Origin of the sequence: Pseudoalteromonas rubra (genome assembly GCF_005887115.1) — a bacterium.
Classification (GTDB): domain Bacteria; phylum Pseudomonadota; class Gammaproteobacteria; order Enterobacterales; family Alteromonadaceae; genus Pseudoalteromonas; species Pseudoalteromonas rubra_F.
This window is the reverse complement of record NZ_PNCJ01000005.1, coordinates 461,372-692,057: the sequence shown is the minus strand read 5'-3', so window position 1 is coordinate 692,057 and position 230,686 is coordinate 461,372. Positions and strand designations below refer to the sequence as shown.

At 47.1% G+C, this 230,686-nt stretch carries 158 protein-coding genes (1 of these 158 only partly in view); 89 read left to right on the top strand and 69 right to left on the bottom strand.

All coding sequences use genetic code 11. The features are described from left to right. Positions 1 to 72: 72 nt before the first annotated feature. Positions 73 to 288 (top strand): hypothetical protein, encoded by a 216-nt coding sequence (locus CWB98_RS03640; protein ID WP_138543593.1) that lies wholly within the window; start codon positions 73 to 75, stop codon positions 286 to 288. Between the two features lie 58 nt (positions 289 to 346). Here CWB98_RS03640 and CWB98_RS03635 read toward each other — a convergent pair whose 3' ends face one another. Further along, positions 347 to 1,087 carry a hypothetical protein gene (locus CWB98_RS03635; RefSeq protein ID WP_138543592.1) on the bottom strand — a complete coding sequence of 247 codons (741 nt, stop codon included), beginning with the start codon at positions 1,085 to 1,087 and terminating at the stop codon, positions 347 to 349. Positions 1,088 to 1,602: 515 nt separating this feature from the next. Between CWB98_RS03635 and CWB98_RS03630 the strand changes: the two genes are divergently transcribed. Next, positions 1,603 to 2,223 (top strand): LysE family translocator, encoded by a 621-nt coding sequence (locus CWB98_RS03630; protein ID WP_138543591.1) that lies wholly within the window; start codon positions 1,603 to 1,605, stop codon positions 2,221 to 2,223. A 3-nt stretch (positions 2,224 to 2,226) separates the two neighbouring features. Here CWB98_RS03630 and CWB98_RS03625 read toward each other — a convergent pair whose 3' ends face one another. Continuing rightward, positions 2,227 to 2,880: a hypothetical protein gene (locus tag CWB98_RS03625; protein WP_138543590.1), complete on the bottom strand. Its 654-nt coding sequence runs from the start codon at positions 2,878 to 2,880 to the stop codon at positions 2,227 to 2,229. Positions 2,881 to 2,914: 34 nt separating this feature from the next. Next, on the bottom strand, positions 2,915 to 4,345 hold the full coding sequence (locus tag CWB98_RS03620) for a PLP-dependent aminotransferase family protein (protein WP_138543589.1): 1,431 nt from the start codon (positions 4,343 to 4,345) through the stop codon (positions 2,915 to 2,917). An 86-nt stretch (positions 4,346 to 4,431) separates the two neighbouring features. Between CWB98_RS03620 and CWB98_RS03615 the strand changes: the two genes are divergently transcribed. Then, the gene (locus CWB98_RS03615; protein ID WP_138543588.1) at positions 4,432 to 5,802 is read left to right on the top strand and encodes a pyridoxal phosphate-dependent decarboxylase family protein; all 1,371 of its coding nucleotides are present in this window, start codon (positions 4,432 to 4,434) and stop codon (positions 5,800 to 5,802) included. 84 nt (positions 5,803 to 5,886) lie between these two features. Here CWB98_RS03615 and CWB98_RS03610 read toward each other — a convergent pair whose 3' ends face one another. Then, positions 5,887 to 9,375 carry a PKD domain-containing protein gene (locus tag CWB98_RS03610; RefSeq protein WP_138543587.1) on the bottom strand — a complete coding sequence of 1,163 codons (3,489 nt, stop codon included), beginning with the start codon at positions 9,373 to 9,375 and terminating at the stop codon, positions 5,887 to 5,889. A 410-nt stretch (positions 9,376 to 9,785) separates the two neighbouring features. Here CWB98_RS03610 and CWB98_RS03605 point away from each other — a divergent pair, with 410 nt between their 5' ends. Next, positions 9,786 to 11,852, top strand: a complete 2,067-nt coding sequence (locus CWB98_RS03605; protein ID WP_138543586.1) for a winged helix-turn-helix domain-containing protein — start codon at positions 9,786 to 9,788, stop codon at positions 11,850 to 11,852. A 49-nt stretch (positions 11,853 to 11,901) separates the two neighbouring features. Here CWB98_RS03605 and CWB98_RS03600 read toward each other — a convergent pair whose 3' ends face one another. Then, positions 11,902 to 14,088 (bottom strand): carbohydrate binding family 9 domain-containing protein, encoded by a 2,187-nt coding sequence (locus CWB98_RS03600; RefSeq protein ID WP_138543585.1) that lies wholly within the window; start codon positions 14,086 to 14,088, stop codon positions 11,902 to 11,904. Between the two features lie 169 nt (positions 14,089 to 14,257). On the opposite strand from CWB98_RS03600, the gene CWB98_RS03595 reads away from it, so the two are divergent. Together CWB98_RS03595 and CWB98_RS03590 are read left to right on the top strand one after the other, a co-directional pair. Beyond that, the gene (locus CWB98_RS03595; RefSeq protein ID WP_138543584.1) at positions 14,258 to 15,298 is read left to right on the top strand and encodes a S66 family peptidase; all 1,041 of its coding nucleotides are present in this window, start codon (positions 14,258 to 14,260) and stop codon (positions 15,296 to 15,298) included. Positions 15,299 to 15,441: 143 nt separating this feature from the next. After that, the gene (locus tag CWB98_RS03590) at positions 15,442 to 16,674 is read left to right on the top strand and encodes an ectonucleotide pyrophosphatase/phosphodiesterase (protein WP_138543639.1); all 1,233 of its coding nucleotides are present in this window, start codon (positions 15,442 to 15,444) and stop codon (positions 16,672 to 16,674) included. Between the two features lie 284 nt (positions 16,675 to 16,958). On the opposite strand, the gene CWB98_RS03585 is transcribed toward CWB98_RS03590, so the two are convergent. Both CWB98_RS03585 and hutH read right to left on the bottom strand, forming a co-directional pair. Further along, positions 16,959 to 18,971 (bottom strand): urocanate hydratase, encoded by a 2,013-nt coding sequence (locus CWB98_RS03585; RefSeq protein WP_138543583.1) that lies wholly within the window; start codon positions 18,969 to 18,971, stop codon positions 16,959 to 16,961. A gap of 13 nt (positions 18,972 to 18,984) precedes the next feature. Next, entirely contained in the window at positions 18,985 to 20,478 is a 1,494-nt protein-coding gene (gene hutH, locus CWB98_RS03580) for a histidine ammonia-lyase (RefSeq protein WP_138543582.1), read from the bottom strand. 594 nt (positions 20,479 to 21,072) lie between these two features. On the opposite strand from hutH, the gene CWB98_RS03575 reads away from it, so the two are divergent. Next, positions 21,073 to 21,999 (top strand): LysR family transcriptional regulator, encoded by a 927-nt coding sequence (locus tag CWB98_RS03575; protein ID WP_138543581.1) that lies wholly within the window; start codon positions 21,073 to 21,075, stop codon positions 21,997 to 21,999. A 66-nt stretch (positions 22,000 to 22,065) separates the two neighbouring features. Here CWB98_RS03575 and CWB98_RS03570 read toward each other — a convergent pair whose 3' ends face one another. Genes CWB98_RS03570 through CWB98_RS03560 form a run of 3 tightly spaced genes read right to left on the bottom strand, consistent with a single transcriptional unit; the run spans position 22,066 to position 23,624 of the window. After that, positions 22,066 to 22,665, bottom strand: a complete 600-nt coding sequence (locus CWB98_RS03570; protein WP_138543580.1) for a hypothetical protein — start codon at positions 22,663 to 22,665, stop codon at positions 22,066 to 22,068. A 3-nt stretch (positions 22,666 to 22,668) separates the two neighbouring features. Next, positions 22,669 to 23,370, bottom strand: a complete 702-nt coding sequence (locus CWB98_RS03565) for a hypothetical protein (RefSeq protein WP_138543579.1) — start codon at positions 23,368 to 23,370, stop codon at positions 22,669 to 22,671. Then, complete coding sequence (locus tag CWB98_RS03560; RefSeq protein ID WP_138543578.1) at positions 23,367 to 23,624, bottom strand: helix-turn-helix domain-containing protein; 258 nt, start codon at positions 23,622 to 23,624, stop codon at positions 23,367 to 23,369. The genes CWB98_RS03565 and CWB98_RS03560 overlap by 4 nt, the downstream gene beginning before the upstream one ends. 399 nt (positions 23,625 to 24,023) lie before the next feature. Between CWB98_RS03560 and CWB98_RS03555 the strand changes: the two genes are divergently transcribed. Next, complete coding sequence (locus CWB98_RS03555) at positions 24,024 to 24,335, top strand: helix-turn-helix domain-containing protein (RefSeq protein ID WP_138543577.1); 312 nt, start codon at positions 24,024 to 24,026, stop codon at positions 24,333 to 24,335. Positions 24,336 to 24,790: 455 nt separating this feature from the next. Here CWB98_RS03555 and opgC read toward each other — a convergent pair whose 3' ends face one another. The 5 genes from opgC to CWB98_RS24370 all read right to left on the bottom strand — a co-directional run bounded on the left by opgC (position 24,791) and on the right by CWB98_RS24370 (position 30,645). Further along, complete coding sequence (gene opgC, locus CWB98_RS03550) at positions 24,791 to 25,906, bottom strand: OpgC domain-containing protein (protein WP_138543576.1); 1,116 nt, start codon at positions 25,904 to 25,906, stop codon at positions 24,791 to 24,793. 347 nt (positions 25,907 to 26,253) lie between these two features. Continuing rightward, on the bottom strand, positions 26,254 to 28,080 hold the full coding sequence (locus tag CWB98_RS03545; RefSeq protein WP_138543575.1) for a di-heme-cytochrome C peroxidase: 1,827 nt from the start codon (positions 28,078 to 28,080) through the stop codon (positions 26,254 to 26,256). 126 nt (positions 28,081 to 28,206) lie between these two features. Then, the gene (locus CWB98_RS03540; RefSeq protein WP_249364591.1) at positions 28,207 to 29,613 is read right to left on the bottom strand and encodes a coniferyl aldehyde dehydrogenase; all 1,407 of its coding nucleotides are present in this window, start codon (positions 29,611 to 29,613) and stop codon (positions 28,207 to 28,209) included. A 467-nt stretch (positions 29,614 to 30,080) separates the two neighbouring features. Beyond that, complete coding sequence (locus tag CWB98_RS24375) at positions 30,081 to 30,293, bottom strand: transposase (protein ID WP_249364590.1); 213 nt, start codon at positions 30,291 to 30,293, stop codon at positions 30,081 to 30,083. A gap of 22 nt (positions 30,294 to 30,315) precedes the next feature. After that, on the bottom strand, positions 30,316 to 30,645 hold the full coding sequence (locus CWB98_RS24370; protein ID WP_138543572.1) for a transposase: 330 nt from the start codon (positions 30,643 to 30,645) through the stop codon (positions 30,316 to 30,318). 499 nt (positions 30,646 to 31,144) lie between these two features. Between CWB98_RS24370 and CWB98_RS03525 the strand changes: the two genes are divergently transcribed. The 9 genes from CWB98_RS03525 (at position 31,145) to CWB98_RS03485 (ending at position 46,142) form a co-directional block, all read left to right on the top strand. Then, positions 31,145 to 33,004, top strand: a complete 1,860-nt coding sequence (locus CWB98_RS03525; RefSeq protein ID WP_138543571.1) for a M48 family metallopeptidase — start codon at positions 31,145 to 31,147, stop codon at positions 33,002 to 33,004. After that, complete coding sequence (locus CWB98_RS03520) at positions 33,005 to 34,210, top strand: SIR2 family protein (RefSeq protein WP_138543570.1); 1,206 nt, start codon at positions 33,005 to 33,007, stop codon at positions 34,208 to 34,210. It begins immediately after the preceding gene. Continuing rightward, positions 34,203 to 36,563: a hypothetical protein gene (locus CWB98_RS03515; protein ID WP_138543569.1), complete on the top strand. Its 2,361-nt coding sequence runs from the start codon at positions 34,203 to 34,205 to the stop codon at positions 36,561 to 36,563. The genes CWB98_RS03520 and CWB98_RS03515 overlap by 8 nt, the downstream gene beginning before the upstream one ends. A 256-nt stretch (positions 36,564 to 36,819) precedes the next feature. Further along, positions 36,820 to 38,130 carry an ABC1 kinase family protein gene (locus CWB98_RS03510; RefSeq protein WP_249364588.1) on the top strand — a complete coding sequence of 437 codons (1,311 nt, stop codon included), beginning with the start codon at positions 36,820 to 36,822 and terminating at the stop codon, positions 38,128 to 38,130. Between the two features lie 197 nt (positions 38,131 to 38,327). After that, entirely contained in the window at positions 38,328 to 38,675 is a 348-nt protein-coding gene (locus CWB98_RS03505; RefSeq protein ID WP_138543567.1) for a hypothetical protein, read from the top strand. 111 nt (positions 38,676 to 38,786) lie between these two features. Beyond that, positions 38,787 to 39,449 (top strand): ABC transporter ATP-binding protein, encoded by a 663-nt coding sequence (locus tag CWB98_RS03500; protein ID WP_138543566.1) that lies wholly within the window; start codon positions 38,787 to 38,789, stop codon positions 39,447 to 39,449. Beyond that, entirely contained in the window at positions 39,440 to 41,971 is a 2,532-nt protein-coding gene (locus CWB98_RS03495; protein WP_138543565.1) for an ABC transporter permease, read from the top strand. Before CWB98_RS03500 ends, CWB98_RS03495 begins: the two co-directional genes overlap by 10 nt. A gap of 2 nt (positions 41,972 to 41,973) precedes the next feature. After that, entirely contained in the window at positions 41,974 to 43,362 is a 1,389-nt protein-coding gene (locus tag CWB98_RS03490; RefSeq protein ID WP_171045574.1) for an FG-GAP repeat domain-containing protein, read from the top strand. Between the two features lie 173 nt (positions 43,363 to 43,535). Continuing rightward, positions 43,536 to 46,142, top strand: a complete 2,607-nt coding sequence (locus CWB98_RS03485; RefSeq protein WP_138543563.1) for a serine hydrolase — start codon at positions 43,536 to 43,538, stop codon at positions 46,140 to 46,142. Between the two features lie 43 nt (positions 46,143 to 46,185). Here the strand turns inward: CWB98_RS03485 and CWB98_RS03480 are convergent, their stop codons facing one another. Beyond that, the gene (locus tag CWB98_RS03480) at positions 46,186 to 46,590 is read right to left on the bottom strand and encodes a hypothetical protein (RefSeq protein WP_138543562.1); all 405 of its coding nucleotides are present in this window, start codon (positions 46,588 to 46,590) and stop codon (positions 46,186 to 46,188) included. Between the two features lie 10 nt (positions 46,591 to 46,600). Next, positions 46,601 to 47,113, bottom strand: coding sequence for a GNAT family N-acetyltransferase (locus CWB98_RS03475; protein WP_138543561.1), 513 nt, complete (start codon positions 47,111 to 47,113; stop codon positions 46,601 to 46,603). 238 nt (positions 47,114 to 47,351) lie between these two features. Between CWB98_RS03475 and CWB98_RS03470 the strand changes: the two genes are divergently transcribed. After that, a complete protein-coding gene (locus CWB98_RS03470) occupies positions 47,352 to 48,530 on the top strand; it encodes a serine hydrolase domain-containing protein (protein ID WP_171045573.1) in 1,179 nt (392 codons plus the stop codon). Here CWB98_RS03470 and CWB98_RS03465 read toward each other — a convergent pair. Both CWB98_RS03465 and CWB98_RS03460 read right to left on the bottom strand, forming a co-directional pair. Beyond that, positions 48,508 to 49,089 (bottom strand): FMN-binding negative transcriptional regulator, encoded by a 582-nt coding sequence (locus CWB98_RS03465; protein ID WP_138543559.1) that lies wholly within the window; start codon positions 49,087 to 49,089, stop codon positions 48,508 to 48,510. The two genes, CWB98_RS03470 and CWB98_RS03465, sit on opposite strands and share 23 nt — an antisense overlap. After that, positions 49,086 to 49,661: a GNAT family N-acetyltransferase gene (locus tag CWB98_RS03460; RefSeq protein ID WP_138543558.1), complete on the bottom strand. Its 576-nt coding sequence runs from the start codon at positions 49,659 to 49,661 to the stop codon at positions 49,086 to 49,088. Before CWB98_RS03460 ends, CWB98_RS03465 begins: the two co-directional genes overlap by 4 nt. Positions 49,662 to 49,791: 130 nt before the next feature. Here CWB98_RS03460 and CWB98_RS03455 point away from each other — a divergent pair, with 130 nt between their 5' ends. The 3 genes from CWB98_RS03455 (at position 49,792) to CWB98_RS03445 (ending at position 52,426) form a co-directional block, all read left to right on the top strand. Then, entirely contained in the window at positions 49,792 to 51,231 is a 1,440-nt protein-coding gene (locus CWB98_RS03455) for a PLP-dependent aminotransferase family protein (RefSeq protein ID WP_138543557.1), read from the top strand. Positions 51,232 to 51,559: 328 nt separating this feature from the next. Beyond that, complete coding sequence (locus CWB98_RS03450) at positions 51,560 to 51,928, top strand: hypothetical protein (protein WP_054013330.1); 369 nt, start codon at positions 51,560 to 51,562, stop codon at positions 51,926 to 51,928. A gap of 126 nt (positions 51,929 to 52,054) precedes the next feature. Further along, the gene (locus tag CWB98_RS03445) at positions 52,055 to 52,426 is read left to right on the top strand and encodes a hypothetical protein (RefSeq protein ID WP_138543556.1); all 372 of its coding nucleotides are present in this window, start codon (positions 52,055 to 52,057) and stop codon (positions 52,424 to 52,426) included. Between the two features lie 80 nt (positions 52,427 to 52,506). On the opposite strand, the gene CWB98_RS03440 is transcribed toward CWB98_RS03445, so the two are convergent. Then, on the bottom strand, positions 52,507 to 52,980 hold the full coding sequence (locus CWB98_RS03440; protein WP_138543555.1) for a SixA phosphatase family protein: 474 nt from the start codon (positions 52,978 to 52,980) through the stop codon (positions 52,507 to 52,509). Between the two features lie 433 nt (positions 52,981 to 53,413). Between CWB98_RS03440 and CWB98_RS03435 the strand changes: the two genes are divergently transcribed. The 6 genes from CWB98_RS03435 (at position 53,414) to CWB98_RS03410 (ending at position 60,788) form a co-directional block, all read left to right on the top strand. Next, positions 53,414 to 54,670, top strand: coding sequence for an efflux RND transporter periplasmic adaptor subunit (locus CWB98_RS03435; protein ID WP_138543554.1), 1,257 nt, complete (start codon positions 53,414 to 53,416; stop codon positions 54,668 to 54,670). A 14-nt stretch (positions 54,671 to 54,684) separates the two neighbouring features. Next, positions 54,685 to 55,398 carry an ABC transporter ATP-binding protein gene (locus tag CWB98_RS03430; RefSeq protein ID WP_138543553.1) on the top strand — a complete coding sequence of 238 codons (714 nt, stop codon included), beginning with the start codon at positions 54,685 to 54,687 and terminating at the stop codon, positions 55,396 to 55,398. A 1-nt stretch (position 55,399) separates the two neighbouring features. Beyond that, complete coding sequence (locus CWB98_RS03425) at positions 55,400 to 56,713, top strand: ABC transporter permease (protein ID WP_138543552.1); 1,314 nt, start codon at positions 55,400 to 55,402, stop codon at positions 56,711 to 56,713. Between the two features lie 12 nt (positions 56,714 to 56,725). Continuing rightward, on the top strand, positions 56,726 to 57,931 hold the full coding sequence (locus CWB98_RS03420; protein ID WP_138543551.1) for an ABC transporter permease: 1,206 nt from the start codon (positions 56,726 to 56,728) through the stop codon (positions 57,929 to 57,931). Between the two features lie 196 nt (positions 57,932 to 58,127). Then, complete coding sequence (locus CWB98_RS03415; RefSeq protein ID WP_138543638.1) at positions 58,128 to 59,471, top strand: sigma-54-dependent transcriptional regulator; 1,344 nt, start codon at positions 58,128 to 58,130, stop codon at positions 59,469 to 59,471. Further along, the gene (locus CWB98_RS03410) at positions 59,472 to 60,788 is read left to right on the top strand and encodes a sensor histidine kinase (protein WP_138543550.1); all 1,317 of its coding nucleotides are present in this window, start codon (positions 59,472 to 59,474) and stop codon (positions 60,786 to 60,788) included. Here CWB98_RS03410 and CWB98_RS03405 read toward each other — a convergent pair. After that, a complete protein-coding gene (locus CWB98_RS03405; protein ID WP_138543549.1) occupies positions 60,750 to 61,091 on the bottom strand; it encodes a hypothetical protein in 342 nt (113 codons plus the stop codon). The two genes, CWB98_RS03410 and CWB98_RS03405, sit on opposite strands and share 39 nt — an antisense overlap. Positions 61,092 to 61,215: 124 nt before the next feature. Here CWB98_RS03405 and CWB98_RS03400 point away from each other — a divergent pair, with 124 nt between their 5' ends. Then, positions 61,216 to 63,036, top strand: a complete 1,821-nt coding sequence (locus tag CWB98_RS03400) for an ATP-binding protein (protein ID WP_138543548.1) — start codon at positions 61,216 to 61,218, stop codon at positions 63,034 to 63,036. Between the two features lie 44 nt (positions 63,037 to 63,080). On the opposite strand, the gene CWB98_RS03395 is transcribed toward CWB98_RS03400, so the two are convergent. Beyond that, on the bottom strand, positions 63,081 to 64,676 hold the full coding sequence (locus CWB98_RS03395; protein ID WP_138543547.1) for a hypothetical protein: 1,596 nt from the start codon (positions 64,674 to 64,676) through the stop codon (positions 63,081 to 63,083). 537 nt (positions 64,677 to 65,213) lie between these two features. Here CWB98_RS03395 and CWB98_RS03390 point away from each other — a divergent pair. Beyond that, positions 65,214 to 66,173, top strand: coding sequence for a hypothetical protein (locus CWB98_RS03390; RefSeq protein WP_138543546.1), 960 nt, complete (start codon positions 65,214 to 65,216; stop codon positions 66,171 to 66,173). Between the two features lie 116 nt (positions 66,174 to 66,289). Here CWB98_RS03390 and CWB98_RS03385 read toward each other — a convergent pair whose 3' ends face one another. From CWB98_RS03385 to CWB98_RS03370, 4 genes are all read right to left on the bottom strand, one after another. Next, positions 66,290 to 66,769 (bottom strand): low molecular weight protein-tyrosine-phosphatase, encoded by a 480-nt coding sequence (locus tag CWB98_RS03385; protein ID WP_249364586.1) that lies wholly within the window; start codon positions 66,767 to 66,769, stop codon positions 66,290 to 66,292. Positions 66,770 to 66,853: 84 nt separating this feature from the next. After that, on the bottom strand, positions 66,854 to 68,032 hold the full coding sequence (gene hmpA, locus CWB98_RS03380) for an NO-inducible flavohemoprotein (protein ID WP_138543545.1): 1,179 nt from the start codon (positions 68,030 to 68,032) through the stop codon (positions 66,854 to 66,856). Positions 68,033 to 68,114: 82 nt separating this feature from the next. Further along, positions 68,115 to 69,332, bottom strand: a complete 1,218-nt coding sequence (locus CWB98_RS03375; protein WP_138543544.1) for an NnrS family protein — start codon at positions 69,330 to 69,332, stop codon at positions 68,115 to 68,117. Continuing rightward, complete coding sequence (locus tag CWB98_RS03370; RefSeq protein WP_138543543.1) at positions 69,332 to 69,556, bottom strand: hypothetical protein; 225 nt, start codon at positions 69,554 to 69,556, stop codon at positions 69,332 to 69,334. The genes CWB98_RS03375 and CWB98_RS03370 overlap by 1 nt, the downstream gene beginning before the upstream one ends. 130 nt (positions 69,557 to 69,686) lie before the next feature. On the opposite strand from CWB98_RS03370, the gene norR reads away from it, so the two are divergent. The 9 genes from norR (at position 69,687) to CWB98_RS03325 (ending at position 82,559) form a co-directional block, all read left to right on the top strand. Further along, positions 69,687 to 71,309 carry a nitric oxide reductase transcriptional regulator NorR gene (gene norR, locus CWB98_RS03365; RefSeq protein WP_138543542.1) on the top strand — a complete coding sequence of 541 codons (1,623 nt, stop codon included), beginning with the start codon at positions 69,687 to 69,689 and terminating at the stop codon, positions 71,307 to 71,309. A gap of 302 nt (positions 71,310 to 71,611) precedes the next feature. Continuing rightward, complete coding sequence (gene bfr, locus CWB98_RS03360; RefSeq protein WP_054013314.1) at positions 71,612 to 72,082, top strand: bacterioferritin; 471 nt, start codon at positions 71,612 to 71,614, stop codon at positions 72,080 to 72,082. 3 nt (positions 72,083 to 72,085) lie between these two features. After that, the gene (bfr, locus tag CWB98_RS03355) at positions 72,086 to 72,571 is read left to right on the top strand and encodes a bacterioferritin (protein WP_138543541.1); all 486 of its coding nucleotides are present in this window, start codon (positions 72,086 to 72,088) and stop codon (positions 72,569 to 72,571) included. A gap of 146 nt (positions 72,572 to 72,717) precedes the next feature. After that, positions 72,718 to 73,554 (top strand): ATP-grasp domain-containing protein, encoded by an 837-nt coding sequence (locus tag CWB98_RS03350; protein ID WP_138543540.1) that lies wholly within the window; start codon positions 72,718 to 72,720, stop codon positions 73,552 to 73,554. Positions 73,555 to 73,594: 40 nt separating this feature from the next. Continuing rightward, positions 73,595 to 74,851, top strand: coding sequence for an adenylate/guanylate cyclase domain-containing protein (locus CWB98_RS03345; RefSeq protein WP_138543539.1), 1,257 nt, complete (start codon positions 73,595 to 73,597; stop codon positions 74,849 to 74,851). A gap of 159 nt (positions 74,852 to 75,010) precedes the next feature. Further along, positions 75,011 to 76,150 carry an ABC transporter substrate-binding protein gene (locus CWB98_RS03340; RefSeq protein WP_249364585.1) on the top strand — a complete coding sequence of 380 codons (1,140 nt, stop codon included), beginning with the start codon at positions 75,011 to 75,013 and terminating at the stop codon, positions 76,148 to 76,150. Next, the gene (locus tag CWB98_RS03335) at positions 76,147 to 79,470 is read left to right on the top strand and encodes a PAS domain-containing hybrid sensor histidine kinase/response regulator (protein ID WP_138543537.1); all 3,324 of its coding nucleotides are present in this window, start codon (positions 76,147 to 76,149) and stop codon (positions 79,468 to 79,470) included. Before CWB98_RS03340 ends, CWB98_RS03335 begins: the two co-directional genes overlap by 4 nt. A 154-nt stretch (positions 79,471 to 79,624) precedes the next feature. After that, positions 79,625 to 80,317, top strand: coding sequence for a hypothetical protein (locus tag CWB98_RS03330; RefSeq protein ID WP_138543536.1), 693 nt, complete (start codon positions 79,625 to 79,627; stop codon positions 80,315 to 80,317). 70 nt (positions 80,318 to 80,387) lie between these two features. Next, entirely contained in the window at positions 80,388 to 82,559 is a 2,172-nt protein-coding gene (locus CWB98_RS03325) for an exonuclease domain-containing protein (RefSeq protein ID WP_138543535.1), read from the top strand. Positions 82,560 to 82,672: 113 nt separating this feature from the next. Here the strand turns inward: CWB98_RS03325 and CWB98_RS03320 are convergent, their stop codons facing one another. Next, entirely contained in the window at positions 82,673 to 82,882 is a 210-nt protein-coding gene (locus CWB98_RS03320) for a hypothetical protein (RefSeq protein WP_054013308.1), read from the bottom strand. A 59-nt stretch (positions 82,883 to 82,941) separates the two neighbouring features. Between CWB98_RS03320 and CWB98_RS24715 the strand changes: the two genes are divergently transcribed. Next, complete coding sequence (locus tag CWB98_RS24715) at positions 82,942 to 83,340, top strand: DUF1294 domain-containing protein (RefSeq protein WP_138543534.1); 399 nt, start codon at positions 82,942 to 82,944, stop codon at positions 83,338 to 83,340. A 29-nt stretch (positions 83,341 to 83,369) separates the two neighbouring features. On the opposite strand, the gene CWB98_RS03310 is transcribed toward CWB98_RS24715, so the two are convergent. The 3 genes from CWB98_RS03310 to CWB98_RS03300 all read right to left on the bottom strand — a co-directional run bounded on the left by CWB98_RS03310 (position 83,370) and on the right by CWB98_RS03300 (position 86,685). Beyond that, positions 83,370 to 85,505 carry a cation:dicarboxylate symporter family transporter gene (locus CWB98_RS03310; protein WP_171045577.1) on the bottom strand — a complete coding sequence of 712 codons (2,136 nt, stop codon included), beginning with the start codon at positions 85,503 to 85,505 and terminating at the stop codon, positions 83,370 to 83,372. A 177-nt stretch (positions 85,506 to 85,682) separates the two neighbouring features. Next, positions 85,683 to 85,874 (bottom strand): hypothetical protein, encoded by a 192-nt coding sequence (locus CWB98_RS03305; protein ID WP_054013305.1) that lies wholly within the window; start codon positions 85,872 to 85,874, stop codon positions 85,683 to 85,685. Between the two features lie 319 nt (positions 85,875 to 86,193). After that, the gene (locus tag CWB98_RS03300; protein ID WP_138543532.1) at positions 86,194 to 86,685 is read right to left on the bottom strand and encodes a malate synthase; all 492 of its coding nucleotides are present in this window, start codon (positions 86,683 to 86,685) and stop codon (positions 86,194 to 86,196) included. Positions 86,686 to 86,991: 306 nt separating this feature from the next. Between CWB98_RS03300 and CWB98_RS03295 the strand changes: the two genes are divergently transcribed. Further along, the gene (locus CWB98_RS03295) at positions 86,992 to 88,485 is read left to right on the top strand and encodes a DUF3612 domain-containing protein (RefSeq protein ID WP_138543531.1); all 1,494 of its coding nucleotides are present in this window, start codon (positions 86,992 to 86,994) and stop codon (positions 88,483 to 88,485) included. Here CWB98_RS03295 and CWB98_RS03290 read toward each other — a convergent pair. From CWB98_RS03290 to soxR, 4 genes are all read right to left on the bottom strand, one after another. Next, positions 88,482 to 88,943 (bottom strand): GyrI-like domain-containing protein, encoded by a 462-nt coding sequence (locus CWB98_RS03290; RefSeq protein ID WP_138543530.1) that lies wholly within the window; start codon positions 88,941 to 88,943, stop codon positions 88,482 to 88,484. The genes CWB98_RS03295 and CWB98_RS03290 overlap by 4 nt on opposite strands. Positions 88,944 to 89,238: 295 nt before the next feature. Next, on the bottom strand, positions 89,239 to 90,219 hold the full coding sequence (locus tag CWB98_RS03285) for a hypothetical protein (RefSeq protein ID WP_138543529.1): 981 nt from the start codon (positions 90,217 to 90,219) through the stop codon (positions 89,239 to 89,241). 183 nt (positions 90,220 to 90,402) lie between these two features. Continuing rightward, complete coding sequence (locus CWB98_RS03280) at positions 90,403 to 92,190, bottom strand: DUF885 domain-containing protein (RefSeq protein WP_138543528.1); 1,788 nt, start codon at positions 92,188 to 92,190, stop codon at positions 90,403 to 90,405. Further along, positions 92,187 to 92,714 carry a redox-sensitive transcriptional activator SoxR gene (soxR, locus tag CWB98_RS03275; RefSeq protein ID WP_138543527.1) on the bottom strand — a complete coding sequence of 176 codons (528 nt, stop codon included), beginning with the start codon at positions 92,712 to 92,714 and terminating at the stop codon, positions 92,187 to 92,189. Before soxR ends, CWB98_RS03280 begins: the two co-directional genes overlap by 4 nt. A gap of 68 nt (positions 92,715 to 92,782) precedes the next feature. Between soxR and CWB98_RS03270 the strand changes: the two genes are divergently transcribed. Both CWB98_RS03270 and CWB98_RS03265 read left to right on the top strand, forming a co-directional pair. Continuing rightward, positions 92,783 to 93,244 carry a flavodoxin family protein gene (locus CWB98_RS03270; RefSeq protein WP_138543526.1) on the top strand — a complete coding sequence of 154 codons (462 nt, stop codon included), beginning with the start codon at positions 92,783 to 92,785 and terminating at the stop codon, positions 93,242 to 93,244. Positions 93,245 to 93,380: 136 nt separating this feature from the next. Further along, positions 93,381 to 95,324, top strand: a complete 1,944-nt coding sequence (locus CWB98_RS03265; protein ID WP_138543525.1) for a hypothetical protein — start codon at positions 93,381 to 93,383, stop codon at positions 95,322 to 95,324. Positions 95,325 to 95,412: 88 nt separating this feature from the next. Here the strand turns inward: CWB98_RS03265 and CWB98_RS03260 are convergent, their stop codons facing one another. Further along, entirely contained in the window at positions 95,413 to 95,931 is a 519-nt protein-coding gene (locus tag CWB98_RS03260) for a hypothetical protein (protein WP_138543524.1), read from the bottom strand. A gap of 208 nt (positions 95,932 to 96,139) precedes the next feature. Between CWB98_RS03260 and CWB98_RS03255 the strand changes: the two genes are divergently transcribed. The 3 genes from CWB98_RS03255 to CWB98_RS03245 all read left to right on the top strand — a co-directional run bounded on the left by CWB98_RS03255 (position 96,140) and on the right by CWB98_RS03245 (position 99,176). Continuing rightward, positions 96,140 to 96,598, top strand: a complete 459-nt coding sequence (locus tag CWB98_RS03255; RefSeq protein WP_138543523.1) for a DUF4920 domain-containing protein — start codon at positions 96,140 to 96,142, stop codon at positions 96,596 to 96,598. 84 nt (positions 96,599 to 96,682) lie between these two features. Further along, the gene (codB, locus tag CWB98_RS03250; protein WP_138543522.1) at positions 96,683 to 97,906 is read left to right on the top strand and encodes a cytosine permease; all 1,224 of its coding nucleotides are present in this window, start codon (positions 96,683 to 96,685) and stop codon (positions 97,904 to 97,906) included. 76 nt (positions 97,907 to 97,982) lie between these two features. Further along, positions 97,983 to 99,176, top strand: a complete 1,194-nt coding sequence (locus CWB98_RS03245; RefSeq protein ID WP_138543521.1) for a multidrug effflux MFS transporter — start codon at positions 97,983 to 97,985, stop codon at positions 99,174 to 99,176. Between the two features lie 74 nt (positions 99,177 to 99,250). On the opposite strand, the gene CWB98_RS03240 is transcribed toward CWB98_RS03245, so the two are convergent. The 3 genes from CWB98_RS03240 to CWB98_RS03230 form a co-directional block, all read right to left on the bottom strand. Further along, on the bottom strand, positions 99,251 to 99,937 hold the full coding sequence (locus tag CWB98_RS03240) for a LipL32 family surface lipoprotein (protein WP_046004635.1): 687 nt from the start codon (positions 99,935 to 99,937) through the stop codon (positions 99,251 to 99,253). A 162-nt stretch (positions 99,938 to 100,099) separates the two neighbouring features. Then, entirely contained in the window at positions 100,100 to 101,671 is a 1,572-nt protein-coding gene (locus CWB98_RS03235; RefSeq protein WP_138543520.1) for a methyl-accepting chemotaxis protein, read from the bottom strand. A gap of 11 nt (positions 101,672 to 101,682) precedes the next feature. Beyond that, on the bottom strand, positions 101,683 to 102,198 hold the full coding sequence (locus CWB98_RS03230) for an SCO family protein (protein WP_138543519.1): 516 nt from the start codon (positions 102,196 to 102,198) through the stop codon (positions 101,683 to 101,685). A 937-nt stretch (positions 102,199 to 103,135) separates the two neighbouring features. Between CWB98_RS03230 and CWB98_RS03225 the strand changes: the two genes are divergently transcribed. Continuing rightward, entirely contained in the window at positions 103,136 to 104,788 is a 1,653-nt protein-coding gene (locus tag CWB98_RS03225) for an alpha/beta fold hydrolase (protein ID WP_138543518.1), read from the top strand. Between the two features lie 331 nt (positions 104,789 to 105,119). Here the strand turns inward: CWB98_RS03225 and CWB98_RS03220 are convergent, their stop codons facing one another. After that, a complete protein-coding gene (locus tag CWB98_RS03220; protein ID WP_138543517.1) occupies positions 105,120 to 107,183 on the bottom strand; it encodes a S9 family peptidase in 2,064 nt (687 codons plus the stop codon). A 199-nt stretch (positions 107,184 to 107,382) separates the two neighbouring features. On the opposite strand from CWB98_RS03220, the gene CWB98_RS03215 reads away from it, so the two are divergent. After that, the gene (locus tag CWB98_RS03215) at positions 107,383 to 107,835 is read left to right on the top strand and encodes a methyltransferase family protein (RefSeq protein WP_171045572.1); all 453 of its coding nucleotides are present in this window, start codon (positions 107,383 to 107,385) and stop codon (positions 107,833 to 107,835) included. A gap of 5 nt (positions 107,836 to 107,840) precedes the next feature. On the opposite strand, the gene CWB98_RS03210 is transcribed toward CWB98_RS03215, so the two are convergent. The 4 genes from CWB98_RS03210 to CWB98_RS03195 all read right to left on the bottom strand — a co-directional run bounded on the left by CWB98_RS03210 (position 107,841) and on the right by CWB98_RS03195 (position 112,261). Next, the gene (locus CWB98_RS03210; RefSeq protein WP_138543515.1) at positions 107,841 to 108,473 is read right to left on the bottom strand and encodes a hypothetical protein; all 633 of its coding nucleotides are present in this window, start codon (positions 108,471 to 108,473) and stop codon (positions 107,841 to 107,843) included. 176 nt (positions 108,474 to 108,649) lie between these two features. Next, the gene (locus CWB98_RS03205; RefSeq protein ID WP_138543514.1) at positions 108,650 to 109,876 is read right to left on the bottom strand and encodes a threonine/serine ThrE exporter family protein; all 1,227 of its coding nucleotides are present in this window, start codon (positions 109,874 to 109,876) and stop codon (positions 108,650 to 108,652) included. A gap of 135 nt (positions 109,877 to 110,011) precedes the next feature. Then, entirely contained in the window at positions 110,012 to 111,247 is a 1,236-nt protein-coding gene (locus CWB98_RS03200) for a glycosyltransferase family 4 protein (RefSeq protein WP_138543513.1), read from the bottom strand. Continuing rightward, the gene (locus CWB98_RS03195) at positions 111,248 to 112,261 is read right to left on the bottom strand and encodes a LacI family DNA-binding transcriptional regulator (RefSeq protein ID WP_138543512.1); all 1,014 of its coding nucleotides are present in this window, start codon (positions 112,259 to 112,261) and stop codon (positions 111,248 to 111,250) included. A 325-nt stretch (positions 112,262 to 112,586) separates the two neighbouring features. Between CWB98_RS03195 and CWB98_RS03190 the strand changes: the two genes are divergently transcribed. Further along, positions 112,587 to 115,049, top strand: a complete 2,463-nt coding sequence (locus CWB98_RS03190; RefSeq protein WP_138543511.1) for a S9 family peptidase — start codon at positions 112,587 to 112,589, stop codon at positions 115,047 to 115,049. Positions 115,050 to 115,061: 12 nt separating this feature from the next. On the opposite strand, the gene CWB98_RS03185 is transcribed toward CWB98_RS03190, so the two are convergent. Further along, positions 115,062 to 115,910: an EamA family transporter gene (locus tag CWB98_RS03185; RefSeq protein ID WP_138543510.1), complete on the bottom strand. Its 849-nt coding sequence runs from the start codon at positions 115,908 to 115,910 to the stop codon at positions 115,062 to 115,064. Positions 115,911 to 116,172: 262 nt separating this feature from the next. Here CWB98_RS03185 and CWB98_RS24365 point away from each other — a divergent pair, with 262 nt between their 5' ends. Next, positions 116,173 to 116,916, top strand: a complete 744-nt coding sequence (locus tag CWB98_RS24365; protein WP_249364583.1) for a metalloregulator ArsR/SmtB family transcription factor — start codon at positions 116,173 to 116,175, stop codon at positions 116,914 to 116,916. A gap of 7 nt (positions 116,917 to 116,923) precedes the next feature. On the opposite strand, the gene CWB98_RS03175 is transcribed toward CWB98_RS24365, so the two are convergent. The 4 genes from CWB98_RS03175 to CWB98_RS03160 all read right to left on the bottom strand — a co-directional run bounded on the left by CWB98_RS03175 (position 116,924) and on the right by CWB98_RS03160 (position 120,405). Further along, positions 116,924 to 117,709 (bottom strand): class I SAM-dependent methyltransferase, encoded by a 786-nt coding sequence (locus tag CWB98_RS03175; protein ID WP_138543509.1) that lies wholly within the window; start codon positions 117,707 to 117,709, stop codon positions 116,924 to 116,926. 120 nt (positions 117,710 to 117,829) lie between these two features. Then, positions 117,830 to 118,912 carry a methyl-accepting chemotaxis protein gene (locus tag CWB98_RS24575; RefSeq protein ID WP_138543508.1) on the bottom strand — a complete coding sequence of 361 codons (1,083 nt, stop codon included), beginning with the start codon at positions 118,910 to 118,912 and terminating at the stop codon, positions 117,830 to 117,832. 165 nt (positions 118,913 to 119,077) lie between these two features. After that, complete coding sequence (locus CWB98_RS03165; protein WP_138543507.1) at positions 119,078 to 119,920, bottom strand: GGDEF domain-containing protein; 843 nt, start codon at positions 119,918 to 119,920, stop codon at positions 119,078 to 119,080. A 62-nt stretch (positions 119,921 to 119,982) separates the two neighbouring features. Beyond that, positions 119,983 to 120,405, bottom strand: coding sequence for a DUF3429 family protein (locus CWB98_RS03160; protein WP_054013278.1), 423 nt, complete (start codon positions 120,403 to 120,405; stop codon positions 119,983 to 119,985). A 220-nt stretch (positions 120,406 to 120,625) separates the two neighbouring features. Here CWB98_RS03160 and ahpC point away from each other — a divergent pair, with 220 nt between their 5' ends. The 5 genes from ahpC to CWB98_RS03135 all read left to right on the top strand — a co-directional run bounded on the left by ahpC (position 120,626) and on the right by CWB98_RS03135 (position 129,095). Continuing rightward, a complete protein-coding gene (gene ahpC, locus CWB98_RS03155) occupies positions 120,626 to 121,195 on the top strand; it encodes an alkyl hydroperoxide reductase subunit C (RefSeq protein WP_010380696.1) in 570 nt (189 codons plus the stop codon). A gap of 206 nt (positions 121,196 to 121,401) precedes the next feature. Continuing rightward, on the top strand, positions 121,402 to 122,973 hold the full coding sequence (ahpF, locus tag CWB98_RS03150) for an alkyl hydroperoxide reductase subunit F (RefSeq protein ID WP_138543506.1): 1,572 nt from the start codon (positions 121,402 to 121,404) through the stop codon (positions 122,971 to 122,973). 291 nt (positions 122,974 to 123,264) lie between these two features. Further along, positions 123,265 to 123,795 (top strand): hypothetical protein, encoded by a 531-nt coding sequence (locus tag CWB98_RS03145; protein WP_138543505.1) that lies wholly within the window; start codon positions 123,265 to 123,267, stop codon positions 123,793 to 123,795. 7 nt (positions 123,796 to 123,802) lie between these two features. Next, positions 123,803 to 127,141 (top strand): carboxypeptidase-like regulatory domain-containing protein, encoded by a 3,339-nt coding sequence (locus CWB98_RS03140; protein WP_138543504.1) that lies wholly within the window; start codon positions 123,803 to 123,805, stop codon positions 127,139 to 127,141. 136 nt (positions 127,142 to 127,277) lie between these two features. Further along, a complete protein-coding gene (locus tag CWB98_RS03135) occupies positions 127,278 to 129,095 on the top strand; it encodes a winged helix-turn-helix domain-containing protein (RefSeq protein WP_171045571.1) in 1,818 nt (605 codons plus the stop codon). 46 nt (positions 129,096 to 129,141) lie between these two features. Here the strand turns inward: CWB98_RS03135 and CWB98_RS03130 are convergent, their stop codons facing one another. The 3 genes from CWB98_RS03130 to CWB98_RS03120 form a co-directional block, all read right to left on the bottom strand. Further along, positions 129,142 to 130,740: an SUMF1/EgtB/PvdO family nonheme iron enzyme gene (locus CWB98_RS03130; RefSeq protein ID WP_138543502.1), complete on the bottom strand. Its 1,599-nt coding sequence runs from the start codon at positions 130,738 to 130,740 to the stop codon at positions 129,142 to 129,144. A 245-nt stretch (positions 130,741 to 130,985) separates the two neighbouring features. Then, positions 130,986 to 131,180, bottom strand: coding sequence for a hypothetical protein (locus CWB98_RS03125; RefSeq protein ID WP_138543501.1), 195 nt, complete (start codon positions 131,178 to 131,180; stop codon positions 130,986 to 130,988). An 85-nt stretch (positions 131,181 to 131,265) separates the two neighbouring features. Further along, positions 131,266 to 131,835, bottom strand: coding sequence for a hypothetical protein (locus CWB98_RS03120; protein ID WP_138543500.1), 570 nt, complete (start codon positions 131,833 to 131,835; stop codon positions 131,266 to 131,268). Between the two features lie 238 nt (positions 131,836 to 132,073). Between CWB98_RS03120 and CWB98_RS03115 the strand changes: the two genes are divergently transcribed. The 5 genes from CWB98_RS03115 (at position 132,074) to CWB98_RS03095 (ending at position 138,295) form a co-directional block, all read left to right on the top strand. Next, positions 132,074 to 133,147, top strand: coding sequence for an SGNH/GDSL hydrolase family protein (locus CWB98_RS03115; RefSeq protein ID WP_138543499.1), 1,074 nt, complete (start codon positions 132,074 to 132,076; stop codon positions 133,145 to 133,147). A 97-nt stretch (positions 133,148 to 133,244) separates the two neighbouring features. Beyond that, positions 133,245 to 133,688 carry a carboxymuconolactone decarboxylase family protein gene (locus CWB98_RS03110; protein WP_138543498.1) on the top strand — a complete coding sequence of 148 codons (444 nt, stop codon included), beginning with the start codon at positions 133,245 to 133,247 and terminating at the stop codon, positions 133,686 to 133,688. Next, entirely contained in the window at positions 133,651 to 134,415 is a 765-nt protein-coding gene (locus CWB98_RS03105; protein WP_171045570.1) for an AraC family transcriptional regulator, read from the top strand. The genes CWB98_RS03110 and CWB98_RS03105 overlap by 38 nt, the downstream gene beginning before the upstream one ends. 81 nt (positions 134,416 to 134,496) lie before the next feature. Next, positions 134,497 to 135,792: a hemolysin family protein gene (locus CWB98_RS03100; protein WP_138543496.1), complete on the top strand. Its 1,296-nt coding sequence runs from the start codon at positions 134,497 to 134,499 to the stop codon at positions 135,790 to 135,792. 253 nt (positions 135,793 to 136,045) lie between these two features. Further along, on the top strand, positions 136,046 to 138,295 hold the full coding sequence (locus tag CWB98_RS03095; protein ID WP_138543495.1) for an ATP-binding protein: 2,250 nt from the start codon (positions 136,046 to 136,048) through the stop codon (positions 138,293 to 138,295). A gap of 42 nt (positions 138,296 to 138,337) precedes the next feature. Here the strand turns inward: CWB98_RS03095 and CWB98_RS03090 are convergent, their stop codons facing one another. From CWB98_RS03090 to CWB98_RS03060, 7 genes are all read right to left on the bottom strand, one after another. After that, on the bottom strand, positions 138,338 to 138,805 hold the full coding sequence (locus CWB98_RS03090) for a 2TM domain-containing protein (protein ID WP_138543494.1): 468 nt from the start codon (positions 138,803 to 138,805) through the stop codon (positions 138,338 to 138,340). Between the two features lie 263 nt (positions 138,806 to 139,068). Beyond that, positions 139,069 to 140,301, bottom strand: coding sequence for a hybrid sensor histidine kinase/response regulator (locus CWB98_RS03085; RefSeq protein ID WP_138543493.1), 1,233 nt, complete (start codon positions 140,299 to 140,301; stop codon positions 139,069 to 139,071). After that, a complete protein-coding gene (locus CWB98_RS03080; RefSeq protein WP_138543492.1) occupies positions 140,294 to 142,708 on the bottom strand; it encodes a hybrid sensor histidine kinase/response regulator in 2,415 nt (804 codons plus the stop codon). The genes CWB98_RS03085 and CWB98_RS03080 overlap by 8 nt, the downstream gene beginning before the upstream one ends. Positions 142,709 to 142,825: 117 nt before the next feature. Beyond that, the gene (locus tag CWB98_RS03075; RefSeq protein WP_138543491.1) at positions 142,826 to 143,293 is read right to left on the bottom strand and encodes a GNAT family N-acetyltransferase; all 468 of its coding nucleotides are present in this window, start codon (positions 143,291 to 143,293) and stop codon (positions 142,826 to 142,828) included. 219 nt (positions 143,294 to 143,512) lie between these two features. After that, positions 143,513 to 143,974: an NfeD family protein gene (locus tag CWB98_RS03070; RefSeq protein WP_138543490.1), complete on the bottom strand. Its 462-nt coding sequence runs from the start codon at positions 143,972 to 143,974 to the stop codon at positions 143,513 to 143,515. Continuing rightward, positions 143,971 to 144,930 carry a slipin family protein gene (locus tag CWB98_RS03065; protein WP_138543489.1) on the bottom strand — a complete coding sequence of 320 codons (960 nt, stop codon included), beginning with the start codon at positions 144,928 to 144,930 and terminating at the stop codon, positions 143,971 to 143,973. The genes CWB98_RS03070 and CWB98_RS03065 overlap by 4 nt, the downstream gene beginning before the upstream one ends. A gap of 58 nt (positions 144,931 to 144,988) precedes the next feature. Then, a complete protein-coding gene (locus CWB98_RS03060) occupies positions 144,989 to 146,098 on the bottom strand; it encodes an alanine racemase (protein WP_138543488.1) in 1,110 nt (369 codons plus the stop codon). Between the two features lie 287 nt (positions 146,099 to 146,385). Here CWB98_RS03060 and CWB98_RS03055 point away from each other — a divergent pair, with 287 nt between their 5' ends. Then, positions 146,386 to 147,009 (top strand): class I SAM-dependent methyltransferase, encoded by a 624-nt coding sequence (locus tag CWB98_RS03055; RefSeq protein WP_138543487.1) that lies wholly within the window; start codon positions 146,386 to 146,388, stop codon positions 147,007 to 147,009. Here the strand turns inward: CWB98_RS03055 and nudB are convergent. Then, positions 146,993 to 147,433 (bottom strand): dihydroneopterin triphosphate diphosphatase, encoded by a 441-nt coding sequence (gene nudB / locus CWB98_RS03050; RefSeq protein WP_138543486.1) that lies wholly within the window; start codon positions 147,431 to 147,433, stop codon positions 146,993 to 146,995. The genes CWB98_RS03055 and nudB overlap by 17 nt on opposite strands. Positions 147,434 to 147,965: 532 nt before the next feature. Here nudB and CWB98_RS03045 point away from each other — a divergent pair. The 6 genes from CWB98_RS03045 (at position 147,966) to CWB98_RS03020 (ending at position 157,874) form a co-directional block, all read left to right on the top strand. Next, on the top strand, positions 147,966 to 149,018 hold the full coding sequence (locus CWB98_RS03045) for a tetratricopeptide repeat protein (RefSeq protein WP_138543485.1): 1,053 nt from the start codon (positions 147,966 to 147,968) through the stop codon (positions 149,016 to 149,018). Positions 149,019 to 149,126: 108 nt separating this feature from the next. Further along, a complete protein-coding gene (locus CWB98_RS03040) occupies positions 149,127 to 150,995 on the top strand; it encodes a M6 family metalloprotease domain-containing protein (protein ID WP_138543484.1) in 1,869 nt (622 codons plus the stop codon). Between the two features lie 371 nt (positions 150,996 to 151,366). Then, entirely contained in the window at positions 151,367 to 153,997 is a 2,631-nt protein-coding gene (locus tag CWB98_RS03035) for a TonB-dependent receptor plug domain-containing protein (RefSeq protein ID WP_138543483.1), read from the top strand. A gap of 95 nt (positions 153,998 to 154,092) precedes the next feature. Next, on the top strand, positions 154,093 to 154,914 hold the full coding sequence (locus tag CWB98_RS03030) for a substrate-binding periplasmic protein (RefSeq protein ID WP_171045569.1): 822 nt from the start codon (positions 154,093 to 154,095) through the stop codon (positions 154,912 to 154,914). A 27-nt stretch (positions 154,915 to 154,941) separates the two neighbouring features. Next, positions 154,942 to 156,606, top strand: a complete 1,665-nt coding sequence (locus CWB98_RS03025) for a methyl-accepting chemotaxis protein (RefSeq protein ID WP_138543481.1) — start codon at positions 154,942 to 154,944, stop codon at positions 156,604 to 156,606. Between the two features lie 50 nt (positions 156,607 to 156,656). Further along, positions 156,657 to 157,874: an Nramp family divalent metal transporter gene (locus tag CWB98_RS03020; protein ID WP_138543635.1), complete on the top strand. Its 1,218-nt coding sequence runs from the start codon at positions 156,657 to 156,659 to the stop codon at positions 157,872 to 157,874. Positions 157,875 to 158,049: 175 nt separating this feature from the next. On the opposite strand, the gene CWB98_RS03015 is transcribed toward CWB98_RS03020, so the two are convergent. Then, positions 158,050 to 159,897, bottom strand: coding sequence for a S41 family peptidase (locus tag CWB98_RS03015; RefSeq protein WP_138543480.1), 1,848 nt, complete (start codon positions 159,895 to 159,897; stop codon positions 158,050 to 158,052). Positions 159,898 to 159,969: 72 nt separating this feature from the next. Next, positions 159,970 to 161,988, bottom strand: coding sequence for a winged helix-turn-helix domain-containing protein (locus CWB98_RS03010; RefSeq protein ID WP_138543479.1), 2,019 nt, complete (start codon positions 161,986 to 161,988; stop codon positions 159,970 to 159,972). Positions 161,989 to 162,215: 227 nt separating this feature from the next. Between CWB98_RS03010 and CWB98_RS03005 the strand changes: the two genes are divergently transcribed. Continuing rightward, the gene (locus CWB98_RS03005) at positions 162,216 to 163,346 is read left to right on the top strand and encodes an alpha/beta hydrolase (RefSeq protein ID WP_171045568.1); all 1,131 of its coding nucleotides are present in this window, start codon (positions 162,216 to 162,218) and stop codon (positions 163,344 to 163,346) included. Positions 163,347 to 163,409: 63 nt separating this feature from the next. Here the strand turns inward: CWB98_RS03005 and CWB98_RS03000 are convergent, their stop codons facing one another. The 4 genes from CWB98_RS03000 to CWB98_RS02985 form a co-directional block, all read right to left on the bottom strand. After that, positions 163,410 to 164,255, bottom strand: a complete 846-nt coding sequence (locus CWB98_RS03000; RefSeq protein ID WP_138543477.1) for an acyl-CoA thioester hydrolase/BAAT C-terminal domain-containing protein — start codon at positions 164,253 to 164,255, stop codon at positions 163,410 to 163,412. 61 nt (positions 164,256 to 164,316) lie between these two features. Then, positions 164,317 to 165,018 (bottom strand): LytR/AlgR family response regulator transcription factor, encoded by a 702-nt coding sequence (locus CWB98_RS02995; RefSeq protein ID WP_138543476.1) that lies wholly within the window; start codon positions 165,016 to 165,018, stop codon positions 164,317 to 164,319. Next, positions 165,012 to 166,025, bottom strand: a complete 1,014-nt coding sequence (locus CWB98_RS02990; RefSeq protein WP_138543475.1) for a sensor histidine kinase — start codon at positions 166,023 to 166,025, stop codon at positions 165,012 to 165,014. The genes CWB98_RS02995 and CWB98_RS02990 overlap by 7 nt, the downstream gene beginning before the upstream one ends. A gap of 161 nt (positions 166,026 to 166,186) precedes the next feature. Then, the gene (locus CWB98_RS02985) at positions 166,187 to 166,441 is read right to left on the bottom strand and encodes a RebB family R body protein (protein WP_138543634.1); all 255 of its coding nucleotides are present in this window, start codon (positions 166,439 to 166,441) and stop codon (positions 166,187 to 166,189) included. 270 nt (positions 166,442 to 166,711) lie between these two features. On the opposite strand from CWB98_RS02985, the gene wrbA reads away from it, so the two are divergent. From wrbA to CWB98_RS02960, 5 genes are all read left to right on the top strand, one after another. Further along, complete coding sequence (gene wrbA, locus CWB98_RS02980) at positions 166,712 to 167,308, top strand: NAD(P)H:quinone oxidoreductase (RefSeq protein ID WP_138543633.1); 597 nt, start codon at positions 166,712 to 166,714, stop codon at positions 167,306 to 167,308. A 278-nt stretch (positions 167,309 to 167,586) separates the two neighbouring features. Next, positions 167,587 to 167,967, top strand: a complete 381-nt coding sequence (locus CWB98_RS02975; RefSeq protein WP_138543474.1) for a RidA family protein — start codon at positions 167,587 to 167,589, stop codon at positions 167,965 to 167,967. Positions 167,968 to 168,015: 48 nt separating this feature from the next. After that, entirely contained in the window at positions 168,016 to 170,466 is a 2,451-nt protein-coding gene (locus tag CWB98_RS02970) for a LodA/GoxA family CTQ-dependent oxidase (protein WP_138543473.1), read from the top strand. A gap of 49 nt (positions 170,467 to 170,515) precedes the next feature. Then, positions 170,516 to 171,631 (top strand): FAD-dependent monooxygenase, encoded by a 1,116-nt coding sequence (locus CWB98_RS02965; RefSeq protein ID WP_138543472.1) that lies wholly within the window; start codon positions 170,516 to 170,518, stop codon positions 171,629 to 171,631. A 267-nt stretch (positions 171,632 to 171,898) separates the two neighbouring features. Then, complete coding sequence (locus tag CWB98_RS02960; RefSeq protein ID WP_432765875.1) at positions 171,899 to 174,079, top strand: fasciclin domain-containing protein; 2,181 nt, start codon at positions 171,899 to 171,901, stop codon at positions 174,077 to 174,079. Between the two features lie 70 nt (positions 174,080 to 174,149). Here the strand turns inward: CWB98_RS02960 and adhP are convergent, their stop codons facing one another. Beyond that, a complete protein-coding gene (gene adhP / locus CWB98_RS02955) occupies positions 174,150 to 175,166 on the bottom strand; it encodes an alcohol dehydrogenase AdhP (protein WP_138543470.1) in 1,017 nt (338 codons plus the stop codon). 964 nt (positions 175,167 to 176,130) lie between these two features. On the opposite strand from adhP, the gene CWB98_RS02950 reads away from it, so the two are divergent. The 13 genes from CWB98_RS02950 to CWB98_RS02890 all read left to right on the top strand — a co-directional run bounded on the left by CWB98_RS02950 (position 176,131) and on the right by CWB98_RS02890 (position 216,181). Then, positions 176,131 to 186,162, top strand: a complete 10,032-nt coding sequence (locus CWB98_RS02950; protein WP_138543469.1) for a non-ribosomal peptide synthetase/type I polyketide synthase — start codon at positions 176,131 to 176,133, stop codon at positions 186,160 to 186,162. Positions 186,163 to 186,164: 2 nt separating this feature from the next. After that, positions 186,165 to 196,064, top strand: a complete 9,900-nt coding sequence (locus CWB98_RS02945) for a non-ribosomal peptide synthetase (protein ID WP_138543468.1) — start codon at positions 186,165 to 186,167, stop codon at positions 196,062 to 196,064. Continuing rightward, positions 196,064 to 208,096 carry a non-ribosomal peptide synthetase gene (locus tag CWB98_RS02940; RefSeq protein ID WP_138543467.1) on the top strand — a complete coding sequence of 4,011 codons (12,033 nt, stop codon included), beginning with the start codon at positions 196,064 to 196,066 and terminating at the stop codon, positions 208,094 to 208,096. Before CWB98_RS02945 ends, CWB98_RS02940 begins: the two co-directional genes overlap by 1 nt. Before the next feature lie 127 nt (positions 208,097 to 208,223). Next, on the top strand, positions 208,224 to 209,177 hold the full coding sequence (locus CWB98_RS02935) for a TauD/TfdA family dioxygenase (RefSeq protein WP_138543466.1): 954 nt from the start codon (positions 208,224 to 208,226) through the stop codon (positions 209,175 to 209,177). A gap of 73 nt (positions 209,178 to 209,250) precedes the next feature. Next, positions 209,251 to 210,618, top strand: coding sequence for a serine hydrolase domain-containing protein (locus tag CWB98_RS02930; RefSeq protein WP_138543465.1), 1,368 nt, complete (start codon positions 209,251 to 209,253; stop codon positions 210,616 to 210,618). A 591-nt stretch (positions 210,619 to 211,209) separates the two neighbouring features. Beyond that, positions 211,210 to 211,770 carry a YcjF family protein gene (locus CWB98_RS02925; protein WP_138543464.1) on the top strand — a complete coding sequence of 187 codons (561 nt, stop codon included), beginning with the start codon at positions 211,210 to 211,212 and terminating at the stop codon, positions 211,768 to 211,770. A gap of 93 nt (positions 211,771 to 211,863) precedes the next feature. Then, complete coding sequence (locus tag CWB98_RS02920; RefSeq protein ID WP_054017216.1) at positions 211,864 to 212,043, top strand: hypothetical protein; 180 nt, start codon at positions 211,864 to 211,866, stop codon at positions 212,041 to 212,043. Between the two features lie 192 nt (positions 212,044 to 212,235). After that, positions 212,236 to 213,897, top strand: a complete 1,662-nt coding sequence (locus tag CWB98_RS02915; protein ID WP_138543463.1) for a cyclic peptide export ABC transporter — start codon at positions 212,236 to 212,238, stop codon at positions 213,895 to 213,897. Next, positions 213,894 to 215,054 (top strand): prohibitin family protein, encoded by a 1,161-nt coding sequence (locus CWB98_RS02910; RefSeq protein ID WP_138543462.1) that lies wholly within the window; start codon positions 213,894 to 213,896, stop codon positions 215,052 to 215,054. Before CWB98_RS02915 ends, CWB98_RS02910 begins: the two co-directional genes overlap by 4 nt. Positions 215,055 to 215,171: 117 nt before the next feature. Next, positions 215,172 to 215,378: a hypothetical protein gene (locus CWB98_RS02905; protein WP_138543461.1), complete on the top strand. Its 207-nt coding sequence runs from the start codon at positions 215,172 to 215,174 to the stop codon at positions 215,376 to 215,378. A gap of 64 nt (positions 215,379 to 215,442) precedes the next feature. Then, positions 215,443 to 215,649, top strand: a complete 207-nt coding sequence (locus CWB98_RS02900) for a hypothetical protein (RefSeq protein ID WP_138543460.1) — start codon at positions 215,443 to 215,445, stop codon at positions 215,647 to 215,649. Positions 215,650 to 215,708: 59 nt separating this feature from the next. Continuing rightward, the gene (locus tag CWB98_RS02895) at positions 215,709 to 215,915 is read left to right on the top strand and encodes a hypothetical protein (RefSeq protein WP_138543459.1); all 207 of its coding nucleotides are present in this window, start codon (positions 215,709 to 215,711) and stop codon (positions 215,913 to 215,915) included. Between the two features lie 59 nt (positions 215,916 to 215,974). Next, complete coding sequence (locus CWB98_RS02890) at positions 215,975 to 216,181, top strand: hypothetical protein (RefSeq protein ID WP_138543458.1); 207 nt, start codon at positions 215,975 to 215,977, stop codon at positions 216,179 to 216,181. Positions 216,182 to 217,234: 1,053 nt separating this feature from the next. On the opposite strand, the gene CWB98_RS02885 is transcribed toward CWB98_RS02890, so the two are convergent. Beyond that, on the bottom strand, positions 217,235 to 218,185 hold the full coding sequence (locus tag CWB98_RS02885; RefSeq protein ID WP_138543457.1) for a hypothetical protein: 951 nt from the start codon (positions 218,183 to 218,185) through the stop codon (positions 217,235 to 217,237). Positions 218,186 to 218,447: 262 nt separating this feature from the next. Continuing rightward, positions 218,448 to 219,161, bottom strand: coding sequence for a response regulator transcription factor (locus CWB98_RS02880; protein WP_138543456.1), 714 nt, complete (start codon positions 219,159 to 219,161; stop codon positions 218,448 to 218,450). 330 nt (positions 219,162 to 219,491) lie between these two features. Between CWB98_RS02880 and CWB98_RS02875 the strand changes: the two genes are divergently transcribed. From CWB98_RS02875 to CWB98_RS02860, 4 genes are all read left to right on the top strand, one after another. Further along, positions 219,492 to 223,502 (top strand): hybrid sensor histidine kinase/response regulator transcription factor, encoded by a 4,011-nt coding sequence (locus CWB98_RS02875; protein ID WP_138543455.1) that lies wholly within the window; start codon positions 219,492 to 219,494, stop codon positions 223,500 to 223,502. Positions 223,503 to 224,362: 860 nt separating this feature from the next. Then, a complete protein-coding gene (locus CWB98_RS02870) occupies positions 224,363 to 224,962 on the top strand; it encodes a class I SAM-dependent methyltransferase (RefSeq protein WP_138543454.1) in 600 nt (199 codons plus the stop codon). Further along, complete coding sequence (locus CWB98_RS02865) at positions 224,955 to 227,927, top strand: DEAD/DEAH box helicase family protein (RefSeq protein WP_138543453.1); 2,973 nt, start codon at positions 224,955 to 224,957, stop codon at positions 227,925 to 227,927. The genes CWB98_RS02870 and CWB98_RS02865 overlap by 8 nt, the downstream gene beginning before the upstream one ends. A 13-nt stretch (positions 227,928 to 227,940) precedes the next feature. Further along, complete coding sequence (locus CWB98_RS02860; protein ID WP_138543452.1) at positions 227,941 to 229,773, top strand: NACHT domain-containing protein; 1,833 nt, start codon at positions 227,941 to 227,943, stop codon at positions 229,771 to 229,773. Between the two features lie 26 nt (positions 229,774 to 229,799). Here the strand turns inward: CWB98_RS02860 and CWB98_RS02855 are convergent, their stop codons facing one another. Next, positions 229,800 to 230,686 carry the 3' end of a DUF3427 domain-containing protein gene (locus tag CWB98_RS02855; RefSeq protein WP_138543451.1) on the bottom strand. 2,284 nt of this gene lie beyond the right edge of the window, so the window shows 887 of its 3,171 coding nt (coding positions 2,285-3,171); the start codon falls outside the window, past its right edge; its stop codon occupies positions 229,800 to 229,802.

The window sequence follows — 230,686 nt, the reverse complement described above, 5'->3', positions numbered from 1 at the left end:
ATGTATCAAATAAATGTGATAACTCCACAGGACAAGTAACAACTACTAAAAATGGATAAAGGATATTTCCCCATGAAAAAAAGGCTAATCAAGCGTGAAAAGTTAACCCGTATTGGTAAGATGTCCGGAGTTGCTTTCTCACTTGCGCTGGTCGCTAGCATAGCTGTTGCTGGCAATGATGCTGAAGAAACTGGAGCTCAAGAAACGCAACACGCCAAAAATGGTGAACCCGCGATAGCTCCGATTAAACCAACAAGTGGTAATCCGTTTATTGGAATTTTTGGTTAAAAATCAGCGGTTTATTGTAGGTCACATGTATTAACATGTGACCTTATTAAACAAAACTTTATTCACATTCTAACGCGTCTTTCATTTTAGTATGCGCAAGGCCTTCGCTTCTGAAGAAACTACACCCTCCCATTGCGTTCCTTATTTTCATCATGATTTGTTTTACATCATGCTTTCCGTTGTATGTTCTAAGCGAGTATGCTGCTAATTCAGTCCAAGTTAGGTTGTGGTAAAACCTGACGCGCATCAATGCATTAAGTTCTTTAACTGACAAATCAGGGGCTTTTTTGCCTACTTTTTTAGCTTCATTAATATGAGCCATGGCATCTATATAGTGTTGGTCCTCTGATGTAAGGTCGTACATTATAATATTAAGCTTTGCGACGTTAAGATTCCAAATAGCAATATTTGCCTGGCCAAGTTTGTCGATCTTTAGGTTTTGATACAGATTTTTAACATTGAGGATGTTTTTTCTGATATGTTTTACGTGTTCAGTATGAGTGTCGTCGATTGAGCTGATGAGGTTCCACTTTTGTATAATTGATTGCACAGGTGTAAATTGAGAGCTTAGCTTCTGATACTGTTCGTGCTTTTCAGAGTCGGTCACTTTAGTGTAAAGGTCTTTAATTGCATCATTATCAATTACATATAATGTAAAGCCACAGAGAATAAGTACCATTAAAAGTATGAAGAGATACTTCATACTTTCTTTGCCTTTCAGAATTATTAGGTCGGACCAACCGAATTGGTTTTGATCTTGATTTCCAGGAGGTGGGCTTTCATCTCTGCGACCTGTCATACAACAATACTCCAAACAAAAAAACTAAAATTAATCAAATAATATACATTGCAGCAAAGGGTGTAATCAAGTGTTAAATATTTGGTATTTGACTCTTTGGTTGTAACTCAGGCTTTTAGTTGAAAGTTGAGCTGTTTTAGCCAGGCGTTTGACAATAAATACCACCAGTAGGAGTGCTTGTGAAACCTGTCATTTATTGTCCAGTTGATAAAGGCAAACCAGGCGTGATACTTAGCTGGCAGACTAACTCAAAGAATCTAAGAGTAAAAAATACAAGCGTCTGGGCTCTGGCGATGAAATAGGGTCTCCAATAATGATGTAATTTTTTTATTCGAGTCGTACAGTATGGCTGTTTTATATATTTGTTATTTTACATTAAGACGGTCGCCAAGCAGACAAGCCAAATTTGACTAGTAGTTCTTGTTTTTGCAACTCTTGTTTTACAGGGCTTAAAACGTTGGCCCGCTCTTTGTCCTCGGTTAGAATGAGCGCTTTTTATTGTGCGGGGAAATGTGATGGAATTAACAGCCTGGTTAAGTCTGGCGTTTATATGTTGTGTTGGGGCTATGTCTCCCGGACCAAGTCTTGCGGTTGTGTTGCGTTATAGTCTGTATCACAGTGCCCAGCATGGGATAGTGGCAAGCTTGTCTCACGGCTTAGGGGTGGGGATTTACGCCAGTTTATCTTTGCTTGGCTTGGCCAGTTTAATTGAGCAGTTTCCTTTGGTTTATCAGGGGCTGGTGTATGCTGGTGCGGCGTATCTTGCGTACATGGGATATAAGATCCTCAGTAGTAAAAGCAGTGGGGTTGAAGTCGCTAAAGAGCATGATGCAAAAAGTTATCTTGCAGCAGCAAAAGATGGCTTTGCCATCGCCTTTTTAAACCCCAAGTTGGCCATTTTTTTCCTGGCGCTGTTCTCTCAATTTATCGACCCGGAAGCACTCACACTGCAGACGGCGGTTATCATGTGTATGACGGTTCTGGTAATCGATGCGCTATGGTATTTCTTCGTGTCTGTCGTTACGGCCTCAGCCAGAGAGCGGTTTGATCTGACTGCGAAACAAGCCATCATTGATAAGCTGCTTGGTGGCGCATTTTTATTGCTTGCGGCCCGAGTTATTTACCAGACTTTCTAGCGCTTATTGCCAGCCATGTTGTCGTACATAGTTGCCGACAACAAAGACTTTTAATGTCGGGCTGGCAACCGTGTAGTGGTCGAACTTGAGTGCCAGCCGATAGTCACCGCGACTGGCAACGGAAGCTATGTCAACACGAATGAATTGAGTATTTGGCAGCATCAGGCTTGCGCCTTGCACAGCAAACAAGTCTTGATAGGCTGAGGCATTAAGCGGAAAAGTCGTGATGCACGCGCCCGTCAGAGACAACGAATCCACATGGAATGAAGCGCGCGGGAAGTTTAACATCAGCCTGACAGGCGGGTAAGGCGTAAACCGCCAGCTGCGTGGCATGCCATGCCCTTCCACGATATGGGGTAAATCATCAATAATGGACAACAGAGTTTGATGGTCTGGGTGCCATTTACTTGGGGGACTGTTGAGTGACTGGAGCACAGGCTGAGTGGGAAATTCAAGAATATTTGCGGCGCGTAAATGTGTATCCAACAGACGTTCGGTTTGAGCGTAGCTCGCTTCATGCTGAGCCAGCTCCTCTAACAAGTCACTGGTAAACGCTTCGAGCTCATTACATAAGTTAGAATGTGCCTGAAGTAAATCAAACTGAGACGTTTCAACGACCTGATGAATATAGTCCAGCTCATCTTGTGTCAAATCCATGATAGTAATCACCGCATAATTCGTAGTTTAAAAATCATACAATTTTTGTACCAGTTTTAGCTTCACTTTTGACTGATTTCTGACGCTGAAGACTCGCGGCGGTTTGTGCGAGTTTTGCAAGTTGTGCTTCTATCTCCGCACGGATACACTGCCCAAAATTAAGGCGGATATAGTTGTGATAATGAGTGGTTGTAGAAAAGGCATCACCACACAGGATATATATCTGTTCTTCTGTAAGTCGCTTCTGCAGCTGTTTGGTATCGACTCCTGGCAGTTCAAACCAAAGTACCAGCCCTCCCTGTGGGCGATTTACCTTAACCTTATCAGGTAATAACCTGGTTAGTCGCTGTATGTACTGATTGCATTGTGACGCAAGTGTGTTATTGAGCTTTTTAAGGTACCGGGCATAGTGACCCCGACTTATGTAGTCGGCCAGGGCCAGCTGGAGCGGACGATTACACCCCAAAGAGCGAATGCGGATCAGGTCGCTGTACTTCTGGTGGAAACGCCCGGGCGCACACCAGCCAAGGCGCAGCCCCGGCGCCAGCGTTTTAGAAATACTACTGCACCAGATCACCCAGCCATCCCTGTCAAAGTGTTTGATAGGTAAAGGGGTAGTGCCGGTATGACACAGCTCGCGATATACATCGTCCTCAATGATGGGAACGTGATAATCGCTGGCCATGTTCGCCAATGATGCTTTTTGCTGAGTACTGAGGCTGTGACCCGTTGGGTTTTGGAAGTTGGCGCTGAGCAGGCAGGCAGCGACCTGATGCCTGGCCATAGCATGTTCCAGCTGGACCAGATCTATGCCATCTTGATTGCTTGGGATCTCAAGTACTTGTCTCTCCATAACACTGAGCATATCAAGCAAGCCTGAATAGCAAGGAGATGGCACAGCAACGATATCTTGCTCTTTGGTGACGAGTTCCAGCGCCATTTTAACGCCATCCAGACACCCCTGAGTGATGACTAACTCATGTGCACGTATCATAAAACCCTGTGTTTTTAGGTGCTCTGATAACGCCTGCCGAAACGCTTGCTCACCCAGCGGGTCGCCATAGTTGAACAATGTATGATCGCTGCGCATCGTTCTCGCCAGCGAGGCTCGCAGTTGTTGTGAGTCTATCAGGGTTGGGTCAAGTTGTGCTGTTGCAAAGCCTGATCTGACCCGGCTGGGCGGGGTTTTGGGTAAAGTGCACGCCTTAGCATTAAACTGGGTGTATTCAATAGCAGAGCCGTGTTTTGAGTTAATGCAGGGGAAAAAACCACGTTTTGGGTCGGCCGTGATATAACCCAGAGATTCTAGGTACCGGTAGCAGGCAAGTGCGGTGGTCATGCTGACCTGATACAGCGCACTTAGTTGGCGCAAAGACGGGAGAGGCTGATCGAACTCATATTCACCGGCTTCTATGGCGGTGATGAATTGGCCGGCCAGGGTTTTGTATTTTGCTTGTTTACCCATCTGTTACCTAAAAAGTTATATTTTTTGTATCTGTACTCTTTTTTCTATCACGATAAGGTTTATGGGTAAAGTCAAAAGGAGTCATTATGCAGTCACTATCATTACCGACATTTGCTCAGATGCTTGGTGCACTTGAGCTCGAATGTCAGTCATTCAATTTGTCGCTAGATACACGGCGGGTAAGCAATCCGGGATCCATTCTGAAACGCAGAGAGCTTAGCGACGAACCTGCTGGATTTGAGGTGTTCAGGCAAATTTTTAGCACAGAAATCGCGCCACAATTATCTGCCAGTAACGGAGGGCGTTACTGGGGGTTTGTTACTGGGGGCGCAAACCCTGTGGCGACATATGCTGACTGGCTGGTCACACTATACAATCAGAATGTGTCCAAAGGGGGAGATTCGGTAGCAAGCGACGTTGAGCGTCAGGCTATCGAGTGGTTAGTATCGCTGTTTGAACTACCCGCAGGATTCGAAGGGGTTATGACCACAGGAGCCACCGCCGCTAATGTGCTCGGGGCGATGGCAGCCCGACAATATGCAGGAAGCCGACAGGGCATTGATGTGGCAAAAGCGGGCTATAAAGACTTGGACTGCACTGTGTTCTCAGCGACGCCACATGCCAGTATGGTCAAGGCGCTCGGGCTGGCTGGTCTCGGTCAGGATACCTGGGTGAAAGTAGCTTGCCAAAGTGATACCGAAGCTATGGATACGCAGGAGCTTGCGTTAAAGCTTCGCCAATGCACAAGTCCGGGAAAGGTCGTGATTGCCAGCGCAGCCACTGTCACCGGCACTGATTTTGACGATTTGGTCACGGTGGCGCAACTATGCCGTGAACATCAGGCCTGGTTGCACGTAGATGGGGCGTTTGGCATCTTCGAACGTCTTTTAACAGGCGCTGCTGGCAGAACTCAGGGCATTGAACTGGCTGACAGTATCACGCTTGATTGCCATAAATGGTTAAACGTGCCATACGACTGCGGGGTGTTTCTTACACGTCACCCACAAACCCTGTGTGCGACTTGTAATGTTGATGCGCCCTATCTGGCCAATGATGAGCAAGCGCGACCTTTCATGTCACTGGGTATCGAAAATTCGAGGCGGTTTCGAGCATTGCCTGTCTGGGCGACACTACTTGCCTATGGCAAGCAAGGCATAAAAGCGCAGATCCAACGCAATACCGCGCAGGCCAGTGCGCTGGCCAATTGGATTGCTGCATCATCAGAGTATGAGCTACTTAAGCCATGTAACCTTAATGTTGTGCTGTTTTCTGCAAGTGCTTCAAATAAGCATGATACACAGTCATTACTGGCAAAACTAAATGAGGCCGGTCAGGTCTTTATGACCCCCGGGGTTTGGCAGGGCAGGGCGGCGATCCGCTGTGCTTTTAGTAACTGGCGCACTGAGCAGGCGGATGTCGAGCTGGCTATTTCGGAGCTAGCCAGATTAGCAAAGTGAACGTAACTGAGCCATCAGATTGATGCTCAACCAATTGTAGAGGTAATACGACCCTGCTGGTTACAGGGTCGCAGTAAGGTCTGGCTATCTGCGCATATCCGCATCAAAGCGCATATATGAGCCGACGGCGTCATTCTCAGTGGCTGGATCTGGCTCCATCATCTTCAAAACAGAGACCTTCCAGCCATCGTTGAGCGTTGAGCTCGGTGAAATGACATACCCTTCGGCGCTGAGTCCAGCAGATGGGGTATTAGCCAGAAGCTCAAGCTGGCCCTGATTAACAGACCAGGTATAGGCACGGGTTTGTCCGTCTGTGACCACTTCGGCCTGCGAGTTGTTTGCATGTAGCTCGATATACATGGTCTGAGCACCGTTGATCAGCGCAAAACGCTCGTACATTAAGCTATGACTATCAAACATGGGCTGACCAGACATAGGTTTAACACGCTGGACTATGCCCAGATCGTCCCCATCTTTCCACTGGATCACATCACCGTTGAGGAACATTGCAAACATCGTGTCGCTGTCAGCAAGCTGATTAAGCTCAAACGTTAACTCAGTTTTGCCTGTGCTGGCATTGTAAGTAAAGCTACCGTAATTAATGCCAGCTTTTGCCGGGTCTTCGCTTTCAAAGTCGGCTTCAAAGAACTTATTACCAGGCATGAATGCAGTGACCCAAATCCGACTTTGATCGAGCGGATACTCAACAAATGCGCCCACTAAGGGGTTATTTGCATCTGCAAGGCGGGTTAAGGTGAAAGAAGGTTCTCCTTCAACATCTATCGTCAGGGTATTACCGTCAATCGATATGATGTGCTTGAGCTTAGAGTCAAAGCCATACGAGCCATTAGAGTCAAATATCATATCGACCGTAAACTCGCCGGTGCTTTCATTCCAGTCAGCATAGCCTACCTCCAGACCCGCCATTGCGTCAGGTGCATCATCCGATTTCAACTCCATATGTACCCATTTTCCGTCTCGGATCACCACGACAAAGTCTGGCTCGTTGGGGTCGTACCAGGCACCCGTAAGCATATCAGTCGAATAAGTCGGCACGGGTGGTGTTATCATGCTGGCTTTGTTTGCAGCCTGGCCGTTGAGGTAGTAGTTCATTTGCATGCCCTGGTCACAGTTGGTATCCAGTGGATAGTTACATACCATGACATAATCGCGGTCAAAGCCCATAAAATCACTGACGGTCACCGAACCTGACTCATCAGAGTGCAGCTTGCCTGATTTAACAGAATAAGTACCAATTTCGCTGAAGTTATTATCGCGAATGACGCGTTTAAAGGTGTCGTCGTCATTATAGTTCAGGAAGTAGTATTTTCTTTCTACCTGATTACTGTTGTTAACCATGTGGAAAGTCCGGTTATCCATCCACATATAGTCAAACTGAGACAGTGTGGATGCAGACTTCATGTATTTGATCATGTAGGTGCTACCGGGGCCCTGGTCAAATGCACTGGTGTAGCTATGGCGTACGTACCAACTGTCGTTATTCATCGAGATGACGTCATATTGGTTGCTAAAGTTAACAGAACAGTTTTCTGGCGTCGCGCCTTCAGGGCATTGGTGCACACTCTTGCCATTCATACTGTCAAAGTAGCTATTAATTGACAAGGTGCGGCCATTTGTCTCCCAGACCTGCGTATTTTTATTCAGTTGCCAATAGGTGACGCCATTGACGAAGTTATCAAAGAAATAATTCTGTGGCAGATTTGCCCCGAAGTATTGAATAAAGCGTCCCAGTACCATGGTATCGCTTAGAGTGATGCTTTGCTCGGGCATCATAATCCCGGTGCGGCGGCGATGTGTCATAGTGGCCATTTTATCCGGCGTGGTTGCTACCGCATCGTTTGTAAGTGCCCAAAACTGATAGCCATTTTGCAGCGACTTCAACATCCAGTAGGTCAGCGTTTGCGCCTCCATGGTATCGGTTTTGGCGAGCATCACAACCAGGTTATTGCCACTGATCTGCCAGCTGAAGTCTCGTTCAGTACCATCTGGTAGTGTGGATTTACCGCTTCCATCCTGATTAAACATCATTTTACTGGTTTGTGGCTGATAATACTCGTTACCAGTTTCACCGCCCATCAGGTAATACATTTGGTCAAAGTGCCAAACCCCCTGCATTTGGGCCGCTGTGGGGCTAATGGTATTGCCGCGCACAACCAGAGTAAAATCTTCTGTCTCACTGACGTCAGCATTAATCACGGTATCATCATCTGCTTTGAGTTCGTCTCGAACGCCTGTCAAACTGATGGCTTTGGCAAAACTATTGTCGTCATAAATGCTGAATGTCGCCGTTTTGTAGCGAGAATAGCAGGTGAAGTTCATACCTTCTGAATTTTTACAGCTGTGTCTTGGTGAGAAGATACCATCGCCAAAAACAATACTGACCGCGCCATTAGTGGCTTGTGTCCAGGTAATGGCCCCACTGGTGTGGTCGGTGAACGTTCCTGTACCATCGTTGTTTAACGTCATTTCTGTGAAATGGCTACGGAAATACCGCGTCGAGCCAATTAAATAGGAGCCCACGATAGAACCTTCACCATTGTCTACCAGCTTATCGTCGTTTTTGATTGCTTCTTTGGTCTTTTCAATCAGTGTCGGGTCGTCATCGTTAATAGTGTTAGTCAGCTCAGCGGTGGCTGTTTGGCTGGAGACTAGTTGAAATGTGTTGCTAACGCCCTGAGGAAGTGAAAACTTCTTACCGCCGCTACCATCGACCACTAGTTTGATCAAAGCTGACAGCGTGAGTTTTTCATTGGCATCAATGCCTACCAGAGCATTATTCAACTCGCTGGTCGTTTGTGGAGCTCCACCGACAGCGCTTGTAAGCAGAGCATATTCAGCAGTTGTGACATTGGTAATGTTGACCCCGAAGTTCTCGGTGCTATTGACGACCCCGTCACTCCCAGCCTGCTCAGTGACCGAAGTAAAGCTTTCCAGCTGAGAGTAAAACTCTACATTCTCCTGATCTGGTCCGCCATTAGCTTTAATACGGATTAGTTTGTTTACAGCTGAATCATCAACATCCAGCTGGATAGTATAAGTGCCGTCATTCCCCGCAGTGGTAGGGAAAGATTCATCACCTACGTAAACAGTTAAAGCGGCGTTTGCAATCGGCGCATCGGTGACTACACCGGTTAGGGTAACTGATCTAACTAATCGCTTTACCGTAAAGTTCTTTGTAGCAGTGGCGGTGGCGCCGTCGTCATCGGTGACGGTAACGGAAAGCACCATTGGGGTATCTTGCGTGACTTCTGGAGTGGTAAAGCTGACATCACTGGTGGTACTGCTATTCAGTGTGGCTGTCGGTCCGGAGGCGATACTCCAACTATAGCTGGCAATGTCTCCGTCACTGTCTGTGGCATTGGCCTTGAGCGAGACAAGGGTTTGCTCCAATGCTTCACTGTCGCCAGCAATACTGACTGACGGAGCTTGATTAGTTGTTGGGTTGGGGTTTGGATTTGGGTTAGGAGATGAGCCACTGTCCGATGACCCCCCACACCCAGCTGCGAGGGCTGTCAGGCAAAAAGCTGCCAGCAACAATTTTAGACTTTTCATAAACACACCTGTTCTGTTTAGCGAAACAAACTCGCACTTCCTTTGGTTATTTTGTGAGCAGGGTAAGCATAGTTTATAAGTGGCAAAAGTGAATTTAAAATCTTTGCGATTCTTAGCGATTACGAGTGGGTGTAATGTTCATATTTCTTCAGGCAGGCTGATTGTCAATCGCTTGTTATTTGGCTTCAGAAGATTTTTGTAATGATATCTCTCTGCTGGGTTGCAATGCATTGAGATGATAATAGACTAGGGCATGCTTCGTTTCGTTCTGGCTCATATTAAAGTGAGTGAGAACAGAAAAATATGACACATCACCGTGTCGCGAAACAGTAACGGAGCAGAAGAATAATAAAGTAGCCCGATATTGCCCGAACCGCTCTTTGCTCATAGTGAGTAGAGCTGGAAGAGGCATGATTGACGAGAAGTCCATGGATTTTATTCAAATTGGCGAATTTCGCCTCTATCACCAAACTAACGAACTAATTAACGGTGAGCACAGCGTCACACTGGACCCAAGACAGCTTTCGCTACTGCAATTCTTTATCGAAAATCCCAATCGTATTATTGGACGTGACGAATTACAGAATGTTATCTGGCAGGGGTCTATTGTCACTGATAACGCCATCAATAAGCTGGTCGCTAACCTGAGGAAAGCGTTTTGTGACGATCCCAAATTTCCCCAATACATACAAACCGTCCCCAAACAAGGTTATCGTTTTATCGCACCAATCGAGGCAGGCGCCGAAAGTTCCAGAGCTGCTTCTTTGCAGCCATCAAGGCAAAAACCTTCTTTGAGCTATTTTCTTATGCCAGGCTTGGTACTATTTATTGGCTTGCTCGCAGGGCTGATTTGGCAGTATGGTGGCGAACCCTCATGGCAGTATGGAGAAAGTCAGGCGATGAGCCGGGTTAGTGGCGGGAAAATGTTTCCCGTTGTATTACCAGAGTACGAACAGGTTGCATTTTTAAATATTACTGTGGAGCAGGGACGTAGTTTGTGGATAGCAAACAATGGAGCTCAAAATGATGCCTTGCCACAAATTGTTGAAACGCCAGATTACCACCTTCAGCAGCTGCTTGGCAGTCAGGGAGAGTTTTTGGTTTTCAAGGGGTATTACAAAGAGCAATGTGGTTGGTTCAAAGCACAACTTGATTTCACAACACAGCAACTAAAAGCGCCCACTGACGCCATTTATAACTGTGATCTTATTTATCACGATAGTATTTATGTTGCTGCCGAAGACCGTATATATGCGCTGGCGCATGAGCGCCGTTTTGAGCACAAAAACGATTTATACCAGCTAAGTTTCTCTGGTGAGATCAATAAATTGCCGACTATACTTGAGTCCTCCTGGCGTCTTGCGTACCTGGATGCCCACCCAGATACCCGCGTACTGCTACTGACAGCGCATACCAATGACGGAAACAGCCGGGTTATTACCTATGACCCTGATTCCAATAAGCAGGTTTTACAGCTCTCTCGCACTGGTTTAATGCATGGGGCTATCTGGGACCACGCTTACAAGGGGATCGTATTTTCATCTTCCAGCCCCCGTACCCAAATGTATCATCAGTCGTTCGATGACAAGGGGGCTACTTTACTGAGCAGCCTCAGTGACAAGATCTGTTGCAATATTGCGCGTCATAGCAATGGCGTAGACTATATCTTTACCACTTATGACAAGGACATAGAGTTACAGTGGCTGGAAACAGGCTTTATGCTGGACAACAGCAACGGACTTGACCGCTCACCTCGTCTGGCGCATACCGAAAGTGGTGTGTATTTTATTTCTGATCGCTCCGGCAGCTCCCAGGTGTATTATCAGCGTCCTCAAGAACAGGCCAGGCCGCTTCCCAGGTTGCCCGATCATGTACGCCTCAGGGATATGACGTTGTCACCAGATGATGAGTTGCTACTAATCAATCACGACAATCATGCAATGTGGTTGATCCCAACCAATGAAGCACAGCAAGGTAATACGTTGTTTTTTGATGGTTACATTTACCGTCAGAGCTGGCTGAGCAATAGTCTGTTTGCCTTGTCGGTGAAACAAAACGAATTAAAGCGCGTGCAGATATATAACCGACAGATGCAACAGATTGCACAGTTACCGCATGGCTGGATGTCAGCGATGACAGACCCCTCAATGCCCGATTTTGTTTATCTGACCAATATGGACTACGAGCTATATCGCTTTCCTTTCGCCAGCATCTTGAGTGGTCTTGAGCAGGCTCATGGTGAAAAAATCGGTCAGCTGGAGCCTTTTTCGAATCTGGAATTGGAGCAGGGAGTGGTTTATCTGATGACCAAAGAATGGCATGAGCTGGTCAGGTACAAAATCACCGATGAAGGCTTACACCCGTTATCCAGGCAAGATATTGGTGCATATATGGGGTTTGATGTGCGTGATGCTCAGGTGATTTATGGCCGAAAAGCCGCATTCAGAAGTGATGTCTATCAAACCGTTGCGAGGTAACTGCATGAGCGTTGCAGCAGGCTGACAGCGCTCATAGTTAAGGTCCACATCACCAGCGATAGGTGTAGTTTAGTTTGATGGCAGTTTCGGAGAAAACGCTTTTTTTATCGTGCCAGCCGTCCTCAAGATCATATCCTTTGTTGATGCTTAGCTGGTAAAGCTCATCCGGTGCAGGCTCGTAGCGCAACCGACTAAAGAGTGAGAAGCTGTCGGATTGAGTGTTGTGTTGCAACAGTGAGTTCCATGACCACTCGCTGTTAAAGGCGATATTCACTTTTAGTCGGGTGTTATACATGTTGCTCTTTTCGCCGGCACGCTCATAGTAGTACATATGACGGCCAAGTTGCACGTACAAATGCTTGTTTGGGCGAGTGTTAATGGTCAGACTAAAACGTTCGAGATCAGCATCAAAGAAATCCCCTTTGACGAGCCGGCCACTAACAAAAACAGGTCGGTCACTGGCCGTTTCATAATAAATGTTCCATTGATTGTAATCATACTCTCCCTCGGCAAACTGAATATTCTCACGAAACTTAAAGGGGTTTCTGAGCACTTTATTGTACATATCGTAGCTGACGGAGAAATAGTCGTGAGACCGGGTTTGTATAATTAAAGGTTGTACGAACAGCTGCTGGCCTTTTTTCTCACCTTCGGTATTTTCCCAGCGCTTATAATAGGTTCTGACCTGATAGAGGTTGAGATTGTCTCCCAGCCAGCCTGATTGCGGGCGCACCCGATAGTGACTGGTGAGATGGTAGTATTTAAGGTCAGTACGGTTCACAAAGCCCATCGCCGGATTAAAATCTTTGCCGATATAGCGATACTTGGTATCCAGATAAAATTTGTCGTTGGGCAGTTTGAATGCCAGGCCATAGGATTTTGCATCGCTATCGGCTGTCTTATTGGGGACGTCAACAGACTGATAGAAGGCATTGGCAATAAACTGCTCTTCACCAAATAGTAAATCATCAAAGCGATAGTCAATACCTGTCAGTGCCTGACTGTGATTGTCATCGGCGCTGCCATGGGTAAAAATGGCACCCAGCTGGTGGCGCTCACCAATATGTTGTTTGGCTCTGGCCACACTGAGTTGGGTTGTTTCTTCGAGATGGCCGTCACGTTCCTGATTAACGCTCATTACGCCAAGATCTGTATTACCAATCCGGCCTGTTAATTTAGTCCCCCAGTTTACATCCAGCACACCTGATTGAGGGCCCTGACCAATGCGGCGAGAATAAAAGGGCATGCCGTTGTTATCGTCATCGTCCATGCCACCAAAACGAAAAATCTGGCTATCCTGCAAGAAGAAATCGCGCTTTTCACTGTAGTACTGGCCAAACCGTGTCATGTTCATTTCAATTTCATCAACGTCTGTACCCGAAAAATCTGTATTGAGTGTAAGCTGACCGGTCAGACTCGGCGTAAACCGGTAAGTCGCATCCAGTGAGGGCTCAAAGCGATTTTCTGTTTGCGTCTCTTTGTAAGCAAGGCCGGGTTTGACTTCGATTCCCAGGCCCTGGCCTAAGTTATTGAGCCCGGAGATTGGTGCGGTTTGCGAGGCATGCCAGCCATACGAGTTTGGGTTATTGAGATTCCAGAACGATTGTACATACGGGCTGGATAGTTTGTGGCGTAGTTGTAATCCCCAGTTTTTGGCATCAGGGTCAAAAGACATAGACTGCATGGGGATTGCAATTTCAACTGTCCAGCCGTCGTCCTGTTGCTGAGTTTTGGCGTACCAGAGTGTTTTCCACTCGGCAATATACTCGGTGCCATTGACCAGGCCGTCTTCACGCACACCAGAAGGGGTAACATGAAACAGGTAGCCGTCTGACTTGTCATGGTTGGTGTCTAAGATGAGGCCAAAATAGTCTTCGTTCCAGATCCGCTCACCCTGGGTCAACACTCTGTCCGTAATGGTTTCGGCGGGTTGGGTAATTTTTGCTGCAACATAAAAGTATTGCTCATCGTAGGCAACATATGCCGTGATCGGATATCTGGGTGTCCCGCCAATGGTTGGACGGAATTCAACAAACTCTGTGATAACGCGAGCATTTTGCCACTCCGTGGCTGAGAGCTCACCATCTATGAGTGGCGCGTTGTTCAGGCGGGGGATCGCCGTTTCGCTTTGCGTAAATTGTTGCCAGGGTCGAATGTGAGCAGACGATTGTTCGGCTGTGCTACAGGCCGCATATAAAGTACACATTGCTAAGCTTAGTGCGTTCAACTTATTCATTATTTTATCCGTTTCGTAAAAAGCTAAGCTCATTGTTGTCTGAACAAGTACAAAAAGCGTGAGAAAGGCGCGAAACGAGGTGACAAAGTGAGGAAATTATGTGATTAATACATGCCTAACGTGATGAATTAAATGGTTTTAAATTTTTAGCATGTAAAAAGGATGCCTTATGTACTATCCCGCCCCCTTAACCTCAAACAGTACGATTGCTGTTACCGCCTTTTCCAGTGGTGTACCAACACCTTTACACGCTCGCCTTGACAGAGTGTTACAAGACCTGGTGCTACGTGGGTTTAAGGTGCTCGAGGGTCAGTGTTTAAGGGAGGATCAGTTGCATGTCAGCGCACCGCCAGCCCAGCGCGTTGAAGAACTTATGCGATTTTTAATGGACGATCAGGTTGATGCCATTATGGCCCCCTGGGGCGGTGAAATTGCCATGGATTTGTTGCCCTTGCTTGACTGGGAGGCGCTGCAACATGCCCGACCAAAATGGCTGATGGGGTTTTCAGATATCAGCACCGTGCTGAGTGCATTTACCAGTAAACTGGGCTGGGCTACGTGTCATTGCACTAACCTGATGCAGCTTTCACTGGCACAGCCGGATCCCTTGACCGCCAACACATTTAAGCACTTGTATACGGCATCAGGCAGTTCGTTTACGCAATATCCCGCGCCCTTTTTTGAACAAGGCTACAGCAATTATGTGCAAGACAGCGAAGCGGTATTTAATTTGACGGAGAAAAGTGCCTGGCAGCGATTACATCATGATGAACAGCTTGATGGCTCACTGTCGTTTAGCGGGCGCTTGTTGGGGGGATGCCTGGACACGCATATGCTGATGTTTGGCTCTGAGTTCTTTGATCCGCAAAGATTGCTCGACAGGCACCCGGATGACAAGCTTATCTTTTACTTTGAAAATGCCGAGCAGTCACCAACTGGCTATTACCGGGCTTTACAAAGTCTCAAATTACGCGGTGCGTTTGAACATGCTGCCGGCATCCTTATAGGCCGTAATGCCGTGTCGGGGTGTGCCGGAAAAGCGTTTGACGGAGATACCGCTGTCAAAATGGCACTAGGGGATTTGACTATTCCGGTTGTGACGGGAGTGGACGTTTCTCATATTGCTCCCAACATGGTGATGATCAATGGTGCGCTGGCTGAGGTGAGTTGCACAGGTGAACAGTGGACTCTGGTCCAGCATTTGCGATAACTGAGATCAGGGCGGGTAACTCGTCCTGAAAATCTGTGGTTAGTCGAAAATATGCCCTGTCTCGGCAAAAGGTCCTTCATTTTATTCATCTTTTAGTTTTACAGTGCGCCCGTTGGTTTATTGTTTTAGGAACAAAGGGCATGATGACAACTCGCGCATTATCGGTTTTGCTGATTTTTGTTACCACAGTTTTTAGTGCTGCTTTTATATTGCCGGTTAAGGCAGCATCAGTTGAGGCGTCAGAGCAAAGTGTGGTGATATTCTCACTGGATGGCTTTCGCTGGGATTACATTGAAAAGCATAATGCAAAGAACCTGGCTTCTTTGGCTGCACAGGGAGTCAGGGCAGAGTATCTGGAGCCTGTATACCCAACCAAGACTTTTCCCAATCATCTCTCGATTATAACCGGCTTGCTGCCGTCCAATCATGGTATTGTAGGCAACCACTTTTGTGATAAAGACCGTAACCAGTGTTATAAAATGGGGTATGGCCAGGATGACAGCTCCTGGTTAAAAGGGATCCCGCTTTGGAATTTGGCACAAATGCAGGGCCTAAAAGCGGCGACTTATTTCTGGCCTGAATCCGATGCCCGCTTCAATGGTATGACTCCCAGCTATTTTTACCACTACTCTAAGCACAGTGATTACCAGCAACGTATTGATCAAATTATTCAGTGGCTGAAATTGCCAGAGCAGACTCGCCCTCGCTTTGTTGCCGGATATTTTTCACTGGTCGATACAATGGGGCATGATTTTGGTCCCGATGCACAGCAGACCTACGAGGCGGTGCAAAAGGTGGATAAGTTAATAGGCCAGCTTGCACGGCGCATACAGCGTGAAGTAGAACAGGACGTCAACCTTATTATTGTCTCAGACCATGGCATGGCCCAGCTGGATCCTGACTTGAGTTTGCAGCTTTCTGATCTGGGCACTGATCTGAGCGACTTTATAGTAAAAAACAGTGGTACGCAGGTCTGGCTATATAAGCGACCCAATACAGATGTGAACCTGGGGGAGGTTCGAGCACAGCTGAAACGCAATGCCCGTGGTCGCTATGATGTCCTCAATGAAGATACACTCAAAAGTCGTGGTGTGACAATAGATGCAACGACGGCCGATATTGTGATAGAAACTCAGGCACCGCGCTATTTTGCATACGATGATAAAGACAAACATTATGGTACGCATGGTTTTGCTGTTACACAGGATATGCATGCGACCTTTGTTGCTGTGGGCCCGGCGTTTAAACAGGGGGTGAAGATTGGCCCAGTGAAAAACCTCGATATTTATCCTGTTGTGGCACAGATCCTGGGCCTGGATTTGCTGTCTGAGGTGGATGGCACTGGTGCATCTTTGTTGCCAGCACTGCGTCACTAGTCGCTACTCGTGGTTATCGTCTGAGTGGCACTTTATTTCTATGTGATTGCTCGGTGGAGAAGCTTCGGTGCTGTAAATATAAAAGCCCATGCCTGACAGGCTACCTGGTAGCTGAATAATGCCAGAGTTACTCACAAGATAGTCACAAAATCTGTGGGTAATAAAGATATTGACTATAAAAACAATGGCTTAGTTATTTCCTGCGCGTGAATTGCCACGCCATTAGCGCATGGCTCATAAAAAAGGCTGCCTCAGGCAGCCTTTTCCAATCCTTAAGCAGAAGCTTACAGCGACAGATTATTTAAAATCTCGTCGTCTACGCCATTTGGCAGGGTTACTTTAAGCTTAGGCGTGCGGGCCATTTCGCGTTTAATCGCAAAGTTGGCTTCTTCGTTGCGAGCCCAGCTGCGACGTGCAATACCATTATTGACATCAAACAACAGCATAGACTTAAGACGACGCTCAGCATCGCTGCTACCATCCAGCACCATACCAAAACCGCCGTTGATCACTTCGCCCCAGCCAACGCCACCACCGTTGTGGATAGACACCCAGGTTGCACCACGGAAGCTGTCGCCAATCACGTTATGAATGGCCATATCTGCGGTGAAGCGGCTGCCATCATAAATGTTCGATGTTTCGCGGAACGGTGAATCTGTACCACTCACATCGTGGTGGTCGCGACCTAATACGACCGGACCAATGTCGCCACGAGCAATTGCATCGTTAAAGGCTTTAGCTATTTCCATACGACCTTGTGCATCGGCATAGAGAATACGCGCCTGTGACCCTACAACCAGTTTGTTTTGCTTGGCATCTTTGATCCAGGTAATGTTGTCCTGCATCTGCTGCTGGATCTCTTCTGGCGATTCCGCCATGATCTTGTTCAACACCTCAGCCGCGATGGCATCGGTTTTGTCCAGATCAGCCGGATTACCAGAGGCACACACCCAACGGAACGGACCAAAGCCGTAGTCAAAACACATCGGGCCAAGAATATCCTGTACATAAGACGGATATTTAAAGTCGATGCCATTTTCAGCCATGACATCGCCACCGGCACGAGATGATTCTAACAAGAAGGCATTACCGTAATCGAAGAAGTAAGTGCCACGGGCTGTATGCTTATTCACCGCATCAGCGTGACGTTTAAGCGTTGCCTGTACTTTTTCTTTGAAGACCTCAGGCTCTTCACGGATCAGTCGGTTGGACTCTTCAAAGCTGATGTCTGCCGGGTAATAACCGCCTGACCAAGGGTTATGCAGCGACGTCTGATCTGACCCCAGGTGAATGAAAATATCCTGTTCATAGAAGGTTTCCCAAACATCGACAATGTTACCGATGTAGGCAATTGATACCACTTCTTCGTTCGCCTGCGCGGTTTTAACCCGCGCAACCAACTCGTCCATGTTGTCGATCAGCTCATCAACCCAGCCTTGCTGGTGACGCTTAGTGGCAGCAGCCGGGTTTACCTCGGCACAGACGGTAATACAGTTAGCGATGTTACCCGCTTTAGGTTGTGCGCCACTCATGCCACCAAGACCGGCGGTGAGGAAGATTTTGCCTTTCGGGCTGTCACCTTGCTCAAGAACTTTACGGAATGCGTTCATCACGGTGATGGTGGTGCCATGAACAATGCCCTGCGGACCAATGTACATGAAAGAACCCGCCGTCATCTGGCCGTACTGAGTCACGCCCAGTGCATTGAATTTTTCCCAGTCATCAGGCTTTGAATAGTTCGGGATCATCATACCATTAGTGACAACAACGCGCGGCGCATCTTCGCTTGACGGGAACAAGCCCATCGGGTGACCAGAGTAAATGTGTAATGTCTGGTCGCTTTCCATCTCGCTCAGGTACTTCATGGCAAGCAGGTATTGCGCCCAGTTTTGGAATACTGCACCGTTACCGCCGTAAGTGATCAACTCCTCCGGGTGTTGGGCAACTGCCGGATCCAGGTTGTTGTCGATCATCAGCATGATGGCTGCCGCTTGCTGACACTTGGCCGGATAATCGCTGACAGAACGCGCTTTAAGGTCGTAGTTAGGCTTAAAGCGGTACATATAAATACGGCCGAAGTTTTTCAGCTCTTCGGCGAATTCTACCGCCAGCTCCTGATGCCATTCTTTCGGGAAATAGCGCAGGGCGTTACGCAGCGCCAGTTGCTTTTCGCCGGCTGATAAAATGTCTTTACGCTTGGGGGCGCGGTTGGCACCAGCCGGGTAAGGCTTAGGCGCTGGCAACTCGCTGGGGATCCCTTGCTTAATTTGGTCCTGAAAACTCAGTGTTGTGGTCATTGTTATTTTCCCCTTAGTTAACCGTAAATGCTTGTGACTTAACCAATGCTACCATGTGATCAATGTCGGGTTTAAGCAGTCTGTCTTCTTCAAGTTTGGCGACTTTGCTGCGGATCAGCGCAAAGTTCTCTTCAATCAGGTCTGAGCAGGTGTTAGGTCGTCTGAACTCAATGGCCTGAGCTGCATACATCAGCTCAATGGCAAAGATTTTTTCCAGGTTACCCAGGATCTGGTTCAGTTTACGACCCGAGATACTGCCCATAGATACATGGTCTTCCTGGCCCATAGAGGTGGGTACGCTGTCTGCCGATGGCGGGAAGCACAGTGATTTGTTTTCCGTGACCAAAGCTGCGGTGGTGTACTGCGGGATCATCATGCCCGAGTTCAGACCGCCAGAAGTCGTCAACAGGCGCGGCAGGCCGTGCAGACCTTCCAGCAGTAAATAACAGCGGCGGTCTGAAATGTTGCCCAGCTCAGCGGCGGCAATCGAGGCGTAATCCAGTACCATGGCCAAAGGCTGACCATGGAAGCTGCCACCCGAGATGGCTTCTTCACTGCTGATCACAATCGGGTTGTCGGTCACTGAGTTCATTTCAATCTCAGCCAGCTCTTTAAGGTGGTTGTAGGCGTTACGAGATGCACCATGCACCTGTGGAATACAGCGCAGTGAATACGGGTCCTGTACACGGTCGCACTCTTCGTGGTCAGCCATGTTTTGCGAATCTTTGAATAAACGACGCATCCGCTTGGCTACTTCCAGATTACCGGCAAAGGCGCGAATTTGGTGCAGCTCTTCACGGAACGGCGACTGGCTGCCCTGCATACCTTCAATACTCATGGCACCGGCTACGTCAGCTAAGTCCAGAAGATAGCGCATTTTGGTCAGCGCGGTGATAGCGTGCGAGAGGATAAACTGAGTACCATTAATCAGGGCCAGGCCTTCTTTGGCATGCAGCTCCATTGGCTCCAGGCCATGTTCTTTCAGTGCTTCGGCCGCAGGTACAATTTTGTCACCCTGCCAGAATTCACCCTCGCCAAGCAATGGCAGGAATAAGTGAGACAGTGGCGCAAGGTCACCCGATGCACCCACAGAGCCTTGCTCCGGCACCACAGGAATAAGATCCAACTCAATAAACTTCAGCATACGCTCCACGGTTTCCAGGCGAATACCTGAGAAGCCCTGGCTCAGCGCGTGAACTTTGGTGATTAACATCAGCTTGGAAATAGGCTTAGCGATTGGCTCGCCAACCCCAACGGCATGAGTGATAAGCAGGTTTTTTTGCAGCAGATTGGTTTCTTCTGGTGAGATTTGCGTGTCGCACAGCGGGCCAAAGCCGGTGTTAATACCGTATACGGCCTTATCAGAAGCGGCCATTACGTCAACATTACTGCGGCTGGCGTTGATTTTATCCAGCGCTTCCTGACACAGTTCGGCTTTAATGCTGCCGTCGGCAATGCCGTTGACTGTGTCCAGATCCAGACGATCGATACCATATCTAAACGTCATTTTATTCTCCTAAATATCATCTTGTTACATGCAGATGGTGTTTTTATCCCGCAATCCTAACTTGCTGTAGTTGTTTTATAAATGCATAATTATCGTAATTCATTCCGATATTTTCGAACTAAAAGTATCGAACTAAAAGTTTGGGCGAGTAAGAGGTGTTGTTTTGGTTGAACAGCGTACGTTTAACCTAGGTCATCCCACACTCAACTCTGGTAATTCAGCACCCAACACCGGACATTCCACTCCGGTCATCCCGCACCCTCTCCGGTCATCCCGCACTTGATGCGGGATCTACCAGCCGGCAACTTGGGTGTTAAACCTGACGGCTGAATAGTCTGGGGGTGGATCCCGGCTCAAGGCCGGGATGACGGAAGTCGAGGGTGAGTCTTTCGCTTTAGTTCAGATGGTGAATGAATTTAATGGCTGCACTTATACGATGCAATTAGTCTGTACATCCTGTCATCTCGCATCCAACTCCGGTCATCCCGCACTTGATGCGGGATCTACCAGCCGGCAACTTGGGTGTTAAATCTGACGAAAGAAATAGAGTGGGCCGGAGCATTACAAGCCATAAACCAAAAGAGGTAAATACGCGTGCAGGTACAAGACGTTGATTTAAGGCTGCTGCGGATCTTTGTCGCCATAGTAGAATGTGGCGGACTGTCAGCCGCAGAGTCGCGCCTGAACATCGGTCGTTCGACCATTAGTTCGCACCTGTCGGATCTGGAAGTGCGACTGGGCCTGAAATTATGCAAACGCGGGCGCAGCGGCTTTGAGCTGACTGAGCCGGGCAGGGTGACTTATCAGGCATCGCTGGAGCTGCTGCAACAGTGTGAGGCTTTTGCCAGCACTGTGGCCAGTTCTAAAAATGAACTTTCGGGGCGAGTGACCATTGCCACCATAGATACTATGGTCAGCGATCCCCGTTGCGGTTTAGCACGCGCTATTTCGGCGCTCAAAGCCCGCGGTGGCAATATTCAGTTTGATATTCATGTGTGTGAAGCCCGCGAAGTCGAAACCTCAGTGGTCAATGGCCGTTCTCTGGTTGGGCTGGGTGTGAGCCGCCATCAGCTACGCGGTTTGGATTATTATCCGCTACACAATGAGTACAACTATTTATATTGTGCGCAGGGTCACCCTTTGTTTGATTTGGTGGAAAGTGACAAGAGTAAAACCGGGAAGGGTAACGCCGAATTAGAGGCATTACTTGCCGAGGCCGAGGTGATCACCAGTAACTACCTGCGCGATAAAGAAGTGCGCAACGATGGCCTTAACTATCAGAATAGTGCCATTGCCTATCATGACGAAGGCATTGCCCACTTAATACTGTCCGGCGAGTTTATAGGTTACCTGCCTGAGCATTACGCCAGCTACTGGGTCGACAAAGGGATGTTCAGAGCCATACAGCCAGAAAAATACGCCTATCAGATCCCGGTGATGCTGATCACGTCAAAAAGCAATAGCGCCTCACCTCTGGCTGAGGCACTGATAGAAGAAATAAAGCGGGTGCATGCAAGCTAGAGGGCGCACAAAAAATGCCAGTCAGTTTTGCTGACTGGCATTTGGCGATAGTATTTTAAAAGTCAATTAAGATGCGCGGGAAGCCTGCGTACCACCTTCTCTTGCGGACAGAATCATCATAGTCAGCAATGCGCCACAACACAGTGCCCAGGCGATATAGATTAATCCTTCAAAATTATCATAGATAAAGGTCCAGGATTTCAATTCGAAGTAAGACCAGGCGATGTTTTCTAATAGCGCAAGCAAATAAATGAACGAAGTGTAAATATAGAGCCAGTGGAAAACACCATCGAAGTGAGTGAGCTGTATGTTAGGTGATTTGGATAATTTCCTGGAGAGCTGCACTCTGAAAATCAATACTATTACGATTGCTAAACTAATTAATAACTGAATCCCATAGATCATTGTTCCTTGTAATAGTTTGTTTTCAGCAGGTGTCATGTAGTCGATTAGTCCGGTTTCAAATATGACAGGTGAAAGCGCCGTCAAAATAAAGATAAAACTGGATATATGAGTCATATTTATATCTTTTTTATAGTGACCATATACAATTCCTGCACCTAAAAGAATCAAGTACAGCGGTGTTACAATTGTGGGATTCCACAATTGAATATAGAAAATTGCCATTGCGACGATGCTAATTAAAATTAGGTTTGAGAGTTTCATTTACTATCCTTGAGAACTTTCTACCGGAATAATGGGATCTGAGTCGATGTGTATTCGAGCAACTCTAGGAGGTTTGTATGCTCCGCTTCCACCATATATACAATTACACATTTTTAGAGTCAGTTCTTGGCTAGCAGTAGAGTTTTTAGGAAAGGTTGGGGCAGATAACTCTCTCGCTACTCTTGGTGGTTTGTAGTCTGTAGTGCCTCCGGATATATAAGTGCAAATATCAATCTTTATTCTTTTTGAATTTAGGCCATTTTTTGAATAGTCAGGCTTGGTGTCATTCAATAAGCTAGCAACTTTGGCTCTGGGTGGCTTATATCCTGTACTGCCAGATATTGAGCTACATGTGCGCTTGGAAAGCTTATGTATATTTTCTGTTTTAAGCGAAGACACCTGATATATACCTGTTGCCATAGATCGAGGCGGTGTCTTTGCTGTAGTTCCACCCATTACTCCCACACTTAAATTTTCAGAAAGAACTTGCACTGCATTAACCTCACAAGCTCCCGGCCTGACTGGTTTATATGGCCCTTTAGCACGTGGTTTATCAGGTCGGTAGGGTCCGCAACCCGTCACCAACAGCTCTTGCCCACCAGATAAGCTATTATCGTTACTCTGGTCTCGACCCATATTTCGACCAGTTAGTTTTACCAGAGAAGCCAATTTAGTTAGAAGTGTAAGTGGGCGTATCTTTTTCATTTTTCGTCATCCTGTAACTTTGACGCATCATAGCGGTTTAAACTGCCACTAATTTGTCTGATTTCATTAAGTAAAGAGCGTGTATCTATTTTGCATAGCATCAGCCAGCGAAACAGCTGTTTAGACTTAATGTCGCTGACGCCCTGCTCATAGTTACTGATTGTTTTGCGGTCGCACTCCAACTTTCTGGCCATCAGCTCCTGTGATATGCCGGCATTTTTTCTCATTGCCTTTAAATCATCGCCATCAATCACGTCCTTATTTTCCTTTTTTTATTGTAATGCGGAGACTTTTCCACATTCGAATGAACATAATCTTAACAAGAAAGTCGCAATGTTAATACAAAAAGGGAACATGTCAATCTGGCTTAAGTTAGAGTACCTGACCTATACCGATGCAACAGCCGTGCGGGACTGTGCGTTACACGATATTTCCAATTGTTAAAAAGGTCAACAGATTGGTTACATTAAGCGGCTTTTAATTAAATATTGGGATGACAGTACTCACGCAGCACTTTGGACAAGCAATGCATATAAGCGGTTAATGACGTCTGGCGTGCATGCAAAACAACATGTGTGTTGTCATGGTTGAAATTGGACTGCGTAAATCCGTGTAGGGTCAGCTGGCAGAGTAAAGGTGATAAGGATTCGAGTATGAAAAATGATGCATTTGGCAGAAAGCAAAGGATCAATAAACTGATGGTCAGGTTACAATGTAATTTGCGACAGTTAAGGCATAAGAACAAGCTTTCACAGGCTCAGCTGGCCGCCAAGCTCAATGTTGATCAGTCCACCATCAGTAATTTTGAATCGGGTCGCTCAGTGATGACCATAGAGCATGTATACGAGTTATATCTGATGTTTGGTGATGACTTTTCCTGCCCGGGTATGCTGTTTGCCCAACGTGGTGCTGTCGAGAAGGGTAACCTGGGGCATGAGCAGGAAGTAAGTTGCTTATCCGATTGAGTCACCGCCAAGTGATCCGCTTTGGTGTTTGATTAAAATGAAAACCAGACCGCAGTCTGGTTTTATGGTTTAAACATCTGACAGTTCAGACGTTCATCTGGAACCGGTAATTAGCACCAGGCAGAGGCACAACATTCAGTCGCTTGATTATGTGAGTGTCTGTTGCTGTCGCAATTGTGCACTGCGTAGGTAAAGCAGTGATTTGAGCAGTAATCTGTCAAGGCGCCGCCTGCTACAGCGGGTGTTGCATTATTTGGTAGTTTTTTATTATCAGTGCTGAGAGACTTGAAGCTTTTCTTCTTTAGACCTAATTTCATTATCATATTCCTTTAAATTTTTATTGTAAAATGCTCGGTGAGCGAAATTAATGTAATTTAAACTGGATGTATTTGTCAATTTTAAGGTTTTTTTATGGTTTTTTGTGAAATTTATTACCCAGGATGTGTTTGATTTAGTTAGTATGATTTATTAATCCGGCTCACGATGTTTACCTTATTATTGTGCTTGCTGCGATACCTTCGCCAGTACTGGTCCAGCTTAGCCGGAATTGCAAGCAGGCCCGCAAAACCTATACAAACCAGCAGATCCCAATACCACTGAGTGATGGTATATGTATGACTCCAGGGCAGCAGAAAGTAAATCACTACACAGTGGAAGGCAAAAACGGGCAGGGCATGCTGACCAAGAAACACCGGGTACCTGAGTGTAAAGAACCACGAAAAACGACGCATTAGCAGCATTATCAGATAGGCGCTCAATAGCAGGTTAAGCTGATAAAGTAATGAAGCGCTGCCGTGGCCAGCAAAATAGGGTTGCATCAGTTGAGGGTAGAAATGTTTAACAACAAAAAAGAAGCCCACACCACTGAGTAGTATTACCCGCACCACAGGTATGAACGTAAAGCTATGGCCCTTATCAAACTTCAGATAGCTGAGCACCACGCCCATATAAAAGTAAATCTGCCAGGCGAAGGGATCAAAATGGCTGACGTTCAATGTAATATCGCTAAACACCCGGCGAAACGGCGGCGCTAAAAACTCTGCCGTGACAAATTGAGCCAGCAACCAGACTAAAAAGGAAGTTGTGATGACATACCACACTTTACCTTGTTTAAGTGCCTGAATAGCAAAAGGCAGAAACACCATAGGCACCAGGTAGAGGATCAGAATATCGTGAAAACCTGGGTGTTCCAGCAGTAAGGTGGCAGACAAAGCACTTTGGATGGGATTGCTAAACCAGTTGGCAGCATTAAAAAAATCAGACCACTGTGGGATATACATAGGAAACAAGGCCACCAGTGAAAAGCACAGCACAATTGCGCTCAGATGAAACCCGTAAATCACCCAACAGCGGCGCCATATTTTGTGCTGCATCGTTTTGCTATCACCAGCCAGTCGCCCATACACCAGATAAGCAACAAAACCAGACAAAAACACAAACCCCTCGGCAGCAGACACAAACCCCAGCGGAGTACGGGTAAACTGAGTGACAAAGCTACCAAACAGATGGTTGCAGGCAATGATGATAAGCAGCCAGCCTCGAAGGCCATCGTAGGTTAAATCTCGGCTCATATTTTCCTTAAATTACTCGGTTTTATGTCGATGCAGTACATCCGGATTGGGACCTGGCTCGTTGAAAACCTAACAAATCAGAACCAATTTATTTTAGGAACAAAACCTAACGCATCGAACAGGGAAGTACAATTGAGATTGTTTAATATAAACCCGTTGATTTTCCGGTGGGGACGTTTGGTGTTCAGAATAGTCAGATGTAAGTGAGTATACATTTATATCAACAGTGTAAAATCAAGCAGCATTAATATGTTTTTATTGGTGATCGCGATGAAATATAGACAGGGCAACCGGGTGGTTCCCCTGGCAAATAGCGACGTTCATTCGTTAGTGCGCAGAAGCGTTTATCACAAGGTTTTCATAAACTCGATGATTTGCCACTTTTCCTCGTCACTAAACTCAGTGCCGTAACTGTGGCCCAGATTGGAGTTACCGGGCATAATCTGGCCATTGCTGGCTTTTACCCTGAACTTGTTCAGTCCTTGTGTGGTGACATAGCCCACATTGACCGGGTCGAATTCACGACTGCCGACCCAAAACTCAGTGACGCGCTCTTCGGGCTTTTTCATCAATTCGTATAGGTTGGGTACTGAGCCATTATGCAGGTAAGGCGCAGTGGCCCAGATCCCATTGAGCGGACGACCCTTGTAAACGGCGCCATCAAGCACACCATCAACACAATCGGTTTCCACTGCATCGGCACGTTTTCCCCGTGCTTTCAGGTGTTGCACGATGAGGTTTTCCAACTCTTTTACAACCGAGATTTTCTGCCCGTCTGTGCCTGTTCTTTCAGGAATATTGCCCGCCTTCAGCGCCGTTGGTAAATCTTCTAAAACCAAGCCAACCACACCATTGACAGGCACATCGATGGCATTGTCGATGGCCTGAAACTTACTGCCGATCAGAATGCGTTCTTTGGTGCCTTCCAGAATCAATGTTTTCGCCATATGACACGAGGCGTTATTGGCTGTTACCGGATCTGTGCCCAGCTCAGAAACCAGGGTTTGGTTCGCGATATAATTGAGATGCTCTTTTTCCCGCGGGATCAGCTGGTGGCAACTGGCACAGGCTTGTTTATAAAGTAATCCCCCCTTGGCTGCTTTTTGCGTATCTATGGCAGGAAGGTGTTCAAGTGGCCACTGGGGTGAACGCAGGGTTTTAACCCAGGACTCCAGATTACCCAGCCCAATCATGTCTACCGTTGAGCTGTAGCGGAATTTTTTACCCCATACACGTTGCCAGAAAGGCGCTTCTTCTATCTGTAATTCGCCAAACACCCCAACGACTTCTCCTATGTTGCGCACCAGCGGGCCAACAATCGGTGTATTCGGGGCTGAAGCATTCCATTGCACCACGTCTGACTGGTGTGTTCCCCATAAGAAAGGATAAGACACAGGTCCAGTCGGGGTATTTTTATTGGTCAGATCATTGAGCGCAAATGCTGTACCGGCGTTCTGAATATTGCCAAACGCATCTAACCGGGCATAACTGGTAAAGTCTTGCGGGTAGTCCTCAGGCAGTGCATTCACGGCCTGGCGTTGTGCGGTTTGCAACGCAACCTGTTGTAATCGCTGTTTTAGGCTCGCTTTGCTACTGTCGCTGTATTTTGACCCCAATACGTTAAGCGCAAAACGGTTGAATTTGGCATCGTCATTCAGTGTTTTGTTCAGTGCAGCAACCAGGCGGTCGAAAAACAGTACAAAGTTTGCCAGCGTGGGAGCACCTTCGATTAACATTTTGGTGCCGTTGTAATCGATCTGGCTGGTATGGCACGCAGCACAGGTCATACCGACCCAGTTCTCGCCGGTTTTTTGGTTACTGTGCAGGGCAAAGCCAATGGGTAAGCCGCCCGGGTTCAGTTCACTGGCTTTGCTGGGCAGATACCGCAGAAATTCCATATGCTCAGCATGGCGAAACAACTGTTCACTGTCGGCCTGTTCCAGCCATACAAACCAGGTGTAGGGAATGATCTGTGACCCCTGGCCGGTGAACCAGAAATCTTCGCGGACTTTTTCGCTCCAGCCCTGATCCAGCCATACCCGTTTGGGCACATCACCTTGTTCTTTGGTTATGTCGATAGGGTCGGCAGGAGCGGTATGACGGTTGGTGCTACAGCCAACTAAGACCAGCAGACTGGCCGCACTCAGCGTAGCGATTGCAGTTAACTTGCTCATTGTTTTTTCCTTGCGCTCAGAGAGGTGTAAAAGAATAGTTAATGAGCTGACGTTTGGCTATTACAGTGAGTTACAGTTGGGAGGCAGGCAAGGAATATAAGAAAGAAGCAGGTTTGGCTACTCAGGTCATCTGAGCAGCCACTTACGGAGCACCTTAAACACCCAGTCCCGGTGTTTGAGTACAATTCGATTTTTTGGCAACCAGCTGCTGGAATACAGCACCGTTTTGGCCTTTGAAAAAGTCAAAAAACCTTCATAGCCATGGTATTGTCCCATACCAGAGTGGCCAATTCCGCCAAATGGCGCATCGTCCGCGACGACATGCATAGTGGTATCATTGACACTGATACCGCCGCTGTGGGTATTGGCTATCAGGCGTTCTATCAGGGGGGTATTATTTGACATTATATAAAGCGCCAGAGGGCGGGGCCGGGCGTTAATATAGGAAATAACCTCATCCAGTGTGTCGTAGGTCATCACTGGCAGTAGCGAGCCAAAAATCTCTTCTTGTAATACTGCCATATCTTCGCTGACGTTGGTGAGCAGGTGCGGATAAACACACTTGCTGTCACTTGGGTCATGTGCTTTAACGGGATGAACTTTAGCGCCTTTTGATTTTGCATCATCCAGCAAGTGTAGTAACCGGGTAAGCTGACGTTCGGAGATAATATGGCTTTGTTTGTTGCTGTTTTTGCTCGTGAGATGGTACTCAGTATAGCGTGCAATAAATGTGTTTATGAAAGCGTCTATACGCGTAGCAGGCACAAAGATATAATCGGGAGCAACACAGATTTGTCCGGAATTGATAGACTTACCCATTATCAAAGCATCGACTGCAACGCCCATATCGATATCCTGATCTATGATGGTGGGAGATTTACCTCCTAATTCCAGTGTAATAGGTGTCAGGTTGTCGGCGGCCGATCTGGCGACCAGTTTGCCTACCTCGGTTGAGCCTGTAAAAATCAGATGGTCGAATGGCAAAGCCGTGAATGCCGCGCCAATTTGTGCATCACCCTCGACCAAATGTACATGATCGCTGATATCTTCAAGAATGCTTTTTAATGCCTGGTTTGCATGAGGTGTGAACTCACTCATCTTGATCATTACCCGGTTGCCGGCGGCCAGCGCCTGTATAGTTGGCCCAAGTGCAAGATAGAAAGGGAAGTTCCAGGGGGTCACAACGCCAACCACCCCTAAAGGTTGATAATGTACTTTCACTTTTGACGGCATAAGCATGAGCCCGGCATGGCGTTTTGAGGGCTGCATCCACTTTTTCAGGTGTTTGATGGCATAATTAATGGCTGCAATGGTGGGCATTATGTCGGCAAAGAAAGTATCGAATTGACTGCGATAACCATAATCCTGAGACAATGCCTGATAGATGTGTTGTTCGTGCGAGACCAGTGCACGTTTAAGCTTTTTGAGCACAGCAACGCGTTGCGCATAGTCGGGCGCAGGGTCCCGGGCATAGGCAGATTGCAGCGCCTGAAAGTTCATGGTTAGCAAGGTATGTTCAGAAACTGTGCTCATATTGGTCATTGTACAGGGCCTTTTTATGGCGGTTTTTGCAAAGAAACTTATCTGATAATAACCCTCATCTGAGCAAGTGTGAATAAAAGCTCTAAAATTGGTTAAAAAAAGCTATAACGCTTTTGTGATAACTGTATCTCTTAAAAGACATCGGGCTACAAGATGCCGTTTTAAGATTTTTTGCTAATCAAGACAAGAGGTTAACTCCATGGTCGACCTTTTGTGGCAACTTGACCTTGCTTTTCTGCCTATTCAGCCTGTGTTCCGGACGTGCACCCTGAATCCACTAAGCGTAAATTTTCCGGAGCATACCTATGTATTTATGCCCCACTTGTTTTGCCTGCCATGCTAGATCAGTACCTGCCATGGCCTTGGTGATCAAATCCAGATAGCTTAGGCGCATCGGCCTTTTTGGCTGCCACTTCGGCATAACAGCCTCGGGTATCATAAACGTCATCCGCTTTTACCTAGCTGATCTTCCTGCGCAATGGTCTGAGTAAATCACCCAGAACTTCTGAATCAGTTACGGAGATTGTAGACAATTCAGCACCCACGATTTGGTGCGTATTTGCATCAATGGCCAGATGTAACTTCCGCCAGGTCCGGCGTTTATTCGCACCATGTTTTCTTGCATGCCACTCACCATTTCCATATACCTTCAAACCAGTGCTATCAACCACGATATCAATGCCTGCGGATGCACTAGGATTTGGCCTTGTAACGAACTGCCAGCTCTGCACTACGCTTGCACAAACAACTATAAGTTGGCGTATCCAAATCAAGCTTCATCATTGATATCAGTGAGGAAATAAAGCCTTGTGCAGCATGAAGAGACAAGCGAAATACAGCCCGCAAAGTCAGGCAGGTCTCAATTTCCAGCTCAGAGAAATGATTAGCTCGCCCTTTACCGCCGTGATGTTGCGTATTGTTCCACTGTTCAATAGCATCCTCGGAAAACCAAAGCTGGATATTGCCTATGGCGATAAGGGCTCTGTTGTAATCACGCCAGTTGGTGATACGCTTTTCTTTCAAAGTTCTGTCTCGATGTTTGCTTTTGAGAGCTGGTCACACAAGGCTGAACAGTTCAATGATTTAGGAAACAGCGCCAGAAGCTTCGGTTTTTTGAGTACTTACTCGTTGTGATTTCCGTTAACAAGTTGATAGTGAATTGTTTTGTTCATCGATGCATGACAAGCGAATTGTCATATGGGATACGGATTGTACAAGTGTTTTTTATGAGCTGGTGCAGTCCAATACACGAACTTCAAATGAGGAAACTGATGAGTTTCCTGTCGGTTCAGATTCTAAGCGAAGCTTACTCCTAAATTGCTTTGATTTCTCAAAATAAAATTGATAGTAAATGTTTGATATCTCTCAATTAAACTAGAAGATTTAGTGACAACCTAATTTGGAAATGATAAGTTCAAGGTTATGCTGTTAGAATGACGCAATACATTATTTTGTTCGAAAAATTTGATCGATAACTAAAGCTCAGAACTTTAGCTCATCTGTTTGGGAGGTTCTATATTCTATGGATAGAAAACAAGAAAAAATTAAAAATCTACTAGAGCAAGCAGAAAAGGACCTTTCTCAAGATCCAAAGCTTTATGAACGTAAGCTATTCCGTTATTCATTGCTGGGCTATGCGATTATTTTAGCAATTACCTTTTTTTTGTTTGGACTTGTAGCTGGTAGTATTTGGCTTGCGTTTTCAAGCTCTATGTTTTTGTTGCTCTTATTCAATAAGAAATTGTTTATCCCCCTATTTATTATGGTTTGGGTGTTATTCAAATCCGTTTTTATAAGATGGCCTAAACCTGAAGGTGTGATTATTACAAGAGAACACTCACCTGAGCTGTTTAATATAATCGATGAACTTCAAAGCAACCTGAATGCATCACGTATTCACCAAGTTATTGTTACACCAGAATTTAATGCTGCAATTGTTCAAACTCCAAGATTTTTAGCATTTGGGTTTATGCACAATACATTAATTATTGGTTTTGAATTGTTAGTGTCTTTAACTGTTGAAGAGGTTAAATCGGTTATTGCTCATGAATTTACACATTTATCAGGGAATCACAGTAAGTTTCATGGCTGGATATACCAAGCTAGAGAGTCTTGGCAAAATATGATGTACAACCTTGACCAGCACAATGGATGGACTACCGCTCCTATTAGGAAGTTTTTCAATTGGTATAGCCCTAGATTTTCAGCTTACTCATTTGCTTTAGCCAGGCTTAATGAATACGAAGCGGATAATGTTGCTGGCGAACAGTCATCAAATGAAATTGCTGCATCAGCCTTATTAAAGTTACCTGCGTATTCCAACTTTATTCAAGATAAGCACTGGACACCATTTAACCAATCTATATTGGATTTTCCTGAACCAAATATTTTGCCTTATACAGGGTTAATAAAATTCATGGAAGAGAAAAAAATTTCAGCTGCTGATGCTGTTTCAGCTATAAATTTCGCTAAGAAAGAAGTAACAAACTATCAAGATACCCACCCTTGCTTAACGGATCGGCTAGCCGCCCTGAAGGGGGAAAATGTTGATTTTTTACCTACTGAAAAATCTGCCGCAAAGCTACTATTGGGTGACCGAATCGATGATGTTGCTGCGATGCTGGATGCACAATGGAGTGAATGGAACTTAGATAGTTGGAAGCAAGAGCACTTGGCCATTCAGGAAGAACGAGAGCAATATCACGATCTGAAAAATAAAGAAATTAAAAAGCTAGATAAAGATGAGCTTTGGAAGCTGGCATACCTTAAAGAAAAATTTGAAAATGACAATGAATCGATAAGTTTATATCGGGCGTTTAATGAACTGTATCCTAACGATGTTGATGGTCAGTTTGCATTAGGCAGAGCCTTGCTGGAACAAAAAGATGATGCGGGACTGCAATATTTGGAAAAGGCTTCAGCAAAGCATGAACTGTTAGAAGTATCGTCTAAGGTTGCTTATTCTTATTTAGTTGATAATGAACGTTTAGAAGAAGCGAATGTTTGGCTCGAGAGAATGCACAATCTGGAAGATATTTATCGAGAAGCAGGTATAGAGCGCCATTCCGTAAGTAGTAAGGACACTATTGAGCCAACGACAATATCTGAAGAAGCATTGGCTCCTATAGTTAATCAGGTAAAGACCAATAAGAAAGTAAAAGCCGCATGGGTAGCACAAAAAAGGGTGAAAAATTTCTCTGACAGTCAAGTATTGATAATTGCGGTAAAAGCTAAAAGAGGGTTTTATTTATCTGATAATTTAGCTGAAAAAATAATTGGTTCATTAGAAATAAAGTCTGGTAACACTGTGTTTGTGTTCACCAAAGGTAATGATAAAAAACTATACAAAAAAGTTATAGCCATTGGAAAACAAGTGATTTAAATGGACAAGATGCAAGAGTTGGCAAATGCTTTTAGTGGCGAAACTATACTATTTATTGGCTCAGGGGCTTCACGGCGGTCAGGCCTACCATTTTGGAGGGAGTTAATAGAGTGGCTTAAAGAGTATTGTGATAGATTGGGTGGGGATATTACTACTGCAGATGCCCTAATAAAAAAAGATAAGCTTCTTGATGCTGCCTCAGAGCTAACCCATCAACTAGAACAAAATAATAAATCATTGGCCGACTTCTTTGAGGAATATGAAAAAAACAGTGCATTTCGAGATGCGGAGCCTTCAGAAATACATCAGTTATTAGGAAAGTTGCCTTCCCAATTCTTTGTTACACCAAACTACGACTTACTACTTGAAAAGAAATTTGGTCAAAATGACGGTTTTACTGTAGTTCGTAGAGGGGATAAAGAAGGAATTGGTGAACTACTTCATGGTGAACTAGATGGATATGTTTTTAAATATCATGGGTGCATTGAATCTCCGCAAAATATCATACTTACCTATGAAGATTACAATAATGAAATTCACAATTATACCGATGAATTAGACTGTCTTAAGACATTAGTAAAAACCAAAACAATTGTTTTTATTGGTGCAGGGCTTGATGATCCAGATTTCAAATTTGTGCGTGATAACCTGATTAACTTGAGTGGGGCTGAAAGGCTCAGAATTTGGGCGTTTATGAGCGATTGCTCTGATGAAGTAAAGTATTATAAGCGCACACATGGCATAAATTTAATCAGTTACAAAAGTGAAAATAACCATGCGGAGTTGTTGGTTAAGCTTGACGAGCTGGTGAAAAATATTATTGAAGTCGATGAATCGAAGAAAGCTGCTGCTAATATGGTAATGCAAGAGATAAATATTACTACTCACCAAGAAAATGTTGAGATTAATCTGAGGGAAGTGCTTGTTGCGGCCAATGAAGAAATAATCCCGTTAGATGAACAAATTTTGGGCTTTGTTGCATTAATGGGCGTAGTTAAAAAATCTGAATGTACTGACTTTTTGGTAGGTTTTAAAGGAAATAGTGAGGCAGATGTGGGTAATAGAATTGACTACCTTGTTAACCGAGGGTTGGTAAAACAAACACCGCACTATCTTATGTCAGTCAAAAAAAGGTACTCAACAGAAGCGGCGGTGGGAATTGAAGATGATGTCATGGCGTATATAGCGGAGCGTGAAGATGGATGATTTAAAGCTTAAAACTATTGAATACTTTGCTTCAAAGCCGCACGACGATGAAAAGGCCAAGAGGTTTTTGAGTAAAGTTTATCAGAACATTAGACAAACAATAATTAATCCCGATTCTTACGGCGATATAAATGACTCTTTAGACGTTTTGGATAAGTTTATTAGCCATGTTTCTCAGGAAGCAATTAATGATCTGCTAATCTGCTGGGAAATTTTGCATAGGGGGAAAGAGTTCGCAGTTAGCGATATTAGTTTAGCTAAATATCATACGTCAGAAAGAATCTATACTAAGATAATCAGCTTATTAGGACGATTACGTTATCTTGAGCAAGGTGCAGTAGTAAATATTTTACTTAAGTTTTGGGAAGAAGATAGCGAAGTTAGGAGTAATGTTGAATCTACATTGAATGAGCTTGCTGAATTTAATTTATACGCCATAGAGTATGTTGGCTTTGAACCTCAACTTACTTTGCTGAAAACAATCGAAAGTTTTTCTCACAAAGAAAAGCTTGAACGAAGTTCATTAGTACTGCCCATCTTAGAAAAATTCTTATCGACTGATATTGAAAGTCATGAATGGAATTACAAGACGGTCAGTATAAAATCAATGGCTATTCCAGCTAATGAGGCAATAAAAACGATAAGGAACAGGACTGTTCACTTATTCATAGAGATGTATGAAGTTGCAAGTGATGTGAAGCTGAAAAAAGCTCTTATTTCAAGTATGAACAATGCTTGTCGTTTATGGTCAAGAAGTAAGATTTCTGAAGATGTTATTGAAATTGTGCAAGACAACTCGATTGAAGTTCTTAGGTATTGGGCAACATTGATAAAAACTGAGCCTCTGGATATTGTTCAAAAAATAGAGCACGATGCTTATTGGAATTATTATCATGCTGCGACAGATAAAGTTAAACACGTAGCACTTGAAATAGAGTCTGCTATTAAGCTTAATGTTGAATATCAGTTTTACCGCGATCTCGTTGGCTTCGACGGTATCTTTTTGCCTTGGGAAAAAGAAACAGATGAAGATGGGGGCGGGGTGAAACCTAGAGAGATCAGAAATAGACGAATAGAACAGCATATAGCATCATTAAACGAGTCAAATGTTGAAGAGTGGATTGACCGAATAGAGATCTACCTTCAGACAATGTCTAATGACTTGGCTACTTCCCCTGAGCTTTTTGGTTTTGTAGAAAAATTATCTAAGCTGTTTCCTGAACAGATTTTTGAGAGGTTTATAAATTCAAAAATACTTGAAAAATCATCTGTTTATATATTTAGAGGTGTTTGGTCATCTCATTATTCAGACGAATTTAAATTAACTGTAAATGAGTGGTTGAATGGCGGTCTTTATTTGTGGGAGTTATCAGTCACGTTTGTGAATGTAGAGGAATTAGACACTCAACTGTTAGAAAAGCTAGTAGATAAAGCTATTGCTCAAGATGAATTAGCTGCATTAAATTCCTCTGTTGGAATATTTGATGAGCATAAACAGCAGTTATCCGCTGAATTTGTAAATGAGCAATTTAAAAAGATTTTTCAGTATTTGAATCAGAATGAAAGCACTAGTTGGTTAAATCAAAGTTGGTACAGAAGCAAGCGAGAATCCTTTATTGATATTTTGTCTGATACAAACCTCAATTTATTAATTAGCAACTTGGTGTTTGTTAGAAAAGTTGATCATAGATTAGAAGCTGTCATGGAAGTCATTGCTGATCGAGATGTAGAAATATTGTTTGAGTTAATAGGTAAGCGACTTACCTACGAGACAACTCATGGAAAAGGTGATAAAGAAAGGTACGAAGGAATTCCGTTCGCATTTCATTCACTGCGTGAAACACTAGCAAATAACCCACACTTATTACTTCAGTTGATTAAAAAACACTACAAGTATGAGTGGGGGGTATACCATTATGGTGTTGCGAGTTTGTTTAAGCAGTGTTTCTCTAGGTTTACACCAGATCTAATCGAACTGTTGTTTGCGGAACTCGAACCTTCGAACGGAGAGCAAATAAAGGTTTTGTTAGCTATAGTTGCCAGCTATGAAGGGAATGCTTCTATTTTATCATTGGTTAAAAGTATTCTAGTTACATGTCCATTTAACGATGATTTATGTAAGCGTATCAATGGCGCATTAATAACGTCTGGAGTTGAACATGGTGAATTTGGAATTGCGAATAATTATAAAATTAAGTTAGAAAATGTTAAACCTTGGCTTGATGATAATGAAGTAAATGTAGTGAAATTCGCTCATCAACACATAAAAATGCTTGAGTCTATGATAGAAGATGAAGTGAAACGTGTTGAAGAGCAAATTGCGATAGAAAAGCATCAATATGGTATCGAATAGATAAAAGAGCGGGTCATATACGGGTCAAAAATTAAGTTCTTAGCAGTTATATTCTGTTATTTTTTGTAATGCTATAATTTATAATGGATTAGAACTAATAAATTCTTAATATGACATTACAAACAGTGGGCTACAAGATGTCTTTTGCTGGTAAATTGATTACAAATTTGCTGTGATATATTCTTTTTTTCACCATCTGAACAAAATGTCGGGATCGTACGTAAAAAGAGTTACACCAAGACACAGGAGTGGAAATTTGAATAACAAATCGCGGCGCGTTCCATCGGGCAGGTTAAGCAGGCTCGCACATTTTGGCGGTCTGGCGGGTAAAGTTGCTTCTAATGTGATGATTGCAGGGGCTAAGCAGGCGTTAAGTGGTCAAAAGGCAAGTCGATCTGAATTACTGCTACAGCCAGGTAATATCCATGCGGTAGCCGAGAAGTTATCTCACCTGCGTGGTGCGGCTATGAAATTAGGCCAGTTATTGTCTATGGATGCCGGTGAGCTGTTACCTGCTGAGCTGTCTGTGTTACTTGAACGACTCCGCTCTGATGCGGCCCCGATGCCACACAAGCAATTGGTTGCGACCCTGGAAAAAGAGCTGGGCCCCGACTGGCTGGATAAGTTTAGCCATATTGAGTTAAATAGTTTTGCCCGTGCGTCAATTGGTCAGGTCCATAAGGCAACTTCTGAGCAGGGTTTGCCGTTGGCGATTAAAGTACAATATCCAGGTGTCGCCGACAGTATCCACAGTGACGTAGATAATGTGGTTAGCCTGATCAAGCTCTCTGGTTTGTTGCCAAAAACTCTGAACATAACGCCACTTGTGGAAGAAGCTAAGCAGCAGCTGCTGGTGGAGACCGACTATTATCAGGAAGCAAAAGCGCTGAGTGCATTTGAGCAGGCGCTTGCACATAACCCACATTTTAAGGTACCAAAGAGCTATCCTGCGCTGAGTTCAAAACACCTGTTAACGATGGAGTTTGTTCAGGGTGAGCCGCTGGAAGCTATGACGTCTTTACCGCAGGCAAAGCGCGACCAGTTAGCTTATCGCTTGATAGCTTTGTTTTTCACCGAACTGTTTGAGTTAAAAATGGTACAGACAGATCCTAATCTGGCCAATTACCAGTACAACCGTGACACAGATCAGATTGTACTGCTCGACTTTGGTGCCACCAGGACCATTTCTCCCTCACTGTGCCTGGATTACAAAAAGCTCCTTCAGGCCGGCGCTGAGCAGAACCGACAGAAACTAAAAGAGGCCGCTTGTGAGATAGGCTACTTTTCTGATGACATAGATACACACTACCAAAATGCCGTGTTGTCTTTGTTTGAGCTGGCTATTTCACCACTCAGAGCAAACGGACCTTTTGACTTTGCCTCAAGTGGTCTGGCAAAGCAGATCAGTGAACAGGGCAAAGAGCTGAGCACTCAGTCCCGGCAGTGGCACACCCCACCGGTAGATGCTCTGTTTATTCATCGCAAGCTGGCTGGATTATATTTGATAGCCTCGAGACTCAAGGCGAACGTTGAGCTCAGCCCTTTACTCAATGAGATTCAGGATTAATATTGCTCATTGCATTAAGCTTGTCATCAGATTGTGGCTAAACCCGTGTTAAGCTGCCCGATGGTCTCAGATATGTATAAAGGGAATTTATCATTGAAAAAATGAATCATACTATCAAAAATAGGTTAAGCTGTTGTTTGGCTGCAAGGTATTCGCTGTCAGGTGATGTGTGCTGTATAAAAAATGGAGTGATAAAAATGAAAAAAAGCGTTTTCTTTGCCAGTGTTCTGGCACTATTTTCACTGGGAGCTCAGGCAACTGTGACGAGCGGTGGGTATTTTAAAATTGATAAGCTTTATACTTGGGCGGACTATACCGATAACGTCTTTTTAATCAGACTGGAATCGCAAATTGGCGCAGGGTTAGAAAATTGTCCATTCGGCTATTGGCTGGATAAAGCATCCAGTACCAATAGTAATGTCTATAGTGCTGCACTTTCGGCTTATCACGCAGGGACCAAGGTACTTATTTACGGTGATGAAGGCGCTGACTGGGCAGGATTGTCTTCTAAAGAATGCAAAATAAAGTCACTGATTACCGAATAGATATGATGCGCTGCTGTGTGACTACATGACAAATCGCTGTTGTTATTTCACGTTCCTTTCACACCTAAGAGCGCATGCTGGATCCACGATTAATGATTCAAGGATTCAGGCATGGCTCTGTCACTCGAGGTCAACGACCTAAGCCACACCATACAGTTACATAATGGTACTCAATTACCACTGATCAATGCATTGTCACTGCGTGTTGAAGCCGCAGAACATATTGCTATTGTTGGTGCTTCCGGATGCGGTAAGTCAACCTTGTTGTCTTTGCTTACAGGCCTGGAAATAACGCAATCGGGTCGCGTGTGCTACCGATTTGAAAATCAGACACTAACCCCCTCTGAGATACTGCCCCAGTGCGGTTTTGTATTCCAGCAATTTCATTTATTACCTGAGTTAAATGCCCTCGATAATGTCGCATTGCCGCTACAGCTGCGGGGCAATAAAGATGCCACAAAGCTGGCTGCCCATTGGCTAACGCAGATGGGATTGGAAGAACGGCAGGACCAGAGGGTGACTCAGTTGAGTGGTGGTGAACAACAAAGAGTCGCGATTGCCCGGGCTCTGAGTGTCCAGCCTCGAATATTATTCGCAGACGAGCCAACCGGTAATCTGGATGAGACAACTGCAGAACAGGTGATCACGCTCATGCTGGCAGGCGCCAGACAAAGCGGCGCGTCATTGATTTTAGTGACGCATGATATGGCTCTGGCAAGGAAAATGGACTGCGCTTATCGCCTCAGTCATGGGAGGCTGACACCATGCCATTAGCACAGACGGTGCCAGCCAATTTGGTGGTTAGCCACAAAACAGTTTCGCCGATCCATGCGCTCAGAGTGTTCAATACCTTGCTCTGGAGGCAGATTCTACAAGGTAAATATTGGCTGACACTCGCAGCCCTGTGTGTGTTATTTGTTTATTTGTTACTGAGTAGCTTGCTGGGGCAGGGCGTAGAGCGATTTTTAGCGCAAAATTTACAATCGACGCTGGGTGCAGACACGCAAGTGACAGTAAGGCGGCCATGGCAACAGGCGGAGCTGGACTGGATAACAACACATGCGACTCAATACAGTATGCAGTCTCAGTACCGTGTGACGCTCAGCAAGTACGCGCAGCATCAGAGCGCCATTCTAAAGGCCGTGGATAGCAGCTACCCGCTTCAGGGAGACATTCACATCAGTGATAGTAAAGGGCTTGATGCGCGGCTTATGCAGCAAGGCCCAGGGCTAGGTGAAATCTGGCTTGAGCCAAGGTTAGCAGCGGCCCTGGCCGTGGAGCTGGGAGATACACTTGAACTAAACGGTGTGCCGCTGCGAGTTTCCGCGCTGTTGTTGCTAGAGCCAGATAGGATCCTTGAAGGCCTGGGCAGTGATATGCGTGCTATGGTATCTCAGTTGAGTCTGTCCGGCGATGATCTAGCGCCACATCTGAACAGAGCTCTGATGCTGCACGATACTGGGCTTAACGCCGCCATCGAGCAATTTCAGTCAAGCGCACCAAGCGTACAGGTGATCAGTAAATCCCTGAACAACTATCCCCTTGCCAAAGTCTGGGAGCGGGTGCAGAACTTTCTTGGGTTACTCAGTTTGCTTATTGTGCTTTTGACCGTGTTGATCCTGTGGCTTTGCAGCCAGGTACAGATCCAGCCACTTAAAAAAAGCGTCTCTGTACTGCTGGCCTGTGGTATGGAGCGTCGTATGTTGCCTGCTTTAGCAATCAGTGCTGGTGCAATCATTCTTATTCTCAGTGTGGTCCCCGCACTCTTGCTCGCCTTGCTGGCAAGCTATGGTGTGAGCCATCTGGCGCAACTTTATGTTGATGGGTTCGCGCTGCACTGGCATTGGCAAGATCTGCTTAGTGCCCTTGCATTGGCGACCGCCGTGTACTTTTTTATAGCACTGCCTATGTGGCTGGTGTTGCTCAGAGGTGATATTCGTTCACTGATTGAACAGTGCACTGAGGAAAAGCATATGCGCTGGTTAGCGGTGTGCAGCCCGGTTGGACTGCTGGTTGCACTGATCCTGATTTATACCGACAACTGGCTACTCAGTGGCATGCTGTTGGGTGGATTGGGTTTGTGTGTGGTATTGGTCTTGTTTGTCACCTGGCTGGTGCTGAAATTCAGTGGCTATCTGATGCCAAAACGTTGGGTATTGGCGCATTTTAGCATGTTGCTGTTACGTAAGCGGATGTCGGTCAAGTTGGTACAAATCACGGCGCTAGGCCTAAGTGTGACTTTATTACTGCTGTGTATCAATATGGGCCGGGATGTGACCAATATGCTGGAGCTCTACCTTTATCAGAATCAGGGCAATGTGTTTGTCAGTCGTGCCAATGAGGCACAAAAATCAGCGCTCGAAGCGTTTGTTGATCGGTATCAGGGCAGTATCAAAGAAATGCAGCCCTTTCAGCTGGCTCAGGTGACCCACTTTAACGACGTTGCGGTGGCTGAACGAGATGTGCAGCCCAGTGATACACAGCGCCGTCTGGAACAGCCAATCAATTTGCACTGGCATGCTGATATTCCAGAAAATACCAGGCTGACAGAGGGAAGCTGGGATACGACCCCTTCACAGGTGGGTGTCTCTGTCGACCATGAAGTATTCATTGAGTTGGCACTGTCGCTTGGGGACACTGTCCATTTCGATGTCGCTGGTGAGCGGGTTACAGCCACAATCAATTCTGTGCATCAATTTAAACCAGGTGGAAGCTCGGTGACCTTTTGGTTTGTTCTGCAACAAAGCAGAGCACCTCTTTCGAGTGGGCCTGTTTATCATATGGGTAGCATTGAACTCAACGCAGCGGGCACTTCTGCGATTGGGGAGTTATGGCGTGCACACCCCCAGCTCCGTTTGGTCACATTGGATGCGTTACTGGATAAAATACGTGGTCAGGTCAGGGCTCTGATTGCATTGGTTGTGAGCTACAGCGTGTTTATTGCTTTGCTGAGCAATCTTCTGATGGTTGCGGCCATTCGGACTCATATGGAAAAAGATCAGACCCGCAACGGATTGTTATTGAGCTTTGGCTTATCACAAAACCAGGGCCTCAGGATCCTTTTGATTGAGTGGCTAACGGTCACTTTGATCCCCACTTTATGTGCTGTTGCAGCCATATACAGCTTTGTTGATGCATTTTATCAGCAGAATCTGGCGATGTCCTATCAGGGCAGCGTATTGATGATGCTGGTAGAGGCGCTCTCTATCGCACTGGCCATTGCCGCCAGCGGTATCTTGCTAAGTCGCAAACAACTATGCCGCAGCCCCATTGGATTACTCAAAGAAGGACAATAAAAATGAATTTACCACCTTGGTTTTACTGGTTGTTGTTATTGCTTGCAGGGATCTTGGGGCTCCCATGCCCGGCACAGGCGCAGATGTTGGGAAGTGCACCGCCGTTACAGTGGCAGCACAAAGAGACGCGGCATTTGTGGTTAGCAGGGGAGTCGGGAGATATTGAAACCTATCGGTATGACAAAGTCGGGTATCAATTTTTGAAAACACTCAGGACAACCGGTATTAAGGCCGTGGCGATGGACTTGGTGAGGCTGGCCGATGAATCTGTGCCGGTGCCAGTGGTACTGGCTGAAGATGGCATATATCGATATACAAACACCGGGCTAATGCCGCTTGTAAAAGCACCGCATTTATATCAGCAAAGTCCTCACTGGTTGCTGAGTACACTGCGAGATATTCGTTTCAGTATGGATCTGGACGAAAACGGCCTGAGTGATTTTATCTTACCGTATTTTGGTCAGTTAACTTTGTTACTACAACAACAGGATGGCAGTTTTCAGCGACAGCAGGTGAAGCTTGAGCACACCTACGCCTTGAGTACGCATCAGTCTGAAAACTATGCACTGACAATTTCATTGCCAGCGCACTTTGCCCTTCAGGATATCAATCAGGACAAGCACATGGATCTGACGTTTGTTATCGGTGAGCAGATATTCGCGCTTAAGCGCACTGAAGCCGGGTTTTCGGACAACCTACAAAGCTGGTCATTTGCTGCAGCAGACGAAGATAAATCTCGCCAGTTTGGTGCTTTGTTGGATGCCACAGGCGACGGGATTATCGATGTACTCGTTAAGGAGTCGGGGGAAGGAGACTCCCACCGGATCCTGGTATTCCCCGGGTTTTTGAACCCTGCAACCCGAGTCTGGCAAGTCTCAGACACCGCCGCTGCAATAGTGAAGATGGACGATGAGCTACTTCACTTTGGGTATGGAGACTTCAATGGTGACGGACGTCCAGACCTTTATAGTGTCAGTGCGTCAGTGGGACTGAGCAGTGTATTGTCTCTGATGTCCGACAGAGTGCTTGAGCTAGACTTTAACCTGTATCTGCAGGGGAATGACGGGCAGTTCAAACGACAGCGCCGTGCCAGTAAAACACTTCACATGGCACTGGACTTGCGGCAAATGTCGCAAGATTGGTTGTTTCGCGTGACTGATATCAACAATGACGGGCTCAGCGATCTGATTTTCTTTGATGACGAACAAAACCTAATGCTTTGCTTTGGTGAACGCAAGACTGGTCTGTCACGACGCAGCCAGCCATTGGCGTTATCGGTCAAAGGTAAGCCAGGAAAAGTCGTTTTACTCAACAACACAGGGCAGACATCCATATGGTTTTTACAGCATAATGAACAAAGTGAGAAAGTTTATATAAAATATCAGCTCTAAGAGGATAAATGCCACAATCAGGCACACTTCCTGACAGTTCGCTACAGAGTTGAACAACCTTAGCTAAGCATTCTACAGAATTGCGCACCTCGTTCATTTAGCCTTAAGTCTCTTCATTAGGACCAGCTCAGACACTCTGAGCTGGATTGTAATCAAATGGAAAGGACGAAGGTATGTTTGACTCGATGGGTAAAAAAGTGAAAGGGTGGATGCCACTTAGTCTGGTTAGTGCAGCATTGGTGCTGGCAGGGTGCGGAAGTGACAGGGATGATCATAAGCTGGCGAAACATCGCGGAGTATGGGTGCAGCAGGGAACTGGCAATCTATGGCAGTTTGACAGGGATCATCTGCGACGTTTTCAGTACAACAGTCACGGTTGTGTGCTGGTTGAAGCACATCCTTATAAAGAACTGAAGGATTTGGATCAGCATCTCCAAAGTGACAAAACAACATTAACGTTAACCACTTATGCGACTAACGATTGGGTGTTTGAAAAGCAGCCTGAAATGCGTGAGCAATGCAGACCTAAGCAGCGTCTCAGCGGTGATGATCCGGTGGCAAACTTTGAGTACTTCTGGCACACATTTAACGACTATTATGCGTTTTTTGAGCTAAGGGGCATTGACTGGCAGGCGGCCTATACGGCGTACCGGCCACAGATCAGTGCCGACACATCACCGGAGCAGCTTGCGAACGTGTTTGAGGCCATGCTTGAAGATTTTGACGACACGCATGTGTCACTCACAGATGACAAACGTTTTGAGATCTCGGGTGAAGGTGGCACCGAGTTGTATGAAGATTTAGCCTGGCTTATGCAGCAACGCCATGGCGATGAGTGGGAAGATCATATCGACGAAGCTTATGACGGGCAGTTGAATGCATTTGCCAAAATGACTGGCTTGTACCTTTTAGATAAAAAGCTGACGCGATACAAAGACAGTAATGCGCTGGGGTGGGGTAAGCTGGAAGGCAATTTAGGGTATATTCGGATAGACCGTGAGGCTGCGATGCTGGCGAACGAAGAGACTGAGGTTGATGAGTTCTTTGCGGTTATTCCGCATGCGAAGCAAGATATTGAAGATACCCGCACTTTAATGGCCGAAGTGATGAAAGACTTGGCTGACAGCGATGGGATCATCATTGATCTGCGAGTAAATGATGGCGGGTTTGATGGTGTGTCATTGGAAATTGCGCGATTCTTTAATGACAAAGCACAGACGGTGGCATACAAGCAGATCCTTAATGCCGATTATCAGCAGGATAAGCAGGCATTAACACTCAAAGCGGCCCCCGACCAGGCTTATACTAAACCCGTGTATGTGCTGACCGGCGAGCTGGCCTACAGCGCAGGCGAAGTGCTGACTCAAACCCTCAAATCCCTGCCACATGTGACTCTGATCGGCGGCGCGACCAATGGAGCTGTGTCAGATGCACTGGACTTTAAGCTTCCCAATGGCTGGACTGGTTCGTTGAGCCATCAAACTTATTCAGACCTTAACGACCAGGTGCTTGAAGTCGCAGGCGTGACGCCTGATATCTCATTGCCCGTTTATGCGACTAAAGAAGTCGAATGGATGTCTGACAACGTGCTTGATTATGCAATACAAACATCGGGTGTGGTACCGAGTCGCGGCTTTGACTTTACCGACGTAGACCAGAACTTCACTCAGAGCCTTACCGAGATGGGCATTCCGGGAGTGGCTGTGGCTGTGATTAAAGATGGCCAGGTTATTTTCGAAAAGGGTTACGGTGTTTCTGACCTTGAGACCAATCAAGCCATGACAGTGCATACGCCATTGAATGTTGGTTCGACCAGTAAAGCGGTGATGGGCACAGGCCTGATGCAGCTTATTGAGCAAGGCAGACTCAATCTGGACACCCCTCTGTCTGAGATGAATTTGCCATTTGAAGTGGTGCATCCGAACGCAGAACAAACTCTGACCTTGCGTCATCTGGTCACCCATACTTCTGGAATAGCAGATACCGTGCAATACAACTGTAGTTATTATATACACGGCACAAACCTGTCTTTATATGCCCAAGGCGGTCATGAGGCATGTGAAGAGACCACGATTACGGACTCTACCGAGTTTTTTCAAGCGTATTTGCTTGAAGGAGGACGTTATTACAGTGACGATGTGTTTGTTGCACAAGGTTCTGTCCCAGCTGGCAGCGTGCACAACTACAGTAATGTTGGTGCTGGCCTGGCTGGATATGCCGTGGAGCATTTGCTTAACATCAGCCTGGTAGAACATATGCAACAAAACTTATTTGCGCCACTGGGCATGCAGAACACACACTGGGATTACACGCAGTTGTCCCAAGATAATCCAAAAGCGCCGCAATATACAATCGATGACGAGGGAGAGATCCACTATGTCGAGGAGTTCAGTTACCCAACATTTTTTGACGGTGACCTGAATTCCACCGCGCATGATCTGGCTCGTTTCTTAATTGCCATCAGTCAGGGAGGCACACTGGACAATACCAGCGTCTTGAGTGAGCAAAGTATTGCAACTATGTTGTCTGTGCAAACCGATGTCCCCACCTACTGGATGGACACACAAGGGCTGTTTTGGTTCTGGCAAGGTCCGTTTGTCGGCCATGATGGCGGAGACCCGGGCACTCATACCATTATGACCTATAACCCATATACCAAAACAGGTGTGGTAGCACTGGCCAATGCCGATGACAGTACTTTAGGCTATGGAGCGGGTCAGGCTCGTCTGCAATCACACTTGGCTGCGTTCTATCGTGCCGGTGTGGCGCATCAGGATTAATTTATCCTCTCAGTAAAGAGGAGGGCTGATGCCCTCCTCTTTATTATAACAAAGTGAAGCCTTGTGGTGCCTTAGGCGATTCAAATTGATATAAATTTACATAAATCGTGACGGGCTTTTTCTGGCCCTGATAGCTAAGTTCATACTTATCCAGCATACCTCCGCCAAATAGCATAGATTTATCTTCAAACGGGCAGCAACTGCCAAGTCGGTTTACTTCGACGGGCTCGCCATTAGGGCCGGTCAGGCTCTGAAAGTAGTCAATATGGCTGCCTTCATACTTGGAGCCACGCAAAAAGCCGCCCAGTTTGATCGGTTTGTGTGGCACAAAGCCATACTCAGGGTCGCTGGCAGTATATTCAGTGTCGCCTGTAATACCAGGTTCTGGTGATGTGGTCTGACAGCCACAGAGCAACGCAAAAAAGAAAATCAGGAGTATGTACTTCATAATATGTTCCTTATAGGGAGATTTTATAAACGTTGTTATTGATTGTACTACCGAATGCCTCAAAGCTAAGAGTACCTATTTGCTGAGCACCCAGTCGACGATAAAACTGATTGGCCGCGTTTTCTGTCCAGGTGTAGAGCCACATGGGCTTGCCAAACTGCTGCGCGACCTGATTCAGTAAAGCGCGACCCAGGCCTGCGCCCTGAAATGGCTTGTCTATGTAGAGCTTTTCGACTTCATAGCCGTTATCTGGCGACTGATAGTGAGCGGTGAGGTTGACCAGCACAAAGCCCTGTAATACGCCAGCCTGATCACTGACAAGCAGCCGGTAGTCCGGTCGCTCAAGCAAAGCCCTAAAATAGTCTGTGGTAAAGGTACTGTTTGCGTACTCTGTGCAGTCGGCCTTAACTTCGTCCCTGGCATACGTGTCCAGCCAAACCCGAGACGCCAGTAGGGCCAGGCTCCGGCAGTCCTGGTTTTTTGCATGTCGGATCTCATAATTGTATTTGTTATTTTTATTCACGAGAAGTTGTCTTTTTCAACGGCGCTTTGGGTACTAAGCCATGATAAAGCCAGACGAAAGCGATTGTTAAGCGGGCTAACTGAGTCGTGGACATTGACAGCAACGTATAAAATTCAAATAGATATATTGCTTAGTGTATGTATTTGTACCGAAATTTAAAGTAGTTTGTAGGCACAATAATAGACAAGGAAATCAACTGGTGGGTATTAAAATGGGGCAATTAGGTGTGTGGCTTGTCATGCTGATTTGGTTAGTCTGCAGTTGTGGCGGGACGCAAGGTGCTGCATATGATGAAGTCAGGCAGCCTGAAAACGGTCTTCACAGGCAGGTAACCCCCATGCTGGTAGATTTAGTATCGGACTTTATCCCGGGTGTAAGTGTGTATATTGAAACATCAGATGAGCGCTATTATGGCAGCGCCGGATATGCCGATCTCCAGACTCAGGCTCCCATGACCAGCCAGACCCGCATCCCCAATGGCAGTGCAGGCAAAAAGCTAATAGGCTTGCTGGTGGCCATACTGGAGGATAAAAAGTTACTGAGTCTCGATGAGCCTGTGTTGCCCTGGGTGCCATACGATATGGTGGGCCGTATCCAGAATCTCGAAACCATGACATTGCGTCAGCTGCTCAATCACAGCGCCGGGATCGTTGAATACAATGATGTGGGTGAGCTGGATTTTACTCGAGCCCAACTGGCTGAAGAGGCGCTCCGCAAGGGCAACCGGTTTGCACTGCGGTTTGTTCTGGAACAGCAGGCATATTTTGAGCCGGGCTCCGGCTTTGCCTATTCAAACTCTGGCTACGTACTGGCGGGTATGGTGATTGAAAACAAGCTAAAACAGCCTCTTGGCCGATTACTGCACGAGCATGTGATTGAGCCTCTGGCATTAACAGAGACCTTCGTAAAAGGGTATGATGTTGAGGCGGATGACGTGGCATCCGGCTATTTTTTCAACATGGAGGAACCTGATTTTGTTTTACCCTACCGTCAGCGCTACAACACAAAACAGCTGATTGTGAATACGGCACTGGCCGATGCGCCGGTTTCATCAAGCGCACGGGATATGGCAAAGTTACTCAAAGCCATCGTTGTTAAAAAGCCTCCTGTTAATGAGCGCATTTATCGCAATATGGTCGGCGATGCACATTTACAAACAGCTCGTTGGTTGCCGAACTTTTTGCACGGAGAGCTGTATTATGGCTTAGGGGTGATGGTTGAAAAGTACGATGACGGTGTCTTGTATCATCATGGCGGCAATGAGTTTGGCTATATTACACAAAGTATCTATTTGGCCGAGCAGGATGTGGCGATCGGGTTGATCGCCAATTGTGGGGCTCAGGATGAGTGTGATGAACCGATTATTGCACTGACACAAACACTGATCGCACATTTCACTGCTGATAATAGCGACTAAGCGGATTGCCCTGAGCTTCAAGTAAGTGCGCAATGGTTTGGCGGATGTCGCTATTTTTATTCTGGCTCAGTTTAAATGTGCCTGTAATTGACTCTATCTCTATTTTGAAAAAGAACAGCTGAGAGAATAGCTTAGCAATCTGATTTTCACTGAGTACCGACATATCCCAGGGATTAACGGGCGACTCAAATTGCTTTAGCTGGTGTTGTAACGCAGAGCGTTTTTCTTCTGGGTGTGTGATTTCTGAGAGTTGACCGTGGATATGAACAGTGGCGTAATCCCAGGTCGGCAGCGGCAGCCCCGTTACCTGACTGGGAGATAAATATGCATCCGGTCCTCTGAACAAGACATGCAGGTGTGTTTTGTCCAGTCTGGTAAGTGGGTTAGCCGGGTTTGCATGCCCCAGTAGATGGGTTTTTTCATTATTCAGGCTCAAAGACATATGAACAAAAGGCGTGTCAGACTCCGCAACAACTAAGGTCGCAAGTGGGTGCTCTGTTATCAGTTGCCACAGGCGCTCTGCGTTGTGTTCAGAAAATGCGGTACGTGGATAACTCATAACCAACCCTCCAGTTTGTCTTTTACCTGAGGCCACATGTCATCAGTGATCACGAACTGGGCAGTATTGCGAAATGTATCGGCTGCAATGCGTTGATCTTTTAAGATTAAACCTTCAAATTGCGCACCCAAACGGGCGATAGCCGAACGTGACTTTTGATTGTGCTCATGTGTACGCAGCTGTACGCGTACCAGGCCCAGGGTTTCAAAAGCATGCTTGAGCAGTAAGTACTTTGTGTGCGTATTTATGTGGCTGCGCTGCCACTGCTCGCCAATAAAAGTATGGCCAATTTCGGCACTCAGATTAGTCTGATTCAGCCTGAATAAACGTGTGCTGCCCGCTATGTTGTTGGTTGCTTTGTCGACAATCACCAGAGGTAACTGAATATCGGGATCAAACTGAGCAGACTGCTCAAACCACAATGTAAGCTTTGCACTCGACTGACAATAATTATCCAGTACCCAGGTCCAAAGTGTGGTTTGTTCGCCAAAATCACGCAAGTGTGGCAGGTGAGCCCGTGTGAGTGGTTCCAGACGTACTTTTTCTGATGACAGAGTAATCGATTTTAACATCTGCTGTTCCTTATATTAACTGCTAACTTTGTGTGATCAGAGTAGGGTTTTCTGGTAGGTTATAAACAACCAGAAATTTATTTTTGATTAGACCAGGTGGGGATTTTCATACCGGGTGGGGAGTATAACTATGTTGACCGGACAGCCTCTGACTCAGGATAGACCTAAGCACTTACAATTGGCAGAGCAGATCCGGGTCGCCATCAGACAGGGCCACTTGCAACCGGATGATCCGCTGCCATCAGCCAGAAAACTCGCTCAGCTATATGGTATAAATCGTCATACAGTGATGACCGCTTTACAAAATTTGGTTGCACAGGGGTGGTTATGCTCAGAGCAAAGGAGAGGGTATCGGGTTAATCAGGCACTGCCGATAGAATCCAGTCAGCATGTTACTCTGACAACCCAGCATAGTATGAATATCCAGCCAGACTTTGCGTTATCTCTGACCGTGCCAGAACCTGACATCAGGGGAGCTGCCAGTTATCAATACAGCTTTGCTGGTGGACTGGCGGATCTGTCCGATTTCCCTTACGATGAGTTTCGTCGCCATCTCAGCCTGGCATGCCGTGCCGTCAATGTACCAAGTTTGCATTATAGTCACAGCACAGGAGAGCCTGCTTTAAAAAAACAGTTACAGCGCTATCTGCGTCGTGCCCGTGCTCTGGAATGTGATGATTTGCTGGTGTGTAATGGTTCTCAGGAAGCATTGTTTTTAATCGCCAAAGCCTTTATCAGGCCCGGAGAAGGCATTGCCGTCGAATCTTTGGGTTATCCACCGGCACACCGAGCGTTTGAGGCATGTGGTGCAACGCTCTATGGTATTGCTCAGGATGAGGAGGGGCTAAGCATTGACAGCCTGCGTGAACGCCTGCTGCAAACTCATATTAAATTGCTTTACTTGACACCGCTACATCAGTACCCAACAACGGTTACTTTGTCCGTTGCACGGCGCATGGCAATATATCAATTGTGTGCTGAACATGGTGTGTTTATTGTAGAAGACGATTATGACCATGAGTTTCACTATCGCTGCCCTGCGCTCCAACCAATGGCCGCCAGTGATCCGCACGGTATTGTGATCTATGTTTCTACTTTTTCTAAAATCATGTTTGCTGGTGCCCGGATGGGATATTTGGTCGCCAGAGCTGATGTGCTCGCTCAGCTAAGTGCACTGAAACAGCTGATGAACTACAAGAATGACATTATATTGCAGCTGGCGCTGGCTGGCTGGATGGCATCTGGTGAGTTTGAGCGCCACTTGAGACGCATGACAAAGCGCTATCAAACACGCTGTGATGCAATGGCTGATGCACTCAAGCATTATCAGAGAGCAGGGCATCATCTGACATTTAATGTACCCGATGGTGGTATGGCGTTTTGGGTTAATACGCATAGAGATGTATCTGATCTTAGCGCTCAAGCCGCCGCGCAGGGTGTGTACGTTCAAACGGAAAATGCGTTCTGGCGTTTTCCGCAATCTCGCTACACACATATTCGTCTTGGCTTTGCCGGACAGTGTGAAGAAAAAATGCGCGAAGGGCTGGCAAAAATTATGTCACTTCTGTAACCATTCTTGACCTTGTGTGTTCCTTTTTAAGCATTTATGGATGAGCAAGTACCCAAAGTTATTACGATAGATAACATATCTACATCTCACGGTGGCTTGCATTGTTGATTCATCATTATTTACTTTGTTTTCAGTGTATTGTTAAGAATTAATATCTTGGTTGGAATAAATTATTTGTAACCATTTGGTGTTTTATTTGTGTTTTTTTGGTTTTTTAATGTTGACATTGTTGTTTTTTGTTGGGTAGTTTAAGTAACAAATGTTGCATTGTTGGCATCATTTGATTGTTGGTTTTTTTACATTTTATGTATGTATAAGGATAATAACGATGAAAACTACAGTAAAAGCACTTGCTCTGGTCGCGGGCACTTTTTTCGCCGGTTCTGCATTTTCTGCAGAGATGGTATGTGATGTATACCCCAAGAGTAACGGTTCTAGCTGGGGGAATGGTACAGCCAACTGTATGGGTTTTGACTTTTCATTTGGTCGCTCTACAAGTGGACGCTTCTACCTGAAAAATATCAGTAAACCTATCCAGGAAGTTCATTGGAGTGGCGCGAATTGCTCAGGCGGGACCAGTTGCAGTGTCACAATCAGAGCGTACACAACAAACTCTGCATCTGCGCTTATCTTGTATAAAGACGGCACGTGGGAAAGAACAAATACAGCCAATGCTGAATACGAAACTGGTCACTAGTGAGCAGTCCACTGTTAGCCCTATTGAAAATTACGAACTAAATACCAGCATATTTAACCTTACTGACGTGTATATGCTGCCTTTTTATAGAAAGTTTCTCTGAAAAGAGTGATAAGGATTATAACGATGAAAACACTAAAAACACTGGCTCTTGTTGCGGGTACATTATTCGCCGGTTCAGCATTCTCTGCGCAAATGGTCTGCGATATCTATCCTAAAAGTGGTGGTCATAGCTGGGGGAATGGAACAGCGAGCTGTAGTGCACTCGACTTCTCATTTGGTAACTCAACAAGTGGACGATTCTATATTAAAAATATCACCAAGCCGGTTGAGGAAGTGCGTTGGAGCGGTATTGCCAATTGTAGCGGTGGTACAAGTTGTGGTGCGACCATCCGTGCATATTCACCAAACAATACTGCCTCCGCGTTAATCCTCTATAAAGACGGTACCTGGGAACGAACCAACACTGCTCGTGCAGACTACGAAACGGGTCATTAACTTTCGACTCTGAGGCCTGCCATCAGGTAGGCCTGCTGCTTTTTTAAAGTCTTATAGCAACATCAAATAAAGGTGACACCTTAGTCTGAACTCAGCTCTTGCACAGTCGCCTTGCCATCATCTTGCCAGCTTACGATAAACACCTTATGAAACTCTTTCTCACTGATGCTGACAGCTTGTCCGCTCAGGTGCTTTACCAGTTCGGGCGTTGTATTGCTGTGACCAGCAACAACTAAGGTACCTGTATAGCCTTTTAGCTGCTCAGCGAAACCAGCCAGCTTACGTGGATCATACTCTGTTACCGACAGTGAGGTTGCATCACTCAGTGGAGCCAGTGTTTGCTTAGTGCGATTATAGTTTGTTGAAAACAAAGCGGTTGGTTTGTAAGGAGTAAGTAGCGCAGTGAGCCGATGTGCTCTGTGATGCCCTTGCTCGGTTAGCTCTGGATCCGGTCCCGTCATTTTTTCTGCGTGACGGAGCAGTACTATACGCTCAGGTAACGCATAAGAGGAAAGAGAGATGAGTGCCAGTAACGTCAGGATCATTGATTTCATAGTGGTTATTATCATTATAATTTAAAAAGGCAGTGTGTCTAAACTTGACCCAGAATTCAAGATATCTCAATGCCGGATGTAGTTCCCTAGCCCAGTTATCTCGAAACAATAGCCCGCCACCACTATCAGTTATACAAGCCAAAAAGGTACGATTCGTTCGTGTTCAATCTGTCCGCCGTAGCAAGGAGAGCGGACACTTTTTCTGTCCGCGGACACTTTTGGTTCTATTTATAAAATAAAAAACCAATACAAAACAAAAGGTTAAAAGTTGGCATGAGTCTGGTATTCATTCTGTCAAACAGATAACAGGACACTTCAACATGTTGATGTTTTGCGGCTTTATCATCTCACCCTGCCTGATGTTGTTGGCTGGGGTGGTGATTAGACAGTATGAAGTGACAAATGAGATGGAATCTAAAAGACAGGAGTACTCATGATTAAAGACACTAGTAAGCAGGATTCAGTCGTTGAGTCCCGGACATTTAGTTGGAAGAAGGCGGTAGGTGTGATCGCTTTATGCGGCACGCTGGCGATCACCGCCCAAGCAATCTCTGTAGCCGACAATACAGGTCGCTCTTTTGAGCGCGATACACTGCAATTTGCAACTGTATCTCGCGGCGACTTTGTTCGCGATATTCTTGCCAGTGGTCGGATAGTTGCGGCAAATGCACCCCAGGTATACAGCCCGGAAGCCGGGTTTGTTGATCTGCTGGTTAAGGCTGGGGACACGGTGGCTGCGGGCGACGTGATTGCAAGAGTTATCAGCCCCGCATTGACCAATGAACTGAAGCAGCAACAAGCTGAGCTTGCTCGTTTGCAAGATGGCTTAGCCAGAGAGGAGCTTGAAGTCAGACGCGAAACTCTGACGCTCAATCGTAGTCTGGAGTTGGCCAAGGTGACATTAGATGCCGCAGAGCGAGAAAACCGTCGTGCACAAATTTCCATCAAGAAAAATCTGATCAGTCAGATTGACCTTGAAGAAGCGGTGGACGATTTGGCCCGAGCCAAGCTGAACTATCTTCATGCCCAGCAAGAGGTTGCATTGGGTAAAGATACCTTAGCATTTGAGCTGGCTGCTGCGAGTAACTTGGTCGAGCGGCAGCAATTGGTTGTTGATGAGCTGCAACGTAAGGTGAATGCACTTGAGATCAATGCACCTGTGAGCGGACTGGTTGGCAATCTGATGGTACAAACTAAAGCTGCTGTGTTGGCTCAGCAAGCATTGATGACACTGGTTGATTTATCAGCGTACGAAGCACAGTTACAAGTACCTGAAAGTTATGCCAATGAACTTGGCCTGGGCATGCAAGTTGTGCTTCAAGTCGGGGCGAGTGAACTTTATGGTAAGCTCTCAGCGATTTCTCCAGAGGTCAGCAACCGAGAGGTCACCGCAAGGGTACGTTTTGAACACAGTGATATTGATGGTATTCGACAAAACCAGCGTTTATCTGCCCGCATCCTTTTGGATCAAAAAGAGAGTGTAGTTAAGGTTCGACGCGGACCTTTTATGAACGCCGGTGGTTCAGTGGTTTATCGAATACAGGGTGAAGTCGCAACGCGAATGGATATTCGCACGGGCGCTTCCAGTGTCAACGAAGTCGAAATTTTGGATGGTTTGTCTCCTGGCGATCAGATCATCGTGTCTAATTATGAACAATTTGAAAATGCACCCCTAGTGCAACTGAGATAAAAAGGATAACAACAATGCTAGATATGAAAGCAATCAGTAAAGTCTATCAGACTGAAATGGTACAGACTCACGCACTGCGGGATTTTAACCTTCACGTGGCTGAAGGAGAGTTCGTGGCTGTGACAGGTCCTTCCGGATCAGGTAAAACGACCTTTTTGAATATTGCAGGTATGCTGGAGCCTTTTAGTGGCGGGCAGTACTGTCTGGATGGCGTTGATATTGGCAAGCTCAATGACAACGCCAGGGCTGATCTGAGAAACCAGAAAATTGGTTTTATTTTCCAGGGTTTCAACCTTATTCCGGATTTAAATTTGTATGAGAATGTAGAGGTTCCATTACGCTATCGAGGCATTAAATCGGCAGAGCGCAAACGTCGGGTTGAAGAGTGTCTTGAACTGGTAGGGCTGGCTGGGCGGGCAAAGCACTTACCTCAGCAGTTGTCTGGGGGGCAGCAACAGCGCGTTGCTATTGCCAGAGCACTGGCCGGGCGTCCACGCTTTTTGTTGGCAGATGAGCCAACTGGTAACCTGGATAGTTTGATGGCACGTCAGGTGATGGAGTTGCTGGAACAGATAAACCGTGAAGGCGCAACCATTGTGATGGTAACCCATGATCCCGAATTGGCACGCCGCGCTCCGCGCAACATTCAGATTGTCGACGGCAGGGTTACCGATTTTACCTTGTATCAGGGTCGCTCAGCTGCAACACCGTTAGCAGCAGGAGGCTAATATGTTTATACATTATATTGACTTAGCTTGGCGCAGCCTGCGTCAGACACCCTTGGTGACTTTTTTGATGATCCTGGCCATTGCCATCGGCATAGGGGTAACTATGACAACTTTGTCTGTCTATCACATGATGTCTATGGACCCTATACCGCACAAGAGTGATCGCTTGTTTTCGGTTCAACTACAAACGATGGATGACGGAGAAACCTGGCGAACACCAGATGATATTCCATATCAGCTGACCTACACAGATGCCATAAACCTTGACGCGTTGCCTGGAGAGTATCTTCGTGCTCCTATGCTGCGCTCAGGCTTTTCGGTTCACCTTAACACGGTATCCAGCAAGCCTTTTATAGAAAACACCCGAGTAACCGGACGTGACTTCTTCACTATGTTTGATCTGACCTTTTTACATGGCAATGCCTGGACAGAAGAGCAAGAGCGTGATGCTGCGCCAGTTGTGGTGATCGATGAAGAGATGGCTAAGCAGCTGTTTGGTAAGACCGATGTCGTGGGCGAATCGGTTTTCCTTGGTGAACGTCGTCAAGAGATAGTGGGGGTTACGAAAAAATGGCGCCCAACAATCAAGTTCTACGATTTAAACAATGGTAGTTTTGGCGAGGCAGAGCGAATGTTTGCGCCATTTAGCCATGTTAAAGCTTATGACGTGGATACCTGGGGCAATACCAACGCCTGGAAGTTTGAGGAAACCCGAGACTTTAATGACAAAATGAACTCAGAGATGGTCTGGGTTCAATTTTGGGTGCAGCTGGATACCCCGCAACAGCACCAGGCCTATGGCGATATGCTGATGGCTTATATGCAACAGCAGCAAAAGCTGGGTCGCTTTAACCGAGAATCCCTTCAGTACTCGTTACAAGATGTCAATGACTGGATGCGCTATAACGACGTTATCAGTGAAGATAATAAAATACTGGTCGGGTTGAGCTTTATGTTTCTGGCTGTGTGTGTTGCTAATATTTTAGGATTATTACTGGCCAAGTTTATGCGCCGTGCCCCAGATGTGGGTGTCAGAAGGGCACTGGGCGCCAGCAAGCGACAGGTATTCTATCAGCACCTGGTAGAGGTTGGTGTATTGGGTTTGTTAGGGGGAGGCCTGGGCGTGTTGTTTGCACAACTTGGCTTGCTCGGAGTAAGCCAGACTTACGATTACTACGCCGGATTGGCCAATATGGATTGGATAATGCTAATGAGCGCACCCTTGCTTGCAATTTCTGCCTGTATTTTAGCTGGGCTTTATCCTGCATGGCTTGTTTGTCGAACCACTCCGGCCACACACTTGAAAGTGCAATAGAAGGAACGCCATATGTTTGAATTAAAACCAACTATTAATGCGCTAATGCGATCGAAATTAGGGGCTATATTGCTGATCCTTCAACTCGCAATTACGCTGGCCATTGTCAGTAATGCCGTCTCTATCATCCAGGACAGATTAACCTATCTGAATAAAGACACAGGTTACCCGGAAGCTGAGATCTTTAAATTTAATTCGTTGAACTTTGATAAAAAACTGGATTTACTTCAGCAAGTTGAGCTGGATGAGCAAACATTACGTGATCTCGACGGTGTGATAGATGCGGCGGCAGTAAGCTCGGTTGTGCTGTCGGGCAGTGGGAGCTCTGGCGGTATGCAGCTCAAACCTGAACCGCAAGAAAGTAAGAGTGTCAATATGGGTTATATTAGCGGTGATGAACATTTACTCAGCACGTTAGGTGTAAAGGTATCCGAAGGGCGCGATTTTACCGCGTCGGATGTTGTGGTCATTGACGACAGCGATGCACAACCGTCTGTTATTATCGTCAGTCGTGCACTAGCTGATGGTTTGTTTGGCCAAGGTAATGGTCTGGGAGAGACGCTATATTGGGGAGCGGACCCTCTGAAAATCATAGGGATTGTTGACACTATGGCAAACCAATGGCCAAGAAGCAGCTTTGGTACAAAAACAGCGCTTATCCCAATGGTCAGGGTCGGCAATTTTCAGAAGTTTCTGGTTCGTACTGAGCCACGGGATAGGGCACGAGTAATGCGCCAGATTGAAGAACTTATGCTTGCCAATCATCGTGAGCGAGTAATTAGCGACGTGACCGGATTGGATCAGAAAAAAGCCCGTTATGATGCTAAAGATGTACTGATGATGCGTATGCTGATGACCCTGATTGTAGTGTTGGTTATCGTGACTGCATTAGGGGTCTTCGGGTTATCTACCTTTAATATCAGTAAACGCACCAAACAGATAGGCACTCGCCGTGCGCTGGGTGCCAGAAAATCTGCCATAGTACGCTATTTTGTGGTCGAGAATGCACTCATATGCAGTGTTGGTTTAGTACTGGGCGCTGCCGCTGCGGTTCTGCTTGGACAAAAGCTGATGAACTGGTATTCCGTGCCTGCGCTGGGCTATCACTTTATTGCGACGACTGCCGGATTGCTGCTGTTGATGAGTTTACTCTCGGTGCTGATGCCTGCGCTACGTGCGTCCAATATATCTCCCAGCATTGCGACACGCAGCGTTTAACTCAGCCATTCAGATGACCAACCCAGATCCCGGCAATGACAATCTTATTGTCGGGCTTCTTTTAAGAGCAGGTACCATGCAATATGTAATACCATTACCTGCTGATAATTAAGGGAAACATGGTACACTCAAAGGCACAAGATCGAAAGTAATGGGTATGACAGACCCCGTATATAATACGAGCACAATAATAATGATGAATAAGATACTCGTTGTCGATGATAACCAGGCTGTGCTGGATGCACTTGCACTGCTGCTTGAGCTTCATGACTATCAGGTTGAAACGGCTTTAACACCCTTTGAAGCGCTGCAGATCGTGCGTTATCAGCGCATTTCATTGGTGATCCAGGACATGAACTTTACTGCCGATACAACCTCCGGTGAAGAAGGTAAAGCTCTGTTTCAGGAATTACGAACCCTTAACCCTCACCTACCTGTGATCCTGATCACCGCCTGGACCGAGCTGGAAATGGCCATTGAGTTGGTCAAAGCGGGCGCCGCGGACTATCTGGCCAAACCCTGGGATGACCAGAAGTTGCTGACCTCTGTTGCCAACCTGATTGCGCTTGGACAAGCAAAGGAACAAAATGAACAGCATGAGCGTATTGCCCAACAGCGTAAAGCCTTGAACGCAGGCGCAGATCTGCGCGGACTGGTTTATCGCAGTGGCGCGATGCAACGGGTCGTGGACATGGCGGTGCAGGTTGCCCGATCGGATGTTGCTGTGCTGATAACCGGGGACAATGGCTGCGGAAAAGAAAAAATTGCCGAGATCATACAGGCAAATTCATCGCTTAGAGGTGCCCCTTTTATCAAGGTTAATGCGGGTGCACTGCCACAGGAACTTATTGAAGCTGAACTATTTGGTGCTGAAGCAGGTGCTTATACTGGTGCAAACAAACAGCGTATTGGACGCTTTGAAGCAGCCGACGGCGGTACTTTATTTCTCGATGAGATAGGAAATTTGCCTTTATCTGGACAAATGAAATTATTGAGGGTACTGCAAACCGGAGAATTCGAGCGTCTTGGCTCAGTAGAAACAAAACGGGTAAATGTGCGCGTTATTTCTGCCACAAATGCCGATTTACCAGAGGATATTCGTTGCGGTCGCTTCCGCCAGGATTTGTATTACCGACTCAATGTGATTGAACTCAATTTACCGCCGCTTAAAGCACGTAGTGATGATATTTTGCCTCTGATAGCTCACTTTCTGCCCGGCAGAGAACTGGCTTTGAATGCAGAAAATGCACTGCTAGGCTATGGCTGGCCCGGGAATGTTCGTGAACTAGAAAATGCCTGTAAGCGCGCTGCGGTACTGAACCCTTCTGGCATGATTGAAGCGGAAGATTTTGGCCTTCAATCGAGCGCATATCCCGGCATAAAGCCGGTTTCTGCTCAGGAGAGGCAAGAGCCGGATAAGGCTGAACTGGAAGCAGCCATGCGGCAATTTCATGGCGTTATAGCGAAAGTAGCCAGGCACTTTGGTATGAGTCGTCAGGCACTTTATCGAAGGTTGCAAAAATACGGTATTGATTACTAAATGAAAACTCCCGGATTGTCGATTGCTCAAAAGCTTTATCTCGCGTTATTTATTGCTGTGGCAACCGCAAGTATGCCAGTGTTTTTCTTTGTACAGTGGCAAACTGGATTACCGGTTGCTCTGTCTGCAATGTGTGTTGGTGCGCTTGTACTTCGCATGTTGACGCGCAAACTATTTGCGGGACTACAGGCACTTGAGAGCGGATTACTCAACTTTAAAGACAGCGATTTTTCAACTTTACTTGCTTATCAGAAAGAGGACGAGTTGGGCAGGTTATGTCGTTTGTACAATGAGGCAGCGCAGCAACTCAGAGATGAAAAACAGTGGATTTATCAGCGAGAATTGATGCTGGATAAGGTACTGCATAGTGCGCCTCAGGCACTGCTACTGACAGATGATAAGGGTATAGTCGTGTTCTCAAATCATAGTGCAAAAACATTGTTAAACTGCGAGCACAACCTGGAAGGTATGAAGCTAGACAGCCTGGCGCAAAAAGCCAGTCCGGTTTTATATAATGTTCTCGCAGATGAAATGGATGGGCTATTTGAGCTACCAGAAAAGGGGGAAGAGAAGCAGACCTGGCATTTGTCTAATGGTGAGCTTTTACTTAATAACCAATTTCATCGCCTGTATATTTTTAAACAACTGACCCGAGAGCTGAACCGTCAAGAGGTCGCTGTATGGAAAAAAGTCATTCGTATCATCAGCCACGAGCTAAATAACTCACTGGGGCCGATTTCTTCCATGCTTCACAGTGGCAAGATTCTGGCGAACAAACTCGAGGATGCAAGGCTGGAACGGGTGTTTTCGACCATAGATGAACGGATCCGTCATTTGACAGAATTTGTGCAAGGGTATGGTAAGTTTGCCAAATTGCCCGCGCCCAGGTTGCAGCCAGTCGTGTTGCCCGAGCTACTTGCACAATTGCAAACTCAATGGCAATTTAGCTTTACCAAATCAGGTGTGTTGACGGCACCCAATCAGCTTCTCGCAGATGCGCCTCAATTAGAACAGCTGTTGATCAATCTAATTAAAAACGCCCATGAGTCGGGTAGTGACGTAGATGCAATAAAGATTGAAGTGACTTTTCAGACCAAACACGTTTTGCTGAGAGTGCTCGATTCAGGGCTGGGAATGAGTGAGCATATCATGGCGAATGCCTTGATCCCTTTTTACTCGACTAAAGCGAGTGGTACCGGGCTTGGGCTCGCTCTGTGTCGTGAAATTGTTGAAGCGCATCATGGCGATATTCACTTGAAAAATCGTCAGCAGGGGGGGCTATGTGTCGAGGTTCGGTTGCCGCTCACGATCAGTTGAGCGAGGGACCGGGCAGCCTTGCGCTTTTTCCAGCCAGGAAACAGTGTTGGAGGCAATCACAATGGTACCGGATACCACTAGGCTGGCAGCACTGACTAGGCCGGCACCGGCCAGTATTACAGCACATGCCTCACCTCGACACTGACGGACAGCTTGTATTTGTGCGCTGTTAAGCACCTTCTTTTTTAGTATAGTCTTGCACTTAGGGTCGTAATACTGAACTTCTTGAGGCGCAAACAGACATCCACTCAACAGCGGCAAGCCCAACAGAACTGTACTCAAAGTGAGCCGGATAATTTTCATAAAGTCCCCTGAGAATCGCTATTAGCATGTCATAGTTTGTATGGATTTGCGGAGCTGGCTTGAACTAGGTATAAAAATGCACATACTCAAGATATTATAGTCTCGGAAACTTTCAGAATTGATTATGGCCGATCCACTGGGGCAGGTAAAGCGACTCAGAGTTAAGTTACTGCTGCTGTTAGTCATTGTTTTCATCGCATTGGCTGCGTTGGTACCGTTTGTCATTTCCAGTTTAAATGAACGTAATGAGCTAAATTCGCATATACAGTCTATCAAAAAGATCACCAGCGATATTATTTACTACGATGAAGTACTGACCATGTCATCGCGTATGTTTACTTTTACTCGAGAAGACAAGTGGTCCAGACGCTACCTCAATATTGCTAACACCTTGGATCAGACGCTGCTAGAAGCTGAGGCGCTGGATCCTATCATAGCGGATGCAATCGCTTCCACAGCCCAGATAAACACGCAACTGATTGAAATTGAATCAAAAGCATTTGCACTTGCGCGAGCGGGAAAATTGGTGCAGGCCCAGAGTATCTTGCTGGATGATGCCTACTTTGCGCTCAAAGCTCAGTACCAGGCAACCGTTTTTAAAGCGCTCGATAACATCAGGTCAATCAGCGAGACCAAGGTGATTCAGCAAAATCAGTTTAAAACCCAAGTTTTAATTTTATCTTTGCTGGGGTTGTCAGTACTATTTATTGCTTTTATCGCGTATTTGTTCCGCCACAACAAGCAGGCTGATAAATATATGGAGGAATTGCTAACAACACTCAATAACTCTATTGCAAAATTAAACAGAACATCTAAGGATTTAGAGCAGGCCAGCAAGGCAAAATCTCAGTTACTTGCGAATATGTCCCATGAACTCAGAACCCCTATTAATGGCCTGTATGGTGCCCTGCAACTACTACAAAAAGAACCTCAGTCAAACGAAAGTGCATCACTTCTTGATACGGCACGCATGTGCAGCGAGATGTTGTCGACCCTTGTAAATGACATTCTTGATTTTACACAAATGGAAAAGGGTAAGTTGCAACTTGAGGAGCGAGAATTTGACTTGCGCAGAGTAAGTAAAACGATTGAACATATTTTTAGCCATGAATGCGAGCAGAAAAAGCTCAGGTTTAATTGTACATTCAACGTGGAAAGTCCCCAGAGACTGGGCGATGAATTACGGCTTAAGCAGGTACTTGTTAACCTGCTCAGTAATGCTGTCAAATTTACAGAACGTGGTCGTATTTCGCTTTCTTTTACTGCCGCGTCAGATTCACAATGGCTGGACATTACTATCAGTGACACCGGGTCGGGAATCAAAGAAGAAGTGCTCAGCAAGCTATTTAATCACTTTGAACAGGGAGATGCTTCTCCAACTCGGCTTTATAGTGGTGTTGGACTGGGCCTTGCTATCGTCAAATCTTTGATAGATGCGATGCATGGAACAATTAATATCACCAGCCGACCAGGGAGTGGCACGAGTGTAGAGCTGTCCTTGCCGCTGGCGTTGCCTGAAAAAGTGCATGGAGAGCGCGCTCAACAAGCCGTCTCAGAGCCACAAAAAACACCGGAAGCCACTGTATTGCAGGGCTTGTCCATCCTAATCGTGGAAGACAATGCTGTAAATCAAATAATCCTGCAGAAGATGTTGGTTAGCCAGGGGGCTAAAACAGCGCTGGCTGTAAACGGCCAGGAAGCGATTGATAAAATGACTACAGATATTCAGTTAGTGTTGATGGATATTCAAATGCCAGTGATGGGAGGCATTGAAGCATTTCAGAAAATAAGGTCGCAATGGCCTGTAGTGCCTGTGATTGCCGTTACTGCGAATGTGTTTGAGAGCGACATGTCGCACTATGCCAGGTTAGGCTTTGACGGAGTGGTCGCAAAGCCGATATCGCAGTCGGCACTAACAGATACGATTCTCACCAATTGTGCCTGAAGAACAGATAAGCCGCCTTCTTACAGGCGGCTGTATTTGTGTGTTTACTCGCCTTTGGCAAATTCGACACGAATTGTCTGGTTGGCACTGATATCTTGGAATGTATACTCATTGACGGGACCCACATTAACGCCATTGATAATCACTTGGCTAATGCGCGCACCGACTGCGGGAGTAAAGTAAAATGTTTTAGCATCATTTGGGCCAATCGGAACATCGCCGTAGGTGTCACCTGCTGGTGAAATTTCCCCCAGATGTTGAACCTTCTTTGCCTGAGCCCGAGTTATGAGTTTCCAGGGGTCATAATCTGGTTCCTGAGTGCCAGGTACACTGTCAGCGTACCATTTTGCTTCATAGTACTGACCATTGTGGTATACCTGATCGCCTTTATAGTAAACTGTGCCAGTGCTGTAGGTGGGGCTTGCTCCAATGTTTTGCACGGTCACCACTTTACTATCATTCAGCGGTGTGGGATTTCTCATCCATTGCACAATGTCTTTAAACGGAACTATCCGTACTACAGGTTGACCATGTACCCTGAGATGCAGCGCGTACTGAATGAACTCTTCTATCGCTTCCTGACGCTCACGGTATGTGGTAGCACGGTCGCCGCTGTCATAGGCCGAGGCGTATATGTCGGCATGCGCACCAAATAGCAATGGCGCTCTGTTGCCTTGCAGGCGTAAATGCAGGTTGTGTTTAAGTATTGCCAGTACCCGCTCTTTACTCATGGCACCACCAACCCACATATTGGTATCAAAGGCCACCATCTTACCGCCCTGCGGTTTTTCTAACACATTGGTTGGAAGTTGCCAGAGTCCAGCGAAATGTCCAACATCGGGTTTTCCCACTCGTTTAGTGGGTGTACCTTTATCCAGAGTATAAGGCCACGGATTATTGGTGCCGTTGAATTGTGCTCCCCAGCCTTCTTCGATACTGGTGTCGTAAACAAACTGGTTCGCTTTCAAGACAGCAAACAGGGCATTGTTATGGTTAAGGTAGGGAGTTCTGAACCCAGTCATATCGCTGATGGGGATCCCCGGGCCTGCGCCGTCATCGGGTGCACTATCCAGCTCATTAGCGTTGAAGGGCTTGTTCAACCAGCTGCGTGTTACAAGGATCTCTTCTTGCCACATTTGCTCTGAAAAGTTCCCGGTATCTGGCCCACCATCATGATGACTCCAGGTATGGTTACCAATTTCATGTCCATCCAGCCAGGCATTGCGCCAAGCATATTTTATTCCTACAGGGTCATTGGCGGATGAATGAATGTAAGCAGCTGTATTAAAAAAGCTAAAGCGTACAGGTGCGCCGTCAAAGGTGGCGGTATTATTACTTCCCAGCGCATTCTGTAAGTGGCGTGTATAGCCGGTTATCCAGTCCATTCCTTCTTTAGAACCATTGTCATCAAACCCGATAGACACAAACAGGGGCACCTGAATGGGGCGCAGGGCAGCAGGCGGCATCTGACTCCAGGGGTGATTGTCTGAATAGTCGTAGTTTTGCGTCCGCGTAGTTTGAGTAATGTCAGCATAAGGTAAAGGCGCAGCTTCAACTTTGGTGTTTTGGGCAAAAGATAAATGAGAAAAAGACAAGCTGGATATAATGCCGAAAGTGAGTGCTGAAAGGGGAAATTTCATGGCGGTTTCCTTGTAAAGAGTTAACGCTAAGGGCTGTACTCAGTGTACTCAATAGAGGTAATTTGTGGAGTGGTTTTGTGTCTATTCGGGGCTTCGTTTGATGTGTCGCAAATCAGTTGCGAGAAATTATTTTACCAAATTAATCATTGATTTAAATCAATTTCGCTCAATGGGGTTGGCCCAAAGAACGCGCGATGCTAATGCTATGAAGATAAGGTACTGATTAGGGTTTACTACAGTTACGAATATAGCAGAGCGAGTATTACAAGATGCGGTTTGTCTGTCATGCGGCAGTGTGCTCCGACTTGTTACCGTCAATGGCATTGATAGAGCCCCGTTATGCTTATGAATGATAAAAACAGTGTTATTTGACTATTACAGCGGCCTTAGTTGTCATTAAGTTGTAATTTTGGGTAGTTTAATTAACATTTGTTAAATTAATTTGCTTTAAATTTATATTTTGTGTTGCTGTTGATTATTTAGTGGTGTACCGTAATCAGGTCTTTTGGACACATTAATTATTAAGGATCAATAAAAATGAATATCAGAACGTCAACAATTGCACTGGGTATCGGTGTCGTTGCTACCTTTATGAGTTTCTCGTCTTTTGCTACTTACAAAGAGCGAATAGCTGCGGGTGGCTGGAAATCGACTGCAACTGTCACTTATAAAAATGCTGGCAGAAATTACAGCAAATCAATAAGAAATGCAGAAGTTAAAAAGATTACTGATAAAGTAAGTATGCTGCATCGTTATGAAAGGGACCTGTCTCAAAAAGTCAGGGATAGTATTCAAGAGAAAATTAATGGCAAAGCGTCAATTACGTCTTATCGATTTGATGTGATCGGCGATTTAGAAATAAAGCTCACAGGCTTGCCTGACGGCACTATCCAGGCAAAGGTTGGCAACATCTCGGTTTCCAGCCATGTCGGTTTGAAACGTAGTTGGTATGCCAGAGGTAGTATCTCTTTGAGCAGTAATAAGCTAACGCTCACAGGTAAATACAACCCATACACTGGCAAGTTGACTAACCTAGTGGCAAATAGCAACTTTGACGTTCGTTCTTCTGTCGACTTTGATTCGATTCTGGACATTATTCCCGGATTTAACTGGCTGGTCACAAATAAAGTTGAAGACCTGGCTGAGCGTGAACTAGAAAATGGTGTTATTTCCGCTTTGAATACTCGACTTTATGGTTATGAAGATGTACTTTTCGGCCTGGATCGCTATCTGCCAAAAAATACCTATGTATTTAATGGTGTGGACTATGCCGTAAAGGTCAGAGATGCATTCCGTGATCTGGTTAGCAACGAGTCGATTACCATCAAGGTGTCTCAAACCAAGAAAACACTCTTGAAAAATGGCTACGTGATGCTTGATCACCTAAATATTAATATTTCGAACCATCTTTTTGTCAAAGTATCTGAGACTCCTACAGTAGAGAGATTTTGGGATAGTGGTTGTCTATACAGCGAATTTTGTGAACCTGAGCCATAACCATCTATATGGATACACGGCAAGTCATTGTTGAGTGTTAACTCATATACATATAATACTTGCTGGGTCTTGTTATTAATCAGGGCGATATGATTAATCACGTCGCCCTGATTAGGTCATGAGAGCTTTCGTGAAATAACAATACTAGCCTGTTCTACTAAATCTAACACTAATTCGAACCCTTCATCGCCGCCATAGTAAGGATCAGGCACTTCGTCTTGTATCTGCTCGCCATAACGTAAAAACAGCGTCAGTTTATGCAGGCAATGCTCGGGACATCTGGACTGAAGATCAGCCAGGTTTTGCTTGTCAGCACACAGAATTAAATCAAAGTATTCAAAGTCATGTGGTTGAATCTGTCTTGCTTTAATAGATGATAAGTCATAACCACGTTTATGGGCCGCCGCTGCGCTGCGTCTGTCAGGTGGGTTACCCTGATGATAAGCGATGGTGCCCGCTGAGTCGAGCTCCAGGTTTAGTCCTTGCTGGGCAGCAGTTTGTTTCAATACACCTTCCATGGTTGGAGAGCGGCAAATATTGCCCATGCAAACAACCAATACTTTGGCTGGCATACTGAATTGTAAAGAATTACTCATAGAAGGGCTCCTTTTGCTGTCAATCAGGGTTGCCTAGTGTAAACAACCCAAATGACTCCATATTATCAGACTTTTTAGTCGATATTACAGGTTCTCATGAGGACCAAATACTTCATACAAAATACGTGATTCGTCTACCCCCAGAGCGAGCAATTGTTGCTTGATATTAGCCATAAACGGCGTCGGTCCGCATAGGTAGAACTCACCTCTTCCAAGCGGCAGAGAGGTACTCAGCGGCGCTAACCGCATGCGTCCTGTGTTGGGTTTTTCTGAGGTTGCACCGGTAGCCCCTTCTTCAATCCAGGTCCAGGTTGTCAGAGCGGGCAGACTACTGGCAGCCTGCGCAAGTTCATTGCTAAAACTCAGTTGCGAGGGAGAGCGACAAGCATGCAGGAAATGCAGTTCCCCGGAGAAATTGCGCTCAGCCAGCGTGTGCAGCATAGCCATCATGGGAGTGATACCCACCCCGGCACTGATCAGTACCTTAGGTATATCAGTTTGTTTTAGTACGAAATCTCCTGCCACAGGCATAATGTCGAGTTCAGCACCTTCAGGCAGCGAGTGCAGATAACCTGATACCAGGTTGTCTCGTTTAACACTGATACGATAAGTGCGGCTATTTGACGCGTGAGACAGGGAATACTGGCGGATCTGTTGATGACGCTCTGCTGGAATGGAACAACAAATAGCCAGGTATTGTCCTGCCTGATAAGGCATTACAGCCTGCTCATCGCACGGAGCCAGATAAAAGCTTTTTACCAGCTCTGATTCCGTTACAATTTTGCTGATATAGAAACGACGTGTACCCCGCCAGCCGCCTCGCAGTTGCTCGGCCTGTTGATAGATACCTTCCTCTTGTGTAATAAACAGATCAGCAAGGAAGGCGTAGGCCTCAGCCCAGGCTTTTTCTATGTCGGTATTGAATTGCTCAGGGAACTTTTCTCGTAAGGTTGCAAGCAGGTGTTCTCCGACAATGGGATAGTGATGTGGCGCAATCCCCAAACTGGCATGCTTGTGATTGATCCGGGCTATGGCACTGGTCAGTACTTCGGGCTGATCGATATAGGTTGCGTAGGCCGCCAGTGCATTGAACAGGGCGAACTGCTGTTTGCCCGAGCGTTGATTACTGAGATTAAAGACATCAAGTAATTCAGGGTTATGAGCGAACATACGCTGATAAAAATGCTCAGTGACTTCAACTCCGGCATCGGCCAGCAGTGGCATAGATTGTTTAATCAGGGTGATTGTTCGTTGAGAAAGCATAAAAAACTCCTAATGGTGCCGCCTCATTCAGAAGCGGTAAAAATGACGCCAGATGGCGTGAAAAGCACGAAAATTCAAGGTATTAACCGCGGCGCCCGTCCAGACGTTTTCGCACCAGTATGGGTGCATAAATAAAGGCGAACAGTGCGAAGCTGGTTGACCAGGTTAGTGCGCTAATTTGCCAGGCCAGATGCGGGCCGACATACGCAGGCAACAGACTTCTGATCAGGGCGCTGAGCAGGCACAGGATAAAAGCGACAGAAATGAGTGGGTGAGGCGTTAAAGGGCGGGCCGTATGACCCAGTGCTACCCGCGCCATCATGGCCAGGATCATCATGCCCATACCACCTATGGTGATCAAATGTAGTGCGTCTTTGGCCATCCAGCTGCTACCCAGATAGGCTGCACCAAAGCCAATCAGACCTGTCGCCATCGACAGGTAAGCCAAGTATAAAGACCATAACAAGGGCACGGTAAACACGCGTGCCTGAAACCAAAAACTTGCACGCACTATATGCAGTAAGCCCGCCAGTACCAAAAGGTACCCGGGGACTATGGGTTGTTGAAGAAAGTGGTGAGCAAAAAATCCACACATTCCAAGTACTGAGACAAGTAATAGTGCCTTGTCCAGTCGGGGAGTGTGCTGTTGATGTGATAGCCCCAGACCGCGGGATATAAAGAAAGGCACAACGCGACCGCCCAGTATACTGATCAACAGCGTAAAGCCGAGTACTGCCATCTGGCTGAGCTGGCCTGCCAGTTCATACGCATGTTGGTCCAGTACCACGATAAACACCATATTCAGGGTCGCCAAAAGTGCAAGTACAGGTACAAACAAGTAATTTTTACTGTTATGGGCCTGCATGACAACCCAGGTAAAGTGACAGATACTGATCAACCAAAATAAACCCTGAAAGACAATGAGCCATAGCAGAGGGTGTGCAGACCAGATCCCAACCACCCTGGCGCTGGCCCACACTACGCATAATCCCAGTAAAGGCCAGCTATTTAGCGTGCTGACACCAGTCCAGTTCTTGGCTGCGGTAAATAGAAAGCCGATGGCGATTGCGCTGGCAAAGCCAAACAGCATCTCATGAGCATGCCAGAGCGTCGCCGGAAAAGCGCCTGGCCAACTCAGATAACCACTCAGAATTGCAAACCAGGCGATCATCGCCACACACGCCCATAGGCTGCCAAGTAAAAATAAGGGCCGGAATGCCAGCATGAGTAATGGCGCATGTTTAAGTTGATACCATTTTGCTGAATGCTGCACGGGCTCTTCCAGATTAAGCAAGTTCATCAGCGTACCTCCTGACCAAGGTTATATTGGCAAAAGCAGCGAACGACGTAGCTCACTTTAAGGGTTGTTGCGAAAATAATGGTGCTGATGTGTGCCGCAATTTGTGTCGACAAGGACAAGTATTGGTCAAAGCTATAGCTGGCCATAATGGCAAGCATAAAGCCAATCAGGCTCAATAGCAGACATTGGTTGGCATAAGGAAGTGCACGGCGATAGTGTTTCATAGTTACCCTTCTAAGCTCAGTGATTTGAACTAACTAATACAGAGGTACTTATAAGGGCACAAAATATGCCAATATTAATTTCATTAAAAAACAATAGGATAAGTGTTTTTAGTTGTGTGGGTAAGTCAAAATGACCTATACTGTTGAAGTCGCAAAAACTTTTATAGGTCATTTTGACTTGGATCAGAGAACGCTATCACACTTACTCGGTATCAGTTCCGAACTGACCCACCAACTTCCCAGGCTGGATGAGGGGGATTTAGGAGCCTTTAGTCAGTCGCTTGTCCTCGCGCTCCAGAGTATTATAACGGCAGATGCCACCGCGGTGTTGCGGTGTGAGCAAGGCGTGGCTTATCCACTGGCATGCTCAGGTCTCGCGCCCGAAGCCATGGGCAGGCGATTTGTAATCGAAGATCACCCAAGGCTGGCCGCAATAGCAACGGCTAACCAGCCGCAGGTTTTTGCAGCGGATTGTCAGTTGCCAGATCCCTATGATGGTTTACTGATGGCCAGAGCCGGCACTTTGCCTGTACACGCCTGTATGGGGTTTTCGCTTTATCAGGGAGACAATTTGCTTGGTATGGTCACCTTTGACAGCCTCACCCCGAGTGCATTTGAGCAAGTCGCAGTGCCTATGTTAGGTATGTTGCAGTCTTTAGTAGCTGCACATTTTGCAACGGCATTGACCCTGTCCTCGTTAGCCGAGCGGGCTCGTCATGGCATGGCAATGCTCAGAGAGATCAGCCATCAAAATTATACTATGGTGGGTGAGAGTGCAGTTATGCAGCGACTTAAACAGGACATCGATTTAGTTGCTAACTCAGAGTTAAGCGTACTCATTCAGGGAGAAACAGGCACAGGTAAGGAGCTGGTTGCACGGCGTATTCATGAACATTCGTCGCGCGCTCAAGGGCCATTTGTGCAGGTTAACTGTGCCTCTTTGAGCGAAAACCTGGCTGAGAGTGAGTTTTTTGGTCATCGCAAAGGCGCATTTACCGGCGCTGACAGGCACCGGGAAGGTAAGTTTCTGGTCGCCCATGGCGGCACCTTGTTTCTTGATGAAATTGGCGAACTCCCCTTAAGTATGCAAAGTAAATTACTCAGGGCGTTACAAAGTGGTGAAATCCAGCCGGTTGGTACAGACAAGCCACACTATGTGGATGTTAGGATCGTGGCTGCGACAAACCGAAACTTGTGCCAGGAGGTTGAGATGGGGCGCTTTCGGGCCGACCTTTATCATCGTTTAAGTGTGTTTCCAATTCAGGTTCCTCCATTAAGAGAGCGGACGCAGGATATCGTATCGCTTGCCGGCTTTTTTGTTGAACAACTCCGCAAAAAGCTGGGTGTGCGTCAGCTGGTTTTGTCTGATGCTTTTATGAATCAACTTAATCAGCATGACTGGCCGGGCAATGTACGTGAACTGGAACATGTGCTGAGTCGTGCTGCATTGAAAGCGAAGCACGCAGCCTGGGATCAGGATATCGTGCTGGTCGATGTTGTGCATGGTGTGCAGCGTGAGAGTGGCTCATCAGACCCAGACAACGTCAGTAACGAGGGAGCATCTCTGCAACTGTCTGAAGAACAAACGTTAAAGGCGGCGACTGAGTCATTTCAGAAACAACTGATCATAACCAGACTAAAAGCCAATGACCTCAACTGGGCTGCAACGGCACGTGAATTAGCCGTTGATCGGGCTAACCTGGTGCGCCTTGCAAAACGTTTGGGCATCAAAACGGTGAAAACGCTCAACTAAGCCGTTAAGCTTTTTTCGTTAAATTTAAACAGGCTGAGGCGCTGATGACTTGGTGTTATCGCTGTGTTCATACAATCTAGAGTAGCAACTCATCTGAGCTCGATGTAATAGCCGGGATTTGTCAAAATGAAGTACTCATATGAAGACTGTTATTCGCAATGAAAATTGTTCTTACTAAGCTTATAAGTTGTTTATTTTAAAAGGATATATTAAGAAATTTATTAGTTTTAATCGGTCTTGCTAAGTTGCAATTTTGTTCTAGGGTTATAGAGCGTCTAACTATTCCTTATTGAGGGGGCCCTATGCAGGGTAGCAAGCAAGTAATAGCAGCACTAAATCAGGTTTTAACACTCGAGCTGACGTCCATTAACCAGTACTTCCTGCATGCACGCATGTGGAAAAACTGGGGCATTGAGGAGCTGAACGAGAAAGCTTATAAGAAATCAATAAAAGACATGAAGCAGGCCGATGACTTAATCGAGCGGATCTTATTTTTAGAAGGCCTGCCAAATCTACAACACCTCGAAAAGCTTCGCATTGGTGAACATACAGAAGAAATGCTCAGTTGCGATATGGCATTTGAAATGGAGCAGTTGCCTGTATTACGCAGTGCAATTGAGCTATGTGAAAAAGAGCAGGACTATGTCAGTCGTGAATTGCTGGAGGATATTCTTGAATATGAGGAAGAATATGTCGACTGGCTGGAAACTCAGCAATTCCTCATCAAAAACTGCGGCATAGAAAACTATCTGCAATCACAAATTGAGGAGTAAGACATGCAAGGTTCTCAAAAAGTAATCGATTTACTCAATAAACAGCTGACTTTAGAATTATCGTCAATGGATCAGTACCTGGCTCATTCAAAAATGTATGAAGACTGGGGGTTATCAAGGTTGCATCACAAATTGGCGCATGAATACGAAGAAGAGCTGGATCATGCAAAACGCATTACAGAACGCATTCTATTTTTAGAGGGCACACCAGATACCGCATCCAGGGCACCCATCAAAGTAGGTGAAAATGTACAGGAAATGCTGGAAAACGACCTGGCCGCAGAGATTACCGTGAAAGACCATTTAAAAAAGGTCATCGCAGTGTGTGAAGAAGAGCAGGACTATGTGTCGCGCGAAATGCTAGAGGCGCTGCTTGATGATACAGAAATGGATCACATCTATTGGCTTGAGCAGCACCTTGGGCTTATCAAGTTAGTGGGTCTGCCTAATTATATCCAGAGTCAGATGTCTGGTGGCGATCCAACCTGATGAGATAATAGTAAACCAATCCAAAGGAGGCATCGCCTCCTTTTTTAATGTTTGTGCTCAGTGCCAGCAGTCTTGCCAAAGCCATAATTCGCATAGATACTTGCGGTCATCATGTATTAGCAAGATAACCGGTACGGAGAAACATAATGGAGAGACAAGTCGCTTGTTTGGTTGAAGCATGCCAACAGTTAGGACTGAGACACGAGTGTATTGATCGTGAACAGAACTTGGTACGGGTCTATTTTAATCACGGGGTAGAGTATTTTGAACTCAATAAAACCCCCTTTAACTCCGAATCTATTTACGGCATATGCAGGGACAAAATGCACTCTTATCAGGCGTTTAGTCAAGCTGTGACTATGCCGGAAACCTTGTCTTTTCTGGACCCGGATGTGCCTCAGGAGTATAGGCACTATTTGGAATATCAAAGCATGGATGAAATTCTTGATGCTACAGAGGCCAAATTTGGTTATCCGGTGGTTGTGAAAAGTAATAGCGGTGCATTGGGCATCAATGTTCATCTGTGTGAGGACAGAGCATCGCTTAGTATTGCCTACAGAGAAATATTCAACGCTCAGTCGAAGCATTATGACTACCTTGCACTGGCGCAGGCATATGTTAAAAACAAAGCTGAGTATCGTCTTGTTTGTGGATTTGGGGAACCGTTACTGGCATATAAAAGGGGGATGGCACAGACGTTTAATGTTCGATACTGGGAGAAGAATGAGGTCGCGACACTGGAACAGGATGAGGCTCTTCTTAAAACCTTGTTTGAGTTTGTTAAGCCTGTTTTTGAGTTAGCCAGCATAGGATTTGTTGGTTTTGACATTATTTTGGGGCAGGACGATTGTTTTTATCTGATTGAGCTGAATTCCTCGCCTAAGTTTAATCATCTGATTATAGATAACCCTGAACTTGGCCCCGATGTTGTTACAGCAATGTATAAAAAAATGCTACAAAAGCTGAATAACCGACCTGCTTGAGACTAAACTGGTGGAAATACCATAATCTGGCGAAGCGACAATGAAATGGTTAAAGGACATTGATAGCAGTTTTGACAAGTTACTGACCGATTGTTATCAAAAGCGTGAAATGGAGATGGAGCTCCATGTGAATAAACTCCGTTTTTATGGATTAATGGCTTTGTTTATTACAGAGCTTGTTATCGGCTTATATAGTATTGGCTGGGATAGCATGCTGATAGCCGTTGACTTGGGTACACTTGCGATTGTCGCCTTATGGTGTGCGTTAGTAATGCACTGGGCAACGTCTGAGCGTTATAAACCCTGGCTCAAGTATGTCTCTATTCTATTCGATTATGTGATTATTCTGGCTGTTTCTTTCGAAATTGAATCGCTGGATTTGATAAAACACCTTTTACAGGATCTTCATAAAACTGAATTCGAACTCATGTTGGTGAGCGTGTTACTGTTGTTTAATATTATGAGTGCGTTTCGTCAGGGCAAACTCATCATCTACTTTTCGACTTTGTGCTGCTTAGTTACTGGAACATTGGTACTGGAACACAGCCATACAGCCCGCGCTATCGAGATCCACGAACAAGTTATTATCATTTGCTCCGGATTTCTGGCCTGGTCATTGTCGAGCTATATTACGGGTACTTATACCAAATTGCGTCATCGCGAACGCCTGCTGCGTTATCTGCCAGAGCAATTGGTGAAAGCAGTCGAACGAGGTGAGGTGGACATTGAGCCAGGAGGGGAAAAACGGGATGTCACGGTGTTAATGGCCGATATTCGAGGTTTCACCAGAATGTGTGAGCAGCATGATCCGGAAGTGATAACGCGATTGCTGAATCGCTATTTTTCGCGCATGAGCAGTGTTATTTTTTCCCATCAGGGCATGATAGATAAGTTTATCGGTGACGCCATTATGGCTGTATTCGGGACCCCTCAGAGAGAAGAAAATAATGCGCGAAACGCAATAGAAGCAGCGCGTGAAATGTTGCAGGTCCTGGCGCAGTTAAACCAGGAGTTTAGCGCTGAAGGCCTACCGGAAATCAAGATAGGAATTGGTATTCATAGTGGTGATGCGATTGCAGGCAATGTGGGTAGCAGCAGTTGTATGGACTATACCGTCATTGGAGACACGGTGAATGTGGCAGCACGAATAGAGAGCAAAACAAAGGAACTGAAATACCCAATACTGGTCAGTGAACAAAGCGTTCAACAATCAAAACTGACACAACTGAAGCGCGTTGCCATGGTTGAACTGAGTGGTCGCAGCCAGCCTATCGAGGTTTATCATTTTCCGGACTAAAAAAGATTAACAGGGTGTTGCGCTAAGCAATCTTTTTGAAATAGTCTAACTTTAAATAATCAGTTACTTAACGCGCATGTAATTATGGTACAGACCCTGTTGGTTTTGTTTTTCTTCATTGTTAGTCTTAATGTGCTGGCCAGTACAGCTGGAGCTCACGTGCTGCGTATTTATCATGACTCTGATTACAGTAGTCATAGTGCGTCAGCAGAAGCGATGAAAATGGGCTTCAATAGTGCCCTGAGTGAACGAAACTTTGAAGTCCAGGGTTTTAAACTACAGTTTGTCGAGAAGGACCATAGGGGAAATAGTAATCGCAGTTTACTGACCATGCGGCGCTTTTTGCAAGATGACCGAGCGTTAATGATACTAGGTGGATTGCATTCTCCTCCTTATATAAAGCACAGAGACTTTATTAATCAGCAGGGTATACTACTCCTGGTTCCTTGGGCAGCAGGGGGGCCAATCACGCGTTACCCTGACGCAAATAACTGGGTATTTCGGTTGTCCATTGACGACACAAAAGCAGGCCTGAGAATGGTTGAGTTTGCCAAACAGAAGCAGTGTCGTTCTCCACATATGTTGCTTGAACGCACGCCCTGGGGAAAGTCTAATTACCAAACCATCTCCAGAGCGCTCGGCAAGTCTGAGCCACCAGTCACTTGGTTTAACTGGAATATGAAAATGAATGCGACCAAAATAATGCTTCGGGAGATAGCAACCAATGGTCACGATTGCATACTCTTTGTTGGTAACGCTTTAGAAGGAAAAGAACTCGTTAAAGCAATTTCGCAGACTCCTAAAGCGCAACGTCCAGCCATTATTAGCCACTGGGGCATCACAGGCGGTAATTTTTTTACTCAGGTAGCGAAACAATTGCGATCCGGTATCGACCTGCATTTTTTGCAAAGCTGTTTCTCATTTCAACAACGACCTCATTCTGAGTTTGCCGCTCAGGTTTGGGGAAAAATAATGGCTGACTATCCGAATAAAGTGATTAACGGCCAGTTTATTCAGTCACCAGCCGGCTTTATTCATGGCTATGACTTAGGCAGGGTATTTCTTGCTGCACTTGATCAGGTTGCATTGCGTGGAGATATGAAGCATGACAGAGCTGCGTTGCGTGATGCGCTTGAGAACTTGCAAAAGCCGGTTCAAGGTCTTATTAAACGATATAAACAGCCTTTTTCACCCTGGACTAAAGAGCATCCCGATGCCCATGAAGCTTTAGGTTTGGAAGATATATGTATGGCCAGCTACAACACTGATGGCAGCATCAAGGTGCTAGAAAATCAATGAATAATAACTCGGTGAATTCGCTACTTAAAATGAGCTCTGATAAGGCCTTTTATGCATTTTTGCTGTGTAGCCTGATATTATCAGTTTCTTTGAGTCTGGTGATGCTTAGCAATCATGCAGATACAGCCATTCGGCAGGTACAAACAGAAGTGCGTCAGACCGAAGCGCGCCTGGGGGTCAGTAATCTGGGGCAATTTTTACGCACCCGGCTGGTACTACTCAAAGACTTGGCGCAATATCCGGTTTTGGCCAACGGGGTTATGGGCTCGGATATTTCCCGTGCCTCTTTGTCTGATTTCCTTGGGGAGTATAGGATCCTTGGGAAAAAGGAGCCTCTGTCTCTGTATAATGTGCTTGGTGAGCCGGTATATCGCAGTGGCCAGTTGTCACTGGTTGCCGGTGAAGAAGGTGATTGGCTGGAACAGCTATTAGATGGACGATTACCGCATGCGGTAATGTTACAACGTGATGCTCAGTTGTTTAGCTTCGTCATTGCAGTGCCCATTGAGTACAATGGCTTTACCGAAGGCGTGCTGGTTGCAGAGTTTGATACAGATTTAGCAAACCTGTTGGCACTGGACTTGAGCAATCAGGCACTGGCAGTTGAATTGTCAGGGCAATGGGTTGATTACAGTAATGCGGCTGCTGGTGCAGAGTATGTCGTACTACACAATACGCAGATGCCGGGAACAGACATTCATGTCAGCCTGATGATTAGTCAGTCAACCATAGATGATAGTGTGTTTGCTTTTATTGTCGAACTTGGCCAGGCCATTTTTATCGGTCTTTCATTGTCTTTTTTGCTGCTGCTGTTTTTTGGTCGCCAGTTGCTCCTCAATCCATTTAAGCGTTTACAAACCTCAGAACAAAGAATTAAAAAGAGCGAAGAGCGGTTTAAATTGGCTATTGAAGGGAGCCATGACGGCATCTGGGATTGGGATATCGAAAGTGGCGACGTATTCTACTCACCAAGATATAGAGAATTGCTGGGTTACAGCCCTTCAGACCACAAGGGGTTTCCTGACCGCTTTGAAGTACTTGAGCACCACTTACACCCAAAAGACAGAAGTGCGACTTTTTCGGCATTACAAGATCACCTTAATGGTAAAGGTGGCTTTGATGTCGAGTTTCGCTTGCGTACCCGACAAAATGATTATCGCTATTTCCGCTCAAAGGGCTTGGCGCTGCGCAATGAATCAGGGAAAGCCATCCGTATGTCAGGCTCTTTGACGGATATTACGGATCAGAAGATGTATCAGGAAGCGTTAAGTCAGGCAAAGGAACACAATGATTTGCTGGCTTATGCGATAGAATCCTGCGATGTTGGCATCATCATTTCGGATGCAAAAGAGCAAGGTTTACCGCTGACCTTTATAAATAGTGCCTTTACAACTATTACGGGTTACGGTGAAGAGGTACTGGGTACAAACTGCAAGTTCCTGCAGGGAAAAGAAACGGCACAAGAAGTCGTAGATAGTATGGTCGAGGCCATAAAGAATCGTAAAGCACATCGCACTGTCATCCTCAATTATACTAAATTAGGTAAACCCTTTTGGAACAATCTGCATATCGCCCCTGTGAGTAATGACAGGGAAGAGTTGGTCGCCTATGTAGGCATTATTCAGGATATTTCTGAGGAAATAGCTCAGGAGCGAGCGCTGGCAGATGCTAAAAGTCAGGCAGAGCAAGCCAGCCGGGCTAAAAGCGAATTTCTGGCATCTATGAGCCATGAAATTCGCACTCCAATGAATGGTGTTTTGGGTATGCTCAATTTGTTGCTGAGCAACGAACTGGATGAGCAGCAAACACACCGGGTTAAGCTAGCCATGAGTAGCGCAAACTCACTCCTTAATCTCATCAATGACATACTTGATTTTTCAAAAGTAGATGCGGGTAAGCTGGAGCTGGAGATGCTCGACTTTGACTTACGAGGCATGTTTGAAGACTTTGCGGAGTCAGCAGCGTTGCAAGCTCAGTGTAAAGGGCTCGAACTTGTACTGGATACCCTGGATATTGAACAAAGCATGGCTAAAGGTGACCCAAGCCGGATCAGACAAATCCTCGCTAACCTGGTAGGCAATGCAATAAAATTTACAGAGCAGGGCGAAGTTATCATTCAGGGCAAGTTGAGCGAGCTGGATAATAATGAGCTGTGTCTCGAATGTGCCATTACAGATACGGGAATTGGCATCCCTAAAGCGAAATGTACCGCTCTGTTTGATTCTTTTTCTCAGGTTGATTCGTCAACAACACGTAAGTACGGCGGAACAGGCCTGGGTCTCGCTATTGTCAGGAAGCTTTGCCAGCTAATGGGAGGTGATGTCTGGGTCGAGAGTGTCGAGGGTGAAGGAAGTACATTTAAGTTTCGAGTCTTGTTAGAGAAAAGTGCCCAGTCAAAACAAATACTGCCAGATTTGGATATGTCCAAGCTAGAGTTGCTGGTTGTTGATGACAATCAGACCAATCGCACTGTACTTGGTCAACAATTGCGTCACTGGGGGGCACAGGTCTTTGAATCCTCATCTGGTATTGCTGCACTAGCCGAGTGTGAAAAGCGTTTTCATGACGGACAGCGAAAAATGTTTGATATAGCTTTGCTGGATATGCAGATGCCTAACATGGATGGCGCACAGTTGGGTAAAACCATCAAAGAGGACAAACGCTTTAAGGGGATTAAGCTTATTATGATGACCTCAATCGGTCATCAGGGCGATGCATCTTATTTTGCAGACTTGGGCTTCTCGGGATATTTCCCCAAGCCCGCAACGACAGAAGATCTGTTCAATGCGCTCTCTGTAGTAGCAGATGACGGAGAAGCGTTAGCAAATGCCAAGCCATTGGTTACGACGCATTATCTTAAGAGTATGAAAGATCCTCATCAGGATACGACAAAGGTGAAATGGGTGCCAAAACCGCGTATCTTGTTGGCCGAGGATAATCAGGTCAATCAGATAGTAACGGTAAGCATGTTGCAGAAGCTGGACATTGAATATGTTGATGTTGTGAGCGATGGCAATGAGGCACTGCGGAACCTGAGAGAATATCAACACTCAGAAGGGTATTCACTGGTACTGATGGATTGTCAGATGCCAGAAATGGACGGTTTTCATGCGACCAAAGCCATTCGAAAAGGGCAGGCGGGTAAGTCAAATATGGATATTACCATAGTAGCGCTTACGGCCAATGCCATGGTCGGCGACGAGAAAAAATGTCTTGAAGCCGGGATGAATGACTACCTAAGCAAACCTGTATCCATCGAGGCGTTGCTGAGTTGCCTGAAAAAACATCTGAACTATGAGCAGATCGTAGTTGAAGAATAATAAAAATATGCTGGCCCATTGCCGCACTTGAGTGAGTAAACAAGACTACACTAAAGCTCTGATAATTAATGAAATAGCTCAAGTAAATGCGGCGACCAGAAAATAAAATAATGATAATTGGGTTGAGCTGGAGTTATATACTGTTGGAATATTAATGAAGAGATTTAAGATACTGTCCCTTGCTTTGATTGCATTTTTAATGCTTCCCCTTGGTTATTTTCACAAAGAAGCGATTGCTTGTGAACTGATAGGCGTGTCTCAATTTGATGAAGTGTCGCCAAACTTATATATTGATCAAAGTATGAGTCATTTGCAGCAAGTTAATCTCGTCAATACTGTCGAGGCTGCCGTAAAAAGAGTCACCGATATCTATGGTGCACCAACTTCAACCCCCAGAATTATTGCCTCTGCTGAAACGAAGTATGCAAAGTTTGGGTTCAACCCGACAGGCATGCAGAGATCCGGTTTTTTTAGAGAGTGTATTTTTCTTGGTCCTAAGGGTCTAAATACAGACGTTGTTGCCCATGAACTTGTTCATGCCGAAGTCAGGCACCGAACAAATCTGGTGACTGAACTGACTCAAATACCTGCTTGGTTCATCGAAGGTACCGGGATCCAGGTAGACCATCGAGCGCCATTTCTATTAGAAAACATAGATGTGACAAATGAGGATGTTACCAAGATTAAGTCGGTATTTTACCTTCGCGACTTCCCCAACACTCATGTCAAATACTATCAGGCTGCGTTCATAGCTGTTAAGCCTATGAATCCAAAGAAGATGTACAGTGGCCTGGAAAGATTGAATAATGGAGAACAGTTTGAGGATGTTTTTAGCGAGCTATTATAGTTGTTACCCGAATTTAAACTGCTCACCGTAGCAAAGGGTCTACGCCGTTATTATTCAGGGTAGAGTGTGTATGTTAAAAACGTTACCTGAGAAGTATTATCTCACCCACTTTCATGAATTGCAGGAATTTGTTTCAAAAACCAGCTTTCATCTTCTTACTCCACCGCAGCAGGTTCTGTTCACAGAACTTGGGTCTTTGGACGAAGAGTGCCTGTGTTTACTGTTGCGTATCATCAATCGCAAACGTGTATATGTCACCAGAGCACAGCTGAATTACGCAGAAATCAAGGATACAGACGCCGCCCTGAATGAGTTGCGTGGTAAAGGGCTGGTTCAAACAGCGCAAGATAAGGATGCTGATGTACTACTGGGGGAGTTGACTAAGGAGCAGTTACAGTCCATAGCATCTGAGCTGATAGCGTCAGGCAAAGTGTCTTCCACACCTCCAACAAAATCTGCAAAAAAAGTGCTATGGAGTGAATTTGTTTACGCCCAATGCACTCACGTTGTGCTGGCAGATACCTCGATATTTCGTGCCCACTTATCTGCGCCAGTCAAAGCAGACTTTGAATACTGGTTATTTTTATTCTTTGGTAAACTGGGCGGCACTTTGCAGCAGTTCTCGTTGCGTGATTTGGGAGTGATGCAAACACGCCAAGGGGTATCGTCGGGCAATGCGCACTTCTCTGAGCTGGCTGAGGCGCAAAGTGCCTATTTTTATGTTCGCCAAAATAAGCACCTGAATAATCTAAGCTTAGACGACAAAGTGTTGTTGGCAAAACAGATCCAACAAGCGCAAGTGCCAGAAGCCGAGGGGCTCATGGCTCAGGCCAGACGTGATGATTTGACGCATAAGCTGGCTTGTCAGTTGGACCAGGCAGAACCAGCACTTGCGACGGTGATGCTTCAGGTCAGTAACCATCCAAAGGCACAAGAAAAATACATTCGTGCTCTGTACACGGCAGGGGACCATGATACTTGCCTGGCTCAGCTGGAAGAGGTGCTGGCCTGCCCACAAAACGAAGAGTTATTGATATTCGCCGAGGATTTTTCAGCGCTGAAATTCACCACCAAGCGTACCTCCGTATTGACAGACATACTGCGTCAAAGCGGCCCGCCTATCGCACTGGACGAAGCCTATGTGGGTTATCCCGAGCAGGGAGCAATTGCCTGGTATCACCGCCAGGGGAACAAAGCCTATCACGAGGAAAATCAGTTCTGGCGTATGTTATTTGTTTTGGTTTTCTGGCCTGCACTATACGAATCGACAACCGGTGCACCCAGCAATGAATTTGATTTAACGCCACGAAGCCTGAAATATAATCAATTTTATGAAGTGCATAGCGAGCATATTGAACAGATCCTTGGAAAAATTACAGATAATCAAAGTTTATTCGATTGGCTGTTGCGTCAGGCCAGTGCACATTTCGGGAAACCGAATCGACTGGTCTTCTGGCATAGGTCGACATTGGACCTTTTACTGATGGTGGCTCGGTTGATATCCGTCACGGCCCTAAAAACACACCTTATCGCCATGTGTAAAGATTATAAAATGCTGAAAGATGGCTACCCTGACCTGATATGTATTAATGGCAGCGATGTGTCATTTGTTGAAATAAAAGCACCAGGAGATAGTCTGAGACGTAATCAGCTGGTGACAATAAGGCGTCTGATTGAGTCGGGCTTTAAGGTCGACATTCAGCAGGTGTGCTGGCAAATCGCCCCACAACAGGCCTATGTCGTCATTGATGTGGAAACCACTGGGGGTAAGAAGGAGTTTGATCGTATTACTGAAATTGCCATGGTCAGAGTCGTTGATGGCAAAGTGGTCAAACGTTGGCAAAGCCTTATCAACCCATTGCGGCGGATCCCAAAATACATCACGGAGTTAACCGGTATTAGCAACGACATGGTGGCGGATGCGCCCCTCTTTTCTGACGTTGCTCAGCAAGTCGAAGACTTTATGCAAGATGCCATTTTTGTCGCGCATAATGCCAACTTTGATATGGGGTTTATCAAAGCTGAATTTGCCCGAATTGACCTGGTTTTTCAAAAGCCAAAACTATGTACCGTGCAGCTGGGCAGAAAATGGCTGCCAGGTATGAAATCTTATGCGCTAAACAAGGTCTGTGCAGAGCTGGGAATTACATTGACTCAGCACCACAGAGCGATGGCTGACGCAGAAGCCACGGCACAGTTATTTATATTGATCAATCAAGTCAGGCTGGAAAATCAAGAATAACGGCTCGATGAGCAGGCATTATGTAAGTGAGCCTGAGAAGTCAGTTCAACGGAAGCAATATGCGTGTTGTGTTTATCGCCCAGTTCAAACTGAGCGACAAAGACTAAACGTGATTAGTCACAGTTGTACCAGCGGTTTGTGAAAACACAATCACGGCCGTTGTAGCATGAGATCACACCAGTCTGACAATCATTTCGATTAGTTGGTGCGCAATCAAGGTAAGAAGGCTCATAACCGCCGCCTACATTAGGTGTTGCTTTAGCATTTAACTGTTGATTTGAAGATAAGGTTTTTAGTTTTTTCTTATTTAGTGTAAATTTCATTTTCATTTCCTTTGTGGTTTACAATAGCCTGAATAGGCCGTACCGAAAATAACAAATAAATGACGAAAGTCAAAGGTCAGTATCAAAAATACTTAATCAACACTTTACTCGATGTACTTTGGATATTGTCCATTGTGCTATTGATATTTGTGCTTATTCCCTGCTTGACAGCTCTCGCTATCCCTGACTGGTCCATAGCCGCGTATTTGCTGCTAACCAGTGCTATTGTATTTACTGTTTACACAAAAGATAAAAAGTTATCAAAGCAAGGGACAGAGCGGATCTCTGAGCGACAGTTACTCTTGGTATCAGCCTGCTCATTGCATATTTCAACCCTGTTCTGCATGCAACTTGTGCAGCACAAGACTGCTAAGCTTTCTTTCCTGATAAAGCTTTTAATGCTCTTCCTGTTACAGGTTGTGGGGTTAATAAGTTTACTGATAGGACTGTATATGTAGGGCGTTAGGCCAGCGCCTAACGCCAAAGGTTACTTAAGATTTAGCTTAAAATCATAATCAAGCTCGTCGATTAAAGACCAGCGGTGCTGTTTGTTTTGTGTCCCTTTACCAAGGATCCAGTAATCATAGCTTTTGCTAATTTGCCCCTGACTGTGTTGAATAGTTAACCAGGCGTCGACAAAACTCAATATATCCAGGTTGCGTTTAGCGACAGCAAATCCAACAGGGTATTTCAGTTCGGCGCCTTTCGGTACGACAACGCCAAACTCTGGGTGGAACATACTCCAGGCAAAGCCAGCCTCAGCACTAATGACCATGGCATCAAATTGTTCATCTGCGTCAAAAAATGCCTGATGGCTTGATAGAGCTGAAACATCTATATGTTTATGTTTCTTGGCCAGATCTTGCATCAATGGCGTATATTCAACATGTGCCAAACGCAAGTTGGTTTGGCTCAGTACCTGCTCTCGTGTCGAAAAATCCTTCAGACGATGATCTTTGGCTATCAGGGCTAATTGCAACTCAAGCACTGGATCACTGAATCTGACTTGGCTGAGATCTGCGATATTGATTTCTAATCCTGACATAGCGATGTCAAAAAAACCTTTGTTCAGATACTCGGCTAGCTGTGCTTTTTTAAACGGGATAAACTCGACTTTAACGTCAAGATCGGCAGCCAGTTTATGGGCCAGGCTGATATCAAAGCCCACCAGTTCCCCTTTTTGGTTAAAATAGCTAAAAGGCACGTTGTCCACCAGATAGCCAACTCTGAGTAACCCCCGCTTCTTGATCACTTCAATATTGGTCAGTGAGAGTTCACCACTCTGATAGGCTTTAGGTACATGGTTGAGCACTTCCGCCGGAACTTTATCGGATACTACCATATTGGCAATGACTTCATCTGCGGCTTGTGTGCTCTGGGCCAAGTGATTGTTCGCAGAATAACTCAGTAACATAAAAGCCGGGAGGAGGGCGCTGAGTAGGGTCAGATAGTAGACCGAGCGGATCCGCTTTAGGTGTAGTTGGCGTTTAGTATAAAAAATACTCAGTAGCACGAACGAGAAAATATAAATCACAGTAGTAGGCGAGACGATTTTGGCCGTCAGTACAGACATAGACAGATATAGCTGGTAACTGTCTGCGGGGATTTTAAGGCTATCGAGCAAGTAAGGGATTGCGATATGTACGTTAGCAAAATAGCTCAGCATGGCCGACAACGTTACATTTGGCATCTGTTCCAATGAGACCGGGCTACCAGTCAGCCAGGCTGCAAAGGTAACAAACATGAGCGTTGTGAGTTTCCCGAGGCTCGGGAAAGTATAGGCGATGGGTACCAACACTTCTGCAATGTGGTCTGATTCTTCATCGCTTCGCTTAATTTTTGCCAAGTGGGCTTTAATTCCCTCCGTTATCACCGGTAATACGATGAAAACGTTGCCCGTACTGAATGCAGTGATCCAGGCATTGCGCATGACCATGATGAGGTCTCGGTATTTAACTGGGGTAAATGCTGCAACCAGCATTGGAAGCAGTGCAAACATAAGATAAAAGCCTAGGCAAGTGACTAACACCAGGTAAATTTGTAGGTTATTCAACTCCTCCATGCTAATGGTGCCTGCGGTACTTGCGGTCATGGCGAAGATCCCGATAGGGAAGAGCTTAATAATTTTCTTAGAGATCAGAGACAAACCCTGACCGACTACTTCCAATACGTCAAGCAGGTTATTTTTTTGCCCATTTGAAATAAGTGAAAGTCCCAGAGCAATACAGAAAATAACGAGCGCAGGTACATTCCCTTCGGCCATCGAAGCAAAGGGATTGGCGGGAATGTACTGACTTACAAAATCGACCTCAGGTGCATTGGCAACTAATGCGGGAGAGAAAAATGTGCCAGCATCATGACTGGGTAAGGTAAATGAAAAGGCCCAGATTGCAGCCAGTCCAACGAGCCACAGGCTGATCATCACTGTGGTTGCCTTTATTAAAATCGATTTAACCTGATCCGGATTAAACTTACCCAGGCCTACAACTAAGCTGACGACAATGTAGGGGAAAATGGTGATCTGCATCAGCTTTACAAACCCTTCGCCAAGGGGTTTCAAAAATGCAACCCGTTCACCAAAAACCAGGCCACACAAAATACCTAACAGCAATGCCCACAGCATCCAATTGATGCGTTTTAACCAATCGATAACCAGCTTCATAATCCCCGTGTGCGAAATAAAAAGAGCGAGATTATATTGAGGTTAGCTGAAATTAATCTGAATGCAGAGTAAAGAAGGGGGAAAGTGATTGAATTAGGTGGCCAAATTACAGAAGCCGTAATTTGGCCTACAGGGCGATTAGCACATTGCAGATGTGCCACATGTTGCGCCTACACTCGGAGTACAAGTGTCAGTACAGGCTCTGGTATTACAGTAATCCATTGCTGTGTAACGCAAGCCGCCAGCGACCTGAGGAGTCGCGTCATTTACCAAAGTTGAGGCATTGATAGACAAGTTCTTCATTTTCTTTTTATTAATAACAAGCTTCATGTTTAGATCCTTTGATTTTTAGCACCCAACATATTGTGGGCAAAACTTAAGATACGTGAAATAAATAATTTATCAACCTTTGTTTTTAATTATTAAATAATAGTTGATAGTCCCGCAGTTTCTATCTTGACACATGGACAGATTTTGGTGGGTAAAGGGCGCGTTTTGAACCAGGTGTTGGAATGTTTTTTAAACGGTTTTGATATCTGGCTGGCTATTATTCTTGTCATGAATGATAGTGACATGTATTTGGTTGTTTGTGCCTATATATGTACAGGCACAAACATCATAGCTAACTTGTAAGAATTAAAGCGCGCTACTACAGGCTGTAATCGTCACCATTTTTGGCACGATAGCACTTTCGGTCCTGCTGTGTTACAAGGGCATGTTGTACGCCGGATACAAAGCTCATCCACATACGACTGCCCTGCTCGCCTTCGCCAGTGACCGAGCTAAGGGGCGTTTCATATTGCACATCATTTAAATGAGCGCGATCGTGTCGGCCAGGTTCACATGCGGTATCAAAACTCAGTTCAATATGCATGCCATCTGCCTTTTTCAATAAAATCGCACTTGGAGATTCGCGATGGCCGCATAAGGCAACAAACTGCTTACAGTCTTTCAACCCACAGTGCTGACCGTCGGCGAAAAACACCATCAGATGATTGTAATAAACGACATAAGAACTCACATCTTTATGTGACCCGAACTCCAAAGGGCAGTGCTGATCAAGGTATTGCTTTGCGACGATCAGCTTTTGACATTCTGTGCTGGTGTTTTCTAGTTCTGTATGCTGAATTTGTGCTTTCATGTGTGGTTTCCCCAGTTGCCTTTGTTACCCGATATCTGCTTTCAGTGTGAGGTGATAGTGACATTGTTCATAACTCACCTGTAATCGTCACATGCTTAAATATCGCTACTATGATTAACATCCTGCACGCTCTTATCGGCATGCAGGTTCTTCTGTTGACAAATTCAGTGTATGAAAAAAAGCCGGTAAATTTCACAAAAAGAATTTTACAGTGTAAATTTTACAAAAACTGGTCTGACCATGTGTTGTGGCATAGTAGTGAGGCACGGGTCAGAGCGCCTTACAGACGTAAACAGGAATGAAGCGGTGAAAAAAAATTCAGAACTCATGAGAAAGTCACACTTTCTGGGCACCAAAATTCGCAATTTACGCAAGCGAAATCATTTAACACTTGAGGATCTGTCCACCCGATGCATTCGGGTTGACCCGCACTCAGCGCCTTCTGTGTCTTATTTATCAATGATTGAGCGGGGAAAGCGTACTCCGAGCAGCGAAATGCTCGAGAACCTCGCGGAGGTGTTTCAGAAGCCTGTTGACTGGTTTTTAGATAACGAGCCTGAAGAGAATGAGATTACACCGCAAAAAGGTCGCCATGGCGGGATCAGTGGTATGGCACTGGAGCCCAATTTTTTATTTGATAACGAGATCTTACAAATTGCTATTCCTGAAATGTTATCCCAAACGGGGATCAGTGGACGTCAATTTGCTCACCTGTTGATCCGTGCCCATCAGGAACACCATCAGAATCACTTTCCGGATCTAGAGCGTGCAGCTGAGGAGGTTGGTGGCAAAGATCTCTACTTAAACGCTGATACCCTGCTATCTATGTTAAAGGCGCAGGGCCTGGTTGTGCACTGGTTTGATGAAGCACCCGGAGAAGTGATTGATGAGAGCGGCCATACGTTTCAACGTGTGATCACCTCATACTTTGCACCGCCAAATGAAGTGCATGTCAATCGAATGCTGCAGCATAATCAGCCCAGGCTGAAATATGACTTGGCGGTTCATCTTGGTCACGCTGTTCTACACAACAGAGAGGGACTGCAATGCGTACTCGGTTCCGGCGGGGTCAGTGGCGGAACGAATGGAGATGAATCTGCGCCTAATGCACAGGATATTTTATCTGCCTGGCATGATTTTGAATCCAGCTTTTTTGCTGGTGCTATACTGTGCCCCAAAGTCGCTTATCGACAGCTTCTGGACTCCTATGGATACGAAACACATATTCATCAGGCACTTGGAATTTCGCCTTCGGTTGCTATGCGCAGAATGACGGTTGCATCACCTTATCCCCACTGGCATTACTTTGATGCTTACTTGCCAGGTAAGCTTAAAGCCGTCTATCGGGGCAATGGTATTCCCTTACCCTGGGGCAATATGCGCAGCGTTGCGGATCCCTGCCAGCACTGGGCTGTGTTCAGAAAATTTCAGCAGCAGGCGATGCAGGCGAGTGCACAACTCTCTGTGCTTAATGTTAACAACCAGCCCAGACTGTATTGCTGTGAGTCTATTAAAGTCAATGATGTGGCAGATAATCCACATGTGCTGTGTGCGGGTATCGATTTAAATCCGGCGATTGCGGCGCAGGGATTAGATGCCAATGAAGTGGTACAGGAACTGCAAGCACTGTGTATTAAACAAGGTGGCGCGAGTGTGGTACCGTGGCATTTGAAAAAACAGCTGCAAAGCGTCGCTAAAATTCTTAATATCAATTGGATAGAGCGGGGTATTGCCAATGATGTACGCGTTATTTGTACGCGCGGCAAGGCCTGTCCCCGACAACCTGGGTGTTATGACTAGACAATAGAGATCGCGATTTCCACTTCGTTGCTCTGGTGATAAATCTCAATATCCTGACCAAAGGCACGTTGATGCGGACAGTCACTTTGTTCGAAATAGCGCCAGACCAGCTCCCAAAGTCGAATCGCTGTCTGAGGCATTTCGCCCTGTGCTGCAAAGCTTAAATAGCGTCCACCAGAAAAACTGAAAATTTGCAGTGCACTGTCATTATCGACTTGCCCTAACAGGCCGGGTGTATCGCTGGCCACCGTGATGGTATAGTCACCATGTTGGTCTGACTCATAATGTGAGTAAATGCCATAGAGCATCGTGTTGTCTTCCAACAGCGAAGCGTAATTTTGGTAGAACGTTTTCCATAACCGGGCAATTTTACCGTCTGCCTCTGTTTGCTCATAATGATTATTGGTGCGGGTACTGAGTCCCACAAACTGACGTGAAGTGAACGTTTTTACTTCCATTAGATTCCCTGATTACTCGTCGTAGATTGCAAAAATTGCTGTTACTCCGAATATCTGTCCGTGTCTGCTGGTAAAATCACAACGCTGAGTGTGATATTTTAGCGTTTCAATAGAAGGTGGAGATTGCAATTTTATATGTATATTTAATAGCCACTTAGACTAATAATAAAGCGAGCGAATGGTAGCACAGTGTGAACTTTAGGCAAGCAGGTGGGAAGAAAAATCTCCATGTCTTTAGTCGTATTGCGGTGCCAGATGAGCGCACCACAATACCAATCAACAAGCAGTGTGAGCGTTACTGTCCATCCTGCCCGTGCCAGTCCCAGTTAGGATAAAATGTGCCATTTACTGTGGCATTGAGACCAGAAATAATGGAGTTAGGTTTGTCGACAGATCGCCAGCCGCTTGCAGAGGCGTTTTTTAGTTCAAAAACCACATTGCCCCAGAGCCAATATGGGCCGGTAGTGGAAGACTGATTGTAAGCTGCAAACAGGGTCTGTCCACCCATCATGATTTCCTTGACGGTACTTTGATTGTCAACTTCTGCGACGGCTTTGCTCCAAATCTTGAGTAGCTTAATACTGGACTGATTGTCGCCCAGAAAATACCCGTTACCAGAGACTTCGACATCGTCAAACTGATTACTGCTGGTCGTTCGGGCCATTGAGGTATCCAGGACGTTAAGTGCAACCTGGCGATTTCCTTCCATTAGATTTGCTGCCGAACTACCTGAGACTTGAAGCTGAAATCTGTTCTGGTTCTTCGCAAATAAAGTGCTATTGTCATCAGTCACAAAGGGATAAAACGGCGCCTTTGGATTGAATATAAAGGCTGTTTTCAGGCCATCAATGGTGACAGTGGCATTGGCTTCAATGCGCAGTGCACGACTCCTGTCCGGGATATCAATAGAAAAGTTTCGCAGTGACGATACAGCTGAGCTGACAACAATGGCTGTTTGTTGCTGACTTGAGCCGTGCATTGAAATAGTTGCGTTGTCCTGATCACTGCCTGTTAACGTCAGCCCGTCACGCTCAATGAGGATCGGTCCTTCGCATTGTCCTGAAAACTTAACGGTCATTTCAAGCGATAATGAATGCAAGTAATCAAGCATACGCCTGAGCGCCAGCGGATCATTATGACAATTGACGATGATTTTGTGATAGCTATCTAGTCCGACCTCGTTATCGTGTTCTTCGGCCAGTTGATGCGCCGAGACACTACATGCAGAAATGCACAAAGGCGCGAAGATCCTCGCGAGTGAGTTTATTGGTTTCATTCCTGTGACCTTACATGTTGCTTTAATGAAAATAAAATGTAGCTTTGGTTGGGTTTTTGGTCAATTGTTTTTACTAATTTGGCGACCCAGTGTTTATACATCAGTTAGGTTCAGGAAAATATAATGAGTAGTTTCAGAAGACTATGCCGGAACGATAGCGCCGGCATAGTGCAATATGCCTAATTAGTTCATAAGCTGACGTATGAACTTGACCGGGGCGCTTCCATAGCTCAGGAACTGCTCATGGAATGCTTTTAGGTTGAAGTCGTCCTGCAAGTGTGCTTTTTGCTCTTCGCGCAGGTCGTAAATTTCACGAAACCCACTGTAATAACTGGTTAGCTGTACCTGACTCAGTGTAGCGCGTCGCCATTTACCTTCTGCTTCTGCCTGCTCCTGGAATGCCCCATTCATGAGCAGATCCAACCCCTGTTCCTTGCTGATCCCTTTCACCTGAATGCCATAATCTAAAATGGTGTTACAGATAACACGAAGATTCCATTTATAGTACATCAGCCACATTTCTGGTTCGAAATTGCCATAGCCTTCTTCAAGCATCATGCGTTCTGTATACACAGCCCAACCTTCAACCATGGCACCGTTACCGAATATACTTTTAACCAAAGAGGGAGAGGTATTGGAATAAACGAGCTGAGTGTAATGCCCTGGTACAGCTTCATGAATGTTTAGGATCTGTAATATCCAGTGGTTGTATTCACGTAATAAAGAGCTGGCCTGCTCATCAGTTAGGCCGTCCAATGGCTCAACGTTGTAATACGTATTTTCCTTTTTCTCATAAGGGCCTGGCGCTGAAATGGATGCCAGCGCAAAACCACGCATATAATCTGGAGTCTGACGAACAACCAGAGGCTTTTCAGGGTCTAAAGTGAGCAGATCCTTTTCCATCACAAAACGTTCCAGTTCCGGAATCTGACGCTTTATTTCATCCACGAATTGAGATTTATCCACATGACGCGTCGACAGGTGCTTTATCAGTTTAGCAATGGCCTGGTTGTCATCTTCAGGGCGCGGGGTTTGCGGGAAGTATTTAGACCAGAGCTGTTTGGTCAGAGTGACCATTTCCGCAGTGACCCGAGCTTTATCAGCAAGTGCTTTTTCATACATCTGCTTAGCGGTGTAGCCCGACTGAATATCAAAAGCAAACTTCTCCTCATAGAGCGCTTCACCAATTCTGAAACTGCGTGCTTTGCCGGTTTTCTGCATTTCCTGCTCAAGTTCTGACAGGAAATCTATGTAGCCGTTAATTGCGGTTTTAGCGTTGGCAAAACGTTGTTTAAACAACGCCTTCTCCTTGGCACTGAAAGAGGTGAGTGCATCTGCCCGGGTTAATAAGTCATCAGTTAGTACGCTAAATGCGCCTTTGTTCTGCTGGATCCCTAGCTGAGTATACTCTTGCGTCGGATCATGAATGTTGGCCTGTGCGGCACGATAATAGTCAGGAACGTACTGTAGTCGATTCAAAACCTGGCGGAGTTTTTGTTCTTCCGATTTAAAGCGACTGTTCAGAATATTTGCAAAACCGTATGACACGTTGTAGCTACTTGGATCCCATTGCCAGCGCTTAAACTTTTCCTGGCCCCAGCGGGTACTTTTTAATTCGTTTTCAATCAGGTAGTAGTCAATTTTCAGATTGTCACTGAGTTGCTCTGCATCGAAAGAGTGCAACCTGGTCAGTTGCGCGTCAATAAAAGCCAGGTTTGCTGCACGATTCGCTGCATCAGGAATGGTGATCACATCATCGTACTTGCCGTAGCCTCGATATACAGACAGCTCGGGGTATTGTTGCCAATATTGCTCAACAAATTGATTCGAAAAGGCTTTGAAAGCGGCATCTTGTTGCTGTTGGCTCGTTGCTGAAGCAGTTGACTGCGTGTTTGATTGGTCTTGAGTTTGAACACAACCCGCAAGGGTAAAGATGGCAGCCAGGGAAAGGCTGATCACCGTTTTTTTCATTCGCTTGTTCCTTTAATGTGGTTTTTCTTATCATAACAAGATTTCGCGACCTTTGCCTGCTCCGGGCTATCAATGAGCACAGCACCTGTACCTGCTTTAGCCATCACATCTTCCGGGTTGTACATGGGACAGCGGCTCATAGATAAACAGCCACAGCCTATGCAGCCATCGACCATATCACGGACACGTTGCATATAGGTGATTTTTTCATCCAGCTTTGCCTGCCATTGTCTGGACATATTTGCCCAGTCTTGTTTGCTCGGAGTGTCGCTATGTGGCAATGCCATCAGCGTCTCTTTGATTTCAGCCAGAGTGATCCCCATTTTTTGTCCCGCCTTAATAATGGCAATGCGGCGTAAGACATCTTTTTTGTATCGCCTTTGATTCCCGGCATTACGCCAGCTACGGATTAACCCCTTATTTTCATAAAAGTGAAGCGCAGATACAGCAACGTCTGCGCGCTTAGCGACCTGTCCTACACTAAGCCTTGGTTCGTCTCGTTCCGGTTTACTGTTAGTTGTCATCGTTAGGCTTTACCTTAATCTTGGTTGAGGTTTTAGACTAGCAATAAATATCACAATGGAGAACCACTATGAAATCAGTCATCTTATACTCAAGTTCAAAAAAGCATGGAAATACTGCTCATTCGGTGCAAAAGTTGGCCCCAATGTTACAAGCTGAATGTATTTATCTGGATGATTATGAAATTAATGACTATTGCTATAATCACACTAATAGTGGTGACGATTTTCGCTCATTATTTCGTCGCTTACTGAGCTATGATCACATTGTTTTTGCATCGCCTGTTTACTGGTATGCAATGACACCTAGAATGAAGGCATTCTTTGATCGTATCACTGAGTTTATGGACGATGAAACATTGCAGCCAGAGTTAAGGAAACTGCGTAATAAAGAGTTTTCCATACTTTCAAACTCGATTAAAGAGGCTGCGCCAGAGTGCTTTATTGAGGTGATCCAAAGAACCTGCGAGTACCTTGGTATGACCTGTCGCAGTCAAATTCATTGCAAGTATCCATTTGAGGGAGACAAATAAAAAATTAATTTTTCTGGTTAAAAAATAGGCGTTAATTATTTCATTAAACTAAACTGTCAATGCTGTGGTGCAGAGACTAGGGTATCAGGTTCTGTGCACAGCAAGAATCAGTAACCGTCGAAACCAGGAATTACCCATGAAGATATACAAGCTGCGCAACTGGCTTGTTATATTGTCTGTTTTCATTCTTGCCTCCTGCCTGGGAGACGATGACGACGACAATACTAAAACGCCAGATACAACTGCACAAACCACAGAAATCAAAGTGAGCCCGGCTTTAGGGCTGACCCGAAATGCCACAGTCAGACTTGTTCTGCTCTCTAACAATACGCCAATCGAGGGTGCAAGCGGTAACACCGGAGAGTCAGGTGTGGCAACAATAACGCTGACGTCAGCAATTACTGAACCTTTTATCGTTGAGGTGATAGGCGGAGGAAGCGCTGAATACTTTGATGAGGCCAAAGGCACCTTTCTGGCTTTGCCCGCGGATGCCACGCTACGTGCTGTTCTGGGGGCTTTTCAGTCAGAAGTCGGGGTTACAACACTGACTGAAATTGCCGCAACAGCCATCTTGAATACAGGTGCTACAAGCGCCGCAGCCATTGAATTGGTCAATGAGCAGGTGCGTGTTGCACTGGCTCCGGCGCTGACCGACATTACCGCACCACCTCAGTTAATAGGTGCGACCAGCGGTGTGACTGCAAGTAGTGATCAGGCGGGAATATATGCTGTGTCTCTGGCTGCCCTGGCCCAGCTAGGTGGTTCGTCTGGCTCACCCGCATTGGCAATTGTTGATGCGTTGCGTGCCGACTTTCTGGATTTAACGATTGACGGTAAAGTTGGCGACCAAGTGTTTGAATCGCCTCTGTATAATGCCAGTAATTTTATCAGTGAATATACCAGTGCTATTCAGGCATATGCACAACAGGTAGGGTTAACAGCAGATCTCAGTACGACTTTTTCTTTGGATAACATCAAAAAGACGCTTGAAGGACTGGATGACATTTTTGCCGGTTTGGATCTTGGCTCGCTTGAACTTGACTTTGTGCCTGGAGGGTTATCTTCTGGCTCAGGAGGTGGTTCAGGTGGAGACAACAACGGTAACGATGGCGAGGGCAACACGTTGACCATCACTGGTACTTCGACTGTGGCGGGTGTCACGACAGAAATACCCAAAATCACGATTAATAACGTACCTGCTCCGGACCCCAATGACCTTGAAACCATCAAAAAGCAGATTGAAGATTCATTTGTTCAACAAAATCTGACAGTGAATGATCTGGTATTTGAATTAGTGAGTAGCTCTGCAACCGAGATTGTGGTGTCTGTGCGTTATTCCGTCACCACTCAGGGAGTAACGGTCTCATCTGACTTAACTTACACCTGGACGCTGACTGGCAACGATAGCAATGATGTAATGTTACCTGAAGTCTTGAAAGGCAAGTCGTTTGATTTGATGTTTATGTTATCGAACAATGGCAGTAGCTATGCAGACGGACAAAAAGTCAAGTTTACGTTCTCCAGCTCAGGCATGATGTTTATAGACACAGATCCGGACGCCAATAATGGAGACGAAATGTCGCTTGATGGCGTGATGATGGAAGGATCTGAATATGTCTACAAAGACGATGGCGGGTTTATGTACAAGGTGTCTGTGACAGCCACAGGCATTAAGGAAATCAACCTCTTCACTATGGAAAATCAATTACTCGGCTCCTTTATCGCTTCAGGTGTTACTAATTTGGATCTGGTAACGGCAAAAGCAGGGGAGTACAGAGTAACTGGCACGGGCCATACGCGTGGCACTGTGGTGATTGGCTCTGATGGCGCTATCGACTTCGACACCGGTATTACTTATGCGCAAAGCGATATTACAAGAATTGATGATCGGACCGGACCGGAACTGGAAGAGCCTCGTATTCAGGTGAACTATGGACAGGATGATGACGGGCCAGTAATCAATCTGTTTTTATCGCAAGACCGTATGCAGATCACCAGTATCCAGTACAGAATACGTTCGGAAGGTGTAGATGTTATGGTAACAGTTGAGGGCACGGTCACAGGCGGAGGTGGCGGTTAATTATCAAACTAAAAGAGTTAAAGCGGGTGATAACCCGCTTTAACTTTAATAAGACACCTGGCCTAAACAAACTTGCAGTATCCCTTGCTTACCACTTAAACAGTTTACATCTTTGTTGTGTATTACCCTGATAATTGGAGACGACCACATGCCCAACTTTTGACTCGCGGATGGGGTCGAAGCTGAATGTGTTCATATTGACATCAATCGTTCCATTGCTGTCGAGCTTATATGAAACTTGTAACTTAGTGCTGCCGACTTCAAACAGGCTTAAGAACTCATCGTTAAGCAAGTATTGGTCGATCACAACGCCATTGTTTTCGTCAATAGCGTAATGGCCCAGGTTTGCGTTGAGCGTCAGCAAGCTATAGTTGCGAACATTTTTTCGCGCACCCTCTCCATAGGTCACGATCCAGTCAGCCTTGTCGTCTACAGATTCGCCGATTTCCAGTGACATTGGAAATTGATAAAGCGTTCCACGAGCAGGTGAGATGACTTCACACTGGCCTTTGTAATATCCCTGCCACTGTTGTGGTGAAGCCTGTGCGGCTGCGCTCAGCATAGTTATAGTTGTGAGTGCTAAAGCAGATTTGATCATCTTATTCATACTATTTTCCTTTGTGATAGTGTTTACCCATTTAAGGTAAGTGTAACCAGTTAAACTTGCAATACTGGATGTAATGCTTTGTAAATAGAGTGTCTTTTAAGTAGCCTGCTTGTATACTACCTGTTTGGGGACTTCGAAATCGGCAAAAGAGTGTTACTAATATCTGATCCATAGCAACCACTTGCCATAGCTAAATACGAGGATGAATATGTTTACAAGAACGGTGATGGGTTTGCTACTTGCTTTGTGTGTATTGCCAGCTCAGGCTAAGCCATTGGAGTTTGCTGGTGGCGCGGATCGCACTAAGGTTATTGATGCAACTAAGTTACTGAGTCAGGCGCCGAAGTATCATCAGAGCGAGGTAACGGTGAAAGGCACAGTGACGAAAGTATGTAAAAAGCGTGGCTGCTGGATGACGCTGAGTGTAGACAACACAGAGCAGATCACCGTAAAAGTGCGCGATGGTGATATGGTATTTCCAATGTCGGCGGTGGGCAAAACCGCCTATGCAACAGGTCGGTTTGAAGTGTTTGAACTTACATTGGAAAAATCGCGCAGATATCTGGCTCACAAAGCCGAAGAAAATGGCGAAGTGTTTGATGCAGATGCGATACAGAAGCCGATTACTGTGTACAGGCTTAAGCCCAATGCAGTCACGATTCTCTGAGATAACGCCGGATATACTCCATAATATTTTCACTGTTGTGTGCTGTACTTAGGCTTTACCCTTGTTATACCAAAAGGCCACAATGTGACTGAAGACAGTAACTATGGGCTCAAGCCCGTTCCGGAGTCAGCCAGAAAAGGCGGCATTGCTTTATCCCTGCTGATGCTGGGACTCACATTTTTCTCCGCCAGTATGTGGACTGGGGGGACCCTGGGGACGGGGCTTTCGTTTGATGATTTTTTTCTGGCAGTATTAGTCGGTAACTTATTGTTGGGCATATATACATCGGCATTGGGTTATATAGGTGCATCCACCGGACTGTCTACCCATTTGCTGGCACGATTTTCATTTGGTGTGAAGGGGTCATGGCTGCCTTCCATGCTATTGGCCGGTACTCAGGTCGGTTGGTTTGGTGTTGGGGTGGCTATGTTTGCCATACCTGTCCACAAGGCAACAGGGTTTGATACCAATGTACTGATTATATTGGCTGGCCTTGCAATGATCACAACGGTTTATTTCGGTATTTCCGCATTAATGGCGTTGTCTGTCATTGCTGTACCGGCGATTGCTGTGCTCGGAAGCTACTCCGTGTGGCTCGCTGTGCAAGAAATGGGCGGGATCAGTGAGCTGCAGACTATTGTTCCCGCAGATCCTATGCCTATGAGTGCCGCAATTGCTTTGGTCGTTGGGTCTTTTATTTCAGCTGGTACGCTAACAGCTGACTTTGTGCGCTTCGCCCGTCGACCTGTCAGTGCTGTGCTTATCACATTGATTGCCTTTTTTCTGGGCAATAGTTTAATGTTTATTTTTGGTGCAGCAGGCGGCGCGGCAATGGGTGAGTCTGACATTGCGCAGGTGTTGATGATGCAAGGTTTGCTTATTCCTGCCATTGTGGTTTTAGGTCTGAACATTTGGACGACTAATGACAATGCATTGTATGCCTCAGGGCTTGGCTTTGCGAATATCACCGGCTGGTCCAGTCGGAATCTGGCTGTGATCAATGGATTGGTTGGCACACTCAGTGCGCTGTGGCTCTACAATCACTTTGTCAGTTGGCTTACCTTTTTGTCTGCGGCCATTCCGCCAATTGGAGGTGTACTGATAGCCGACTATTTGATCAATAAACCGCGTTACCACGCATTTGAGCAAATGCAATGGCAAACTGTGCGTTGGAGTGCCATTGTTGCTGCCTTTGTGGGCGTATTAGCTGGGCATCTGTTGCCTGGTATTGTCCCCTTAAATGCCGTACTATCGGCAGCGCTCTGTTATTCGGTTGTTTCTCGTTGGGAGCGCTGTGTTGCCCGATAAATGCGGCTGAGTGTGCGTGCGGATTGATACCTAAAATGATATAATCCGCGTCCCTCACACTCTCATTTGGCACTCAATGGACGATACCGAAAAGTATTTTAATATTCGTGTAATACTGCCCCTGTTGGCAAGTATTGTGGCAATTACTCCTCTAGCGATAGACATGTACCTGCCTGCAATGCTGGTGATAGCCGATTACCTGGGTACAGATATGCCTCAGGTCCAGGTCTCGCTCAGTATTTATCTTGCCGGTTATGCCATTGGTATGATGGTCTTTGGCCCATTGGCAGATCAACTTGGCAGGAGAAAGTTGGCATTGTTCGGGCTGGGTGGATTTGCCGTTAGCTCATTTTTAATCGCATTTAGCGGCGATGTTTCACAACTATGGTTCTTGCGTGCTGCGCAAGCGTTTACCGGCTCTGCGGCAACTGTCGTGGTGCCCGGGATCATACGACATATCTATCAGGCTAACACAGCAAAAGGTATGTCCTATGTCTCTATGATCATGATGGTCGCGCCCCTGATAGCCCCCAGTGTGGGGTCGGCCATTATGGGGTTGGCAGGCTGGCAGTGGATTTTTCTTACACTGGCAAGTTACGCCGTTGTGGTCATGATCCTCGCTTACTTCTATCTTGTGGAAGTGCCTATTTATAAAAGCGACAAGCGCGGTTTTCACTTGTTCCTGGATAGCTATGCAACGGTATTGGGTAAACGCAGTGCCTTGCCTGATATCCTGAGCTCTATGCTGGTATCTTTTGGCTTCTTTTGCTTTCTTACTTCTGTGTCCTTTGTTTATCTCGATTATTTCGGAGTGTCTGAACAACTTTTTGGGGTGCTGTTTGCCTTTAATGTTGTGGCGCTGATGTTGGGTAACTTTATTAATACAAGGCTGGTGCCCAAAGTGGGCTCGCGTAAAATGTTGTATTACGGCCTGTTGCTTGGTTTGCTCAGTGCATCTGCTTTGTTAGTGTTTAGCCTGATGGATTTGTCTTTGTATTATATTGTGCTGAGTATTGCGCCTTTGATGATGAGCTTGGGGGTCAGCGCAGCTAACGCTGATGCGCTTATTTTACTGGAGTTTGAGAAAAACTCGGGTACAGCGACGGCGGTGATCGGAACGCTTAGGTTTGGTAGCGGGGCTTTAGTAGGACCTTTGCTTGCCTTACTCCACGCTAACAACACGGTTCCTTTTTCAGCAATGATGTTTGGCGCGGTTGCTATCACGGCTTTGGTTCAGGGTTGCCATTTTATTACGCATCGCCACAAATAACCTGTAAGATAAAAACGAAAATGCCAGCCCGGGTAAGGCTGGCATAACTTAATTGGTCTGTGAAATTGTCTGGGTTACAGCTTATTATTTACCAGCGCGTCTAATTCAGACAAAGAGGCGGCAATTTTTACACCTGGTACATTGGTACCTATGGTTGCTTCAAAAGAGCCTTCAACAGAAGAGCGGAATGACGTAAAGCCGATGCGATATACACCACGTACCAGCGCCTCAGTCGGGTTATTCATCGAGGTTGTTTTACGCAACAATGAGTTATAGCTTGCACCACTTGGATTTGCTGGTAATTCACTGCTGTCATCATTACGACCCAGGTTTTGTAAAACTTTGCCACCGTCAGCAATGCTGTTGCTGTCGATGATGTTCATGCGATCCAGGACAATATACGTGTCAAAAAACTTATTGGCATCCTTGTCCATGCCTGGTTTAAAGTTTGCGTGAACAAAGTCTTTGTCACCTGGTGTTGCAACGGCAGGTGAAATCATAGAAACGCCAATTTCGTCGACCGCAGCAGGCACCCAGACATACAGATAGTAAGTATCTTTACCTTTATATTTACCTTCTGGTACAACAGATTTATCAACGTAACCAAAGTAATTGCTGTAATTGGCATAAGGGAGACGCGCTTCAATTCCGGCTACACCTTCAGAGACAGAGCTTTTAAGATGTGGACCAGTACTCATACAACCTGCAAGAGTGGTTAGCGCAATCAGAGGGAGGATCTTTCCGGATAACTTCATTTTCATTGTGTTGACTCCATGTCACCATTTTAAATTCGCTCGAATTATAGGCATGTACTGTGAAAAGTAAAACAATTTTTTACACATTTGTCGGTTTAACAGCGAATCAACACTGTCTGAAAAAGAAGTCAAGTCACTGATATAAATTATTTTATTGTGCTGGCTATGTCACTCTCGAGTCAGTTTAAACTGCTGGATCTGGCGATTTAGCTTAACTGACATATCACTGAGCTTGGAAGCATATTGCAGACTTTCCTCTGCGTCATTCAAAAACTGGCTGGACGCATCCTGAATGTTATCCGTATTTTGCCGTATGTCGTTCGTCATTGCCGATTGTTGCTCAGCGGCGGTAGCAATTTGTGAGGCCATTGCATTTATATCGCTGATAAGATTGGCGATTTCACTAAAGCTACGAGATGCATTGCTGGCGTCATCCACACTTGCCGAGGTCAGCTCATAGCATTGATTCATCGTCTCTACCGCCGAGTGAGAGGTGGACTGCAATGTATTGATCATTGCTGAGATCTCTTCCGTGGAGGCGTGAGTGCGCTGTGACAAGACCCTGACTTCGTCCGCGACCACAGCAAACCCCCGGCCTTGCTCACCGGCTCGGGCGGCTTCAATGGCCGCGTTTAACGCAAGTAAATTGGTTTGCTCCGAGATCCCCCGGATAGTCGCAACAATGGTGCTGATCTGCTGGCTGCTTTGCTCCAGCTGATCGAGTACCTGGGTGGCAGCTTTTACCCGGGATGACAGCGTGTCTATGGTTTGTTCAAACTTGTTGGCCAGGGTCTGTCCGGTGCGACTGTTATCAACCGCTTCACGCAATGCAGAGGCTGTCTGTTCTGCGTTACTGGCGATTTCTCCGGTAGCGGATGTCATTTGGTCGACGGCGGATGATATTTTCACAATTTCAGATTGCTGCTCCTGTGCAGCCTGGGCACTGCTTTGGGCTTGCCGTGTGGTATCTTCGGCTTGTTGCGTAAGGGTTTTTGCCGTGCTGGCGGTATCGAGCAAGGCATTGTTGAGCCGGTCAAAAAAGCCATTAACAATGCGCGACAAGTTGGTTTCTTCCACGGTATCTATGCGGTCTGTTAAGTCACCGTCAGCGCCTTTTTGCACCAGGCCTATCACCTGATTAGAAGCGACAAATTTAATATTGCCATCATGGATATAGTAAATGGCAATGGCTGCGCCTATCAGGGCAATCACAATATGATATAGCAAAGGCGCGATCAATCCCCAGTCGGTTTGATCTCCCCAGGAGAAGATAATAATGGGAGTTCCCCATAGTTGTGCCCCAATGCTCTGACAGTAGGTCATAGTGAGGTGGTGCGCAACGGTCACACCAATGAGGGAAAACAAAGGCATAACATCTCGGTAGCGGATCAGAATCGTAAAATTGAGAAAGAAAATAAAATGACCTTCGCCCAGGCCGTTGGCCTGCTGTATGGTGATAGCCATCATGGCGGTTAACCCAACCGCCATGATAATGCGAGTCATAAATGCGCCCGGCATGGTTTTATAAGCCGCGAAGCAAATGCCAAACACCGCGCCGCCACCCAGGATCCCGAGCATAAAATAGCCGTTTTGCCAGGGGGTTAACAGCGCCACCATAAAATAAAACGCCAGCAGGGTCATGAGTACGATTTTATCGGCGCGTTTAAAGTCCTCATCAAACCTGGCTTTCATATAGTCGCTGAGTTTATCGTCATAACAAATTAGCAGGTTATTAAGCATGGTGTGCCTCGTTAATAAAGCTCATCTTGTAGCGTTTTAAAATCAAAGGTCTCAGGGTTGTAAGCCTTGACTATGCGCCATCGTTGTTGCGAGCGGGCAAGTAAATAGGTACGCCCCTGGTGCCTGATCTGCTCGCCATTTTGTTGAATATTCAGGCCAAAATCCCGGCTCAGCTGAGCCAGTGATTCCGCTTTGGCATGAACGCCAGAAAAAGCACTGTGATAGGAGCGGGCATGTGTTTGCGCTTGTTGAGTTGAGCTATTCTCGTCTATATCAACAAACACCACCTGCGGCCATTGGCTTTGCCGCGTTGTATTGTCTAATAAACTTTTTAAAATCAGCAGGGTAGTGGGACAAACCCCACCGCAGTGACTAAAGCCAAAAAACACCACCGCTTTATCGCTACCCGAGTGCTCTAAAAAAGGCGCTTCCACTGTGCGGTTACTTTCAAGCGGTACAAACGGCAGCCCAAAAATAATCCCCAGCAGCAGGCAAAGCAACAACACCATAAACGATGATTTCAGCATAGGGTTATTAACACCTGAGCATTTAACGGTCAGTCATTATTAAACTGTAGACAGCAAAGGGGAAACTGGCAATTTGGGAGGATTCAAGTATTTAGTGAGACGTACATGTTTTAGAAGTTTGCGAGTAAAATAGTCCTGTATAGATCATAGTGCGTAATTGCATAGACAAGTCGTTGAAAATAAAAAATACACAGAAAAAGTTGGTGCACTTCCAAGTTCAATCTACCGAAGTGTGACAGGCAAGTCTTAGGATGGGGATCTCTCAAGATCCTCTTTCCCAAACTGGTTATCGAAACCATTAAGATCCGTCCAGTCTGGCAGCTTTGCAACAAAAAGTGCTGTAACGTATTAAAAGCAAGGGGTAGTCACTTAGTCAACAGCAAAGTGTGGGGTACAAACGCCCGGAGACTTTTTGATGACCGTTTAATGATATTTGTCTAGATTTAGATTGCTTTGCCTGTGCTGATTCTTCTCCACAGAGCGCTTATTAATCCCTGTCTCAATTTCGACACATTTGTTTGTTTCATCTGTGCCAAAACCGGCACGCCTCTTTCTGGTTTCTATCAAACTGAAAATTAAAGCCAAGCAAAACCAAAGGTTTATGTTTTTTAAATTCTGGTACATCTCTTGTAACGACTTCAGCAAATTTGCCTCATAACCGAAAGGAAAAGCAGATGGACATACGAGGAGAGCTTAATTGGCCTGAACGCTGGAAAAAACGGAATTGTGTGCTGATGGCTGTGGTGCAAACGAAAACACAGACACCCAGTGCTATCTGTTGCTCTATGGATATGGGAGGCAAGTGCTTCAACTGGTGTCTCTGTAGGTCGGAGAACCGTTGAGGTTCTGTGTCGTCGCACGCGTGTTTTTAAAGATACGTTGGCGTTGAGCTATCCCTTCTTTGGGGGATTTTTACAAATATAAGAAAGGAATTAATATGCACTTTTTAGTTAAAACCTGTGTGCTGGCAGGCTGTTTAGCCAGCACTTCTGGTTGGGCAAATAGTCCTGTTAAGTCGAGCTTTAACCAATATTTTGCGTTTGACTGGGGGCCATGCCCAAGCCAGTTTCAAAGCCTTGATAGCCGCAACGAATGTACTTTGGCTCAGGTGCCATTGAATTGGGATGACCCAACAGGCAAGCAAATTGACGTGTTAGTCTCGAAACATCTTGCACGTTCGGGTAACAGCCGCGGGCAAATATGGTTTTTACAGGGCGGGCCGGGTGGCTCTGGGAGCTTTTTTGTTAAGCAATTTGACAGCTCACTGGCACCCTTTACGAATGACTACGACTTATATGTGCTTGAACACCGTGGCGTAGGCTGGTCGACCCATTTGGGGTGTAACAATCCACCTTCCCAAGATTACGAGGCCTATTGGCAAGGTTGTTTTGACGATTTATATAACCAGTGGGGAGAGGGGCTATATCAGTTTAATACCACTTCAGCTGCGAAAGATCTCGATTATGTGATAGGTAAAAGCAAGATATTAGACTGGCTGCCAAGTCATGTTTATGGCGTGTCATATGGCACTTTTTGGGCACAGCGTTTCAGTCAGGTGGCGCCGACTGGCGCGCAAAGTCTGATATTAGATTCCGTGTTTCCTGCAACCGGGGCTGGGTTAGACCTCTGGGATGAGAATTACGGCAAAATTTTTACTCAGTTGAGCCATTACTGTGATCAGGACGCTCTGTGCAGTAGTAAGTTTCATGGCGAGGCAGATCAAGCAATTCGCTCGCTGTTACAGCGAGTGTTTAATGGTCAACATTGTCCTGATTTGGCATTTATTCGCGACGAGTTACAAGCGTTTGCAACCATTTCTATGACGCGTTCGTTAGAACAAATATTAATGCCGGCTTTTTATCGTCTGGCACGTTGCAATAACGATGACGTCTTGGCGCTCAATAATTTACATCAGTTTATATTGAGAGGGGAAGGTCGGGAGTTAGTTCAACTGCCCGCCAAAGATCCACTGGGTTATTCCAGTGTCATTTCACGGTTAATTAGCAATAATGAGCTCAATGACGTGGAGCGAGATTTAACAGAGCGTTTGGCGTTTTGTCAGGGGGCCGTAGCCTGTTATCCCACTTACTTCCTGCTGCAAAAGGAGGTTGATAAAACCATATGGGGTAATCGCTACAGCGATGAATTTATTTATCAAAATATGCATCATTATATGCCAACCCTGGCCATCAATGGCGATGTAGATCCACAAACACCACACTATGATATACCGCTGATACAAGCTACTTTTACTAATGTTAATCAACGTTATGTGGAGTTTCCACAAACTGAACACGGGGTGGTTTTTGTCACACACATGAAGGAAGGAACTGAAACCTGTGGTGCTCAAGTTATGAAGAGCTTTATTGAAAATCTATGGTCTGAGCCAGATACCAGTTGTGTGAGTCATCTCAAAGGGCTCAGCTTTTCAGCTTCGGAGTTTGAAAGTCTAATGCTCTTTGGTGCAAGCGATGCCTATGAGGGGACAGTGCAAACCATGACAATCGAGCAGCGTTTGACGCTTAAACAAGCTCAGCCGGAACAGTTTGCTCAAGCTTTCGGCACATTCACCAGTCTGGTAGACTGGTAAAGACGAATCAGGGTCCATCCCCTTTAAAAGTTTAGGCAGCCAGCATCACTGAAATAACATCACTGGCTGCTAAAAAAACAATTGCTTATCGGCATAAAGTAAGTGGTGGCTGAGGGATTCGCGGTACTTTAATAGAAAAGGCTATTTATCGTTGGTAAGTCAGGTTTGGCCGGAACAAATTCGGTATATAGTCCTTGTTTGATGGCTGACTGTTAGAAAGTGTTCTATTGCGCATGGCAAAACACTAATCCACTTTGAATATCCACCATAAACAAAAAAGGCTTGCCAATCTGGCAAGCCTTTTGTCTTTTAAAACCATACAAATAGCAGTTTATTTATTCTGCTCTTTTACCGCTTTTAATTTGGCGGCATGGTCAATTTCATACGCTGGCATGTCTTTGTTGCCGTGGATCAGGTAGTTATCCATCCAGCGCATTAAGCGCAGGCTGTAGTCGTACTGAGCAGCAACTTTGCGGTTACCATGGCCTTCGCCCGGGTAGTAAACCAGACGTACGTCTTTGTCTTGTACCTTCATATAGCGGTACAGCTCCATAGACTGAGCCGGGTGAACGCGCGGATCGTCTTTACCATGCATGATCAACAGTGGGGTTTTCGACTGGCCAGCCCAGTAAATCGGGCTGCGTTCAAGATACCACTGCCATTTCTGCCACGGGTAAGAGCGGGCATGTACCAGGAACATTTCGTTTGAAATATCGGTCGTACCAAACTTAGACAGCTGGTTGGTTACACCTACGAACATCACACTGGCGGCAAAGTGCTCGGTTAATTTAGTTGCACCCCAGGCAGACGCGTAACCACCGTAAGAGCCACCTGTGATACCAACGCGTTTGGTGTCAACCAGGCCCATGTTAACCAGGTACTCTTTCATGTCGACCAAGTCGTCAAACTCTTTGCCTGCATAGTCGCCCTGGCCTAGTTTAGAGTAGTCAACGCCTTTGCCTGTTGAACCGCGGTAGTTCGGGTAGAACACTGCATAGCCACGCGCTGCACCCATTTGACCTGGATCTGAGTAGCTGGTCAGCCAGCCATTTCTGTCATGACTTTCAGGGCCACCGTGTACCGCCATAATTAAGGGGTAACGTTTGCCTTCCTGGTAGTCCAGAGGGTAGATAAGCACACCACCAATCTCAACGCCGTCGCGGGCTTTGAAGTTAATCGCTTCTTGCTTCGCCAGGCGCTTGTTGTTCAACCAGGGGTTTGAATCGGTTAAGCGGGTTGGCTTTTTAGAGCGCACCATAAACACTTCGCTTGGATGTTTCGGGCTTTCTGCTCGTACGCCAATGGTTTTGTCAGAATCAGAAACTGACAGGCTGTGCGCAATAAACTTGCCTTCTTTAACCAGCTTTTTGTACTTGCTCGAGCCTACTTTAACCTGACCAATGAAAGTCTCAACGCCTACATCCGCAATAAAATTCAATACGTTTTTACGGTTTGACCATTCAAAGTCTTTGAAGTGACCCATAAAGTTCGGGATCCACTCTTCTACTTTACCGGTTTTGGCATTGGCCAGATACAAACGCCCCTTAGCCGGGTCGTGCTTGTCTTCGGCGCCTAAAATGGCAATGTATTTACCATCGTATGAGAATTCCGCTTCACCCAGCTTACCTTCGGTTTTAAACGAGGTGGTGATTTTCTGCGTTGCCACATCCATCACATGCCACTGAGACTTCATATACTGATCATCAATCAGCGCTGTTGGCTGCGTTTTTACCAATAACTTGCTGGCATCGTCAGACCAGTTGATGTCGCTCACATAACCTTCAACAGGCACTACGGCAGGCGTCAGAGGTTTGTTTGTCTGTACCAGGTCCACTAAATGTAGCTGTTTATTTTTCAGACCCAGCTCATACACTTCGGCCATAAAGCCCAGCTTTTTAAGCTCTTTTTCGCTTGCATCTTTGGCAGGCATAGCCAAAATTGCAACCTGCTTGCCGTTCGGGCTAAGGCGGTACTTATTGATTGACGTGCCTTTGAGCGACAGTACTTTTTGTGCCTCACCGCCATCGACTGCAATGCGGTAAAGTGACGTGAATTTGTCTGCTTTTTTCTTGGCTGTGAAGTAAATGAACTTGCCATCTGCTGACCATTCAATTTTACCTACGTTGATTTTACCTGTGATAAAAGGCACTTCATTGCCTTCGTCATCAACCACATACAGTTCACTGTAGTTTTTACCGTTGCTGTCTACATACAGTTCACGGGGTACAGAGCGACGAAATGCAATCGATTCGCCATCCGGGCTCACTGCTGTTTGAATAACGCGTTGAATAGTAGGAATATCTTCAACTGTGATTGTATCTTTTGCCGATGCGGCAAAGGTGCTGGCACTGGCAAGACCAATGGCGAGCGCGAGGGTAGTTTTTATAAGCTTCATAAATGCTCTCTGGATTACACTTTTTTATAAACTAGACCGCAGGGTGTAGTGCGAGTGGGCAACATTTTACGTTAGCATAGGCTGAAAACCAGTGTTTGCGATTAACTGTCAGCTTTATGGGATAAATAATTGCGACATATCAATTAAATGACATCTTTTAATGCTTAGGGTCACTATGTCAAAGTTACAGGAACATCCTTTGGATACCAAAATACCCCCTCCGGTTGTTTTATTGCTTCACATGCTAGCTAGTTGGGGGCTGGTCCAGATTACCGGGCACTTTACTATGGCCGAGTCACTTAAAATTGGCGGCACTTTGGTATTGAGTTCGATAGGCGTTGTCGTGGCTCTGGCGGGTGTTTGGGCGTTCCGTCGTCATAATACCAGCGTTGATCCGGTGCATGTAGATAAAGCATCTACGCTGGTGACTGACGGCGTTTATCGCTTTACCCGTAACCCTATGTATGTGGGGTTGCTGTGCTTGCTGGTTGCTCAAAACTGGTATTTGACATCGCCAGCTGGTGCACTCGCTGTATTGAGCTTTATCGGTTATATGACACGCTTTCAGATTAAACCTGAGGAGCGGTTTTTGCTAAAAGCTTATGGCCAGGCCTATCGAGATTTTCTGGGCACAACTCGTCGCTGGCTCTGACCAATCTAATGTGTTGAAACCTGATTGAACTGCGCTCTGATATCATCTGGCATTCCCCATGAATGCTTAACTAAAATGGTTTTGAACAGGTCTTGCCAGGCTTTGCTTTGCTGATTGGTTAATAAACTTTGCTGCTTAATGAGCAGGCGCTTTATTTCGGAGACATTATGATAATCCGGCCACAATGCTTCTGCAGCAGTAAATTGTGAAATAGCCTGCGAGACATCGCGAGCAAGGAGGGCTTCAAAGCCTGCTCGTTCATACTGATCGACCCGCTCTTTTTTGTCAGATATTAACACTTGCTCAGTCTGAAGTGCGTGTTGTTTTACCACGGATAACTGCTTATCGAGATTTACTTTGATGCCGTCTACTTTCTTTAGCAGTTGTTCTGGCGTCTGACTGGCCTCGATATCTTCTTTGAGCTGGGCTATTTGCGCTTCGTAGTTGTGGCTAATATCTTCAATCTGTTTACCCAGCTTCAGACCAAACGCATCAACCTCTCTTTGCTCTATGATTTTAAACAGCTTATCGCCATATATGGCAAAGGCAAGAATAAGAATTGCTGGCCAGAGAAATACTTTAATGTACTCCAGTACCAGGCGGTAAACAGCGAGTTTTTGCTCTGTATCGTCGGTCATGGCGCGCTCCTTTACACCTGAACAAGAACTTCTATTTTGGCCCAAATTAGATTTGATGAAAAGTGCGATTAGTTGGAACTATTAGTCGATTAGGTGCCATGCCGGTACTTTCAGATCTCAATGTTAAAAAAGCCGATCAGGCAACCCCGCAACAAGCGTAGGTTGCCTTATGTATATTACAGACTTTTCTTCGGTGGTAATGCCACATTGGCAAAGATAAGACCTGCAATCAATGACATAAAGATTAAAAACGTTTGCTGGCCAATGTGATCGGCAGCAACAAAGCTCTGGCCTTCTATCAGGGAGTTCAGGCCAATATAGGTTTTTGAACCGGGTACCAGTACAATTAATCCCTGCATGGCGACTATCGAAGCCGGCGCGTTAACAGTACGGTTAAACACGTTACTAAACACGCCGACGGCAAATGCCCCGACAAAGGTGCCTAGCGAATAATCCAGATAAACAGCAGAGCCAATACTGGCGGCGTAGGCAATAAAGCCCGATGCAATTGACCAGCTGGCGTGTTTTAGTTTAGTCCGGAAAATCACAATCAGGCTGCTACACAGCAGCAAAATTGCCATCCAGGCCGTCCATTTGGGGAGCGGATCGGGTTGTACATAATCGCTCTGTCCAAACAGGAAAAAGCCAATGCTGATCCCTAAAAAAGCACCAAAATACAGCTTAAACAGCAACATAATGGCATCCATCACCCGCGCTGTGCCCGACACCAGATGACGTGCAGAGAGCTCTGCAAATCCCAGTGCTAATGCCAGTCCGGGTATAAATACAATGATGGCCGATAACACTACCAGGCGGATATTGACCATAGGATCTAAATACGACGAAATCGCACAGGCTGCCAGCGCAGAAACAATGGCCACCACCGGCTCCAGCATATGGGTGACCCGCTTGGAGCGCGTGGACCACAGTACGAAGATAAAAACCAAAATTGACAGTACCGCAGACCACAGCACATCATTCCAGCTGGTCCCCATCAACATGGCAAACGCACCACCGGATACGGCAAATGCAAAACCCGTCAGCAAGCGTCCATAAGGGTCCTTAGCTTTGGTTATCTCGTCCAGGTTCTGATCTGCCTGCTCTATACTCAGTTCACCCGCCAGCATTCGATTAACTACATCATCAGTATCGGCAAGTGACCCCAGGTTATGATCACCTGGTTCAACGCGAGCAACGTGGGTGTACTCGTCTTCATGTCCTTCAGTCCAGATCACAAAAGTAACCGACGTCGGAGACATAACAAAAGACGACTTAAGGCCCAGGTGGGTGGCAACCTCCATCAGGTGGGCTTCCAGACGATAAGCCGGGGTTCCGTATTGATGAAGCATTTTTCCTAATTTAACAATAAACTTGCGTTTTTGTGTAAAGGTGGCTGAATTCAACGGCGTGTAACCTAATAATAAGTAAAAATCGACAGCGACATAGCGAGTATGGAGGCCAGTTGCTTATTGGACCTCCACACTGAGTTTAGGCAATAACCTAAATTGCCGCGAATTCTAACGGGTTCTCACGCAAATTCAACGCATTTTATTTGCATTTTTTGCTTCAATCCACTGGGACATATATTGGGTACTGCGAAGTGTATGGTGACGCAGCATGCTGCCGGTGAAATTGGCGCGCCTGTGCGCAGTTAAATTATTCAGTGTATCGCTAACCTTTTGTTTTAGTTGAACCTCCAGGGCGCACTTGTCATAACGAGCCCGGAGCAACGCCTGCCCGTTTTGCTGGGCCTGCTGATAGCGCGCTTGATCCTGATATAAGTCAATGGCTTCAGCAGCAAAGGTTTCAGGACAGTCGCTTATCGCACCATGCCAGGGCAAATCGCCATGCATGCCTTCGGCACCTATTTGTGTGGTCACACACGGGGTTTGCGTGATCATGGCCTCGAGCAGTTTGCCTTTGATGCCGGCACCAAAGCGCAGTGGTGCAAGACAGACTTTACTTTGCGCCATCACACTCAGTGCATCTTTTGCCCAGCCTTTGATTAAAAAGCCTGTTTTAGGGTTATGCAGAGCAGTCGCTTTGGGTGGGGGATAAGATCCGTATATATGTAGCTCCGCATCCGGCAGCTGCTTGCGGATCATAGGCCAGATCTGCTGCAAATAGAGTACCGCATCCCAGTTAGGAGCATGACGAAAATTGCCTATGGTCATAAAGTGATTACGCTCATGGTAGCCGGGTACATCGATATTGAGTGTATTCAAATCGACCATAAAAGGAAGGTGGTGTAATAACTCAGGAGATACACCAAACTGTGTCGTGAGTAATTCGAGCTCATAGTCGGAAATAATCAGCGACAGATCACAGCGCAGAATCGCTGCGATTTCACGCTTGGCTAATTCACTATCCAGTAAGGTGTCCAGTGTAAACGCTTGCTGCGCTTTATGTGCAGCATGGCGCGCATTGCGCAGGCACTGTAAGTCTTCTGTATCGAGGATCTTGAGCGCATCGGGGGCGAACTTATCGACTCGCCAGCCAAACTGCTCTTCCATCATAAAACGGTCAAACATCACAATATCGGGCTTGAGCCGGGCAATATATTCGTCGAAACTACTGCAATTGAGCGTAATGGGCGTGCAGGTGATCTGCTCCTGGCTTAAATCGGCCATATGCTCGGTTTGTTGAGCCGGGCTGGCAAATTCAACTTGCCAGTTCTGAGCGCGGAAAAAGCGAAGCAAGGACATCATATGAGTGCCGGCGGCCGAGGAGTTCGGCTCCGGCCAGACATAACCAATTACTAAAACTTGTGTCATTTAAACTGAGGATTCTCTGAGTTGCAGCGATACATCGACTAAGGTACGTACCGCGGGTTGTGATTTATTCATGATCTCTGCCAGTGCCTGGCAGGTCCGTTTGCCTATGTCATCTGCATCAATCCGCACGGATGACAGGGCAGGTTTCATTAATCTGGAGTCGGCCAGGTCATCGAAGCCGACGACTTTGATATCTTTGCCAGGCACCAGATTATGTTCACGCATTGCTTCCATGACACCATAGGCGATGACGTCACTAAAGCACACCACGGCTTGAGTATCCGGTGCCTGGACGTATAGGGCACTAAATGCCTCGCGGCCACCCTGGCGATTAGTTTGCGCAGCAATTTCGGGCATAGGTTGAGTCACCTGGCGCTGAGTCAGTGCACTGCGAAAACCTGCCAGACGCTCGTGGTAATCCGAGATATCAGGTGTTCCCCCCAAAAATGCCAGTCGTTCTAATCCCTGGTCGAGTAAATGCAGTGTTGCCAGGTGGGTGCCTTTTTGGTTATCGGGCAGAATACAGGGGGCATTGCTATAGGGAATTTCTCGCATGATATTGATCACCGGAAAGCCAGACTCGACGAGTTGATTAACCCATTCCATCGTGGTGCCGGGCGCGGGTACCATCACAAATGCGCTCACATTGTACTCTTTAAGCGTATTAACGACTTGCTGTTGGCGTGTCAGGTCTTCACTGGTATTAACCAGCATTGGTACCATCCCCAGTGCATAAATGTGCTTTTCAAGACCTACTGCCAGCTGCGCGGAATAGGGGTTAGTCAGATCGTTGATAACCAAAGCGACCAGATTGGATCTCTTGCTGCGTAGAGCTGCTGCATCGCGGTTGTATACGTAACCCAGCTTGGCGATTGCACCGAGCACCTTTTCCCGACTTTTATCACTGACTTTGTCTGAATGTGTAAGGACAAGTGACACGGTGGACTTAGACACCTGCGCTTCTCTGGCGACATCGAAAATGGTCACTTTGTCTGGCTTTTTATTGTTGTTCATAATGGCCTGAATAACTGTTCAAACGGTTGACGAACGACTAGTTTACCGTAACTTCGCGTCTGGATACACATTATACCAGTGAGCAGTAATACGTAACCAACCTGTGGGATTCAATTTGCCGCTAACCGTGTCAAAAAATTCTCATTTAGAACAACCAAATATCAAACTTTCTGCTTTATTGTCGCCGAAATTCATTCGTCTCATGATTCGCTGCTTTATTAAGCCGCTTGGTATTAAACTAGTGCACATTTAAGGAATTTCGTTATATCATGAGAGGTTAAGATACAAATTCAAGGGTAGAGAAGTGGTGAAAAAGAGCCCGGCTGTGCTGTTTTTTTTAGCTTGTTGTGTGTGGGTACATACTGCGTTGGCGGTGTCTGAAGGGTATCAGGTACCCAAAGAAGAGATCGCCCAACTCGTAGATGTGCCGCCAATGCCTGAGGTATTGCTTAATGAGCAACATGTCTGGATGGCGTTACTGACCAAGTCACCCGCGTCAGAGCAAAACACCGAAACAGGTGTGCGTTATGGTGATTTGCATTTCAACCCGACCACATTTATGCGTCTGGGCATCGCAACCTACTCTGAGCTTAGCTTCAAGCATGTTGCAACAGGCGCTGAGGTGCAAGTCGACAATCTGCCTGCGGGTGAAATATATGCGCCGCGTTGGAGTGCTGATGGTCGCTACCTGGCTTTTATCTTGCTATCTAAGCAGGACGGCCGCCTCTGGGTTTATGATATTGAACAACGTAAGCTGAGTGCTATATCGCGCTATCCGCTTAACGGAATCACCAGTGAGATACCATACCACTGGCTACCAGACAGTTCCGCGCTGGTTATTAATAGTGCCATCAATCACACCGGTGAGCAGCAGCAACCAGTGCAACAATCGCCACTGGTAGGACCCGTGGTAGCGCAATCGCATGGGGCACTGAGTCCGCTTAAGCAAACCAGTAAAACGCTCTCTACAGAAGGCTTTGCACATTATGCACAGGGTCAGTTAATCAAAGTCCCTTTGCAGGGCCGCCCTACAGCCATTGGCGGACCCGCCTATTTTCATCATTTTGTGCCGTCACCCGACGCCACCAATTTAATCGTCGCTATGGCGATGCTGGAAGTACCACAACAGCAACAAACCAACCAAGTTTCGCTTGCCAATCATCCCAGTGTCTGGCAAGTGTGGGGAATGACAGGGTTTGCATTGTATGAGCTGTACCGGCCGGTGTTCCCGGCCGAACCAAGCATGGAGCATAGTGGTGAACAACATATTCTGACAGCAATCTCCACGCCACCTTCACCACCTTTGCGCAGTCATTTTCAGTGGCGTGCAGATAAAGGCGCCACCGTGGTTTGGGCACAAGAAGGGGATGCGCAGAGCGAGTATGGTCTGTACCATATTTCTTCGCCCTTTAAACGAGCGCCGCGTTTGTTTATGGCGTTGCAAGAGCCCTTTGTGCGTATGGACTGGGGTGACTCAAATATTGCTTTGTTGACTCAGGCTGAAAATGAACGGTTTTTAAGAACGTCTGTAATTAACCCGCTTGCACCGCAGCGCAATCCTTTGGAAGTAGCCAGATACCGTGTGACGGAAGCAACCTCGGAGCAGTGGCTGACTACGCGTAATGATCTGGGCGTAGAGGTGATTAAAGTGGTCGGTGGTCGATACCTGTTTGTTCGTGGTGTGGAAACGGCGCAAGGTCAGGATTTACCGTTTCTGGACAGGTTCGATGCCAGAACCAATACGCGCACCCGAATATGGCAATCTGAGGCACCGTATTTTGAAGAATTTGTCGCACTATTGGATGACGAAGGGATGCGCTTTATCACGCGTCGACAATCGAAGCAGGAGCAACCTAACTACTTTGTTCATGATCGGACATTCAATTCGCTGGAGCAGATCACCCATTTTAGACACCCCTATCCTGCATTGCGTGGTTTGTCTCAGGAGGTCCTGAGTTTTGACCGCGGTGATGGGACGCAAATATCCGGAACGCTTTATTTGCCTGCAAATTACGACCCCAGTCTTGGGCGGGTACCTGTATTAATGTGGGTTAAAGCTCCTGATAAGGTAAAGCACGCGTTTAACTCACCACACTATTTTGTGTCTGTCGATCACCTTGGTGCTTTACCTCATTTAGCCCAGGGTTATGCGGTATTTGAAATTGCGGCGTTTAGCTTGCCTGGTGAGCAGGGGAGTGTGGCAAAATTGCGAGCACAGTGGCAGGCAACAGCTCAGGCTGCTGTCGCAGTGCTAGCACAGCAAGGTATCGCAGATGTGAGCAAAGTGGCCATTGGTGGCCATGGTGTTGCTGCTACCGTGGTACTGGATCTGTTGGCTAATACTCCGTTATTTGTTACGGGTATCGCACGTAGCGGTACTTATAACTATACACTTGCACCATTCACTTTTGAGAAGCAAACAGGCACTTTGTGGCAAGACCCTCAGGCTTACCTTTTGAGTTCTCCATTGGCATCTGCTGATAAAATATCAGCGTCCGTGTTGTTGATACATGGCTATCAGGACCGTATGCCAGGCCATTTTGCTGTTCAAAGTGAGCGCATGTTCAGTGCACTGAATGATCTTGGCAAGCGGGCACGCCTGGTGTTGTTGCCTCAGAGTGACCACGATTACGCGAATCGTCAGGATGTATTGCATTTACTCTGGGAGCAGCAGAGCTGGTTACAACATCATTTTGATCCTCTTCCTGTGGTTGAAGAAATCAATCAGGTCCCGGAAGGATTGAGGTTCGAGCTTGAGCCAGAGCCTCAAACGCCCTGGCCGATGTAATGTTGAGTGTGATCATTCTTTAGAGGAAAGGGAGCTGCCTAGTGACGCGGCAATCACCATAAAGATTGCAAGCCACTGCCAGCCGCTGAGCAACTCGCCTAAGATCACTAAGCCAGCCAGTGCAGCAATAGCGGGTTCCATGCTCATCATGATACTAAAGCCTTGTGCCGGCATTTTCTTCAACGCCACCATTTCGAGGCTATAGGGCAGTGCGCTGGACAGCAAGCCTATGGCGATACCCAGCGGGATCAATGACCAGTCAAGCAGTGCGCTGCCTTGTGATATCACACCAACCGGAACAACGGCAAAAGCGGCGACACCCATACCAATTGCGACCGTTGCGCCTCCTGAGCCGTGACCGCCACTTTTTTTACCAAACAGGATATACCCAGCCCAACAGGCGCCAGCTGTGAGGGCCAGTAAGACCCCGATGGGATCCAGTCCATCCACTTCTCCCATATTAGGCAGCAACAGTAAAATACCTGCAAGAGCGAGCGCGACCCAGAGATAATCCCTTTTACGTCGTGAGGAAAATAGTGCAACGGCCAGCGGCCCGGTAAATTCCAATGCAACGCCAATACCCAGCGGAATGCGTTCTATCGCATAATAAAATGTCAGATTCATAATGCCCAGGCTCAGGCCATACAAGATCACCGGCCGCCAATTTTTAGGTAAATGTCGCCAGGGGCGAAAAACCAGACATAAAATGAGCGCCGAAAAGCCCAGTCTGTAAGCCGTTGTGCCCTCAGGCCCAACATGGGGAAACAGCTGTTTTGCAATTGAAGCACCTGACTGAATGGTGACCATAGCTAGCAACAAGCACGCGATGGCATATAGAAAGCTCTTGTTTAAAACATGCATCGAGAAGTCTCGCAAAAAATGAAGGTCGCTAGTCTACTTATCAAAATAGTGCTGCTCAATAGCTTTGTATACATTATTCCATAAATTCCGGTAATATCGGGAAATCCTCCATTTTTGTTTAACTACTATTATCAAGTGTTAGTATTTTTATTTCATTGAATGGCTCAATTTAACCTGAAGAAACCCAGTATTCTCCAGCCTTGATATTAACTGTCTTGTACTTTCGTTATATAATCATATTCGTATGTAGGAGAGCAGTGCAGTGAAAAGTATTTTTGTGTCAGGTACCAACCCAGATTTGGTGTTCATGGTTGTATCTTTATTTAACCATCACAGGCAGGACATCAAAGTTTCTGCTGCTTTGCAGGCCGAGCAGGGCATAAATCCAGAGGCGAAGGCGGCACTCACCGCTTTTGGTTTGTTGAGTAACACAGATTGTGTGTACGGTGGTGTAACCCCTGAAGACTGTGAATTAATTATTCACATTTCTGACGGTGTAGCAGCAACACACGAAAATGGCCCGAGAGAATATGTACAGAACTGGCAAGTTACATTAGCTGAGTCGTTAGAACCCTATAACCCTTTTCGCAAAGCCCTGTATGAGCTCAATGAGAAAGTACGCGATTTACTGACCCAAAATCTGCAAGTAAGCCCGGTTACATCCATGACATTTTACAAGGCAATGAGTGATGAGTTACGACTGAAAACGCTGTTGTTGATATTATTGGAACAAGAGCTTTGCGTATGCGAGCTCATGGTTGCTTTGGATGAACCCAGCCAGCCAAAAGTATCAAGACACCTTGCACAGCTGAGAAAGGCGGGTATATTGACGGTGCGCAAACAGAGCCAGTGGGTATACTATGCACTGAATGTGGCATTACCTGACTGGATGTTAAAAGTGCTGCAGAGCACCATATTTGGCGAGCCAGAATGTATCGCTCAGGAACTGAACCGGCTCGCGAAGATGGGAGACAGGCCAACCCGACAGCTAAGTTGTTGTAACTAGTGAGTACTTAGCCTTTGTCAAGATAAGTGAGCCAGTCTTGTTCATGCCTTAGCATCATGGCATGTTTCTTCGACCCTAAATGGGCAAGCTTGTCGTGCTCGCTGAGAAATGGTCCGGCGCGACACATCCCACAGTGATCCTGGTGGAGGTAAGCTGGTTGGTAAAGCGACGAGCTCAGGGCCACGTGAGGCTTTGCTGACCAATAGTAAGTGATGCCGCTGGTTTCTTTAACATGTTTGTCTCTGTCAACATTACGTATGCGATAACCTGGAAAAGCGTGAATATTGAAGTTAGATTGACCAAGATAATGATAGTCTGTGCCGACGCATAAAGAGTCTTCCAGATTCCACTCACAATAAGGCTTCACGTCTTTTGAAGTGATGAGAGCCAGCATTGGGCCCGCTGGGTCCAGCGCATAACGGTGGCTAAAATCAACGAAATGACGCAACAAACGGCGGTTGAGCGTGTTTGTTGACAACTTCTGGTCATCAAATGCCTGCTTACTAGCAAAAGCTGGGATCAGTGGAAATTGAAAGATCACCGCATCGAACAGGGCCCCATCCAGGCGTAGCCAGCTGTCTGGATTGGTCACATCGAATCCTGTTAATACTGGTACACGGTCCTGACGAAGGTCGTCTAATGCATGGTGGTGGTATTTTGCTCTCAGGGTGGCTTCATCGTCATAGATACTGGCGCAAATATATCCGGGTTTTAGCTGTTTGCTAAGGGATAAGGAAAAGCTCAGATCGCCATCGCCGACGGTGAGAACGCGCCAATTCGCATCTATCAACATAATTACTACCAAGTCAAAATCACAAAAGCGCGATAATAGCAGAAGAGCGGCGTAGGAGAAACCTGAGCAACCTTTGGGTGATTAACAAAGAAAATATCCCTAAGGTTGCTGCAATTAATATTAGTGAGTTACTTCATCTAATAGCCTTAGAACATCGCGACTGGCTTGTTCCATACGATTTAGCTCAGCGATGGCTTTTTGCTTTTCCCCTGCAACAAACAAGGTCATGGCTTCGACGCCGGCCCTGTGGACCTCTTTGTGTGGACCATCAATGCGGTTAATTATGCCGGATTTATTGAGCACTTTATTTGCATCACCACTGAGCCACTTACCGAGGCGGCAGCTGGTATGATCCGCAAATTCACTGATTTGCTTGTTACTGTTGCCGGCGATTACGCCATACACTTCACCTTTCCAGACCACGTGGTCCAGTTTTGCTGTCTGCACAAAGGTTTGCAAAGACGCTGAAACGATTGTTTGTTTCATCGAACCACAACAACTCACGATATTACCGTATTCATCATTGAGATGCGCAATACTTGACGATAAGTCGTTATTTGAGCTTTGGATCACATTCACACCGTCTACGGTCAGCTGGGTTGTATCAATGATTTTTTTAACTAAGTCAGATACCTCATTGGCTGACTCGTTTGTATTGTTTGCCAGTGCACGCACTTCATCGGCAACGACGCTAAAGCCCCGGCCAGCTTCTCCTGCACGTGCGGCTTCAATCGCGGCATTAAGCGCCAGGAGGTTGGTTTGGTCGGATATTTTTGAGATTGTGGTCACAAAGGTATTGATGTTATCTGCCATATGGGAAAGACCTGAAATATTGTCTGTCATGCTGGCCATGTTAGTTGACAGGCTGGACATGCCTGACAGGATCTTCTCCAAAGAGGATTCTGACGTTTCGAACGAGGCACTTACCTGAGAAATGGAGCTGCTTTCTTCTTCAATTTGGTGCAGGCTACGCAAAACGGCATCCCGTACTTCATGGATCTGTCCCAGCCCGGAAAGTGCACATTGCAAAAGCTGGTTGTCGGTGTTGTCGTTTAACTGTTGTTGTGCCTCAACAAGCTCGTTCTGTATCGCTTGCTTTTCCGCCTCCAGTTGCTCATAGGCCTGACGTTGAGCGGCCAGCTCAGCTTTTAACTGTTGTATTTCCGACTGGTGGCTGGCATTGGCAAAAAGATTTTTTAACACTGGGGGTTCCTTCGACTATCAAAACTGTCAGCAGCATAGCAGCAGAGACACTAAAGTGCTAGATTAATGTAAATAAACAATGATATACATAAAGATGAAGTAAAGAGGTGGGGGTTTTCTACCGGCAAATTAAGCGTGGTAAATGAGTGTTAAGTTATCAGGAGATTATGGCTTCCTGATCTTAGTACGAATGCTTTTACCGGCTTTGTTTTCGTACATGCTCAAATCAGCCTGATGAAGTAGTGCATCCGGATCCTGAGCGGGATCTGCGGCTGCTTTTCCGATACTGACGCCAACGCCATATTCAAATACCTCTTCAAGTAGCATGGCTCTGAGTTCATCTTCCTGCAGGTTAGCCTCTTGTGTAAAGGCAACAAATTCGTCTCCACCAATGCGAAAACATGCGTCGGCGGAAAACTGCCTGGCCATGGCCTGCGCCACTTTCTTGAGTATCTCGTCGCCGGTGTGATGTCCATGGTGGTCGTTGGCTAGTTTAAAGTTATCCAGATCAAAATAATAAAGGAAGCTACTGTTTTTACAAAGAGACTCGAATCGTTCAAAGCAGGCACGGCGATTGCCAAGCTCGGTTAGCTCGTCATGAGTTGCGTCAAACTTGAGTTGCTGCTCCAACTCGTGACGACGGGCTATTTCTTTATTCAATGCCGAGATAGTCTCTTTTTTCTGCTGAATGATAGTGTGCAGGCCATAACAGGTTAGCAAAAAGCCTAAGTGCTTGAGTGAGGTATCAAAGATGTTGACCAACATCAGCTCTGCGCCCATCAGGTCGTCAAACAGATCCAACAACAGGCCACCACAATAGAGCACCCAAGCATATAATATCAGCTGGTGCTTTAAATGTGGCAGGCCAAGCACCAATACGGTCAACGCAATGGCAAACCAAATGAGCTCCTCTACCGTGGCACCAAAGGGCTGATGATTGTTATACAGTAATACAATCACTAAGCCAGTTACGAGCCAGATCAAAGCGAGTAAAAGTTTTTGTCGCATAAACCATCCTCAGTCTGCCTATATGTATAGCAGGTTTTACTCGCTTTAGCGGGCGATATACTTCAGGCGCTCAGCTCCAGAGCTTGAGCTATCATGAATAAATGGCTGACAAAGACGACCGAAGTGAGTGTAAAGCGCATTTTCTTATAATCCTGATGGGTCTCCTGCCACTTGGGAGCAATCCGTTCAAATAGCAGTATGATCCAATAAGAGACTGCAAGGAAGCTTAACAAAGTCACCTGTGAAACAAGGGCCAGCAAAGGGAAAGGTACAATAACCAAAATTGCGATAACCGCCTGTTGCTGTGACTGCTCTCCCGGACGCCACAGACTGCCAGACAAAAACGCCAATACACCCAAGCTATAATAGCTGAAGGTGTCAATGGCTGCCGGTGAACTGCCAACCATCAGTGTTAACGCGACGCAGAGTAAAAAAGGGACAAAGCCAATGTAGGCCAACATAATATGGTTAAAGTATGGATGCATTCAGATCTCTTAAAAGTTTGTTCTGACTAATGTTTTAAGTATATCTGATATACGCATAAACTTTGCCAAAGTTTCATCAGTTTTTTGGATTGAAGCAATCAAAACAATCCATTTTAATAAAATAATATTCCCCTCTATCTTAGTAAGCACACAACGACAACAAGACGGCATTAGCGTCACGCTTGTTATCCATTAACTTGACAACTAAGAGAGAAACAACATGACTACCTCTTTGATTAACACTCAAATTCAACCTTTTAATGCAACAGCTTTTCATCACGGTGAATTCGTTGATGTTAGTGAAAAAGACTTACTTGGCAAATGGTCTATTGTCTTTTTCTATCCGGCAGATTTCACCTTTGTATGCCCTACTGAGCTTGGCGACCTTGCTGACCATTATGCACAACTACAAGAAATGGGCGTTGAAGTGTATTCGGTCTCAACAGACACCCACTTTACTCACAAAGCCTGGCATGATGCATCTGAAACCATTAAGAAAATTCAATTTCCTATGATCGGCGATCCGACGGGCAAAATTACCCGCAATTTCGGTGTAATGATTGAAGAAGAGGGGCTGGCATTGCGTGGTACTTTCGTAATCAACCCAGAAGGTGAGATTAAAGTTGTTGAAACCCACGACCTGGGCATTGGTCGCAGCGCAAAAGAGCTGGTACGTAAAGTTCAGGCGGCACAGTACATTGCGTCTCACGATGGTGAAGTCTGTCCTGCGTCTTGGCAACCAGGTGAAGAAACACTGGCACCATCTTTAGACCTGGTTGGTAAGCTGTAAATCTCAGTTAAGCCAATGAGAAGGAAAAGTGTGTCGCGTTCAGCGCTATTGATAGCCAGATGACAAGGCTGTTTCCTTCAAGTGGCCATAGCGTTAAGCAAATTGCACGGGTTCAGGCTATCTGAGCCCGAGAAATCTCAACATAACCTACCCTGTCAAGGGTCAACTCAACGGGTGTAATTGCAGAAATATCGAGGAAGTACAGAATGTTAGATGAACAAATAAAAAGTCAGTTGCAAACTCATTTTGCTGCACTGGTAGACCCCATAGAACTGTTGCTGGGGCTGGATGATAGTGCAAAATCAGCAGAGGTGGCGTCGCTGGCACAAGAGCTCGCATCATTGAGTGAGTTAATCACCATTGGCAAATCAGAAAATAGCCTGCGCACTCCCAGTTTGACTGTGTATTCTCCTGTACGTGAAACCCGGGTTGAGTTTGCCGGTGTGCCCATGGGGCATGAATTTACAAGTTTAGTACTGGCGTTGCTTCATAGTGGTGGACACCAGGCGAAAGTCTCTGAAGAAGCGCTGACGGTGATCCAGTCGTTGGAAGATGAGCTCAACTTTGAGATCTATATATCATTGAGCTGCCAAACGTGTCCTCAGGTTGTACAGGCCCTGAACCTGATGGCGGCGCACAATGCCAAAATCAAGGCGACTATGATAGACGGCGCATTGTTTCCAGAAGAAGTTGAACAACGTAACATTCTGGCTGTACCGAGCGTTTATCTCAATGGCCAATTATTTAGCCAGGGCGCAATTACCCTGCCTGAAATACTGGCCAAACTGGACAGTACACATAGCGAGCAACAGGCTGCCGAGCTGGCGCGAAAATCTGAGTTTGATGTTTTGGTTGTCGGCGGCGGCCCTGCCGGTGCAGCTGCTGCCATTTACGCGGCTCGAAAAGGTCTCAATACTGGCATCGTGGCCGAACGCTTTGGTGGTCAGGTTGCAGATACTTTGAGCATTGAAAACTTTATATCCGTGCCGGCTACGGAGGGTCCTAAATTAGTTGCTCAGTTGGAAGAACACGTCAACGAGTATCAGGTAGATGTCATTAAGCACCAGCGAGCGAGTGGACTCAATCAAGGTAATAAGCTTGAGCTGACTTTGGAAAGCGGGGCGACCTTGAAAGCAAAATCACTCGTTATTGCTACAGGTGCAAGGTGGCGAACCATGAATGTGCCGGGAGAGCAAGAATATAAAGGCAGAGGCGTAGCGTATTGCCCGCACTGTGATGGCCCATTGTTTAAAGGCAAACCTGTTGCCGTAATAGGAGGCGGAAATTCCGGCATTGAGGCTGCCATTGATCTGGCTAACCTGGTTGAACACGTCACGGTGCTGGAGTTTGCCGATTCGCTAAAAGCAGATGAAGTGCTGATCAAAAAGGCGCGCAGCTTAAACAACGTCACTATCATCACTCAGGCCCAAACAACCGAAGTGTTGGGAGATGGTAATAAGGTAACAGGCTTGACCTATGTGGACAGGCTAAGTAATCAAAGTCACCAACTTGAGCTTGCCGGTATTTTTGTACAAATTGGGTTGATCCCGAATACGGAATGGCTGGAGGGAAGCGGGATTGCGTTGACACCCTTTGGCGAAATTGCCATTGATGCTAAAGGTACAACCAGCGTAGCCGGTGTGTTTGCGGCGGGGGATGTGACAACTGAGCCATACAAGCAAATTATTATTGCCATGGGGGGCGGTGCCACAGCCAGTCTGAGCGCTTTCGACTACCTCATAAGGCACCAGTCAGACATGGCTGAGCAGGCAGCCTAACCTAAAACAACGAACACAGAGCGAGTTACACCCAAGCCTGTACTCATCTGAGTACAGTAAAGCCACAACCGGATTTTCGCTGGTTGTGGCTTTTTTAGTTCTGAACTTTACAATCCTATGGTTCGACTATACTTGCGAGTGTACTTCGATGTGCTGACGAAAAGTCACTTTGATTATTGCGCTTCACAGGTTGTACAGTATGCAGTGAAAGTGCGCCCAGTACACGAAGAACAAGGTGATATAGCAAGTAAATGGCTATATCAGTCTTCGTACGTAAACAAGGCTGCAACAATGAAAACCTCTATCGCGTCTGGTGCCCCGCGAAATACCTTAGGTCTGGTTTTTTGCTCGTCACTGTTGATTGCACTGGCTGGATGTGGGGTGGATTCCCCCAGTGTAACGACAACTAACACACCTCCAACTCAATCTGATCCGCCCCAATCTGAGCCGCCACAATCTGATGCTCCGACAACCAAGGGATACAAAGTCACACTGAACACGACACAACCGATATCTGCCTACGAACTGAAACTGAACTTTAGTGTTACGCCAAATGACGGGTCGATGACCATGAGTAACAGCTTTATTGTATCGGACGGTACTTTGGTTGCACTTGGGCCTGTATCCAGCGACCAAGGGAAGGCGCTGCATTTTGGGGCGCTCACTTATGGGAATAGCAGCGGCTTTAATGGCTCTGCTGAGGTCCTGAAATTTGAAGTCAGTACGAATGCCGGTGCGCTTGATGTGAGCAGCAGCAAAACACTCTGTATGAATCGACTGGCGCAGCAAGTGAGTTGCAGCATTTCGGTCAGTGAACAGTGAGGGCGCAATGATGAAATACTTATATTTTACGGCGCTGCTTGGTTTACTGAGTATGCCGACTCCCGCAACTGAAGGCTCCACGGCCGGCGCGAATTATGACACGTCATTGTCTCGACCCCAGGCTGCTGAACAGGCTGCGGCTGTGGGGATGACGCCTATCACTTTCAGTGAATTCCCAACAGGAACCGCGATCACGGATCAGTATGCCGACAGAGGGATCATATTTGGCGGTGACGCGCCGTTTATTACCACTGACAGTGCGAACCCAACGAGTCCTGTATTATCGGGAACACCTCAGTATAACGGCGCCATTGAAGGTCGTTTTGTGGATCCCCTGACGGGTGAGCCGACGACGGTAAATAGTTTTTCGCTGGACGCGGGGTATTTTGATAACCTGAGTTCAACGCGGTTACAGTGGTTTAATCCCGAAGGTCAATTGATCCGGGAAGTCCTGGACTCACAATTTGGTATTGAGCACTTTGCAATTCGAGATGAAAACATTGCCTCGTTTCGGATTGAAATTATTGCTCAGGAAGATGCCGGATATGCCATCGACAATGTCGCCTTCAACCTTATTGAAGCCGCATTTGATCACACATTTAATCTGGATAAAGTGATCCTCTCTCCGGGCGCTTTAACAGCGAATCAATTTTCTATTTATTTCAAAGATCTGGAAGCGCTCAACGACGCGACACTGGACGATGTCTGTAATTATCAGTTTCATGCGCAAGACAGTAACTTAAAAGTCACGGCTGCGAACTGTAATGTTAATACTGATAAAAAGACCTTCAGGATAGACTTTTCTTTGGCTGAAGCACCTTACAATCTCAGCAATGCTCAGGTGTCGGTATGCAAGTCGGAGGAATGTAAAACCATAGAGGATGTGAATAACCTCAATGTGTATACCACCGCATTCAATGTCTCAACGGATGGCTTTTCCTTCCAAAACGGGGACTGGAATAAGTTCATGTTAACTGAGGTAAAGGACGTATCACTTTCTTCTTTCTTATGCTGGAAGTTCGACCGTTGCACACCGGATCAATTATCTTATCTGGGCTTTATGCGTAAAGTAGCCCGTTCATTTTCAAGCTTTCTGGCACCGGCGAATAAACGCAAAGCCTATGATGTCATTGGTTATTATCGGCTCAAAGATTATACACAAGGCTTTGACAGACTAGATCGGCGTTTTCTGGGCGTATGCCATGGTATGGCTGCGTCGGCGATTGCTAATTATAACAATGCCAGTGAGAGCGTCGCCTGGGGAGCGAACATTGATGCCACGCTAACGCGGGCACAGCTGATTTCTACTTTCCAGAACCATTGGGATAACCGCAACACGGAATCACCCAAGCCGTATGTGAAGGCCGTTGGCAGTTATGACGTTAAGTCGGATGCCGCAGATGCATTTCATGGTTTGTCCAAAATAGGTTTTTACTTTTTATCACAGTCGGCCTTTAAAGGTGACGCATGGATAGGATCTCATCCGAGAACCATATTCCCGGGCATCTCGGCAATGAATGCGTTTTATTCGCCCCATTTTATGGAAAATAAAATCGCCAGTTTGCGCTTTACCATTAATCGTCCAAAAAGGGGCGGCGGGCATTCTATTCTGGCAGCCGGGTTGATCCAGTATAACGATGTGTCTTTGTATATCACGCATGATAATAACTTCCCGGGTGAATATACCATGATGGAGTTCACGGATTCCTTGACTCTGAAGCACTTTATATTCTCTGGAGCGCCAGGTGATGGGACGGAACCTTATGATCAACATGGGGACTTCAAGTTAACAAACTACTACAACGCATCGAGTTATGCACAATTTGGTGCCTATACGGATGTCACGGATCAGCTACGTATCTATGGCCAGCCCGGCGCCAGTGAACGGTCGCAAGATACTCTGAATGAAGAGGAAGATACGCCTGCTAGTGTGGTTGAACTGGAGCACCCACAACACATCACTGTTCTAATTGCAGGTGGCAAATTGATGGGGGTAAACCGCCAGAGCGACCAAAGTGCGGTATTGCTATCGCCAATTCTTGACGAGCCAGATACCGCGCAGGCGTATTTGAAAAACTCAGAGCTGGTGACTGAATTTATTTTGCCTTTGTCTGATACTTACAGCGTTGTAGTTGAAAAGTACCCCCAATATCCCGAAGTTGAAGTCTATGTGACCATTCCTCAGACCAATGGCAAAGTTCTGGTGCTGAATTATGAAGATGTGGTAGCGCAAAACAGCGAGGATAGCGCAACCGTAGTACTGACCGTTGGCCAGCAAAATACGGATGCAAATATCAGTGTCAATGGTGTTGCGCAGGCACCAACTTATGCTCAGGAGAGCAGCTTTGTGGTGGCACAGGTGTCGTCGCTTAAAGCGATTGTAAATGGCGCTGTCGTCTCGCTGAGCTGGCAAAATCCGCAAGGGGGTAACCTCAAAGAAGTCGTTGTCACCAGAACTGTGGGCAGCCTGCCGACCTCTATCACAGATGGTAGTACGATTTTTACCGGGCTAGCGTCTGAGTTTGTTGATAGTGCATCGGCAAATACTCAGTATTACTACAATGTGTACTCAGTGGCGGAGGATTCTACCTCTGAGCCAAACAGCATCTACGTAGACACACACCAGGCGACCTTGCATGGCCAGGTACATGATGGCAGTGACATGGGGATCGCTGGTGTTGAGGTTGTACTTACTAATGGGGTTGGTTTAAGCCAGATAGAAATTGCACGTCAGCTGACAGATGACAAAGGGGTATTCAGTTTTGCGAATTTGGCTAAAGGCTTATATAAATTAAGTTACAGTCATGCCTCTTATCAGTTCGAAACCTCAGACGAGGCGGTGAACCTGACAGATGCGAGTCAGGAAGTAAAACAGCTTGGTGTTGCAGTGCCGGTCTTACTGCTCAATGTTGAAAATGCCATAGGTACGGAGCAGCAGGTCAGCATCAATTGGTCGGGTCTTCATATTGCAGATTCTGACACGGTGGATATTGCCTATCAGGTTGAAGGAACGACGACCGAAATTGCGACGGGCATAGAGTTTTCACAAGGCCGTTATCTGTGGGATGTTTCTGCTCCGGGTGATACATCCGTCACTGTGGTGGTGATGCTCAGCAAGGATAAAACTATACTTAGTGAGCAACAAGTTTTTGTTTTAAAAGAAGTTAGCCCATATGACTTTAGTGGAGACAGTGAGTTGTCGGCTGATGATGTATCAGCGATCGTGAGCGGATGGTCTGCCACTTCGGGGGATACGCAATTTGAACAAAGATTTGACCTGAATGAAGATGGAGAAATAGATCTCAAAGATATCATGCAGGTCGTCGCTGCCCTTAATCAGAAGTAAAACCACAAATACAGGCCGGGCATTTTTCGCCCGGCCTGAACCCGCATAGATTTATTGTTACAATTGCGAGGCTGCATTCGCTGATAATATGTTGCAAGATATTGGGTTAATCTCACTCACTGTTTTGTACAAGGTTATGCCCGATATTTATTTTGCAGACTACCGATTTGATTTGACCCGGATGGCACTGTATCAAGCAGAATATCGCGTGCCGCTCAAGCCCAAACAAGCCATATTACTTCACCTACTACTGACCCATCATAAAGAGATAGTGAGTAAAGCGCAGATCCTGGATGAAGTCTGGGGCGAGACTGTGGTATCTGAACAGGTCATCTTCCAGACCATTAGCCAGCTCAGAAGCATATTGGGTGACGATGCAATACACACCTACGCTCGCCTGGGGTATCAATGGCAGTGGCCTGTGACCGAGAGTCCTGTTTCAGAAAAGCCTGTTACTGGGACACCCATTAAAACCGACTTTGCTGCCGGGCGCAGAGTGCTTCCCCTGTGGGTAATGGCAGGGTTGCTTGTTTGCTTGTCTGTTTATGTCGCAACGAGTCAGTATAACTACAAGAAGCCGTCTGTGGAAACGCAAGTCACCATTTTGGACAAGGGTGACTTACAAGCTGGCACTTTGTCATTTTTTGACATTGCTGAGCAGGCAATTGATATGTCTGGACTAAAGCCGGTTCAGCAAGAACCGAGTGAAATAAGCATAGAGCAAGCATTTCAAACACCAGAGTTGTTATGGTCAGAGGGCCAGAAAAACTGGCAGATGTGGGGCAAGCTTTATCCAGAGTCAAGCGGTGTTTTTATTCATTATGGCATCGCCAGGCCAGGCAGAGTCTGGGAAGGCTATGTTTATGCGTCGGATGAGAGTGAGTTAGCGACCAGCCTGACCCGACGTCTGACTGCTCTGAAATCGCTGGGACTCTTTGCGGACAATCACACCACGACACAAGAGTTGGTCGTGCTTTCTATGAGCCGGCAGGCACCGGATGACCCTGAACTTATCCTTACTGCTGGCCGTTATTATATTGATCAGGGCCAATTTGATTTGGCGATCACTTATTTGGATCGTCTGATTGAGCAGTTTGATGGCCATCAACACAAGCCTTATGTCGCACTGGCTCACTGGCACAAGGGTAAGGTTTACAAAATGCGTAGCCAGCACGTGCTGGCTACGGCAAGTTTACGGGATATGTCAGAGGTGCTGCATGAAACTCAGCTTGAGCCGCTAAAACATCTCTATGTGACGACACTGGCCTGGCTTAGCTATGAGCTGGGTAACTGGTCATTGATGAACCAGGTGTTGGAGCAGGCATTAGCAGAGATCATGACAGATGGTGCTGATGGCTTGCGTCGATTTGAGCTGCACATATTGTATTCCATATTGGCTAAGAAAACCGGACAGGTAGAAAAACAGTACCATCATCTTAATCTGGCTCAGTCCGTTCTGACAGCACATGAACTGGACAAGAGCAATCAGGCAATCGTGCTCTACCATTTTGCCATATTTAGTGGCAACGACAGCGATGCTGAGCCTTATCTGAAGCAGGTTGTAGCGCTACCTCGTACGGGCAAAAACTATTGGGTTCAGGATGAGGCGATGGCACTGTTGGTGGAGTATGCACTGGCGCGGGGTGATTACGAAGCAGCACATGCTTTGATCCAGCCAGAGTCACAGAATCCCAGGGCATTGCTATTAAAGGCTCAGATTCATGCCGCACAGGCGCAAGAGGCGCATATGATGACGGTGCTGAAACGTGCATTTACACTGGCTCAGCAGCGTTTTGATGGCCAAAGTGCACAGACAGCCGCGCTAAGGCTTTATCGGGCTAGTTCAAGCACTCAGGAAGAGAAACTGTATTATCTGGCGTATCTGAAAGCGAATACCGGGGCTGACTGGCTGCGCCACCAGCAAATCTCAGAACGAGAGCTGGCGGCTTTATAAGCGCCCCAATGTGGCACTGTTCAATACGTCTGCTTACGTGCTCGAATTACTGCTCCAAGCTGGCTAAGGGGTTGAACTGCAACCAGTCAACTATAAACCAGGTTTGCGTGCCTGCTCTGACTTCTATTGGTGCATCGGAGGCTATCAGTTTTGCTGGTACTTTGATTATATCCAGTGTGTCGGGCATCATATCTGTGATTCGTGCGACCAAGTGATGCCCCTGCCAAATCTCGATTTGGGTTCCCTCATCGGCTCTGAGTCGCATTTGCAGTTCGACGTCTTGTTGTTTTGGGCTTTTGAACTGATAACTGCTCCATGCCGGCAATAAAGGTTTATCACCGGTTGGGTAATGATAGGGGTTGTCATTGAATGCCAGGCTTTGCTGGTTCTTTTCTTTATGGTCAATCAGGTAAACTTGTTCCTGAGTCACATAGTGCTCAGCCTCAATGCGCTGTCCTGGCTTAAATGTGACATGATGCCCGGTTTCTACCGATATGCTGAAGGGCCCCTGACCTGGGCTTGTGGTTGCAGCAACGGTATAGCTAGCTTGCCCCGCTCCGGGCAGCTGATCCGTAAACTGCTCTGCAGTCAGGTCTTTGGCTACCAGTGTCTGTTTACGGCTGAGCTGGCCGTTCGGGTCAACGTAACTTCGGTACACAGAGTAGCGGGCAGATTGATTGGCAAGTCCCTGCCAGCTAATAGTTACCTGGTTGTTTTGATTACGAACTGCACGTACGCCAGCCGGAGCGGGTGGAAGCTGCCCCAGCTGTTGGTGCACAAGCCGTTGCTGGCGCTGTGCATTAGCAAGCTCCCTGGCAAACACAGTATTGTATGGCGTCTCGCCTTCCTTAGCAGGTTGTTCAAGCACTAAACGAAACCCCTCTATGCTGCCATAGAAATCAGCCGCAATGGTGTCTGCATTGAAGACGCCACGCGTTTGCCAGTGCCAGCCTTCACCCGCAACATCATAGTGTGTGCATTGCTTTGGATTTTTGTCATCCCAACGCTGGCAACTTTGCAGCAGCTCCTTCACATTGCCCATCATATCGTGCAGACCCAGTGGATTTGGCCGATACATGCCTATAACTGTGTGATAAACCGCGCCATCGTTACAGTTTGCGCTGGTACTGTAGCGGTGTTGATGATCAATCTGCATGCCAGCCAGATTTGCAAGATCTTCGGTATTTTCATACTTGCAGATCTGTGTTTGCTGCCAGTCCTCACCAAATGGAGAGCGGCTTGTAGTCTGTGCTGAGGCGGCCAGTCGCCATTCCTTTAGAGTGGGCAACCGGTAGGGTTTGCCGGTTTGCTCGGACAACCAGTGTGCATAGGCCATCGCACCAGGTATACCTATACAAACAACAGGGCGGTAGGGGTTGTGAGTCAATTCAGCGTTATCCCAGTTACCCGGAGAGTCAGGATCCGGCCAGCGTGTTGAAGTAAACAACATACACTTTTTTGGCACCTGATAATTTGTTGCTTCAATAAAGCGGGAAAATTCCGCAACCGTGACCTCATATTTGCCCATCTGCAGATTTATCTGTTGGTCTTTATCAACAACAGGGACGAGGGCTGGTTCAATCGGTGTAACCTGTGTTGAGGCTGAAACGGTGCTCAGTAACAGCGCGTGAATTGGTAAAGTCATAGGATCTCCTCTTAGTGTTTACACAGACACTAAGGGTGAACATGATGAGAGTCCTATTTTATTTCTGAAAGTTAGCCAATGAGAAGTTGAATAGAATATATAAGTTTAAATATCAGGGGATTAGTTAATTTTGATGCGGCGAGAAAACGTCGCCGCAAAGTTTTTTACCCGGGCCTTTTTATGCTCACTGTGCGTTGCATGTGGAGTTAAAAGGACGGTCAGATAAATTATACTGGTGCAATCAATTAGCCCCAGATAATACAATCCGGACGATTGTCTTTGAAAGTCCAGCAGGCATTGATTGAATTACAAAAGTTGGTATTGGGGCAGTTTGGAAATCCGGTTGCAACCGCGCCGCCGACCTGGGGGGTTTGCTGTGCTGATAAAGTGCTGTTTTGAGACAGTGACTTAATCTTTTTTTTGTTTAACGAGAGTTTCATTTTCATTTCCTTTGTCGTGTTAGGAAGCGCATTGAACGCTTCATCGTGGATCCCTGCAACAAAAAAGGTGCTGCAGAGAGTAAACCTATTGTGCCTTCATGTCTGCTTCATGCCAGGAGAACTGCCCGGAGAAAGTGGTGCAGTTCGTCGTCGCCTGTTCAGCATTGGCAAGATAAAGCTGGTTGGTATCAGACTGAGGATAGGTAAAATACTCGCTGCATTGTGCGCTCTGACCTGGCCCAATGACCACCTGAGTACCCGCTTTGAGTGTACAACGCACCAGCATGTCCAGTGGTGAGTATTTGGGGCAAATATTGAATTCAGCGCGATACAGAGAAATCGGCCCGGTCGGCTTTTCCAGTGACCACCATTTGCCCAGTTTTGATCCTTCGTAGGTGCTGTTCCAGACACGCCAAATAACCAGATCCTGAACAACCTGATAGTTTTGCGCATCACACAGCCCACCCTGGCCGCTATCCAGAATGATGCCCGGCGGAACAGTCTGATCAGCAAGTAATTGCAAACCGGGATGTTCAAGTTGTGGCATCTCGCAACTGGGGACCACATTGGTTGAGTGTGATTGCGGTGTATAAGTCTGGCTACAGCCACCGAGTAACAGCACTGATACTATCGTTGCCCGAGCAATTGAAAACATGTTAATTGACTTTGCGTTTAAATTTACCTTCTGGTAACTATATTGCCTTTTGCATAGGAATAAAAGAGGGGGTGTACTAAATTTATCATTATTTGGTATTGGTTTTTGAGTGTGGTAGCAATCTGTATTTTCTTTTTGAGTCCAGAACCTCACGAGTTTAGAAAATTTCAATTTAATCGGCTTGTGGAGTTAGGGGTTAAACACTAGGTTTACTTTTTTAACAAAAAAGGAACTTGCTATGTCTCGCTTAATATTCATTTTACTGGGGCTGAGTGTTAGCCTGAGTTGTTTGGCCAATATTCTGCCCGCTACCCATCATGCGTTGGTTTATGAAGGCCGCATTCATAAAAACTATCAAGACGGCAGTGTTGAATTTAACTGGCCAGGCACGGCCATTCATACTCAGCTGGTGGGTAAATCCCTGGCAGTCAACTTAGTGGGTCACGGCGAGCAGTTCGACATTCTGGTTGACGGCAAGTTACATAAAAAGATAGCTACGGCGCAAACGGGAGAGGCACAAAGCTTTGTGTTGTTTGAGCAGTCACAGTCAAAGCGCGTGCACATTGAAGTGGTCAAGCGCTGGGAGCATTATGAGGCGCGCAGTAAACTCCTTAATTTTGAGGTGGATGGCCGGCTCGAAGGTACCTGGGAGGTACAACCGCATATTCTCTTTATAGGTGATTCGATCAGTGCCGGCTTTGGCAGCGAATCCACCAAAAGGCAGTGCACCTGGCAGGAGATCAATGATACCAGCAACGCCCGGCTGGCTTTCCCTTATCTGGCTGCCCAGCAATTAAATAGCTCCTTTACCCAGGTTTCGTATTCCGGTTTAGGCTTAATCCGTAACTGGAATGGCAACCAGTCTCATCATACACTGGTCGATTATGTAGACAAAATATCTGCGGTGTTTGGCGATGAATTGCCCTATCAGGAAAAGTACCCCGAGTTAATTGTGCTTGAGTTTGGCACCAATGATTTTAGTACCGACCCTCAACCCCATGAGCCATGGCAAACCATCGAAGAGGTAAAAGCTGCGTGGGAAGAAGCCATGGTCGAGTTTGTTCACTCTTTGCGCAGTCGTTATCCGGAAGTGGCCATAGTGGTTATGCCCCGACCCGCTTACCCCTACGATTTTATCATCCCCGCGACGGACACAGCATTGAAACAGTTGGCCAGCCAAGGGGTTGAGCATGTGTATGCCAATACCTTTGTTTCTGCTCTGGAAGGCTGTATCTGGCACCCCACGGCACAGGAACATAAAGATATCGCATCCGGACTGGTCGAGTTTATCAAACAACACGACCTGCTCTGATTGCCAGATGCTCTGGCGATAAAGTCGTTTTTCTTCAATCCTGTTGTGATGCTGGTGGGTAATCTGACTGTCATGGAAGACACAACAGGAAAAGACCATGAAAAGAGCCAACTATTTACAATGTGCCCCTAAACTGATGCAACACCTGTTTGTTCAGGAACAATTACTGAATGAGGAAGTAATGCGTCACTTGGATACAAAACTTTGGGAGCTGGTTAAACTCAGAGCGTCTCAGCTAAACCAGTGCGGCTACTGTATTGCCATGCATAGCCGCCAGGCGATGGAGCAGGGAGAATGCGCCAAACGGATCATCGCACTAAACGCCTGGCGAGATATGTCGGGCTTTACGACGCAGGAGCGGCTGGCACTCACTTTATGTGAGCAATTGACAAACCTCCAACCCATTGAGGATACTCTGTATGCACAATTGTCAGACGTGTTCAGTGATGATGCCCTGGTTACTCTGACGGTTGCCATCAATGCTATTAATGCCTGGAACCGAGTTGTCAAAATGTTTAAACCTGACCCAGATGAACAGTGAGCTAATTTTACAGCGCCATCAACCGGATGGCGAAACAGGGCGATACGTGCAGGCCGTGTGGTTTGCACGTGCTACGCAGGCGGGTACTCGCTGGTTACCCTGCGATGGTGCTCAGGGCGTTTTATTTTTGCTCAAAGGTGAGTTGACGCTGGATGAGCATAAAATATCTGCGCCTTTTCATATTCAGGCCCCTTCAAAACAATCTGCAGAACTCAGTTACAGCGCCGGAGCCGAATTTGCTGGGATCCGCTTATTCCCAGCGAGATTCAAGGCACTTCAGGAAGCGCTTCATCCAGTGTTATCGGCATCCGGATTATGTGCGCTGGCTGAGCAGCTCAAACAAGCGCCGGCACTGCATACTCTGCAGCAGTGGCTGGACACTTTTGCTGCCTCAGCGCCGAACTTGAGCTGTGACCTGCAATACACTTATCAGCTGATTAATCAGCTGATGCAATTAAATCCGCTTGAAGACGCGTATCGTGCTGTACCCCTTTGTATGCGCCAGCTTGAGCGTCAGGTAAAAGAACAGTCAGAGCTGACTCCCAAATATCTTGCTCGTATTTATCGGATCCGCAATGCGCAGCAAAAACTCAGAGATAACCCTATGACAAATCTGGCACAATTAGCATTGGCTTGCGGGTTTTCTGATCAGGCACACCTTACCCGGGAGTTCAAGGACATTCTGCGCATCACCCCGGGTAAATATGCCCGCCAATTATTTGTGTAAATAGCGATTTTTTTTATTGCCAGCAACATCGATTGGGCGTATATATCGCGCTCGAATTCTATTTAACCGTCAGGTGTGTAATTGGACCTAATATGGGTTTTTTTGCTCATAGTAATGAGCGCTGTGTTTGCTTTATGCGAAATATCTCTGGCTGCTGCGCGTAAAGTAAAGCTGCAAAGCCGACTGGATCTGGGCGATCTCCGCGCCAAAAAAGTGATGTATTTACAGGCCAACGCACACCAGTTTTTTGCGGCTGTTCAGGTGGTGCTGAATGCCCTGGCCATTGTTGCCGGTATGATTGGCGAGTCGGTATTTACGCCCTACATCTATCAGGCATCGCAAGTCATTTTGGGTCTGCTTGTTGCGGATGTGGCGCAATACCATACGGTTTTGTTGCAGGTTTCAACCGTGTTGTCTTTTTTGTTGATCACGGCCATGTTTGTGTTGTTTGCCGATCTGCTGCCTAAGCGGGTTGCCATGGTGATCCCAGAGTCTATAGCAATGCGTTTTATCAGCCTGATGCTGGCAAGCGTTTGGCTGTTCAAACCTGTGATTTGGCTATTTAATCTGATGGCGGATGTGATTATTCGCGCATTTAAATTGCCCAACCAGCGCGATGACCTAATCACCCGGGATGACTTGTTTGCAGTGGTTGACCAAAGTGCCGAGCAGGGAGAGTTGGGGGCACATGAACACAATATAATCGGCAATGTGCTGGACCTGGACCAGACCAGTATTACTCAGGCGATGATCAATCGTGATGCCGTCGAATGGCTCAATATTCACGATGATGAAAAAGCGTTGGCCAGGCAAGTACAAAACCGTAGCTTTCAGCAATACTTATTGTGTGATGGCAGCTTAGATCAGGTGATTGCCGCTGTTGAGGCTAAGCAGTTATTAGGCAACCTGATAGCAGGACGGCCTCTGTTGGATGCGCAACAGGAGGCGTTCTTACGGCCGGTTATCTTGCTCGATACCTTAAGCTTGTCAGACGCCCTCAATGCGCTCAAGGCTCATCCATGTAATACCGCTGTGGTGATCAACGAATTTGCCACTGTGGTCGGCATGGTGACTTTGTCCAGCATACTGAACTTTATTGCATTGAAAGACAGCGAGGCGATAGAAGCCCAGTTTCGGCAAAAAGATGCGTCGCGCTGGCTGGTGCAAGGTGACATGTCGATGAAAGATTTCCAGCTGTCGGTGGTTGAGCATGAGTTTATGCCCGTGGACGCAATAGAGACGCTGGCGGGGTATCTGATCCATCACTGCCGACATTTTCCGCATCAGGGCGAAATAATAGAAATTGAGGGCTTTACCTTTAAGGTGACAGAGATACAGGGCCTGGCCATCAAACAGATTGAAGTGAGCCGTAGCTAAACCTTCCATGATTGGCATCCGCGATTGGCATCCGCGATTGGCATCCGCGATTGACCCCCTCAAGTCGACTGTGCGCCGAAAGGTGGCGCAGTGCATTGTGTTTTAAATCAGTGTTTCAAATCAAAGTGCCAGACAGTATTTCAGTCGGGCACTTTCACTCACTTTACAAGCCTGCATCTGTCTTCTAGAGTTTTGAATAACCGTTAATTTTAGGGGAGCTGCACATTTATACTGGCTCCCTATCGAGCAGCCAGTGCAATTATCTACGCCTTCTTTATTGCTTATGGCAGGTGCAGGGGTGGTTGCCTCCGCACTGGCCTTAGTGTTTTTGTGGCTGGCCAACCGCGATGTAAAAGCCACGCTATACTGGGCGTTGTCACCAATCTGCCTGGCACTTTGCATGATCCTGTTCGGGGTGCAAAATGAGCTGCCACTGAGTGTCCGTTATCTGCTACCCAATATGTTTGGCCAGGTTGCCCTGATTTTGGTGCTCATTGGCTGTTACCATGCCTGCGAGCAAGTTGTACCGCTGCGTAAGATTGCTTGCTATTACGGGGCATTTTTGCTCATTCACTGTATTTTCACTTACGTCGTTTCAAATTACGCGTCACGGCTGATCTTGGGTATGCTCACGCTCACCATCACATCAGGATGGATCTGGGCTTGTCTGTATCGTTTCGGTCGGCCTCGTTATTCGGTGTCATTTGTACTGGTCAGCCTGAGCCTGGGGTTTGTCACGCTGTTTGCCCTGGGTAAAGCGTTTGATGTTTTGTCAGACCCCGCAACCAGTAGCCTTCAGCAAGATCAGACATTGAAAGCGCAATTATTTGTGATTTCCTTGTTTATGAGTCAGCTGGTGTTTAATTTTGCGTTTGCGATTATGACCGGGGAATATCGCAATGCCAAAAACCGTGAAATTCAGCATCAATTGATAGAGTCGAATCAGGCACTGCAGCAGGCAAAGCAACGTGCAGAGCAGCACTCCAAAATGAAATCTGAATTTTTGGCCAATATGAGTCATGAGATCCGCACACCCATCAATGGTGTGATTGGGTGTCTGAATTTATTGCTCAGTCACGACCTGGATGCACAGCAGAAACAATACGCCAAGCTGGCTGACGCCAGCGCCCATTCGTTACTGGGCGTGATCAACGATATTCTGGACTTTTCTAAAATTGAATCGGGCAAACTGGAGATTAATGTCGAGTCTGTTGATCTCTATGAGTTGGTTGATTCAGTGGTGAAGTCGTTTGCGATTACGCTGGATCAAAAGCAACTCACTTTGCTGGTGGATTGCCACGCTCTGAAACATCGCTTTGTTCGTCTGGATCCGGTCAGGGCGCGGCAAATCCTGACCAACCTGCTAAGTAATGCTGTTAAATTTACTGACACAGGTACGCTTCAGCTAAAACTGGCCTGTGAGGAAGTGGCAGTGTCTGCCTCTACCGTATTGCAGTGTGATGTTATTGATTCTGGCATTGGCATCAAACCTGAGGCCAGACACAAGCTATTTAGCTCTTTCAGTCAATGCGATGCGTCGACAACCCGCAAGTATGGCGGCACCGGTTTGGGGCTTGCTATTGTTAAGCAGCTTTGCAAGTTGATGAACGGAGATATTGAGCTGGTTGAAAGCACCGAACCCGGCGCTCATTTTCGTTTTCATTTTCAGGTTGAGGCGCAAAAGGGCGGGTTGTGGGGGAGGGATATTGCACCGCAAGGGGCACGTGTTGCGGTGTTGTCACAGCAGCCCGGGTTGACACAAATTGTGTGCCGACAGTTTGAAATGTTGGGTTGTCAGGCACAGGTGTTAATGTTACCCCTCGTAGGCGATATCAGCCACGATGTGTTGATTTTGGATATGACTGAACCTAGGTATCAGGAGAAACAGCTGGAAGCGCTCAGAGTCTTATCGGGGAATCGAAATATACTCGCTATTTGCACTATGCAATGTGAGATACAACACGAGCCGGCATTTGCTCAGCACCAGATAACGGTGGTATATCCACCGGTTACCGCCAAAGATCTGGTCCAGATGTTTTCAGGTAATTCTGGATCTAAGCTGCCAGAGCCGGTTGACGGGGAGTCGCCCTTACGTGGCGTACGTGTGTTGCTTGCCGAAGATAATCCAATCAATCAGGTGGTTGCCAGTAAAATGCTGGCGAGTTGGGAGGTAGAAGTACAATTGGCGGAGTCCGGAAAGCAAGCTGTGGATATGCTCAAAGCCATGCCAGAGCATGCCTTGCCGGATTTGGTCCTGATGGACTGCCAGATGCCGGTTATGGATGGCTATGAAGCAACCCGGCATATCCGCAGTAGTCCTGAACTCGAGGCCTGTCGTGACCTGCCCATTATCGCGCTGACTGCCAATGCCATGCAGGGGGAGCGCAAAACGTGTCTGGCCTGTGGCATGAGTGGTTATGTCAGTAAACCTATTCAGGCCGATGTCCTGCAAGCCGAGATGCTCAAAATGCTGGTGGACAAAGCCGCTGGCCAAACGCAGTAGCCGTCTTGTGCTCAGCGGCGAAAGAACTCTGCTTGTCTCTATTTAGAGCTTCCGCCCCAGGCGTTTCTCTATCTGGCGCTTTTCCCATTGCGCGCCAAACAAGTTGAATACCTCAAATGCGCTTGCCCAGTGACTGAGCAGTCCTATTCCCCAGCCGAGTGCTGGCCACCAGGCCCAGATATACTCTGGACTGGTGAAAATGTTTATGCCAAACAGTACGGCGTTGACTAAAACATAGGTGATTAAGTGCGAGTAAAAATCTTTAATTGCGCGTACCTGCTCTATGACACGTTGTTCCTGCTGGGATATGGTTTCATTGTTCATATCATTCGGCTCCTCTTTGAGATCTGCAATATTAGTATCAAAAACAGCAGCTAACGATTTTAATGACTCCAGACTGGGACTCTGACCTCGCTCTATTCGTTGAATAGTTCTAATACTCAATCCGCTAAGCGTTGCCAGCTGCTCCTGCGACCAACCGCGTTGTAATCTGAGTTTCCTGATGATCATTATTATTTCCTGTTTGCTGCTCTGTTACTTGTTTTACGCATATCCTCGCCGATAGTGTACGTCAGCGTAACGACACCTGAATGACAAAGTATATATTTCAATATGTTAGATAGAGGTTGAATTGCTTTATCTGCGTAACATAATAGTGAAACTTTTTGTCTCAGTGTAATACTATCCGATCATATAAGTACATCGGCTTATCGATGGCTAAGCAGCAGAAAAAAGTTTGGCGGTTTATTACGTGATTAATCGCCTGGTACTAATTAATTTCTCAGCTCCTGTGGTAGTACAATATTAAAGACAGTCCCTTCTCCAGGCTCACTGGATAGCGCAATACTGCCGTTCAAGCGAGTTTCAACCAGCTTTTTAACGATATACAAGCCCAGCCCACTGCCACCTGTGCCCACCCGGGTTGTGTAGTATTTATCAAAGACCTTACTGGCTTTTTCACATTCAATGCCTTTGCCATTGTCTTTTATGTTCAGGGCAATATTGCCATCCTGATGTTCAACGTGAATGTCTATCGTACCAGCGGTTTGTTCTTCAAATGCGTGGATCAGCGCGTTATTGATTAGGTTGATTAACACCTGAGACAGGGCTCCGGTATCCGACACTATGTGCAGTGTTTGCGGACAGTTAATTGAAACTGTGTGGGGGGTACGTTTTAATTTGGGTGTCAGAACATACTGAATATTGTGCAGGTAGTCATGCAAGTTGCACTGTGAAATAGTGCCACTGAACTCGCCGACCACTATGTTCTTAAAACTGTCTATCAGGTGCATCACATTGTCCATGCTGGATAGCACTATCTCGCAGCTTTGGGCGGTGTTATCAATAAAGGTTTGCAGGTCATGCTTTGCCAGCGTTTGCTTTTGTAGCTGCTGAGCGAGCTCTTGCTGCTTTTCATTCAGATGTGACACCGCAGTGCGCACCACACTTAAAGGGGTACCCAGTTCATGGGTGAGCTCTCCAACCAGTTCACCAATATGGCTGAAGTGTTGAGAGGTTTCCAGTTGCTGCTCTTTGAGCTTTGACAGCTTTTCCAGCTCCAACGTCTTGTCTCTAAGCGTGGAAATAAGCTCGTCGCGTAAATTGATCAGGGCTTGTAATTGCAGGTGAGTAGATACGCGGGCCAGTAATTCTTCCTGCCGAATGGGCTTAGTAACATAATCAACCGCACCGACGCTAAAGGCTTCTACAATATCGCTTAATTCGCTTTTACCAGTGACAAAAATAACCGGAACCTCTTTAACCTTGCCGAGGGACTTCAGCCGCCGACAGGTTTCAAACCCATCTATGCCGGGCATCATCACATCGAGTAAGATCAGATGGGGGAGAAAAATGGTGGCAATGTTGATAGCCTCTTTGCCCGATGTGGCAAAAGCCACTTCGTAGCCTTCTGGCTCTAAAAAGTTGGTCAGCAGTTCAAGGTTTTCAGCCTTGTCATCAACAATTAAAATTCTGCAATTGTTCAGTGAAACCGGATCGTCATCCATCTTGCACCTCGTCGAGCGCCGCAATAAAGCCTGTCATGTCAAACCTACTTATAAATTTAGCCAAGTATTGGGTAAGCTGCCTGTTATTTGGCTGCTGAGACTCAATTTCTTTCAGGGTTTGCTTAATACGTGAGCTGTTATTGACCTGAGCATATCTGATTAATTGAGCGCGTTGTTCCGCAGGCAGCGAAAAGTTGGCAGGCAGGATCTCGTCAGATGGCTCAGTGTCTGAGCAGGCTGATTCCGCCAGTTCAGTACTTTCAAAGTGGTCAGGGAAAAACGACAATAAGGAGTCAAAGATTTGCTCAATTGTGTAGGGTTTGCCAATAAACTGGTCAAAGCCAATACTGAGGTAATGTTGTACCTCATGGTGTAAACTGAATGCCGAAATAGCCACGCACTTTAGCTCAGATAAACCAAGGTCTTTTCGAATAATCACCACGGCTTCGTCGCCGCGCATAACGGGCATGAGCAGATCCAAAAACACAATATCAAAGCTTTTTTGCTTGATGAGTTCGATGGCTTGTTTGCCATCCTCAGCATAGTCTACCTCAATACCACAGGCAGCCAGTGTTTGGCCAAGTATCTCACGATTATAGGCAACGTCGTCTACACATAAGGCGCTCAATTGTTTATCGGCACGAACACTTAATTGCTGCAAATTCTTTCTCTGGGCGTTGTTCGCGGCCACGTGTGCCTCTTGCAGCGGCAGCGTAAATGAAAAACAACTGCCTTTACCTGGCTCTGATTGCACATCCAGCTTGCCGCCCATCATGTCAACTTGTTTGGATGAAATGCACAGACCCAATCCGGTGCCGCCTTTTTCGACCCCAGCGCTGCCTTGCGTAAAGCTAGTAAAGAGATTTTCCAGATCTTCTGGCACGATACCCGGTCCGGTGTCTTGCACTTCAAAGCGGTGTAGTCCTGGCCCTGGCTGCGTGTAGCTCAGTTTTATGCTTCCCTTGTCTGTAAACTTAACGGCATTTCCGAGCAAATTGATCAGTACCTGACGCAGCTTACCCTGATCGCCATGAACCCCAGTAGGAGTTGTAAGCGCACTGTTCAGTTGCCAGGTGAGTTGTTTTTGCTCGCACTTGAGTTTGAACATACTCCCCAGGTCCTCAAGCAGTGTATTCAGTTCAAAATCTACGGGGTTGAGCTTACTTGAACCCGCTTCAATTTTTGAAATATCCAGCACGTCATTAATGATATCCAGCAGGTGATTGCCGGCTCTGATAATTTTGTTCATGGTGCCTTTGTGGCTGGCGCTTAAATCATTAGCTCGCTCAAGTAACTGGGCAAAGCCCAGCACTGCATTGAGTGGGGTGCGGATTTCGTGGCTCATGTTCGATAAAAACATGCTTTTTGCCAGATTTGCTTGTTCGGCGCGCTCTCTTGCCGATTGCAATTCAGCCGTGCGCTCTTCGACCAACCCCTCAAGCTCAATATTATTGTTGCTGAGCCTTTCCTGAAGCTGGGTGTTACGCCAGGCTATGCCCAGATTATGACCCAGATTCAGCAACAGTTGTGCTTCTTGCTCTTCTATTGGGTTGATGTAACACGCAATTGCAAAGATGGGCGTACCATCGACTTTGTCACCCAAAAATAGCAGGGCGTAATTATCCACAATGGCACTACGCTCTGAATGAGCACTCTCTTGAGCACAGTACTGCGCCATAAATTGCTGCCGGATTGGCTCTGGGATGTCCAGTGCAATGTCTTCTTGAGGCAGCAGCTGCTCAAAGGTTTCCCTGGTGCGATCCAGCTCAACAATAAATACACTCATTGGGGCAGGTTCAAATTGCTGGCTGAGTGGCAAAGTTTCGGTGAGGGTCTGAAACACCCTAAGTTCAAACTCAACCAGCTCAGTATCGCTCAAAAGAGCATTGGTACAGGTAATGATTTTGTCCAGCCCGGACTGGACTTGCTGGGTTTTATCCAGATGCTGATAAGTGCGCAGTGCAACCAGCACCGACGCTTTTAGCTTACTGCTGGTCAGCTCCGTTTTGGTTTTGTAATCGTTAACATCGTATTCCCGGGTAATGTCAGATTCTGGCGCCATACCAGGCTGGCCGGTGCGTAATATAATCCGTACCTTATGGTTTTGCGCTTGCTCACGCACGTATTTAGCAAAGTCCAGTCCGGCTTCGGCTGTCTCCATCACAACATCAAGCAAAATCAGTGCAATGTCGTCATGTTCAGCCAATACCTGCTGTGCCTGAGTGCCACTGTAGGCATTTAAAAAGGTCACGCCGCGGCCATCCAGCTCCATCTGCTCTAGCACCAGCCGTGAAATCTGGTGGATGTCTTCTTCATCATCAACCAACAAGATTTTCCAGGGGGGCAGGCTGGGTAACTCTTCAGGTTCGTCATCAGAGCCAAACAGGAGCGTGTCATCGTCAAACATATTACATCTCACTTCACGTACCGAACTTACAGTGTAGTGAATGATCAATAAAAACGACCACTGATTAGCGCATTTATCACCGCTGAGGCACCTTGGGTGAAAGGCTTGGGGTGTTTATCAGACGGTATAAAAGGAATGCTTTGGCAGTGTGGCTTCCATGGGCTGATAAACCAGGCCGTCAGACTTGGCAACTTCTCCGGCCAGATCAAAGCCATACTTTTGATAAGCCCCAACCGATGGCAGCGAAGCCGAAACCGTAACGCTCTGCTCCGTGGCCAGTTCAAATGCCGCATTAATCAGGGCTTTGCCAACCCCTTTATGTTGCTGAGCAGGAGTAACAAACAACATGGCAATATGACGACCCGCCTTTAGCTCAAGCATACCAACAGGCTGGCCGGCAATTTCAGCCACCAAAACTTGGTTATCCTGTGCCAGCCGCGCCGCAATCGCAGCAGGAGCGGCAATTGCTTTAAAAGTATCCCGACCAGCCGCTGGTAAGGTATTTGCCAGGGCACCATCAAATGACGCCATACAAATCTGACTGAGAACATCTAAATCCTTTTGTTCTGCGAGTCTTACGTGCATGTTATTCCTTGTTTTTGAGTGTTGGAGTATATCGATGGTTGTGATGCTGAGGTCGATTTAAAAATGACTATCCCAGTGAGCAAATCTACCGTTTCGTTACAGAATCAACAAAACAGACTTTGAACTAAGCTAAATAAACACCGAGCGAAGTACTGCCCTGTAGCAAGTTTACCGGTCTTCCCTGACCTCACTGCCTTGCGCTGCGAAAAGATCTTTCTGTCACTCCTCTCCCAGCGCTTCCACCCACAGCACCCCGACGCTTTTTTTCACCACTTTGACCGTGGTGCCTTTTGCAATAGGCGTTTCGCTTTTTAGCTGCCAGGTGATCCCTGAGTAGGCATGGGTGAGCTGGCTTTGCTCATTAAGGTCATCGCTGAGTACTAAGGTGATGTCGGCAAAGTCGCTGTTTACTTCTGTGCTTTCTGTCTTGGCCTGCATACGCTTGAGCGGTTGCCAAAGAACAGCTGCCAGAGCTGCGGTTAATACCGCATTGACCCACAATGCATTCATCAGGGTGGCGTCCAGTAAGCCCACCGACATCATTAAGCCACTCAGGACCAAAGACAGACCGAGGAAAAACAGTACAAAGGTGGCAAAGCCCAGTACGGCGACTTCTATGATTAAAGCCAGCAGCCCGAGTACAATCAGGATCTGGCTCAGATGTTCAACAATCAGGGTCACGACTGCTCCTTTTGCTTTTTATTCAGGCTGTTGATGATCGACATGCCCTGTGCCACCAAAGAGCTGGGATCGGTGCCGTTTTCAGGCAACAAGACCACGGAAGATTCACGAGCAATGGCCTCTTTGGCAACAATGGCTTTACTGGCCAGGTCGAGCTGAATGGCTTTTTGGCCTTCTTCTGTGTTGGCGGCTTCACCGACTTTTCTCAGTGCATCCGCTTGCGCCTCCGCAACGGCGATAATGGCTTTTGCTTCACCTTCTGCTTTAAGGATCTGCTCGGCTTTTTCTGCCTCTGCGGCCAGTACCTGGGCTTGCTTTTTACCCTCGGCCACGTTGATGGCGGCTTGCCTGTCGCCTTCCGATTCCAGGATCTGCGCTCGTTTAACCCGCTCTGCTTTCATTTGCGCTTCCATGGCTTCCATTACTGAGTTGGGTGGCACTATGTCTTTGATCTCATATCTGAGCACCTGAATGCCCCAGGGGTCGGATGCGGCATTGATGGCAGAGACAATATTGGTGTTGAGCATATCACGCTCTTCAAAGGTTTTATCCAGCTCCATTTTACCCAGCTCACTACGCATCGTTGTCTGGGCCAGCTGAGTGACGGCAAAGATGTAATCGTCAACGCCATAAGTAGCTTTGTAGGGGTCCAGTACCCGAAAATACAAAACGCCGTCGACAATTAAAGAAATATTGTCGCGGGTGATGGCTGACTGTGAAGGCACATCGACGGCTTGCTCTTTAAGGCTGCGATCGGCAGAGACCTGATCGATAAAAGGCACAATAAAGTTCAAACCGGCTTCTTTAGTTGACTGGTATTTACCAAACCTTTCTATGATCCAGGCGCGGTTTTGCGGCACAAATTTAATGCTGCCTTTGAGCACAAAGATGATAAAAATCAGTAAAAAGGCCTCGACGGTGAGGAGGTAGTCGAGAATGAGCGTGATAGGGTCCATGTTTATTCCTTCTATATTTCCGTGTCTGTACTATAGCAACAATGCTGAATGTGGACCATTACCAGCCGCCAAAACGTGGCCAGTAGTCCATTTCATCATTCGAAATCACCTGATACCCCGCATGTTGCGCGGCGGTGGCACAGGCGTGATTTGGCAATATGCGCAGTAAGGTGCCAATGCTAAAAAGGCTGAGATCCAGGCCCTCGGGCAGGGCCACAATGCCATGCTCCTGATTCGCACTGTTTACATACAACCCGGGTAAAGTGTGTCCTGCTTCATCACATACCTGGCCGTAACCATTTCGCTGAGGCGCCAGGCCAAGGTCGCGTGATAAGGCCATCCAGCCCGCGTCCAGGATCAGCCAGTTCTTTTCCTTATTATGACCAATCACCCTGGTCAGGACGCTTAAGGCGATGTCTTCTGGCTGGCACACGCCAAGGTCAGCCATAACGAGATCCATACTAGCGTAAACGCCAGCTCGGACTTCGGTGACTTGTTCAAACCCTTCACCCAGCAGTGCGGTGGGCGTGGAGCCTACGCTAATAACGTCACAGCTGATTTGGCGCTTATTCAGTTTGCTGGCAGCATCGCGTACGGCTGCTTGTTCTTGCTGTGCCATAGCTCTGATTTCGTCCAGAGTGTGGCTGTCATATGCGCCGCCGGCATGAGTAAGGACGCCACTAAATAGTTCAGCGCTTTGCAAAATTTTAGCAATTGCGATGAGCTGTGGATCACCCGGTTTTATGCCAGCCCGCTTGCCGTCACAGTCAATCTCGATCAGGCTGCTTAACTGGCAATCATTTTCCCGACAAAAAGCATGGACAAATTGTGCCTGCTCAAAGCTGTCCATAATAATATGCATGGTGACGCCCTGATTTTGCAGGTCCAGTATCTCAGGCAGTTTGTGTTCACTGATCCCTACGGCATAAGTGATATCCTTGCAACCCGCTTGAGCAAACTGTCGAGCTTCTTGCAGCGTCGAAACCGTGCAGGGCGCCGACAGATCACCCAGCATATACCGAGCGGCATCTACCGATTTCAGAGTTTTGAGGTGTGGCCGCGAGGACACATTAAAGCGCGCCAGCTGGTTATTTAGCCGATTGATATTGTTCAGTAGCTTTTGCTTATCCAGCAATAGACACGGGGTCTGTAAAGAATCTAGTGACATAAAAACTCCTGGTGTAATGGATCCCTGACGCAGGTAACAGGCTGCAAAAATGGGGAGAAACCTGACGTGCTCTCAATCATACTGGTTACATGCGATTAGTCGCGAAGAATACGCGGAACTGACCCCTTCATATGGCAACCAATGTATACGTTTCTGCCACTAAATCAAAGCGTTAATCTTGACTGAACCAAAGCCATATTTAACCAAATTGTCATAATTGTGCCTTTATTATTGTCTATGATGGCGTTGTATCAGGAACAATTAAAATTGGTTGGAGCCTAGCATCTATGCCTATGCAATATTACGAAGACAATGCATTACAACTCGCCAAAGTGTATCAATCATATCGCTTTGAGCTGCTACATGCCTCTTGGCTAAAATTTGTGACGCCATTGATGTCTGAAACAGGTCTGAAGTTCCTGGATATCGGTGCCGGCGCTGGCAGAGATGCCCGGTTTTTTGTTGAGCAGGCAGAAAATGCAGAGGTGGTTGCGGTAGAGCCTGTGTGTTCATTAAACCGCCTGGGACAAGCATATACCCGCGATATGCCGGTTAACTGGTATCAGGATGAGCTGCCCTGTTTGTACAAAGTACGTAAGAACCATGCTGCCTTCGATGTGATTTTAGTCAGCTCGGTGTTTAACTATTTGCAGGCCAGCTCTGGACAGCAGGCAATGCTGACCTTGCGCACTTTGCTAAACCAGCATGGTTTGCTGGCCATTAAACTGCGCCATTGTGATGATGAGGAAGCACTGAAAGTGCGCGGAATGCAAAATTGCTCGGTAGAGTATATTCTTGATATTGCAGAAAAAGCAGATTTGCACTGCGTAGAGGTGACTGAACCGGAAGAGGATGCGCAGGGCAGAGCCTCTGTCACCTGGCAGACGCTGCTATTTAAACCAGTTCAATAGATAAAATTTCTTCACTGTTACTGGTTGACCAGGCTTGCTCAGCGGCTTGTTGCTGGGTGAGCCATCGATAATCCAGGTGTTCTCCCGGCGCAAGCCGCACTTCGCAACCACTCGGGACACACACGCTGAATACATACTCAGTATTCACAGTCGCACCCGCCACATACCGGTGCCGCCATTGCTCTCTGATGGTGTACTGATTGCACTTTTGATGATCTTTAATAGTCACCCCAAGCGCCTTTGCATCGATGCCTGTTTCTTCGAGTAATTCTCTGTACGCCGTCTCAATCGGTAACTCTCCGGGATCTACGCCGCCAGTCACAGATTGCCAGAAGCTGGGGTCATCCGCCCGTTGTAGCAGTAAAAATTCGTTATGAGTTGTGTAGATTACGACAAGTACGGAGTGAGGTAGTCTGAGTGTCATAAGTGGCCGCTGTACTATTTTTACTAAATTTACCCAAAAGTAAGTCAGTTTGGCAAGTACAAGGTTACAGGCAAAAAAAAAGGCAGGAAACATCCTGCCCAACCTCCAATAGCAACAAAACTGTGCCAGGAAATACCCAATAAACCAACATCCTTGTTGGTAAGCTCTACTTCTCGGGAGTTCATTTGGAATGACTCATTTGATGAGTCATGCCCTAAGGAACGACTTCATGCTATCGCAATGTTTTTCAAATGTAAACTTATAAATGAGAAATTTCATATTAATATTTTTATATTTTGGTTTTTTGTCTATTTTTTACCAATAAAATTATGTGCTTTCTATTTTTGGCTCTGATTGAGGTAAAACCTAAATGGACTTTGTTATTAACAATTGTGTTTTTTTTGTGTGTATTTTGGGGCGTTTTTTGACCAAATTGCATTAATGGTAGTCAATCACAGATCAGCATGTTCTCTGGTATATTAATTGTATCTGTACCATGCTTAACAAGATTGCAATTAGGTGTCTCTGATATATGCTCACAAGCTTGTTGTTTTCTGCCGCCGTCACTTTAACACCTGCGGAATTGTTCAAAACATTGAACCAACTGAAAGACCTGAATGACAAAAACCCAACTCAGGCAGTCACCTTATTTCGTGAGGTATATGACAAGCTGCCTGAGGAGCCCAGTAAAGGGTTACTACAAGTTTATCTTGCCGGACTGGAGTCGAGTGTACGCTCATATGATTCTGCCTCAGTATCAGGCATTATCAATCAACTAAGTCAAGAACAGTGGCAGAGTTATCTGCATGGGGAACACGTCCATGTCATTGGCTCTTTGGCCGTATACCACAGGAGAATGCATGACTATCAATACGCTCAACAGCTCAACGAGTGTGCGTTAAATTATGTAACAGATGATAAGCAGTACGCTAGGATTGCGAACAATCTGGCGGTGGTTTATCGGTTTACTGGTCAGCATAAAAAGGCGACAGGGATACTTAAAGACGCCATGATGCTGTCAGAAGACAGAGAGATCATTGCAAACATTAAGAACAACCTGGGTAACCTGTATTTTGATAGCAGTAGTTATCGCAATGCGCAGCTGATGTACATCCGGGCATTTTTATTTCATTCAGAAACGGAACAGTTTGGCCATGCCGCAGGTACGGGCCTAAACTTGCTGAATACACAAATTCATTTACGTGACTGGGGTGGGTTTATGCGTTTTAAAGCATCTGTCGCGACTCAGATAAATGCCAGTGGGCAGGCCGTATTCAATGACTTCTATCTTTGGCAGTTGGCGGTCTTCGACACTGTGGTTGAATCACGTGCACTGACTTCGGCCATACTGGACAAACTGGTTGCATCAATGGAGACACTCATTAATTCAGAATTAACACCTTCTATTGATCTTTATGTTCAGTTACTGGCACATAAAGCCATTTCTGATGCCTGGTCTGCTGCAAAGGCAAAGCAGCGCCCTGAGCCAATTGACAAGCCAGTTACTGCACGGATCACGTTGCGACGTTGGTGTGGCCAGGTTGCAAATACGCCTGGTGGAGATAAGATCACGGCGTTCTGGTAATAAAAATTTAAATTTGATAAGTTGTAAAAATATGGTTAATAATTAAGTTCCCAATTTCATATCACGCCTGATATGAGAGAGGCCATACACATGTAAAGGAACTTAATTATGCGAACACTACACACTCTATTGGCAGTCAGTGCGGTCACTGTGACCACATTGGTTCAGGCCGCAATTCCCTACAACAACACACCTTACGAATTCACTCAGCCAAATGGTCAGACTGTGACCCTGTATCTGCAAGGCAATGATTACTTCGCAGAGCAACGGACCGCGGATGGCCGCCTGGCTGTTTACGATGCATCACTCAAAGGCATGGCTTATGCTAAGGTCAGTGCGGATGGCACTTCGCTGATTTCAACTGGCAAATTAGTGGAGAGTCTGCGTTCTGTCCAACACCTTACTGTCAGTGAACCACAGGCAGGTCTGAGTGACGCTGCAAAAGCTGCGCTGGTTGAATCAAAACGTGCGCAAATGCTGGGTAGCGAAAAAGTATCTCATTCTGCGATGGTTCATACTCAGGGGGCTGAAGAGATCAGCGGCCAGGTGAAGGGTCTGACGATTATCATCGACTTTCCGGATGAACGGGGCACCATTTCCAAAGCGCAGGTAGAACGTTTTTTAAACGATTTAAACTACAACGAGTTTGGTAATGCTCAGTCGGTGAGGGGCTATTTTCGATCCGTATCAGGCGATAAGCTGGATTACACCAACACGGTGACTCAGTATTACACCGCAAAAAAGAACAAAGCATATTATGCCGATTCCAGTCTGAGCTCGACGGTTCGCTCTCAGGAGCTGATCAATGAGGCATTACAATGGCTCGAATATCAACAGGGTTTTGACTTTTCTCAGCTGACCACCAACAGCAGTAATCAAATTCGTGGTCTGAATATCTTCTATGCAGGCAACTCGGACAGTGCCTGGTCCAAAGGCTTGTGGCCTCATATGGCAAGACTTAGTCCGCGTTTTTGTGCCGATGGCGTTTGTACCGATCGCTACCAGATCACTGATATGCGCGCCAGCCTCGCGATAGGCACGTTTGTCCATGAATCGGGTCACTTAATTACCAACTGGCCAGACTTGTATGATTATGATGGCAGCTCGGAGGGCTCCGTTGCCAGCTTTGGAGTGATGGGATATGGCGCCATTGGCACAACCAATCGCTATAAACCAACGCCGCCAGTGGCGCACTTCAGAGCCATTGCTGGCTGGGACACAGTAACAGAATTAAATCCCGCGATTAATGCCAATGCGCCTTCGGGCCGGTTAAGTCATACCTCAGACAGCGGCACTTCTTATAAATGGACGAATCCGGCCAACAGTAACGAAGCGTTTTACATCGAAGCCATACACAAGTCAGGGCAAAACTCTGAACAACTCGATCAGGGACTGGCTGTGTGGCACGTAGACAGTCGAGGGAGTAACTCCAATGAATGGTATCCGTATATTCAGATGGAGCATGGTGACGGCAATCGTGACCCGGAATACAAACGTAACCGCGGTGATAGTAGTGACTTGTTCGATGTGGCGGGAGAATTTACCCAGGCTTTACCTAATGCACAAACATCTCGGGGTACCAATGCACTGTGGTGGAATGGCAGTGATTCCGGACTTAGGATCCGTGACATTTCCGATCCGGCACAAACCATCTCTTTCACTATCGAATCGACCACACAACCTGAACCGGATACTTACACAGGCACCTTGAGTGATAAGCAAAGTGCGATTGAGCCGAATGGCACCTGGTTTCAGTATGGGGGTGGCACCATAGGTTTGTCGCTAAGTGGCCCGGCGAGTGCCGATTTTGATTTAAAAATAGAGAAGTGGCTCAATGGCCGTTGGCAACAGGTTGCCATTTCCGAATCTCCTAGTTCTACGGAATCTATCAATTACAATGCATCATCTGGTTATTATCGTTTTGTGGTCTATTCCTACTCAGGCGCGGGCAGCTATACACTTCGTGTGAATAAATAGACGAAAAAGGAAATTGGACGTGCCTGAGAAAGTTGTACAGGCACGTTTGCCCGTAGTCGGTCATATTGGGTAAAAAAACCGCACAGTTTTACCATGACTTTGAAATCTCAGGCTATGCTTAACACAGCAATATGAAAATGCTGTAGGAGCGATACCATTTCGTGTCTAACGATTTGCCACACCTTAGGTGAGTAATTCTGGCTACTTATCTGATGTAAGTGTCTTACTTGTATAACTAACACACTTGTATCGCAGCTAGCAGCAGAGCGAAAGCCTCACACTGGCAAGACGTGTCAACGATTGGTCGTTGTCGTACTCCAGGGATATATAGCACTTGAGAACTTTACCGTCAGAAAGAACAAGGTGAAATCATGTGCAACTCCTCACTCAGAGCCCAATCTCTGCTATTGCGGGCTCTGCCTATACTACTCTGTCCGGCTCTGGTCGTGGCTGAAACACCAACTAATGCCCAAAGCAATGAGCAAAGCGCCATCGAGACTATCACAGTAACGGGCTCGCGGATTAAACGCTCTGTCCAGTCAGAGAGCGCATCTCCTATATCAAGTACTGAGCTGAGTGACCTGACGGATATTGGTGCCAATAATGTCAGAGATCTCATCGAAGTATTGCCGTTTAATGCAGGCTCGCAAAACAACTCAGATAATTTGTCGCAAAACTTCACCGCGGGCACCTCGAACGTCAACCTCCGGGGGCTGGGTGTATCTTCTACGCTGGTGCTGCTGAACGGAATTAGACAAGTCACGTCTGCCGTTGTAACCGATCAAGGGGCAAGCTTCGTTGATACTGCCTCACTGGTACCAACATTGGCGATTAAACGAGTCGAGATACTCAAAGATGGTGCATCTGCTATATACGGTTCAGATGCTGTTGCGGGGGTTGTGAATTTTATCACCCGTGATGATATGGAAGGCACAGAGATCCAGTATGAGTATCGGACACGCTGGAGCGATGGAGACCAGGATGATACCAAAATCGACTTTGCGCATGGTGGGTATGTTGGCGATACGGGTCACATGTTATTTGCCGTCAGTTTTCTTGAGCGCTCCAGTTTATTACTCGACGAAGTGGATTGGTTGCAGCCCGCCACCAGTAGTTTTGGCAACCCGGGGAGTTTTGTTATTCCTTCTCTTGCGGACGAGAACAATCCTAACGGCTTGACGGTTGCAGATCCAAACTGTGTGCAAAATGGCGGGGTTTTCTCTGCAGGGTCGAATGGTAATTCGTTTTGTTTGTTCGACTTTGGACCACAGATCACCGCCGTACCGAACGAAGACAGGCTGCAAGCCTACGCTCGTGCATCCTGGGACTGGAGTGATACAACACGTTTATGGGCGGAGTTTGGCTATGCCAGGAATAAAATAACCCGGGAGGTGTCGCCCAGTTTTCCTGTGCTTAATGCGCCCAGCGTGCTGGCCAGTCACCCCGACAATACCTACGGCGAAGATATTTTCTTCAGAGGTCGCCCTTATGGTGTGGGGAAACCGACTGAAATCAATTACTACGACCATACTACATCGCGCTTTGCGCTAGGCGGAGATGGTGAAATCACCGAAGGCATTTATTGGCAGTTTTCGTTTGTTGCCGCGGCAAACGACGCCATACTGAACCCCAGAGATGTGATCACAGATAACTTCCAGGCTGCCTTACATGGTTTCGGGGGAACAAAATGCAGCGGAGCCTCTCAGGCTAGGCAAGGGGAGTGTTTCTATTTCAATCCTTTTGATCCAAACGACCCGGACAATGAACGACTGAGAGACTTCATCATCGGTGACTATATCGGAGATGCGGAATCAGAAATGCGCGTCTATGAACTGGTCATAACCGGCGAGTCTTTGTTTGAGGTGGGCGGAGGCGATGTAGGGTACGCGCTTGGCTTGCAGTATCGTGATGAATCTATCAACAATGTCTACGATTCCTTCACTCAGCAAGATAGCTTTGCCTTTTTGATTGGTAACCAGAACTTTTATGGTGAACGCGATGTAAAAGCACTGTTTGCTGAAGTCCTTGTGCCAGTGACACTCGACTTAGAAATAGGTGCGGCAGTACGCTACGAGGATTATGGCGAGTTTGGCGGTGACACCACTAATCCAAAGGTGTCCTTTTTGTGGCTGGCCAATGATATGTTTTCGTTCAGGGGAACCTATAGTACCTCATTCAGAGCGCCTTCTGTGCACCAACTGCAGGGTGTACAGACAAACTTTGCGAACATCACCGACCCTGAAGACGGGTCCACAACCTTTGGCGGCAATAGGACAGTGGGGGACCCTGACTTAGTGCCAGAAACCTCGCAGGCGGTAAATCTTGGTTTGTCACTCTCCATTGATGAGTTGTCTGTGGATGTCGATTACTGGGACTTTTCTTTTGAGGATGTGTTAACACGAGAAAGTCATCAGGCGGTGGTTAATGCCAACCCAAATGACCCAAGCCGGGTGATCCGCACTTCCGCCGGTACTATTTCCATCGTTAATACCAAATTCATAAATGCTGAAGCCATCGATACCTCCGGGCTGGACATCAGTGCCACCACTATGTACCGCACCGATATGGGGGATTTCAGACCACAACTTAAGGCCACCTACTTGCTGAGCTACGATTTAATGGATGCGTCCGGGAATACCAGTGACGGACTGGGCAAGCTCAATCGCAATACGGTGGGCAATCCGGCTCCGCGTTTAAGAGGGAGCATTGGCCTGAACTGGTCTGATGGTGAGCACAGTGCCAATGTATACCTGCGTCATGTGGCCAGCTATGAAAACGATGTCAGCGGAGAGTCTATTGGCTCCTTCAATACCCTTGATTTGCAATACAGTGTAAATCTTGGCGAGGTTATCAAAGATGACTCCGAAACCCGGCTCATTGCAGGAATCGTCAATGCAACCGATGAAGATCCACCCTTTGTAAGTATTGCGGGCAGCTATGACCCCAGAACCGGCGACCCCCGAGGGCGTCGGGCGTACATTAAAATTCAGCTGAGCTTCTGAAACATGACTGGGTGTTTGCGTGAGTCACTGTATTGGACTGAATGCTCAGTTGCTTGCAGGGTATTGCTGACAGCCCGACGAGAGACGGTGCAATTATGACCTGCCGAGTGTTACTTCACTTCTTTGCGTTGCTGTGTTTACTGGGGGCCAGCGTACCTGAGGAGCGTGTTATCAAATTAGTGACGCTCGAATACCCGCCCTATGAGTTTCAGGGGAAAAATGGCCCCAGTGGTATCGCCGTTGAACTGGTACGTGAAGTGTTCAAACGTATGGAGCAGCCTTATACCATTGACATTTTACCCTGGGGCAGGGCTATCAGAGAAGTCGAAACGGGCCGCTACGATGGTATTTTTACTATTTATAAAACCCCGCAACGACTCAAGTTTTTAGATTACGCGGATGAGGTATTAATAGAGCAGTCTATTGCGCTGTTTACCCTGAGGAAAAACAATATTCATTTCGATGGTCGGCTCAACTCCCTGGCACCTTACCGGATAGGGGTGATGCACAAAGTGAGTTATGGATCTGAAATCGATAAGGCCATTGGCACCGGTGTATTTGAGAGTGTGGTGACGACAGACACCGGCCGCAGGAGCTTTGAGCTACTGCTTGCCGGCCGTGTTGAGGTGGTGATCATCAACAAACTGGGAGCGCTTGAGATAATCAAGCAGCTTGGCATTGAAGAGCTAGTTGCTGAGGTCCCCAGCTATCGCTACGAGATACCGAGCTTTATCGCATTTTCTATGGCCAAAGCCCTGGATAAAACCAGGCTGGAAGTTGAGCAAACGCTGCGGGAAATCAAAAAAGACGGGACGTACGATAAAATCCTGCAGGAGTATCTTAAACACTATAACAAGGAAGAGTCCATATATGATACGTCGCCGCAGACCGGCAAAGATGTTGAAGAGCGCTCCTAGAGCAGCGCAATAAAGAGGCTGAACAGCATGAAACTCAAAATAAAATCCAGGCTGATCTTATTGTCATTGATCCCTGTGATCATCATCTCATCGGTTGTGACCCTGATTACTTATCTTGAGGCCAAAAAGCTCAATGAGGTACAGGTTGACCTGAGCCGTAAAGAGATGATGCGGATGAAACGCGTTGAGCTCAAAGCGTATCTGGAAATTGCCAAATCAGCATTAACACCTTTGATGCAAGGCGACTATCCCCAATCAGATGCCATCGCACTGCTTAAAAACATTAAGTTCAGTGGTACAGGCTATTTGTTTGGCTTTAAACCCGACGGTACGCGGGTTATGCAGGGAGACAGTGAGCAGGGAATTGGTAAGAACTTTATTGATTTACAGGATAAAAGAGGCAACTACCTGGTGCGGGATATTATTAATTCTGCAAAAACAGGTGACGGCTATTCGGTTTATTATTTTCCCAAGCTGGGTCAGACAGAACCTTTGCCCAAGCTGGCTTACAGTATTTATATTGCAAAATGGGACCTGGTCGTGGGCACGGGCTTTTATACCGATGATGTAGATGCACTGGTCAAGTCCATGCGAGACAAGAATGAAGTCCAGCTTTACGAAAGTATCACGAATATCCTGTTGTTCACACTGGTGGTTTCCGTTGGCGTAGCAGCCCTGGGTCTGATCATCAGTAAAAGTATTACAGTGCCCTTGTCAAAGTTTGAAGACACCATCCATATTTACGCCGCCAGAGATGCCGATTTAACGGTGCGGATCCCGGAGTTTACCGTTCCCGAGTTTGACAGTCTGAGTCGGGATTTTAATATTTTCCTGGGACAGCTTCACGAATTAATTAAAAAGGTCGCTAAACTGACCAATGAGGTTGTTGATGAAACCCAGCAAATCTCTTCGGCTTCCGGAAATATCAATTCTATTTTGCTTCGTCAGCAGTCAGAAACTGAGCTGATCGCCACGGCAATGACGCAATTAACGGCATCGGCAGAAGAAATTTCGCGTAATGCCAATGAGGCGGCAAACTCTGCTAAAAATGCTGACGGCAGTGCCAAAGATACTCGCCACTCCGTTGATGAGGCGATGAACTCAGTGAATACTTTGGCGCAAAAGCTGGATGAAGCCAGTGGTGTTATCTCAAAACTGGAAGGGGATGTTCAGGGGATCTCCGGATCTTTATCTATCATTCAGGAAATTGCTGAGCAGACCAATCTGTTGGCGCTGAATGCAGCCATTGAAGCAGCACGAGCAGGAGAGCAGGGAAGAGGGTTTGCCGTGGTTGCCGATGAGGTGAGAGAACTGGCCACCCGGACACAAAAAAGTGCAGCACAAATTCTGAGCGTGATTAACACGCTTACAGACGGCTCAAAAGAAGCAGTACGAGCGATGGATTCGAGTAAAAGCTACAGTGCCATCACCGTCGACAAGGCTGCTTCTGCCGCTGAGTCGCTCAAGCAAATCGTGCTGTTTATCAATGAAATTATGAATGTGAATGAACACATTGCCGATGCGACGAAAGAGCAAAACATCGTGGACAAAGAAATCTCGGAGCGTACAGAGTCCATTTCTCAGCACAGTAAAGAGTCTGTTTCAATCGGTACCGAAAATTTGGAGATCAGTACTAATCTGAGCGAAAAAGCGGCAGAGCTGGCAGCCATAGTCAATCGTTTCAAGATTTAAGGGAGATTAGCTGAGTGGATACCAAAGTACCTGTTAGGAAAGCCTAAGTGATGTTAAAGAAAATACAAAACCTGGGGCCAGGTGTCATTGTGACCGCAGCCTTTATCGGACCAGGCACGATCACTGCCTGTACACTGGCTGGTGCACAATTTGGATATGCGTTGCTGTGGGCACTGGTGTTTGCAACCATAGCAACGATTATTTTGCAGGAAATGTCGGCTCGGGTTGGAATAGTGACGCAAAAAGGGTTGGGTGAGGTGATCCATGAATCGTTGCAGGAATCTGTCTGGAAGTGGCCGCTATTTGCCTTGATTATTGTTGCTATCTGTATCGGTAATGCCGCTTATGAAGCGGGCAACCTGGTAGGGGCAGCACTGGGTATCGAGGCTATCACTACACCAGGTAAGTGGGTATTTCGAGGTTCGATTATTGCTTTAACTGCCCTTGGTGCAGTGATTTTAATGCTCGGAACCTACAAGCAAATTGAGCGTATTCTTATCGCGCTGGTTTCTATTATGGCGCTGGCATTTGTGGTCACTTTCTTTTTGGTAGGCCCTGACCTGGCTGCGTTACTGAAAGGACTGGTGACACCTCAGTTACCTGAAGGGTCTTTACTAACAGTCATCGCACTGATCGGAACAACCGTGGTGCCCTACAATTTATTTTTACATGCATCAGCGGCAAAAACGCATTGGTCGGATCCCAACGATATTCCTCAGGCGCGTGCAGATACTGCTATTTCGATTGGTCTGGGTGGCCTGATTGCGATATTGGTGACTTCAACGGCTGCTGCCAGCATTTTTACGCTTGGATTGAGCGTTAATAACGCTGTGGATATGGCCCAGGTGTTTGAACCCTTGTTTGGAAGTTTATCTAAGTATCTGTTGGGCGTTGGACTGTTTGCTGCAGGGTTGAGCAGTGTGATAACCGCACCATTGGCAACCAGTTACGTCGTGTCCGAGCTGCTGCAGCAAAACACTGAAGTGGATGGTAAAGTATTTCGTCTGATCAGTGTCACTATCATAGTGATTGGTGCAGTGCTCTCCATGGCCAATATCAAACCCATAGAGATCATTTTACTGGCGCAGTTCGCGAATGGGTTATTGTTGCCGATTATTGCAGGCTTCCTGCTCTATGTTATGAATAATACCAAGATGTTAGGTAAATACTCAAATACGCGAGTGTCAAATATGCTTGGATTTTCTGTGCTGATTTTCACTGCAATGCTGGGCATTCGCTTGATAGGCAAGTCGCTGGGCTGGATTTGACTCCACTGAATGTGCTTTAGAGGCTGCTACTGCAAGCGGTTTTGAATGTAAACATTAGCAACCCTCTGAGCACGCTAAAAAAGGTGTTTAATGTTAGTGCGACAGCATTACATTGTTGCCCGCAAGCTCTGTTAAAGAGGCAAAAATAAAGATATTGTCGCCTAATCCCGCAAAACTATGGGTTCAACTGTGCTTTTAAATATGTCACTGCGGCTTCCAGTTGGTTATCTTGCTGTGCTCTTACACTTTCGATGGTTCTGGGGACCAGCATATCTATTTCAACGCCTGCGTTTATAAGTGGGTCACCATTGAGACGGTTAGCAAGCATATTGGTGAATACAAAAATATGTTCCAGGGCCAGTTCGTGTGAGAAGTTAAAAAAGTCAGCTTCAAAGACCTCTCCATTTATACCTGAGGTTGGCTCACCAAGTACTTTGAGGCCTCCGCTTCGCGCAAATATCAGAGCATGTTCATTTTGACTTTGGCTTTCTCGTGAAGCCAGTACAATCGCAGGAATGTTTAAGGGGTTACTCGCGACACGAATAGTCTGCGACAGTTTTTGCACGATAATATCGCTCTGATTTGGGGCACCCTGCCAAAAGTGGGCGAGCGTGTTGTTGCGGGCATCATGCTGTATAAACCAACTCAGCACGCCTTGCCACCCATTCCAGCTGGTTGGATATTTCCGCAAATCGAGTACAACTGCCTTGGCATCACTTAGCTGGGCTTTCAGATCTCTAAGCTCGTGTTGTTCGACATTGTAGACATTGACCCGATAAATATTGTCGCCTAGGTGTTCGAGTATGTTTGCACTGGTTGGTACGTATCGCATGCCGCTGAAAGTGAACCGACCTTCGAGTTGTAACGGTATGACTGTTTGCTGAATCTCGTTGCCATCAGATTTTTTAAGTCGATACGCAACGGGCGTGTTTGATGTTTGATACAGGTGATTTCGTGCCACTCGGTTGAGCCGGTGGAGTTGATTTTTCAGTGTAGTTGATACGCGACTTTGCAAATATGATTGAACAGGTTCTCCATCAATTGCGATGATCTCGTCACCTATCTCAATATTTGACGTATTTTTTTCTTCTGTTCGGGTGATAACTGCTTTCCCTTCAACAAGTTCAAACAGGAAGGGCATATAGTAACGATAAGGCTGACGATCAGGATCCGGTAATACAATGGAGAGATGATTGTCATTGAGTTTAGTGAATTCTGTGTAGATTATCGACTCCCGCAGAGTATGACTGGGTTCAGTACAGGCAGCAAGGAGAGGTTTTAAACTCTGCGACCAGTTGACTTCCACTTGTTGAAAGTAGGGCCAGAAATGTTGGATCATCGCCCACATGCCTGAAACCGTGGCCATGCAGATCTCCGGTTGTGCAAACGAAGTTTCCAGTTGCCAACGACCTAATTTGGAGAATGTATCACCTGATAACTGGGTCTGCACTGGAAGATACAAAGGAAAATATAAGGTTTGCTGCGCGTACGCTTGCGTTGTATATGGGTGACTTGGCAGATACGTCTGATTACTTAACGAGTCATAGGTCCCTGACATCAGGCTCCTGTCATAGGTGACCTGAGAAAAGGGGGCATTTTGCTTCCAGGATGTAACCCGTGTTTGTTGTGCAAGTGCAGGTAATTGATTTTGCCGGGTTGTAATGTATGGTGCAATTTGACGCAGTAACTCAATCCCTTTATCTGCACGTTCAGTTTCATTTGTCTGGCTTAATTCGACGATACTCTCCGCAATAAAAAGTGGCCAGTCTGAATTTTTGACCTCTTCGGAGGGATAAAAGTACTGAACTGAATGTGCCAGGGTAACAAAGTCTTCAATATTTTCCATCAGGGCTTTATCGAACGTCACTGAGGGGCGTGGCTGAGGTGTACTGGGTAGATTCGTCTTATCTGATGGGGTTAACGGACTGACACCGGAGGAAGTGTCTTGATTATTACTATCCCCACTACTTCCACAGGCTACCAGGCAGAGGCTTACACATATAAAAAGCAGCTGACGTCGCATAATACATTTTCCTTGTTTTTATCTTTATCAGGTACGAAGCTAGCGTCAATTTAAACCTATGTAAACCACCACTCAGGGGTTGATCTTTGAGATCATCAGGTCATTGTCTGTGTTTTCCCAGTGTGAATAATAATAGATAAGGGCGTTTTGTTCAGTGTAAAAAGCACTGCTAACAAATTGTGCTGATTCAGGAAGCGAGCGCTGAGTAAGCGGTGAAAGTTGCTGGTCAAGCTCAAGCAGGTGAGGAGAATCTGCTTGAGCTATCTGGACCAGGATACGTTCACCGATGGAGAAGGCGTGACGTATTTTACCACTATCGGGTTGCCAGCTATGCCCGGCAGATGTACTGAGTGTATTTTGATGCCAATATACTTGAAGCTTGGCGTCTGCGTAGACAAGGTGTCCAGAACCTGACAACACATTCACATCACCGGAATTGATTTTATAGCCCACTATACTGGCTTGCCTGGCTTGCCTGGCTTGCCTGGCTTCAGCAAGGTAAAGCACCCCGGACTCTGATTGCTGAGAGGTTTGCCAGTACTCGACTCTGCTGATTTTTCGTCCAATAGGTAACTCGCTGAGCTGACCGGTCGCAAGGGTATATTGATAGACCTTGTTATCAGCTGCAAAAGCCAGGCGCTTGTTTGATGGATGCCAGATAGCGCGAGAAATAAAGTCTTCTTTGCGAGGGTTAGAAAAAATAACTTTGGGGTGTGTATGGTGATCTGTCAAATAAAGCTGAGGGTAACCGCCGCGATTCGAAACAAATACCACACTATTACCGTTTGGAGACACTGATGCAAGGTAGTCTTCATATTTACTATCAATTACCGCAGTGTCTGGGTTACGGCTGCTAAACACCTTGATATTCTGACGCACCTGAGTGCTGAGGAGCTTGTCCTGATAGATGTCTGCATGGGCGACACCTGTAGATAAGTCATGCTCGACAAGTTCGAGCTGGTTATCTGCTGAGAGTGTAAATATTTCAGGCTTTAAGCTGTCCAGCAACACCAGCGTTTGTAAGCGCTCAGCCCAGACTAGTTTATACAGTCCATCTACCTCGGAATTAATTGTGGTGATGCTCTGGCGTTCAGGATCAATCTTTATCAGCGTATTGATGGCTTTATGTTCAAATAATGACACGTAGAGCGCATCAGGTGCAACGGCCAGATCTACGATACGTTGTGTTTCGGACAGAGGCATCAGCGTCGTTAACTCAAAGCTCACCAGGTCCAGCTGCACAATAGCACGACTGAAACGAGCGACTTGCTCAGAAGGTGACGTACTGCCTAGTTGATGTGCAACAAAGTAGATAGCAGAGCCGGGCCCTTTATGCAGGTGGCTGAGGTCGCTCAGATGCTCTATTGCCGACAGGCTCTGCCGAGGCTGAGCGCCAGATTGTGTTAGCGTATACCTTGTCAGCTTTACTCCATCAGAATCGGTCAGCGCAACCATGAGTTGCTTGTTAGTCAGCCAAATAAAATCGCGGATCGGCGCATCAGTCACATACAGATCCTGAGTCGGCTTTTTTAGTTGTCGCACTATAAGCTCAGTTTGCTTATCAGCCCCCTTGCGCAAGAACGCAATTGCTTCTCCATCAGATGAGAATTGGCCATTAAATTCAGCCTCTGAGGTAAACGTAAACGGCTGGGTCGAAGAGATAAACGGGTCTGGTCTGGAAAAAATATAAGTAATAATAACAATGAGTAAACAGAGTGCTGCGAGTGCATAGGTGACTGTTCTAGGCGATATTTCAGGGGTGGTTTTGTACTGTGAAATCCGGGCTTCAATACTGTAGCCTTGTTTTGCATGAGTAAAAATTATCTTGGATGACTTGCTGTTGTCCCTGAGTGCCTTTCTTAGCAGAGCGATCAGGCGTTGTAATGAACTGGGCGAAAAAACACGACCGGGCCAGATGGCTTCATACAGGGTTTCTTGTGTAATCACAGTGTTGGGTTTTGCCGCAAGTACACATAGCAAGGCCATTGCTTTTGGTTCCAGCGTGTTAATACCGTCTGAGTGCTGCACCTGATTTCGCTGAGGGTCAATCACTATGTCGTTAATTACAAAAGCGTTAGTTAATTTTTCCATGCTTAACTTGTTGATTTATTTGGCCTAAGAAATTCCTAAGGTAAAAATTAGGACGACTACATCGCCTCAGCATTTTGTTTCATGCTCTATTGCGCTGTGCAGTCAGTGTGAATGGGTTTGCCTTAAATGGGTGTTTTCGTGCATTCACATCATTGCACGTGTTTGTGTACTCATACAGATGGGTATTTAAGCGCTTTTTAATAATAAATACAATGGAGTAAATGGAAATGAAGCAAGTTTGCTTAGTGTTGTTACTATTGTCTGGTATATCCTGGGGTAATGACAGAGAAGTAGAGATACCGATCAACTCAAAGGTGTTTGAACAACAACGGACGGTGCATATCTCTTTGCCGACAGGCTATTTTAACAGGGAAAACAAAGCGCGGCACTATCCGGTGCTTTACCTGACCGATGCCAGCGCACAGTTGGAGCATGCTGCCAGTATGATCCATTACCTGCAAGGTGGTATTTCTGAGATGATAGTGGTGGGGATTGAAACGCGTTCTCGAAGTCGGGATTTGAGTCCGTACGGGGATAACGGGCAGGTTATCACTAACCCTGAGCAACATCAGCTGCTTACCTTTATTCGCACTGAGGTTATGCCGCTTGTCGAACAGCGCTATCGAACCAACTCATTCGATTTACTCAGCGGCCACTCTCTGGGTGGCTTATTTACCTTGTACAGTATGTTGTCGGCTCCAGAATTATTCGATGTCTACATTGCGCTATCACCGGCTTTGGGCTGGGGGAGTCGTAATTTCCTGCCTTTTGTTGAACAGCATCCACAAAAACTCAAGCTGGATAAAACGCTCATCATGTCGACGGAGGGGGATACACCGTTCGAACAACAAATTCCGAACTTTATTCGCCTGAGAAAGAATCTGGATGCACATGCTGGACCTAAGCTGAACTGGCATGCCGATATCTATGAGGCAGAAGATCATATGACGATAGCACATATTGGCTTGTATGATGCTGTCCGTTACGTTTTTCGCAACTGGTGGATCACGGGGGAGCGGGTCAAAAGTGATGTAAGACAATTCGATAAGCACTATCAGGGATTGTCTGACCGTCTCGGCTATGAGGTGGTACCAGAGTTCAATGAAATGTGGGGGTTGAGTAATTATCTGGTTGTAAAAGAGTATTTGGAAGAGGCCGAGTACATTGTGAACAAATGGGTCGACTATTATCCACACACTGCCGAGCCATATGGCATGTTGAGTCGGGTGCTGATGGCTAAAAAGTCGCCGCAGTTGGCCATGGAAGCGGTGAATAAGGCGATTAAATTGTCTGTAGATGATGCATCTCAACTGGCCTGGCTGAAAAAGCAAAAGGCTAAAATCCAACAAGCATTATAATGTGAGGAAAACAGCCGGAAACTTATCAGATGAGTTACCGGCTGGTGTCAATTCAGAACTCGGTTATTGACACTCATTGACCAGAGTCTTGGTTAAAAACTGATTAACCTGATTTTGTACATCGCGGTTAAAACTGTAATGGCCACCTGGTAATTCAAGGTGTTGATATGGATAAGAAAATTCTGCTTTTTCCAGCGAGGCCATAATTTCTTGTGCCATATAGTGAGACGGCCAGACTTCATCTTGTGTGGCTGAGACCAACAGTACCGGGCCATTGGTTTTTTCTACCGGGATCCGTGCAGCATTCAAGGTCGTGGTGTCTGCTCTGTCCAGTGCTGCAGAAAATGCGGGTGTGTAATTTCCGGTGACCACACCTTTTTGCATATGCCAGGAAAGTAAAGGTGCATTCACGTAAGGGAGCGGCGATCCGTTAAGCTGCCACCCTGGCTCAGAAGACAGTGTTTTTACAGCGTTCCAGCTAACGTGACTTGGCATAACGGCAACCGCATGGTTGATATGCTCAAAATGACTGGCCAATAGCAGCGCCAACTCAGCCCCTTTGGAAAAGCCATACACGGCAATACAGTGTTTGTTAATGCCCGGATGCTCTGCGAGTTTGCTAATACGGCTGGCGATGTCATCCAGTGACAGTGAGATCTGCCGCTGCGGTGTGCCTGGCGTGCCATAATAAGCCAAAGAAGCAACCGACATACCGTGCTTATGAAAGCTATCCATGAGTGGTTTAAAATGTGGCTGAGCCAGTGTGTTGCCGCCCTCGCTGCCGCCAAGCAGAATGACCAGTGGATGACGTTGACCATCTTCGATAAAGTGATGTTTTACATCAGGGTCGGTGGACGATGTGCAGGCACTAAGCAGCCCTACCATTAAAATTGGCATTGCGAATTTCATTGATTTTTCCTGTGTTTATTGTTGTGTGATAAGAGGTGGAGTGGACAGGGCCCACTCGAGTTTAAAGCTGTAATTTTTGACGAAGGAGTTTGGCGCCACTGCGGCTGCTGATCACCTGTTGTCCGCTGTGAGTTAACTTGATCAAGTAACCTCCTGTTACCCAGCGCTCCAGGGCACTAATACTGAGTTTGTTGACTATGGCATTGCGGTGAATGCGAATAAACTCATCGGGCAAGGTGCCCATCAGTTCTTCCAACGTTAAGTCTATGGGGTATGATTGTGCGCCTGTGTAAGCAATGGCATGGCCGTGCTCTAATTTAATGACCTCTACCAGATTTGCTTGTACGCGTGTTACTTTATCGCCTACTTTACTGGTAAGAATAAGTGGCTCTAAACTGGGTGAACGCAACGCCTGAACCCGCGACAACGCTAGAGCAAGCCGTTCATTTGTATAAGGTTTGAGCAGATAATCAGTTGCGCCCAGTGTAAAGGCATCTACAGCAAACTCGCTGTAGGCCGTGGTGAAAATAATCTGACCGTTAAAGCCTGCATTTTTTAATTCCTGACTGAGTTGTATGCCATTGAGCCCTGGCAGGTTGATATCAAGAAAAACCAGATCGACAGGATGTTGCCGGAAGCTGCTCAAAAAACTTTCCGGATCCTCACTGTGATAAACAAGCTGATAGTCACATAACTGAGTTAACTGCGCTTTGAGTTTAACAAAGGCTGGCTGTTCATCTTCGATGATTGCAATCTTCAGCATGGGAGCTCCCGTAACACAAACTGCGCCCTGGCGCCGCCATTTGGTTGGTTGGAAAGAGTCAGCTTAGTGTTGGCTTCCAGTTCTAGCCTCGACCGAGTGATTGCCAGTCCAAGACCAGGTTTGGCACCACCAAGTAAAATGTCTGGCGGGAAACCGACGCCATTGTCGGACACGGCGATAGTGGGGTGACCAGCATCAGTATACGCATGAATGGTCACACACAGAGGCCGTCGTTTGCCATGCTTTATGGCGTTTTCAATAAGTGGCTGCAACACCATGGCGGGTAGGGGCGCACTTAGCAGCGCTTCATCAATGTCAAATGCCACCTGCAGATTATTGCCAAACCGACATTGCTCGATTTCACACCATTGATGGAGCATCAACAATTCATCCGATAAGGCAACGACGCCAGACGACTGATGGTCTGAAATCGCGTGTTTGAGCGAGTAGCGCAGTATCGCTGACAGGTTGTGCACAAGCGTTTCTGCCTGACCCGGGCTGGACTGTACTAAGGCCGCGATAGTATTCAGGCTGTTAAATAAAAAGTGTGGGTTGAGCTGACTGTGAAGTACTTTAATTTCAGCCTGCTGACGCAGCATTTGCTCATCCTTCAGGCGCTTTCGGGTGAGGTAAAATTTGACCAGCAATAATATTGCGCTGCTCCAGGGCAGGGCTATGATCATTGCATCGCTAAGCATAAAGGCAGGTATGCCCAGCAAATGTGCTCTGAGTGCCCCAAAAATCCATCCTCCAGCGACCATGCTCAGATAGAGGGTGACAAATTGCGACATCCAGTGCGCTATTTTTATCCTTTGTATCAGCACATAGCCTAAAACCATGGGCAGCCAGTACATAAATATGATGGCGCAGATGGATGAAAAAACAATAGGTAGTGAGAGCGGCGCCGCGCGTTGCGCCCAGTCGGTAAAACTAATCGACAAACTCACCATGGCAATAATAGCTAGTGCGGTAAACTGTTCATTGCGTTGTAAAGAAACTACTGACATCTCAATCATCTAAGTAACAAACTTGATGGCATCTTACCCTAAGTAGAGACTAATGTAGCTATAAGCTGAGTGAACCGTCATTTTTCCAGGTTGAATGGTACAAAGCCATCAAACTCTTCGCATTGTTTGTCAGGGTCGTGATGGCTGAGTGAGGGAATCTGTTAGCGGAAAATCCGCCTGGTGGCAGCCCCTGTGGTGGCGGTATCTATACCGTACAGCGCTGAGACGCCTTGGGCGACAGGGGTCATAGGAAATGTCTGGGCCACGTTGGCATTATGTGCTGCGTTAGACAGCGCCTGGCTTGTTGCAAGCATAAAGTTACCCGTGGCAACTGCCGGTGCATCACCAAGCACCTTGGTATTGACCTGAGAAACTGAATCCGTGATCTGACTGTTTACAGCGGTAGGAAATGCCATCATGCGACTCCTTTTTGTGGTTTGCATACGTGTACTTGGTAACTTTAGCGCTTTCTCTGTAGCTGTGCGATTACAGTAGGTTACATCATTCTCTAAAGTAGAACGAAGCTATCATTTTTTACGTAAATACGTTCTTAATCAACTATGTAATCATGACCATGGTCAACAGGCACGAGTGCCTATACTTAACGAAAGAAGTGATCACACATGTTTAGCTGGTTAAAACACATGTTGCCGGGCAAGGCTGCGGCAACTCACGGAGAAACGAAAATGACGAAAGTACTGGTTTTATATTATTCAAGCTATGGCCACATTGAAACCATGGCACAAGCTATTGCTGAAGGTGCAGGTTCAGTTGAGGACGTAGACGTGACAATTAAGCGCGTTGCTGAGTTAATGCCGGAAGAAGTAGCTAAAAATGCGGGGATTAAGCTGGAACAGGCCGCTGAGATTGCTGCGCCAGCGGAGCTTGAAAACTATGATGCCATTATTTTTGGCACGCCGACACGCTTTGGCAATATGGCATCACAAATGCGTAATTTCTTGGATCAAACGGGTGGCTTGTGGGCGGCAGGTAAACTGATAGGCAAAGTCGGCAGCGTATTTACCTCTACCGGGACGGGCGGCGGTAACGAAACCACCATCCAGTCTTTTCATACGACCCTGTTCCATCACGGTATGGTGGTGGTGGGTTTACCCTATGCAGCAGCTGAGCTGACAGATATTTCTGAAGTCAGAGGCGGCTCGCCACTCGGTGCAGCCTGTATCGCGGGTGCAGATGGCAGCCGCCAGCCATCAGACAAAGAGCTTGCACTGGCTAAGTTTCAGGGTCAGCATGTCGCCGGTATTGCCGCAAAATTAAAGTAATCCTCCTTGCTAAAGCGCAGTGAAGTGTCATTGCGCTTTGTTTTTGCTCATATGACCTTTCTCATAATCAGACGCTATTCCTTGCCATACCAGGGCGTTTAATTCGTAACTGCTGTTAACAGGTCCAGTGTTACTCTCAGGTGTAACAGCTTGTAATGGAATAATTTTAGTTTCTCTCTAGACTTTGGCTCAGTTTTTACGACTGAGACCTATTCGCAGTTGAATGCGTTGCCAGTCGGTATTCATGCATATGTACGGCAATTTCTTAAGGAGGAATTATGTCCATTGAAGCGGTTCAGGCTCCCCTTTATCCGCCCTGTCGGGTCGTTGGCGATTTGGTCTTTGTGTCTGGCCAGAATGCTGAGGTAAATGGTTACATTCAGTCAGACAATATCGTTGACCAGACCAAGACAATTTTTGAGTTACTGGCTGTCACCTTAGCCGGCGCCGGATGCACTTTTCAGGACGTTATCAAAGTTAACGGCTTTTTGCATACCGAAGACGACTTTGAACAATTCAATCAGGTGTACCGGGAATATTTCGGTCCTCAGCATGGCAGCTACCCCGCGCGCTCTATGGCATTGGGCGTATTGACCCAAAAGCATCAACAAAATAAAGCGCTTATTGAAATAGAGTTAGTAGCACAAAAGCGCGCTTAACACAGCGCTCTGATTAGGTTTATTGATTTACAAGGCTAAGGAACTAACATGTCAAACAGCAAATACAAAATTTATCCGCCTCTGGGGATCGCACGCGTTGGTAACGGACCTGCGTTAAAGTCCTTGGCAATCCAGACTCCCGAAGTGCCCTGGGCACATTTATACGATACTGAGGTTCAGTATCTGGTCACCGAACAAGAGTTGTCTTCATTGGTTGACGATGTGCTAGAACAAGGTGTCAGAAAAGAACTTGAAGAGATTTATCAGTCCCTCAATACCAGTGGCAAACCAATACTGGATTCAGCAAAAACAGCGAGGATTGTCGCTTTACTGAGTTTGTCCCATATTGTAGCTGCGCCCCAAATTATTCGTGCGCTAGACGACCTGGCACTGGACACGGTGAGCGATGCCGGTGGGTTTATTACGCTTATCAGACAAGCAGTACTCAAAGTTCTGAACAATCATTACTTGCATGCGGTTAAGAAGCAGGCTCAGAATTTTTATATTTATCAGTGTGATGAAAATGGTAACCCAACCGAGAAGCTCAAGCTTGAAGCGGGAGACAAGGTAACCTGGCATGTTGAGGTCGCGAACAAAAAGTCGTTCTGGTACGACTATAATAACGCGCTTGATTTGTCTTTAATGACAGAAGGCACTGGTAACCTGAGTCAGAATGTCAGTAAACATCGTCTTGCCCCCGCGCAAACTGCGAAAAGACGTAACCCCAATGTGATCACGCACGGCTTGCGCAGGCAGCTTGTTATTGCCAGCCAGGGTTGTGTGTCGAGCGAAGCTGAAACTCAAGTGCCACTGCGCGGCAAGTTTCCCGCCAATGAGCCGGATCCACAAAATCGCCTGAGTGATTTGCTCAATATGTCGCAACGGCATAACGTGCTTCAGGGAACCATAGAGTGTAACCGTGAGGGCGTATTAACGTTTTACGCAGGTGATGGTATTTCACAGGCGTTATCTCCGTCTTCATTGAATACGGACTTTGCGGATAACTCCAACTGGTTCGACGATATCTGTGATGGCCGGATTACCGCCGTAGTAGAGCTAAAAAATGGCGATACTTTTACTATCGATAGTGAATCGGACAGTGCCTGGGTTGCGACCACGCCACCGGATTATGCACCTCAGATAGAACCTCTGGTGACTATGTATGACATGGTGTCGGGGGCATCCCTGAAAGAAAAAGAATTGGCTCAGTTAACTACGCAATTCAGCGACGTGTTCCCTATTTTGTACCGATTATACAGAATGCAATGGGTTAATCAGGCGGACTTTACTGACAACGCAGTGAACACACAAATTCGTGAACTGAACAGTGAAGGGGCTTTTGGCCGCTTACTGGATAGTTCGGCGACAGAAAAAACACTCAGAGAGAATATTTTCAAACAGTTCAGAAACCCATTGTTTGATCAGGATATTGACATTGAAGATGCGGGCCAGTCGAGTAGTGAGTGGGTTAGCACCAGCCGTATTATTCCGAGTAAAGACGCCACTAATATTGCAAATGAGCCAGCAACATCCCGATTGCAAATTCCATTTTATCCCAATGATGGGGTTGACTACCCTGGCAGCCCGGTACAGTGGTTTGCAATTCCTCCGTTTATGTATCAGCACCTGAAAAACTGGGCTAATGGTGACTTCAGTGTGACTGATGCTGAGAAAGCCAGTGCAGCAACCATAGATGAACTTGGCCTCTTCTACAGTGAGGTGTTCCGGTGCTCTGAAAACAGTGCTTTGCTGTGTGCTCGCGGTGCACTGGACGCCTTGTATGGTGGAGGGTTTCATCCTGGCGTAGAGCTTACCTGGCCTATGCGTCATGATCTTATTTACAGTGACAACCAGTACCAGGGCGGCGTGACACCTGAGATCAATCTGTTGGGTTTGAGAGAATTCAGACTGAGACAAGATCCGGCCGGTCTGGCTTCTGTCAATATGTATCAGGATTTTGGTCATATCATCAGTGTGGAGAATGTGGCGGAGTCAATCATTCCCAACTCTCAAGCCGCCTGGCTGTGGCAAAACACCCCAGGCGATCTGACTAAATGGATGGGGATCCCCTGGCAATCGGATGCCGCGAGTTGTCAGGCAGTCTATACGCCAGAAGACTTCCCAATTCCTTCGTGGTGGGCGGCTAATTTGCCTGTTCATATCTTGCCACTGGCCAGATATAACAAGTTTAAAGACAGTCAGTCAGTGGATGCGCCGATTATCAACGGTATGCAACACTCTGTAGCACAGGGCATGTCTCAAGAGACCTTTGAACACTTGCGTCTGGAGCAGTTTTCGCAACGCCTTGATTGGTTGCATACTGCTGACCTCGGGTTTGTGGGCTACCATGCTGAAGGTGGTTATACCAATGGATTGATCCAGATGGTCAGCCAGTGGAAAAATATGGCGATGGTTATGGCCCGGCCGGTGGATAATCCCGGAACCTCTGGTATACCAAACGTGGTGTATGTCGCATACAGCGAAGCCGACAAGGACTAGCAGTAGAGTTGAGAAGCACTCAGGTGCTTCTCATCAATGAGGAAGTAATATGTGTGTGAGCAATCCGTATGATTGCATTATTGTCGGTGGCGGGGTTTCGGGCACTGTCACTGCCTGGCAATTGTTCAAGCAGGGTCTGAAAGTAGTAATAGTCGACCCTCAGACTACACCCGTTATGCGTCTGGCTGAAAGTCTGCCTGCCAGTGTGGAACCTATGATGCACCGGCTGGGGTTGTTTGAATTACTCCAGCAGGATCCGCACGTTATGCATTCGGGACAGAGTTCGTCATGGGGAGAGTCCGTGCTGCGTAAAGCGCCTCTGAGTGACCGCCATCATGGCTGGAAAGTCGATAAATCGGTGCTGACGACACAAATTCAGACACAGTTGCCTGAACAATGCCTGTTTGGCGGAAAAGTCGTCGAGGTTTCTGAGCACAACGATGCCTGGCGCTGTCGGGTAAAATCGGCGCAGGATGGGTCTGAACATAGTCTGGAGAGTCGGTTTATTGTCGATGCCAGTGGCCGGCAAGGATACTTGCCCCGAGTATTGAACCTGCCAAGACACACATTCGACAAACTGACTGCGTTTGTTGCCAACGTACCGAGCACCTCCAATCCGCAGGGGTTATTTCCATCTGTGGTAGTTGAAGCCTTTGAGCATGGCTGGACACTGATATCGCGCCTGAATGCAGAGCAAAATATGCTGGCGATTTTCTGTAATCAACATACGCCCGGCTTTAGTCAGCTCAAACATAGCTGCAACTGGTATGATATAGCAGCCAACACGCCATGCTTTTACAACGCATTGCCCGAACAGTCTTTTACGGTGAAGGCCATCAATGCAAGTAGTCATATTGTGGGACGTTTGAGTGGCAAGAACTGGTTGCTGGCAGGTGATGCTGCCATGGCTTTTGATCCTTTGTCTTCTCATGGTATGACAACGGCAATCTATATGGCAGAAAAAGCGTCGCAGGCCATATCTGCAGCATTTGCTGGTGAAGCTACTGCTTTACACCAGTACAGTAAGTCCATGACTGAAATCTATAATAGTTATCTCAATGAGTTGTTTGGGTATTATCGTCGTGAACAACGCTTTCCTAACTCCGAATTTTGGAGAAGTAAGCAAGGTGTTCAAGAACATACCGTGTGCAGTGTAGTGGGGTAGTCGTAGTAATAAATGGCTAAAGGTCACAGTTATTGCGTAATTTGGGGCTATTAAGAACATGGTTGTGTGGTTTACAGTGCCGGTATGATCCACACGTCTTACATGCTCCATCCACTCTTAAAAAAGTTGTCGGACTAGTTAATCGCTAAACAGACCTGACCATACAATTGATTTAACCCTTTTTGTTTTTGGCTTGTTTAAAGATTTTTAAATTTTCTTGATCTTTGTTTCACAAGGTTGCGTATTGCTCGAATGTTGACCACCTTGATGGAGAAAATCGTGAAAGTACTAATAAAAATAATGTTGATCAGTACCCTGGCCTTGCTCGCGGCCTGTTCCGATGATGATAACGAAGTCGTGATATCATCACCGGAAGAAAAATCGGTTTATGATGCTGCCAAAGCAGCTGGCAGTTTTAACACGCTGGTGGCGGCAATTGATGCTGCAGGCCTGACAGCCACCCTGGATAATACAGAAAACACATTTACCGTGTTTGCCCCTACTGACGCTGCTTTCGCTGCATTGGGTGAGTCGGCTATAAATGAGTTACTGGCGGACCCTGACACGCTGAGCAAGATTCTTACATACCATGTCCTGGCTTCAGAAGTGAAAGCCGAGACGGCGCTTACCTTGGCCGGGCAAACTGCTGAAACAGTGAACGGCGCAAAGTTGGCTCTATCTCTGTCTGGCGACAACCTGCTCATAAACACGGCGACGGTGACACAAACAGACATCATGACAGATAACGGCGTGATCCATGTTATCGATGCTGTGCTAATGCCCCCCAGTGATGCAACCTCGACAGCGAACATTGCACAGGTAGCGACTCAGGCTGGTAATTTTACAACGCTCCTCAAGGCGGTTGAGACTGCCGGTTTGACCAGTGCCTTAACCGGTAGTGATGATCTGACCGTCTTCGCGCCAACCGATGCTGCGTTTGCGGCGCTGGGTACCAAAACTATCAATACCTTACTGGCAAACCCTGAAGTGTTGGGCAGTATACTCAAACAGCATATTGTGGCAGGTAAAGTCGACTCTGTAACGGCCATGTCGCTCAATGGTAAAAATGCGACGACGCTGGAGCAAAACCAACAAAGTGTGGCAATTGATGCTGCCACAGACATGCTGAAGTTTGCGGGTGTGACAGTGACTCAAACTGATATACCAGCTTCAAACGGTGTGATCCACGTATTAGATGCGGTAGTTGTTGGCGATATCAGTGTGCCGGAGTCACTGGGCCTCATTCCTGAAGTAGCAGCTGGCGCGGGTTCATTCAACACGTTACTGAGTCTGGTGACAGCAACGGGTCTGGACGCAACACTTGGCGACCCGACTACCAAATTCACTGTTTTCGCGCCCACTGACTCGGCGTTTGCAGCCCTTGGTCAGGCTACACTCGATGCATTGGCTGCTGACACCGACAAACTGAAAGACATTCTTCTGTATCACGTTGTTGCAGGGCAGAGTGTAATGTCAGACACTGCCGCTGGTATTGCGTCCTCTGCAGACAACATGGTTGCGATGGCGAATACCGATAAGAGTGCGCTAAGTATTGTGGATAGCATGCTATTCATCAACGACGCGGTGATCCGCACTGCCAATGTAAAAGCAGACAATGGCGTTATTCATGTGCTCGACAAGGTGATCATGCCGCCAATGGATAAAATGGCGACAGACAAAACCATTGTCGATGTAGCGATGGAGACAGATGATTTGTCGACGCTGGTGACTGCACTTCAGACTGCCAATCTGGTCGACGCTCTGTCGGATACCACCAAGCAATTTACCGTCTTTGCGCCAACCAATCGCGCATTTCAGAAGATTCCCGCGGCCGATTTAAATGCGCTGCTGGCTAACCCAGCTGGCCTTACTCAGGTGTTGACTCAGCATGTGCTGACACTGGAAGCGTCTTCTTCTTTGGCTTTCAGCCTCAATGGTAAGCAGGTAGAAACGCTGGCCACCAATATGCTGGACCTCAAGGTTGTTGATTTTGTCTCAACCGCCAACACAGATACCGACATGGTTGCCTATGACGCGACGAATCAAAGACTGGTCTCTGGTAATGGTGCAGCGATGGCTGGCAAGACGCTTTACGTATTTGATGACGACCTGACGTTCGCAAATAGCCAGTGTGTTGATGCATGTGCTACCAACTGGCCACCTGTGATTGCAACGCAAGCGCAGATAGCTAATATTCCGGGCTTGTCGCTGATCGCAAGATTAGATGGCAGCATGCAAGCCGCTTATCTGGGTCGTCCTCTATATATGTATGCTCAAGACGTAAATGCGGGCGATGCGATGGGACAAGGTGTTGGTGGAAAATGGTGGCAAGTAAGTCTACCTACCTCTGGATTGCAGGTCGAGGGTAGCAACATCACCCAGGTTGATATTTATACTGCAAACGGAGTGGTTCATCTGATTGATACCGTGATCACCGCCGTAGATTAATTCCCTTCCTCACTTCTTTCCTATGAGGTTTTGGCGCAACGCCCTGAGTTGCGCCTTTTTTATTTGGCGGCTATTTATCCAGCGTCAGGACTATTCGGCCATTGATTTCGCTATTTAGCATTTGATCAAATACATCGTTAATAGCTTCAAGCGGTTGAGTCTCAATAATGGCTTTAACTTTTCCTTCTGCTGCAAATTGCAAACACTCGCTCAGATCCTGGCGTGTACCCACAATGCTACCCACAACACTGACGCCTTTGAGTACAGTATCAAAAATGGGAATTGGCATATCCTCTGGAGGCAGGCCAACAAGCACGCAGACACCGCCACGTTTAACACTGTGAAAAGACGAGGTAAAGGCGGATTTAGAAACAGCGGTACAGACCACAGCCTGAACACCACCGAGCTGAGATTGTATGGCTTCAGCGGGATCCTCTTTGGTATAGTCGATAATCAAGTCTGCACCTAATGTGTGTGCCAATGAAAGCTTCTCCTCACCGCTGTCTACCGCTACCACATTCAGGCCCATGGCTTTTGCGTATTGAATGGCCAGGTGGCCCAAGCCGCCAGCGCCAACAATGGACACCCAGTCGCCAGGTTTTGCACCAGACACTTTGAGTGCTTTATAGGTAGTGACACCGGCACAAAACAGGGGAGCAGCTTCGACAAAAGGCACATTATCGGGGATTTTAACAACATAATTAGCATCAGCTTTGGTAAATTGAGCATAACCCCCATCCACAGAGTAACCACTGTTTTGCTGTTGCGGGCAGAGGTTTTCGTCTCCTTTAAGACAATGCTCACAGTGACCACAGGCGCTATGTAACCAGGGCACACCCACGCGGTCTCCAAGATCAAGATGGGTCACATCGTCTGCTTTTGCTACTACGGTACCAACCCCTTCGTGGCCTGGGATCAGAGGGAGTTTAGGTTTGACTGGCCAGTCCCCGTGGCAGGCATGCAGATCGGTGTGACATACCCCACATGCGGCAATTTCAACCAGCACCGAACCGGGCGATAACGTTGGTTTTGGAACCGTTTGGATCTCTAACGGCTGTTTAAAGGCATGGACGAGTGCAGCTTTCATATGCTTCTCCCTGATAAGTGTTTGCCATGAGTATAGTGATTTGTACCTGTCATCATTTGATCCGGCGCAAATTCAGCACCAACAAAGTCAGCAATTTGCTGCGGCCATCTTTTATCGACTTTCAGTTAGAATGTAACGATTGTCATACACTGCGCCCAAGATATCTGTGCGTTTTTCAAATGAGCGACTAAACTTCATGAAAAATAGCAGCTTGTGTCACTAACAGCTTGGTTAGGCTAAAGTGACCAAGCCAGAGTTAGGTAATTAAATCGGTACGTAAGCCACTGTAATTTACCCCAGTCAATTGCTGAGTTAGCATTTGGCGTATGCTCTGAACGGCTACTTATCGCTATTTTTATGCTGTTCAACGCCTATGAGTTCTGGCACTACGGTTGTCTAAACTCAGCGCGTGGGTAATATTATCGTTACTCATATGTTAAATTTGTGGTTGGTTTTGCTTTATTTTTTAGTGCTTTGTGATAGCATCAAGAGGTAAATCATCAAACAGGAACCTGACAGCCAATTGTTTAAACGGCTTAGCAGAAGATAAAAACAACATTAGGGAATGGTATTTTTAGTTCAGTTGTCGTCCCGCTAGATTAACACTATCAGAATATTTTAGCCTGATTGAATGCAATAGAGTTAGATTGTTTTCATGGATAATCAAAGTCTTATGTTTTTCAGGCGAAAAGGTGTAGTTGATTAGCATAGCTTGCGGTTTTAAGCGGTTAGTTAACCTTTAAAACCACAATGACCCTGTGCTGCGTTTTCGCGGTTAGGTGTGATCAGAGAGGTCATACTTTGTCATTGTGTTTATGTAATTAATTGGTTTTTTCCAATTTTACGGATCGGACAACTGTACTCAGCCTCGAAAGCGGCACGGCGTTGTATTGCCTGCTCAGGGTCATTGAGTCAGATGTTCTGATCAAAGGAACTTACTCAATAAACCTTGTATGGGTATGGCATGAATAACGACTTAGTGGCTACATTAGTGACATTGGCCCGGACACGTGGCGATGACATTGCATATCAGTATTTCTTCGAAGACAATCAACCGGCAGTTTCCCTGAGCTACGCAGAGCTCGACCTGAATTCCAGACGGATCGCGGCACGCTTGCTGACTTACTTTGAAAAAGGTGACAGAGCTTTGCTCTTGTACAACTCAGGGTTTGAGTTTGTAGAAGCGTTTTTTGCCTGTCTGTACGCTGGCATTGTGGCCGTACCGGCATACCCGCCAAAAAAGAACCAAAATACCGACCGCCTGAGAAGCATTATTGAAGACGCCGGTGCAACGGGTGCACTGACCAGCAGCAAGATTTATGAAATTGCACAGCCGCTATTTGAAGCCGAGGAAAGTCTGAGCAATGTGTCTATCATTGCCACCGATGGTGAGGCGGTTGAGCTGGTCGAGCCCATGGCCTGGCAGGATATCCAGATTGCGCCACAAGACCTGGCTTTTTTGCAGTATACCTCTGGCTCGACGGGGAGCCCCAAGGGGGTAATGGTCAGCCATGGTAACATCATGGACAACGAAGAAATGATGAAGCTAGCCTTCGGCCACAGTGCTCAGACGCCCATTGTGAGCTGGCTCCCACACTTTCATGATATGGGACTGATCTTCGGTATTTTGCACCCGATATACATAGGTGCACCAGCCGCGCTAATGAACCCGACATCGTTTTTACAAAAACCACTGCGCTGGCTGAAGCTGTTGAGTGAAACCAAAGCCGTTACCTCCAGTGCCCCCAATTTTGCCTACGACCTGTGTGTAGACACAATCAAAGAAGAAGAGCTGGCAAACTTAGACTTATCGCATTGGCAAAGCGCACTCAATGGTGCCGAGCCGGTTCGGGCCAGTACCCTTGAACGCTTTTACCAGAAGTTCAAACGTTGCGGCTTTCGTCGTGAGGCTACGGCACCTTGCTATGGCATGGCTGAAACCACCTTGTTTGCAACCGGGGGGCGTTTGTTGACTACGCCAGCGGTCCTTACGCTTGATAGTAAAGATATGCATCAGGGCAAAGCGTCGTTGTTAAATACGCAGTCCGCAAGCCGTGCTACGTTTTACGACCTTGATATAGCCGAAACGACTCAGACAGACAATCAACCCTATTATGCGGTGTCGTGTGGTGGTACCTGGCATGGCCATACACTGGCCATCGTTGACCCGGATACAAAGCAACGTTGTGAAGACGGTCATACCGGCGAAATTTGGGTGAAAGGTGCAAGCGTTGCGCAGGGCTACTGGCGCAAGGACGAGCTGACCAAGGAGATTTTTCAGGCACGTATTGCTGATGACAATGACGGGCCCTATTTGCGAACGGGCGATTTGGGGTTTGTCTACCAGGACGAACTCTACGTAACCGGGCGCGCTAAAGATGTGATGATTTTCCGTGGTAAAAACTATTACCCCCAGGATATTGAGCTGACTGTGGTAGAGGCCCATAGCGCCATGGATAACAACGGGGGCGCCGCGTTTTCTTGTTTATCAGAGCAAGGAGAGGAACGTCTGGTTATTGTGCAGCAGGTCAAGCGTACCGCTGTGCGCAAACTGAACGAGCAGGAGATCTTTGCAGCGATTACGGCAGCGGTCACTGAGCAACATGGTATTACCCCGTATGAGGTGGTGTTGATCAAGCCCGGGCGGATCCTGAAGACTTCCAGTGGCAAAATTCAGCGACAGGAAAACAAACGTCACTATCTTGCCGATATTTTCGATGTACTGGCGCGTTCACGAGCGCCGCAAGTGCAACCAAAGAAGGTCCAAGATAACAACAAAGTAACTGATTTTTCGGGCGTTGAAGCGGCGTTACGTAAAGTTTTGCAGGAAGTCGTGGGGCTGGAAGTCGACCGTCAACCCGGTAGCCTGGATATTGACGCTACCTTTTTATCTTTGGGTGTAGACTCAATGAAGGCAGTGCGGATTTCCGGCGAGCTGATGGAGCTCCATGACATAGAGCTCGAAGCAACGGTACTGTATGAGTATCCGTCAATTGCTCAGCTGGCTCATCATTTAAGTCAATTCGAATCGATACGTGAGCGTCTGGGTTGTGATAGTCACACTACGTCTGAGTACAATGCAGCGCACTCAGAGAGTTCAGAAAGCAGTACACAAGGTGGTGCTTCGACTGGCGAGAGTGAAGGTGACACCGATGTTGCTGTAATTGGTATGGCGTGTCGCTACCCGCAAGCCGCAGACCTCAAAGGGTACTGGCAGTTGTTGACTGAAAAGCGCGATGCCATCAGTGTACCGGATGCTGTGCGGCAGGCTTTATGTCCGGCACTGAGTAAGACCCGGTTGGGTGGTTACCTGAGTGACATTGAGCAGTTTGATGCCGGACTATTTGGTATTTCACCGGCAGAGGCCAATTACATAGACCCTCAGCATCGTTTGTTGCTTGAAACCAGCTACCACGCCATCCAGTCGGCCGGAATGATGCCTGCCGAATTGGCCGGTCAACCCATTGGGGTATATGTGGGCATTTCTCAGAATGACTACTTTAATATGTCGAACCAAGCGCAGCAGGGCAATCCTTACCTTGGCACTGGCACGGCGCTGAGTATTGCTGCCAATCGCTTGTCTTATACCTATAACTTCACAGGTCCGAGTCTTTCGGTAGATACAGCCTGTTCTTCTTCCTTGGTTGCTTTGCACCATGCTCTGAATGGGCTCCGTGTTGGTGATATGCCCATGGCTCTGGTGTGTGGCGTCAACCTAATCCTCAGTAATGAGGTCACCGATGCCTGTGACAATGCGCAGATGCTGGCAGAAGATGGTCGTTGCAAAACGTTTTCTCGCGCTGCTGATGGTTATGTACGCAGCGAAGGCGTGGGTTGTGTTTTATTAAAACCTCTGGCGCAGGCAATGGCCGATAAAGACCCTATTTACGGGGTACTCAAGGGCAGTGCGGTAAATCAGGATGGTCGGAGCAACGGTATCACCGCCCCCAACGGTGTATCGCAGCAGCGCGTTATTAAATCAGCATTGCAACGTGCTGCAATGGCTCCAGAGGATATCCAGTACATTGAAACCCACGGTACAGGCACAGAGCTGGGCGATCCTATCGAAGTATCGGCACTGGCCAAGGTGTATGGCGAAGGACGTGCGCCAAACCAGCCGCTGTTACTGGGCTCAGCTAAGGCCAATATTGGCCACCTGGAGTCTGGTGCGGGTCTGGCAGGGTTGATCAAAACGCTGTTGTGTCTTGAGAAAGCGCAGCTACCTGCACAATTACACACTGAGCAGCTGAATGGGCATATTCCATGGCAAAAACTGCCGGTTGAGGTTGTCACCCAGTCTCAGATATGGCCTTCTCAGGAGGACAAGCCCAGACTGGCAGCGGTGAGTTCGTTTGGATTTGGTGGCACCAATGCCCATGTTATTTGTGCGCAACGGCCAGAAAATGTTGCAAAAGCCGATAAAGATGCATCGCAATATGCGGGATACGTGCTGCCATTATCTGCAAAATCAGCCAACTCCCTGACTCAGCTTGCACACCGCTATGCGGATGTTTTAAGTGCAGCCACCCCAAATGAGTTCGATACATTGGTGAGCCAGACTGCGAGAAAGCCCCATTACAAAGAAGCGCGTCATGCCTTCGTGGGCGAGAGTCGCGAAGCACTGGTCGCTGCACTGACAGCTGTGCAAGACCTCCCGGAACTGGCAAGCCAAATGTCGGCACCAGGGCGTGAGCTGGTGTTCCTTTTCACCGGGCAGGGAGCACAATACCCTGATATGGGTAAGTCACTGTACGACACGCAACCTGTATTTCGTGACACTATTGATGAATGTGACCGCCTGTTAGCGGACACTTTAGGGCCAAGGCTTATTACTGTTTTGTATCAGGATCCTAACGAGGAATACCTGGCCCAGACCCAGTGGACGCAGGTCTGTTTGTTTGCCATTGAGTATGCTCAGGCAAAATTGTGGCAGAGCACCGGCTTGCAACCAGATCAATTAGTGAGTCACAGTGTTGGAGAATATGCGGCAGCCTGTATTGCGGGGATTTTTTCACTTGCCGATGCGATAAAGCTTATCTCAGCGCGTGGCCGGCTGATGAATGCACTTGCGGACAACGGCCGTATGGTGACTGCACGGTGCGACCGTGAGCAGGCCGATGTACTGGTAGCTGGCATTGACGGTCAGATATCGGTATCGGCTTATCATGGTGAGTCGGGCGTGGTGTTTTCGGGCCACAACACCGCAATGGACACCCTGTGCAGGACGCTGCAAGCGCAAAACGTGCGTCACAAAGAAATTAATACCGCGCGGGCATTTCATTCACCTCTGATGCAGCCGATGCTCAGTGAATTTGCGCAAGTGGCGGCACAGGTCAAATATAGCCAGCCTGCTATTGCGTTTGTCTCTTCTGTGACTGGCAAACAAGAAGCGCTAAGGGTGTGTGACCCCAGCTACTGGGTTGAGCAGATCTGTGCTCCGGTGCAATTTGCTGCATGTATTGCTCACTTGTCTCAGTCAGAGGCTTATATTGCCCTTGAACTGGGTCCTAAACCTGTGCTGTGCGGTTTATTGCAGGAAAATCGCCCTGCACAGCAGTGCGAGTTTTTGCACGTATTACACAATAAAGGTGCTGATTTACCACGTTTACTGGCGGTTCAGGGGCGCTTGTTTGAGCTGGGTATAGAGCTTGACTGGACTCATCACTATGGTGATGACACCCAGCCAAAAGTCCCTTTACCTTTATATCCGTTCGATCGCAGCCCATACTGGATCCTGGATATCCCGTCACAGTTAAACGCTGCACAAAACACTGACCTTGAAGCGTCTGTTGGAGGTGCTGCAGTCACCTCACGAGAAGACGCTATCCGGACTTTTGTGCTCAATACCCTGTCACGATTATTGTCTATGCCCGTCAGTGATATACAGACTCACCTCCCTTTGCTGGAGATGGGGGTCGATTCACTGATGATCATGAATGCGGTACGGACCTACGAGCGGGAATTTGGCCTCGAGTTCAGTGTGCGCCAGTTCTATGAAGAGCTTAGTACGGTAGAGTTGCTGGTAGCATATATCATAGAACACAGTGATTATCAGTGTGCAGCGGCAGCGCCGCTGGCAGTTCCCACTGAGCTTCCTCAGCCAAATAGCGATGTGGCAAGTCCGGCGGCAGTTGAACAAGGTGCACTGAATGTCTCTTCTGAGCTTGTTGCAAACATTTGCCGGGAACAGCTGCAGGCCGCCGCATCTGTCTCTAATACGACTGCCGCGCAAAGCGTTGAAGCCGTTGCTGCCCGCCAACTTGCGATGTTGCAGGGTCATCAGAATAACTTTGCTATTTCCAACCCGACCACTCATCTTGCCACACAATCTGCAGAGCAGACCATTAAGACGCATGCTCCAGCCATGTCTCAAAGCGCGCAATCGGGCAGTGCTGCCAGAATACTGCCAGGCTTTGGTCAGAAGCAGATAACGTCGGCTGCAAGCAGCAGAACTGTGCAGCGGCATCTGGCCTCACTCACAGACAGTTATTGTGCTAAAACACCCTTATCAAAAACGCTGGTGTCTGAACATCGGGCACACCTGGCGGACTGTCGTGCGTCGGCCGGGTTCCGCTTGTCCAGTAAGGAACTACTTTATCCTGTATTTGGAAAACGTTGTGAAGGTAGCCGTATCTGGGATATTGATGGCAATGAATATATTGATATTACCATGGACTTCGGGGTTAACCTGTTTGGCCATAAACCCGCGTTTGTTACTCAGGCGTTGGCACAACAAATTGACGAAGGCCTGCAACTGGGGCTGGCAAGTCCGCTGGCCTGTGAGGTGGCTGAGCTGGTAAGCGAGCTGACCGGACTTGAGCGAGTCACCTTCTGTAACTCAGGCACAGAAGCGGTAATGACGGCTGTGCGCCTGGCGCGTAATAAAACCCGCCGCAACAAAATCGTCCAGTTTGAAGGGGCTTATCATGGCCACTATGACGGTACGCTTGCGCAGAATGTGCCCGGTGGTGACTCGGTAGAACCTATGTGCGGCGGGGTCAGGACCGGGGCAATCAGTGATAATCTGGTGCTGGAATATGGCGTTGACGCTGCGCTGGACGCCATCAGAGCACAGGCTGATGACATTGCCGCAGTATTGGTTGAACCCGTACAGAGCCGTCATCCAGCCCATCAGCCCTGGGCATTTTTGCAGGCATTAAGGGCACTGACGACAGAGCTGGGCATTGCACTTATCTTTGACGAGATGATCACCGGATTCAGAGCGCATCCGGGTGGAGTGCAAGCGATGTTGGGGATTCAGGCAGACATGGCTACTTATGGCAAGATTGTCGGTGGAGGGTTGCCGATTGGGGTGGTTGCCGGTAGTCACGATTATCTGGATGGCATTGATGGTGGCCATTGGCAATATGGTGATGCGTCTTACCCGCAGGCCGATACCACTTTCTTCGCCGGCACATTTTGCAAACACCCACTGGTCATGGCCAGTGCCAAGGCGGTTCTGAGTGAGATAAAACAACACGGGTCACCGCTTCAGGAAGCGATAAGTCGCAAGACCGACTATCTTGCCAATACCCTCAATACCTTCTTTACTGCACAGAATATTCCAATACAAATAGAGCACTTTACGTCTTTATTCCGCTTCCGTTTTAGTCAGAACCTGGACGTGTTTTTCTATGAAATGCTCAACCGTGGCGTGTTCATTTGGGAAGGGCGGAATTGCTTCTTATCGGCGGCACATACGGATGCGGATGTGAACACCATTATCCAGACCGTTAAAGACAGCGCACTTGCTCTGAAAGCAGCGGGCTATTTTGGCGAGCCGGATCCTGCGGATACGCAGCCTGTGCAATTCCCGTTAACCGGTGCGCAGCAGCAGTTACTGGCGCTGGCTTTAAAGTCAGAACAAGGTGCGCAAGCCTATCATGTGCAGGCCGTGTTACGTCTCAGCGGTCAGCTAGACAAGGCACGTCTAGTGCAGGCTGTTGCCCAGCTGCAAACCGACTACCCATTGCTAAGTTATTCGGTTGACCCGGACACCCTGTCTCATGTTCGACTTGAAGCGTCGGCTGTATCCTTGATTGAACATGCAAGTACAGCACAGTCATTGCAGGTCATGTTAGCCGATGTGCGCTACCGTACGTTTGAGTTTGGTAGTGAGCCACTTTGTCGCTTTGATTTGCTGCAAGACGGCCCACAGGCGCATGTGCTTAGTATTACGGCGCACCATGTTTTGTATGACGGACTCAGTCTGCAACAAATGATGAGTCGTATAGCGGAAAATTATACTTGTATTGGTGGTGACTTAACTGCGCCAGCCACCGTTCATTTCAGTGCCTATGTTGAAGGCGTGGCACACTACCTCAGCAGCACTCGCTATCAGCAGGATAAAGCCTACTGGCTCGATCGACTGGCACAGTGCGAGGCGCTGGCGTTGCCAACCCGTCCGGGAGCAGGCAGGCAGGAAAGCTTTACGGTTGAAAAGCAGGTATTGGCGCTTGGCGAGCTACCGAATATTGCGGTGCTGAGCAAAGCTCAGGGCTGTGGTCAGTTTGCAACCTTACTGGCAATTTATGCGCTCTGGTTACACAAGTTGACGGGCCAGCAATATATTGCAGTAGGTATTCCAGTGTCTGATCGTCAGTTACTCAGTGATGCGTATGATCCGGACTGTCTTGATCAGCATTTACCGGGCTACTGCACCAACATTTTACCTGTGGTGGCAGATTTCTCGGGTCCTCTTACTGTTGCTGCCCTGGTTAAGCAACTGCAAAACAACTTGCTAGAAGCCTTTGAGCATCAGCACCTGCCTTACAGCGAGCTAACCCATGAGGCCGTGTCTTTGCCAGAGACTTTGTTCAATCTGGATAAAGTGCAAAAGCTTCCCGAATTTGACGGACTGACGGTATCGGGCTGTACAACGGACACCCGGTTTGGTCAGTATGAATTAAACTGCAATTTATTGTGTATCAATGGTCAGTGGACACTGGAGCTGGAGTATCTGAGTGCGCGCTATGACAGCGATATGATGGCGCATTACGCCCAGTCGCTGGTTCGCTTATTTGCGGGCCTGCAAGCCGAACAGGACTGTGACAAGGTGAGTCTGCTGGATAGCCAGATGCATGCGCAGCTTGTTACACCCGTTTCAGAGACGCTCGGACAGCCACTGCTGTTGGAAGCGTTGTCGGCTCGGGCGACTCAGCTGGGGCAAAACACCGCGCTCATCTGCGCAGAACAAGCACTGTGCTATGGGCAACTACAAGAGCGCGTTAATCAACTGGCAAACTATTTATCTGCCAGAGGAATCGGTGCCGATTCTCTGGTGGCCATTGCGCTGCCGCGGCGCACTGAGCTGCTGGTTGCCTTGTTAGCTGTATTGAAAGCCGGTGCAGCCTTCCTGCCGCTGGATCTGGCTTTCCCTCAGGCCAGGTTAAAAGAGATGCTGAGCGACAGTCAGGCATGTTGTTTGCTGTGTGACGCAATGAGTGAGGCTGCCCTTGCCATTGCGCATACAGACATAGACATTGTTGATTTGGATGTCAGGCAAGCTGAGATTGCACAGTGCGCCAGTGACTTTGATGCTCAGGTAATTACGCCACAGCAGCGTGCGTATGTGATTTATACCTCAGGCTCCACAGGGAAGCCAAAAGGGGTAGAGATAAGCCACGGTGCGCTGGCGAACCTGCTACACACAATGGCTCGCCAGCCCGGGTTGGATCAGTCAGACTGTTTGCTGAGTGTCACCACTATCGCCTTTGACATAGCCTTGCTGGAGCTGTTTGGTCCACTTATGGTTGGCGGCACTGTGTTGCTGGCCAGCGAGCAGGCCTGTAGTGATCCAAATGCGCTGGCTGACCTGCTTAAGCAGCACCCGGTTACTGTGATGCAGGCTACCCCGACCTTATGGCAATTATTGTTGTCGACATGTCCCAATTTTGCGGCAGGCTTAACTGTGTGGAGTGGAGGCGAACCTTTAAGTTCGGCACTTGCTGCTCAGTTACTCAGCCAGGCAAAAGCGCTTTGGAATATGTACGGGCCTACTGAAACCACTATCTGGTCTGCAACCACACAGATCCTCACCCCGGAAGACATCAGCATAGGCGGCCCTGTGGCCAATACCAGCCTGTATGTGCTGCCAGAAAATGCCACACACAGTGCCGCTGTGCAGCCAGTGGGTGTATGGGGAGAGCTGTGGATCGGTGGGGCCGGCCTGGCTAATGGCTACCTGGCAAGGCCTGAGCTCACACAAGCCCGCTTTGTTGTCCACCAGTTTGATGAACACCACAGCGAACGACTGTATCGCACCGGGGATCGGGCACGCAGGCTGGCCGATGGCCGTTTTGAACTTGATGGTCGACTTGACCATCAGGTGAAGCTGCATGGCCACCGGATTGAGCTGGGTGAAATTGAAGCGCAGCTACGCAACGTGCTGGGAGATGTAGATGTTCGGGTATTCATCAAAACAACTGGCCAGAATCAAGCCGCATTGTGCGCCTACTGCATTGAGCAGGGCGAACTGGCGCAGCACTGGACTATCAGCACATTGCGAAGCGCTCTGGCAAATCAGCTGCCAGCTTATATGTTACCTGAATACCTGTGCTGGCTTGGAGAGTGGCCAACAACAGCCAATGGCAAGCTTGATCGCAATGCGCTGGTGGTGCCGGATAACAATCAACTGGTGCAGACCGAGCTGTGCCAACCTGCCAACCCGGTGGAAGCGAAGATCCTGACCATTTATCACGAGTTATTAAATTCAGAGCAACTGGGCACCCATCACAATTTCTTCGAATGTGGCGGTAACTCAGTGTTGGCTATGCAATTGATATCAAGGCTGAATCAACACTTTGCTATCAGGGCCACGGTCGGTGACATCTTTGATAACCCCAGTGTTGTGCAACTTGCTGTCCGGGTAGAAGATCTGGTCAGTTCAGGCGCATCGGCTGCTCCTGATGGCGTTGCGCGCCTCAGTAACATTGTCAGCGGTCGTGATATCAGCGTGGCATTTGATGATCAATCCATGACGGAGATGGACTTGTAAGTATGGAAAATTCAGCGATTGAAGCACTATTGGCCGAGTTGGATGGTCAGGGTATTTATGTTTATTTGCAAGAAGGCCGCCTGAAACTGCGTACCCACCTTGCGACTGTGCCAGAGGCGCAGCTTAATAAGATCAAAGAAAATAAGCCGGCATTGATTGACTATATGCAGGCGAACCATCAAAAGCAGGGCGCTCTGTCATTTTCTCAGCAAGGGATTTGGCTGATTGACCAGTACCATGGTGGGGAAGTGGCCTACACCATGGCAGGATTACTTAAGCTGTCGCACCCGATCACAAAAGCGCAGCTTGAAGCGGCGTTAAATACCTTGCTTGAGCGCCACGACATTTTGCGTAGCCAGTTCTTTGCCACGGAGCAGGGAGGGTGCCAACGCGTCAATGCTGAGTTGTCTCTTAAGGTTATGTCGCTGAGCGTGGCAGAACCTGTGACCCGAGCAAAAATTGAAGCGCATGTGCAGCCCTACCTGCAGCAAGGGTTTGACTTACAAAAAGCGCTCCCTGTGAGAGCGGCACTGATCAGTGGCGATGAACAAGCTCGGGGTCAGTGGGTTTACCTGATGTTGCACCACCTGGTGGCTGATGGCTGGTCGGTGCAATTATTAGTCAATGAGCTGCTTGATGTACTACAGAATAAAGCGACGGAACAGGCGGCACCGGCACCGCTACAATATCTCGATTATGTGCATTGGGAAAAACGCTTTGTCCAGTCTGAGGCTTACCAGCAACAGCATGCATATTGGCAAAAGCAGCTGGAAGGGTTCACGCCTTTTGCTCTGCCAACCAGTTTTGCCAGACAAGCTCAGCCTTCATTTCAGGGGGCCAGTCATCAGTTTATACTGAACGACGAGCAATTCCCGCGTTTTGAAAGTTGCTGCCAGCAACTGGGGATCACTGTTTTTGCCGGGCTACTGAGTGTGTTTTACGCGTTGCTCTATCGCTATAGCCAGCAACAGGACGTTACGGTGGGTGTGCCGGTGCTGGGTCGGGAACACAGTGAATTTGAATCCATGATCGGCTGTTTTATTCACACTCTGCCACTGCGTCAGCAGATAACCGCTGAGATGTCATTCAGTGAACTTGCCCGCAATACCCTGACACAAGTGACCCGGGCGCTGGAAAACCAAAGTGTATCTCAGGATGCGCTGGCTAAGCTTGCTGACACCTCACAGCTTTTTAGTGTGTTGTTTAATTATAACGCCGTACCCACAACGTCATTGCGTTCAGGGTCACTGGAAGCAGAACTGTTCACGCTGAATAATTACAGTGCAAAATTTGATCTGACGCTCACCCTGACTACTCGGGGTAAGGCGATGGTCGCAGAGCTTGAATACAATGTGGCCTTATTTTCCGGTGAACTTATCGCGCAAATTGGCGAAGACTTTCAGGCATTATTCCGGGCGTTTAGTGGTGACCAGAGCATGCCACTGTCAGACGCTCAGTTACCCTCTGTGAAACTGGCTCAGCAGCTTCTGACGACAGAGCCGCCGCGCCGAGCTGCGCCTTTGGTGTTACCTCAAATTCTGGCTCATGCCCAATCGAGACCTACTCACGCCGCGCTGGTGTCGGCAAGTGACCCTGCTCAGTCCTTAAGTTACGCTGAGCTGGATGAGCACAGTGCCAGTCTGGCCAGTGCGCTCGATGACACAATACAGAGCGACGATATTGTGGCTGTACTGGTTAATCGACAGGTTAACAGCCTGGTGGCCTTGCTGGGCGTGATGCGCGCCGGGGCAGCCTATCTACCTATTGACCAGGAAACGCCGGTTCAGCGGGTGATCGAAATTATGCAGCTGGCAGGGTGTCACACCCTGGTCGTGGTCGATGCACAGGCAGTACAGGCAGATACAAAAGCCGCATTGGATGAATGTGGCATCTTTGTGCGGGGCTATGATGAGCTGGTACAGCAAAATAACAAAGTGGACATAGTAGATAAAACCAGTCCGCGTGACCTGGCTTATGTGATCTTTACCTCAGGCTCGACGGGCAAACCAAAAGGGGTGGCGATAAGTCATGGTGCACTGGCCAGTTACTGTGATTCTATCTCTCAGTGTATCGAATTTTCATCGCATACCCGCTCTGGTGTTGTCACTGGACTTGCCACCGATCTCTGTCTGACCGGCATTTATCCGGTTCTGATGCAAGGGGGCACCGTGGTGATGCCAACAGAGCTGGCGCTGCCAGATCCTCAACAGCTGGTTGAGATGCTCAGTAAGCAGCAGGTCAATATGCTAAAGATAACGCCATCTTTTGCCCGTGAATTATTGCCGCAGATAGCCGCTCTGAAAGAAAACCAGCCAGCCATCGAAAAGTGGGTGCTTGGTGGGGAGGCGCTGGATGCCTCTCTCGTCAGTGATTTACAAGAGCATTACCCGTCAGCACATATCGTCAATCATTACGGTCCCAGTGAAACCTGTATTGGGGTGACTACACACACCATCTCGGAGCAGGTACCAAGTGACATTGAGCATTATCCCATTGGTAAGCCGCTGACACACGTCAGCGTACAGGTACTGGATAAACAGGCGCATCCTGTGCCGGTCGGTATGCCGGGTGAGCTCTATATTGGCGGCACCTCGCTGGCCGATGGTTATTTGCGAGCGCCACAGTTGACAGAGCAATATTTCGTACGCTGCCAGAGCGAATGTACAGGAGCTGAGCGCTTCTATCGCTCAGGTGATCGTGTTCGTCTGACACATCAGGGCACGCTGGAGTATCTCGGCAGGCTGGATAGTCAGCTCAAGATCCGAGGTTATCGCATCGATATCAGTGAAATTGAAGCGAAACTGACCGCCCTCGCAGACATAAAAACGGCGGCCGTTGTCGCCATTAAGCAAAGCGGTATTGATACCCTGGTTGCCTATTTTGTCGCAGCGGATCAAGAGACACCAGTCACCGCGGCCGCTTTGCGAGATACCTTATCAACGTGCCTGCCTCAGGCCATGATACCCAGTCATTTCGTGGCGCTGGCACAATTGCCCGTGCTGGGTAACGCAAAGGTAGACCGAAAACAGTTAGCTGCCCGGCCCCTGAATTATGAGCGTAGCTATACGCCGCCGAGTACGGCATTACAGCAACAGCTGGCGACTTTGTTCGCTGAGTTGACGGGTGTGTCCCAGGTTGCAGCTGACGATGACTTTTTCTCTATTGGTGGTCATTCCTTACTAGCCATGCGTCTTGCCAACTGTATCCGTGCCCGGTTCGAGCGGGTACTGTCGTTACAGGCTATTTTTGCTAACCCGACGGTTGAGAAACTGGAACGATGTCTGTTAGCTCAGGATATTGTGGTCGGTCATACATTGGCGTCGATTGATCAGTCAGGTGAGCATCCCTTGTCTTTTGCACAGCAACGGATCTGGTTTGTCGATCAAATGCAGGGTCATAGTAAGCAGTATAATTTGCAAGGCGCGTTTACCATTAAAGGCGCGTTAGATATTGAGGCCTTATCGCAGGCATTCGAACAGGTGGTGCAGCAACACACAATCCTGCGTTTTAATTATGCTCAAAACGCACAGAATGAACCTTTCCAGTATCTGAATTCCGGCCTTAGCTTTGCGCTAAAACAACAGGACTTAAGTCATGTTGATGACGAGGTGCAGGCTGATACGCTGCGCACGTTATTGGCTGAGGATTATCACACAGCATTCGATCTGAGCCAGGATCTGCTGCTGCGCGCTCAGCTACTAAAGCTTGATGAGCAGCTTTTTGTATTGATAGTAACCATGCATCACATCGTGTCTGATGGTTGGTCAATCGGCGTGTTGTGCCGGGCATTAGAAGCGGCATATCAAGCTGCGATTGAAAACCGCACTGCCGCGTGCACCCCGCTGAACCATAGCTACATAGATTATGTGCACTGGCAACGCCATTTAGTCTCCCAGCCACAATGGCAAACCAGCGTTGACTACTGGCAAAGTCAGTTGGCAGACTTGCCTCGGGTACATGAATTACCGCTGGATAATGCCAGAGAAAATCGTGTGATCAGTGGCGGGGCGCTCTACTGCTGCGAACTACCAAGGGAGTTGGGCGCTACCTTACGCCAGTTTGTTTCGACCAATGGGCAAACTCTGTTTGGCGTACTGGAGTGTGTGTTTGCATTGTGGATGAGCCGATTGTCTGGGCAGTCTGATTTGGTGCTGGGTACTCCGGTTGCAGGGCGCGAATTCAGTGAACTGGAAGCTGTGATAGGCAACTTCATCAATACACTGGTATTGCGCCATCGTATTGAACCTGAGCTGACCTTTACTGAAGCATTAACTCAAAGTAATGAAACGCTGCAAAATGCGCTGAGCCATCAGCATATTCCGTTTGATGCATTGGTCGAAACGCTGAACAGTGAGCGCAGCCTGGGGATCCATCCTCTGGTTCAGGTGGTTTTCCGGGTCAATAATCAGGTTAACGAGGCGTTGAAGCTGGATGGTCTGGATGTCACCGTCAACGACACCGGCGTACGCAGCGCAAAACTGGATCTCGAAGTATCTGTGATCGATAGTGGCGATAACATTGTGGTCGAATGGCTTTACGATAGCGCTTTATGGCAGGAGCGCAGCATTGAGTCTTTCGCGCGTCAGTATACCCATTTGCTCCGAACATGCCTGCAAGAGCCGCAGCGACGCATCAGTGAGATGAGTTTATGCGATGCCAAATTGCTTGAGCAACTGCTGGCGTATAGTGAGGTGGATAATGAGCAACAGAGCAGCGATATTGGCTGGCATCATCATTTCAGTGCCATTGCAGAAATACAACCCCATAGCGTTGCGCTGCGTTGTAACGGTGAAGCATTTAGTTACCTTGAGGTAGAGCAACGTGCCAATCAACTTGCTCACTGTCTGCTGGAAATGGGCTTTGATGAGCAAAGCCGTATTGCACTGCTGTTACCTTCGGGCCCAGCCATGGTCATTGCTGTGCTGGCGATACTCAAAGCGCGCCATGTGTATGTGCCTTTGCATTATGATACGCCAGAAAAATCTTTGTCTTATATTGTTGAAGATGCCGACATCGTGATGATCCTGGCTTTCAGTGAAGACACCGAAAAGCTGATAGACAGCGGCACTGATTTTCTTTTCCTGGATGACTTATTTGATGTGGAGTCCAGTTTTGCCGGTTATCCGGTTTCAGTCCCGGGCAATGATGAGCTTGGTGAGTCAGAAACCTCAGATGCAGAACGCTTGTGCTACATCATTTATACGTCGGGCTCTACCGGACGACCAAAGGGCGTCATGATCACCCATGGCAACCTGAACGGGTATTTATCACATGCGATGGATACTTACCTGGATGCGGATGTAACACTGCCGCTGGCGGTAGTGAGCACGCCTTTGGCTTTTGATGCCACGATTACCGCGCTTGTTCCCCCGCTGTTATGTGGCGGGGAGGTCGAGATAGTGACTCAGGGACCTCATCAGTTGGCAGCCATCAGTGAGCTCCTGTTTAATTCTATCAGGCCACGCCTATTCAAGCTCACACCTGCACACTTACGTGCGATCCAGGCCTTGATGGATGAGCTTAGCAGCAACAGTGCGCCGCATACTCTGGTGATTGGCGGCGAAGCGCTGGACAGCGATTTATTACTTGCATTACGCAACAAGTTGCCAGCCTGTACCTGGGTAAATGAGTATGGTCCGACCGAGGCTACTGTAGGCTGTAGCGTGTTTTCGCTCACCCCCGACCTGAACCCGCAAACTACCCTATGTTATGCGGATGTACCGATTGGCCTGCCTAATGAGGGTGTGGCTATGCTGGTTGTTGACCAGTTTGATCAGCCTGTGCCCGATAATGCTCCCGGAGAGTTACTGATAGGCGGCCCGGTTATCAGCCCGGGTTACGTCAACCTTGAAACTCAGAATCAGGCTAAGTTTGTCACTCTCAACGTGGCGGACAAAAAGCCGATGCGCTTTTATCGAAGCGGTGATCTGGTACGATGGCAAAGTGATGAACAGGGAAGGCTTGCCTATCTCAGATACTGTGGCCGCACCGACGAGCAGATTAAGCTGCGTGGCTATCGAATAGACCTGAATGCGATTTGCCATTATCTGAGAGAGCTGGATGGTGTGCGTGATTGTGCGGTGACCGTCGATGAATCCCAGGCGTTGTTACAGGCGCATGTACTTTACCTCAACGGCAAAGTGCCATCAGACAGTCATCTGAGAAATCACCTTGCTCAATACCTTCCTCCGTACATGATCCCGGGGCAGTTTAATCGGGTCGAAGCGATTCCCCTGACAGCCAATGGCAAAGTAGACAGTAAAGCGCTGATGGCGTTGGCGCAGCAACGAGAAAGCAGCACCAGCAGTGCGCTGGACTTGACTACGCTGACTCCCATGCAATCCTATTTGTATCAGCTTTACAGTGATATTTTACTCACTGAGCATGTGGATCTTGAAGACAGCTTTTTTGACTTGGGCGGGCATTCGCTGCTGGCCATCAAGCTTATTAGCCAGATCCGGCAGCAAAAAAACCTCGATGTCACCCTGCCGCAACTATTCAAAACGCCTACTATTGCTTCGTTGTCTCAGGCGTTAGAGCACTGTGCACCGATTGCAGCAGTGCATGCGATTGTGCCTGTGTCACGCCAGCAAGCTTTGCCTTTGTCCTTTGCCCAGCAGCGGCTCTGGCTGATAGAGCAATTACATGAGTCGAGCACTCAGTATCATATGCCTGCCGGGTTTAAATTCAGCGGGACGCTCGACAAAGGCGCGTTCAGTGAAGCGCTTAACGCCCTGATCTCACGCCATGAAGTGTTACGCACTCAGATTATTCAGGGGGCGCAACACGCAGAGCCCGTTCAGCAAGTAAGCGCCAGGTTTGATTTACCGCTCACGCACCTTGACCTGACTAAACTGGGTGAGCGAGCCCGGCAACAGCGCTGGGAGCAGGCGGCCCATGCCAATGCAACAAACCGGTTTGATTTGAGTAGGGACCTGCTGATCCGAGTGTTACTGGTTGAATTTGCGCAGGACGATTATCGGGTGCATTTTAATATGCACCACATCGCCAGCGATGGCTGGTCTATGGCAATTTTAGTCCGAGAATTCATTGCGTTTTATCGCCATTTTGCGAAAGAAGCGCAGTACCAGCTGCCAGCCGAACTGACTCAGCCTCTGCCTGTTCAGTACGGCGACTTTGCGTACTGGCAACGTAATACCTGGACAAAGCATGCTAATCAGGATGCGGTGCAATATTGGCTGACAGCCCTTGATGGCCATCCTCCATTACATCAGCTCCCACTGGACTACCCGCGTCCTGCCATGGCTCAGCTCAGTGGCAAGCGTCATACCCAACGTCTGAGTGCAGCATTGACCCGGGCAATTCATGAACACTGTAAGTCTCAGGGCGTGACCCTGTTCATGTGGCTCAATACCGTGTTTTCTTTATTGATGCTGCGCTACAGCCAAACGGATGATGTGGTCATTGGCTCGCCGGTTGCTGGCCGTGAACACAATGAAGTGGCCAATCTTATCGGCTTTTTTGTCAATACCTTAGTAATACGCACACGTACTCAACCAGGGCAAAGTTTCAATCAGCTATTGGCTCAGCAAAAGCAGGTTATTCTGGATGCGTTTAAACATCAGGCACTGCCCTTTGAGCAATTAGTTGAGGCGCTTAAGCCGGAACGAAATCTGGGACACCAACCGATTTTTCAGATTTTGTTTGCGCTACAAAATAATGAAACCACCGATCTGGTGCTGCCCCAGTTGCACATTGAAGTTGAAGCGCCTGCCGAGCCCATGATGAAGTTTGATCTTGAAGTGAACGCCATTGAAAAGGGTGATGGCATTGAACTGGAGTGGAACTATTGCTCGGCTTTATTTAAATCCGCGACAGTGGCAGCCCTTGCTGAGTCTTTTGAAATATTGATCAGTGCCATTCTCAAGGCGCCTGAACACAAGGTGCAGTGCCTGCCTGTGATGACGCAGCAAGCTCAACATCAGCTGGTCAATATGCGCGGTCCGGTCAAAGCGGTCCCGATAGAGTGTATTCACAGCCAGATCAGTGCAAAGGCACACCTAGCGGACAGCCAGCTTGCGGTGCGCGACGCTGACAGCTGTATGCTCAGTTATGCAGCGCTGGAGCAAAAGGCCAGCGCCCTGGCCAGCTATTTGCTGGAGCAGGGGGTGAAGCCGGGCATGCGTATTGCGTTGTGCCTGAATGCCGGGTGCGACCAGGTGGTTGCTATGCTGGCGGCATTTAAGGTTCGCTCTGCATATGTGCCGGTTGATCCGACACTGCCTGCGTCACGTGCTCAGTTTATTATTCGCGACAGTGGCGCGAGCTGGCTGCTCACTCATAGTAAGCGCATGACACAGCTTAAACCGATTATCGATGCAGCGACCCAACCCCCTTTGTCGGTGTTGGAAATAGACCAGCCGAATAACTGGTTGCCAAAGCAAACGCGTGAACAGTTCCCACGCAGTGAACATTCAGATCTGGCCTATGTGATTTACACTTCAGGCACGACAGGGCAGCCCAAAGGTGTCGCCATCACCCATGCCAATCTGGCGCTTTACCTGGAGCATGCTCGCCATGACTACTTCAACGACACCATAAGTTTTAGTGTAGTGAGTACGCCGTTGGCGTTTGATGCCACCGTCACGGCCATCTGGCCAGCCTTGTTGCAAGGAGTGTGCATCGATATGCTGGCAGATGATGAGCGTATGCTCAAAGAGCTGGCAAACCGATTGTGCCAGGAGGTTGCCGGGGTGTTTAAGCTGACACCAGCACATCTGCAGGGGGTCGTTTCGGTACTAAAACAGTGCGCGCTTGCAGAAGAGCGGAGTTTTAACGGGGCGCATCAGGTGGTCGTGGGTGGCGAGGCGTTACCGGTTTCGCTTGTGGCTCAGCTTAGCGAACGTTTACCCAATGTTGAGTGGATCAACGAATACGGTCCCACCGAAGCCACTGTGGGTACGAGTACCTTCCGCTGTAATAAACAGCAAATAGCCGCACTTAACGCACAGCCCCATAGTCAGGTCCCAATTGGTCAACCAATAGCGAATACACACTTATTGGTACTGGATGAGCAGATGCAGCCTGTCCCTGCCGGTGTAACCGGTGAGCTCTATATCGGCGGCAACAACCTGGCTCAGGGGTATTTAAACAGAACCGAGCTCAGTGATGAGAAATTTGTGTGGCTACCATTTGGTGCAAAGCAGAGTGAGCAGCGTTTTTATCGCAGTGGTGATCTGGTGCGTTGGTCTATAAATGACGATGGTACCCCTGGGGCGCTGGTGTTTTGCCACCGCGCGGATAGCCAGATAAAACTGAGAGGCTATCGAATAGAGCCAGAAGAAATTGCCCACCAGTTACAGCAACTGCCCGGTATTGAACAGGCTGTGGTGTTGCTCAATGAAGCGGGTGACAACCTCGAAGCCTATTTGCTATCGGATCTGGCTGAACGCACTGAAATGCCAACGCTTGCCGAGCCTGCACTGGCCTCAGAGTGGTCTGCACACCTGAGTCAGTCTTTGCCCGCCTATATGTTGCCGTATCGCTATGTACTGACAGAAACCCTGCCTTTAACTGCGAATGGCAAAGTGGATGTACGTGCGCTGCATGCCTTAGGTGCGCAATGTGCATCATCAGCCAATAATGTTGTTGCGCCAAGAAATGACATGGAGTTAACGCTGGTCGAGATTCTGGCCTCTGTACTCAATGTGGAAACGCTCGGTATTGAAGACAACTTCTTCAGTCTGGGAGGCCATTCGCTGCTGGCGACTCAGTGTATTGGTTTGATTGAGGCACAACTTGGCGTAAGCATGTCGGTCAGAATTCTATTTGAGCGGCCTACCGTTGCGGCACTCGCGCAGTGGATTGAGATCCATCAGGCGATGGCCCAACAGGCACAGGACGATAACGAAAACGATACTTCAGAAGAGATGTTTTTGTAATGACGGAACAGGTGAGAGTAATTGAACAGTTGATAGCGGATGCATTACGTGCAGGGATCACCTTGTATGAGAAAAACGGTGCTCTGGCATTTAAGCAAAAAGGGCAGTTTCCCGCTGCGCTGAAGCAACGGATTGTCGCCCACAAGGCTGAGATCATTGCCTATTTTCAGCACCAACGTGGCACCTCGCTGGAGCAGGCTGAATACTCGGCCATTCCAAAAGCAGACCGCTCCGTGCCACTACCCGCAAGCTATGCACAGCAAGGGTTGTGGTTTATTGAACAGTTACAGGGCAGCAGTCAGTACTACATGCCTGCTGAATTTGTCCTCACCGGGCAACTGGATATTGCCGCGCTCAAAGCCAGTATCGAAGCGTTAATCGTCCGCCATGAGTCGCTGCGCAGCCACTTCGTTGCCAGTGAGGGCTCTCAGCAGGGTGTGTCTGTCATAGTACAAGAACGGTTTGAAACACCATGTCAGTGGTACGATGCCAGTCAATGGCCATCACATGACAAAGCACAGAAAATTCGTGCGCAGCTTAATGAGTTTTTGTCCCTGCCATTTGACTTAACGCAGGATCTACTGATCCGGGCATTGGTGATATCTGACCAGCAAACCCACTATTTGGCGTTTAACATGCACCATATTATATCCGATGGTGCATCCATGCAGGTGCTGGTCAGGGAACTGGCCGCACTTTACCGTGCAGCTTTAGAAGCAGACTCGGCGCCTCAATTGGCCCCGTTAAAGGTGCAGTATGGGGATTTTGCGGCCTGGCAGCAAAAGACTCTGACGTCGGCCCACCTTAGCGATAAGCTGGCGTATTGGCAGCAGGCACTGGCCGACCTGGATCCCATCCAGTCTTTGCCCGGTGACTTTGTGCGTCCCGCCGTACAAACCCAGCGTGGGCGGGTCTATCGCCAGGCGCTGAGTTCTGCGCTGGCAGCCCGCATTCAAACCCACAGTGCACAACAATCCGTTACGCCTTTTATGTGGTTACTGAGCAGCTTTATGCTGTTTGTGGGTCGGCTAACTCAAAATGAGCAGGTGGTTGTGGGGACGCCGGTTTTGGGACGTGATCATCCCGATCTGGCGCCCCTGATAGGTTTGTTTGTCAACACTGTGGTGATCCCGGCAAACATAACAGAATCATTGTCCTTTAATGCCTGGTTACAGCAACAAAAAGAGCAGATCCTGGCTGCGTTTGAGCACCGTGAGGTCCCCTTTGATAAGGTGGTCGAAGCGCTAAGTTGTCCCCGTGATATGAGCCACCATCCTTTGGTGCAGATCTTATTCACTCTGGATCAAAGTAGTGCGGCACACGCGCTGCAACTACCCGGGTTGACGGTGTTGGAACAATCCCGCGCGGATGGCGATGAGATTGACATTAAATGTGACCTGGAACTCAATGCCGTACTGGATGAAAATACCAAAGCACTGACTTTAAACTGGAAGTATGACAGTGACTTATATCTTGCAAAAACGATTCAGCATTGGTCAGAGAGTTTTGAGGTATTGCTGGAGCAGCTAGTTGAAACCCCGCAAACTCAGATTGACCGTGTTCCGTTACTGAATCAAACCCAAACGCAGTCCATAATGGAATACGCCCAATATACACAGACACAGTGGGACAACACTCAGACACTGGTTAGTTTGTTCGAGGAGCAAGTAAAGCGTTTTGGCCAGCGTATTGCCGTGGTCGATGAACACGAAAGATTAAGCTATCAGGCATTAAATAATCGCGTTAACCGGCTTGCCAGAGTGCTGGTTGCCAGCAAAATAGAACCCCAGACCATGCTGCCCGTCAGTGTGGCACGCTCAGTCAATATGGTCGTGACCTTACTGGCGATTTTAAAAGCGGGTGCAGCGTACGTGCCCATCGACCCGGATTACCCCAAAGATCGGATTGACTACATTATAGGTGATGTGGGCAGTCGTTGGTTGATCTGCGACAGCGTTACTGAGGCGCGTTTTGCCGGGTGTGCTCAGTCGATGATCAACATTGATGATGAGGCTATTTACGCCGGTATTGCCATTGCCGACAATCTCGAGCTGAATATTCAGCCGGACCACCTCGCCTATATGATTTATACCTCAGGCACCACAGGCCGGCCAAAGGGAGTTCAGATAGAGCACCGACATGTTGTCCGGCTATTGCATGTTGAACCTGCACTGTTTGATTTTAACGAGCGGGACGTGTGGACCCTGTTTCACTCCTTTTGCTTCGATTTTTCTGTTTGGGAAATGTACGGCGCCTTGCTGTTTGGCGCGAAGCTAGTGGTGATCAGTAAGGCAATGAGCCAGGACACCCAGGCTTTTGCATGCTGTCTTTTGAGTGAAAAGGTCACGGTGCTTAACCAGACGCCGGGTGCCTTTTACGCGCTTCAGTCTGCGATGTGCGGCTTTGAGGAAACCGAGCAGGCACAATGTCAGGTACGCTACGTTATTTTCGGTGGAGAAGCATTGCAGCCGGGCAAACTCAAACCCTGGGCTAAACGGTTTGATGCCTGCCAGCTTATTAATATGTATGGCATTACCGAAACCACAGTTCACGTGACCTTTAAACGACTTACCGATGCGGATCTGGCGCTGGGAGTGAGTAATATTGGCCATGCCATTCCTACCATGTCTTGTTATGTGCTTGATAAGCATCAGCAGTTGCTGCCGATGGGCGCCGTGGGTGAGCTGTATGTGGGTGGTGAAGGCGTATGTCGTGGCTACTGGCAAAGAGAGGAGCTCAATGCCCAGCGCTTTATTGCAGATCCTTTTGCAAACACCAGCGGTAAAAAGCTCTATAAATCGGGTGATCTGGTGCGCTTTTTACCTGACGGTGAGCTAACTTACATCAGTCGTGCCGATGATCAGGTGAAAGTGCGTGGTTATCGCATTGAGCTGGGGGAAATCGAAAACCAGCTACGCCAGCATCCTGATCTGCAGGCGGTGTGCGTATTACTTAATCGCGACGACCCACAGGGAGCCAGGATCAGCGCCTTTGTAGTGGCCCGCGGAGGGGTTGAGCTCACTGACCCAATTACACAGGTACAGCAGTACTTGCGCAGCGCATTGCCAGAGTTTATGTTGCCAACCAATGTCGTTGTGGTAGAAGCTTTGCCGTTCACCAGTAATGGAAAAATAGATAAAAAAGCGTTGCTGGCATTGGATATTTTGCAGCAAGAAGCGGTTTATCAGGCACCGGATAGTGACGTAGAACGCGCCATTGCACAGTGTTTTTCTGCGTTGCTTGGCGTTGACAAAGTTGGCCTGAATGACCACTTTTTCCGCCTGGGCGGTCACTCGTTACTGGCCACCCAATTGGTGAGTCAGCTACGGGAACGCTATGGCTTGTCAGTCGAGCTAAAAGAGGTATTTCAGAGCCCAAGAGTGGGTGAGCTGGCTAAAGCCGTGTCTGTGGCCGACACTGCAACGAGTTTGTCCGTTGACATACCTCGTACGCAATCCGGATTGCCGGTGCCGCTGTCGTTCGCTCAGGCGAGACTCTGGACCGTTGAGCAGATGACGCCCGGCTCGGCTCAGTATCATATGCCCGGTACGTTCACGCTGAGCGGCTCGTTAAATCTGGCGGCGTTCAGGCAAGCCTGGCACGCTATCATCCAGCGTCATGAGGTGTTACGCAGCAAAATTATTCAGGACGATACGCTCGGTCCGCAGCAACAGGTTGTGCCAGATTTTGACCTGCCTCTGACTTTCATTGACGCACGTACTTTGGCACCACAAGCACAACAGCAAAGTTGGCTCAGAGCGCAGCGCGACGATGCCATGCAGCCGTTCGATTTGAGTCAGGGGTTAATGATCAGGCTGACCCTGATGGCGGTTGCTGATACGCAGTATCGACTGCGGGTAAATCTGCATCACATTGCTGCGGATGCCCACTCTCTTGCTATCTTGAGTGAAGAACTGGCGGCTTTTTACCAGCATTTTGCATGTGGCCAGCCATTACCTGAATTGCTTGCGCACCCATTACCTATAAACTATGCCGATTATGCGCAGTGGCAGCGTAACACTCTGAACACAAGTGCTTTAGAGACCCATAGAAGGTTCTGGTTTGCTTATCTGGAAGACGCTCCGCCGCTGCACCAGCTGCCATTGGACAGGGCCAGAACGAGAATGTCTGTCGCCCAGGGGGGCACTCACATAACGCATCTTGATAACGCAGTGTGTGAGCAAGTTCAGGCGCAGTGCCGCCGCCATGACGTCACCTTGTTTACCTGGTTACAGACTGCCTTTGCTGTTTTTGTTGGCAAATACAGCCACACCACGGATGTGGTGATAGGCGCGCCTTTCTCGGGCCGTGAACACAGCCAGTTGCAACCTTTGGTTGGGTTTTTTATCAATACCTTGCCCATACGTACACGGTTTACGCCGCAGCTCACATTTACCGAGCTGCTGGCACAACAAAAAGCCGTGATGGTTGATATTCAAGCGCATCAGGCGATGCCGTTTGAGCAGATTTTGGATGCGCTTAATCTGGAGCGTTCTCTCAGTCACCAGGGCGTCTTTCAGCTGAGCTTTGCGCTAAACCCACAGCTGGATACCGATTTGCGTCTTGCGGATATAGAAGTACAGGCTGAGCAAGCAGTTTCTGTGGCCGCCAAGTTCGATATAGAACTGAGTGCGGTACAGACCGAGAATGGGATCCGCTTGTCCTGGTGTTATAACACGGCTTTGTTTGACGCCGTCAGTATTGAACGTATGAGCCAGTCACTACAGGTGTTACTGAAGGCACTTGCCAGCAATACAGATCATTGCATCGCAGACTTACCTCTGACAAAGCGGCGGTATGACGCAATCAAGGGACAATCTCATCCAGTATTAAAGCCACAGACTGTGGTTGATCGCCTTGCTCAGCTGGGGGCTCAAAACCCAGACAAAATAGCACTTAAAGACCCTCAACAGAGTGAAAGTCTGACATACGGTGAACTGAACGAGCGTACCAGCCGTTTAGCCAAATACCTGATTGGACAGGGGCTTAAGCCACAGCAAACCGTTTTGGTTAGCTGTGACGCCGGTTGCGATCTGATTGTAGCAATGCTGTCGGTGCTTAAAGCCGGTGGTGCGTATGTGCCTGTGTCGGCTCATTATCCCGAGACGCGCATCGCGCATATTATTGCGGATAGCAAAAGTCAGTGGTTACTCACACAGCGGCGCTTTGCCAGTCAGTTTGAACAGCACACACAGTGTCAAACCATCATGCTGGACAGCCCTGAATTAGATACGCAATTAGCGTCCTGTGACACGGTCATGCTACCCGAGCTGAGTGCCGAACAACTGGCCTATGTGATCTATACCTCAGGTACAACAGGGCAACCTAAAGGGGTGATGATACCTCATCAAGGTTTGACTAACCTGTGTGCCTGGCATCAGCGAGCATTTACACTGGATGCTGATAGCGTGGGCAGCCAGACGGCGAATATTGCCTTTGACGCGGCAACCTGGGAGATCTGGCCTTATCTGAGCGCTGGTGCACAATTGGTGTTTGTTGCCAACGCCCAGCTTACGGATCCGCAGTCACTCTCGGCATTTTTGACCCAAGAGTCGGTAAGTCACTGTTTCCTGGCTACTCCAATCGCAGAAGTGATGCTGGCAGAACCCCGATTTGCGCCGGCATCACTTAAGTATCTGCTGGTGGGGGGGGACAGGCTCAACCCGGTTAACGGGTCATTTCCTTTTAAGCTGACCAACAATTATGGTCCAACCGAAGCCTCCGTGGTGGCGACATCAGGTGCGGTGGTTTGCGGCACAGAAGCACTTCCGGATATCGGTCTACCGGTCGACAACTGCGATGTTTATATTGTCGATGAGCAGGGTCACAGTGTTGCGGACGGCATGGTCGGTGAATTGCTGATTGCAGGTCAGGGGTTGGCGCTGGGCTATCTAAATAAACCTGAGTTAAGTGAGGAAAAATTCACTGAACTGGAGCTGGATAATGGCAAGTCAGAGCGTGTTTATTGTAGCGGCGATCTGGTACGGCGACTAAGCAATGGTCGCATTGCTTATATTGGTCGCAATGATGCCCAGGTTAAGATACGCGGTTATCGCATTGAACTGGCTGAAATTGACCACCAACTGCGTGCACAAGACGGTGTTGCTGAATGTACGGTGCAGATAACCGAAGCACAGTCCGGTAATAAACAACTGACGGCTTTTGTTGTGCCAGAGTTAACGCATACGGGACACAATTTAGCGGCGCAACTGCGAGGACTGCTGCGTTCGATTCTGCCTGAGTATATGGTGCCAGCGCGCTTTTTGATGTTGGAGGCACTGCCTCTGACCGCTCATGGTAAATTAGACCACCGGGCGTTACAGGCATTGGCGCAGGAAATGGCATCAGAGCACCCGAAAGAGCCGGACGCTAAAAGTAACACGCAAGCGCAACATAACCGCTTTTTAATCCTGATGCGGGAGCTGCTAAACCAGCCAGATCTGCAAACCGAGGATGATTTTTTTGCCAGCGGTGGCGACTCTATTTTAGCCATTCAGCTTGCCAGTCGGGCCAGAGCGATAGACATACCTGTCTCTGTGGCTGATATTTTTGCTCACAGCACAGCGGCAGCACTGGCGGCAAACTTTGCAGCAACTAACGGGTTCTCTGAGCTACCTGCGGCCGATCACGAGCAGCAACATTTTGTGGGTAAGCTGAGACCTCAGCCTATTCAGCAGTGGTTCTTCGAACAAGCTTTTGCTGTACCTGAACACTGGAATCAGGCTGTGATGTTGAGTATCGACAAATCAGTGTCTTTTGCGCACCTGTGCGAAGCTGTTCAGGGACTTGTCGCATGTCATGATGCACTCAGACTGACGGTCAGGAACAAAGATGAGCTCTATATTACTGATCAGCTGAGCAGCACGGATGTGTGCAAGTTTCACAATCTGAGCGGTGCCGGCGAGCAGTGGCGGGACGCACTTGCAGCGCTAAGCAACTTGGCACAGGCAAGCTTTTCTTTTGACGGCTCCCCCTTACTGCGACTATGTCATGTCGCGACTCCCGATTCAGAGCCAACAGATCGGCTACTGATTATTGCGCATCATTTATTGGTAGACGGCGTATCCTGGCGTATTTTACTGACGGATCTGGAGCAAGCCTGCACTATGGCACAAGCCGGACAGGCTGTGACATTACCGTCCGCCAGTGCTTCATTGGATGCGATTGCCTTTTACCTTCAGGAGCGCGCCTGTGAGGCTAAGCATCTTGAACGATGGAAAAGGGTTTGTGCGACGGCCAGGCATCAGCAACCTTTGGGTGCCAGCTTGTCTGATTGCGCCAGCACAAATGTGGCCCATGCGAAATTCCAGTTGAGTGAAGCGCAAACGCGGCAGCTGTTAAATGAGGCAAACCGGGCATACAAAAGTAATATTCAGACGTTATTGCTCAGTGCCTGGCAATGGTCCGCGCTACGTAATTACCAGCAAGCGGAGCAGGTCGTATTGCTGGAGAGCCATGGCCGGGCAAAACTCAGCGGTGTATATGATGCCAGTCGCACGATTGGCTGGTTAACCGCTTTGTTTCCGCTGCATTTACACAGTCAAAGCGGGGCTTCAAACAGTGCCCTGAGCCAAACAATTTGTGCAGTAAAAGAGCAGCTGGCCTGGGTCACGGAACACGGCTGCGAATTCGGTGTGCTGCGTTATTCTCACTCGGATCCGCAAATCAGAGCATCACTGAATATAGATATGCGCACTCAGATCTTTTTTAATTATCTGGGTCAGCTTGACACTGTATTACAGCAAAGGGGATTGCTCGGTGATGCCAGCGAACCTTCGGGTGCGATGCGCAACGAACAGGACAATGCGTTTGCCGCTTTGCAAGTTACGGCAGCGGTAACGAATGGCCGTTTGTCGGTCACCCTGGAATGCGCATCGGGTTATTACACAGAGCAGGATGCACTGCGGTTAAGTGCGCATTTTGAACAGGCCATTGAAACTGTGCTGGCACATTGCCAGGCGCAAACCGAAAGCTGCCCGACCCCCAGCGATTTTGCGCTGTTACCGGATCTTGACTGCCTGCAACTGCAGCAGCTGCTCGACAAGGCAGGTCAGCCCGTAGCCGATATTTACCCCATGACGCCGTTGCAACAGGGGATGTGGTTCCATGCTCAAAGTACAGAAAGCCCAGTTTATCGCGAGCAGTCAGTGATGTTATTGGAAGGTGCGTTGGATACGGAAGCCTTTGAGTACGCCTGGCGCCAATTGTTGGCTAAACATTCCATCCTGCGCACCGCGTTTTTTGTCACCTCAGAGCAGCCTGTACAGCTAGTCTTTGAGCATTGCAAGTTGCCGCTGCATATAGACGACCCTCAGCCTTACGACGATACAGTTAACGCCCGTCTGGCGCGGCTTGCCGAGCAGGAATTCGCCGGGCCAATCGATTTGAACAATGCGCCTTGTATGCGGCTGAGGCTAGTACCATTTGGTGAACATTGTCATGGGTTTATCTGGACTTACCATCACATGATTATGGATGGCTGGTCTTTACCAGTGCTGTTTGATGGTCTGGTTGAGTTGTACCGTGCCAGGATTGAAAACCGGGGATTGGCGCTGGTCGCTGATCCATTTCGTGATTATGTGGCTTATCTTGAGACCCGTGATACACAGGCAGAAAAGGCATTTTGGCAAACGCAATTGAACCATATTGACACGCCAACCTTAGTGACAGAACACCTGACGCTGAGCGCAAACAAAGATCCTGGCGTGAGCGAACTGACTCAGACGCTCAGTACTGAGTTCACTCAGCGATTGAATCAATTTGCGAAGCATCACGGGCTGACACTCAATCAGGTGATCCAGGGGGCCTGGGCTTACTGGTTGCGCACCTGCTGTCAGAGTGACTACGTGTTATTCGGTCAGACCATTTCAGGTCGCCCGGACGCTTTGCCAAATGTAGCGCAGCGGGTTGGGCTGTATATTAATACACAACCTGTACTAATCACTACACCGGGGCAGATGTCAGTAAAAGATTACCTGCTGCAGATTAAAGCCCATCAGGCTCAGTTGACACGGTTTGCCCATACACCTCTGGCGCAGATCCACCAGTGGAGCGGCATTGATAACAGCAGCGACCTGTTTGATGCACTGTATGTCTTTGAAAATTATCCCAACGATCCACTGGCAGAGGAAAGCGCACCATTCAGGGTAAAGGTCTGCTCGGAGCAGGATCAGACGCATTATCCCATCACATTTGTAGTGGGTGTCGCGGATCAACTGTCACTGACGCTCAGTTATAGCGAAGCAATACTGACAAACACACAGGCCAGTCAGAGTCTTAACCTGATCACGGATTTGCTGGATGCCTTTATGGCGCAGCCCGATATGACGCTAGCTCAATTGCCTCTGGTGCGGCCTGACCAGACAACTCAGATCCCCCATTTCGAATTGCCTGGTGCGCAACCGCGGATGGATCAGTATCAGACGTTACAGCAGGCATTTGCGCAGATCAGAGCGAAATATGAGACGAATCCCGCCATTCGTTACATTCAGCAGAGTAATCACACTGAGATTGTGCTGAGCTATGGTGAACTGGATGAAGCCGCCTGTCAGCTGGCGAATTACTTGTCGTCGCACCATTCGCTGTGCGCAGGCCAGGCGGTCATTGCGGTTTGTCTGGACTCTGGCCCGCAACTTATCATTGCCATTCTGGCCGCCCTTAAACTCGGAGCCTCATATCTGCCGATTGCCCCGGCATTGCCCGAAAAAAGGCGCCACTACATGCTGACTAATGCGCAAGCTGCTGTGCTGATCAGCGCCGAGTCTGCCTGGATGGACGACACGCCAGCTTGTCCGGTCGTTGACCTGACTGCAAGTCATGCTGCTATCTCAGCACAGTCAAACGAGTTTGTGGAGCCGGATTGTCACGGCGAGTCTGCTTGCTATGTCATCTACACTTCTGGCACTACAGGAAAGCCAAAAGGCGTGCAGGTTGCGCATCGCAGCGTGTTGAATTATGTGGCTTGCCTGCAAAGCAATTATGCGATTACACCTGATGATAACTATCTGCAATTTGCCAGTTGCAGCTTTGATGTGTTTGCCGAAGAAGTGTTTTGTACTTTGCTTAGCGGTGCAACGCTGGTTATGGCAGAGCAGGAACAATTGCTCAACAGTCAGGCTCTGGCTGAATTATCCCGACAAAGTAAGTTGAGTCTAATGAGTCTGCCAACGGCCTACTGGCACCAGTTGGCGATGAGTCCTGTCGATTTAGGCGCAGCTATGCGAATGATCACCGTGGGTGGTGAACAAATGCAAAGCTCAGCGTTACGTGCCTGGCAGCATCACTACGGTACCGCCATCCGAATTATTAACGCTTATGGCCCGACGGAAACCACCATTTCAGCCACTCTTATGGATGTCACTCAGTATCAGGGAGATTCAATTCCGATAGGTCAGCCTCTGGCTGGGCTGACAGTGCACATTCTCGATAAGGAACTCAGAACTGTACCGGATTATGTGGCAGGGGAGTTGTATGTGAGCGGAGCCGCTCTGGCGCTTGGTTATCTGGGTGACAAAACGAAAACAGACAAAGCCTTTGTGTTCAATCCGAATACGCAAGCCCGCTGCTACAAAACTGGCGACAAGGTTCGGTTTGAGGGTGGGGTGTTGCACTTTTTAGGGCGCCTGGATGAGCAAGTAAAAATCAGAGGGTATCGTATTGAACTGGGCGAAATTGAACGGGCATTGCTTGAACACCAAGAAGTTAAAGCGTGTGCTGTCGTAGTTAAAAATGATAAAGCGGCGGGCGATCAGCTGGTTGCTTTTATCGAGTCACATGATGCGGATGTCACTTTGCTCAAAGCGACTTTGGCTGAGCAGCTCCCCAAATATATGGTGCCTCAATGGGTGGTGCCTCGTGTCCAGCTGCCACACAACAATAATGGCAAACTGGACAGAAAAGCGCTGGTCCATGAGGCTCAGGGGCTGACACTGACCGAGCCTGAGCACTATGTTGCCCCGACAACACCACTCGAACGCCACCTATGTGACTACCTTGCTGAGTTGCTTCAGTGCCCTCAGGTAGGCCTAAGTGATGACTTTTTTGATCTGGGAGGGCATTCACTGCTACTGATGCGATTGCATACTGAGCTGTGCGATACGCTTAAGGCGGAAGTACCGATAGGTTTGTTGCTGCAACACCCGTGTGTAGGTGATCTGGCCAAAGCGTTAACTGAGTTGCAGCATGCCCACCAGGACCCGCATCTGTCTCCTCAGAGCCTGCTGTTCCTGCAAACAGGGAGTAATGGTGTCACCCCTGTGGTGTTGATAGCGGGTGCCGGCGGACTACTGATGGCCTTTCAGGCATTGGTACAGGGGCTGGATAAACGGATCCCTGTGTACGGATTGCAGCCAGATCTGATAGCGCACGACCCGGATACGATCAGGTCGGTTGAGGCCACTGCACGGCATTACGTGTCTGTGCTGACACAAACCGGTCTTGGTCAGGTCAACCTGATTGGTCATTCATTTGGTAGTTTTATTGCGTTGGCAATGGCCCGGCACCTGGAACACAGCGATGAATTCGTTTCGGGTTCGCAGGGAGTGTCTGTAGCTTCCATCACGATTTTAGACACGCCCAGACCTGTGCAAAGCGTAGTACCAGTTACGGAGCAACAGGCAAATCGCCTGATGCTCGACAATATGAACGCATTTTTTGCACTGCAGTTTGATGACGCTCAGCTGGAAGCGCTGTTGGCAATGTCGGCCGAGGCGCAGGGCAAAGCCTTAGCTCAGTCCATGGCTCAGTCGGGGTATCACTTTTCGCCGGCCCAGTTGCAGCGTTTACAAACGGTATTTTGTGCTCAGCTGATGGCTGATGTGTACTTGCCTGAACAGCTTAGCTGTCCGGTCAGGGTGATCAAAGCCACACAGACTCAAGAGTTTGAGGGGCGAACTTTAACGTCTGATATGGGCTGGCGGGCACTTTATGGCCATGTGCGCGCATTTGAAGTCGCAGGGGGACACCTTTCAATTTTAGGCCATAAAGACGTCTCAGCGGTCGTGAAAATAATAGAGAGTGACTATGTTTTGTAGTCTATTGTTTATGAATATGTTTTTAGAATGTTTAATTTGATGTTGGTTGCGCTTAAAAAGTAAACAATTAATGTCAAAATTACGATGTAAATTTTACTTGTTACCTTACTTAAAGGATGGGAATAAAATGGATCAGTTACTATCACCAGACATGGATTTAAATTCCGCCGATACAGATCAACGGATCCATGATCTCTCAGGACAAAAGCAAAGTGGTCTTGCCTGGGTTAAGGCGAATGTTAAGGAAATTAATGCCTGGGTTGACCGCGATGGGTTTGCGCTGTTGCGTGGCCTCAACATTGTTAGCACCAACCAGTTCAGCACCATTTTGGAAACGATTTTTGGTGAACCGCTCAGTCAATATATTTATCGCTCTTCTCCTCGCACTGCACTTCGCAACAACATCTATACCACCACGGAATATCACGCCGATCAGGTGATCCTGCAACACAATGAAAATGCTTACTCCAATTGCTGGCCAATGCGGATGGGCTTTTTCTGTGTTGTTCCCGCTAAAACGGGGGGCGATACCCCGCTTGCAGATAGTCGGGAAGTGTATAAGCGACTGCCTGATGACCTGAAAGCGCGGTTTGAAGAGCGCGGTATTATGTATGTACGCAATTACGGTGACATAGATTTGCCCTGGCAGGAAGTGTTTCAGACCAGTGATCGCGATGAAGTAGAGGCGTATTGCTGGAAAAACGACATTCAGTGCGAGTGGTTTGACGATGGCAGGTTACAGACCAGACAGTTCAGACCTGCGGTTATGACACATCCGCAAACCGGCGAAAAGGTTTGGTTTAACCAGGCGCATTTATTCCATTGCTCTGCAGTAGACAATGAAATGCCCGACAGCATCGGAAGCGACTACTTGCCTCGCAACGCCTATTACGGTGACGGTAGTGAGATTGCCAGAGAAGACATTGATGCCATCAATGATGTCTACCGTACGCTCACTTTTTCTTACCCCTGGCAGCGAAACGACATTTTGCTGCTAGACAACATGCTATTCACACATGGCCGCCAGGCCTATACAGGTACTCGCAAGGTACTGGTGGGAATGGCAAAAGCGGCGCGTTAATGGGCGCCAATTTGGGTTTGTTAGTGGTGATGTGGTTGGCAAACAAAGTGGTCAAAATTGAGGAATCCATACAATGAACTGGTTATACCCTTCAAGACTCAAGATCATGGTGATGTGTTTGATCAGCCTGATCCTGGCATCGTGTCTGCAAAACAAAAGCTCGGCAAAAGACACAACTATCACGGCATCGCAACTGGAAATGATCGATGTATCCGTTAAACAGTATTGCGACGCTATGGTGTTTTTCGGGACTATCTATATTACTTCTGTGGACAAAGTGGTTTATGAATATCACTGTGGCCCGCAAAACATGCAATACAACGTGGATAACACGGTAAAGTCTAAGTACCGCATTGGTTCAAACACCAAAGCATTTGCTGCTGCTATCCTGATGCGCATGTTAGAAGGTAAGGACCTCAGAGTCGAAACGGTTGGTGACTATTTGCCTTGGTACCCTAAAAACCAGTGCGCAGACGTAACCTTGCATAATCTGTTGGCGATGTCGTCGGGGATCCCTAACTACAGTGACAACGAAGAAGTGTATAACAACTGGGGCTGGCGCCCTTATTTATATGACGAAACGCTCAACCTGAATGGCCCTGAAGGCTTTGGTAACCGCTTTTGTACGTGTGAGGAGCAAGGGGGGCAGCCTTCTTTTACCCAGGGAAGCAAATACGAATACAGTAACTGTAACTACTATCTGGTTGGCAACATCATTGAGCAGCTAGCAGCGGGTACACAAGGGGATATCGACCGCAGTTTCTGGTTCAGCAACATCCTAAAAGAACAGATTCTGGATCCGCTGGATATGAGTGACAGTGGCTCGTTTAGTGCCATTGGCATTTATTCTGATATGACAACCGGTTATATCTACAAAGACAACCAATACCTGCCACTGGCCAATGGCCGTCCGCCAGCAACCGGTGGCCCGGCACCCTATCAGGATATCCTGGTTAATCCATACAGTAATCCTTTAGTGCTTTATTCAGCCGGTGATATGTACTCCACTGTTGAAGATATGCACAAGTGGGATCAGGGTTTATATACCAACAAAATCCTTAATGAAGCGCAGAAGTTGGCAGCGTTCGCGCCTTATTCAAATACCGGCAGCTCAAGCTCGTGTGAATACTACGGATATGGTTGGTTTGTCACTTATATTGACCCCAATCAGTACGGCAAAGTCGCAGACTGCCCGGATGATCCCAGCGAAACAAACCTCAGAAAGTACGAAAAGTTTTTACAGTATTCGGGCAGCTACCCTTACTCATGGGTGACCAGCTTTAATCGCCTGCTGGAGCGGGATCAGAACGTGATGGTGTTCAGCAACTATGTGAAAACCGGCACTGAGTCGGACTGTATCGCAGAAGAAATTCGCAACATTATATTCTATAGCGACAAGCACCGCACCGAGGCATGTCAGACAGTATTGGATGAAGCGTAAAAGTGCGAGCAACACAGGTGTTTATCGGTTCAAGGCTGGGGTGGCAAACCAGTCACCCCGCAACAACTGCGTTGTCACCCTTCAACAACTGCGTTGTCATCCCGCACTTGATGCGGGATCTACTTACAGACAACACGGTTGTTGGGTAGTTAGCGGTACGAGTGAAGAATTTGTGGTTCCCGGCTCGTTGGCCGGGATGACGGGGTTTGGAGTGTAAACAACAACTGCGTTGTCATCCCGCACTTGATGCGGGATCTACTGACAGACAACGTGGTTGTTGGGTAGATGACGGGGTTTGGAGCATGGACGCCAAATCAGGATGACGGGCTCTGATGCAGGTGTGTTTGAGCAGTACATCATTAGGCAGCACCGAGCCTGGTAGAAACGAAGAATATACTCGCGGTGAGTTTAAGCATTGTAACGGCTTATCCACTGCGTTTTTAAGCATTTACTTGCTGTGTTTTAGGACATGGAAAGTGAAAAAGGGCAAGTTAGGGTCTAGTCTTTACCTGACTTGGTGGGTTTAACAACTGTTTATGCCAACTGAGTTTTTAATGACGTTGGTACAATTCCAATCATAGAGGAAAAAACATGACAGCGACAAAAACAGCGAAGGATGACAAGGCAACAACTGCTGCTGAAGCTGCTGCAAAGCAGGATACAGTCAGTGTTGAAGCTGAGAATCGCGAAGCCGTAGCGCGCATTATTGTCGATAAATACACCAAATGGTCTTTCGGTACCGGTCTTATTCCAGTACCTGCGATTGATTTGGTGGCGTTAACTGGGGTGCAAATCAAGATGATCAGCGAGATCGCCAAGGTTTACGGCCAGTCATACAGCGACAATAAAATCCGCGGTACGGTTAGTGCGGTGATTGGCGGCTCATTCCCACAATCTTTGGGCGGTGCTGGACTAAGTAGTTTCTTAAAGTCAGTACCAATCATTGGCACACTTAGCGCAATCGCATTTATGCCTGTGGTATCTGCTGCTTCTACAAATGCAGTCGGCTCCACATTCATTCGACACTTTGAAAATGGCGGTACTTTGCTAGATCTGAATCTGGCAAGTATTAAGGGAGACATCTCTGAAATTGCAGCAAAGTATCGTAAAGATAAAGGCAACAGCACTCAAGAGAATCAAGCTGCAGTGTAGTTGAGACGCTAAATCTTAAATAAACCAGCAGTTTACTGTTGGTTTATTTTCGTTTGTTAAACCGAGCTGCAAAGCAGTTCATAGGAGCAAAAAATGTTAGTTACTTTGTATCTGGTGTTATGTGTACTTTCTGGCTACTGGGGGCGTAACACGTTTGCAGGTCCGGTGGGGTTCTTTTTAATTGGCCTGTTCTTTACACCTTTAGTCAGTTTATTAGTGCTGTTACTGGCGCAATCACGCCTGGTAGAACCAAAAGAAGTAGAGGAAGAGTAGTAAAGCGTAATCGCATTGCCCTGCAGTCATTACTTGATTGTGATTGAAAAACAGGCAAGCTAAAAAAACAGAGGAAGCAGATCCTCAAGAAAAGATAACAAGGATTGCAGTTTTTGCTGCGTCGTAGCGCTCAGTATTCTGACCAATGGCGGACTTTCAGGCCATTGGTAAAACAATGAAAAGACAATAAAAATGGTATTATACGATTTAATAAGTCGAAACATTAAAATTAAGAAAAGGACCTTTGTATTACTCGGTTGTATCTCTGGCCTGGCGAATGCACTGGTGCTTGCTCTCATCAACAACGTGGCAGAAAATATTTCTGATATCCACAAAGAAAACTTTATTTTTTACTACCTGGTTCTGTTCACGCTGACTGTACTGATCTACGGATTGACACAACAAAGGGTCATGACCAAGGCTGCAAAAATGGTTGAAAAAGCCATCGACAAGCTGCGTGTTGAGTTATTTGAATCTGTACGGCATACCGAGCTCTCAACTTTGGAGAAAATTGGTAAAGAACGCATTTTTAACACCCTCAGTAAAGAGTTGCAGACCATTTCTCACTCTGCGCAGCTGTTTGTGATCATCGGCCAGTCTATAAGCTTAGTGTTTTTTACGTCTTTATATATTGCATATCATTCAGTTGCAGCGTTTCTGGTACTTGGCGTATTGATTACCATGGGCGGTTTCATTCACCGTTTCAGATCTGATGAGATCCAGCGCAATATGCAACAAGCGTTTCAGAGCGAAAATCAGCTGATCCAGCGCTTGTCAGACCTGCTTGACGGTTTCAAGGAAGTAAAACTGAGCACACCAAGGGCAGAGGATCTGGAGCATGAGTTTGCTATGTCCTCAGGCAAAGCCCGACGCGCACAAACCGTCACCAAAACCTTATTTGCCACCGACTTTGTATTATCACAAATTACTTTTTTTGCCGCGACCGGCGCTATGGTGTTTTTTGTTCCCGTGTTATCCGATGTTTATCCGGAAGTGGTGATAAAAGTCACCACCGCATCGCTGTTTTTAATCGGCCCGATCACCAGTATTGTGGGCGGTATTCCAATCTTCACCACAGCAACGGAGGCGGCACAAAACGTGCTGGCGCTTGAAGCTGACCTTAAGCAGGAGCAAGCAGAATCAGTTGCACGACGCAATCATCAGGTAACCCAAATTGACACCTTCGACGAGCTGCGGCTGGAGGGGGCTTATTATCAGCACAATCGCAAGCCAGGTGACAGACCCTTCTTTGTTGGGCCCGTTGATCTAACGGTGAAAAAAGGGCAAATCACCTTTATCACCGGCGGCAATGGTAGCGGTAAAACCACATTTATCCGCATGCTAACTGGTTTATATGAACTTCAGGCTGGTCAGATTTTCCTCGATGGTCAGGCAGTCAGCGACGCTGAACGAGAGAGTTTCCGCAGCATATTTACATCGGTCTTTGCAGATTTCCACCTGTTCAAGCAGCTATATGGCATACGCGCAACCGCACAGGACGAAATTGACGAGTGGCTGGCCTTTTTAGAAATGAACACCAAGGTCAGTGTTGTAGATGGCGAGTTTAGCACCATAGAGCTTTCTTCCGGGCAAAGAAAACGCCTGGCGTTACTGAGCACCATATTGGAAAACCGACCCATCTATATTTTTGATGAGTGGGCAGCGGATCAGGACCCGATATTCAGAAAGAAATTCTATGAACAAGTGCTGCCCAGGTTAAAAGCTCGAGGTAATACGGTAATCGCAATTACGCATGACGACGCCTATTTCCATTTGGCGGACGTACATTTGAAGATGGTAGAAGGACAACTAATGGAACATCATGAAGTAGAAACTGATGGAGTGCCGTCATGAACATAATCTTACCACCCGATTTGATGTTGATGGCACTGGCGGGTATTTGCCTGCTGATCCTTATTGCCAATCTGGTAATGCGAGGCCTTAGACGCTACAAACCCGCATGGCGTAAACGTATATTATCCTGGCGGTTTAGGGCTGGCCTAACCTTACTGATCTGTTTATTCTTAATTGTGGCACTGGTGCCTTTCATCTTTGTCAGGGTAGATTCGGGTGAGGTGGCTGTATTGTGGAAGCGCTTCGGGGGGGGGACCTACCTTGATCAGCATTTTAGTGAGGGTACTGTGCTGGTTATGCCCTGGGATAAGCTGATTATTTATAACGGGCGTTTTCAGACCGCACACGAGAACATTGATGCAATTACCAATGAAGGATTGAGGATCACATTAAATGTCACCGTGAGATATCGGCCTGTTATCAATCATGTCCCCTATCTGCATCAACTCGTTGGGCCAAAATATCTTGAAGAAATGGTATTGCCCGAAGTGGCTTCAGCAGTACGCATGATAGTATCACGCTATCGCGCTGAGCAGGTATACAGCCATCAGAGGATAAAAGTGCAAAAAGAGCTACTACAGGAAGTATTACACGAACTGCACCTTCAGGAAGAAACCATTTTAGAGCAAAGTGGAAAACTCAAAGATGGTCATACACTCGTAAATCTGGACGATATGCTAATAAAAAGAGTGGATGTGCCGGATAAGGTTCATGAAGCTATCATCTCTAAAGTTAATCAGAGCTATCTAAACGAAGAGTATGCGATGCGTCTTGAAGTCGCTAAGAAAGAAGCGCTACGGAAGAAAACCGAAGCGCAGGGGATAGCCGACTTTCAGGAAACGGTTGCTGGTGGTATTTCAGAAACTTACCTGAGGTGGCGAGGTATTGAAGCCACGATTGAGCTGGCGAAATCAAATAACAGTAAAGTCGTGGTTATTGGCAGCGGAAAAGATGGCTTACCCTTAATCCTTAATACCGAAAGTAGCTTAAGTGGGCCGGCCCCGGCATTAGGGCAAGATACCTCAAATTTAGTGATGGCCGAGGAGACGACATTGCCTCAGCCCGAGCGCTCTAAAAGCGCCATCAAGCCCGGCGAGCCAATGAGTTCGCACCATATGAGTTCGGCAAAGTCAGGTGAGCCACTAAACAAGCACTAGTTGCAGAATGATTGACCAATTATGGTAAATTTTTATAGAACCTATTGACAAGTTGGTAAGCAAAAAGTTAGTTTTAATCCGAGCCCAATATAGGCTCAAAATTAAAAGGATATTGTAATGAAATTAGCACTTAAAAAATCAAACATTAAGAACCTTTCAAATAATGCACAACTGCAAATGGACGCAACTCCAGCAGTCGCAGGTGGCGCAGTTCCGACAATTGATAACACACCTACTAAATACCTCAGAACGTGCCCTCAATTTACTATTGACTGGCAATATTCTTGTGGCGTTGGTGCAACCTGTAATCGCGAACCGGTATAAATTAGTCTTCAACTAATAATAAATTGACTTTAGACTTATAAAATAAAAATAAAGGATAATAATAATGAAACTAACGCTTAAAAAGTCAAAAATGAAGAACCTGTCACAAAGCGCAACGCTTAAGCAAAATGCAACACCAGCAGTTGCAGGTGGTACAGGCCCAATCATCGACAATACGCCAACACGCTACCTGGAAGGGTGTGATCGTCATACTTATGACTGGCAATACTCGTGTGGCCTGGGCGATACGTGTGACGGTGTACCAGTATAAGCGTTTGATGAACGTCTAATTATAGCTGTTTGAAAAATATAAATTTAAGGATAATTAAAATGAAACTAGCTCTTAAAAAAACAAAAATGAAGAACCTGTCACAAAGCGCAACGCTTAAGCAAAATGCAACACCAGCAGTTGCAGGTGGTACAGGCCCAATCATCGACAATACGCCAACACGCTACCTGGAAGGGTGTGATCGTCATACTTATGACTGGCAATACTCGTGTGGCCTGGGCGCTACATGTGACGGTGTGCCAGTATAAGCGTTCGATAGACGTCTAATTATAGCTGTTTGAAAAATATAAATTTAAGGATAATTAAAATGAAACTGACTCTTAAAAAAACAAAAATGAAGAACCTGTCACAAAGCGCAACGCTTAAGCAAAATGCAACACCAGCAGTTGCAGGTGGTACAGGCCCAATCATCGATAATACGCCAACACGCTACCTGGAAGGGTGTGATCGTCATACTTATGACTGGCAATACTCGTGTGGCCTGGGTGCTACATGTGACGGTGTGCCAGTATAAGTGTTAGATAAGCACCTGACATAGGTGCTAGTACTTTAATACGCCTTGTCGATTTGACGAGGCGTTTTTAGTTTCAGCAAACCCCAACCTTTATACTCTCCTTCGATTTATTTTTGTTTCTTTCTTTTTCCAGGCCCAGACTGGCAAATGATTGGCTACCAATTGGTATTAATAAGAACAATCTACCGATAACCACGTCAAAAGACGCTCTTCAGTCAGAGTGGTAACATCAGCTAGCAGTATAGTGCGACAAAGATACTGTAAAGGGGCCTTACAACATAAAAAAACATCACAACAAAGCCATAAAACAGGATGCAAGTAATAGGTAATTAATTTACGCCTCTACAAGTGCACCTTTTACATGTTCATTTTGTACTTTGGACAAAACCCCCAGATACAACTGATGGAATTCAATGTGGAATGCACAAATGTCTGCTGATGTTTTTTGTGGTTCGAATCGAAATAATACCAATTTACTTAATTATGTGTTCTGGTTTGAGGCGAGAAAATATGTTCGATAACCAGGAAAAAATTTTGTTATTTAGCTGTTCTAAATGAGAAAGTTTTAATACAGTTCGCGTCATATTTGCTCCGTCAAATTGAGCAGGTATTAAGTGAAACTGGTATAAGGCGGACACAGTTCGTATTCTGGCCCCTGAGCACAATCAAAGTTGTTGACGGCTCAAAAGAATTGCGCGTATCCATATTTTATTCTTATTTATTGGTTAATCTTTCGGGACGGTCTAAGGGAATACTGTCAGCTTGCTAATCGAACCTTTGTCGTCATGCAACCAGCTTGGTGGAGTTGCTCTGTGTTATTCCAAGTAGGATGACTTCACGCGTTGATTGTCAGATGACACTGTGCTAGTGATTTTTATCAATTCCGTATAAACGGATGAAACATGGTAATTAGCTACAGTCTCTGATCAGGGTAGCCTGAAAAGGTGGTCAGAGTGAAACGACTGTAATGAGAGTACTTGTATCAAGGCACACTGGATGTGCCTTTCTTAAACATTGAACCAGGTCATGTATCGCGTCCCGCCTCAAGTATGCTTATTGCTCAATTAGTTTAATGCCAATGGCATAACTACTTAGAAAAGCACCTGCAGGGTATAAGTACTCTTTTGCCTTGGCGACGACTTTGGCGCTTTTACCAAACTTTTTAGGTGCGAGGCTGTATAGTAGCACATTCGGTTCTACCTCTTTCTTTTTGCTAGCAGTGAGTTTTGCACCAATGCCGGTCAGAATATAGTCATTTTCCATAAATACTTCAGACTCGATTCTGGAGCTCGCTAACTTATTAACTGCACTCATTCGGTGGAGAGTATCAATAGAGCCAAGATTGTGGCCTAACTGCGCGTTTGCGAGGTCCTTACGAATACCCACAACACAACTGGTAAGCGGGTGATTATTGCTATCCTTTAGCTTTTTGCTGGCCGCAGTCCACTGATCCCAGCCTTTTGGCGCAGAAGAATACACAGGACCAAATTTATGCCCTGCTTTTGGAGCAGACTTAGCGCCGCCGCTTATCATAAGGTAGCCAATATTTGGGATGGTAATGGAAGATGCATTGCCTGCACTGGCATTTTTAGCCTCACCATTACCGCACCATGATTTAATAATATTGTGTTTGCGTATATCACCGCGAGAAATACCCTCTATCTTTATACCAATAGCATAGGCTGTAAGCTCATGATCTGAAGTGCTTTTATCAGCTTGTGTAGAAACAATCCATGACTGTTGTGTTGCTGTGTCTGGATACGATGCAGTAATCAGGACAGAGCGACTTATCTTTAAATCAACACCTCCACCTACTGCCACCCAGTCACCCGGAACAGTGAGTTTGGCTGTGTGGTTGCTGCTTGTGCTATTCAATGTGTATTTCCATACCCGCATGTGAATGCGTCCGGAGCCATCTACGTCACTATAAACTGCAGTAGCAGCATGTACATATGTGCTTCCTGCCAGTAAAACAGCAGAGATTAACAGGGAATTGTAGCTCATAATATACGCTCCATTTTCATAGGTTGTCCTTGTTATAACGGGGTTTTCCTAATTCAATCCACTACCTGTATGTGGGGTTGTCGGTGAAGGCTAATTGCTTTTTTATCTCCCCCCGGTCAGGGAGTGGTATGTCAGGCATGCACAGAGTAGTCTGCGCACTAAACGCGAAGGCACCTTGCTTCGGTTTTATTACACTTCGCAATAAAGCCTTTAGGCAGATAAACGTGAGCGAGAAACCAATCCTTGAGCTCTCACTATGGGTTTAGGGGATGAGCAGGCTTTGTTTTGCTTTTAATACCGCTTCTGTTCTGTTTGCTGCGCCAAGTTGAATCAGGATCTGGCTCACGAGTTCTTTGACTCTATCCTTTGATACCTGCATTAGCTCGGATATTTCTGGGTTGGTCATGCCTTTAGCCATATACAATAAACACTCACTACTTTTTGGCGTAAGTGATGGGCGCATAAATAAATAGTCCGGGCATTCGTTGAGTATTCTTGGTACCAGCGTGAGGGTAATGTCACTCAATAGTGTACCGTGTTGTTTGTAAAGGAATTCTATTTTTTCAGAGCTCTGAGATGAAAAGTAGTTCACAAACACTATGGCGCTGTTGTAATGCACGGGTATGACAACCCCTCCACTTATTTTTTCTTTTTGCAGGAGGTTGCCCAGGCTCTGCGGCGCAAGCGATGCGCGCATATAGTCGTCAGTGCACCAGTATCTCGGGGCCAGCGTATGTTGGCAATAATGCATCAGTTCGTCAGAGAAACAGTGCCCCTCAGTAAAATAAGCATGCAAAAACTGCTCTGAGCAAGTTGAAAGGTATCTGAAAGTAGGCTCTGTACCATTCACACCAACTATCAGAAACTGATCCATGCCCAGCGGTTCAGAGAATCTGCTTAGTGCGCTAGTGATTGCCGTTTCCGGGTAAAGTGAAAATGCTTCCGTTTGGCCAGTTCTGTTACCTGAGTAGTCCATATAAACTCCTGTGTGCTTCTTGTTGTCGTGCAGGCTCCATTGTTGGGCCTGCACCGTTAAGCTAGTGAGTTTTGTGGTTTATACGTTATGAAAAAAGCGACACCTTACCCTGGAAAAGCGACATGTCTAATTATTAGCTTTAAATTCATATTGTTACATTTTTCAATTGGTTCGGAGTCAAATTGGAAGTGGGTGATTATTGTGCAAATTAAAAATAAATTGAGCAATTAGATAAATATATTGTCAATTTCTTAACATTTCAGTTGACTGTACCTGTTAAAGGTTATAGAAAGTATTTACGCATTTTACCGCTGGGACGCACAGGCACTGATGCTCAAATGGATTCTCGCAATTAGCCTTGTACTTTTAATACACTGTCATGTGTTTGCACAGGAAAACACCGATGACAAGCTCAGGTTACATCCAGTCAATATAGATAAATTGGATATGGTCACGTTGATCAATTCGGTATCACAAGACAGCCGTGGCTATTTATGGGTGAGCGGTATCTCTGGGGTGCTCAGGTTTGATGGTTATCAGTCTGTTTTTTATCCTTACCCGCAAGCAAGAAAAGTAGTGGAAGATGCCCAGGGCAGGAGATGGCTGCTAACAGGCAATGGACTTTACTTGTACTGCAGCAAAGAAGACAAATTTAATTCCTATCTTGATGAGTTACACCATGGTAAAGACGGTCATCAGATGCTGTTCAGGGATAGCTTTAGTGCCGTCAGGAATATAAACAGTCACACCTTCCGCCCCGTTGCTCTTCATCAGGATCAGCAAGGCTTCTTTTGGTTGGCCGGAGATGATGGGCGTATTGTCCGTTTCTCTGCCGATGATGACAGGTTCCGCTTATATGATTTCCCAAGTTCCCGAGTAAAGCACAATCTTCGCTTTGGTATTACGTTCTATCGGGATACCCCTTTGTTTGTATCCACTGAAGGGGAAGTATACAGCCTGGATAAAGTCTCGGGAGCATTTGTCAAAATCTGGCAAAGCACAGAGCTGGCAGGTGCCAGAATCGTGATTTCTGGTGAAGCGAATACGATGTACGTGGTGTCTGAACACGGTTTTTATTTGTTAGACCTGTCAGAGACAAGCAGACAGCCATTAAAGCAGTTTGAGTTTGTTGATCACAGAGCAATCAAATCTGTGCACAGGGGGCTTCATGCGACCTATATTATGACGGATTCCGAGCTGTTTGCCTTGGGGGCCAACAACAAAATAGACAGTGTAAATAGTTATTACGCAGACGGTCGAATGAGGCAAATGTTCCTTGCGAACAGTGTGTTTGATGAGCAGGGGGCTGTGTGGCTATCGAGCAACAGAGGGATATTTGAAGTAGAGCAACCTCTACCTCAGCTGAGCAACGGCAATGTAAAATCGTTGACCAAAACCACGACTATGCCCATGGTTAAAAGCGTGCTCGTCGATAACCAGGAAAACCTGTGGTTTATTAGTCAACATACAGTGTATTTTAGAGCCGCTAATGCAGCGCGGGGGCAACCGGTGTCGATAGACCCTGAGCTGCCGGATCGAAAGTTTTACAGTGTTTTCTCTGATAAAGACAACATGCTTTGGTTTAGCTCGGCTTCTAGTCTGTATCGCTACAACAGGCAACAAAAAACCACACAAAAAATACAGGTCCCATTAGAGGTTGCGGTCATGGGCAGCCAAATTACAGACATTGAGCAAACTTCAAATGGTCATCTCTGGTTGCTGACATACCGTGGCGTCGCTGAGTATGACCCTGAGCATAACCAGATACTCTCTTTTCAGCCTGGTCACTTTAAAAATCTAAAAAAAGGTCCCAATGACACGGTCCTGGCATGTGGGTTTGATACCTACCTCCTGGGGCAATTTAGTGCGCGTAAAATTCAATTTCAGATAGAGAAAACCAACAAGAGATTTGTTGTATACGACGCCTCGATAGAAAACGATGGTCAGCTTTGGGCTGCGACTTCTTATGGTTTGCTGCTGCATAGTCTGACAACAGGGCAGACACAACAGATCGACCTGAACGGAGTTTATCCGGACCTGGCATTTTTCTTTGCTTACCAGGACCGGGCGGGTTATATCTGGCTGATGGACATGTCCAACCTTTACAAAGTGAGCTTGCAAACCAGGCAGGTTACGTTTTCTATTCCCCAGAAACGCTTGAATATCGGCATAAAGACCTACGGCAGTATAGCAGAGTCGTCCACAGGCACTTTGTATATCGGTGGGGTGAATGGTTTTGCTGAACTTGAAAACACGTCAGCCATTGCACCCTATGGGGTGCACATTAATCGTGTGATTGTGCAAGGAGATAGCTACCCAGTCTACCTGGATGAAGAGAGCGCTGAATACACCATTTCTCCCGGTACACAGTTTGACAGTACACAAAGGAATATTAAGTTTGAGTTTGTTAACATCAAACGCGATCCGGATATAGATGTGTACTATCGCTACCAGTTAGTGGGGTTCGATAACGAATGGAGCGAAGTAGATCAAACGGAGCGAAGCGCTACTTATACCAACCTGCCTCCCGGGCAATATGAATTTGTAATACGCAGCAGAGCCATTTCAAGTGGCTGGACACAAGCGCGTTTTAAGTTTGAGATTGCCACACCTTATTACTTAACGGGGTGGGCGTTCGCATTTTATGTCGTGTGTCTTGTTATACTGATAGCGCTAAGCCATGTATTAAGGACACACCAGCTGAAGCGCCAAAATCAGCGGCTGGAAAAGCTGGTGGTAACGCGCACGCAGGAAATTGAACAAAAACGTGCCCAGATTGCCACACTCATGGAAAGTAAAAACCAGCTATTTGGTAATATTTCACATGAATTGCGCACTCCCTTATCGGTCATCATGCTACCTATAAAAAGCATGCTAAAACAAAACTCTAATTCAGATAACCGGACCTGGCAGGCAGCTTTTTCTCAAGCCCAGCGACTCGAAAAGTTAATAGATAATTTGATCCGTTATGCCAGGAAAGACGACCTGTCAACGGTAGAAAATCACCACTTCACCGCAAAAAATGTACTGATTAAGCAAATTAGAGCGTTTGAGTTGCTGGCACATGAAAAACAGATTCAGGTCACCGTGAATGACTCTCTGGCTAATCAGGAAGTGCTGCTTAATGAGGCAGACTTTGAGCAGGTAGTAACAAACTTACTCTCTAATGCGGTTAAGTACACGCCAGTGGGCGGTGTCATTGCAATCTCAGCCCACCAGTGTAGCAATATTTTGAAAATCACAGTTACTAATTCCGGGCCGGGTATATCGGCTGCGCTACAGAGCGAGGTGTTCAAGCGTTATGTAAGGGGAGAGCATAAAGAGATTAGTGGTGAAGGAATTGGCTTATCTGTTGTTCATCAATTGGTCACCAAATGTAGCGGTAAAATCACATTGGAAAGTGAACCTCATAAGGGATGTTGCTTTACACTACATATTCCGATATTTCATAGTGTTGAGATGGATAAGACTGAGGCAGAAGAAAGCGTTTCAAAGCCGCAGTCTCACACACCATCAGAGCAGAAACAAACCCGCAAGCCCGGGTATTCGCTGCCTCGCATATTGATCGCAGAGGATAACCCCGAGCTTAGAATGGTACTGCGTGAATCATTATCCACCTGGTTTGATTGCATGGTGGCCACGGATGGAGAGTTGGGTTTAGCATTAGTAAGGTCTGAACTGCCGGATCTAATTCTGAGCGATGTGATGATGCCGAACATGACCGGGCTTGAGATGCTGAGGGAGGTTAAACAAGATGAGTCGACCAGCCACATACCCGTTATTTTATTGACCGCTAAAGAGGATGACGCCAGCCGTATTTTGGGATTTGAAGCTGAAGCGGATGATTATATGGGTAAGCCTTTCGATATCGATGTATTACGGTATCGAATAGAAAATCTAATTAAGGGGCGAAAGAAACTGGCGCGCGTGTTTCAGCACCAAATCTTGCATAACGAGCAAATCACCGGGGCTACTACAGATGAAAAACGTACGCCATTTATTGATAAGATCCATCAGGCGATAGCACAGAATTACCAGGACCCTGAATTTGACACTGAACGCATGGCCGGACATGTTTTTTTGAGTACACGGCAATTACAGCGAAAAGCCCGAAGTCTTACCGGGCTGTCGCCCAACGCATTGCTAAGAAAGTATCGTTTACAGCAGGCTTGTTTAAAGCTGAGAACTGGCGTACTCGTCACCGACGTAGCATATCAGGTCGGTTTTTCATCGCCGGCTTACTTCAGCAGTTGTTTTAAATCTGAGTTTAACTTGTCACCTCAGCAATATGTAAAGCAGCAGTCCACTGAGATTGAGCAGGAAACAGACAGGTCGGTATAAGGGAAAGTGGTTGATACATCAGGCACAACATGTGTGCCTGATGAACTCGAAGTTAAACTGAGTTATGATTTGTTGGGGTCTATACAAGTCGTAACGTTGGGGTGCGTATCTGGCAGATCGCCTTGGTTTGGAGACCCGACAAAGCCGCCCTGGACGAGGGGCGTCGCTTTCGTGTTAAGGTCACGGTTAGTAGACAAAGATTTTAGTTTTTTTGATCGTAGATTCAGTTTCATAATGGTTTCCGTGTTGTTATGTCACCGAGGACACTTTTGCACTTTATCTAATGATTGTAAACGCCCAAAATACCAAAATAGGTACTTCGTATTACCCCCATTCGGGGAGTATAAATTTTACGGCAACCATGTGTTAGCGTGCAGGGGCCCATATACGCCATAAAGGCACCATCGTCATTCCGGCCAACGAGCCGGGAACCATCCATCTAACATGCTGTAATCCGCTGTAATTGAGCTGGGATCCCTCTTAAGTTATCCTGAAAAGTTAATCGAAGAATTATTAAATCCTTAGATACTCAGCCGCTTAGCACTCGCAATCCAATTTTTAATCAAAAGTTGAGCAATTGTTTTAAAATCGCTAACGATAGCGGACAAAAAGCTACTCAATCAGACAAAAGTGTTGTAAATTATTTATGCGTCTGCACCAAATGATGGTTGCTCTGGTTATTGTCTAACTCGTAATCGTATAAAAAAGGGCAGGCACACAACAAGAACAGTTTTAAAGTGTCGCGCAAAGGAAGTTGTAACCGCCGAACAACAGGAAAGGAGCCACAGAACACTCTGGCACCAAACCTGTCCCATGCATCACCTCCTTACCGGCTGCACCACAGAGTAAACGGGTGAGTGATGTCAGACTCCACATTAGAATATTACAGCCGCAATGCCGTCAGCTTTGCCGAGGCAACTTTTGCAGTGAACATGCAGCCTCTGTACGACGAGTTTTTACCCGCCATACCCAAAGGCGGCAAAATCCTCGATGCAGGCTGCGGCTCCGGCCGCGACGCACTGGCGTTTAAAAACCTCGGCTACCGGGTCGATGCTTTCGACGCTTGCGCTGAGCTTGCTAACATCGCCAGCTTCCACCTGGAACAACCCGTCGGCTGCTTCAGCTTTGATGAACTCAGAGCAACCAATACCTATGACGCCATCTGGTGCTGCGCCAGCCTGCTGCATGTGCCAAAGGCGCAGCTGCCAGACGTATTCCAGCGCCTGCAAAACGCACTCAAACCAAACGGCATCATCTATATCTCATTTAAATACGGCGAAGGCGAACGCACCGCGGACGGCCGTGCATTCACCGACCTCACAGAGCAAAGCCTGAACGCCTTACTAGCCCAAAACACCGGCCTTAAAGCCAGCAAAACCTGGCAAACAGGCGACCAACGCCCCGGCCGCGAACACGAACGCTGGCTTAATGCGCTGTTGGAAAGGGTGAGTGGTGAATAGTTTTAGTCAGAACACCGTATTGCAAAATAGCACGCGTCAGCTGACGACGGGTGGCACCGATCCCTTATTGCCAAAACTCGTGCATGCCATTAACCATGCCGACGAAATTGAAATCACAGTCTCTTTTATCCAGCCAAGTGGGCTTTCGTTGTTATTCGATCCTCTGCTTGAGGCACTGCGCAGTGGCGCGCAGCTCAAACTGCTTACTTCTGATTATCTCGACATCACCAGTCCAGTGGCATTACGCGAACTAATGACACTGGTTGAGCGTGGCGCTGATATTCGCATTTATGAAAGTGACAAACACCATAGCTTTCATATGAAGTCGTACATTTTTGTTAAAACCCAGCAAAATAGTACTGAAATTGCAGCAGGCTGCGCCTTTATCGGCTCAAACAATATTAGCAAAAGCGCACTGACCACAGGGTTGGAGTGGTGTTTTCGCCATGACTATACCCATCCGCCAGGCAGCAAGGGCGCCTGCGAATTCAATCATATTCGCCGGGCATTTGCTGAGCTGTTTGCTCATAACAAGGTGAAAACACTCAGCCATAGCTGGATTGATACCTATATACAAAGACGAAAAGCGCCGCAGTTTATTGTCGCCGGTGAATCGGAAGACGACAGCGATGCAGAGCCCGTAACACCGCGCGCTGACCAACAGCTGGCACTGGATGCGCTGGCAGAAACGCGCCGCCAGGGCTTTAAACGGGGCCTGATGGTGCTCGCAACGGGTATGGGTAAAACCTGGCTTTCGGTATTTGATGCGCAACAAATGCATGCAAAGCGTATTTTGTTTGTGGCTCATCGCGAGGAGATCCTGACTCAGGCCCAGCGCACCTTCGCGCGATTATTGCAATGCAAAACCGGGCTATACACGGGTAAACAGAAAGACTCGAACGCCGATTGCCTTTTTGCCTCAGTCCAGACGTTAGGGCAAGCGCGTCATTTGCAGCGCTTCGCGCCGGAACATTTTGACTATATCGTGGTGGATGAATTTCACCACGCAAGTGCCCGGGTCTACCGCGCATTACTCAACTACTTTACCCCACAGTTCCTGTTGGGTTTAACCGCCACGCCGGAGCGTACCGATCAGGCCGATATACTTGGACTGTGCGACAACAACCTGGTGTTTGAACGCAACCTCACTCAGGGGATCGATAATGGTACGCTGGTGCCATTTCAATATTATGGTATTTGGGATCAAGACGTTGATTACACCGCAATTCCCTGGTGCAACGGCCGGTTCGATCCGGATGCACTGGAAAATCAGTTTGCCACCAGTAAACGGGCGGCACATGCATTAAAAGAATGGCAAGCGCGCAAGCAACAACGCACGCTGGCATTTTGCATTTCTAAACGCCATGCCGAGCATATGGCCGGGTACTTTAATGATGCTGGTGTAAAGGCGCTGGCCGTACACAGCGACACTCAGGTACGCCGTAATGATGCGCTAAAGCAGCTTGAGCAAGGGCAGGTTGAGATTTTATTCTCAGTGGACTTATTTAACGAAGGCACCGACTTACCCAGCATTGATACTGTACTGATGCTGCGGCCCAGCGATTCCAAGATTCTATTTTTACAGCAGCTTGGTCGGGGATTGCGTACTTGTGAAGGCAAAACCCACCTTACCGTGCTGGATTTTATCGGTAACCACCATAGCTTTTTAAATAAGCCGGCGGCGTTGCTTAACGCGCAAGGCGCAAAGGGCGTGACACAAGCACTGAAAGCTCCCAAATTGCCCGAAGGGTGCTTCATCAATTTTGACCTAGAGATCACCGATTTCTGGCAGCAACTGGCCAAAATACAACGCACCACAGCACTGGAAGATTATGAGCATCTGGCACAGCTGCTTGGGCATAACCCAAGTGCAAGCGAGTTCTATCGCCACTACGGCGACCTGAAAAAAGTCAATAAACAACATGGTAGCTGGTTTGCGATGCTGGCCGATATCGGAGACGAAATTAACGCAGACTGGTTAGCGCCATACGCAGACTTTCTGTTTAATGCCGTACAGCAAACCAGTATGACCAAATGCTTTAAGGCCATTTTGCTGCAAGCGTTTATACGGCTCGATGGTTTCAGAGCTGCCCCAACCCTGAGCGAACTGGCCAAAGTCAGCGCAGCAATTCTAGCACGCTACCCACACCTTAAAGCACATGACCTGCCAGAACCCAAAAGAACGCTGGAACCAGACAGCCATGCCTGGTTCAGCTACTGGCTTGGCAACCCGATAGAAGCCTTTACCGGACTCAAAAAAGCCAAACAAGGTATAACCTGGTTTAAGGTCGAAAAAAACGGCGAAGATCTGCAAGCCGCACGGTTGGTCGCGAACGTACACTCTGGCCAGCTCCCTGAGCAGGATATCGACAAGCTGGCCGACTGTGTTGCAGAGCTTATTGAACTCAGACTAGCTGAATATACCCAGCGCATTGAAAACAAGCGTATTTCAGAGCTGCAAGCAGCAAGCCCAGAGCTGGAACAAGCCTCTGACGAAAAAGAGCCCGACATACCAGTGCAGCAAAGCGAACCCGACAGCAACAATGTGGTTAAGCTGCCGTATTTCCCCAATCTGAAAATTGCCTGCGGCCACTTTAAAACCGGTGACGACAGCGACATGACATGGCGTCCGGCACCTGAACGTGCTGGCAGGGTAGACCCGGACAGACACTTTCTGGCTCACGCCAGCGGCAACTCAATGAACGGCGGCAAAAATCCTATTCTGGACGGTGATTTACTGCTACTGGAACGCATTAGCAGCGACAACGCCGGTTCAATCACAGGCACCACCATCGCCATTGAACGATTTGACGGATCGGGCGACGCCCAGTTTTTACTGCGCGACGTGCAAAAAGAATATAACGAACAGGGCGAAGTCAGATACCTGCTGGTCGCCCGCAACACAGATTACGAAACCATTATCGCGGACGAGAGTTTAGTGACGTTTGCGCGGTTTATTAAATGAATTGAGGTTTATTATGCTTTTAGAGACCATAGCGTCAAAATCACTGGTAGCTCTTTCCTCTGCTATTGCAAAAAAGTTTGTAGAAAAAAGCTGGAATAAACTCGAAAAAGAGTTTTCAACTGCATTTTCGGAAGAAAAAATAAAAGATTTTTGTGCATCGTGTCAAGAGTATGTGAATTTAAGGACTATTTACTCCGCTGAGTCGGATGTTTTTATTGATGATGTTTATGTCCCCTTGTTCGTTTCTCCAGTTGGTGATGAAAAAACTAAATTTGAGGTTGTTGATACTAACTTTTATTCTGAAGGTGTTATCAATATTCAAGGTGTTGCGGGACAGGGTAAATCAACTTTTATGCGTAAAATGCTACTGAATACAGTTAAAGGGTCTGAGCAGATACCTGTTTTCTATGAGTTAAAATATTTTGAAGATAAGCCGCTGGTTGATATATTTATAGATTGGTTTGACAGGCACGGAATATCTTTGAATGAGCGTGTTTTAAGAAATCTTCTAAAGGAAAATAAAATAAAGGTACTATTGGATGGGTTTGATGAAATAGAGCCATCATTGCAGCCAAATGCAGCAAGACGAATAAAAGAGTTTTCAAAAGAATTTAATAAACTTACCGTTATTGTTAGTTCTAGACCATACACCGCAATAACAAGAGAGGCATCTATATCTAACTACAAAATTCTCGATTTCGAAATGGATGACATTGAAAAATTGCTATTAAAAATTTCTGATAGTGATATCAATAGAGTGGAAGAAGCAATGGAGCAGATAAAAAAGTACCCGAGGATTAAAAAGGTAATCAATACTCCTATTTTAGCAATACTACTTTTTTTGACTTATAGGTTTTGGTCTAAAATACCCGATAATTTGGCAGACTTTTACAAGAAAATCTTTATTACACTGCTTACTCATCATGATTCTGTCAAATCAGGTAAGAAAATTGAAAGGGGCATAAAAATCCCTTTAAATGACTACGATATTGAAGATGTTTTTAGCGTTTTCTGTTTTAAAACTTTCGTGAGTGGAAAGTTGGAAATGAGCAGTCGAGAAGCGAATGTTTTCATGTCTAGTGCCCTGGAATATTATTCACATGACAGAAGTCTAAGTGAATGTATGATTGAAGTCGTGAAAAGAAATACTGGGATACTATGCTCTGATGGTTATGATACTCTTGCATTTACTCATAAATCTTTGCAAGAATATTATACCGCATACTTTATCAGCAAGGAAAATGATCGAAGTAGAATAGGTTTCTATAAAAAAATGCAAAGCAGTGATGATGAAATTATGTATAGAGATATATTGGCTTTCCTTTCCGGTATTGATACTGTTTTTTATGCAAATCACTATTACATACCGGTTTTTAAGAAGCATTTTTCTGTTTCTAATGTTAGGGAAAATATAAGAACTATAGATACTTCATCTGGCTTGGAGAAAATATATTCTTCTATATTCTTTGTTTTCTCCATGGATAACTCGAGTCTAGGTTTTGCTTTAGAGAAGTGTGTTTGTGACATAAAAGGCGATTGCTCGAAGCTTTTATATGTAAATATGATGCCATGGGTAGTTATACTCTTTAGTACAGGAGTTTTTAAAAACATTGAAGATATGTTTAGTCTGGGAGAAGAGGTTGAAAGTGGTACGTATAAGGTGCCGTTAACTCGTTTGCTGGATAGCATTGGGCATAAGAAATCATCTGAGATCAAAGATCGTCTTAAAGAATTATATATTTCGTCAATTGAAGAACAGCATAGGGAGCTAATAACTCAAGCGAGAAATAGAAAGAAAAGTCTCCTTGAAGACGTTTTTAGTGAAGATGGAATTCAAATATCATAAGCGCAGTTTACAACAGGTGGCGGTTTTCACCCTACTGCCAATTTCCCCGCCTCATGCCAGATATCATTCGGCATGGGGTGGTGTAATTTCCAGGTGATATCCATAGGTTGGCTGCCTTGGTGCTGAACATAGCTAACCTCGCCGAAATTGACAAACCCCATGGTTCTGCCGTTTTCGTCAGTGTTCTGTTCACGAACAAACAAAAGTATCCGTTTTCCTGTATCTTTATGCTGGATATAACTCAGCCCCTTACCGCGTTCCGGTCGGGCTGTGTTCTGGCTTTGCCAGTGGAAAAGGGTAGGGCTGATGGCGTAATCGTTATACAGAGTGGTGGGTGAGTAAACTTTTTCGCACTTATTTAAAGTGACAAACAAAATTTCAATATTCAGAGACTTGAACTCTTTCACGCCTTCCCTTGCTGATGAACGTTTTTCAAACGTGTGTTCGCCCATGGCCGCAAAGATCTGCTCGCGGGTATATCGGCTGTGTAGTTGCAAAGCTTTGTTTGGTAAAGACGACAATGGCCGTTCTATGTGTTCGATACGATTGAGCAAAATAGACAAAACGTCTCTTAGCTCGGTTGTTAGAACGGGATGAGCCAATGCTTGGAGGCTCTCGGCCACAGACTTTGAGTTTGCCTGATTCTGTGGCGTTTCCCAAAAGTTGTAAAACGCCATCATAGCTATCGCATCTTTTGTTTTGCTATCAAACTGAGTGATTTGCGACATATCAAAGTGATTGTCGCACAAAGCACGCAAAAAGCTCAGATAGGTCAGTGAGTTACATGCCAGCAGTTGGGTATTGATTGCCCGGTTATAAGCCTTAATCAGCGATAATTCACGCTCGACCAGTTCAGGTTGAGTGAGGCTATGCCAACGGCTGACTCCAGGTTGTGTTGGCTTATAGAGGTCTT

Coding starts and splice junctions, on each gene's coding strand:
- CWB98_RS03640 (WP_138543593.1), top strand. CDS start 73: ATGAAAAAAAGGCTAATCAAGCGTGAAAAGTTAACCCGTATTGGTAAG.
- CWB98_RS03635 (WP_138543592.1), bottom strand. CDS start 1,087: ATGACAGGTCGCAGAGATGAAAGCCCACCTCCTGGAAATCAAGATCAA.
- CWB98_RS03630 (WP_138543591.1), top strand. CDS start 1,603: ATGGAATTAACAGCCTGGTTAAGTCTGGCGTTTATATGTTGTGTTGGG.
- CWB98_RS03625 (WP_138543590.1), bottom strand. CDS start 2,880: ATGGATTTGACACAAGATGAGCTGGACTATATTCATCAGGTCGTTGAA.
- CWB98_RS03620 (WP_138543589.1), bottom strand. CDS start 4,345: ATGGGTAAACAAGCAAAATACAAAACCCTGGCCGGCCAATTCATCACC.
- CWB98_RS03615 (WP_138543588.1), top strand. CDS start 4,432: ATGCAGTCACTATCATTACCGACATTTGCTCAGATGCTTGGTGCACTT.
- CWB98_RS03610 (WP_138543587.1), bottom strand. CDS start 9,375: ATGAAAAGTCTAAAATTGTTGCTGGCAGCTTTTTGCCTGACAGCCCTC.
- CWB98_RS03605 (WP_138543586.1), top strand. CDS start 9,786: ATGATTGACGAGAAGTCCATGGATTTTATTCAAATTGGCGAATTTCGC.
- CWB98_RS03600 (WP_138543585.1), bottom strand. CDS start 14,088: ATGAATAAGTTGAACGCACTAAGCTTAGCAATGTGTACTTTATATGCG.
- CWB98_RS03595 (WP_138543584.1), top strand. CDS start 14,258: ATGTACTATCCCGCCCCCTTAACCTCAAACAGTACGATTGCTGTTACC.
- CWB98_RS03590 (WP_138543639.1), top strand. CDS start 15,442: ATGACAACTCGCGCATTATCGGTTTTGCTGATTTTTGTTACCACAGTT.
- CWB98_RS03585 (WP_138543583.1), bottom strand. CDS start 18,971: ATGACCACAACACTGAGTTTTCAGGACCAAATTAAGCAAGGGATCCCC.
- hutH (WP_138543582.1), bottom strand. CDS start 20,478: ATGACGTTTAGATATGGTATCGATCGTCTGGATCTGGACACAGTCAAC.
- CWB98_RS03570 (WP_138543580.1), bottom strand. CDS start 22,665: ATGAAACTCTCAAACCTAATTTTAATTAGCATCGTCGCAATGGCAATT.
- CWB98_RS03565 (WP_138543579.1), bottom strand. CDS start 23,370: ATGAAAAAGATACGCCCACTTACACTTCTAACTAAATTGGCTTCTCTG.
- CWB98_RS03555 (WP_138543577.1), top strand. CDS start 24,024: ATGAAAAATGATGCATTTGGCAGAAAGCAAAGGATCAATAAACTGATG.
- opgC (WP_138543576.1), bottom strand. CDS start 25,906: ATGAGCCGAGATTTAACCTACGATGGCCTTCGAGGCTGGCTGCTTATC.
- CWB98_RS03545 (WP_138543575.1), bottom strand. CDS start 28,080: ATGAGCAAGTTAACTGCAATCGCTACGCTGAGTGCGGCCAGTCTGCTG.
- CWB98_RS03540 (WP_249364591.1), bottom strand. CDS start 29,613: ATGAGCACAGTTTCTGAACATACCTTGCTAACCATGAACTTTCAGGCG.
- CWB98_RS03525 (WP_138543571.1), top strand. CDS start 31,145: ATGGATAGAAAACAAGAAAAAATTAAAAATCTACTAGAGCAAGCAGAA.
- CWB98_RS03520 (WP_138543570.1), top strand. CDS start 33,005: ATGGACAAGATGCAAGAGTTGGCAAATGCTTTTAGTGGCGAAACTATA.
- CWB98_RS03515 (WP_138543569.1), top strand. CDS start 34,203: ATGGATGATTTAAAGCTTAAAACTATTGAATACTTTGCTTCAAAGCCG.
- CWB98_RS03505 (WP_138543567.1), top strand. CDS start 38,328: ATGAAAAAAAGCGTTTTCTTTGCCAGTGTTCTGGCACTATTTTCACTG.
- CWB98_RS03500 (WP_138543566.1), top strand. CDS start 38,787: ATGGCTCTGTCACTCGAGGTCAACGACCTAAGCCACACCATACAGTTA.
- CWB98_RS03495 (WP_138543565.1), top strand. CDS start 39,440: ATGCCATTAGCACAGACGGTGCCAGCCAATTTGGTGGTTAGCCACAAA.
- CWB98_RS03490 (WP_171045574.1), top strand. CDS start 41,974: ATGAATTTACCACCTTGGTTTTACTGGTTGTTGTTATTGCTTGCAGGG.
- CWB98_RS03485 (WP_138543563.1), top strand. CDS start 43,536: ATGTTTGACTCGATGGGTAAAAAAGTGAAAGGGTGGATGCCACTTAGT.
- CWB98_RS03480 (WP_138543562.1), bottom strand. CDS start 46,590: ATGAAGTACATACTCCTGATTTTCTTTTTTGCGTTGCTCTGTGGCTGT.
- CWB98_RS03470 (WP_171045573.1), top strand. CDS start 47,352: ATGCTGATTTGGTTAGTCTGCAGTTGTGGCGGGACGCAAGGTGCTGCA.
- CWB98_RS03465 (WP_138543559.1), bottom strand. CDS start 49,089: ATGAGTTATCCACGTACCGCATTTTCTGAACACAACGCAGAGCGCCTG.
- CWB98_RS03460 (WP_138543558.1), bottom strand. CDS start 49,661: ATGTTAAAATCGATTACTCTGTCATCAGAAAAAGTACGTCTGGAACCA.
- CWB98_RS03455 (WP_138543557.1), top strand. CDS start 49,792: ATGTTGACCGGACAGCCTCTGACTCAGGATAGACCTAAGCACTTACAA.
- CWB98_RS03450 (WP_054013330.1), top strand. CDS start 51,560: ATGAAAACTACAGTAAAAGCACTTGCTCTGGTCGCGGGCACTTTTTTC.
- CWB98_RS03445 (WP_138543556.1), top strand. CDS start 52,055: ATGAAAACACTAAAAACACTGGCTCTTGTTGCGGGTACATTATTCGCC.
- CWB98_RS03440 (WP_138543555.1), bottom strand. CDS start 52,980: ATGAAATCAATGATCCTGACGTTACTGGCACTCATCTCTCTTTCCTCT.
- CWB98_RS03435 (WP_138543554.1), top strand. CDS start 53,414: ATGATTAAAGACACTAGTAAGCAGGATTCAGTCGTTGAGTCCCGGACA.
- CWB98_RS03430 (WP_138543553.1), top strand. CDS start 54,685: ATGCTAGATATGAAAGCAATCAGTAAAGTCTATCAGACTGAAATGGTA.
- CWB98_RS03425 (WP_138543552.1), top strand. CDS start 55,400: ATGTTTATACATTATATTGACTTAGCTTGGCGCAGCCTGCGTCAGACA.
- CWB98_RS03420 (WP_138543551.1), top strand. CDS start 56,726: ATGTTTGAATTAAAACCAACTATTAATGCGCTAATGCGATCGAAATTA.
- CWB98_RS03415 (WP_138543638.1), top strand. CDS start 58,128: ATGAATAAGATACTCGTTGTCGATGATAACCAGGCTGTGCTGGATGCA.
- CWB98_RS03410 (WP_138543550.1), top strand. CDS start 59,472: ATGAAAACTCCCGGATTGTCGATTGCTCAAAAGCTTTATCTCGCGTTA.
- CWB98_RS03405 (WP_138543549.1), bottom strand. CDS start 61,091: ATGAAAATTATCCGGCTCACTTTGAGTACAGTTCTGTTGGGCTTGCCG.
- CWB98_RS03400 (WP_138543548.1), top strand. CDS start 61,216: ATGGCCGATCCACTGGGGCAGGTAAAGCGACTCAGAGTTAAGTTACTG.
- CWB98_RS03395 (WP_138543547.1), bottom strand. CDS start 64,676: ATGAAATTTCCCCTTTCAGCACTCACTTTCGGCATTATATCCAGCTTG.
- CWB98_RS03390 (WP_138543546.1), top strand. CDS start 65,214: ATGAATATCAGAACGTCAACAATTGCACTGGGTATCGGTGTCGTTGCT.
- CWB98_RS03385 (WP_249364586.1), bottom strand. CDS start 66,769: ATGAGTAATTCTTTACAATTCAGTATGCCAGCCAAAGTATTGGTTGTT.
- hmpA (WP_138543545.1), bottom strand. CDS start 68,032: ATGCTTTCTCAACGAACAATCACCCTGATTAAACAATCTATGCCACTG.
- CWB98_RS03375 (WP_138543544.1), bottom strand. CDS start 69,332: ATGAACTTGCTTAATCTGGAAGAGCCCGTGCAGCATTCAGCAAAATGG.
- CWB98_RS03370 (WP_138543543.1), bottom strand. CDS start 69,556: ATGAAACACTATCGCCGTGCACTTCCTTATGCCAACCAATGTCTGCTA.
- norR (WP_138543542.1), top strand. CDS start 69,687: ATGACCTATACTGTTGAAGTCGCAAAAACTTTTATAGGTCATTTTGAC.
- bfr (WP_054013314.1), top strand. CDS start 71,612: ATGCAGGGTAGCAAGCAAGTAATAGCAGCACTAAATCAGGTTTTAACA.
- bfr (WP_138543541.1), top strand. CDS start 72,086: ATGCAAGGTTCTCAAAAAGTAATCGATTTACTCAATAAACAGCTGACT.
- CWB98_RS03350 (WP_138543540.1), top strand. CDS start 72,718: ATGGAGAGACAAGTCGCTTGTTTGGTTGAAGCATGCCAACAGTTAGGA.
- CWB98_RS03345 (WP_138543539.1), top strand. CDS start 73,595: ATGAAATGGTTAAAGGACATTGATAGCAGTTTTGACAAGTTACTGACC.
- CWB98_RS03335 (WP_138543537.1), top strand. CDS start 76,147: ATGAATAATAACTCGGTGAATTCGCTACTTAAAATGAGCTCTGATAAG.
- CWB98_RS03330 (WP_138543536.1), top strand. CDS start 79,625: ATGAAGAGATTTAAGATACTGTCCCTTGCTTTGATTGCATTTTTAATG.
- CWB98_RS03325 (WP_138543535.1), top strand. CDS start 80,388: ATGTTAAAAACGTTACCTGAGAAGTATTATCTCACCCACTTTCATGAA.
- CWB98_RS03320 (WP_054013308.1), bottom strand. CDS start 82,882: ATGAAATTTACACTAAATAAGAAAAAACTAAAAACCTTATCTTCAAAT.
- CWB98_RS24715 (WP_138543534.1), top strand. CDS start 82,942: ATGACGAAAGTCAAAGGTCAGTATCAAAAATACTTAATCAACACTTTA.
- CWB98_RS03310 (WP_171045577.1), bottom strand. CDS start 85,505: ATGCTGTGGGCATTGCTGTTAGGTATTTTGTGTGGCCTGGTTTTTGGT.
- CWB98_RS03305 (WP_054013305.1), bottom strand. CDS start 85,874: ATGAAGCTTGTTATTAATAAAAAGAAAATGAAGAACTTGTCTATCAAT.
- CWB98_RS03300 (WP_138543532.1), bottom strand. CDS start 86,685: ATGAAAGCACAAATTCAGCATACAGAACTAGAAAACACCAGCACAGAA.
- CWB98_RS03290 (WP_138543530.1), bottom strand. CDS start 88,943: ATGGAAGTAAAAACGTTCACTTCACGTCAGTTTGTGGGACTCAGTACC.
- CWB98_RS03285 (WP_138543529.1), bottom strand. CDS start 90,219: ATGAAACCAATAAACTCACTCGCGAGGATCTTCGCGCCTTTGTGCATT.
- CWB98_RS03280 (WP_138543528.1), bottom strand. CDS start 92,190: ATGAAAAAAACGGTGATCAGCCTTTCCCTGGCTGCCATCTTTACCCTT.
- soxR (WP_138543527.1), bottom strand. CDS start 92,714: ATGACAACTAACAGTAAACCGGAACGAGACGAACCAAGGCTTAGTGTA.
- CWB98_RS03270 (WP_138543526.1), top strand. CDS start 92,783: ATGAAATCAGTCATCTTATACTCAAGTTCAAAAAAGCATGGAAATACT.
- CWB98_RS03265 (WP_138543525.1), top strand. CDS start 93,381: ATGAAGATATACAAGCTGCGCAACTGGCTTGTTATATTGTCTGTTTTC.
- CWB98_RS03260 (WP_138543524.1), bottom strand. CDS start 95,931: ATGAATAAGATGATCAAATCTGCTTTAGCACTCACAACTATAACTATG.
- CWB98_RS03255 (WP_138543523.1), top strand. CDS start 96,140: ATGTTTACAAGAACGGTGATGGGTTTGCTACTTGCTTTGTGTGTATTG.
- CWB98_RS03245 (WP_138543521.1), top strand. CDS start 97,983: ATGGACGATACCGAAAAGTATTTTAATATTCGTGTAATACTGCCCCTG.
- CWB98_RS03240 (WP_046004635.1), bottom strand. CDS start 99,937: ATGAAAATGAAGTTATCCGGAAAGATCCTCCCTCTGATTGCGCTAACC.
- CWB98_RS03235 (WP_138543520.1), bottom strand. CDS start 101,671: ATGCTTAATAACCTGCTAATTTGTTATGACGATAAACTCAGCGACTAT.
- CWB98_RS03230 (WP_138543519.1), bottom strand. CDS start 102,198: ATGCTGAAATCATCGTTTATGGTGTTGTTGCTTTGCCTGCTGCTGGGG.
- CWB98_RS03225 (WP_138543518.1), top strand. CDS start 103,136: ATGCACTTTTTAGTTAAAACCTGTGTGCTGGCAGGCTGTTTAGCCAGC.
- CWB98_RS03220 (WP_138543517.1), bottom strand. CDS start 107,183: ATGAAGCTTATAAAAACTACCCTCGCGCTCGCCATTGGTCTTGCCAGT.
- CWB98_RS03210 (WP_138543515.1), bottom strand. CDS start 108,473: ATGACCGACGATACAGAGCAAAAACTCGCTGTTTACCGCCTGGTACTG.
- CWB98_RS03200 (WP_138543513.1), bottom strand. CDS start 111,247: ATGACACAAGTTTTAGTAATTGGTTATGTCTGGCCGGAGCCGAACTCC.
- CWB98_RS03195 (WP_138543512.1), bottom strand. CDS start 112,261: ATGAACAACAATAAAAAGCCAGACAAAGTGACCATTTTCGATGTCGCC.
- CWB98_RS03185 (WP_138543510.1), bottom strand. CDS start 115,910: ATGCATGTTTTAAACAAGAGCTTTCTATATGCCATCGCGTGCTTGTTG.
- CWB98_RS03175 (WP_138543509.1), bottom strand. CDS start 117,709: ATGTTGATAGATGCGAATTGGCGCGTTCTCACCGTCGGCGATGGCGAT.
- CWB98_RS03165 (WP_138543507.1), bottom strand. CDS start 119,920: ATGCGACAAAAACTTTTACTCGCTTTGATCTGGCTCGTAACTGGCTTA.
- CWB98_RS03160 (WP_054013278.1), bottom strand. CDS start 120,405: ATGCATCCATACTTTAACCATATTATGTTGGCCTACATTGGCTTTGTC.
- ahpC (WP_010380696.1), top strand. CDS start 120,626: ATGACTACCTCTTTGATTAACACTCAAATTCAACCTTTTAATGCAACA.
- ahpF (WP_138543506.1), top strand. CDS start 121,402: ATGTTAGATGAACAAATAAAAAGTCAGTTGCAAACTCATTTTGCTGCA.
- CWB98_RS03145 (WP_138543505.1), top strand. CDS start 123,265: ATGAAAACCTCTATCGCGTCTGGTGCCCCGCGAAATACCTTAGGTCTG.
- CWB98_RS03140 (WP_138543504.1), top strand. CDS start 123,803: ATGATGAAATACTTATATTTTACGGCGCTGCTTGGTTTACTGAGTATG.
- CWB98_RS03135 (WP_171045571.1), top strand. CDS start 127,278: ATGCCCGATATTTATTTTGCAGACTACCGATTTGATTTGACCCGGATG.
- CWB98_RS03130 (WP_138543502.1), bottom strand. CDS start 130,740: ATGACTTTACCAATTCACGCGCTGTTACTGAGCACCGTTTCAGCCTCA.
- CWB98_RS03125 (WP_138543501.1), bottom strand. CDS start 131,180: ATGAAACTCTCGTTAAACAAAAAAAAGATTAAGTCACTGTCTCAAAAC.
- CWB98_RS03120 (WP_138543500.1), bottom strand. CDS start 131,835: ATGTTTTCAATTGCTCGGGCAACGATAGTATCAGTGCTGTTACTCGGT.
- CWB98_RS03115 (WP_138543499.1), top strand. CDS start 132,074: ATGTCTCGCTTAATATTCATTTTACTGGGGCTGAGTGTTAGCCTGAGT.
- CWB98_RS03110 (WP_138543498.1), top strand. CDS start 133,245: ATGAAAAGAGCCAACTATTTACAATGTGCCCCTAAACTGATGCAACAC.
- CWB98_RS03090 (WP_138543494.1), bottom strand. CDS start 138,805: ATGATCATCAGGAAACTCAGATTACAACGCGGTTGGTCGCAGGAGCAG.
- CWB98_RS03085 (WP_138543493.1), bottom strand. CDS start 140,301: ATGGATGACGATCCGGTTTCACTGAACAATTGCAGAATTTTAATTGTT.
- CWB98_RS03080 (WP_138543492.1), bottom strand. CDS start 142,708: ATGTTTGACGATGACACGCTCCTGTTTGGCTCTGATGACGAACCTGAA.
- CWB98_RS03075 (WP_138543491.1), bottom strand. CDS start 143,293: ATGCACGTAAGACTCGCAGAACAAAAGGATTTAGATGTTCTCAGTCAG.
- CWB98_RS03065 (WP_138543489.1), bottom strand. CDS start 144,930: ATGGACCCTATCACGCTCATTCTCGACTACCTCCTCACCGTCGAGGCC.
- CWB98_RS03060 (WP_138543488.1), bottom strand. CDS start 146,098: ATGTCACTAGATTCTTTACAGACCCCGTGTCTATTGCTGGATAAGCAA.
- CWB98_RS03055 (WP_138543487.1), top strand. CDS start 146,386: ATGCCTATGCAATATTACGAAGACAATGCATTACAACTCGCCAAAGTG.
- nudB (WP_138543486.1), bottom strand. CDS start 147,433: ATGACACTCAGACTACCTCACTCCGTACTTGTCGTAATCTACACAACT.
- CWB98_RS03045 (WP_138543485.1), top strand. CDS start 147,966: ATGCTCACAAGCTTGTTGTTTTCTGCCGCCGTCACTTTAACACCTGCG.
- CWB98_RS03040 (WP_138543484.1), top strand. CDS start 149,127: ATGCGAACACTACACACTCTATTGGCAGTCAGTGCGGTCACTGTGACC.
- CWB98_RS03035 (WP_138543483.1), top strand. CDS start 151,367: ATGTGCAACTCCTCACTCAGAGCCCAATCTCTGCTATTGCGGGCTCTG.
- CWB98_RS03030 (WP_171045569.1), top strand. CDS start 154,093: ATGACCTGCCGAGTGTTACTTCACTTCTTTGCGTTGCTGTGTTTACTG.
- CWB98_RS03025 (WP_138543481.1), top strand. CDS start 154,942: ATGAAACTCAAAATAAAATCCAGGCTGATCTTATTGTCATTGATCCCT.
- CWB98_RS03020 (WP_138543635.1), top strand. CDS start 156,657: ATGTTAAAGAAAATACAAAACCTGGGGCCAGGTGTCATTGTGACCGCA.
- CWB98_RS03015 (WP_138543480.1), bottom strand. CDS start 159,897: ATGCGACGTCAGCTGCTTTTTATATGTGTAAGCCTCTGCCTGGTAGCC.
- CWB98_RS03010 (WP_138543479.1), bottom strand. CDS start 161,988: ATGGAAAAATTAACTAACGCTTTTGTAATTAACGACATAGTGATTGAC.
- CWB98_RS03005 (WP_171045568.1), top strand. CDS start 162,216: ATGAAGCAAGTTTGCTTAGTGTTGTTACTATTGTCTGGTATATCCTGG.
- CWB98_RS03000 (WP_138543477.1), bottom strand. CDS start 164,255: ATGAAATTCGCAATGCCAATTTTAATGGTAGGGCTGCTTAGTGCCTGC.
- CWB98_RS02995 (WP_138543476.1), bottom strand. CDS start 165,018: ATGCTGAAGATTGCAATCATCGAAGATGAACAGCCAGCCTTTGTTAAA.
- CWB98_RS02990 (WP_138543475.1), bottom strand. CDS start 166,025: ATGTCAGTAGTTTCTTTACAACGCAATGAACAGTTTACCGCACTAGCT.
- CWB98_RS02985 (WP_138543634.1), bottom strand. CDS start 166,441: ATGGCATTTCCTACCGCTGTAAACAGTCAGATCACGGATTCAGTTTCT.
- wrbA (WP_138543633.1), top strand. CDS start 166,712: ATGACGAAAGTACTGGTTTTATATTATTCAAGCTATGGCCACATTGAA.
- CWB98_RS02975 (WP_138543474.1), top strand. CDS start 167,587: ATGTCCATTGAAGCGGTTCAGGCTCCCCTTTATCCGCCCTGTCGGGTC.
- CWB98_RS02970 (WP_138543473.1), top strand. CDS start 168,016: ATGTCAAACAGCAAATACAAAATTTATCCGCCTCTGGGGATCGCACGC.
- CWB98_RS02965 (WP_138543472.1), top strand. CDS start 170,516: ATGTGTGTGAGCAATCCGTATGATTGCATTATTGTCGGTGGCGGGGTT.
- CWB98_RS02960 (WP_432765875.1), top strand. CDS start 171,899: ATGGAGAAAATCGTGAAAGTACTAATAAAAATAATGTTGATCAGTACC.
- adhP (WP_138543470.1), bottom strand. CDS start 175,166: ATGAAAGCTGCACTCGTCCATGCCTTTAAACAGCCGTTAGAGATCCAA.
- CWB98_RS02950 (WP_138543469.1), top strand. CDS start 176,131: ATGAATAACGACTTAGTGGCTACATTAGTGACATTGGCCCGGACACGT.
- CWB98_RS02945 (WP_138543468.1), top strand. CDS start 186,165: ATGGAAAATTCAGCGATTGAAGCACTATTGGCCGAGTTGGATGGTCAG.
- CWB98_RS02940 (WP_138543467.1), top strand. CDS start 196,064: ATGACGGAACAGGTGAGAGTAATTGAACAGTTGATAGCGGATGCATTA.
- CWB98_RS02935 (WP_138543466.1), top strand. CDS start 208,224: ATGGATCAGTTACTATCACCAGACATGGATTTAAATTCCGCCGATACA.
- CWB98_RS02930 (WP_138543465.1), top strand. CDS start 209,251: ATGAACTGGTTATACCCTTCAAGACTCAAGATCATGGTGATGTGTTTG.
- CWB98_RS02925 (WP_138543464.1), top strand. CDS start 211,210: ATGACAGCGACAAAAACAGCGAAGGATGACAAGGCAACAACTGCTGCT.
- CWB98_RS02920 (WP_054017216.1), top strand. CDS start 211,864: ATGTTAGTTACTTTGTATCTGGTGTTATGTGTACTTTCTGGCTACTGG.
- CWB98_RS02915 (WP_138543463.1), top strand. CDS start 212,236: ATGGTATTATACGATTTAATAAGTCGAAACATTAAAATTAAGAAAAGG.
- CWB98_RS02910 (WP_138543462.1), top strand. CDS start 213,894: ATGAACATAATCTTACCACCCGATTTGATGTTGATGGCACTGGCGGGT.
- CWB98_RS02905 (WP_138543461.1), top strand. CDS start 215,172: ATGAAATTAGCACTTAAAAAATCAAACATTAAGAACCTTTCAAATAAT.
- CWB98_RS02900 (WP_138543460.1), top strand. CDS start 215,443: ATGAAACTAACGCTTAAAAAGTCAAAAATGAAGAACCTGTCACAAAGC.
- CWB98_RS02895 (WP_138543459.1), top strand. CDS start 215,709: ATGAAACTAGCTCTTAAAAAAACAAAAATGAAGAACCTGTCACAAAGC.
- CWB98_RS02890 (WP_138543458.1), top strand. CDS start 215,975: ATGAAACTGACTCTTAAAAAAACAAAAATGAAGAACCTGTCACAAAGC.
- CWB98_RS02885 (WP_138543457.1), bottom strand. CDS start 218,185: ATGAGCTACAATTCCCTGTTAATCTCTGCTGTTTTACTGGCAGGAAGC.
- CWB98_RS02880 (WP_138543456.1), bottom strand. CDS start 219,161: ATGGACTACTCAGGTAACAGAACTGGCCAAACGGAAGCATTTTCACTT.
- CWB98_RS02875 (WP_138543455.1), top strand. CDS start 219,492: ATGCTCAAATGGATTCTCGCAATTAGCCTTGTACTTTTAATACACTGT.
- CWB98_RS02870 (WP_138543454.1), top strand. CDS start 224,363: ATGTCAGACTCCACATTAGAATATTACAGCCGCAATGCCGTCAGCTTT.
- CWB98_RS02860 (WP_138543452.1), top strand. CDS start 227,941: ATGCTTTTAGAGACCATAGCGTCAAAATCACTGGTAGCTCTTTCCTCT.